Source organism: Paraburkholderia sp. BCC1876 (assembly GCF_902833695.1).
GTDB lineage: Bacteria > Pseudomonadota > Gammaproteobacteria > Burkholderiales > Burkholderiaceae > Paraburkholderia.
The window spans coordinates 1-227753 of sequence record NZ_CADFGI010000006.1; the positions used below are offsets into that span (position 1 = coordinate 1).

The window sequence follows — 227753 nt, forward strand, 5'->3', positions numbered from 1 at the left end:
GTTCTAGCGGATTCGTTGCACATCACATCATCAACCACGAGGGGGCCACACGGCCCCCTTATTGTTGAGCGCTTTGCTCAACCTTGCGACGCCATCTTTAAGCGGTTTTACACCGCCGACAACACGCAGTCGAAGACGGCCAGATTCTCCAGCATCCGCTCTTTCCGCACGGACTTCGCGAGAGCGACGATGCCGCGTTGGACCAGCCATCGCAGGACGACTTGTCCAACGGTTTTGCCGTAGCGCTGAGCAATCGCTACAAGGTGCTCGTTCTGAAACAGGTTGTTCCGACCTTCGGCGAAGGGAGCCCAAGCCTGCGGCTGCACGTCGATCTCACGCATGAAGTCGACGCTCTCAGCCTGCTGGTGGAAAGGGTTGACTTCAATCTGGTTGACGACTGGTTTCACTTCGTTAAATGCCGTGATGTCCATCAGACGATCCGGCTGGAAATTGCTCAGTCCGATCGCACGCAGCTTACCGGCGCGATGCGCCTCCTCCATCGCTCGCCACGCGCCGTGAACGTCCGAGAACGGCTGATGGATCAGAAACAGGTCGAGATAATCCGTGTCGAGCCGCTTCAACGACTTGTCAATGGCAATGCGGGCGCGTTCATAGCTGGCGTCTTCAACCCATAGCTTGCTGGTGACGAAAAGCTGGTCACGCGGTACACCGCAATGTTTGAGGCCTCGTCCCACCGCCTCCTCGTTTTTGTAGGATGCAGCCGTATCGATCAGGCGATAACCTGCCTGCACCGCGTCCACGACGCAGCGTTCGCATTCCGCTTCATCCGCGATCTGGAAGACGCCATAACCGAGAATCGGCATCTTCATCCCATTGTTCAGTGTCACTTCTTGCATGGTCGGTCCTTAAAGTTGAAAGTCGTTGGCGCTCAGAGGAGTGCTCAGGATGCCGGGGATTTCTTGTCCAGGCCGGTCTCGTCAAGCCACTCATTAACGAGGTTCATCGTCCTGCGCTCCTGATCCGCTTGCATGACGAATGGCCTGCTGACCTCTGTGCGCGGCGCGTTGCTGGCGAGCACCGACATACTGTTTCCGAGGCCATATCCACCGTGGGTGACGAATGGGGTGAGCGTCTTGCCCGCCAGTTCGTGGGTCGCCAAAAAAGTGCGAATTATTGGTGGTACCGTTTCTCCCCAAATCGGGAAGCCGAGGTAAACACGGTCGTAGCGACTTATGTCCGAAACGCGTGCCGCAAGCCTTGGCTCGACACCACTGTCCCGCTCCTGTCGGGCCTGTTCGACGGCCGCGAGATACTCAGCGGGGTAAGGGTCGGCGGGTCGTATCTCGAACACGTTCGCTTTGAACGCTCGCTGTAACAGCCCGGCGATGACCTGCGTGTTGCCGGAGCGAGAAAAGTAGGCGACGAGAATTCGCGATTCCGTCGCGTGAACAGTCTCGACACCCCCGTCTTTTGCCACCGCGCCGCTTAACGGCAGGGCTGCGACCGCAGCCACGATGGCCCGGCGCTTCCGCTCGTGAGAGGACATCATCGTGTCAACGCCCGACTCGAGCCTTCAGGGCAGCGGGGTAGCGGTCGCCGTGAATCTGGACAGCACTGAGTGCTTGTGCAATAAGCTGAAGGTCAGACTCAGACAGTTCCACCGTAGCGGCACCCAGGTTCTCGTCCAGTCTATGCAATTTGGTCGTACCTGGGATCGGGACGATCCAGGGCTTCTGGGCGAGCAACCATGCCAGTGCGATCTGAGCTGACGTAGCACCATTGCCCCTGGCGATCCCCCCAAGTGCGTCGACCAGCGCCTGATTAGCCTCAAGTGCCGCCGGCGTGAAACGGGGAACGATGCTGCGGAAGTCATCCTTGCCGAACGTCGCATTCCTGTCGATCGCGCCCGTGAGGAAGCCCTTGCCCAGCGGACTGAACGGCACGAAGCCGATGCCGAGTTCCTCCAGCATAGGCAGGATCTTTTCTTCGGGTTCGCGCCACCACATCGAGTATTCGCTTTGGAGAGCCGTCACGGGCTGCACGGCATGCGCACGCCTGATGGTCTGCTCGCCGGCCTCCGATAGGCCGAAGTGCTTCACCTTGCCTTCGGAGATGAGGTCCTTGACGGTCCCGGCCACGTCCTCGATAGGCACTTCAGGATCGACGCGGTGCTGATACAGCAAGTCGATGACGTCGGTCTTCAGGCGCTTGAGCATGCCATCGACGGACCACCGGATATGATCCGGTCGGCTGTTGAGAATTTGCTGCTTTCCGTCATCGCCGAACGTGAAGCCGAACTTCGTCGCGATTACCACCTGATCGCGAATGGGCGCTAATGCTTCGCCGACCACGTCCTCATTGACATACGGCCCGTAAACCTCGGCGGTGTCAAAGAAGGTCACGCCGCGGTCGAAAGCGGCGCGAATCAACGCCACGGCTTGGGTTCGATCGGTGGCCGGGCCGTAGCCGTGGCTCAGCCCCATGCACCCGAGGCCAATCGCCGAAACTTCCAGTCCCGATTGGCCGAGTTGTCTCTTGTTCAAGATGTGCTCCTTGCAGTAGACGGCGAGCGCAATGGCCCGATGCCTCTTACTTTAGGCGTCCTGGTTTCAAGCGAATAGTCGATTTCACCTTGCTCCAGTATCAAGCTGGGATTGATACTGGAGATCTACTCGCCCGCGCTGTTGCGCTTAGCAGGAGGATTGAACATGCCCACTAACGACTTCAAGGCTATCGCGACGTTTGCCAAAGCAGTGGAACTTGGCAGCATCCGGCAGGCGGCGCTGGCGCAGGGCGTCACGCCCCAGGCGGCCAGTCAGACCATCGCGCAGCTGGAGCAACATCTCGGAGTCCGCCTGCTGCATCGGACCACGCGCAGCCTCGCCCTTACCGAGGAAGGGCAACGTTTTCTGGAGAATACGCAACCGGCTCTGGCGGCACTCGACAGGGCTCTTGCCCTGGCGCGAGAGTCCAAGGAAGAAGTCGCCGGTCCGCTGCGCATCGTGGGTCCGAAATCGTCGTTCGCCGCCATCCTTATGCCCTTGCTCGACACGTTCTGTCGAGAGCACCCGGGAATTCAGCCGGACGTCCAACTCGACGACGGTATTGGGAACTGGGTACTGGATCGTGTCGATGTTGGCTTCAGGATAGGGGCATCGGCAAGCGAGGGTGTGATCGGTCGGCAACTATTTCCCATCCAGATGATCATGTGTGCGACGCCCGAATACATTGAAACGCACGGAACGCCATCGACATTGGATGAACTGACGTCGCACCGCTGCAGCGTGTTCCGGCATCCGGTCACGGGGAAGGTATCGCCTTGGTACTTGACCGTTGATGGAAAACTGGAACATCGACAGATGTCTCCCGCGTTTGCCACTAACGACACGGAGCTTGAAGTGCAAGCGGTCCTCGCGGGACAAGTGATAGGTCAGCTCGCAAGTTTCTCGGCGGCATCCCATATCCGGGCGGGACGACTGGTGCCAGTTCTTCTGCAACATATGAGCACGCACATCGGATTGCACCTTTACTACGGAAACAGGACGGCTCAGCCCAAGCGAGTGCGAGCATTTCTCGATCTTGCCATCGCTCGGCTGCACAATTGCAACGACTATGTTCTCTCCGACAAAGAGCTTGTGAGGTTCAAGCCGCGAGCGAAGCGTTCAGGCCGTGGTGAATAGAACGATAGATTCGACCAAGCACATGACGTGGCCACTAACCTCGTGTCCGAACCTGGCGATAAAGCGGGCATTTACGCCGCATCCTTCCAAGGTCAGCATTAGGTCAGGTGCTACCGATCGCTGAAAGGCGGAGGTCAAGGCCATATTCAGCCATTCGACGCGCTTGGGCGCATCGTTGACAAAAAGCCCTGCTGTGGCATAAAACATCATGAAACGATACGTGACGTTACCTAAAGGGCAACCGACATGGGGCGAGCAACCAAGATTCTTCTTGTAAGCGCGGTAGTCGTGTTCCTTGTCTCGATCGGGCTAGGAGTAGGTTTCTTTAGATGGCAGGGTGGCCAACTACCAGTTCGCTCCGAAATCGGTCACTACACCAAACTGGCCGCCGTAAGCAGCATTCGGCCAGGAGCGGACGGTCGACGGTTGGCGCTAAATCGCCGACAATCTAGCGTAGCTGACTATAAGGTGAGGCATGGACCAAAAGCGACTCGCCACTGTTTTTTCGTGGGTAGCACTGGTACGGTTTGTTCCCGGTTTTGCGGTCATTGCATACGCCACCAAGTCGCTGGTCGACGCGCTCATATTCGGACACGCCGAATTTTGTGTCGGTCCCAAATACCACATGGTTTGCAACACGGTGACGGCACAACAATACCCAGAGTTGCACTGGCAAGTCCAGATGGATTGGATATATCTTGCATTTGGGTTCGCACTATTTCTCGTCGGTTGGTTCGTTCCGCAGAAAGATGGAAGTGGTGGGAAGAAGCGATGACGGAAGGCTCGAGCACGGTCAATAGTCGGCCAAGTACAGCCCTTCGACCCTACGGCGAAAATCGTCGACAATAAGCGCACTAGATTCGGTGGAATTTTCGCATGTCAAACGTTCACGACTACCGTTCGAGTTGGAGCAAGACCTCAGAGCACCTTTGCGAAGCGAGAGCCAACCTTTGAAGCTGCAGAGGGATTCTGCGCTGACGAAATTCACGAATTCGAAGAGTACTTGAGCCACAACGAATTCGAGCTAGCTTTAGATGCGATCGAGGCGGCGTTCGAGAAAGGCGATGATGCTAATTGGCGCGTTCTTGAATATATGGGTATGGCAGCTTTGAGCATGCAGTTGCTTGATAGGCAGCGACGGTACGATGATCGACTGACGCAGGCGCGAGGTTGGCCGTATAAAACGTTTGTGCCACGATAGATCACGTCAATTCCAATGACCGCTATGTAGTAGACCAACCGACCGCTCCGGGTCGCATACTGCCGGTCACGTCCGCGCGAGGTTCGAGCAGCGTAGATCCGTCTCACCCGCGCTGTGGCGGTTGGGCAATCGAGGATATGCGCGGGCGGCGATTCAAGGAGCAATTGGCTGCCAAGCAGCACGTCCCTATCAGTAAGGCGGCTAGGATCGCAATCACGAGTTGATAAGTCAGGACGGTGGTCAGCGCATGGGAGTAGTCGAGCCACACCAGCCAGCCTAGCGGACCGAGTGCCGCGCCGAACGCCACTACACAAAGCAGGCCGAGGATGGCTTTCATCGCTACTCCCTCTCTGGGATTCCAACATGTATTCAACGCTGGATTATCCGACAGAACCCACCATCTTTTCGCTCGTGCAGGGCGAAGGGTCCGAATGAGGTCGGTCGAAACGCGTGGACGCCAACGGGTTAAGCAGCGACCTGATTCAGATAGTATCGCTGCGTGAATGCTACAGGTGACAGGTAATCAAGACGAGCCTGCGTGCGTTGCCGGTTATAGAACAGTTCGATGTATTCGCTGATGGCTCGCCTGGCCTCTTCACGTGTGGCGAAGCGTCGATGGTCGTTTGCGGCTGCGTCCGATCGGTTGCCGGCGTGGGCCGACAGACGTTCGAATGGCCGATCCTCAGGTTGCAGCGGACGCGAAAGAAGGCCTTCACAGCGGCTTCTATGCGTCAATCCGCGCACAAACGGAGATTCTGAGCGACATGCCCGAAGTGATGTGAACTGCTCAAAGTCCACGCCGTTAGCATTGAGGAATCGTCGAGTCCGATGCGGGTTTGCGTCGTCGAATACGTCTTGTCTTATGACGGCACGCCGTTTCGCGTCGCGGTAGGGGGGCGCGAATTGGAGCGTTGAGGCTGCCTTGGATAACCACACGTGCGGAGATGGGTGAACGATGCGCAACACTCTGGAAAAAACAACTCCGCTCACAGAGGCGGACCTGGCGATATTTGACGAGATGAGGATGTGGCTGCTCGCTCCGCTTGATGACAGTCAAAAAAATCTGTACGAAAGCATCGACGGGAAGCTATTCATTATTCAAGCCGTTTTGAAAGCCGATCGGCTCGGGCATGACAATGTTTTTGAACTACAGGCCCTCGGAGTTGCGTTCGGCGATGCCCTCGCGCAGAAGCTGGGTCTGGTCATGGATGATTTGTAACGGACCCGCCTTTGGAAGGACGCCTGTACTCAATCTGCGGGGCTCCACTTTTAACATAGGCGCATTTGTGGCAATTCAGAAAAGAGTGACGCTAGGCGAGCCGATCGAAATACGTTCATTGTTCGACGCATTTTGTCACTCGACGGAACGGTACCTCCGGCCCAAACGGTCGCTTTGGGCGCGTCTATTCGGAGAACGGCTCATCTAAACGAGGAACGGAGATCCATTGTTTCACTGGGACCAACGACTATACCGAAGGGCATGCCGCCGCGGAAGCTGCGCACGCCTTCGGAGGTCGATGCCATCGGATAAGATCGTTCAAAGCATTTCGGCGCGCCGATATACCTGAGAGGCCCCATATGAGCATTTTCACGAACCTCGCGAAGCTTCAGACGATGATGCCGTTTGAGGCGCTATTGGAAGCAGTCGGTGCGGAGTGCCAGCCATCCGCCGGCGGATGGATCTCGGTCGGCCATCAGTTTCTTGCACGTATCGACTTTCAGGGGCTACTCGGACGTGTTGAGTTTGACTACCGTTTTCCCGCGACGATACCGATTTTCGGTTTTCATATCGGCATGACACTTGACGAGGTATTGGCCAGCGGTCTCGGCTTTCGCATGCTCCCTCGGAAGCTGCCCAGTACAAATTCGTCTTATGTCGCCAGGACGCTGAGAGGTGACGATATCCTGGTTCAAATTGATAGAACCGGTCTCGTTCGTCAAATTGAGTTCGAACGGCCGGGCCTACAGTACGCCGAAGGGAACAGGTATAAGGCCACAAGTATCGAGGTAAGCGCATCAGACTACGCGGATACATCAGAAATGCTATGGGAATGGGCCGCAAGACAGACATTCGAGTCCGATTACCTTTCTTATCTTGGGTATGCGAAATGGCTGTCAGAGGAGGCAACGCCTGACGATTGGCATCTTGCCGTCCCTGAAGTGAATTGGGGCTTCGGACTCGGACCTCTTCATTGGATCATCAGACAGCCGGATTGTGATAAGGCAACGGCCCTTACGGCTTTCTATTTGACGAGACCCGGGCAGTTTCTGGATGATCATGTTGATCGAACCAGGGTTGCCGCTCATGACCTCGATTCTTTTGACCTGGTGGATGAAATTCGTCGTCGTTTCCTGGACGGCTTTTACACGCGATCCGAATTCTCGTTTGATGGTGAAAATGCCGTTCGAAACGAGGCGTACCTGCCCGACAAGTTTGACGAAGAACAATTTGATTGCGCGATACCTAAGGCCATGCGCCTGACGATCCAAGGCCGCGAAGCTAAAGGTGGAAAAAGCGATGGATGGGACCGGGGCACGCCCGATACACGCCGACCTTCCAAGCTCATTCCGCCGCCGATTTCAATTGAAGAAAAACAGGCGTAGGCAAAATGTGTAAGACGGCCCATGCTAGCCACTTACTGAGTGACCGTTGGACTTTGAAAGCGGCCGCCGTGGGTTCGAGGACCCAAATGACCGCGAGGGGTCGCTTTATGCCAGTCGCATACATCCGGCAAGCTGCGGTGAAACGATGTCCACACTGGCGCGGTTTCGGACGCCGCTAGCCAGATCGTTGGTAATCAGATGCGCCTTTAAGCACTCATACACGTCGCAGGTGAGCTACAGGTGGTGCGCGCCAGTCTCGTATGGAGATCAAAACCCGGGAGCTGGCCTCCAATCAATATATGACGGAAAAGGACTCCCTTTCAGGAAAGCCAGGAAAATTTCCGCGACCTGGTCGGACATGAACCATTCATCCGATCGCATAGGAACTTCACCCGCACCGAACACCAGGACAGTACCGTCGGGACGCACTGGACTAGGTTTGTCATGAAATGCTCTGCGGCGCCTTCCTCCGTTAATTTCGAAATGCTCAACCATGCAGGAAACGCCACCACCTGCCACTTGCACATAGTTGCCGGCGTCGTCTGTCAGAGACGCAAATGAAGAGGGTCCATAGCTTCGTAACGACTTTATCGAGCGTCTGATCAGAGCCGGTGTGGGCGCGGGGACGCTCGCTCTTCCTTGAGTGTCGAATTTCATTGGCCGGTTCACTTCGATATTAACGGAGCACGGACGCCATCCTATCAGCGTTAGCTGTATAGGTTGAACGGCCGCTATCGACGATAGCCGATGGACCGCTACGGGTCGGGTTGGGACGTTGGGTCGATAAGGAAATCGCCAAGCCAATTAGCATGCGCGGAGTCCCCTGCGACAGCTCAGTCTTTCTCGGGATATGCAATATAACGGATGATTTTCCAGCTACCGTCAGCCTGGCGGCCGAATACATCGAGCCCGATCTCATCAGTAGACTGCTGTTTGCCGCGCTCGGTATCGATCGATGTCCATGTGAGGCGCACGATCGCGAGGTTACCGGAGACAATGATCTCTTTAATCCTGAGGTCGTAATGAAGTGATTGCGTCGAGTCGGCCAGCGCACGGTGGAGACGGGCACAGAGTAATGCGTAGGTACGCTCAGGCGCCCCATAGAAATCGTAGCGAAGTTCGGGAGCGAAGAGATCGCAGATATGTGCTACACGTCGCGCATTGAAGTCTGCGCGCCACTGCTCCAGGGCGGAGCGGATGGTGCTCGCGGGGTCCTTGTCGACTGTCGCAGCGTTCAGCGCACAAGGGCACGCCGTGAGGACGACAGCAGCCGCGGTCATGCCAAGTATCAACCGAGCCATTTGACCACCTCATGTGGAAACGTCGAGTATCTTTGTTCGGAGTCCACCTGCCAACTGTTGGCACTGCAATCATGCTAACGGTGAAAAGGAATTTTATCGCCGTCGGGGTATCAACTACCTTAGTAGCAAGGACGACCAAGATCCAGCAAATCATCCACCTTTAAATAGCTCAGCACGTGACCGTCGGGCACGGGAAACCACGGTTGATTGATGAATGAATGCCGTCAATGGCCGCAACAAGTCGCCCGGTGCCGATCGCAGTCTTCAAATGGGTCAGGGTCCCACCCCGCGCTCCCCACCGCAATTACATCTTGCCAGTAGACGTAGACGTCGACGTAGCCGTCGTCGCGCTCGTCTGCGTACCCGCCGCGACGGCCGGAGCCGCATCGCCGATGTACTTCAGCGTCTGGATTTCCAGCTGCGCGTTCTCCGGATAGTCGATCGTCGGCGTGATGTGACCCACCAGCACGCCCATGCTGACTGCCGTGCGCACGTACTTCGTCTCGCCGGCCTTCAGCTCGAACGTGATCGTCTTTGTCACCTCGGTCGAGGTGGCGACGGTATAGCTGCCCGCCGGTTCGTCGACGTAGAAGAAGCCGCCAGCCTTCGAATGGCCGACCACCTTGTCGTTGAGCTTGATCTCGGGTTGCAGCATGGCGCCTGCAAACGAATCCGAGCGGAAGAAGTAGATGCGACCGTCGTCAGGCGAGAGCGTCGGGATCGACGACGCCACGTCTTTATATTGCGGCCCGGACGCGCAACCCGCCGCGAGCAGTGCAGCGCCGCCGGCGAGCAACAGGGTTCGGTAGAAGCTTTTCATGCAAGGTCTCTCACGCGAATGAAGGTCGACGGTCGGCCGAAAGGCTTAGCCTCCCGTCAACTATTCCAGCCAGCGAATAGCCGGATGGACTCTCTGAAGATTTTTTGAGTTGGCGCGGACGCCATTGCTTGCCTTTCTACTGACAAATAACGTCAGCGGTTATGAAATCTTTAGAAAGTATTTAAGCCTTCATTTTGATTACGCATTAAACGATGCGAATAAAGCCTCTAATTGGACTTGATCGCATGAGTGGGCGGAACCGGGCATGCCGAGCGGCACAAAACAAAACCATCTGGCCGTATCGTCACCGCGCCGTCGTCGGGCAGAGCCGTCAATGTGCGCCAGTCGTCTTCGGAATCGACGAATTCAAAATCCTTGCCGGCAACATAAACTGCGGGCGTAGCGGAGTTGAGGCTTGCACGACTCGATGCCTGCACCGAAGCGTTCGGGCCAGCCAGCAAGACATAGCTGTCGCCGAAGAGGTCCAGCGTCGAGATTCGTTGGCCGTCGCGCTGAATCCAGGCGTGAGGAAAGCGCGTCCCGGTCTGCGCTTGCAGATGCCCAACCAACGCTGACGAATCTTCGGACGGCGCGCCGTCTGCATAGTGATAGCGATAGCGATGCCGCAACAACAAAGCACCCGCATCGAGCAGCGCAGGGAACACCTCGCGGTTGGTCTGCGTTTCGATACCAAAGCGCGCATCGAAGTCCGTGCGCAGCAGCGCCTGGCTGCCGTTACGCACGGCGAGCGGTCGTCGCTCGGTCTCATAGCTATCGAGCAACGCCGGTGCCGCGTCACCGCGCAATGTAGCGGCGATCTTCCACGCGAGATTGTGCGCATCGGCAATGCCGGTGGTCGCATTGAAGCCACCCCACGGCGGCATCAAGTGCGCCGCGTCGCCGCACAGAAAAGCGCGGCCCAATCGATAACGCTGCGCAATGGACACGCCGGTGCTCCACGCGCCATGACTAAGAATCTCGATGTCGACATCGTCCAGACCGATCGCGGCGCGCACCAGGTCGGGCAGTTCGCTGTCGGCCGGCGGCCCTTGGGATGGGTCGTATTCCAGATGGAACGACCACCTGTCCGTGTTGTTCATCGCCAGAAAAAGACCGCGCACCTTCTCGTTCGCGATCTCGCACTGGCTGAATGTGCGGCCTTCCACGGCCGCGGCCAGATCGGCGCGGAAGAAGATATTGAGCAGATGCTGCGGGGCGGGCGTCTCAATCATGCCGATGCCCAACTGCCTGCGCACGAAACTGCGCCCGCCATCGGCGCCGAGCAACCAGGCGGCCTCAATGACCGTCTCCTGCCCATCCCGGCCGCGTACGGTGGCGACCACCGCATCGCCCGACTCGACGAACGACACGACTTCATGGCCGAAGCGCACGTCGCCGCCTCGCGCTTCGAGGTGCTGGCGCAGCACCGGTTCGATCAACGTCTGCGGGCACGCGCCGAAACTCGACGGTGACGCGCCGGCCGCGGCCATCTTCACGCGCATGGTGGAGACGTCGACGATCGACTGCGCGTCCATCAGCGTGCGCCCGCGTCGCGCACCGCCGAAGCCGCCCTGTTTCCAGGCCGCAACCGTCGCCGCCTTGACCGCGTCTTCAACGCCAATCTGGCGAAACAGTTCCATGGTTCGCAGATGGATGCCGCGGGCGCGCGGCAGCAGCGAAACGCCCTCGTTTTTCTCGATGAGGATGAAGGGAACGCCCAGACGTTGCAGGAACAGGCCGGCCGACAGGCCGACCAATCCGCCGCCGACGATCAGCACCGATGTGCGGGTAGGGAGAACGGTCATGCGCGACTCCTTGATGGTAAAATCTATCATCGATAAGTATATCTATCACTGATAGAGAGTCAAGCATGGCAAAAATTCGACGTGACGAAGTGGCGAGTGCGGCGCTTGAACTCCTCGACCTGGTCGGCCTCGACGGGTTATCGACGAGACGTCTTGCCGAGAAACTCGGTGTGGAGTCGGCCACGCTCTACTGGCACTTCCGTGACAAGTCGGCGCTGCTCGGCGAGATGGCTTCCCTGGTGCTGGCGCGGCATCACACGATCGGCGTGCCCGAGGACATCGCGGATTGGCCGGTCTGGTTTGCCGACAACGCGCGCAGCTTTCGCCGTGCGCTCCTCGCCCATCGCGACGGCGCATTGCTGCACGCCGGCACGACACCGAACCAGGCGGAGCTCGCGCGGATCCTGCCGAAAGTGGCCTACCTGGTGAACGCGGGGTTTAGCGAATCGGATGCGCAGATGGCGTTGCTGGCCGCGGGCCAGTTCACCGTGGGCTGCGTGCTGGAGGAGCAGGCGCGTGACGTTCGTAGTGCGTCGCCCGAACCTAAACGCAAAGAGGTCGGCAAAGGTAAGACCGCTCAGGTGGAAGATGCCGGCCCGGCGATCGATCCGATCGATCCCGATGTGGCCTTTGAATTTGGGCTCGGACTGCTAGTTAGCGGTCTTTGCAGCCGGTAGCCGCTTCTCGCCATGAGGCGAGAAGTTTCGTTTCACGCTGAAGGTTGCGGCCTCAAAGGGGCGCGGCGTCGTTATGGATCGGCGCTTCGAGAAGACACGCAAACTCGCGGGCGAAGTCGACAGAGACGCGCGCGTGTACGGCGCCTTGTTTGTCGAAGAAGCGCTGGGTGCCTTCAAGGGTGAACACCCCTTCATGCCAGATGTTCGGATGGATGTAGAGACCCTGCCGTCCATCGAAACGAAAGCACACGAAGTTCTCTGGCGCAATGTCGTCGCCTGGTAATGCCAGGGGCACGTAGAACGGGCGACCGTCGAGCGGAAAGAAGAGCTGTCCACCGTCCGGGTGATAGTTCGCGTGCCAGAGCAACATGCGCTGCGGTGCGGCGGCGTGGTCTTCGCGGGCCGCTTCGGGCTCCGTGGCGTACGCGAGGATGTAGTTGCCGCCCACGGCCTCGTTTCGGCCGTAGAGAATGTCGCCGCGCCATTCGCTGATGAAGGTGCCGTCGGTCGTACCGGCTTCGTCACCGGTGCCGGGATCGATCGGCCTCGATCCCACTGCCGGCCACTGTACGATTTCGACTGCGCAATCGTTCGGGTCTGCAACGAGCCTGCCAAATCCGTGGAGCGTCTGCGGGGTCGCGTCGACCACAGGCATGGTCACGCGGCGGAGCCCATGCGGAAGGGCGGGGTTGAGGTAGTCGATTTCTTGGGTCATCGAAATAGTCTACACGTCAGGAACACACGCTTCGTGAATGCGTGGCCGCGCTTCGGCCACGCGTTGGCCACATACATCGTGCTGCGGGCAAACTTGCTTTGCAGGGACGTCGACGAAGGCATTTGAAAGCTCTGTTGACTCGACACCGTGGTTTGGATCTCGGGCAATGACTCGGCAGTATCTTTTCTGTTTAACGTATGTGATCTTGTGGGTCTTCCAAATACTCGTCCTGGAAAATTCAATGCGCATTAGAACCATTTATTTCAAAGTGATGGACATGGAGCGGTCGATCACGTTCTGGGAAAAGCTGTTAGAACTTTCGCCGAATCGCAAGTCGGAGAAGTGGGCCGAGTTTTCAATCGGCGGCGTTCGGCTCGGGTTATTGCTGAATGATTTTGGCGATGAGTTAGTTGGTAGTGCAAGCGTGCCCGTGTTCGAATTCGATGCGTCCTCCCTGCCGGCTTTTCTGGACCGCGCCAAGTCTCTCGGGGCAACCGTCGTCATGCAGTTAAACGACGCGATGACCAGCGTCGTTCTGGCAAGCCCCGACGGCCACGAATTCGAAGTTTGCACGTGCCACGATTAGGCGTTTCTTCCATCAATTTCGGCCGCAGCCCGCACGTTCGGAACTCGCGTGCGATCGCGCGGGCTTCTTCGATTGCACGGCTTCGGTCGACCTTTCCCTCGGGACCCAGCAGCGTGCGTTCGACGACGATGCCCGCGACGTCCTCCACGCCCACGAATTTCAGCCACGTTTCCATGTAAGGACGCTGGAGGTCGAACTCGCTGGCCGGCGTCAGCGAGCCTGGCGACGTATAGCTGAGGCCGCGCGCATAAACGACGGCCGCTTTTTTCCCGCGCAGCATGCCGGTAAAACCCGAGCTATCGAATGAGAACAGCACGTCTTTCTGCGAGATCAGGTCGATCAGATGTTTCAGCTTGTACGGGATGCTGAAATTCCACAACGGCACGCCGAACAGAAATTTGTCTGCTTCGTGAAAGGGTGCCGCGAGAGCTTCAATGCGCTGCCATGCCGCGGCCTGGTTCGGCGTCAACGGCGTCCCGCTCAACCCGGCGTATTTCGCTGCGAGGGCGTCCGCATCGAATTCGGGAAGCGGCGCGTCCCATAGGTCGAGCTTTTGAATATCGTGATCGGGATGCGCCAGGCGGTACGCATCGAGAAACGCGTTACACACCTCGATGGACGCCGAGTAGCCCTTGTTGGGTGAGCCTTCGATATAGAGAACGCGAGTCATGAAATCAGTCCTGACGAGAGGTGGCGGCGACCGGCGGAATGCGTGGTCGCTCGCCGTGATTCGTAGCGTACCGAGCCGGCTTATAATTTAGAAACGATATTAATTGCTTGAATTAACCCGGTTTGGTGATCAATGGACAGCCCGCTCGATACCGCGCTCCTTCTTACGTTCGTTGTCGTCGCCGATGCCCGGAGCTTCACCGGCGCCGGTCGCCGGCTGCATTTGAGTCAATCCGCGGTGAGCGCCCAGGTGGTTCGTCTCGAGGAGCAAATCGGGCGCGCGCTACTTGTGCGCAATACGCGTCGCGTCGCGCTCACGGAGCATGGCCAGACGCTGCTTGGCTACGCGCGGGCCATGCTTAATCTCAGCGAAGAGGCCAGGACCCGATTGGGCGCGGGCGATGCCTACGGTGGCAAGCTGCGCATTGCCGCATCGGAGGATTTTGCGGGCGGATGGCTGCCCGACGCGATGCGTCGTTTTAGCGCCGCGCGCCGTGGATTGCTGCTGGATCTCACCGTCGACATTGGCGACAGTCTGTTTCGACGGCACGCGAATGGCGATTTCGATCTGGTGATCGGCAGCCGGTGTTCTGCGTCAAATGCCGGCACGACGCTTTGGCGAGAGCCGCTCGCCTGGGCGTTTGCCCGTCATGAGCCGCTTCCCGAAGGCGATGTGCCATTAGCGTGTTTTCCCGATCCGTGTCCATTTCGGGAGGCGGCCGTCAAGGCACTCGCGTTGGCCGACATGCCGTATCGCATCGCGTGTGAAAGTCCGAGTGTGATGGGTATTCGGGCATTCGCCCGAGCGGGGATTGCCATCGCACCGGTGCCACGTAGCGTGATCGATGACGAACTCCGCGAGCTCGGCGTGAGCGAAGGTTTGCCGGAACTGCCAGATATCGAATTCGTCATGATGTATGACGCGGAGAAACCCGCTGCGGTGGAATTCGCCGAGGCGATTTTCCAGGAAGTCGATGTGCGGATGGGGGCGGGGAAACGCAGTCTGGTTGCTGCGAAAAATGCTTAGGTTTAGCGCTATCTGCACATCCCAACGGCGATCAGAACCCCCACCGCTTAATTCCGGAAATAGAAATTATCCCTTGCGAAGAAAGCGCTTAATTATTCGCGACCGTTTTCCTAGACTAGCTGTGCGGTGATCCAGGGTTTGCGCCACGCGTACAACTGCGAGGGGCAAACAAGTTCGATCGCCACGAATCAGGCCGGCAACGACCGCCGCGCAGAACGGCGAATGGGTCGTTTACGCCGCAATTCGAGTCCAAATCAAAAAGGAGCGGGACATGATCAAGACAACTGGCACATTAATCGCGGCCGTCGCCGCGCTCACGCTGTCGGCCGGCGCTTATGCGCAGAGCAACAACACGCTGGCGACGCCGAGCACCACGTCGCCGGTCGCTGCAACAACAAGCGGTTACGGCACACCTGGCGCCGTCAACTCGGAAAGCGGCACAAGCGCCGGGTCGTCGAATTCGAATAGCTCAAGCAATAGCGCGGCGTCCCTGACCAACCTGCCGGGAAGCCACAACACGTTGGCGACCCCGAGCACCGTATCGCCGGCTGCTCAATAACAGCGATTAAGGATGATGACGACGTTCTGGCTGTGCATACCTTGTTCAGCCCGGCGTCGTTATCGCTGGCGTTAAGGAAATAGCGTTCGTCGCCGATTGCATTGATCGTTCGATGAATCGACGCGCCGATTTGCGTTCCTCAAAAGAGGCTTTCGTTTTATCCGTTCAAAACGGATTTCACCGCACGACTTGTCCAGTTCACCCAAGCCCGATTACACTGCGCAGACCTTAACTCTTTCTGAAAAAGGAGGTAAATATGGTTCTGCTTTTGTACCCGATGATGTTGGTACATTGGTCCAGCACATTTGCCTGCTCTCACCTGCGTTCCATCGCGCTGCGATAACCTGGTCAGAGCAAAGCCCACTCCGTCTGGTCGAGTTCTTTCTCGATTCCATTGTTGTCGCCAGCGCTCCTGTTGACAGGGACAAACACGTCCCGCAGAAACGAGAGCAAAGCATGACAACCCTGATTTCCGCACTTTCCGTGCAACTGGAAAGCGGCCACGGCCCGCTATTCCACGACCTTTCCTTTACCGTAAAACTGGGCGACCGCATTGGTCTATTGGGCCATAACGGCTGCGGCAAAAGCAGTTTGCTCGGCGTATTGGCCGGCAGCCGTGAGCCCAGTGCCGGCAGCGTGCAATATGCTGGGCAGTGCCGCCTGCAGCATGTCGAGCAACATCTGCCGCCGCGGCTGGCGAACCTGACGGCGCGCGAGGCCCTTCTGGAAGCGATAGACAAACAGCCGGAACAACATTGGCGAGTCGACAGTCTGCTGAACGAACTGGGATTGCCTGAGGCCGCCGACACGTCCGTGGCCAGCCTGAGCGGCGGTCAGCATACGCGCCTGCTGCTGGGGCGAGCCGTGTTGCAAGAGCCTAACCTGCTGTTACTGGATGAACCCAGCAACCATCTGGACCTGCCGTCGCTGCTGTGGCTGGAGGATTTCCTGGGACGTTGGCAGGGCGGTTTCATTCTCGTGTCGCATGATCCGCGGCTGTTGGACACGCTCAGCGACAAGAGCTGGATTCTGCGCGATCAGCAGTTGTACAGCTTCGATTTGCCGTGCAGCCGGGCATTAATCGCCTTGGCCGAAGCCGACGCGGCGGCGCAGTTGCGCCATGCCGGCGAGCAAAAGGAAATCGACCGACTGACCGCCAGCAGCAAACGCGTCGCCATCTGGGGTCGCGAGCATGACAATGAAAAGCTGGTGCGTCAGGCCAGGAACATACAGCGGCGCGCCGATAAGCTGAAAGACGATCAGACCTTCGTCAGTCGTGGCAGTCCGTGGCGCCTGACATTGCAAGGGAAATCGCTGGCCGCCGACAATCTGCAGGCATTCGAAGGCCTGCAGGTATGCGCGCAGTCCGACCAGCCCGTGTTGTTTGAGCTGGACGCGCTGTGGCTGCGGCCGGGTGACAAGGTCGCGCTTCTGGGCAGCAATGGCGCGGGCAAGTCTTCGCTGTTGCGGCAGTGCTGGAGCGACGTGCAGGCAGGCGAGGCTCGGGCAGGCTGGCGCTATCACCCTGCGGCGAGCATCGCCTACTACGATCAGTCGCTGCGTCAACTGGCCGACGAAGCGACACTAGCCGACGCCCTTTACAAGTTCGCACCGGTTGGCGACCGGGAGCGACGGCAAGCCCTGATCTCGGCGGGGTTCGCCTATTCGCGACACGGCCAGAAGGTGGCCACGCTCAGCGGCGGTGAGCGCGCGCGGTTGCTGTTCCTGGCGCTGTCCATGGCCAGCTATCACCTGTTATGGCTCGATGAACCGACCAATCACCTGGATCTGGACGGCAAGCGTGAACTCGCGGTAGCGCTCGCTGCTTTCGCTGGTGGTTTTCTGCTGGTTTCGCACGACCGTGAACTGATCGAAAACAGTTGCAACCGTTTCTGGGTAATCAGCAAGGGTCGCGTCCAGGAATGGCCGGATGCCGCGAGTGCTTATCAGAGTCTGTTCGCCACAGGCGGCAAGGTGCGATCCGAAACTGCTCCGGCTGCGCTGCCCGATCTGGTTGCGCAGTCCACTTTCGCTAGTGACGAGGCCGAAGTGCAGTGGCAGCGCTGGTGCCAATTGGAGGCGTGGCTGGAGACGGACCGGGCGCGTAAACCGAAGCATCAGAAGTCTCATTTGCAGCAGGAATGGCAGCAGGAGATGCGGCGATTGGAGGAATCGTTGGGTTTGTAAAACCTGAGTGAAGAATCTTTTTGGGGCCCGGCTGGTAAACGGTGCAATTCCTGCCGTTACCAGTCGGCGTCATTCAGCAGCGATTCATTTGCTACACTGAATTAGCCAATCCACCTGTTGTTCAGGGCCCGGTTCGACCCTGACAGCGGCTACCTGGTGACGAATCAACCGTGGCCGTTTTGACGGCTTCATCGCGTGAGTCCTTCATCGCGGGGCACGAAATCGTGCGGAGGTGTTGCCATGCAGGAAGAGCAATTGCGTGAAGCCTTGAATGCGCACTGGCGCGCATCGGCGGCCGGCGATCTGGACGCGGAGCACGCTATTTACGCTGACGACGCCATCTGCGACTATCCGCAATCGGGCGAGCGAATTCTCGGCCGATCCAATTTGCAGGCACTGCGCGGACACCACCCCGACAAGCCATCCGGATTCGACGTCAGGCGAATTCAAGGTGAAGGGAATCTGTGGGTCACGGAATACGAGATCACGTATAACGGTCGAGCGTTCTGGACGGTCAGCATCATGGAGTTTCACGACGGCAAGGTCGTCCACGAGACCCAGTATTTTTCGGATCCTTTTGAAGCACCCAGTTGGCGTAAGCAATGGGTTCAGCAGACTACGTGATGTTCAAAGGCGGTCGATAGGCCGCCTGCTTATTGCAGCGCCGCAAATCGATCGACGATTGTTTCTGCGGCTTCAGCGAGCGCCTCGCGGACCTCTACGTCTCCGCTAATCCCACGCCTCGCGCAAATTAAGCCCCTCAGTGCCGTTTGAGTGCCGTTTGAATGCCGTTTCACGGCACGGCGCTGACGCCCGACCCATGCGGCTTCCCACTGACTCACCGCAGCGATTCAAACGCTTGATCGTTTGGTGAGCGTCCTCCAGAAATCTTGTCGGCAGCGCGCTGACAAATCAAGACAATCAGGTCAAAGGCGCGCGGCGTCGGCGTGGTGTTTAAAGCCGCCGTCAGCGCGACGAACCATGCCGCAGCCGACGTGCGCGAGACGCGTCGCGGCCTCAGGAGGAGACATCGTGAAACAGAGACGCGTAACAGGCGAAGCGGCCGCGAATGGGCGGCGCGTGGTGGAGTTGAATGGACCACGGTCGCAAACGTCACGAAGAGCAGGGCAAATGCGAGCGTGGTGCGCACCGATTGGCGTCGGCGTCGCGTTGTTGACCGCCGCGTTGCTGATGTCCGCTTGCGCCGACGCGAGTTCGAGCACCACCGAGACGTCGTCCACTTCGTCGAAACCCGTGAGCGCTTCGATGAGCGCGGCGAGCACGGCAAGCGCAACCGGCAATGCCGTCACCGCAACGCCGTCCCAGGACGCGGCCGTTACCGCCGCCGACACCTCGCACGGCGCCGCCGCATCGTCACGCCCGTCACTCGAACTCGCGAAAGCCAAACAACTCGCCGCCGAACAGACCATCGCCGACCGCCTGCCGTCAGCCAGCGGCATGACCGAAAAGCGCACCCGCCCACTAACGTTGCGCGATTCCGGCATCGACGGTTCGCTGATGTTCGCGCGCGACGTCGACTTTCGTGTGACCGGCGACATCGGCTTCATGATCCACGACATGGCGGCGACGCTGAGTCCCGCGCATCCCGGCCAGCCGATCGTCTTCGACGACCCGACCAGCGTGACGATCAACGTCCACCGCGGCGACGTCACGCTCGACAGCGCGAAGCTCACCGCGATTTTCGACCGCTATCTGTTCCAGTACCAGGGCTCGCCGCTGCGCAACATGCGGGTGGTGCCGCAAGACGGCGGCAGCTTGCGCATTACGGGCGAGATGCATCGCGAGACCTGGGTGCCGATCGTGCTGAGCGGCGCCTTGTCGATGCGCAACGCCAACGAACTCGTGTTCCACGCCGATCACGTCGAAGTCGCCGGTGTCGGCGCCGACAAGCTGATGCAGGCCGCGCACGTCAAGATGGCCGACCTGCTGAAAGTCGACACGCCGATCGCGCGTCTGGACGGCGACGACGTGGTGATGCAGGTCGCCAAACTGACGCCGCCGCCCGCGTTGCGCATGACGATCACGCACATCGACACGAGCGCGGCCGGCGTGCGCTTCACGCTGGACGACCGCACGGTGCCGAAAATCGACTGGCCCGCGACGATGCCCGCCCGCGGCATGCTGGTGCAGGGCGGTGACGTGAAATTCATGCGGTCGATGCCGATGAACATCGACATGGCGATCACGCCGCTCGACGCCAACGCGCCGTTCGTGCTGGACCTGTATCACTACCGCGACCAGATGGCGGCCGGTTATCTGACCTTCGACGAAGCGGGCGCGCTGGACGTGCATCTGCCTTCCTATTCGACGCTCGCCAGCGCTAGCGCGAACGCCAGCACAGCTGCCGCCAACGACACACCGCTGCAAACCGGCAGCGCCGGCGCGCGCTTCAACGACAGCTTCATCCGCGCGCAACAGGCTTCGCTTGCGCAAGCGCGGCTGATCTGGCAACACGTGCCGCAGACCTTGAGGACCGCCTCGATCGCACGCGCCATTCCGGTCGGCACACGCGCGGCATTTAGCGGCCAAAGCATGGCGACGCCCGGCTCAGCGTTCACCGACGAGCGTCATTCGCCGGGCGTCGCGCCGTTGATTCACGTCGAGAATGTCGACTTCTACGTAGCGGGGCGGATCGGTTTTCATGTGCGATCGCTGGACGCGCAGATGGTGCCGAAGCATCCGGGCCAACCCGTCGACCTCGACGATCCGGATCAGTACGACATTCATATCATCGGCGGCGAGGTGGTCGAGCCCTGGCCGGCCATGGCGGCGCTGTTCAACGACTACCTGCTCGACTACGCGCCGCGCTCGCTGAACGATCTGCAGTTGAAACCCGTCGACGGCAAGCTCGAAGTCACGGGCGGCATCAAGTTGTGGAATCACTTTCCCGGCGTATGGCTACCGACCACGATGAGCGGCACGATCGTCGCGAAGGACGAGCGCCATCTCGTCTATGAACCGACCTCCGTGAAGGTGCTGGGCGTGCCGCAGGCGGGCTTGCTGCGCGCGCTGGATATTCCGCTGGCGTCGCTGACGCCGTTCACGCGCAAGGGCGTCGCGTTGAAGGGCAACGAGCTGGTGTTCGACCAGTACACGGTGTTTCCGCCGCCGGTGCTGCAAGGACGCCTCGCCAGCGCGACGGTGAGCGATGAAGGTTTAGTGCTGAAATTCAAGCGTGACGCAGCGATCGCCGCCGCGCGCCCGCCGGCGAATGCGGGCAAGAGTTTCGTGTGGATCGAATCCGGCGACGTGAAGATGTTCAATTCGCTGGTGACGAATACGAGAACCTTCATCAAGGACAGTTCGAACCCCGGCGTGATGAAGTTCGATCTGTACGGTTATCGCCGTGACGTGTCGAAGGGCACCGTGCGAATGGGCACCGACGGTGGCCTGAACGTCGACCTGGCCACGAGAAAGTAGCGAACGTCACGCGGCGTCACGACGCGTCAAGGCACGCCGTGACGTGACGCCAAACGCTCAATCGTCTTTCAAGCGTCTTTATTGATGATCCATTCATGCGCCGGATCGTTGCGGAAATGCCAGACCCGTTGCCCGCCGGCCATCACGTTCAGGTAGTACGAGTCATAACCATACGGCACGATCACCGGATGGTAGCCACGCGGCACCATCACCACATCGTGATTTTCCACGGCCATCGATTCATCGATATCGCGCATGTCGGTGTACACGCGCTGAAACGCGAAGCCTTGCGGCGGATTCAACCGATGGTAGTAAGTCTCTTCAAGCGAGCTCTCGTGCGGCACATTGTCGGTGTCGTGCTTATGCGGCGGGTAGCTCGATGCGTGTCCGCCCGGCGTTCTGACTTCGACCACGAGTAACGACTCCGCCTGCTCGGTCTGCGGAAGAATATCGCACACGTAACGTGTATTCAGGCCCTTGCCGCGCGTGGAGCGCTTCATCGACGCCGGTTCGATCAGCCTTGCCGGAAAATGGCCCTTGGCCGGCGCGCTCGCCACGCCGATCTCCGCTTCGCGATTGGCGCGCACGGTCGCGCGCACGCCCGGCGGTAGATATACCGCGTATGGCGCTGCGTCTTCGAACACGTTGTCGCGCGAACCGAGCGCGGTCCACGTGGCGTCCGCGGTTTCGATATCCACCGCGCCGGTCAGCACGACGATACACACCTCGCGCGCCGCTTCGAGCACATGCACGACTTCGTTCTCACCCAACCGGTAAGCGGCGAAGCCCACATACCGCCAGCACGCCGACTCCGGCGTGACCCGCGCGATCGTCTGGCCGTCGCGCTGCGCCTTCACCAATAAACTCATGCTGCCTCCTGATCCGCGCTGCCCACAACGTCGAGCGGTGCATCCACCAACGCGCGCAACGTGCGATAACCCTTCTGCGCGTACTCGAACGACGGCGCGACCACTGGGTCCTGTTCCGCTTCGACCACCAGCCAGCCGCGATAACCGTGACGCTTCAGGCGCTCGATGATCGCCGGGAAATTCACCGCGCCGTCGCCTGGCACCGTGAACGCGCCGGCAATCACCGCGTCGAGAAAACTCCAGTTGCGATTGCGTGCGAGCTTCATCACGGCGGGGCGCACGTCCTTGCAATGCACGTGGCACACGCGGCCGATATGTTTGTCGAGCACCGCCAGCGGATCGCCGCCGGCAAACGTAATGTGCCCGGCGTCGAACAGCAGGCCGACGGCATCGCTCGTGCGCGCCATCAACTGATCGACGTCGGCGGGCGTTTCGACATACGCGCCCATGTGATGGTGATACGCCAGCCGCACGCCACGGCTTAACGTATAGCGCGCGAATTCATCGACCCGCGCCGCGTACGCCGCCCACTGCGCGTCGCTGAAAAAACGCGGCCGTTGATACAGCGGCTGCGCTGCGCCCTGAATCGAATCGGCGACCTCGCCGTACACCATCGCCGTCGCGCCGTTTTGCGCGAGCAGTTCCAGATGCGGGCCGACCGACGTGATTTCATCTTCCACACTGCCGCGCGCGAGGCGGCCGGAATACCAGCCGGACACCAGCGCGAGATCGTATTGCGCGAGCAGGGTCTTCAGCGCCTGCGGTTCGCGCGGAAACTTGTTGCCCAGTTCGAAGCCCTGATAGCCGATCTGGCGGCCTTCCGTCAGCGCCGTGTCGAGCGGCGTCTCGCCGCCGAGCGAAGGCAGATCGTCGTTCATCCACGATAGCGGGTTGATGCCGATACGTACGTCGAAAGCAGTCATGCGGACGTCCTTATTCGTTGTCGGGTTGGGCAGCGTGCTCGCCGGTGTCGGCCGATTCGGCGCGGGCCGCGAGCTGCGCGTCGTACTTCGCGCGCGCGTCGCGCACGGCGGGGCGCGCCGACACTTCGGGCACGGCGACTTCCCACCACCAGCCGCCCTCGTCGGTGGTGCGGGCCGGGTCGGTGTCGATACTGATCACGTAGGTGCGATCCGCGGCGCGTGCGCGTTGCAGCGCGACTTCCAGTTCAGCGATATTCGCGACGTGCTCGGCTTGCGCGCCGAGGGCTCGCGCATGCGCGGCGAAATCGATCGTCGGCGCGCCGAGCGGACCTTGCATGCAGTCCTCCAGCAGGTTGTTGAACGGTGCGCCGCCGCACGCCTGTTGCAGGCGGTTGATGCAACCGTAACCGCGATTGTCGAGCACCACGACGATCAGCTTCGCGCCGATCATCACCGAGGTCGCGATCTCGCTGTTCATCATCAGATAGCTGCCGTCGCCGACCATCACGATCACTTCGCGCGCTGGTCGCGCGAGCTTCGCGCCGAGGCCACCGGCAATCTCGTAGCCCATGCACGAATAGCCATATTCGACGTGATACGCGCCCGGTTTGCCGGCGCGCCACAGCTTGTGCAATTCAGCGGGCAACGTGCCCGCCGCACACACGACGATGTCGTTCGCCGCCGACCCCGGACTCGAGCGCTGGATCGCGCCGATCACGTCGCCTTCGTACGGCAGCACGCTGTCGCGTTGCGGCGCATGCGTGAGCGTGCTCACCGTGTCGCGCCAGCTTGCCGCGAGTTTGTGCGCGCGCGCGGTCCAGGGGCGTTCCGCGTGCCAGCCTTGCAGCGGTTCGGCGAGTGCGTCGAGCGCGAGACGCGCGTCGGCTTCCACGACGAGGGCGCGATGCTTGAGGCCGTCGAACGCGTTGGCGTTGATCGCCACCACGTCGGCCTGCGTGAACAGCGTATTCGAGCCGGTGGTGAAGTCCTGCAGGCGCGTGCCGATGGCGAGCACGCAGTCGGCGTCGTGCGCGAGCGCGTTGGCGGCGGGCGACCCCGTCACGCCCAGCGCCCCTGCGTTCAACGGATCGTTCCACGCCAGCGAGCCTTTGCCCGCCTGCGTTTCCGCGACCGGAATACCGTGCATGGTGGCGAAGCGATGCAGCGCGTCGGCGGCGTGGCCGTAGAGCACGCCGCCGCCCGCGACGATCAGCGGCCGTTTGGCGCGCCGCAAATGCGCGACGGCGGTTTCGATTTCATCAATACGCGGCGCCGGCGCATGAAAGCGAACGATGCGCGGCTCGAAAAACTCCGCCGGGAAATCCCACGCCTGCGCCTGCACGTCCTGCGGCAACGCGAGCGTGACCGGACCGCACAACGCGGCGTCGGTCAGCACACGCACGGCGCGCGGCAGCGCATTGAGCAATTGCGCCGGATGCACGATACGGTCGAAATAGCGCGACACCGGTTTGAGCGCGTCGTTGGCGGACACGCCGCCGTCGTGAAAGTCTTCCACCTGTTGCAGCACCGGATCCGGCGCACGCGACACGAAGATGTCGCCGGGTAGCAGCAGCACCGGCAAACGGTTCACATGCGCGAGCGCCGCCGCCGTCACCAGATTGGTGGCGCCTGGTCCGATCGAGGTCGTCACGGCCATCATGCGGCGGCGGAAATGCGCCTTCGCGAAAGCAATCGCGCTGTGCGCCATCGCCTGTTCGTTGTGGGCGCGCAGCGTCGGCAATTCCTCGCGGTGCTGATACAGCGCCTCGCCGATCCCCGCAACATTGCCATGCCCGAAGATCGCGAAGACGCCGCCGAATAGCGTCTCGGTGCCTTTGCCGTCTTCGGTGGGCACGCGTTGCGCGGCGAGGTAGCGGACCAGCGCCTGCGCGGTCGTCAGGCGGATCGTGCCGGACACCGCGGGGCGTGCCTGGGTAGCGTCGTTGGCGGACGCCGTGTCGTGATGCATTACGCGCTGGTTCATGCGGCCTGCTCCTGATGAACGCGGCTCGACGCGCCGTGCTGCGCGGCATTCGCGCCACGCGTCGCGCGCCACGACGCGATCAGCGTTTCGAACGTGCGGCGCACGCGCGCGATCAGTTCGTCGTCGCCGATTTCATTGGCGAGCCACGCATGGCTCGGCTCGTGAAAGATCGTGCGGCCGACGGTGAAACCGCGGCACGTTGCCGATTGCGCGGCGGCGCGAAAACCCTCGTTCAACTGCTCGACACCCGCCGACAAACCGAGCAGCACCACGCCGCGGCAATACGGATCGCGTTCGGCGATCAGCGCGTCGACGGCCTGCCATTGCGCGGCGTCCATCGGTTCGAGTTTCCACCACTCCGGATAGATGCCGATGTTGTACAACCGCTTCAACGCGCGATACACAATGTCCGGTCCCTGCGGCAGCGAGCCGTGCTTCGGCGGAATCACTTCGAGCAGCAGTTCATGGCCGCTTGCCTGAGTCGCGTCGTATAGCGCGCGCAACTGCGCTTCCTGTTCGAGACGCTGTTCGATGGGCTCGTCCGGATGGAACTGCACGAGGCACTTGGCGATATGGTCTTGCGGCCACGGAATCAGCGAGGTGCCGATCGAGCGGCCGTGATCGAACACCAGCGGCACGGAGCCGGGCAGCTCGACCGGACGGCCGATCCACCAGCCGCGTCCGGTGGCCGCGTTTAGCGCGTCCTGGCCGTAACGGTCGTCGATCAAGACGCCGATGCGGTTCTGCAAACCCAACGCGCTTTCCGTCTGCGCAACGGCCTCGACGAACAGGCCTTTCAATTGCGCGATGCGCGTTTCGTCGGCGCCGGTTTGCTGCGCGAGTTCGAAGAACTGGTTGCGATGATCGAACGCGAAGCCGAGTACTTCGTCCCATTGTTTGCGGGCTGGCGAGACGCGATGCAAACGGGCCAGCGTCGCGTCCCGATCCGGACGGCGCATACGTTGCGGGTCGGCCTTCGCTTCGCGCAGGAAGTAGTCGAGTTCGGCCGGCGTCGGCATGGCCGGCGCGCAACCGTGCCGCGACACCACCAGCGCGCCGCTCGCGTTCGCCGCGCGTGCGCAGGCTTCGAGCGGTTGATCGCGCAACCATCCGGAGAGGAAACCGGACGCGAATGCGTCACCCGCGCCGAGCACGTTCAGCACCTCGACTTCCACGCCGCCCTGAATCGGCACGTCGTCGAGCGAGGCGGGCACCGCGCCGTCGATGATCTGGCAGCCCAGCGGCCCACGCTTGAGCACCAGCGTGGCAGGCGTCACGGCGCGCACCATCGCGAGGGCATCGACCAGTTCGGTCTTGCCGCCGGCAATGCGGAATTCTTCCTCGGTGCCGATCACCAGATCGAACAGCGGCAGAATCCGCTGCAAATGCGCGGTAACGCCTTCGCTTGCCACGAAGCGGGTTTCGCCGTCCGCTTTGCCCGTGAGGCCCCACAACACCGGACGGTAGTCGATATCGAGCACCGTGCGCACCTGATTGCGGCGCGCGTAATCCAGCGCGCGGCGGCTCGTGCGGTTCACCTGTTCGGTGGAGAAGTGCGTGCCGGTAATCAGCAGCGCTTTCGACGACGCGATGAACGCCTCGTCGAAATCCGCTTCGTCGACGGCCATATCGGCGCAGTTCTCGCGGTAGAAAATCAGCGGGAACGTATCGCGGTCTTTCAGGCCGAGCAGCACGAGCGCGGTCAGGCGTTCCTGATCGACGCGCACATGACTGACGTCGCAACCTTCCTGGGTGAGCGTCTCGGTGAGAAAACGGCCCATATGATCGTTGCCGACACGCGCCAGCATCGCCGAGGCAAGACCGAGCCGCGCGCAGCCGAACGCGATATTCGCCGACGACCCGCCGAGATACTTCGCGAAGCTCGACACGTCTTCGAGCCGCGCGCCGACCTGCTGCGCGTACAGATCGACGGCGAGCCGGCCGAGGCAGACGATGTCGCGCGTGCGGCCCGGCGCGAAGCGGCCGGTGGTCGAACCCGAACCCGACGCCGGGCCGGACGGGTTAGCGCTGAGTGTGCTGGAGTGAGCCATGAATAATCCTGAATAGCTGAGCGTGGGATTCGGCGTCTTGGCACCGGGCCCACGCGAATAGATCAGATCCAATCAGATCGTCGCGCCTTCGAGTTCGCCCATCATCTTCTGCATCTCGGCGCCGCCGGCCATCATGTCGAGCACTTCGTCCTTGCTGATGGTGTCTTTCGTGAACGTGCCGAGCGATTTGCCGCGATTGAGCAGCGTGAACGAATCGCCGATCGGATACGCGTGATGAACGTTGTGCGTAATGAAGATCACCGAAATACCTTTGGCGCGCGCCTTGTGAATCAGCTTCAGCACATTGAAGCTCTGCTTCACGCCGAGCGCGGCGGTCGGTTCGTCGAGAATCAGCACGCGCGCGCCGAAGTGAATCGCACGCGCGATCGCCAGACATTGCTTCTCGCCGCCTGACATCGTGCCGATCGGCTGATGCGGGTCGCGCACATTGATGCCCATTTCCGCGAGCTTGTCGCGTGCGGCGGTGGCGCAGTGTTCGAGGTCCATCACGTTGATGAAGCCCAGCAGCTTTTTCTGCGGCTCGCGTCCCATGAAGAAATTGCGCGCTACCGAGAGCAGCGGCACCAGCGCCAGATCCTGATAGACGGTCGCAATGCCGAGATCGAGCGCATCTTTCGGCGACGTGAAGCGCACCGGCTTGCCGTCGACGAGATAGGTGCCTTCGCTCGGCTGATGCACGCCGGCGAGCGTCTTGATCAGCGTCGATTTGCCCGCGCCGTTGTCGCCGAGCAGGCAATGCACTTCGCCGCGCCGCAGCTTGATGTTGATGTCCTTCAACGCGATGATGTTGCCGAAATAGCGGCTGACATTTTCCAGCGACAGGATGTAGTCGCCTTCGGTCTGTTCGAGGGTGCTCATCGTGAACTCCGTGCCTTAGCGAAAATTAGCGAGGTTTAGCGGGACGCCGCGACGCGGCTACGCACGTAGTGGTTGAACAGCACGGCGAACAGCAGCATCACGCCGAGGAACACGCGGAACCAGTCCGAGTCGACATTCGTGTAGGTAATGCCGATCTGCACGACGCCGAAGATCAGCGCGCCGAAGCAGGCGCCGATCACCGAGCCGTAGCCGCCGGTGAGCAGCGTGCCGCCGATTACCGCGGCGATGATCGCTTCGAATTCCGCCTGCAAACCGCGGTCGGCCGCGGCCGAGCCGATGTCGCACACCTGCAGCACCGCATACAGGCACGAGCAGAACGCGGTCAGCACGAACAGCGAGATCTTCACGCGCCGTACCGGCACGCCGACGTTCTTGGCCGCGTTGGCGTCGCCGCCGACGGCAAAGATCCAGTTGCCGAAGCGGGTCCGTGCCAGCACGAACGCGCAGACGATCGCCAGACCGAGCCACCACAGCAGCACCTTGGGAATACCGGGCACGAGCGGCACACCGTTGTCGAGCATCTTGACGAGACCGAGGTGGCCGAGCCAGACGAACAGACCTTTGAACGCGACACCCTGAAACAGCGTGTGCGCCAGCCAGTCCTGACGCGCGACGTCGCCGACACCGGAGATGATCGTGCGGTCGGCAAACATCACGGATAAAGCCAGCGTGAGGCCGCGCAGAATAAACAGGAAGGCGAGCGTGACGATGAACGACGGCAGCCGCGTGCGCATCACCAGATAGCCGTTGAGCGCGCCGAGCAGCATCGAGCCGGCGAACGCGAAAATGATCGCGAGCCAGATCGGCCAGTGGAAGTACATGGTGGGCAGCGCGACCATCATGCCGGCGAAGCCGATCATCGAGCCGATCGACAGATCGAATTCGCCGGCGATCATCAGCACGCACGCGCCGACCGCAATCAGGCCCAGATAGGCCGCGACTTGCGACCAGTTCATCACGCCGTCGAGGTTGAACATGCCCGAGTTGCCGGCCGCCAGGCCGAACACGATAAACACCATCGCGGTGCCGGCGAGCGCCGCGAATTCCGGGCGATTCAGCAGATGCTTGAACCACGATTCGCGGCGTACGCGTTCGTCGGCGCTGGCGGCCGTCGTGGTGCTGGCCTGTCCCGTCGGGTCTTGCGGGTCGGTCGGCGGCTGCTTGCGGGGATGGGGATGAAAAATGTTGGCGACACCCATTTGAAGCTCTCCTTGATACGCCGGCGGGCGACTGGTCGTCGGCAACCCGTGCGGCGTTTGAAGCAAAGTAAATGCGGCGAATAGTGGCGGCCTGTCGCGTCGGTCTGTGCGGCATGCCGGTGCAGCGCGACGAGGCTGCACGTCAAACACAACGGGCGGGCGAGTGCCGGCCGGGCCGAATCGATCCGGCCGGTCCCCGCTTGATTGTTGTTGGCCGCGAGCGAGGCGATCGTCGTGATCGCGATGCCCGCGGCGGGTTGAGGCTATGCGTGGCTAAGCGAACTAGCGAATTACTGGCTTAGCGGTACTGCCCCGCGTACTTCAGCACCTTGTCGACGTTAGCCTTGGTGATGAAGCCCGGCCCCGAGCCGATATTGCGCGGCCCATACGAAGGTGCAAGGCCGTAAGTGGCGAGCCGTTCCTTGAACTTCGGATTGGCCTGCAGGATCTGGCGGATCTTCGCCGGGTCGGTGGTGTGGTCCTTCTTCACGATCGCCAGCACGGCGACCGGGATATAGCCCTGCAAGTACGGTTGCTGATCGATCGCGAACTGGATCGTGCCGTCCTGGATCGCCTTCGCGATGTCGCTGTCGAAGTCGAACGTAGCGAACCAGAGCTTGCCGGCAAGGCCCATCTGTTGCAGCGCCTTGATGGTCGGATCGGCCGACAGCGGACCGAGCGCGAGCACCGCCTGCGTGTCCGGATGATTACGCAGATACGCGCTCACCTTGGACTGCACGCCGGTCGGGTCCTGACCCGCGTCGAGCGTGGAGGTTTTGAAGTCGACGCCGAGCGCATCGGCAAAACCACGGCAGCGTTCGAACGAAGCCGGATTCGTCGCGTAGTGGTTCACGCACAGGAACGACTTGATGCCCGCGGCCTTCGCTTTCTGGCCCGCCGCTTTGCCCGCCGCGTATTCAGGTTGGCCGACGTGCATGATCGCGCCGAGCTGCGCGCTTTGCTCTTCGGTGCCGGAGTTGATCGTGACGAGCGGAATGTGTTTCTGCGTGACCTTGGCGATCGAACTCTTCAGCACGTCGAAGTCGGCGATCGAGACGATCACGCCGTCGTAGTTGCGCGCCGCGGCCTGTTCGACCAGCCGCGCCATGTCGGCGATGTCGCCGTTCGGCGGATTGCGGTAATCGGTCTCGACGTTGAAGTCCTCGTCGGCCTGTTTGATCGCGTTCTTGATGGTGTTCCACCACGAATCCGAATCCGGCGCGTGGCTGATCAGCACGAAATGGGCGTCAGCCGCGCGGGCGGCCGAGGCCGCGCCGAATCCCGTCGCCAACGTCAATGCCGTCACCAGAATCCTGAGCGCACCCTTGCCCTTGCAAAGTCTCATTGTCTCCACCTTTCTCGGTCTGTCGTTATTGAAGGGAGCGTCTGGCGGGCGGCTTTCCGTTCGCAAACCTGGCCGTGCGGGTTCAGCTCGGCGCCATCGCTCACGACCAAGATTAGGCCATCTTCCTGAGCGTTGCAATGAAAATTTCATGACAAATAAAAATAGAAAATACGTTCCATTTGATGGGGTGGCTGCCTATAATCGGCAGCGTCAGGACGCCGTGTGGCGGGCTTTACAGGCCGATACCGCACTGCAATAAAGCACCCGAGAGAGAGCCATGGCGGAAGAGAGCACCGAAGAATTGCCGAGCGTCGAAGAATTGATGCAGCGCATCGCGGAAAACTACGAGGCGCTGCCGCGTCAGTTGAAGAACGTCGCGACGTATATCGAACAGCACCGCGCGAGCGTGATGGTGGATCGCACCAGCGACATTGCCGCGAGTTGCGGCGTGCATCCGTCGGCGGTGGTGCGGTTTGCGCAGCGCTTCGGGTTCTCCGGCTTCTCGGATTTGCAGGCGGTATTTCGTCAGGCTTACACGGGGCAGGGCAGTTCGTCGCCGAGTTATCAGCAGCGCATTCGCAAGCTGATCGACGAGAAGCCGGGCGCGTTGTCGGGCGGTTCGGTGGCGCGGGAATTTATCGCGGCGTCGCGCGGCGGGCTGGAAGAACTCGAAGCCGGCCTCGACGACGCGCAGTTCGACGCCGCCGTGAAGATGCTGCAGCAGGCCGACAACATATACGTGATCGGTGTGCGGCGCTCGTTTCCGGTGGCGAGCTACATCGTCTACGCGTTGCAGCACACGCCCAAGCGCGTGCATCTGGTGTCCGGTTTCGGCGGCATGTACCGCGAACAGATTCGCAGCGTGAAGAAGGGCGACGTGGTGATCGCCATCAGCTTCGCGCCGTACGGCAAGGAAACGCAGTATTGCTTGCGCGTCGCGCATCACCATCAGGCGAAAACGCTGGTGATTACCGATAGCCAACTGTCGCCGCTGTCTCGCTACGCGACCACCCAACTGTATGTGAAAGAGGGCAGTGCGTTCGCGTTCCGCTCGCTGACCAGCACGATCTGTTTGTGCCAGGCGTTGTTTATCGCGCTCGCGTACAAGCTCGAATTGAACGTTGAAGAATCCAAAGACACTGGAGGATACGATGACTGATGTGGCAAAGACGATCGATGTAGCGGTATTCGGCGCGGGACGCATCGGCAAGATTCATGCGGCCAATCTCGCGCGACAGCCGGGCGTGCGGCTCAAGTATGTGGTCGATGTGAATCGCGAGGCCGCCGCGGCGCTCGCCGCCGAGCATGGCGCGCAGGTGGCGGATATAGACGGCGCGATGGGCGACGCGTCGATCGGCGCGACCGTGATCTGTTCGAGCACGGACACGCATGCGGATCTGATTCTGAAATCCGCCGCGCAGAAGAAGCACGTGTTTTGCGAGAAGCCGGTCGATCTCACGCTGGAGCGCGCGCGGGCTTGCGCCGACGCGGTGGCGCGCGCGGGCGTGGTGTGCATGATCGGTTTTCAGCGCCGCTTCGACCCGACGTTTTCCGCATTGAAGGCGCGTATCGACGCGGGTGAGATCGGCACGCCGGAGATGCTGGTGGTGACGAGCCGCGATCCGGGTGCGCCGCCGGTCGATTACATCCGGCATTCGGGCGGCATCTTCAAGGACATGCTGATTCACGACTTCGACATCTTCCGCTGGATTCTCGACGACGAAGCCGACACGCTGCACGCCACCGGCAGTTGCCTGACCGACCCGGCGATTGCCGAGGCGGGCGATATTGATTCGACGGCGGTGACGATCCGCACGAAGCGCGGCCGCTTGTGCCAGATCAACACCGCGCGGCGTGCCGCGTATGGTTACGACCAGCGTTTCGAAGTGCTCGGCAGCACCGGCATGCTGCAGGCGGGCAATGTGCGGCCGACGGAAGTCACGGCGTACTCGAAAACCGAAGTGTCGAGCGATGTGCCCGAAGCGTTTTTCCTCGAACGTTACCGTGCAGCGTATGCGCTTGAAATCGCGCATTTCTTCGATGCGGTGACGCGCGGCAAGCCGGTGCGCACGACCGTCGCCGATGGGTTGAAAGCGCTTGAACTTGCCGATGCCGCCACGCGTTCGTGGCGCGAGGGCCGTGCGGTCAAACTTGGCGAGGCGCTGTGATGAGCGCGGACACGGGGCGGCTGCGGCTGGGTGTGGTGGGGTTGGGGCGGCTGGGCAAGCGCCATGCGGAGAATCTTGCGTACCGGGTGCCGGGCGCCGCGCTGGTGGCGGCCTGCAGTCCGGTGGAGGAGGAGCGCGCGTGGGCGCGTGAGGCGCTGCCCGAGCCGCGGCTTTATAGCGACTACGCCGAATTGCTGGCGGATCGTGAGGTGGATGCGGTGTGGCTGGTGACGCCGTCGTCGTTGCACGCGCAACAGATTATTGATGCGTTGCAGGCCGGCAAGCATGTGTTTTGCGAGAAGCCGTTGTCGCTGGATCTGGCGGAATGCGAGCGGGTGCTGGCCGAGGCGGCGAAGTATCCGCATTTGCAGGCGACGATTGGGTTTATGCGGCGCTTCGATCCGAGCTATCGGGATGCGTTCGACAAGATCGAAGCGGGCGCGATTGGGCGGCCGTTTCTGGTGCGCTCGCAGACGACGGATCAGAACGATACCGATGGTTTTTTTGTGCGCTTCGCGGCGACGTCGGGCGGGATTTTTCTGGATTGCACGGTGCACGATATCGATGTCGCGCGGTGGCTGTTGGGGAAGCCGCGGGCCACGCGGGTGTTTGCCGCTGGGGCGGTGGCGTTGCATGAGGGGTTGCGGGAGTTTGGCGACGTTGACAATGGCGTCGCGATTTGTGAGTTTGAAGGTGGCAAGCTTGCGGTGTTTTATGCGTCGCGGACGCAGGCGCATGGGAACGATAGTCATAGCGAAGTGATCGGCACGGGCGGGGCGCTGGCGATCGGGCGGAATCCGTCGGTGAATCGGGTCGAGATTTACGATCGATCCGGGATCCGGAATGAGTGCACGCCGACGTTTTTTGATCGGTTTGAAGAGGCGTTTCTGGTTGAGGCTAAGGAGTTTGTTGCCGCTGTGCGGGGTGGAAGTGCCTGCGGCGCTAAGCTCGCTGATGCGGTTGAGGCTACGCGGATTGGGAGTGCGTTGAGGGAGTCGCTTCTGAGCGGGCAGGCTGTGGTTTTGTAGGTTGTGGTTGGGCCGCGGCGCTTTGCGTTGTTGGCCTGCTGCTTTGGCCTTTCCTTGAGTTCACGGTGGTCTATTAGCGTTGCCCCTGTGCGGGGCGGCACCTACTTTTCTTTGCTTGCCGCAAAGCAAAGTAGGCAAAAGAAAGCGGCTCAAACCGCCAATTCTTAAGCGGGTTTCGTGGTCCACCACCGGTAGTGGTGCATCTGGAATCTGTGCTCTCGCGCATTCCGCGTTCGTGACAAGGCCATCGTTCATCCCGCCTCGCGCTACGCGCTCGCCGGAACGGTTCACCTCGAACCAGTGGCTTTTCTGCGCGCGGCGGGAGCCGTCGGCTTCGCCTCGGCGATGCGCCAAAATGTGTTGCTGATTTCGGCGTTGTTGAGAAAGCCCCTCATGTTCCGGCGAACACCCGCCACGGGCGCGCACAGCCCCGATGTTCCGGCGAGCACCCGCCACCGGCGCGCCCAGTCCCGATGTTTTGGTGAACGACCGCCACGGCGCGCGCAGCGCCGCCGGAAGAATGACTGCCTTGTCATCAGCGCGGAGTGTACGGGGGCACGGATTCCAGATGAGCCACTACCCGTCGCGGACCATGGGACCCGCTTAAGAGTTAGCGGTTTGAGCCGCTTTCTTTTGCCTACTTTTCTTTGCGGCAGGCAAAGAAAAGTAGGTGCCCCCCCGCACAGGGGGATCGCTAATAGACCACCGCGACAACAAGGAAAGGCCAACGCAGCAGAGAGCACAACTCAAGCGCCGAGCAGGCCAAAAACCAACCTCAAAAATCGCCCAACCCCAACCCCCGCTTATAATCAAAGATTCCACGCATCCACCAGCAGAAAGCCCCATGAGCGAGACCCCGAGCGACACCGCGAGCGACACCACCGCCACCGACACCCTCTCCAAGAGCTTCGAACCCCACACCATCGAAGCCCACTGGGGCCCGGAATGGGAAAAACGCGCTTACGCCGCACCTTCATTCGACGGGAACAAGAAAGACTTCTCGATCCAGCTGCCGCCGCCGAACGTCACAGGCACCCTGCATATGGGTCACGCCTTCAACCAGACGATCATGGACGGCCTCACCCGCTATCACCGCATGCTCGGCGAAAACACCCTGTGGGTGCCGGGCACCGACCACGCGGGCATCGCCACGCAAATCGTCGTCGAACGTCAACTCGACGCGCAAGGCGTGTCGCGCCATGACCTCGGCCGCGAAAAATTCGTCGAACGCGTCTGGGACTGGAAAGAGCAGTCCGGCTCGACCATCACGAATCAGGTCCGCCGCCTCGGCGCCTCGATCGACTGGTCGCGCGAATACTTCACGATGGACGACAAAATGTCGACCGCCGTGCGCGACGTGTTCGTCCGCCTGTATGAACAAGGCCTGATCTATCGCGGCAAACGCCTCGTCAACTGGGACCCGGTACTGATGACGGCCGTGTCCGATCTCGAAGTGGTCAGCGAAGAAGAAAACGGCTTCCTCTGGCATATCCAGTACCCGCTCACCGACGGCTCCGGCCATCTGACGGTCGCGACCACCCGCCCGGAAACCATGCTCGGCGACACCGCCGCGATGGTCCACCCGGAAGACGAGCGCTACGCGCACCTGATCGGCAAGACCGTCACGCTGCCGCTATCGGGCCGCGAAGTGCCGATCATCGCCGACGATTACGTCGACCGCGAATTCGGCACCGGCGTCGTCAAGGTCACGCCCGCGCACGACCTGAACGACTACGCGGTCGGCCAGCGCCACAACCTGCCCATGATCGAAATCTTCACGCTCGACGCGAAGATCAACGGGAACGCGCCGGAAAAATACCGCGGCCTCGACCGTTTCGACGCTCGCAAGCAGGTGGTGGCGGATCTCGAAGCGCTCGGCGTGCTCGAATCGGTCAAGCCGCACAAGCTGATGGTGCCGCGCGGCGACCGCACGAACGTGATCATCGAGCCGATGCTGACGGACCAATGGTTCGTGGCCATGAGCAAGCCGGCGCCGGAAGGCACCTTCAATCCGGGTAAATCGATCGCCGAAACCGCGCTGGACGTGGTCCGCAGCGGCGAGATCAAATTCGTGCCGGAAAACTGGAGCTCCACGTACTACCAGTGGCTCGAAAACATCCAGGACTGGTGCATCTCGCGTCAACTCTGGTGGGGCCATCAGATTCCGGCCTGGTACGGCGAAAACGGCGAGATCTTCGTCGCGAAAAACGAAGAAGATGCACGCGCCAAGGCCACCGCAGCCGGCTACACGGGTGCACTGAAGCGCGACGAAGACGTGCTCGACACATGGTTCTCGTCGGCGCTGGTGCCGTTCTCGTCGCTCGGCTGGCCGAACGAAACGCCGGAACTGAAGCATTTCATGCCGTCGTCGGTGTTGGTGACCGGCTTCGACATCATCTTTTTCTGGGTCGCGCGCATGGTCATGATGACCACGCACTTCACCGGCAAGGTGCCGTTCGACACGGTCTACGTGCACGGTCTGGTGCGCGACGCCGAAGGCCAGAAGATGTCGAAGAGCAAGGGCAATACGCTCGACCCGATCGATATCGTCGACGGTATCGACCTCGACACGCTGGTCGCCAAGCGCACCACCGGCCTGATGAATCCGAAGCAGGCCGCATCGATCGAAAAGAAAACCCGCAAGGAATTCCCGGACGGCATCCCGGCGTTCGGCACCGACGCGCTGCGCTTCACGATGGCCTCCATGGCCACGCTCGGCCGCAACGTCAACTTTGATCTCGCGCGCTGCGAAGGCTATCGCAACTTCTGCAACAAGCTGTGGAATGCCACCCGTTTCGTGCTGATGAACTGCGAAGGCCACGATTGCGGCTTCGAGCAGCCGGCACAGTGCGGCGAATGCGGCCCGGACGGCCATCTGCACTTCTCGCAGGCCGACTACTGGATCGTCTCGCGCCTGCAGCGCGTGGAAGCGGAAATCGCCAAGGGTTTCGCCGACTATCGTTTTGACAATGTGGCCAACGCCCTATACAAGTTCGTATGGGACGAATACTGTGACTGGTATCTCGAACTCGCCAAGGTTCAGATCCAGACGGGTCAGCCGAACCAGCAGCGCGCCACGCGCCGCACGCTGTTGCGCGTGCTCGAGACGGTGCTGCGCCTCGCGCATCCGGTGATTCCTTTCATTACCGAAGCGTTGTGGCAGAAAGTGGCGCCGTTGGCCGGACGTTATCCCGCGGGCAAGGCCGAGGGCGAAGCGTCCATCATGGTGCAACCTTACCCTGTTGCCGAGCCTTCGAAGATCGACGAAGACGCGGAACAATGGGCAGCCGATCTGAAAGCGGTGATCGACGCGTGCCGGAATCTGCGCGGTGAAATGAATCTGTCGCCGGCGGTCAAGGTGCCGTTGCTCGCGGCCGGCAACGCGGAGCGCCTGCGTACCTTCGCTCCGTACGCGAAGGCGCTGGCCCGTTTGTCGGAAGTGCAGATCATCGCGGACGAAGCAACGCTGGACGCCCAGGCAGATGGCGCGCCAATTGCTATCGTAGGGAATGACAAGCTCGTCCTGAAGGTCGAAATCGATGTCGCCGTGGAGCGCGAGCGTTTGTCGAAAGAGATTGCGCGGTTGAGCACGGAAATCATCAAGTGCAACGGCAAATTGCAGAACGAAAGTTTTGTTGCGAAGGCGCCGCCGGCAGTCGTTGAGCAGGAGCAGAAAAGGCGGGCTGAATTCGAAGCCACGGTGGGCAAGCTGCAAGCCCAGTTGGCGCGGTTGCCCGCCTGATCGGGGCTCCGTGTCCGCCTGTGATCAGAGGGTGATCGGGCGGACAAGGACTGATAGCTAAACCAGAGGACTCAGGGTAATCACATGCTAAAAGTTACAAAAGCGGTATTTCCGGTAGCAGGTCTTGGCACGCGGTTTCTCCCCGCCACGAAGGCGAGCCCGAAGGAAATGCTGCCGATCGTCGACAAGCCGCTGATTCAATATGCGGTGGAAGAAGCCATGGCGGCCGGCATCACCGAAATGATTTTCGTCACGGGGCGCAGCAAGCGGGCCATTGAGGACCACTTCGATAAATCGTACGAAATCGAAGCGGAACTGGAAGCGCGCGGCAAGGACAAGCTGCTCGAACTGGTGCGCAGCATCAAGCCGAGCCATGTGGACTGCTTCTACGTGCGTCAGCCGGAAGCACTGGGCCTCGGTCACGCGGTGCTGTGCGCGGAAAAGCTGGTGGGCGACAACCCGTTCGCCGTGATTCTCGCGGACGACTTGCTGTACGGCACGCCGCCGGTCATGACGCAGATGATCGAGGTGTTCGACCACTATCACAGCTCGGTGATTGGCGTCGAAGAGATCCCGGCACAGGAAACCAAGTCGTACGGCATTGTCGACGGCAAGGAGTGGGAAGACTCAATCATCAAGATGTCGGGCATCATCGAGAAGCCGGAACCGAGCGTGGCGCCGTCGAATCTCGGCGTGGTGGGCCGGTACGTGTTGAAGCCGCGTATCTTCGAACATTTGCGCGCGCTGAAACCGGGCGCTGGCGGCGAATTGCAACTGACGGACGCGATCCAATCGTTGCTCGCCGACGAACAGGTGCTGGCGTACAAGTATCACGGCACGCGTTTCGACTGCGGCAGCAAGCTTGGCTATCTGAAGGCGACGGTCGAGTTCGCGTTGCGTCATCCGGAAGTGGCCGCTGATTTCGAAGAATATTTGCGTACCCGTTCGCCGGTGCTGGAAGGCTGAACGAGAGTTAGGCGCATTGGCCTGTTCGCAGGTCGTTTTAGCCTCTCGATAGCATCAGACTGACGTAAAAAAGGCGCTGTGCCCGCGATTGCGGGGCACAGCGCCTTTTGTTTGGGCGTTCGGTGCGTGAGTGACTGCCGGGTTAGCGGCGTTTCATCAGGAACGTGAAGACTTTGTCGTGAGTCGAGGTTTCGACGATTTCGTTGCCGGTTTGTTTGGCGAAGGCGGCGAAATCGCGCTGCGAGCCGGGGTCGGTGGCGAGCACTTTGAGAATCTGGCCGCTTTCCATGTCGGCGAGCGCTTTTTTGGCGCGCAAGATGGGCAGCGGGCACAACAGGCCGCGTGCATCGACTTCTTTGTGAATCTGAATTTGCATCGACGATGACCTTCGGGAACGGCGCGTCGCTTGCGGCGACGCTGAAGTGTGAAATTCTACAGCAGGGTGTGTCGGGGCGTGCGGCGATGGGCTGGGCTGTCGTTGCTTCGGCGTTGTCGGCCTTGGCTTGCCGTCGACGCGCCTGCCCGGATGCTTACTAACTAACCCTTCGCGCCTTGATCCGTTTCGGCGCATCGGTTCGACTGTTGATCGAGAAGATCGAAAGCCTCGTCGATGTAGTGCGTCAACGGACGCGCCGCGTCGTCCAGTCGCCAGTTGTCTTTGGCAAACCGGAGCGTACCCATCGCCATCATGGCGGCCAGACGCAAAGCCGGTCGCCGGATCGGATCGGGCCATAGTTCGTACATCGCCTCGGCCAGTACCGCCTCCAACTGAATATGAAGCGCTTCTTTGCGCAGCCGAAGCGTTTCTATCGATCGCAGGATTCGGTCCGCCATGACCGATTCCTCGGTCTCATACAGCGACGCCAAGGTCAAAAAAGTCTTCCGGGCCGCGTCGAACGGCGATTGCTCCGGCGCTTGCTTCAGGAAAGTGGGACGCAGAAGGCGCGGGATGTTGCCGCTCTCGTGCGCCAGCAGAACCTCTTCCTTCGACTTCAGATAATAGAAAAAAGTACGCCGCGAGATGCCCGCTGCCGCGGCGATCGCGTCGAGCGTCGTCGCTTCGTAACCGTTTTCTATGAAAAGCTTGAGACCGGCTTGGGCGATCTGATCGAGCGTCAACTGACGTTTGCGTTCGCGCAACTCGTTCGGGATTTTCTCTGTGTTACTCATCGTGGTCACTCTGACGGCCGCTGCGATTCAGTATTTTTCCACCCGGAAAGCAGTCTGAACTTGCCGGGGGTGTAAGGGTTCAGGGGCGCTTTATCGCTATCGGAATCGAACATGGTCCGTGGCCGGCAGGCGGCGACGGGCGATTCCCGTCCTCTGATTATGCCGTAGCCGCCCGATGCCTCCGCCGCGCGCTTGCGCCGGAACGAAGCGATCACACTCCGTATTTCTTGACAGAACTACACTCAGTGCGATAAATTGCACTGAGTGTAGTTCTGTTTTGTCGAAATAACGGAGTGGCTAACATGACGTCATCAAAAATCTGGTTTATCACCGGTGCATCGAGCGGGTTCGGTCGTGTGTGGACGGAGGCGGCGCTGCAACGCGGCGACCGGGTCGTCGCCACCGCGCGAGACGTGAGCAAGCTCAATGATCTGGTCACCGCGCATGGCGATGCGGTTCTGGCCTTAGCGCTCGACGTGACGGATCGGCATGCCGTATTCGAGGCGGTCGGTCAGGCGCATCGGCATTTTGGCCGCCTCGACGTTATCGTGAGTAATGCCGGTTATGGTTATATGGGCGCGATCGAGGAACTGGAGCCCGAGCAAGCCAAAGCCAGCTTCGACACCAACGTATTCGGGACGCTCTCGGTCATTCAGGCCGCGCTGCCGATCCTGCGAGCGCAGGCCAGCGGTCATATCCTGACGGTGTCGAGCATAGGCGGCGTAATTGCCTTCCCGACCGGCGGCACGTACACGGCCACCAAGTTCGCCGTCGAAGCCTTGTCGGAAGCCCTGGCGGCCGAAGTCGCCGCATTCGGCATCAAAGTCACGATCGTGGAACCGGGCCACTTCACCACCGGGTTTCGCGCGGCGGTGCAAGTCCCACCGGCCATCGACGCTTACAACCCCATCCGCCAGACCATTCGCGCGTCATTCAAACCCGGGGATTTCGGCGATCCGGTCGCCACCTCCGCGGCCATTTTCCAAGCCGTGGACGCTGCCGAGCCGCCACTTCGCCTCGTGCTCGGTTCGACGACGATCGCGAAGTTCAAGGCGGTTTACGCGGCGCGACTGGCCAATTGGGACAAATGGGAAACCGTATCGAATGCAGCTCACGGCACGCAACCGGTTTAACGCCGCGATTGTGCGAAGTCGATCAAAAACCCGAATGGTCGAACATTCCATCGACACTCGATCTCAACCCAAGACGGACTCTATTCATGTCGTTTTCATTGAAGTCACTTTGTGCGGCCGCCCTGATCAGCGCCGCGCCGTTTTCTGCCGCGTTCGCGGCTGACACGTTCGCGCTGGACCCAGCCCATACCCAGACCATTTTCACGATCGACCATCTCGGTTTCTCGACAATCACCGGAGCGGTTCACGATATTAAAGGCACGCTGCTTCTGGATACGGCGAAACCCGAAAGCAGCGTGGTGACGGTGACCATGGCCGCGGACAGCGTCGACACGGGCTTCGCGGCTCGCGACAAAAGTCTGCAAGGGCCGATGTTCTTCAACGTCGCGCAATTTCCGACCATGACATTCAAGAGCACGCACATCAAAATGACGGGCGACAAGACGGCCGACATTCAGGGCGACTTCACCCTGCTCGGGATCACCAAACCGCTGATTCTCAAGACAACGTTCAATCGCATGGCGCAGGACACGACCGGTACAAACGTATTTAAGGCCGGCTTTACCGCCACGACGATAATCAGGCGTTCCGATTTCGGCATGAAGGCCTATGTCCCTTATGTTGGCGACGACGTCCACGTGACGATCAATTTCGAAGGTATCAAGCAATAGGCCTTCGGTCTTCGCTGACTCGAAACCGATTTAGACTGGTTCACGTTGGATCGAACACCCGGACAGGAGGGCGTGAACAATGAAACTGCTATTGCTGGGAGCGACCGGGTTAGTGGGAAGCAGAACCTTGAAGCTCGCGCTCTCCAATCCCGCCTTTTCCGAGGTGATTGCGCCGACGCGGACGCCGCTTGCACCAAACGACAGACTGGTGAACCCGACCGGCTCGCGCCTCGACGAGCTGGTTCCACCGTTGATGTCGTACCGGCCCGATGCGGTTATCTGCGCATTGGGCACGACCCAGGCCAAAGCGGGCACGAAGGAAGCGTTCCGTTATGTCGACTACGAACTCCCCGTTGCAATCGGCAAAGCCGCGCATCGTGCCGGCGTGGAGACGTATGCGATTGTGACCGCGATGGGCGCATCGACTCAGTCCATGAGCTTCTACTACCGGACCAAAGGCGAGGTCGAGCGGGACATCCTGGACATCGGATTCCGCTCGCTGACGATCTGCCAACCCAGCCTTATCGGCGGGGAGCGGAATGAAGCGAGGCGCGCGGAGGGCGCGGCGCTGACGGTGCTTCGGCTGCTGGCGCCGATCCTGCCGCGGAAATTCCACGTCAATCCGGCAGAGGCCATTGCTGCGGCCTTACTCGACGCAGTCGTCGTTGCAAAAACGGGTTGTCGTCGGATCTATTCCGAAGAAATGAACTGAGCGTGTCGGCCCGGGTTCCGCGGCCGGAAGGATCGCGAAAAAGGGCCGCTGCCGGACGGACAATCAAAAAAACCGCGCCCGCCGTGGGGCATATAATGTCCCCCGACCTGCCGCTCCTCCGAGAAAAATGCCCGACCTACTCGCCAACCTGAACCCCGAACAACACGCCGCCGTCACGCTCCCCAACGAGCCGGCGCTCATCCTCGCCGGTGCAGGCAGCGGCAAAACCCGCGTGCTCATCACCCGCATCGCGTGGCTCATCCAGCACGGGCTGGCGTCGCCCGCCACCGTCCTCGCGGTGACCTTCACCAACAAAGCCGCGCGCGAAATGATGTCGCGTCTCCAGGGGCTGCTGCCGATCGACACGCGCGGCATGTGGATCGGCACCTTCCACGGCCTCTGCAATCGCATGCTCCGCGCGCACCATCGCGACGCAGGCCTGCCCGCCACGTTCCAGATTCTCGATACCGCAGACCAGTTGTCCGCGATCAAGCGTCTGATGAAGGGCCTCAATATCGACGATGAAAAGTACCCGGCCAAAAACCTCCAGTACTTCATCAACAACGCGAAAGAACAAGGCCTGCGCCCGAAAGACGTCGACGCGACCGACAACTTCAACCTCAAATTCGTCGAGCTCTACGGAGCCTACGACCAGCAGTGCCAGCGCGAAGGCGTGGTCGATTTCCCGGAACTGCTGCTGCGCTGCTTCGAGCTGCTCGCGCATAATCCGCCGCTGCGCGCCCACTATCAGGCGCGCTTTCGTCATATCCTCGTCGACGAGTTCCAGGACACCAACAAGCTGCAGTACGCGTGGCTCAAAATGCTGGCCGGCCAGACCAACTCGATCTTCGCGGTCGGCGACGACGACCAGTCGATCTACGCATTCCGTGGCGCGAACGTCGGCAACATGCGCGACTTCGAACACGAGTTCAACGTCCGCCATCTGATCAAGCTGGAGCAGAACTACCGCTCGCACGGCCATATTCTCGACGCCGCCAATCAACTGATCGCCAACAATTCGCGACGTCTCGGCAAAAACCTGCGCACCGACGCGGGTCACGGTGAACCGGTGCGCGTGTACGAATCCGCTACCGATTCGCAGGAAGCCGGCTGGATCGTCGAGGAAATCAAGGCGCTGATCAGCACCGGCACGTCGCGCAGCGAAGTCGCGATCCTGTATCGCAGCAACGCGCAGTCGCGCACGATCGAACACACGCTGGTCAACGCGGGCATCGCGTATCGCGTGTATGGCGGCTTGCGCTTCTTCGAGCGCCAGGAAGTCAAGCACGCGCTCGCCTATCTGCGCCTGATCGACAATCCGAACGACGACACCGCGTTCGTGCGCGTCGTGAATTTCCCGACTCGCGGTATCGGCGCGCGCTCGATCGAACAACTCGCGGACGCGGCGCGTCTGTACAACTGCTCGATGGCCGCGGCGATTCCGTACGTGGCGGGCAAGGCGGGCTCGAGTCTTTCCGCGTTCGCGAACCTGGTCGGCAAGATGCGCGCGGAAACGCAGCAGATGAGCCTGCCGGAAACCGTCGAGTACGTGGTGCGCACGAGCGGGCTGTCCGAGTTCTATCAGAACGAACGCGAAGGCCAGGACCGACTGGAGAACTTGCAGGAACTGGTCAACGCGGCGGCGGCGTTCGTCAGCGAAGAAGGCTACGGCATGGACACGCCGGCGCGGTCCATTCCGCTGCGCCCGGGCGCGAGCGCCGCGCCTGAGCTGGCGGTCGCCACCGACGACCCGAATACCGTCGTGTTCGACGCCCCCGGCATCGCCGATCCGGCGCAAAACCCGGACACGATGACGCCGCTCGCCGGCTTCCTGTCGCACGCATCGCTCGAAGCGGGCGACAACCAGGCGCAAGCCGGCCAGGAGGCCGTGCAACTGATGACCGTGCACGCGGCCAAGGGGCTGGAGTTCACGGCGGTGTTCATCACCGGTCTCGAAGAAGGCCTGTTCCCGCACGAGAACAGCGCGATGGAGTCGGACGGTCTGGAGGAAGAGCGGCGCCTCATGTATGTGGCGATCACGCGCGCGAAGGAGCGTTTGTATCTGTCGTTCGCGCAAAGCCGCATGCTGCATGGCCAGACGCGCTACAACATCCGCTCGCGCTTCTTCGACGAACTGCCGCAGGAAACCCTCAAGTGGCTCACGCCGAAGATCGAGGCGGGCGCGCGCTGGGGCGGCGGCCGGTCGGACAACGCCGGCTATGGGCGCGACTGGTTCGCGCGGCCGGGTTATACGGGGCCCGCGTCGTCGACGCCGGCGCCGCTGCCGGCTTTCGCGAATGAACAGCGGGCGGCGGAAACGGGCTTCCGCGTCGGGCAGCAGGTGTTCCACACCAAGTTCGGCGAAGGCACGATCACCGCGCTCGAAGGCGGCGGCGTCGACGCCAAGGCGCAGGTCAAATTCAAGCGGCACGGCGAGAAGTGGCTGGCGCTCGCGGTCGCCAAATTGCAGGCGGTCGAATGAGCGCCGCGCCGTCACATCGTCCGCTCGGCATTCTGGCGGCGCTGCCGCAGGAACTCGGCGATCTGATCGACGCAATGCGAGCCGAGTCCGGCGTACGCACGATCACGCACGGTCAGCGCGACTATCACCTCGGCACCTTCCACGGCGCGCCTTGCGTCGTGACGCTGGCGCGGGTCGGCAAGGTGGCGGCATCGGCTACGGTCAGCGCGCTGATTCACGCGTTCGAGGTCGAAGCGGTCGTGTTCACCGGCGTCGCCGGTGGCGTGGGCGCGGAGGTGCGGGTCGGCGATATCGTCGTGGCCAACGCGCTGCTGCAGCATGATCTCGACGCGTCGCCGCTGTTTCCGCGCTTCGAAGTGCCGTTGCTGGGCGTGTCGCGTTTCGCGGCGGATGCGGCGCTGGCCGATCAGCTCGCGGCGGCTTGCGAACGCTTCGTCGCTGAAGAGGGCGCAGTGTCGGCGGCGCGGTTTGGGACTCAGGCGCCGCGCGTGCATCGCGGCCTGATTATCAGCGGCGATCAGTTCGTGGCCAGCGCGGCAGGCGTCAAAGCGCTGCGCGACGCGCTGCCGGACGCGCTCGCGGTCGAAATGGAAGGCGCGGCAATCGCGCAGGTTTGCTACGAATACGGCGTGCCGTGCGCGGTGGTGCGCACGATCTCGGATACCGCCGACGATCACGCGCCGGAGTCGTTCGTCTCGTTTCTCACGGAGATCGCCGGCACGTATTCGAACGCGATCCTGACGCGGTTTTTAGCAGCGCGGAGTTCGGCGCACTGACTGACCCGTGTCGCGGAATGAATGACAACAACGCCGGCTGCATGCCGGCGTTTTTTGTCACAGCGCACGCTAATCCTTCCCCATCTCGTCCAACGCCTCGCGCACCTGCTGCAACGCCGCCGGATCTTCAATGGTCGGCAAATCGCCCGTCTCACGTCCCTCCGCAAGCGCCGCGATTGCGCGGCGCAGCAGCTTGCCGGAGCGCGTCTTCGGCAGCATCGACACCACCACCACGCGCGCCGGCCGCGCAATCGCGCCGAGTTGACGGTCGACCGTCGCCGTGAGGTCGGCTTCCAGCTTCGTGCGTTTTTTTGCGCCCGCATAAGCGTCGGCGTCGCGCAGCACCACGAAGGCCATCGCCGCTTGTCCCTTGAGCGCATCCGTCACGCCGACCACGGCCACTTCCGCCACGGCTGCGTGGCTGGACAACGCTTCCTCGATCTCGCGCGTGCCGAGCCGATGGCCCGCGACGTTGATCACGTCGTCGGTCCGGCCGAGGATCGTCACGTAACCGTCTTCGTCCTGAATGCCCCAGTCGAAGGTGGAATAGAGCTGCTGGTTCGGAATGCTCGACCAATACGTGCTGACAAAGCGTTTGTCATCGCCCCAAACCGTCGACATGCACCCCGGCGGCAGCGGATAAGCCAGCGTCAGCACGCCTTTCTCTCCAGGCGCACAGGGCTCGCCGCTCAACTCGTCGCGCAAGCTCAGATTGAAACCCGCCGACGGCACGCCCGGCGAGCCGAGCTTGGTGGGCAACGCTTCGACGCCGCGCGGAATCGCCAGCATCGGCCAGCCGGTTTCGGTCTGCCAGTAGTTGTCGATCACCGGTTTGCCGAGCGCCTTGGTAATCCACGCGGCGGTGGGCTCGTCGAGCGGTTCGCCGGCCAGAAACAGCGTGCGCAGGCTCGACAGATCCGCTTGCTTCAGCAGCGCCGGATCCTGCTTTTTCAGCACGCGCAACGCGGTCGGCGCCGTGAACATCAGATTGATCTTGTGCTGTTCGACGAGGCGCCACCAGATGCCGCCATCCGGCCGGATCGGCGTGCCTTCGTACATCACGGTGGTCAGCCCGGCGATCAGCGGTGCGTAAATAATGTAGCTATGGCCGACCACCCAGCCGACGTCCGACGCGGTAAACATCGTGTCGCCGGGCTTGCCCTGGAAGATGTGTTCCATCGACGCCGCCAGCGCCACCGCATAACCGCCGACGTCGCGCTGCACGCCCTTCGGCTTGCCGGTCGTGCCCGACGTGTACAGCACGTAAGAAGGCTCGTTCGATTCGAGCCATTCGCACGGCACATGGGCGTCGTAGAACTGTGCGCGCAGCGGTTCGTAGCTGACCAGGTAGCTGGCGTTCAGCCGTTCCGGCGCGAGTTGCCGGTCGATCAGCAACACGTGCGGCGTCTTGTGGGTGGCGCGCGCGAGCGCTTCGTCCATCAGCGGCGTGTAGTCGATCACCTTGCCGCCGCGCGCGCCGGCGTCGGCGGTCACGATCAGCACCGGCTTCGCGTCGTCGATGCGGGCCGCCAGGTTCGGCGCCGCGAAGCCGCCGAACACGACCGAATGAATCGCGCCCAGCCGCGCGCAGGCAAGCATCGCGAACAGCGCCTCGGGGATCATCGGCAGATAGAGCAGCACCACGTCGCCGCGCTTCACGCCGAGCGAGCGCATGACCGCCGCCATCCGGTTGATTTCCGCGTACAGCTCGGCGTACGTGTAGCGCCGCTCGATACCGGTTTCCGTCGACACATAGACCAGCGCATTCTGCTGCGCGCGCGCGGCCAGATGACGATCCACCGCGTTATGGCACAGGTTCGTGCGGCCGCCGCTGAACCAGCGCGCGAACGGCGGATTCGAGCGGTCGAGCACCGTGTCGAACGGCGTCTCCCAATGAATCCGTTGCGCTTCGTCGCGCCAGAAGGCTTCGGGGTTCTCGATCGAACGGCGGTGGAAGTCGCGGTAGCTGGTCATCGACGGCAATCCTTCTGCTGCGTGAGTGAACCTGAGTGAACGGGATAGCGAAGCGGGCGGCCGGCTTGCGCGGCGCGGGAGCAGGGCGTGGTCCCGCACAAGGATAGAACAGGCGCGACGTTGCGGACAACGCGGGTTGTCCATGAGCGACCGACCCACAAAAAAAGGCGCCGCAGCGCCTTTCTCTGAAACCCACTTTCGAGCTAACCGCTCACGCCTTCGCGCGCTTGCCTTCGACATCCGGCAGAAACACCGTCAGCACGCCGATCAGCGGCAGGAACGAACAGACCTTGTACACGTACGCGATGCTGGTGGCGTCGGCCAACTGCCCAAGCACCGCGGCGCCGACGCCGCCCATGCCGAACGCGAAGCCGAAGAACAACCCCGCGACCATGCCCACCTTGCCGGGAATCAGCTCCTGCGCATAGACGATGATCGCCGAGAACGCCGAGGCCAGCACCACGCCGATGATCACCGTCAGCACGCTGGTCCAGAACAGGTTCGCGTAGGGCAGCAGCAGCGTGAACGGCGCGACGCCGAGAATCGATACCCAGATCACGTACTTGCGGCCGATCCGGTCGCCGATCGGACCGCCGATCACCGTGCCCGCGGCCACCGCGGCGAGGAACACGAACAGATGGATCTGCGCGGCCTGCACCGGCAGATGGAACTTGTCGATCAGATAAAAGGTGAAGTAGCTGTTGAGGCTGGCGAGGTAGAAGTACTTCGAGAACACCAGGAGCATCAGCACGCCCATCGCGAACATGACCTTGTTGCGCGACAGCGTGGCGTGCGGTGCCGAGTTGCGCGCCTTCTTGATCGACGGATGCCGTTTGTACCAGCGGCCGATCTGCGTCAGCACGACGATCGCGACCAGCGCCGCCACCGAGAACCAGGCGATGCTGCGCTGGCCGTGCGGAATCACGATCAGCGCGGCGAGCAGCGGCCCGAGCGACGAGCCCGCGTTGCCGCCCACCTGGAACAGCGACTGCGCGAGACCGTGCTTGCCGCCCGACGCCATGCGCGCGACCCGCGACGACTCCGGGTGAAACACCGACGAGCCGCAGCCGACCAGCGCCGCCGCGACCAGCAGCACGCCGAAGCTCGGCGCGACCGACATCAGCAGCAGGCCCGCGAGCGTGAAGCCCATGCCGACCGGCAGGGAATACGGCTTCGGATGCTTGTCGGTATAGATGCCGATAAACGGCTGCAGCAGCGACGCGGTGATCTGATAGGTCAGCGTGATCAGCCCGATCTGACCGAACGACAGCGCGAAGTTGTCTTTCAGCATCGGGTAGATCGCCAGGATCAACGACTGGATCATGTCGTTGAGCAGGTGCGAAAAGCTGATCGCGCCGAGCACGGAATACACCGTGCGCTGAACCGTGGCGGCCGGTTGCGCAGTGGCGGGGTTGGCTGCGGGATGGGCAGCGGAGTTGGCGGACACAGTGCCGTTTCCGGCTCCGGCCGACGCGCCGGCGAGGGCGCTTTTATCGAGGCTCGTTTCCATGCGGTAGATGAAAGAAAAGGAAGATGACGGGAAAGGATTCGATGCTGCCGGTGCGCCTTGCCGCTGGGCGTGGACTGCTGCGACATTTCGACGCGGCAACCGGCGTAATCAGCTATTTGTCGCAGTTTAATGTGGCTTGAGCGAAATGTAAGGACAAGTTTTGTCGCGAATCGGACATGATTTGTCGATGCAGGCCACATCCCGACACGCCGAAAGCGGGAGCCGCCTGCACCGTCACGGTGCTTGAGGCGCGTGTGTTGCCCTTACCACGGGTGGCTGGCGACTCGTCGGATAAATCCGGCTCGGGGATTTTTGGCCATGTATAAAACGGTCGCGGGCGCGAAGCTTACAAGGCGATGCGTCGAGGACCGGGCAATACGCGGTCGGCATTTCGCGAGCGACGCTAAAGATCGCAGACGTTCTTGCCGTAGACCCGGAGAGATAGGCAGCAATGCCGGGACTGACCTTTCCGGCAGCTCTACATGTGGGGACGGGGAATATGAAAGCAGTGTCGCTGGGCAGCCAGGCAGGTGTGGGTTTTGTTCCAGAGGGGGATTCGGCGGGCAAGTTGCCGCCGCGTGGCCAGAGCAGCCGCTCGCGCGGCGTGAAGCTCAAGGGTTTGTCGGTGAAGGTGATGCTGCGTCTCGCCTTCGCGGTGCTGCTGATCGGTACGCTGCTGATCGGCGTGTTTTCGCTGACGCAGATCAGCCGGTTGAACGCCTCCGCGCAATCCATCTACGACCAGGGGCACGTTGCCAGCCGCGCGGCCGAAGAGGCGCGCGGCCACATGCTGCGCGCGAGCCGCGCGCAAAAAATGCTGCTGACCGCGACCACCGCGAAGGAACGCGACGATCTCGGCGGCGACATCGACAAAGGGTTGAACGGCCTGGCCGCGCAACTCGTCACGCTGCAGCAGTACGTCGATACGTCGGACGCCAAGGCGGTCGACCAGCAGAAGAAATTCGCCGCCGCCGTCACGGTCTGGAGCGGGCACCTGCGCGACTTCGTGACGCTCGTGAAAGCACAGCCGCTCGATCTGTCGCAAATGAACTGGCAGGTCGGCACGCAGGACGTGTCGCTGCTGGTCGAAACCGACAAGCTCGAAAAGATGGTCGACGAACTCGTCGTGCAGCGCGGCACCGCCGCGAAGGCGACGATCGATGCATCGGGCTTCATTTACCACTCGTCGTTCGTGATGATCGCGGTGATGACGATCGGGCTGATCGTGCTCGCGTTCGGTATCAGCGAATGGGTGGTGCGACGTCTGGCCGGCCAGCTCGGCGGAGAGCCGGGATACGCGAAGGAGATTGCCAGCCGGATCGCGGCGGGCGATCTGTCGAACGAGATCGCGTTGGGGCGCAAGGACAAGTCGAGCATGCTGTTCGCGCTGCACGACATGCAAAGCGGACTGGCCACGACGGTGGCCGACATTGCGTCGAGCGCCGATGCGATTGCGACGGCGTCGGGTGAAATTGCGATGGGCAATCTGGATCTGTCGCAGCGCACCGAGCAGCAGGCGATGGCGCTCGAGCGGACCGCGAGCAGCATGGAGCAGTTGACGTCGACGGTGCGGCAGAACGCCGATAACGCGAAGCAGGCGAGCACGCTGGCGCATAACGCGTCGGATATTGCGGAGAAGGGTGGCGCGGTGGTGAGTCGCGTGGTCGCGACGATGAATGAGATCAACGATAGCGCGCGCAGTATTGGCGACATTATTGGGGTGATCGAAGGGATCGCGTTTCAGACCAATATTCTGGCGTTGAATGCGGCGGTTGAGGCTGCGCGGGCTGGGGAGGAGGGGCGTGGGTTTTCGGTTGTCGCGGCTGAGGTGCGGAATCTGGCGCAGCGGAGTGCTGCTGCTGCTAAAGAGATTAAAGGGCTGATTAGTACGTCGGTTGAGCGGGTGGGGAATGGGTCGGCGTTGGCTCAGGATGCTGGGCAGACCATGGATGAGGTTGTTAAGGCCGTTAAGCGGGTGACCGATATCATGGGGGAGATTTCTGCTGCCTCCTCTGAGCAGAGTGCTGGGATTGAGGAGATTAACCTCGCGGTCACGCAGATGGATTCTGGGACGCAGCAGAATGCGGCGTTGGTTGAGCAGGCTACCGCTGCTGCCAGGTCTCTTGATGATCAGGCTAGAGGGTTGAAGGGGATGGTTGGGAAGTTTAGGTTGTGAGGTAAGGGGGGGCTGGTCGGCGGGTTGGGTGTTTGGTTGTTTGCCTGGGGTGTTGGCCTTTCCTTGATGTCACGGTGGTCTATTAGCGTCGCCCCTGTGCGGGGCGGCACTAACTTCTCTTTGCCGCGGCAAAGAGAAGTCAGCAAGAGAAAGCCGCTTACACCGCTAATTTTTAAGCGGGTTCCCCGCGCAGCCGCGGTAGTGGCTCATCTGGAATCCGTGTTCTCGCGCATTCCGCGCTCGTGACAAAGGCGTCATTCTTCCGGCGGCGCTGCGCGCGCCGTCGCGGTCGTTCAAGCATGGCCCCTGCTAAGCGGGGTCATCGCCTGCCGCGGTAGTGGCTCATCTGGAATCTGTGCTCTCGCACATTCCGCGCTCGTGATAAGGGCGTCTTTCTTCCGGCGGCGCTGCGCGCGCCCCTGCGGTCGGTGTGGCCGCCGTTGTGGGTGGGGGTGCTCACGTACAATCTGGTGATTCCTCTGCTATCAATGTGTCGCGCTTTTCGGCGATGCGAATTGCCATGACTTACGACACGAATCAGGTTCTCGACTCCGCCCAGCAATGCTTCGAGGCGGGGCAACTCGATGATGCCGCCGAGCTGCTGCACGGTGTGCTATCGAACGTGCCGGAGCACGGCGAGGCGCTCGAAGGGCTCGGCTATATCGCCGTGCAGCAAGGTGATCATCCCCGTGCGGCGGACTTCCTCGTGCGAGCTTCGCGGCAGTTGACGATGTCCGTCGAGCGACTCAATGTGGTCGCCCAGATCTGTCAGCTCGCACATCGTCATGCGGATGCGGTCGCGCTGTTCGAGCGTTGCCTGAGCCAGTTCCCGGATGACCCTTCTTTATTGCACGGCGGCGCAATGTCGCTGATCAAGCTGGGGGAGCAGCAGCGCGCGCTGGCTTTGCTCGAGCGTCTGTGCAAAAGCCAGCCGCATTCGGCCGAAGCGCATTACAACCGCGGCTCGTTGCTCGGCGCGATTGAGCGTTACGACGATGAGATCGATGCGTACCGTCAGGCGATCAGGCTCAAGCCGAATTTCGTGCGGGCGTATGTGAATCTCGGGGTTGCGTTGCGCGATGTGCAGCGGTTCGATGACGCCTTGCTGCAATTCAAAAAGGCGTTGTCGATCGATTCGAACGATGTCGGCGCGCGCACCAATCGTGCGCAGACGAATCTGCTGCGAGGCGAATTCGAACACGGCTGGCGCGAATACGAATGGCGCTGGCTCGAGGGCCCCGGCAGTCACGGTTTTCCTGACAGCACGCTGTGGAAAGGCACTCAACCGCTGAGCGGCAAGACGGTGCTGGTTCATAACGAGCAGGGTTACGGCGACACACTGCAATTCATGCGCTTCGTCGATCGACTCAGCGCAAAAGGCGCCCGCGTCGTCTTGCGCGTGCAGGATGTGCTCCTGCCGCTGCTACACGACTATCCGGGCGCCGCCGAAGTCATCGGCGAGTCTGCGGCATTGCCGCCATTCGACTATCACGTGCCGACGATGAGTCTGCCGTTCATGCTCAAGCTTCGCGAAGCTGACCTCGCGATGGCCGGCCCCTACCTGCATGCGGACGCAACCCTTGTCGCCGACTGGGACGACCTGTTCGCCGGTTCGACTCGACGGCCCCGAATTGGCGTCGTATGGTCGGGCAGCCGCACGCACAAAAACGACCGCCATCGTTCGATGTCGCTTGAGCAAATCCAGTCCCTGTTTGAAGTTGACGCCGATTTCATCGCATTGCAAAACGACATACGCGAGACTGACGACGCATGCTTGACGCAGCTTGTACAGCGGGGCGTATTGCGTGACGTATCCACGCGGTTGACGACATTCGCCGCCACTGCCGCGCTAATAGAGCGCCTTGATCTCGTGATCAGCGTGGACACGGCGATGGCGCATCTTGCGGGCGCGCTTGGCAAGCCGGTCTGGATAGCGTTGCCTTACACGCCCGACTGGCGCTGGCAATTGAACCGAAGCGACAGCCCGTGGTATCCGGGCACGCGCCTATTCCGCCAATCAAAGCGCGACGATTGGAGCGACGTGATCGCATCGCTCCGGGAAGAACTCACCAAACAGACTTCTCCGACCGACTAAACCCCGAACCGCCCACGACCGACCACGACGGCGCGCGAAGCGCCGCCGGAAGAATGACTGCTGTGTCACGAGGGCGGAATGTGCGAGAGCACAGATTCCAGATGAGCCACTACCGTGGCTGCGCGGGGCACCCGCTTAAGAATTAGCGGTGTGAGCGGCTTTCTCTTGCTGACTTCTCTTTGCCGCGGCAAAGAGAAGTTAGTGCCGCCCCGCAGAGGGGCAACGCCAATAGACCACTAACAAAGCAAGGAAAGGCCAACGCCACAGACAGCACACCCACCCCCCAGCGCAAGCCCAAAAAACCATCACCCCGGCGTAACAACAACAGTACAAGTAATCCCAGCAGCCAAAACAACCCCCTCAGGAACCGAATCAATACTGACCCGAACGGGCACCCGCTGCGCCAACCGCACCCAGTTAAAAGTCGGATTAACATCAGCAAGCAGCTCCCGACTTTCAGGATTATCCCGATCGTAGATGCCACGAGAGATACTCTCGACATGCCCCTGCAAGGTCCCCCCACTCATCAACCGGACCTCGGCCTTATCGCCAACTCGCACATGAGGAAGCTTGGTCTCCTCAAAGTACCCATAAACCCAGAACGAGTGACTATCGACAATAGCCAGCTTGGCTGACCCAGCCGTCGCATAATCCCCCCGATAAACGTTCAGATTAGTCACATACCCATCAACAGGCGAAACAACCCGCGTCCGCGCCAGATTCAACTTCGCGGCATCGAGCGCAGCCAGCGCCTGCTGATAAGAAGCCTCGGCAGCAGAAGCAGTATGAGTCGCATTCTCACGACTTTCCTTGGACACCACCAAAGCATCCATGTCAGCCCGCCGCTGCGCATCATCCCGTTTCATCTGCAATTCGGCCTTGCGCGCCGCGACCGCAGCCTGCGCCTGCTCAACCGCGATCTCATAGTGCGAAGGATCGATCTGCATCAACAGATCACCCTTCTTAACGAGCTGGTTATCCTTCACAGGCAGATCGACAACCGCACCCGAAACATCCGGCGCAACATTGACAATCTCAGCGCGCACGCGCCCATCACGCGTCCACGGTTCATCCATGTAATGAACCCACAACACGCGCCCAATCAAAATCGCGACGATAAAAATAACGGCTGTCGCGACGAAGCCCACAAGATTTCGGATGGTCATGATTCGACTCTGATCAACGATAAACGGCGAGACTCAGCACGCCGCACACACACACGAGCAAGCTGGCCCGGAACAAGGACGGATGCCACACCACGCGATACACGCCCGTATAGGCGATCACGCGGTCCAGCACCCAGGTAAGCGCGGCGCCCGCGATAAACAGCAGCACGATGGCCGGCACGTAGGCGTCGAATACAGCGATATCACGTGGCATGACGAACTCCTTTCTCTGATGCACCGTCGGCGCGGGTGCGTCCGCTCACCAACGGTTCAAGCGGCGATTGCGGATCGAGCAGCGCGGTACGGATGAAATGCAACTGACTCAGAATGCGTTGCAGTTGATGACGCTCCTCACGCGGCGGCGTAAAGGTGGCCAGCATCTGCTGAAGCGCGGCGATCGCGTCGGTGGTCGCGGCGAGCGCGCGGTCGAAGCGGTCTTCACGCGGACGCTCGAACAGCGCGGTCAGCGCATCGCGCATCGCCCGTAACGTGACGCGCCACGGCATCGTCTTCGCGTAGCGCGCGTCGGCCGGCAGCGTCGCCACTTCGCGACGCAGATCGATCATCGCGTTGCCCACTTCGAGCACTGCGAACAGCCAGCGCAACGTGTCGCGCTTGAGTTCGGGCTCGTTCTGCGCGAGCGCGTTGATCTGGAACATCAGATCGCGCGCGCCGCTCTCGAAGCGCGAACGCACCCGCCGCATGCCCGCGCGGCTCGCCAGCGACACCTGGCGGCGCAGGTCCACCAGCAGGCGATTGCGCAGCCACGGCGTCGACGGCGGCAGCAGCACCGCGAATGCGATCGATACCACCAGCATCGACAGCACCAGCGCAATCGCGTCGTTGATCGTGCCGCTCGGGTCGTAATGGATCACGTTGTCCGGGCCGGCCAGAAAGCAGAAGAAGATGCAGTAGCCGACGCCATAACCGGCCAGTGCCGGGCGCGTCGTCATAAACACACCGAACAGCAGGAACGGCGTAAGCGCCGCGCACAGCAGCGGAAAACCGTCGATGTGCGGATACACCCCGTACACCGCGATCATCCCCATGACGGAGGCGACCAGCGTGCCGCCGGCCATCTGGAACGCGGTGCGCTTCGGATTCGGCGACGCCGAGGCGAGCGCGCAGACGGCGGCGGCATCCAGTGTCAAAGTCGAACCGCTCGGCCACGCGGTCGCGATCCAGAACGCGCCGAGCACCATCATCACGAGGGCGGCCCGCACGCCCGCGACGCCCGCCGCGATCGCGTTGGTCTTCGGCTCGTAGCGCTCGATCCAGCGCTCGCGCTCGTGCGTGTCGACGGCAAGCGACGCGTAAGTGGCCGCGTACGCATGCAGATCGTCGACAAAGCGGTACAGCAGCTCGGCGCCGGTGTCGAAGTCGAGCAACGGCGCGTCGGGGTGCGCTTCGAGCGCGCAGCGCGTCGCGCGTACGCGCTTCGGCAACTCGGCCTTGTAGGCGTCGAGTTGCGCGGCGGCGTGGGCGGCATCGGCGGCGCTCAGCACGGGTTCGCCGGATTTCGCGAGTAGCGGGGCGATTTCCTTGAAGTACGGTTCGAGCGCGTCGACCGCAATCGCCGCGCCGTGCGTGTCCTGGCTCGGACCGGTTTCGCGCAGCCGGTTCATCAACTGATGCAGTGCGTGAAAGCGCGTCGACGCGGTCATGAACTCGCTGTTCAATCGCGCGAGACGGCCGCCGCGCATCCGCGAATCGGGTCCTTCGAACACGGCCACGCTGCGCGCCGCTTCGAATCCGACGATATCGGCGACGAAGCGCGCATTGGTCGCTTCGATCTGCGCGCGGTCGTTACGGCCCGCGAGCGACGCGGACACATACTCGACGAACGACGAAAAGCGCGCCCGCACGGTGCCGCGCATCTGCAAGCCGGCGAACTGCGGGAACACCAGGCCGCTGACCGCGCCCGCGCAGACGATCCCGAGCACGACTTCGGCGACCCGCGTCAGCGCGCTGAGAAACGCGCCGTCCGGATGCTGCGAAGCGGGGATGCCGATCAGCGCGGCGGTGTAGCCGGCCAGCACGAAACCGTACGACTTGAAGTTGCGATTGCGCGCGGCGCCGGCCGTGCAGATGCCGACCCAGATCGCGGTGCTGGCAATAAACAGCTCGGGCTGCTGCGCGAACAGGCCGATCAACGCGAGCATCACGACGAGGCCGACGAGCGTGCCGCAGATCCGGTAGAAGCTCTTCGCGAACACCATGCCGCTTTGCGGCTGCATCACGATGAACACGGTGGTCATCGCGGTGCGTGGCTGTGGCAGGTCGAGTTTCATCGCGATGCCGAGCGCGAGGAAACAGGCGGCGAGCGCCTTGAACAGATAGATCCACGTGAGGCCGTCGTTGCGCGCCCAGTCGGCGGCGGCCGCGTAGAGCGTGGCGAGCGACGTCGGGCGCGCGGTGGAGGAAGGGGAGGCTGACATGGCCGGTTGCCTCACTCGACCGCGGGCGCGGTGGTGGACGATCGCGTTGCGGTGACTGCCGCGCTGACGCCTGTGTTACCTGCGCTTCCGCTTTGGCTGGCGGGCGCGACGGTGTTGCCCGCGTGGCTCGCCGCGCCGGTCTGAACGGACACGTCTGCGGGTTTCGCGGCGCTCGCGGCAGGATCGCCCGCCACGTTGCCTTTGCCGCTGCTGCCCTTGCCATGTGCCGGCAGCGTCTCATTCGCCTGCGGTCCATTAGCCGGTTCATCGAGCCCGCCGCCCAGCGCCGTGACCAGCGACGCATGCGCGCCCAGCCGCTCGGCCTGAATCTTCGCGACGCCTTCCTGTGCGCGCAGCAACTGGTTCTGCGCGACCAGCACGTTCAGATAATCGGTCAGGCCGCGCCGGTAACCTTCACGCGACAGATCGTAGTTCTTGCGGGCGGCGGCGACCGAACGGTCGGCATCACCGGCCTGCGTGGCGAGCGAGCGAATCCGGATCACCTGATCGGACACGTCCTTCAACGCGCCCACGATCGACTGGTTATAGCGATCGACCGCTTCGTCGTAACCCGCCGACGCTGCGCCGAGTTGCGAGCGCAAGCGGCCGCCGTCGAGAATCGGCAGCGACAGCGCCGGCCCAGCGCTCCAGCTATGCGACGGATTCTTCAGGAACTGGAACAGCGGCCCCATCGCGGCATAACCGCCGATCGACGCGAGCAGATTGATGTCCGGATAAAAATCGGCCTTGGCGACGTCGATGCCGCGCGCTTGCGCCGCCACGGTCCAGCGCGCCGCGACCACGTCCGGCCGATGGCCGATCAGGTCGGCGGGCAAGCTGCTGGGCAGGCTGGCCGGCGCGGTATCCAGCGACAGCGTCGGACGCTGGATCGCATCGCCCGCGCCCGGACCTTTGCCGGCCAGCGCGGCCAACTGGTTGCGGCCGAGCGCGATCTGCTCGTCGAGCGCGTCGATCTGGCGGTCGTATTCCGGCAGCGGCGTTTCGGCCTGGCTCACGTCGAGCTGCGTGCCGATGCCGCCCTTCAGCCGGCGGTTGGCGAGATCGACGATCTGCTGCTGTTGCTTCAGGGTCGCCTTGGCGATGTCGAGCAGCGCGTAGTTCATCGACATCTCGATGTACGTGCGCACCACGTTGCCTTCCAGTTCGAGTTGGGCGGCGCGGGCATCCGCGGCGCTGGCGTGGGCGGCGTCGAGCGCGCGTTCGGCGGCGTTGCGGTCCTTGCCCCAGAGATCGAGGTGATACGACAGGCCCAGCGTGCCGGTGTTATTCCACGATTGCTCGCCCGCGAGCGGACCCGGGCCGTAGTACAGGTTGTCGGCCCACTTCTGACGCTGCACCGACAGGCTGCCGTTCACTTGCGGCGCCAGCGCCGAGCGCGCGACGCCCGCCATCGACATGGCCTCGCGCACGCGCGCCTGGGCGGCCGCGAGACTCGGATTGCCGGCCTGCGCGGCGGCGATCCACTCGTTGAGTTGCGGATCGTTATAGGCGCGCCACCAGTCGGCGGCGGGCCACTGGGCGTCCGCGTCGGCGGCGCGGATCGCGTTGCCCACGTCGAGCGAGGAGGGCGCCACGCTGTTCGCTTGCGGCGCGATGCCTCCGGTACTTGCACAGCCGGCGATTGTTAATAGGATCGTAAGAACCGCGGTTGCGGCGATCCCTTTCTGTACCGGAGACTGCACGATTTCCTCCAAAATTGACTATAGAAGCATGTGCGTCATTATATTTTTTGATTGATTGGGGAATAACCTGTAAAGATGCAAGGCATTTTTACGGGATCTGAGACAATCGCCTTTGCGAATCATGTAACAATCGCTTCCGATAAAAGAGGAAGGTTATGGATACGCTTCAAAACATGCGCGTATTTGTCCGGGTGGTCGAAGCGGGCAGCTTTACAGGCGCCGCGCAGCACCTGAACACCACGACGGCCTACGCGTCGCGCGCGGTGTCCGATCTGGAAGCGCATCTGCGCACGCGTCTCCTGAACCGCACCACGCGCCGCATTGCGCTGACGGAAGCCGGTGAGCGCTACCTGCAACGTTGCGAGCAGATCCTCGCCTACGTGGATCAGGCGGAAGCCGAGGCGGGCGACGCGCACGCGCGGCCTGCCGGCAAGCTCAAGGTGCATGCCATGACGAGCTTCGGGCAGCACTACGTGGTGCCCGCCGTCGGCCTTTATCAGGAGCGCTATCCGGACGTGCAGATCGAGTTGACGCTCGCGCAGCGCATGCCCGACCTGCTCGACGAAGGTTTTGACGTGTCGCTGACGCTTGCCACGACCGGCCTGCCGGATTCGGGGCTGGTGTCGCAACGGCTGGGCAGCGCGTTCAGCATCGTGTGCGCGTCGCCGGCGTATCTGGAGCGGCACGGCGTGCCGCAGACGCCCGCCGATCTCGCAAACCACACCTGCATGCAAATGGTGACGCCGGTGTTTCCTACGGACAAATGGACTTTCGACGGTCCGAACGGCGAGGAAACGGTCGCGTTGGGCTCGTCCCGGTTTCAGGTGAACGTGGCCGAAGCCATGGCGGTCGCGGTGAGTCGGGGTATGGGGGTCGGGCTGATTCCGATCTACTCGGCGATCAGCGGTTTGCGCAGCGGCAATCTCGTCTGGCTATTGCCCGAATACACGTCGCAGGAAATGAATCTGTACGCGTTGTATCCGTCGCGCCAGTATCTGGACGCGAAAATCCGTACGTGGGTCGAATTTTTGCGCGACGAATTGCCCGCCACGCTGGCCGCGGATCAGGAAGAGTTGCGGCAGTTCGCGCGTGCGTGAACGGCTGTTACATAGCTGCCGCGCCGCAACATTTCCTTACTTCTGCCGTGCGGTCGATTTGCTAACGTGTCGTTCATGCGCTGCCGCTTCAGCCGGACGCGTTCAATTTCGCTGCTGTTCGGCAAAACGCACTAATGGAAGGACGAGGGATTCATGGATACGCATCTGATGATCGGCGTGGCCGTCATGTTTGGACTGATCGGGATTGCCGCGTCGCGTGATCTGCTGCGCCGTCTGCGGGAGCAGCAGCCGCAACTGGTGCCGATCAAGGTCGAGCGCGCGGATTTTCGGGCGCAGCGGCACGATCGGTGAAATTCGCGGGCAGCGTTTTCGCTGTGCCCGCGTGTTTAGACTTTCAGTTTTTCAATCCAGCGCTTCGATCAAACCCGGCTCGTCGTTGAGCGTGCGATCCACGTCGTGACTCACACGATGCCAGCGGAATCGCCCGGCGGCCAGGCCGCCCGTGCGCGCCAGTTGCTCCAGCTCATCGGCCGGTAAATCCGGTTCCAGCCAGCGACGTGCCGCTTCCGGCCCGAACACCAGTGGACGGCGGTCGTACAGGTCGACAAGACCTGCGTCGGCGCTGGCCGTCACGATCACCAGACCCATGCCTTCCGTTTGCGGCTCCGTGCCGCGTACGCTCGATAGCGCCGCCAGATACATCGGCGCGGCGCTTTTCAGATGCACAAAGTAGGGTTGGCGCGGCGTCGCGTCAGACGATGCGCCGGTCGGCGCCACGTCGGGCGCGCTTTCGGCGCTTTCCGTCGACGGTGCGGCCGCTCTGCGCCACTCGAACCAGCCGTCCGCCGGCACCAATACCCGGCCGGTTTTCCACAATTCTTTGAAATAGCGCGCGGTCGGCGCGGCGTCGGCGCGCGCGTTGATGGTCTGCGGCAAATGTTGCTCTCGCGCCCAATCCGGGCAATAGCCCCAGTGGACCGGGCGCAGCGTTTGATCGGCAAAAATCGCGAGCGGATGCGTGCCCGGCGCGAGGTTATAGCCGGGGCGACGGTCGGCGGCATCGAACAGCATCAGCGGATCGGCGAGACCCAGATGCTGCGTGTAAAGGCGCGGATCGCGATACTGGCTGATTCGACCACACATGAGCGACCTCCGGAGACGACCGGCATGACGGACTAGATCTCGACTACCTTATCCCACCTGAACGCCGGGTTTTCCCACTGCCCGGTGCGCCGGTCGAGGTAACCGCGCGGATTGCAGACCACGCGTGTGCCGTTCACGGTGTAGTCGAACGGCGTATGCGTGTGACCATGAATCCACAGCGCGACCGGCGCGCGCACCAGTTCCGGCAAATGACTGATGAATCCCGCCGACACGCGGTCTTCGGCATACCGCTCAGCCAGACTCAGCCGATGCGGCGCGTGATGCGTGACGACGATCGTCTTGCCGTCGAACGGTTTGGCCAGTTCGCTTTCGAGCCAACTGCGCGCCTGCTGGTGCAGGGCGAGCGAATCGCGGGGCGTGAATTCGCGCGCGGCGTCGTGCGTGTCGTGCGGCCAGTTCGTCTGGATCGGGCCGCGAAAATCGAGCATGGTACGGCGCGCGGCATCGATCGAATCGGCCAGCGTGGCGGGGTCGGCGCCATACAGCGCGAAGTCGGTCCATAAGGTGGTGCCGAGCACACGCCATTGGCCTTGCGGGTCGACCAGCGTGGCGTTGTTCAGCACGTGCACGTTGTCGACCTGCGCGGCCGCATCGTATAGCGCGGCGTCGAGCGCGCCGAATTCGCCGTCGTAGTACTCGTGATTGCCGGGCACGTAGATCACCGGCACGGTATCGTCGAAAGTTTGCGCGGCCCAACGCGGGCCGGCGGCGTGATTGTGGATGTCGCCCGCCAGCACGATCAGGTCGGCCTGAACATGCGGTATCAGCTCGGGTTCGTCGTTCTCCAGATGCAGATCGGACAGCACTCGAATCTTCACGGCCACGACTCCTGCAAACGGCGCCGCCGGAGAGGGCGGCGGCCTGAGACGTTAGCGTAGCACCTTGCCCGGGTTCATCAGATTCAGCGGATCGAGCGCGTGTTTGACAACGCGCATCAAGTGCACTTCGACGTCCTGCTTGTAGTGCATTGCTTCGTCGATCTTCAACTGGCCGAGCCCGTGTTCCGCGCTGATGCTGCCACGGTGCCGGTGCACGCTGTCGTAGACGATCTGGTTGATCGGGCTCTGGTACTGCTTGAGAAACACCTTCGCGTCGACGCCCTCGGGCGCCTGCACGTTGTAGTGCAGATTGCCGTCGCCGAGATGGCCGAACGTCACCATCCGCACGCCGGGCACCGCCTGCGCGATCGCCGCATCGGTCTCTTCGATGAAATGGCCGATGCGCGAAATCGGCACCGCGATGTCGTGCTTGATGTTCAGACCTTCCTCGGCCTGGGCGAGCGGAATATGTTCGCGCAGATTCCAGAACGCGCGCGATTGCGCGAGGTTTTCCGCGACTACGGCGTCTTGCACCAGGCCTTCTTCGAGCGCGGTTTCCATCAGCCGCTCGAACAGCGCGCGCGCATGCGCTTCGCTCTCGCTGTCCGACAGTTCCAGCAGCACGACTTGCGCGTGCGTGTCGGCGAACGGATAGCGCATCTGTTCAAAATGCCGGCCGACCAGACGCAGGCAGAAATCCGACATCAGTTCGAAACCGGTCAGCAGCGGCCCGGCGATGCGTTGGGTCAACGACAGGAAATCGAGCGCCGCATGCGGCGACGCGAGCGCGGCGAGCGCCGTGACCCGCGCGGCCGGCCGCGGATGCAGCTTGAGCACGGCGGCGGTGATGATGCCGAGCGTGCCTTCGGCGCCGATGAACAGATCGCGCAGATCGTAGCCGGTGTTGTCCTTGCGCAGTCCGCGCAGGCCGTCCCACAGTTCGCCTTGCGGCGTGACCACTTCGAGGCCGAGGCACAGCTCGCGCGTGTTGCCGTAGCGCAGCACGCCGGTGCCGCCCGCGTTGGTGGCGAGATTGCCGCCGATCGTGCAACTGCCTTCGGCCGCGAGGCTCAACGGGAACAGGCGGCCGGCTTCGTCGGCGTGCTTCTGGACCTCGGCGAGGATCACGCCGGCTTCGACGGTGATCGTGTTGTTGTGCGGATCGATGTCGCGGATGCGATTCAGCCGCCGCAAGCTGATAACCGCCTGCGCGCCGCTCGCGTCCGGCGTGGCGCCGCCGGCGAGGCCGGTGTTGCCGCCCTGCGGCACCAGCGCGATGCGATGCTCGACGGCGAGTTTGACGAGCGCGGCGGCTTCATTCGCGGTGGCCGGGCAGAGCACCGCGCAGGCCGCGCCGGTATAGCGGCGGCGCCAGTCGGTGAGGTAAGGGGCGGTGTCGTGCGCGTCGGTCAGGACATGGGTTGCGCCGATGGCGTCACGGCAGGCGGCGAGGAAAGCGGTTTGGGTCATGTTGGTCGGTCAGCGGGTTCGGGGCGCGGAGATGGATGACGGCGGGCGCTTTTTTTGTCAGGCGTTGTTGCCTGGCTGATTTTTAGCCTGTTCTTTCGCCTGCTTCACGGCTTGTTTCCCAGCCCGTTTCGCCGCGCGTTTGAACGGCGCGACGTAAATCAGTGTGCAGACAAAAAACACCACGGCGAGTGCGACTTCGAGCCAGCCCAGGCGCGCGCTCAAACCACGGTCGCTCCAGCCGCGAACAATGCCTTCCGCAAAATACAGCAGGATCAGCATCGACGCCCATTGCAGCGTATAAAGCCGACGCCGCCAGACGCCCGGCAACGCGAGCAGCAGCGGCACGGCCTTCAACACCATGGCCGAGCCGCCGGGGCGCAGCGGCGCGAGCCACCATTCCCACGCGACGGACAGCGCGATCAGCGCGATCAGGGCCGCCGTGGCGCCATAGGCGGCAGCGGTTTTTTGCGGCACGGGCAGCGAGCTTGTCGCGGAAGAGGCGGGCATGGACGCGCCGCTCGCCTGATCTACGGTCGACGTGCCGGCCGCTTGGGCATTCGGCTCGTTCACGGCCGGGCGCTCAGGGAAGCCGCCGCGCGCGCGACGCGTGCGCCGAGTGCGATGGCGAGGGTTCTTTCGTCGGCGGAGATGTCTTGTTCCGCCGTGCCCGCGCGGGCGAAATGCGACGCGCCGTACGGCGTGCCGCCGGTCTGCGTGGTGGACAGCACGCTCTCCGTGTACGGAATGCCGACGATCAGCATGCCGTGATGCAGCAGCGGCAGCATCATGGACAGCAGCGTGGATTCCTGACCGCCGTGCAGACTGCCCGTGGACGTGAACACACAGCCAGGTTTGCCCGACAACGCACCCGCGAGCCACTGCGGCGTGGTGCCGTCGAGAAAGTATTTGAGCGAGGCGGCCATGTTGCCGAACCGGGTGGGCGAACCGAGCGCCAGACCGGCGCATTCTTCGAGGTCGCGCAGCTCGACGTAGGGTGGGCCTTCGGCGGGAATATCCGGCTGCGTCGCTTCGCAGACGGCGGAAACCGCCGGCACCGTGCGTACGCGCGCCTGCATGCCGGGGACGCTGTCGACGCCGTGCGCGATCGCCAGCGCGAGCTCGCGCGTGGCGCCGTGACGGCTGTAATAGAGCACGAGAATGTCTTTCATAGGCCTCATCGGTGAACGGGTATTATAGGGGTTGGGTCCGCTGCAGAGGCCACTCATAGCCGTTCGGCCAGGTGCCGGGAATGGTCTGGCCAGGTGCTGATCCCGTCCTGCCTCGGTCCCTAAGCCTGGTCCCTAAGCACGGTCCAGAAACACGGGTTCACGAAGCAAGGAGGTGGGTTTGTTGTCCAGGGTGCGTTTCGATCTCGACACGCTCAAGAGGCTCGCGCAATTTGCCGCGCAGCGCAGCAGCGAAGACCGCATTCCGCAGGTGGCCGGCAGTCTCACGTTCACCACCATGCTCGCGCTCGTGCCGCTCGCCACGGTCGCGTTCGCGCTGTTCACCGCGTTCCCGATCTTCAGTTCGTTCCAGGAGTCGCTGCAGTTTTTCCTCGCCGACCACCTGATGCCCGCGCAACTGAACAGTCAGATTTTCAAGTATCTGAACCAGTTCGCTTCGAAGGCCAAGGGGCTCACCACGATCGGCATGATCCTGCTGTTTCTCACGGCCGTGATGACCATGATGACGGTCGAATCCGCGTTCAACGTGATCTGGCGCGTGCGCAAGCCGCGGCCCATCGCGCAGCGCATTCTCGTCTACTGGGCGATCATCACGCTCGGCCCGCTGCTGATCGGCGTGAGCCTGTCGATTTCCTCGTATCTGTTCACGCAATCCATGACGTTCACGGCGGCGCAGCGCATCACGCCGCTGATCGAATGGGCGCTCGCCGGCGCCGCGCTGCCGCTCACGGCGCTGGCCTTCACGATTCTCTACGTGTATTTGCCGAACTGCCGGGTGGAGTGGCGCGACGCGGTGATCGGCGGCGTGACCGCGGCGATCGCGTTCGAACTCGCCAAGCGCGGTTTCGGCTACTACGTGCGCCGGATTCCGACCTACACCGCCGTGTACGGCGCCTTCGCCGCCGTGCCGTTGTTCCTGCTCTGGATGTACCTGTGCTGGTTCATCACGCTGGCGGGCGCGATGATCGCGTCCGCGTTACCGGCGATCCGCATCGGTCAGTTTCACCGGCCTACGTTCGAGGGCAGCGATCTGTTCGACTCGCTCGAACTGCTCGCGCGGCTTTCGGAAGCACGCGACGCGGGCAAGCGCGGTTACACGGTGCCCGAGCTTTCGCGGATGCTTCGCCGCGATATGGACACTACGATCAACCTGCTGCAGAAGCTGGAGGAAATCGAGTGGATCGCGCGCTTGCAGGAGGACGGCATGCGCCCGCACTTCCTGCTGCTGGCCAACCCGGCGCAGATCACGGTGGAGCGCTTGTTCGATCTGTTCGTGATCGACCGCGCGGAACTGGAGTATCAACTCGAACTCGACGCTACGCGGGTGGATGGCGACACGCTGCTGACCGCGCTGGACAACGACAAGCTGAAGAAGGTGACGCTCGCCGCTTTGCTGACGGCACGCGCGGCCGCTCGCGCGCTGCGTGCCGAGGATGGTGGAGAAAACGCGGCGTCGATGCCGCATCAGGCGGCTTGAAGCGACCTGATGCGGTTTTCTTAATCGCTACAGCGAAATCTTGCCGACGCAGATGTCCTTGAACATCACCCAATCGCCCATCAGGCTATAGACCGGGTGCCGGAAGGTAGCCGGCCGGTTCTTCTCGAAGAAGAAATGGCCGACCCACGCAAAGCCATATCCGCAGATCACCGCAGCCGGCAGCCACAGCCAGCCGCCGGTGGCGAGCGCCATCGCGAGACAGCCGATGACGCCGAGCGACCCCACGAAATGCAGCCGCCGCGAGACCGTATTGCGATGCTCGCTCAGATAGTACGGATAGAACTCCGCGAAACTCGCGAAGTGATCGGGGTGGGCGGTTTGAGCCATCTCGGCCTCCGGATTTCTATGTTTCTCGACTCCGTGCCCGTCGCTTCCAGGGGGCTTCGTTGCGCGCCGTCGGCATGCCCGGCGCGCCGTCGAAACAGGACAGGCGTGACCCATTGTGCGGCCATTCGACTGATGCGCGCAACCTGGCCATTCGGCCGATGGCGCGCCGCTTCCGGCGCGCGTATCGTGACGGTTCGCCGCGACTATCGAGCGCCGCGAGGCGGTCGGGAGGCGAAGCTGAAGAGGGCGTCGAGCGTGGCGTCGGGTTGCTCGGTCATCAAGGCGTGGCCGGCGTCCAAAGTGATCGTGTCGACCGCTACGCCCGCTTGCGCGAGCGCGTCGGCGAGCGCTTTAGCCGCGCGCGGCGGCGTCATCGCGTCGCGCCGGCCGACCACCACGCGGGTCGCGCAGCGCACCTGGGCGGCGCGGGCGAGGCCGTCCGTGTAGCCGTTGCAGGCGCTGAAGTCGGTGTGGAACAGATTGGCTTCGCCGCGTGCCGACACGCGCTCCATCAACCGCTGGTTCATGCCGTACAGCCAGAAGCCGGGGCCGGGGCACGAGGGCTTGGCGGCGAGTGTCGAATGCGACCATTCGTTGACCATGCCGATCGCCTCAGGCTCGCGGTTCAGCGCGGCGTCGAGCAAGGTGTCGGAGACGGTCATCGGGACCGCCGTGGCGAGCAGCGCGAGGTGCGTCGCGCGCTCGGGGTAGCGGCCGGCGAAGTCGAGCGCGATCAGCGAACCCATGCTGTGGCCGGCCACGAACGCGCGTTGCACGCCGGCGGCGTCGAGCAGCGCGGCGAGCCAGTCGGCCATGGCGGCCACGGAGGTGAGCGCCGGGCCGCTGCTGCGGCAGTGGCCCGGCAGGTCCACCGCCAGCACGCCGAAACCGTGGTGCGCGAAGTAGCGGCTTTGCAGCGCCCACACGCTATGGTCGTGTTCCGCACCGTGGATGAACACGACGGTCGGCAAAGTGGCGTCGAACGGTTTGCCGCCGGTGTACGCGTAGGCGGGTTGGCCTTGAACGGTGAGGATCATGCGGACTCCGGGCGGGGTTGGCCGGCGGCGCTCGGTGCAGCGGCACGGCCGCCTGGCGCCACGCTCGAACCGCTCGCTTTCTGCGCGGCTTTCAGCGCGCGCTTGAGGTCGTCGATCAGGTCGTCGGGATCTTCGAGGCCGATCGACAGCCGGATCGTGCCTTCCGTGATACCCGCTGCGGTGAGCGCGGCGGCGTCCATGCGGAAGTGCGTGGTCGATGCCGGATGAATCACCAGCGAGCGTGCGTCGCCGACGTTCGCCAGGTGCGAGAACAGTGAGAGCGCTTCGATAAAGCTGCGCCCGGCCGCGCGGCCACCGCGCAAATCGAAGCTGAACACGGCACCCGCGCCGCGCGGCAGCAGGCGTTTGGCGAGCGCGTGATCCGGGTGTGTCGGCAGCTCCGGGTAGGCGACCGCGTCGACCGCCGCGTGAGACACGAGAAAGTCGACCACCCGGCGCGTATTGGCAATGTGCCGTTCCATCCGCAAAGGCAGCGTCTCGATGCCTTGCAGCAACTGCCACGCAGCCTGCGGATGCAGGCATGCGCCGAAGTCGCGCAGACCTTCGCGGCGGGCGCGCAGCAGGAACGGCGCGACCGTGCTTTCCTCGCTGAACACCATGCCGTGAAAGCCGTCGTAAGGCTCGGTGAATTCGGGGAAAAGGCCGGAGGCCTCGAAGTCGAAGGTGCCGCCGTCCACCAGCACGCCGCCAATCGTCGTGCCGTGGCCGCCCAGAAACTTGGTCGCCGAGTGGTAGACGAAGTCGGCGCCGTGCTCGAACGGTTTGAGCAGATACGGCGTGGTGAAGGTCGAGTCGACCAGTAGCGGCACGCGGTGCTCGTGCGCGATCTGCGCGACGGCGGCAATGTCCAGCACGTCGAGGCCCGGGTTGCCGAGCGTTTCGCCGAACAGCAGGCGCGTGTTCGGGCGCAGCGCGGCGCGCCACGCATCGGTGTCGCCGGGTTTGACGAAGGTCGTCTCGATGCCGAAGCGCCGCAACGTGTAATGCAGCAGGTTGTGCGAGCCGCCGTACAGCGCGCTGGAGGCGACGATGTGGGAGCCAGCGCCCATCAGCGTGGCGATCGCCAGATGCAGGGCGGCCTGGCCGCTGGCGGTGCCGATCGCGCCCGCGCCGTTTTCGAGCGCGGCCACGCGCTCTTCGAATACGGCCACGGTCGGGTTAGAGATGCGGGAATAGACGTGGCCGGCACGCTCCATATTGAAGAGCGCCGCGGCGTGGTCGGAATCGCGGAACGAAAACGAGGTAGTCTGGTAGATCGGCGTGGCGCGCGCGCCGGTGGTCGGGTCGGGCGCGGCGCCGGCGTGCAGCGCAAGCGTATCGAAACGGTTGGCGGACATGCTGGGCGGCGAGGCCACGAACGGCCTCGCGAAAGGTGAAAGTGGCGGCCATCCTATCACCGGCGCCGGGCGCATCAAGCGCGGTTTTCCCGATGCGCCGGCGGGGCGGTGGGCGGAGATCGCCTGAGATTCGCGCGGATCCGGCGCGGCTTGAGCGCGGATTCAACGCGGATTCAGCGCGAATCGCGCACGGATTCAGCCGGGCGAACGCCCGTCGCGCCTTGGTGGGCGGGCCGCTTTCCTTTTATGGGCCTTTCCGCTAGGATCGAAAATCATTCATGCATTACCAGCTTAGCGGGTATCTCGGGAGACAGATCATGCGAGTCAGCGACATTCTTAAGGTTAAAGGCAACACCCTTTTCACGGTCACGCCGGACACCACGCTGCACGAAGCCGTCAACGCAATGGCCGAGCACGACATCGGCTCGCTGGTGGTGATGGAATACGGTGATCTGGTCGGCATGCTGACCTTCCGCGAAATCATCAATACGCTGAGCAAGAACGGCGGCAGCGTCGGCACCTCCACGATCCGCAAGGTCATGGACGACCATCCGCTCACCTGCACGCCGGAAACGGACGTGAACGAAGTCCGTCGCATGATGCTCGAGCACCATGTGCGCTATCTGCCGGTTCTGGAAAGCCGCACGCTGATGGGCGTGATCTCGTTTTACGACGTCGCCAAGGCTGTGGTCGAAGAACAGGGTTTCGAGAACCGTATGCTCAAGGCCTATATCCGCGACTGGCCGGAAGAGCAGCAGGAACAACCCGCGCGTTAATGTGAATCAGTCGTGAGTTAATGCGCGGTGATTCACCGCAGCGCTCGGGCATTCGCTGTGAGCGGTTGCGGTGAGCGCGAATATGCAGTCAGGGCGCGCGCGAAAGCGTGCGCTTTTTTTGTGCCCGGACTTGTGCCCAAGCCCGCCACCCTGTTGCTCTTTTAGCGTGTCCTTCGAACTTCATGAGCGATCGTCCGATACCTGCCGCCCACCGTACCGCCCGCACCCACGAGGCGCACGAGTCCCAGTTCCGGCTGCTCAGTCAGCGCCGCTTCGCGCCGTTTTTCTGGACCCAGTTCCTCGGCGCGATGAACGACAACGTGTTCAAGATCGGTTTCACGTCGCTGGTCACGTATCAGGCGGCGCGCTTTTCCGGTGTCGATCCGGCCACGGCGGCGTTCCTGATCTCGGCCATTTTCATTCTGCCGTTCGTGCTGCTGTCCGCCACCTCTGGCCAGATCGCCGACAAATACGACAAGGCGATGCTCACGCGCTTCGTCAAGACGTTCGAAATCGTCGTGATGCTGATCGGCGGCACGGGGTTCTGGCTGCATAGCGCGCCGCTGCTGTACCTGTGCACGTTTCTGATGGGCGTGCATTCAACCGTGTTCGGACCGGTCAAGTATTCGTACCTGCCGCAGCATCTGTCGAAGTCGGAACTGGTCGGCGGTAACGGCATGGTCGAGATGGGCACCTTCGTGGCGATCCTGATCGGCACGATCATCGGCGGTGCGGGCGCGGGTTTCGTCGAACATGGCGCGGTGTTGCTAGCCTGCGCGTGCGTCGCGATTGCTCTGGTGGGGCGCTTCGTCTCGAGCTTCGTGCCGGTCACGCCGGCGGCGCAAGCCGATCTGCGTATCAACTGGAATCCGGTCACCGAGACGTGGCGCAACCTGAAGCTGGCGCGCGAAAACCGTACCGTGTTTCTGAGCCTGCTGGGCATCTCCTGGCTGTGGTTCGTGGGCGCGACGTTTCTGTCGTCGTTTTTCAGTTTCGCGAAAAACGTGCTGTCCGCCGACCCGGACGTCGTGACCGTGCTGCTCGGCACGTTCTCGATCGGCATCGGCCTCGGTTCGCTGATGTGCGAAAAGCTCTCGAAACGGCGTATCGAAATCGGCCTGGTGCCGCTCGGTTCGATCGGTATGAGCGTGTTCGCGATCGATCTGTTTTTCGCGAGCCACGCGCTGCCGGCGGCGGGGCATCTGTTGAGCGTCGGCGAGTTTCTCGCGCGGCCGGCCCACTGGCGCGTGTTGGCCGACCTGTTCCTGCTTGCCATGTTCGGCGGCTTCTACAGCGTGCCGCTGTATGCGCTGATCCAGAGCCGCAGCCAGCCGAGCCACCGCGCGCGGATCATCGCGGCGAACAATATTCTGAACTCGCTGTTCATGATTCTTTCGTCGCTGATGGCGGTCGGGCTGACCTCGGCCGGCTTCAGTATCCCGGCGCTTTTCCTGATCACGGCCTTGCTGAATATCGTGGTGGCGACCTACATCTATTCGCTGGTGCCGGAGTTTCTGCTGCGCTTCGTCGCGTGGGTGCTCGTGCATACGTTCTACCGGATCCGCCTCGTGCATCCCGAACGGATTCCGGAAGAGGGCGCGGCCGTGCTCGTTTGTAATCACGTGAGCTTCGTCGACGCGATCGTCATCATGGCCGAAAGCCCGCGGCCGATCCGTTTCGTGATGGATCACCAGATCTTCAAGTCGCCGTTCGCCGGCTGGGTGTTCCGTCATGCGAAGGCGATTCCGATCGCGCCGGCCCATCAGGATCCGGAACTGTTGACGCGCGCCTACGAACGTTGCGCGCAGGCGCTGGCCGAGGGCGATCTGGTTTGCATCTTTCCGGAAGGCAAGCTCACCAAGACCGGCGACATGAATCCGTTCCGTCATGGCGTGACCGAGATCATCAAGCGCACGCCCGCACCGGTTGTGCCGATGGCGTTGCGTGGTCTGTGGGGCAGCGTGTTTTCGCGCGCCAACGACGCGCGCTGGCCGCGGCCGGTTCAAAAGGGCGTGATGAGTCGGTTGACGCTCGCGGTGGGCGAGCCGATCGACCCGGACCTAGCCACGCCTGAGTTGCTGCAGCAGGTCGTGACGGAGTTGCGCGGGGCGCGGAAGTAGCGGGTGGATCGGGCGCGCCGCTCCCAGGCGGCCCCGCCCGGTACTTGTCCGGACGGCATCCAGAAGGCATATAGCGAACCTGCGCCACCGCCTGGCCTCGAACGGGCTGGCATAATAGTGCCTTCCCCGCATTTCTTTGGACGACGCCCATGTCCGGCAACACGCTCGGTACGCTTTTCACTGTCACGACCTTCGGCGAATCGCACGGCCCCGCTATCGGCTGCGTGATCGACGGCTGCCCGCCGGGCATGGCGCTCACCGAAGCCGACATCCAGTTCGAACTCGACCGCCGCAAACCCGGCACCTCGCGCCACGTCACGCAGCGCCAGGAAGAAGACAAGGTCGAGATCCTGTCGGGCGTGTTCGAAGGCCAGACCACCGGCGCGCCGATCGCGCTGCTGATCCGCAATACGGACCAGCGCAGCAAAGACTACGGCAACATCGTCGACACGTTCCGTCCGGGCCACGCCGACTACACCTACTGGCAGAAATACGGTATTCGCGACTACCGCGGCGGCGGCCGTTCGTCGGCGCGTCTGACCGCCCCCACGGTGGCGGCGGGCGCGGTGGCGAAGAAGTGGCTGCGCGAAAAGTTCGGCACCGAGATTCGCGGCTACATGGCCGCGCTCGGCGAGATCGACGTGCCGTTCGTCGACTGGGCGCACGTGCGCGAGAACCCGTTCTTCGTGCCGAACGCCGACATCGTGCCGCAGCTCGAGGAGTACATGGACGCGCTGCGTAAAGACGGCGATTCGATCGGCGCGCGTATCAACGTCGTGGCGTCCGGCGTGCCGGTCGGCCTTGGCGAACCGCTGTTCGACCGTCTCGACGCCGACATCGCGCATGCCATGATGGGCATCAACGCGGTCAAGGGCGTGGAGATCGGCGCGGGCTTCGCGAGCGTCGCGCAACGCGGCTCGGTGCACGGCGACGAACTGACGCCGGAAGGCTTCGTCGGCAATCACGCGGGCGGTGTGCTCGGCGGCATTTCGACCGGGCAGGACGTTACCGTGTCGATCGCGATCAAGCCGACGTCCAGTATTCGCACGCCGCGTCGCTCGATCGACAAAGCCGGGCAGCCGGCCGTCGTCGAAACGTTCGGGCGGCATGACCCGTGCGTGGGCATTCGCGCCACGCCGATCGCTGAATCAATGCTTGCGCTGGTGCTGATCGACCACGCGCTGCGTCATCGCGCGCAGTGCGGCGATGTTGCCGTCAGCACGCCGAAGATCGCTGCCAGCGCGCCGTAACCGGTGCGCGGGTTGAGTAGCTTCATTGTGTCGTAAGAACGTGCGCGCGGCGTTCTTGTCATGACCGATCCGACTATCGATCCGGTTCAAAGCCATCTGGCCGACCTGCGCAATCGCGCAGCCGCGCCGGACGCCATGGCGAGCGACTGCTTCGCGCTCGGTCAGTTAATACTGCAACACGCCGGCCGCGACAAAGACCGCCAACGCGAGGCACTTGCCGCGCTGGTGCGTGCCTATCAACTCGATCCCTCCTGCGATCCCACGCTGCTTCACACGATTGCGCAGACCGCCTTTGTCCTGCGCGATTGGTCTTTGACCGACGCCGCCGCCCAACTGCTCCTGTCCCACAATGCCGACGACGCCAACGCGCTGATCTGGCGCGCCGCCGCCGTCCAGCAGCGCGACGAATTCGCCCTGGCGGAGCAACTGTTGCGCGAGGCGGTGCGCGTCGTGCCCGGCAATCCGGTGGCGCTTCACAAGCTGGCGTTGTGCGTCAAGGAACAGGCGCGTTTCGCCGAAGCGGAAGCGTTGCTCAGGCAAGTGCTGACGTTATCGCCGGATAACGCGCATGCGCGGTTCGATCTGTCGGAACTCGAAATCCGCACGGGACGGTTCACCGATGGCTGGGCCCACTACGAATCACGCGTCGCGTTTGGCGGCGAGCTGAATAACGCGCAGCAGGCGCTCGCGTCGATCAGCGCGCATTGGCAGGGCGAATCGCTGGCGGGCAAGACGCTGGTGGTTTATGGCGAGCAAGGCAACGGCGATTGTCTGTGGGCGGTGCGTTTTCTGCCGCACCTCGCCGAGCGGGCGCGGCGCGAGGGCGGCCGGGTGATCTTCGGTCACGACGGACCGTTGCGGCGTCTGTTCGAACGCATCCTGCCTACCGATTTACCGCTCGAAACGAGTCTGGACACACGGCCCGATTTCCATTGCGGCCTAATGAGCTTGCCGCTGCGGCTCGGCGTGTTCGATGCAACGGGATGGGGCCGGCCGTATCTGAGCGCCGACCCTACGCTTGTACAGGCATGGCGCGAGCGGGTCGGCGCGCGCGTCGCGGCGAAACACGGTCATCGCAAAGTTGGTCTGGTATGGAACGGCAATCCCGAACATATCCGCGACGTGCGGCGCTCGGTGCCGGTGGCGCAACTCGAGCCGCTGCTGAACGTGCCGGGCGTGAGCTATTTCGCGTTGTCGCCGGGACGCGGCGAGACGGTCGCGCAATGGCGGGAGAAGGGGCTGGATGTCGTCGATATGACCGGTCATTTTCAGTCCGGATTCGACGACGTGGCTGCGCTGCTGGCGAATCTGGATCTGGTGGTGACGATCGACAGCGGGCCCGCGCATCTGGCCGGCGCACTCGGCGTGCCGACCTGTTTGATGATCGATCACGTGTCCGCGTGGTTTTGGGGCGATGAATCGTCGGCGACGCCCTGGTACGATTCGATTGAGCTGGTTCGACAGCCTGAGGTCGGCGATTGGACGCCGGTGGTGGCGCACGTGCGGGAACGGATCGTGGCGCTGGTGCGGAATTGAAATTCGCCTTCGCAACGCGCGACCTGCAGTCGACGCGCCGCGAAGGCAAATGCACAGCCTTTACATATTCGGGTAGTTCGGCCCGCCGCCACCCTCAGGCGTGACCCACACGATGTTCTGCGTCGGGTCCTTGATATCGCAGGTCTTGCAGTGCACGCAGTTCTGCGCGTTGATCACCAGACGCTCGCCGCCGTCGTCGTTCTTGACGAACTCGTACACGGCCGCCGGGCAATAACGCGCTTCCGGACCGGCATAGGTCTGCCAGTTCACATTCACCGGCACCGACGGGTCTTTCAGCGTCAGATGAGCCGGCTGGTTCTCTTCGTGATTGGTGTTCGAGATGAACACCGACGAAAGCCGGTCGAACGTCAACTTGCCGTCAGGCTTCGGATAGATGATCGGCTTGCACTGCGACGCCGGCTTCAGCATTTCATGATCCGAATGCTGGTGATGCAGCGTCCAGGGCACATTGCCGCCCAGCACCTTCTGCTCCAGACCGACCATCAGCGTGCCGAGATACAGGCCCTTGCTCATCCACTGTTTGAAATTGCGCGCGCGATGCAGTTCGGTGTGCAGCCACGACGTTTTGAACGCTTCCGGATAGGCTGTGAGTTCGTCGCTTGTGCGTCCCGCCTGCACGGCTTCGAACGCAGCGTCGGCGGCCAGCATGCCGGTCTTGATCGCCGCATGCGAGCCCTTGATCCGCGACGCATTCAGGAAGCCCGCGTCGTCGCCCACCAGCGCGCCGCCCGGGAACACCAGCTTCGGCAGCGACATCAGACCGCCCGCGGTGATCGCCCGTGCGCCGTACGACACGCGCTTGCCGCCTTCCAGGATCGCGCGGATCGCCGGATGCGTCTTGTAGCGCTGGAATTCCTCAAACGGCGACAGATACGGATTCGTGTAGCCCAGGCCGACCACGAAGCCCACCATTACCTGGTTATTGTCCATGTGATACAGGAACGAGCCACCGTAGGTGTCGTTTTCCAGCGGCCAGCCGGCGGTGTGCATCACCAGACCCGGCTTGTGCTTGCCCGGATCGATTTCCCACAGTTCCTTGATGCCGATACCGTAGACCTGCGGATCGACGCCTTCGCGCAGCTTGAACCGGTCGTTCAGTTGACGGCCCAGATGCCCACGCGCGCCTTCGCAGAACAGCGTGTATTTGGCATGCAGTTCCATGCCGAGCTGGAAGTTCTCGGTCGGCTCGCCGTCCTTGCCGATGCCCAGATTGCCGGTCGCCACGCCCTTGACCGAGCCGTCGTCGTTGTAAAGGATTTCAGCGGCCGGAAAGCCCGGGAAAATCTCGACGCCCAGCGCCTCGGCCTGCTGACCCAGCCAGCGCGTGACGTTCGCGAGGCTGATCACGTAGTTGCCGTGGTTCTTGAAGTTGTCCGGCAGCGCCCAGACCGGCACGTTCTTCGAGCCGGTTTCGCTCAGGAAGAGGAATTTGTCTTCGCTCACCGCCACGTCGAGCGGCGCGCCTTTTTCTTTCCAGTCCGGAATCAGTTCGGTGATCGCGCGCGGATCCATCACCGCGCCCGACAGGATATGCGCCCCGATCTCCGAGCCTTTTTCCAGCACGCACACGCCCAGCTCGACGCTCTTTTCCGCCGCCAGCTGCTTCAGGCGGATCGCCGCGGACAGGCCAGCCGGGCCGCCGCCGACGATCACGACGTCGTATTCCATCGACTCGCGTGGACCGTATTGCTCAATGAGACTTGCGGGGGTCATTGATGCTCCTCTTACCGTTAGAATGCTTTTTTCGGGTTCGTATTGTGGGCGATGCATCCCCGCACTGCAACCGGATGAGCAGAGATTAGCACGATCGTTCTATTTATGTGATACGGTACCGACCCGTGGCGACGGTCTTACCGCACCTGTCAACCGCAGTTGCAATTACAACCGAACAAGGGAACGACAATGGGCCGTTCGATCAATCTGGAAGGCAAGGTCGCGCTGATCACCGGCGCTTCGAGCGGGTTGGGAAAGCGCTTTGCTCAGGTATTGTCGCAGGCGGGCGCCAAGGTCGTGCTGGCGAGCCGGCGCACCGAGCGGTTGAAGGAATTGCGCGCCGAGATCGAGGCGTCCGGCGGCGCGGCGCATGTGGTGTCGCTCGACGTGACCGATTACCAGAGCATCAAGTCGGCGGTCGCGCATGCGGAGACCGAGGCGGGCACCATCGACATTCTGGTGAACAACTCGGGCGTGTCGACCACGCAGAAGCTGTCGGAAGTCACGCCGGCCGACTTCGAGTACGTGTTCGACACCAACACGCGCGGCGCATTTTTCGTCGCGCAGGAAGTTGCCAAACGCATGATCATGCGCGGCAACAACGCGCAGAACCCGTCGTACCGGATCATCAACATCGCGTCGATGGCAGGCCTGCGTGTGCTGCCGCAGATCGGCTTGTACTCGATGAGCAAGGCGGCTGTCGTCCATATGACGAAAGCCATGGCGCTGGAGTGGGGCAAGCACGGCATCAACGTGAACGCGATCTGTCCGGGGTATATCGACACGGAGATCAATCACCACCACTGGTCGACCGAGCAGGGGCAGAAGCTGGTGTCGATGCTGCCGCGTCATCGCGTCGGCAAGCCGGACGATCTGGACGGGCTCCTGCTGCTGCTGGCGGCCGACGAGTCGCAGTTCATCAACGGCTCGGTGATCGCCGCCGACGACGGCTTTGGGCTCGCCTGATTTGAGTCCACTTTAACTTTAAGAAGCAGGCAGAACGGAAGTACGATGAGCGATTTTCACGCAGTCTTTGAGATGTCCATGCCGATCCGTTGGGGCGATATGGACGCATTCGGCCATGTCAACAACACGGTCTATTTCCGCTACATGGAGCAGGTGCGGATCTCCTGGTTCGAACAGATGGGCCTGGCGGGCAGCAATGCCGACGGGCAAGGCCCGGTGATCGTCAACGCGTCGATGGAGTTTCTCAAGCAACTGCATTATCCCGGCGACGTGATCGGCCGGATGACGGTGGCCACGCCTGGCCGCAGCAGCTTCGACACCGGCTTCGAGCTGGTGCGCGCCGACGATCCGAATACCGTCTATGCGCGCGGCGCCGCGCGCTGCGTGTGGATCGATTACGCGGCGGCGAAGTCGGTGCCGGTGCCCGATCTGCTGCGTGCGACGATCGAGCGCGCCGCGCTGGTCAAGGCGGCTTGATCAGCGTGTTCGATGAGGCCGTTAAGGCCGATAAGACGGCCAATAAAACGGGCCGCCCCACGCAAACCTCAATGCCCGAGCAAGCGCTGCAATAGCTCGGTCGCATTCCCCGTATCGTATTTACGCATCAGCCGCGCCCGGTAGACATCCACCGTGCGCGGGCTGATATCCAGCACGCGGCCGATCTGCTTGCTGGTTTTCCCCGTCACCAGTTGCGCGGCGATCTCCCGTTCGCGCGGCGTTAATTCGACCGCCACGCGTCGCGTCGCACTCAAATCTTCGAACGTCCACACGCCCGCCGCATGCGCGTCCGCGCGTTGCTGCGCGCGGCCCGTCACGTGGCACCAGAACAGTTCGCCGTTGGCGCGCTTCATGATGCGGTCGTCCGCGTAGCTGCCCTGCGCGGTCATGATCGGCGGAATACGCACGCCGATCCGCTCGAATTCGTCCGCCGATGGATACAGCACCTGAAACGACTGGCCGAGCAACGCCTCGCGAGGGCAGCCGAAAATCGACGCCAGTTCGCCATTACAGTCTTCGATCACCCGTTCGCGCGACAGCACGAGGCCGATCGGCGCGAGTTGAAAAGCGGTTTGATAATCCAGTGCGGGCATGAGTTGGCGGCAAGTACTTATGTATTTTTGCGTATTGTGCCGTATGGCGCGCCCAGCGTACTCTTTCGGGCACATGACAACGCGGTGCCAGCGTCCGCAATGGGTCTCTGCGCAATACACCGGCCAAGCCGGGCGCACGGCCTGCTACGGATGACTAGAATGACGTGTCGGGTGCGAGCCCGCAGAGCGTCATAACAGCCGCAACGAACCTGATTCGGGTTTCCATAAAGGAAGGGACATACTGATGAACAAGGTCTATCCAGGCGCCGCCGAGGCGCTGAAAGACATCGTCAAGGACGGGCAGACGTTTGCCGTCGGCGGCTTCGGGCTGTGCGGCATTCCGGAGGCGCTGATCGCGGCGCTGCGCGATTCAAAGGTGCAGGGCATCACCTGTATCAGCAACAACGCGGGCGTCGACGGTTTCGGCCTCGGTCTGCTGCTCGAAACGCGCCAGGTGAAGAAGATGATCTCGTCGTATGTGGGCGAGAACAAGGAGTTCGAGCGCCAGTATCTGGCCGGCGAACTCGAGCTCGAATTCACGCCGCAAGGCACGCTGGCTGAAAAGCTGCGCGCGGGCGGTTCGGGCATTCCGGCGTTCTTCACCAACACCGGCTACGGCACGCTGATCGCCGAAGGCAAGGAAACCCGCCAGTTCGGCGAAAACCACTACGTGCTCGAACACTCGCTGACCGCCGATGTCGCGCTCGTCAAGGCATGGAAGGCCGACAAGTCCGGCAACCTGATTTACCGCCGCACCGCGCGCAATTTCAACCCGATGTGCGCGATGGCCGGCAAGATCACGGTCGTGGAAGTCGAGGAGATCGTCGAGGTCGGCGAACTCGATCCTGACGCGATCCATACGCCCGGCATCTTCGTTCAACGCATTGTGCTCAATGCGACTCCGGAAAAACGCATCGAACAACGCGTCGTGCGCGCGAAAGGAGCCTGATCATGGCATGGACTCGTGACGAAATGGCCGCACGCGCGGCGAAGGAATTGCAGGACGGTTTCTATGTGAACCTCGGCATCGGCTTGCCGACGCTGGTGGCGAATCACGTGCCGGCGGGCGTCGAAGTCTGGCTGCAATCGGAAAACGGCCTGCTCGGCATTGGCCCGTCGCCGACCGAAGAGGAAGTGGACGCCGATCTGATCAACGCCGGCAAGCAGACGGTGACCACGTTGCCGGGCTCGTCGATTTTCTCGTCGGCGGATTCGTTCGCGATGATTCGCGGCGGCCACATCAACCTGGCGATTCTGGGCGCGATGCAGATCAGCAAGAAGGGCGATCTGGCGAACTGGATGATCCCGGGCAAGATGATCAAGGGCATGGGCGGCGCGATGGATCTGGTGGCGGGCGTCAAGCGCGTGGTCGTGCTGATGGAGCACGTCGCGAAGGGCGACCAGCACAAGATTCTCGACGAATGCACGCTGCCGCTGACCGGCGTGGGCGTGGTCGATCAGATCATCACCGACCTCGGCGTGATCGAGGTGACGGAAGCCGGGCTGAAGCTGACGGAACTGGCGCCTGGCGTGAGCATCGAGGAAATTCAGGCGAAGACCGGTGCGCCGCTCGATGTGAGCGCGGTGAGCTGAGAGGTGGGCTGGGCAGTACGTTGTGAAGCGTGCTGTAAAGCGCGGCGCCAGGCGGGTTGAGGTTTTCTTTTCTGACTCGGCGCGCCGCCGGTGCTCCGACCGGCCAGTGTGATTGCAAGGCGGGCGAGGCGTATGCCTCGCCCGCTTTTGTTTGTGCGCGGCGAGTCCGCGTCTGAGTTTGTCCTATGCCGTTTGGCCGATCCTTGTCGCATGGCAAAGCGGTTTACAATCCTTTGAAGATTGGATGCCTTATCGGCCCGTGCTGTGCCGGGCCGAATCCGCAGTGCTTTTGCAAGGAGCCCCGATGACCGCACCAACGTCCGCTTTCAACGTCGAGCCAGCCGTTCCGCGCCAACGTTACGTGCAGTGCGCCAGCCCCGCCGGGCTGCACCGCGTCGCGTACACCGAATGGGGCGATCCGGCCAATCCGCGCGTGCTGGTATGCGTGCATGGTTTGACGCGCTCGGGGCGTGACTTCGATCGTCTCGCGGCGCAATTCGCCAGCACTTACCGGGTGATCTGCCCTGACGTGGCGGGGCGGGGTTTGTCATCGTGGCTTGCCAACCCCAACTTCTATAGCGTGCCGCAGTACGTGGCCGACATGGTCACGCTGATCGCGCGCCTGAACGTCGAAACGGTCGACTGGTTCGGCACCTCGATGGGCGGCCTGATCGGCATGGCGCTCGCCGGTTTGCCCGACACGCCGATCCGCAAGCTGTTGCTGAACGACGTCGGTCCGCATCTCGAACCGGTGGCCGTGCAGCGTATCGGCGACTACCTCGGCAAGCCCGTGCGTTTCGACACGCTGCAACAGGGCGTCGACTACGCGGCATTGCTGGCGAAAACCTTCGGTCCGCTCACGCCGGACGAATGGCGCGAAATCAACACACCGCTGCTGCATGAAAAAGACGGCGCATGGCTCATGCGCTACGACCCGCGCGTCGCCGAGCCGTTTGCCGCAATCACCGAAGAGGCGGCCAAACTCGGTGAGGCCGTGCTATGGCGTTCGCTGGCGGCTTTCCAGGGGCCGGTGCTGGTGGTGCGCGGCGAGCAGTCGGATTTGTTGTCGCGTGAAACCGTCACGCAGATGACCGAGACTGGGGTCGCCGTGTCGAGCGTGGAAATCGCCGGTGTCGGGCATGCGCCGGCGTTTCTGTCGGGCGATCAGATCGACGTTGCACGGCAGTTCTTTATCGGGCCGGCAGCCGACGCGTCATAATATGCAGTTCCGCGCGGCGTTCGCTTAGGGCGTTATGCAAGGGCGTCATGCGGTAAGCATCTCCGATCAATTTTTAACCCAAATCAGGATTCTTCATGGCAGTCATTCGTCATCACGTCGGCAAGCGCCTCTCCGAAATCGCCGTGCATAACGGCACGGTGTACCTCGCAGGCCAGATCGCCGAAGACGCGGATCAGGACATCACGGGTCAGACGCGCGAGGTGCTCGGCCATATAGACCGTCTGCTGGGCGAGGCGAACAGCGACAAGTCGCAGTTGCTGTCGGTGCAGATCTATATCTCGGACATGGTGCACTTCGCCGGCATGAACGCCGTGTGGGACGAGTGGGTTGCACAAGGCGACACGCCGCCGCGCGCCACCGTCGAAGCCAGGCTCGCGAACCCGAAGTGCCTCGTCGAAATCGTCGTGGTCGCAGCGCAGCGCGACTGAGCCGCGCGCAGCCGTTGTTGTCGTTCACCTTCCGTTGATTCGTCCGGCCCGTTGGGCCGTCGCACCGTCGCACCATGAATACCGAAACCGTTACGAGCACGCCGAACCCCCTCCCGTCCTTTGACGAAGCGATGGCGTTCGTGCGCGAACATGCGGGCGAGGTACGGCTGTCCTCGGGCGAGTTGCTGGCGGATCACGCGGCGGGCACGGCGTCGATCATGCGCACGCTCAACGTCGATCCGCCGGCGGTGCTGGCGGCGGCGCTGTTTGCGTTGACGCCGCATCTGCAGGATCCGGAGCGCGTGATCGCCGACAACTTCGGCGAAGAAGTCGCGCAACTGGTCGGCGACGTGCGCAAGCTGCTGCGTCTCGGCACCGTCAGCTTGCGTGCCGCGCAAAACGCGATGCCCGAAGCCGGGCGGGACGCGCAGGCCGCACGCCGCGCCCAGGTCGAAGCGTTGCGCAAGATGCTGCTCGCGTTCGCGCAAGACATTCGCGTGGTGCTGATCCGGCTCGCATCGCGTCTGCAATCCATGCGCTATTACGCTGCGGCGAAGATCACGCCGTCGCCGGACGTAGCGCGCGAAACGCTCGACATTTACGCGCCGCTCGCCAATCGGCTCGGCATCTGGCAACTGAAGTGGGAGCTCGAAGATCTCGCGTTCCGCTTCGAGGAGCCGGTCACGTACAAGCGCATTGCCAAGCTGCTCGACGAGAAACGTGTCGAGCGTGAGGGCTATGTCGCGCAGGCTATCGGGCGCCTGCAACAGGAACTGGCCGCGGCGGATATCCGCGCCGAAGTCAGCGGCCGGCCGAAACACATTTACAGCATCTGGCGCAAGATGCGCGGCAAGGAGCTGGACTTTGCCGAGTTGTACGACGTGCGCGCGTTTCGCGTGATCGTGCCGGACATCAAAGATTGCTACACCGTGCTCGGCATCGTGCACAACCTGTGGCAACCGGTGCCGCGAGAGTTCGACGACTACATCTCGCGACCCAAGCCGAACGGCTACAAATCGCTGCACACGGTTGTAATCGGCGACGACGGCCGCGCGTTCGAAGTGCAGATCCGTACGCACGAAATGCATCAGTTCGCCGAATACGGCGTGGCGGCTCACTGGCGTTACAAGGAAGCGGGCACGCGCGGTTACGGCGGGCAATTCAGCGCCAATGAGAAGTACGACGAGAAGATCGCGTGGCTGCGGCAACTGCTCGCGTGGAAAGATGAAGTCTCGGAAGGCGAGCATGGCGAGAAGCGCGCGGCGCAGCCGTGGGAACAACTGCGCCAGGCCACGCTCGACGACGACCACATCTACGTGCTGACGCCGCAGGCGCGCGTGATTCCGCTGCCGCACGGCGCGACGCCCGTCGATTTCGCGTATCACCTGCATAGCGAGCTGGGGCATCGTTGTCGTGGCGCGCGCGTCGATGGCGCGATGGTGCCGCTCAACACGCCGTTGCAGAACGGCCAGACGATCGAGATCGTCGCGGTGAAGGAGGGCGGTCCGTCTCGCGACTGGCTCAACCCGCAGCTCGGCTATCTGCAAAGCCCGCGCGCGCGGCAGAAAGTGCGCGCGTGGTTCAACGCGGTCGAAGTGCAGGAGCACATCGCCAGCGGACGTGCGATGGTCGAAAAGACCTTGCAGCGCGAAGGCAAGACCTCGGTCAACCTCGATCAGCTTGCGGCCAAGCTGGGCTTCAAGACGACCGACGATCTGTTCTCGGTGGTGGGCAAGGAAGAGTTCAGTCTGCGGCTCGTCGAGCAGGCGTTGCACGACGCACCGCCGCCCGAGCCCATGGTCGAGGCACCTGAGCAATTCGAAAAGCGCAGCAGCGGTGCGAGCGTCGCGCGCGGCGCGTCCACCGGTGTGCTGGTGGTCGGTGTCGACGCGTTGCTGACGCAGCTCGCGCGTTGCTGCCGGCCCGCACCGCCGGACGATATCAGCGGTTTCGTCACGCGCGGTAAAGGCATGTCGATTCACCGCAGCGATTGCCCGACGTTCCTGCGCATGGCGGATCGCGCGCCTGAGCGCGTGTTGCAAACCGCATGGTCGGCGGACGTGATGAGCGGTCGCGGCCAGTCGGTCTATCCGGTCGACCTCAGCATCGAGGCGACGGACCGGCAGGGTTTGCTGCGCGACATCTCCGAAGTTTTCGCGCGCGAGAAAGTGAATGTGATCGGTGTGAAGACGCAATCGCGCCGCAATACCGCGTTCATGCAATTTACCGTCGAGGTGTCGAACTCCGCGCAGATTCAGCGCGCGTGCACGGTGCTCGGCGAAGTGACGGGTGTGGTGCGCGCTTCGCGCAAGAGTTGATGCGTGAGCGGTGGTCTGTGTGTGTCGCCGTCTCTGCAGAGGCCTCGGCTTCACACGCTCGTGCAGTTGGGTAGAAATTTAAAGTCGGTGCATAAAAGTACTTGCCAAGCAGTGTGGCGCTCCATATAATCTCGTTTCTTCAGGCTCGTAGCTCAGCTGGTTAGAGCACCACCTTGACATGGTGGGGGTCGTTGGTTCGAGTCCAATCGAGCCTACCAACGAAAGAGAAATTCCGGTTTTGCCGGGGTTTCGCAAACTGCAGTAAGCGCCTTTGGCGCAAAAGGCGAATACGGTTATGACACCGCGAACGTTGACCGAAACTACTTCGGAGCGACGCTAGTCGAGGACCACTTTCGCCAATGTAGTTTGCAGGAAATGTGAATGCGGCCCCTCGAAAGCGGGGCCGCATTTTTTTTGGCTTTTTAGACCTGGTTGTATGTGCCACCGCCGGTCGGCACCACGGAGAACACAATGGTTTCGATACGTCTGCCTGACGGTTCTGTTCGACAGTACGAGCATCCGGTGACCGTCGCCGAAGTGGCCGCCTCGATCGGCCCCGGCCTCGCGAAGGCTGCGCTCGGCGGCAAGATCGACGGTGAACTGGTTGATACGTCCGCGCTGATCGATCACGACGTGGCGCTCGCCATCGTCACCGAAAAAGACGCCGACGGTCTCGACATCATTCGTCACTCCACGGCGCACCTGCTCGCGTACGCGGTGAAGGATCTGTTCCCGGAAGCGCAGGTCACGATCGGCCCGGTGATCGACAACGGTTTCTACTACGACTTCGCGTACAGCCGCCCCTTCACGCCGGAAGATCTGGAAAAGATCGAGAAGCGCATGCAGGAACTCGCCAAGAAAGACGAGCCGGTTTCGCGCCGCGTGGTGTCGCGTGAAGAAGCAGTGGACTACTTCAAGAGCATCGGCGAAAAGTACAAGGCCGAGATCATCGAATCGATTCCGTCCAGCGACGATATCAAGCTGTACTCGCATGGCGGCTTTACCGATCTGTGCCGTGGCCCGCACGTGCCGTCCACTGGCAAGTTGAAAGTCTTCAAGCTGATGAAGGTGGCGGGCGCCTACTGGCGTGGCGATTCGAAGAACGAGCAATTGCAGCGCATCTACGGTACGGCCTGGACCAAAAAAGAAGACCAGGAAGCGTATCTGCACATGCTCGAAGAGGCCGAAAAACGCGACCACCGCAAACTCGGCAAGCAACTCGATCTGTTCCATATGCAGGACGAGTCGCCGGGCATGGTGTTCTGGCATCCGCGCGGCTGGACGCTGTGGCAGCAGGTCGAGCAGTACATGCGTCGTCGCGTGAACGACGCCGGGTACCTCGAAATCAAGACGCCGATGATCATGGACCGCTCGCTGTGGGAAGCGTCGGGCCACTGGCAGAACTATCGTGAAAACATGTTCACGACGGAATCGGAAAAGCGCGACTACGCGATCAAGCCGATGAACTGCCCGGGTCACGTGCAGGTGTTCAACCACGGCTTGCGTTCGTACCGCGATCTGCCGCTGCGTTACGCGGAGTTTGGTTCGTGCCACCGCAATGAATCGTCGGGCGCGTTGCATGGCCTGATGCGAGTGCGTGGTTTCGTGCAGGACGACGCACATATTTTCTGTACCGAAGACCAGTTCATCAGCGAATCGATCGCCTTCAACACGCTGGCCATGAGCGTGTACAAGGACTTCGGCTTCGACAAGGTCGAGATCAAGTTGTCGCTGCGTCCGGACGCACGTGCCGGCACGGACGAGACGTGGGATCGCGCGGAGCAGGGTCTGCGCGAAGCGCTGACCGCGTGCGGCGTGACGTGGGAAGAGTTGCCGGGCGAGGGCGCGTTCTACGGTCCGAAGGTCGAATATCACATCAAGGATGCACTCGGCCGCTCGTGGCAATGCGGTACGCTGCAGCTCGATATGGTGTTGCCGGAGCGCCTCGGCGCAGAATACGTCGCGGAAGACAATGGCCGCCGCCGGCCGATCATGCTGCACCGGGCAATCGTCGGATCAATGGAGCGGTTCTTGGGCATTCTGATCGAGCACCACGCTGGTGCAATGCCGTCCTGGCTCGCGCCCATGCAGGTTGTGGTGATGAATATCGCGGAAAATCAGACCGAATATGCACGCTCGCTAGCCCAATCGTTGCAAAAACAAGGGGTTAGAGTAGAGGCCGATTTGCGCAACGAGAAGATTAGCTATAAAATACGCGAGCACACGCTGGAAAAGGTCCCGTACCTGCTTGTGGTCGGCGACAAAGAGCGTGAAGCCCAAACGGTAGCCGTGCGTGCCCGTGGTGGTGTCGATCTGGGCGTTATGCCTCTCGATACCTTCATTGAGCGTCTGCGCCATGACGTGCAGTCGTTCAACTGAGCCACTTGGCAGCCCGGCTCGTTTTTTTAAATTTTAGAGGAAACGTAACATCGCTACTGATAAGTCTGCGCACCGCATCAACGGTGAAATTACGGCACCCGAGGTGCGTCTGGTCGGAGTCGAGAACGAACCGCTCGGCATCGTGAAGCTCGCTGATGCGTTCCGCATGTCGGAACAGCAGGATGTCGATCTGGTTGAAATCGCCCCGCAAGCGGTACCGCCAGTTTGCCGCTTGATGGACTACGGCAAGTTCAAGTACTCGGAAGCGAAGAAGCAGCACGAGGCCAAGCTCAAGCAGAAGATTGTCCAGGTCAAGGAAGTTAAATTCCGTCCGGGCACTGATGACGGTGACTACAACGTCAAGCTGCGTAACCTCATTCGCTTCCTCGACGACGGCGACAAGACGAAAATCACGTTGCGTTTCCGTGGCCGCGAAATGGCTCACCAGGAAATCGGTATGCGCGTCCTTGAGCGCCTGCGCACGGACCTCGACGAAGTCGGTCAGGTCGAGCAGATGCCCAAAATGGAAGGACGCCAGATGATCATGGTGATCGCTCCGAAGAAAAAGAAGTAAACCGCTGGAGCGGCGGCGTGCCGTGTGGCGCGCGCTCTGGTGGTGAGAGATTGAATGATGCTGTGCCGGGTGTCCGGTGTGGTATCTGCAGGTTTCGGAACGGCGCAGAACTACGCGCCGATTCCTGAAAAGCGGCCGTCGGTTGTATTGGCGGTCTGCATACCAAGTGGAATGGGTTTCGAAGGGCGGGTGATGGCTTCTGGCCGACCGCACACCCATATCCATCTAATAATGGAGTTGTCATGCCGAAGATGAAGACCAAGAAGAGTGCTGCAAAGCGCTTCGTGGTGCGTCCGGGCGGTACCGTCAAGCGCGGTCAGGCCTTCAAGCGCCACATTCTTACCAAGAAGACCACCAAGAACAAACGCCACTTGCGCGGTTCGACGGCAGTTCATGATGCAGATATGAACTCCGTGCGCGCAATGCTGCCGTTCGCTTAACCCTTAACCGAAACTCATAGGAGCAAGATATGCCTCGAGTAAAACGTGGGGTTACCGCACGGGCCCGTCACAAGAAGATCATCAAGCTGGCCAAGGGTTACCGCGGCCGTCGCAATAACGTCTATCGCATCGCCAAGCAGGCGGTCATGCGCGCAGGCCAATACGCCTATCGCGATCGCCGCAACAAGAAGCGTGTGTTCCGTGCATTGTGGATCACGCGTATCAACGCGGCGGTGCGTCAGCACGACATGACGTACAGCGTGTTCATCAACGGCCTGAAGAAGGCTTCGATCGAACTCGACCGCAAGGTGCTGGCCGACATGGCTGTGTTTGACAAGGCTGCTTTTGCTGCGATCGTTCAGCAGGTGAAAGCCGCCGTTGCAGCCTGATTGCGCTTCTGGCAATTAATACTGCGTGGTTCGTTGTAGCGAACATCCGGTAGTCTCGGTGACGCTGCAGCAAAAACGGGGCTCCTCACCGAGCCCCGTTTTTGTTGGTAGAACCAGTTTTGCTTCGATTGAACACTGACGTTGAAATGATGGGATCAATGGATCTGGACCAGATTGTCGCCGACGCGCAAAAAGCCTTCGCAGAAGCCTCCGACGTCACCACCCTCGAGAACGAGAAAGCGCGCTTTCTTGGTAAATCGGGTGCGCTGACCGAGCTATTGAAGGGCCTTGGCAAACTCGATCCCGAAACGCGCAAGACCGAAGGCGCACGGATCAACCTCGTCAAGCAACAAGTGGAAGCCGCATTGACGGCCCGCCGTCAGGCATTGGCCGACGCGTTGCTGAATCAGCGCCTCGCCGCTGAAGCCATCGACGTCACGTTGCCCGGTCGCGGCACCGGCGCAGGCAGCCTGCACCCGGTGATGCGCACGTGGGAGCGCGTCGAACAGATTTTCCGGTCGATCGGATTCGACGTGGCCGACGGCCCCGAAATCGAAACCGACTGGTACAACTTCACCTCGCTGAACAGCCCGGAAAACCATCCGGCGCGTTCCATGCAGGACACCTTCTACGTCGACGGCAAAGATGCCGACGGCCGTCAACTGCTGCTGCGCACCCATACCAGCCCGATGCAGGTGCGTTACGCGCGCACCAACACGCCGCCGATCAAGGTGATCGTGCCGGGCCGCACGTATCGCGTGGACAGCGACGCGACCCATTCGCCGATGTTCAACCAGGTCGAAGGTCTGTGGATCGACGAGAACATCAGCTTCGCGGACCTGAAGGGCGTCTACACCGACTTCCTGAAGAAATTCTTCGAGCGCGACGACATTCTCGTGCGCTTCCGTCCGTCGTATTTTCCGTTCACCGAACCGTCGGCTGAAATCGACATGCTGTTCGAAACGGGCAAGAACGCCGGCAAGTGGCTCGAAATTTCGGGCTCCGGCCAGGTGCATCCCACGGTGATTCGCAACATGGGTCTCGACCCGGAGCGCCATATCGGCTTCGCGTTCGGCAGTGGCCTCGAACGGCTCACCATGTTGCGCTACGGCGTGCAAGACCTGCGTCTGTTCTTCGAAAACGACCTGCGTTTCCTGCGTCAATTCGCCTGAACCGCGCGGTCGAACGCGACAAGCATAGAGCGCGAATGGCATGCAAGGCGTGCCGTTCGCAGCGTCCCCGGCAGAGTCCAGAGAAGCACCAGGGCAACATTGCCGGACGTGGACCTAACCTGATCAGAACGTACACAGAACCATGCAATTCCCGGAATCCTGGCTGAGAACCTTTGTCGATCCGCAACTGACGACCGACCAACTGTCGCACGCGTTGACAATGGCCGGTCTCGAAGTTGAAGACCTGCGGCCGGCTGCGCCGCCGACCTCGAAGATCGTTGTCGGCCAGGTGCTGGAAGTCGTCAAGCACCCGGACGCGGACAAGCTCAACGTGTGTCAGGTCGACGCCGGCACGGGCGCGACGCTGAACATCGTGTGCGGCGCGCCGAACGTGGCGCCGGGCATCAAGGTGCCGGTCGCGTTGGTGGGCGCGCAATTGCCGCCGGCCGAAGAGGGCGCCGCGCCGTTCGCGATCAAGCTCTCCAAGCTGCGCGGCGTGGAAAGCCAGGGCATGCTCTGCTCGGCGCGCGAACTGAAGCTGTCGGAAGATCATAGCGGCCTGATGATCCTGCCGGAAGATACGCCGATCGGCCAGGACATCCGCGAAACGCTCAATCTTGACGACACGATTTTCGAAATCAAGCTGACGCCGAACAAAGCCGATTGTCTGTCGGTGTTCGGCGTAGCGCGCGAAACGTCGGCGATCACCGGTGCATCGTTGCGCCCGCTCGAGATCAAGCCGGCGCAAGTCACGCTCGACGAAACGCTGCCCGTCAAAATCTCGGCACCGGATCTGTGCGGCCGCTTCTCGGGTCGCGTGATTCGCGGCGTGAATGCACGCGCGAAGTCACCGCAATGGATGATTCAGCGTCTCGAACGTTCGGGTCAACGCAGCATCTCCGCGCTGGTCGATATCTCGAACTACGTGATGCTCGAACTGGGCCGTCCGTCGCACGTGTTCGATCTGGACAAGATCCACGGCGGCATGGACGTGCGCTGGGGCCGCAAGGGCGAAACGCTCAAGCTGCTGAACGGCAACACGGTCGAGCTCGACGACACCGTCGGTGTGATCGCGGACGAGCAGCACATTGAAAGTCTCGCCGGCATCATGGGCGGCGACAGCACGGCGGTCACGCTCGACACCACGAACATCTATCTGGAAGCCGCGTTCTGGTGGCCGGATAGCATTCGCGGCCGCTCGCGCAAGTACAACTTCTCGACCGATGCGGGCCATCGCTTCGAACGCGGCGTCGACTACGCGACCACGGTCGAGCACATCGAACGCATCACGCAACTGATTCTCGACATCTGCGGCGGCGCGGCCGGTCCGGTCGACGACCAGATCGTCAACGTGCCGAAGCGCGAGCCGGTGAAGATGCGTGTGTCGCGTGCGAACCGCATCATCGGCATCAAGATCGACGCGGATGAAATCGCGCAAATCTTCACGCGTCTCGGCCTCACGTTCGAGCGCAGCGACGACGCGTTCTCGGTGATGCCGCCGTCGTACCGCTTCGACATTGAAATCGAAGAAGACCTGATCGAAGAAGTCGCGCGGATCTACGGCTTCGAAAAGATCCCCGCGCGTCCGCCGGTTGCAACCAGCGAAATGCTCGCGACCAACGAAACCCAGCGTTCGATCCACGTGATCCGCCATGCACTCGCCGCGCGCGATTACGCGGAAACGGTGAACTTCAGTTTCGTCGACGCTGAGTGGGAACAGGACTTCGCGGGCAACGACAAGCCGGTGCGTTTGCTCAATCCGATTGCAAGCCAGTTGTCGGTCATGCGTACCACGCTGTTCGGGAGCCTGATCCACGTGCTGCGCACGAACCTGAATCGCCGCGCCGCGGATCGCGTGCGCGTGTTCGAAGCCGGTCGCGTGTTCCTGCATGATCCGTCGATCAAGGCCGGCGAACTCACCGTGGAAGGTTTCGCGCAGCCGAAGATGATCGGCGCGCTCGCCTACGGCCCGGCGCTCGACGAGCAGTGGGGCGCGTCCACCCGCACGGTCGACTACTTCGACGTGAAGGGCGATCTCGAAGCCTTGCTGGCGCCGGCAGTGGCACGTTTCGTGAAAGCGGAACATCCGGCGCTGCATCCGGGACGCAGCGCGCGTATCGAAGTGAATGGCCGCGCAGTCGGCTGGATTGGCGAATTGCATCCGCGCTGGATGCAGAAATATGATTTGCCGCATGCGCCGATTCTGTTTGAAATCGAATCGGAAGCATTAATGCAGCGGGTATTGCCCATTCCTGCAGACGTGTCTAAATTCCCGCCGGTGCGTCGTGATATTGCGGTGGTCGTCGATCAGAAAATCGAGGTTCAGGCGCTGTTGGACGAGCTGCAGAAGGCGCAATCCGAACCCGCTTGCAAGAGCGTTCAGAAGGTTACGCTTTTCGACGAATTCCGTCCAAAATCAAACACTTCCGGCGGTCTGGCCGCTCATGAGAAAAGCCTTGCGTTCCGTGTGACCTTGCAAGATACTGGCGGAACCCTTCAGGATGAGACGGTCGATCTGGCCATTCAAACTCTAGTGGAACGTCTGGCTCGAGTATATGGCGCACGGTTGCGCGGATAACCCGCATTTAACAATTGCACGGCTGTTTCCGCATCCTTTGTTTTTTGCATGGCGCGCCATTTGATAGATATGAATGAAATGAACTCGAGTGATTTCGAAGCCCTTCTTACGGCGCAACGCAGCGCCATGATTCGCGATATTCCGACATCACCCGCCGTCGTTTCTGCTGAAACGCCGACGCTCACCAAAGCTGAACTTGCCGAGTTGCTGTTCGACAATGTCGGGCTCAACAAGCGGGAAGCGAAAGACATGGTCGAAGCGTTCTTCGAGGTGATCCGCGACGCGCTGGAGAGTGGCGACAGCGTGAAGTTGTCGGGCTTCGGCAACTTCCAGTTGCGCGACAAACCCCAGCGTCCCGGCAGAAATCCGAAGACCGGCGAGGCGATTCCGATCGCCGCGCGCCGGGTTGTGACGTTCCATGCGAGTCAAAAGCTGAAGGCACTGGTTGAGAACGGCGCTGAAGCGAGCTTCGCGCGCTGATCGACTGGCGCATTCCTGCGCAACCCACCACGACGGCTAACTGACGATGACAGCGGCGATCGAAAAAGTCGTCTTGCCTCCGATTCCGGCGAAGCGCTACTTCACGATTGGTGAGGTCAGCGAACTATGCGGCGTGAAGCCCCATGTGTTGCGTTACTGGGAGCAGGAGTTCACGCAGTTGCGGCCGGTCAAGCGGCGCGGCAATCGTCGGTACTATCAGCACCATGAGGTGCTGTTGATCAGACGGATTCGTGAGTTGCTCTATGAGCAGGGCTTCACGATCAATGGCGCGCGCAATCGTCTCGATTCACATGGCGGCGGGGCGCGCGGTGCGCCGGCCGAGGATCTTGACGAAGGTGAAAGCGTCGCGACCGCGCAAGCGCCGGCGGCGGCCGCCGCCGCCGCCGCGTCGGTGGATGTCGAGCAGTTGCGCAAGGAGTTGCTGCACGTGATCGATCTGCTGGGCCGCTAGTTCACTTTGTTAGTGCAGGGCGGTTCTAATCGAAAGAAGTGTCTGTTATAATTTTCAACTGTTCGGGGCGTAGCGCAGCCTGGTAGCGCACACGCCTGGGGGGCGTGTGGTCGGAGGTTCAAATCCTCTCGCCCCGACCACAAGATATCAAGGCCTTACAAGCATCGCTTGTAGGGCCTTTTTCTTTTGCTCTTTCTATTCCGGAGCTGGGTTTGCGAGTTCACATCAGCTTCGGCACGATATCCACAAACAGTATCTTCACGATCGTCATCGCGGGGAAGATCATCGCGTAGCCGATATCCGGCCGATCGGTGGGCGTGAGCTTGTTGGCGAACGCAAGAATCGCCGGATTACCGCACGCACCGGCGACAATCCCCGCGACCTCGTCATACGGCAGCCGATACACCAGCAGCCCGAGAATCAGAATCGGCACCGCCAACGCGAGCAGCACGAGCGCGCCCAGGCCAAGCATCAGCAGTCCCGTTTGCGAGACCGTCGCGGCGAATTTTGGCCCCGACGCCATGCCCACTTGCGCGAGAAAAATTGTCAGCCCGAGATTGCGCATTACGAGATTCGCGGGCAGCGGCATGGTCCAGTTGATGCTGCCGGTGCGGCGCAATTTGCCAAGCAAGAGCGCCACGATCAGCACGCCGCATAAACCCAGCGCCAGCTTGCCGAGGCCCGGCAACGGAATCTGCAGCGCACCGGCCAGGAAGCCGAGCGCCATGCCCAGGCCGACCGAGATGTAGCTGAATTCAGCGGTGCCTTTGATCGAGTCGCCGAAGAACGTCCGCAGCGTGGGAAACATCGCGCGTTTCGTCAGCAGGCCGACGCGATCGCCGTATTCCAGCATGAGTTCGGGACGCGGCAGGATGTCGGCGTCGCCGCGCCGAACATGCGCGACGATCGAGCCGTCGGGCAACGCGAGTTCGCCGAGCGGGCGGCCCACCACGTTCGCGCGCGACGCAAACACCCGTAGATAATCCAGATCGCCGCGATCGCGCAGCACGCGGCCGGGCGCCGCTTCGCCCAGACGCGTGCGGGCTTCGGCGAGCGCGTCCTGATTCGGGCTCACGGCCAGCACCACGTCGTTTTCAGCGAGCACGAGTTCGGGCGATGCGGGCGCATTGTGATGCGCGCTGCGCACGGCGACGATCTGCACGTCGGCGGGCAACCCGGTGAGTGCTTCGCTCACTGTCTTGCCGCAGAAGTCCGGATTGCGCAGCGCGATTTCGAGAATATCCAGACCCGCGCCCGTGGCGGTGTTGATCTTCGGCGACAGGATCGCGAAGGCCAGGTAGAGCAGCAGAATCGGACCAGCCACGCCGAACGGGTACGAAACCGAATAGCCCACCGCGGCGTTGTCGTTGCCGAGCACGGCGATCGCCGCCTGCAGCGCGGCCGTGCTCGTGCCGGAACCGGAGAACAGACCGAGCGCATAGCCCGGATCGAGCTGCATGATTTTCTGAATCGCGATACTCACCGCGCCCGCACACAACACCCCCACGAGCGCGAGCAGATTCGCGCGTCGGCCCGCAGCGCTGGTGAGGCCGAGAAAGAACTGCTTGCCGTACTGAACGCCGACTGTGTAGAGAAAGAGCGAGAGGCCGAGCGTGCCGATCATCGGCGCGGGCGCGGCCTTCGGCGCGAACCAGCCGGCCGCCAGCGCGACGAACAGCACCGCGCCGACGCCGAGCGAAAACCCTTTGACGTTGATCTCGCCGACAAAATAGCCCGCCGCGATCGTGAGGAACAACGTCATCAACGGTTGCTGCTCGAGAAGCGTCTTCAGGGCGTCCATGTCGGCTCCGATCAGGGTTGAGGCTTCTGCGGGTCCAGCGGATTGTGCGGCGGTGACCCTGAATACTACCTTCCTCCGAGCGCGATAAACCGTTCGAGATGATGATCCTCGTCGCCGAGTTGATGATCGATCATCACGAGGCGTTTCGCGTAGTGAGCGAGCGGTAGTTCCCACGTCATGCCAATGCCGCCGTGCAGCTGGATGCATTCTTCGGCAACCATCGCCCCGATTCTGCCGATGCTGTATTTCGCCGCCGACAACGCCCGTTCGCGCGTCGTGCGCGGCGCACCCAGCGCGGCCGCCGCATTGATCACCGCCGAGCGTGCCTGCTCGATCTCGAGCAGCAGATCCGCCATACGATGCTGCAACGCCTGGAAGCTGCCGATCGGCACGCCGAACTGCTTGCGCGTGCGCAGATACTCGAGCGTGTGGTCCTTCGCGACATCCATTGCGCCGACGGCCTCGGCACACAACGCGAGCACGCCGCAGCCAATAGCGTATTCGAGTGTCGCGAAGCCAACGCCCGCTGTGCCGAGCAGCGCGCCGGCGTCGAGCGTGACGTGGTCGAACGTCACTTCGGCGGCGCGGCCGCCGTCGATCTTGCGATAGCCGCGCACGCTGACGCCCGCCGTGTCGCGCGGCACGAGGAAGAGGCTGATGCCTTCTTCCGCATCATCGGCGCCATGCGTGCGGGCCGAAACCAGAAACAGCCCGGCATGCTCGCCGTGTTGGACCACCGCCTTCGAGCCGTTCAATTGCCATGAGCGGCCATCAGCATCGCCATCGGTATCAGCTTGCCCGTCGCGCAGCGCACGCGTGGCCACCCGTGCCAACTCATAGTGCCCATCCGGCTCACCATGTGCGAGCGCAACGATCCGCGAGCCATCGATCAAGCCTTCGAGCAAGGCCCGCTGCGTTTCATTCCCGCTGCGCACCAGCGCTTGCCCAACCATCAGCGTATCGAGAAACGGCTCGACCACGAGCCCACGGCCGAGGCATTCGAACACGACGGACATGTCGAACCCGCCGCCGCCAAATCCACCGTTCGCTTCGTCGAACAACGCGCCGATCACGCCGAGTTCGGCAAAGCGGCCCCACAATTCGCTGCTGAAACCTTGCGCCGAGCGCGCGATCTGGTCACGCGTGTCGAAGCCGTATTGCTCGCTGACGAATCGGTTCAGCGAGTCCGCCAGCATGCGGCGGTCTTCGGTGTGCTGGAAGTTCATGACGTGCGCCCCTTACAGTCCCAGGATCATTTTGGAAATGATGTTCTTCTGGATTTCGTTCGAGCCGCCGAAGATCGACAGCTTGCGATTGTTGAAATACAGCGAGGCGGCGCTCGCCGCTTCGGCGGGGCCGACCGGCACGCCGTCGAAACCATCGTGCAAGGCTTCCTCGACGAACGGCTGCGCATACGGTCCCATCGCGCGACGCGTCAGCGACGAGATTTCCTGACGGATCTCGGTGCCGCGAATCTTCAGCATCGAGCTTTCCGCGCCCGGCACGCCGCCGCCCGCCACCGCCGCGATCACACGCAGGTTGGTGGTCTTCATGTTCTCCAGATCGATCTCGACGCGCGCCATGCGCGCGGCGAACGACGGATCGTCGGCGAGCGGCCGGCCGTTGCGCTGCTGCTTCGCGGCGATCTTGCGCAGCCGGTTGAAGGCGGCCACCGAGAACCCGACGCCCGCGATATTGGTGCGCTCATACGTGAGCAGATACTTCGCGTAGGTCCAGCCCTTGTTCTCTTCGCCGACGAGGTTTTCGGCCGGCACGCGCACGTCGGTGAAAAACACTTCGTTGACTTCATGTTCGCCGTCGAGCGTGATGATCGGACGCACGTCGATACCCGGCGTGTTCATGTCGATCAGCAGGAAGCTGATGCCGGCCTGCTTGCGCGCGTCGGTGTCGGTGCGCACGAGGCAGAAGATCATGTTCGCGAAGTGGCCGAGCGTGGTCCACGTTTTCTGGCCGTTGACGAGGTAGTGCTCGCCTTGCGCGTCGATGGCGCGTACGGCGCGCGTGTTGACCGCCGCGAGATCCGAGCCCGCGCCCGGTTCCGAATAGCCCTGGCACCACCAGTCCGAGCCGTCGAGAATGCGCGGCAGCCAATGGTGTTTCTGCGCGTCGCTGCCGTACTTGATCAGCACCGGCCCGAGCATGTTGACGCCGAACGGCACGACGCGCGGCGCGCCCGCCAACGCGCATTCGTTTTCGAAGATGAATTTCTGCACCGCGTTCCAGCCGGGACCGCCGCACTCCTTCGGCCAGTGATTCGCGAGCCAGCCCTGCGCGTTGAGAATCGCATGCCATTGGGCCATGTCGTCGCGCGTCAGACGACGGCCGCCGTGGACCTTGTCGGCGAGACGCTGCGGCAGCTTATCGCGCAGGAACGTCTGCACGTCGGCGCGGAAGGCTTCTTCTTCAGGGGTGAAGTTCAGATCCATAGCGGAGTGTTCCGTGGAAAGTGAGCGGAGCGGGGCGCGCTTGCGCGCCACCGGCCGTGCTGCATAACAGGCGCAAAAAAGCGGCGGCTTCAGACCGTCTGGTTCAGACTCGCGAAGTCGGCGCCGCGTTCGACCAGCTCGACCAGCAGCGGCGACGCTTGCCAGAACAGCGGGTCTTCTTTCGCGAACTCGCGAATGTCGGCGAGAATCGCCGGGAGCCCCACCATGTCGGCGTATTTCATCGGACCGCCGCGATAGCGCGGGAAACCATAGCCGTACAGGAAGGTCACGTCGACGTCCAACGGCCGCAGCGCGATGCCTTCGTGCACAACGTTCGCGCCTTCGTTGATCATGGCAGCCATGTAGCGGCGCACGATCTCTTCGTCGGTGAAAGTACGCGGCGTGATGCCGGCGCGTTTGCGTTCGGCGTCGATGATCGCTTGAACTTCGGGGTCGGGCGCGCCGCTGCGCGAACCTTCGGCATACAGATAAAACCCGCGGCCGGTCTTCTGGCCGAACCAGCCGCGCTCGCACAAACGGTCGCTGATCTGCACATAGCGGGCGGCGGGATTGCGGGTTGCCGCGCGCCGTTTTCGCGTAGCCCAGCCGATGTCGCCGCCCGCCAGATCGACCACCTGAAACGGTCCCATCGCAAAGCCGAACGCGCGCACGGCGGCGTCGATCTGATACGGCGACGCGCCGTCTTCCATCATCGCGTCAGCGGCGCTGCGATACACGGCGAGCACGCGGTTGCCGATAAAGCCGTCGCACACGCCCGCGCGCACCGGTGTCTTGCGCAGCTTCTTCGCGAGCTCGAATGCGGTGGCGACCACGTCGGCGCTGACCTGTTTCGGCACCACCACTTCCAGCAGCTTCATGATGTTGGCCGGCGAGAAGAAGTGCAGGCCGATCACGTCGGCGGGACGCGAGATGCTCGACGCGATCGCGTCGATGTCGAGATACGACGTGTTGGTCGCGAGCACCGCGCCTTGTTTGCAGACGCGATCGAGTTCGGCGAACACGGCCTTTTTCACGGCCAGATCTTCGAACACGGCTTCGATCACGAGGTCGGCGTTGGCGAGTGCGTCGTACGAGGTGCTGCCGCTCCAGCGCGCCATCACGGCGGCTTTCTTCTCCGCGCTCAGGCGGCCTTTCGCGATCAGGCCGTCGTAGACCTTTTCGATGTGCGCGCGGCCGCGCGCGAGCGATTCGTCGTCGCGTTCGATCATCGTCACCGGCAAGCCCGCGTCGAGTACCGCGACGGCGATGCCCGCGCCCATCGTGCCGCCGCCGACCACGCCGATTGCGTCGAGCGTGCGCGGTTTGGCGGAGCGCGTTTCGGGCGCCTTGAGCACTTCACGTTCGGCAAAGAACGCGTGAATCAACCCGGCACGCTGCGGGCTATCGAGACATTCGACGAACAGCTTGCGTTCGATCCGAAGGCCTTCGTCGAAGGATTGTTCGATGGCGGCTTCCACCGCGTCGACGATCCTGAGCGGCGAGAACAGGCCGCGCGATTTCTTTGCGGTGTCCGCGCGCGCGGCCGCGACCGCGGCGAGACTCGCGGCGCGATCGGCGAGTGCCGTGGCGTCGCGCGTGCGGCGAACCGGCGCGTGGGCGGCCAGCAACTCCTGTGTGTAAGCGAGGCCTTCGGCAAGCAGATCGTCGCTGCTGCCGACACGGTCGACCAGACCCAGCGCCAACGCTTCCTGCGCGCTCGCATGCCGGCCGCTGAGAATCAGATCGAGCGCGGCGGCCGCGCCGATCAGGCGCGGTGTGCGCTGCGTGCCGCCCGCGCCCGGCAGCAGGCCGAGTTGCACTTCGGGCAGGCCGAGCTTCGCGCCGTCGACGGCGATCCGGTAATGCGCGGCGAGCGCCACTTCCAGGCCGCCACCCAGCGCCGCGCCGTGAATCGCGGCCACCACCGGCTTCGTGCACGCTTCGATGCGGGTGCACACGTCCGGCAGCGAAGGCGGCACCGGCGGTTTGCCGAACTCGCGAATGTCCGCACCGGCGATGAAGTTGCGCCCCGCGCCGACGATCAGCACCGCCTCGACGGCCGGATCGGCGTCGGCGGCGTCGATCGCGTGGGCGAGGCCGCGCCGCACGTCGGCGGAGAGGGCATTGACCGGCGCATGGTCGATGGTCACGAGCAGCACCTTGCCGCGTACGGCATGCGTGACGACATCGGTCGAAGGGGTGAGGGGCATGGGGTGTCTCCTGAACGGTTTATCTGTGGCTGCTTGCGGTTGCTAGCGGCGGTGCCCGGCTGCGCGCGGGCAGACCGCGTCTGGCGAATTCTCCGATTGTGCGGTGGTCAAGGTTTATTGACAATCACATGGACGGTTGACAGACTGTCAAAATTATTTTGACAAAGGCGCCGCCGTGGACGTCAATTCGCTGACCTTGCTGGTGGACATTCTCGACGCGGGCAACCTGAGCGAGGCCGCGCGCCGGCTGAAAATGAGCCGCGCGAACGTGAGCTACCACCTGAACCAGCTGGAGCGCTCGATCGGTCTGCAACTGGTCAGACGCACCACGCGGCGGGTCGAGCCGACCGAAATCGGCCTGCAACTCTACGAACATGGCCGCGCGATCCAGAACGCGCTGCTGGCCGCCCGCGAATCGGTCGCCATGCTCGGTCAAAGCCTGCAAGGGCGGGTGCGGCTGAGCGTGCCGAGCGGCTACGGTCAACTGGTCATGTCCGACTGGCTGATCGCGTTCAAGCGGGTTTATCCGGGCATCGTGCTGGACGTGATGTTCGAAAACCGTGTCGAAGACCTGATGCGCGACGAAGTGGATATCGCCGTGCGGGTCATGTCCGAGCCGCCGCAAAACCTGGTCGCGCGCGACATGGGGCCGGTGCGCTATGTCGCGTGCGCGTCGCCCGCGTTCGCCGAAAGCCGCGGCATGCCGGTGCGGCTCGACGATCTGCGCACCGCGCCGTTGATCACGTCGGCGGTGGTCGGCAGGCAGTTGCGCGTAGCCGCCTATTGGCGCGATGAGCGGCACGAAGTGCTGCTCGAGCCGACGCTCATCTCCGAGAACTTTCTGTTTCTGCGCGACGCGGTGCTTGCGGGTTTGGGTGTCGGGCTCGTGCCCGACTACGTGGTGCAGGAGGATCTGAAATGCGGCGCGGTAGTGACCGCGCTCGACGAATGGCGCCTGAGCATCTTCGGCACGCATATGTACATGCTCTATATGCCGAACCGGCATCACACGCGTGCGGCGGCGACGTTCATCGAGTTTATTTTGCAGCAGGCGCAAGGCAGCGGCAGAGGGACGGGCGCGTGATCGGGACCGTCCCGGATCGGGAAAGCCGCAAATTGTTTTTGCCGCGAGCGCGGGTATGCTTGATGTGAGACGACGTGCGGAGGGGCGGGATGTCCCCTATGTTCCGCGCGACGCTTGACTTCACAACCATTGGGACGCGGAGGTGTCAGATGAAATGGATCGTCCGACTTCTGGCCGTGGTGGCCGCACTCGCGTTGATGACGCTATTGATGTTCCGCCTGCCCAGCGAAGACGCGATTCGTTTCGCCGGTTACGCAGGCACGGCCGCATTCGCGGGACTCATGGGCTTGTTGTTCCGCTGGCGCGCGAGCCGCGCGCAGCGCAACAACAAGCGCGTGTGAATGCCGTATCAGGTGAGCTGGTCGGTCAATCCGAACACGCGGCCGGGACCCCGAAAGAGATCGAGGAGCATGGTCTACCGCGCCGGCGGGTTAGTGCCCGGACAGCAGCACGTCGGCAATCACGCCGCTGGCCACGGCAGCGAGCACGTAATCCCCGTTCACACCGACCCATTGATAGCCGCGCGGCGGTGCATGCAGCCCGTGTTCATGCCAATTGTCGACCACGTAACTGCGATCGCGATACTCGGCCGGAAGCCGCTCGCCTTTATGCCAATCGCTGTGCGGAATCGGGCCGCCCTGACGGCCGATATCGGCTTCGCGCGGCGCGCCGTGTCCTCGCATGCTGTGAGGTGGCGGGCCGCCGTGTTGATCGTCGTGATGGGGTTGTTGTGCTAGCGCGGCAACCGATGTGCCGAGCAAGGAAACGATGACAAGCTGCGCGATGACTGGTTTCATGGCTACGCCTCGAAGAGAGTGTCACGAACTATCGGCTGTTCGACGCGGCCCAGGCTGATTCGCCCAGAAGGCCAGCGCCGGCAAATAATCGCACAAACAAGGTGGCTTTGCCAAAAGCGCGGGGGATCGATGCCGCGTGATTCGCGCAAGATTTGCACGTGACCCGCGGCGGCTCGTGAAGCTGCACGCGCTCGCGTTTCAACATGAAGCGGAAGGTTGAAACGTGCGAGCGACGTGAGCGCTTAGGGCACCCGCAACATCACCCCGCCTCCTGCTCCTTGATCCGCTTGCGATGAGCCGCCACCTTCGCGCGGTTGCCGCAAAGCGCCATGCTGCACCAGCGCCGCGCGTGCCCGCGCGTGTGATCGGCGAACAGCAGCGTGCATTTCGGTCCCTCACACGCTTTCACGTACGTGAAGTCCTGGTCGCAGACCAGCTTCGCCATGGCCTCGACAATCGGCATCAGCAACGATTCGGCGGAGCGCCAGCGCCGCTGGTCGCTCAGTTCGAAAACGGTCGCCGCATCTGACGCGCCGGCGACGATCTCGCGATGCTGTTCGTCGCGCGCCAGCAGGCGGTTCAGCGGTTCCAGATCGCGCAGATTTTTAGCGCTCAACGCGCGGCCCTTGCGCTTCTGCACAAATCCCCTGAACCACTCGCGCAGTTCGCGCGCCTGCTCGGCGACACGGTCGAGTTCGGCGGCCGTTGAGCGCGTGCGAATTTCCGCCAGCGCGGCGCGCGGCACGAGGCCGGCCTGTTCCGACCAGGCCAGCAGGCCTACGCCGTCGCTGATCCAGTCGACGGGCTCATCCACCGGCGTGGCGATGGAGTTCAGGAAGTCGAGGCCGGCCGCGTCGGCCACGAAGATCGCGGGAATCTCACGGTAGTCCATGTCTTCTGACGAATGTGAAAGGGTAATGCGTTCATCGTAACCACTAAAAATCGTCTTGACAAGTTACATGCTGCGTTAGTAACCTTTAAAACATGAATTTAGAGGTTACAAGTAAATCGATGTCCCTTTCCCTCAAAGGAGCGCAGAAATGAATTCTCGTAATGTGACCGCGGTGCTGGTGCATGGCGCATGGGCTGACGGTTCGAGCTGGAGCAAGGTGATCGAACGCCTCGCCGCACATCAGATCGATGCGGTCGCCGCGCCGCTGCCGTTGACGTCGTTAGCCGACGACGTGGCCGCGCTCGAACGAACGCTCGAACGGATCGAGGGTCCGGTGGTTCTCGCAGGTCATGCGTATGCGGGAGCGGTGATCGGTTCGGCGCGCTCGGCTGCGATCGAGGCGTTGGTCTACGTCGCCGCGCTCGCGCCCGACGAAGGCGAAACGGTGGCCGACGTCTTCTATCGCGGCACCGCGCATCCGCAGGCGCCGCAGTTGGCGCCGGATCGGCACGGGTTGATCTGGCTGCCGCACGACGCCTTCGCCACCGCGTTTGCCCAGCATGCCGCACCGCTCGAACTCACGACGCTTGCCGCGGTTCAGCGTCCCATCGCGGCGGCCTGCATCGGCGAGGCGGTCGCGCGGCCGCTTTGGAAAGATCTGCCCAGCTGGTTTCTGGTCGCGGAGCAGGACCGGATGATCAACCCCGACACGCAGCATGGCATGGCGCGTCGCATGAACGCGAACGTGCGTTCGTACCAGGTCGATCACACGCCGATCGTCACCGCGCCGGACGTCGTGACCCAGGTCATCGTCGAAGCGGTCGAGTCGTTAGCGGCTCGTTAAAACGTTATCGAAGTCTTGTTGTACAGACGGTCGCTAATTGTTGTCGACCGCCAGCCCCTTCTTTTTTTCACAGGTGAAAACCATGTCCGCCCTTACCTATCGCACCGCAGACGTCGACGGTTTCAACGTGTTCTATCGCGAGGCCGGTCGGCCGGGCGCACCGAAGCTGCTGCTGTTGCATGGCTTCCCGAGTTCGGGCCACATGTTCCGAGATCTGATTCCGAAGCTGGCCGACCGTTTCCATATCGTCGCGCCGGACCTGCCCGGTTTTGGACAATCGGATATGCCGGGCCGTGACGCGTTCGCGTACACGTTCGATAACCTCGCCAACGTGATCGACCGCTTCACCGAAGTGATCGGTTTCGATCGCTACGCCGTCTATGTATTCGACTACGGCGCACCGACCGGCTTCCGGCTCGCGCTCAAGCATCCCGAACGCATCACGGCGATCATTTCGCAGAACGGCAACGCGTACGAAGAAGGCCTCAGCGATGGGTGGAATCCGATTCGCGCCTATTGGCAGGACGCATCGGCCGCCAACCGCGAAGCGCTGCGCGCGATGCTGACGCTAGAGACGACCCGCTGGCAATACACGCACGGCGTGCCCGATACGACGAGTGTGTCGCCCGACGGCTATACGCTCGACGCGTTCTATCTGAACCGCCCCGGCGCCGACGAAATCCAGCTCGACCTGTTCGGCGACTATCGAAACAACGTCGCGTTGTATCCCGCGTTCCAGCATTACTTCCGCACGCATCAACCGCCGTTCCTGGCCGTGTGGGGCAAGCACGATCCGTTCTTTCTGCCGCCCGGCGCCGAAGCATTCAGGCGCGACATGCCGCAAGCGGTTGTGCGCTTCTTCGATACCGGCCATTTCGCGCTGGAAACGCATGCTTCGGAGATCGCTGATGCGATTGGCGATTTCCTGACGCGTTGAGTCGTGCAGCGCACGGGATTGAACGTTGAGAACGTTCGCTTCGGCAAACGAAAGGAGCCATGACATGTCCACGAAAGTAGCGATTGTGACCGGCGCGAGCCAGGGGATTGGCCGGTCGACGGCGATCAGGCTGGCGCGGGATTTTCCGTCGATCGTGCTGGTGGCGCGCAATCGCGAGAAGCTTGAAGAAACCGCTGTCGAGGTCAAGCATGCAGGCGCCGAGGCGCTGGTGCTCGACGTCGATCTGTCCATACCCGATGCCGCGCGGAACGTGGTCGATCAGACGCTCGCCAGGTTCGGTCGCATCGATGCGGTGCTCAATATCGCGGGCGCGGTGCCGCAGATCGACGTGCTCGACATGACCGACGAGCAGTGGGATAGCGGCCTCGCGCTGAAACTGCACGGCGCGCGGCGTCTGACGGTCGCGGCGTGGCCTTCGTTGAAGGCGTCGTCGGGTTCGGTCGTGTTGATGTCGGGCAATTCGGCGTTATTTCCGAAAGCGCCGTACGCCGCGGTCGGGACCATCAACGCGGCCATCGTGGCGCTCGCCAAGGCCTTTTCGGATCGCGGCATCGCCGACGGCGTGCAAGTGAACAGCGTGTTGCCCGGAGCCGTGATGACCGGGCGGCGGCGAGGTCAAATCCGTGTGAGCCCGAGCAGGCTCATGCGGACTTGACCGGCCTGCATGGCGCGGCGATTCATCACACCGCGAAATCGGTCGAGGCCGACAGCGTTTTCCACGCGTCCATTTCCTGCGCCACGTAGGCGTTTTTCGCGACGATCGCAGCCAGCGTGTCGTTGCCGAGCGGCAGGCGCAGCGGCGGTGTGTCGGCATCGACTAGTGCGATCATCGCGGCGGCCAGTTTCTTCGGGTCGCCGGGTTGGTTGTGATTCATTTGCGCCGCCCGGCGGCGGACCGCGCCCGCGGTTTCGTCGTAGTCGTCAATCACGAGCGGCGCCACGACCAATGAGGACGCATCCAGAAAGTCCGTGCGGAAATAACCCGGCTCGACGACTGTTGCGTGAATGCCGAGCGGCTTCAGCTCGGCATGCATCGCTTCGGTAATGCCCTCCACGGCGAACTTGGTCGACGAGTACACGCCGAAACCCGCTGCGGCCCGATAGCCGCCGATCGACGAAATATTGATCACGTGTCCCGCGCGCTGCGCGCGCATGACCGGCAGCACGGCGCGCGTGACGTTCAGCAAGCCGAATACGTTCGTGTCGTACAGGCGGCGGACGTCCTTGTCGGCGGATTCTTCCACTGCGCCCAGCAAACCGAAGCCGGCGTTGTTGACGAGCACGTCGACGCGGCCGAATTTTTCCATCGCGGCCTGCACGGCGGCTTGGGCTTGCGCTTCGTCGGTGACGTCGAGTGCAACCGGCAGCAGCGCGGGCGTGTCGCCGAACCGTTCGACGATCGCCGAAACGTTGCGCCCGGCCGCGACCACCGCGTTACCGTCCGCGAGCGCCGCCTCGGCAATTAGCGCGCCGATGCCGCGCGCTGCGCCGGTGATCAACCATACCCGCTTGAAAGCGCCGCGTTGCGTGTCAGCCATGATGTTTCTCCTGCGTGTCGTCGAGTTGAAGTGACACCATGGTAAAAGCGCGGACTGACACTAACTAGCCGTCAATTGCTAGACTCATAATCAACTTTTACTTGCGAATCGGGAGCGCGCGCCATGAACGAAATTCGGGCGATCACGACGTTCGTGCGAGCCGCTGCGCTGGGCAGCCTGCGGCGCGCGGCCGTCGATCAGGGCATCTCGCCGCAGGCCGCGAGCCAGGCGGTCATGCAACTGGAGAAGGAGCTGGGCGTCCGGCTCTTTCACCGCACCACCCGCAAGCTGAGCCTGACGGAGGAGGGCCAGCGGCTGTTCGACAGTGTGCAACCGGCGCTGTCGATCCTGTCGTCGGCGCTCGGCGACGCGCGGCGCTCGAAAGAAGAGGTGGACGGCCTGCTGCGCGTGAGTGCGCCGCGAGCGTTCGGCATGCCGGTGCTGTGGCCGTACTTCGAGGAATTCCAGCGGCTTTATCCGCACGTGCGGCTGGAAGTCCAGTTCGACGATCACTTCACCGATCTCGTGACCGAACGCGCCGATGTGGGCTTTCGCGGCGGGCCGCCGCCGGCGGGCGGCTCGATCGCGCGGCGGCTCGTGCCGATCCAGCTAGTCGTGTGCGCTTCGCCGGCGTACATCGAACGTAACGGCGCGCCGCGCAGCATCGACGAACTGGCGCAGCATCGCTGCACCGGCTATCGGCGCGCCAACACCGGCAAGCTCGCGCAATGGCAGTTTCAGGTCGGCGATGAGATCGTTTATCGCGACGTGCCGCCGGCCATCTGCGTGAACGATACGGAGATGGAAACGCAGGCCGTGCTGTCGGGCCTGGGGATCGGGCAACTGGGCAGCTTCAACGCGGCGGTACATCTCCGCAGCGGCCGGCTCGTGCCGTTGCTGACGCAACATGTCACCGAATACGGCGCGCTTTATATCTACTACGGACATCGCACCGAGCAGCCGCTGCGTGTGCGGACCTTTATCGACTTCATGATCGAACGCATGGCCGATAACCGCGATTTTTTTCTCGATGCAGCGGAGTTGCGCGCCACGCGCTCGCCGCAGCGGGGGCGGGCGGCGAGCGCGCGCGGACGTGGCTAGTGCGATGGCGTGCGCGCGAGCAGCGGGTCGCCCGTGACGTCATAAGCAACGCTCACCGTATCGAGCGCGGCGAGAAAATCCCTCGCATCGAAAATCTCGCCGAGACTGACCACACCACCCTGGCTCGTGGACTTGCCGCGAACCAGCCGCTCAGTCGCCTCGACGACGATCGGCGCGGTCACCGCATAGATGTCGCGTCCGCTCGCGGTGGCGCGCCGCGTCGCTCCGTTCTGCGCGATCACGACGTCGACGATGAACTGTTGGGCTGACCGTCCTTGCTCGTCGTTGGGCTGGGGCGGCGGCGTATCCGGATTGCGAATGTCGCGCAGCGCGGCCGACGCGAGCCACGAGTCCATCGTCGCGACCCGCAGATGACGCGACACCGCGAGCACCTCCGTGAACGGCAGCATCACTACCTCCGCGTTGCCGAGCGGGGCCGGGAACGACCACCGGCTTTCGGGCGCGGGCTGCGGCAACGGCGTCAGCCGGCCGTCCCGCTGGATCATCCGCGTCGCGTGATTGCGCGCACCGGTTAGACGTGTTCCGCGTGTCGGGTGCCAACTGTCCAGGCCAATCGCGACGTCCACGCGATCGAGCGCTTGCCCGGTGTCCGCCAACGAGGTGACCAGCAGATCGGCCAGCCCGCCGTAGAACGCGGCAGCGGGGATCAGCGTCACGCCGGCCTCGCGTGCGCTCGTGTCGCGCTGATCGATCAAGGCCTGCAGCGACGGTTGTTCCGCCGTGACGTCGAGATAGGGAATCCGCGCGCGCAAGGCGGCATCCACGATCGGCAGCGCCGTATCGAGAAACGGTCCGGCGCAGTTGATCACGGCGTGCGTACCGCGCAGCGCCGCGTCGAGTTGCTCGGGGTGGCCGACGTCGGCGACGCGCCATGGCGTCGTTGCGTCCGCCGGGCTTTCCTGCAGACGCGCGGCGTCCCGTCCTATGCGGACCACACCGAGGCCGCGTCGCTGCAACTCCGCCACGACGAAGCGCCCGGTGTGACCCGAGGCGCCGTACACCGCCACTGTGATTCGATCGTTCATGTGTCTCACTCTCTTTCTTCAGGTTGTTTTCGGAACGCTACAGACCGGTATGTTTTATAGTACAGATCTGTAGCGTCGTCAAACACAGAGTGCTATGATCGATTTCAATGCTTCGGCGCTGGAAATCCCTGAGGTTGAACGTGATGAAGAAGAGAGAAGCGGTGAAGGAACCTCTACCGGATACGCGCGAGCGCATTTTGCGGACCGCCAGCGAACTGTTCTATCAGGAAGGCACGCGTGCGGTGGGCGTCGATCTGATCGTGGCGCGCGCGGGGGTCGCCAAGACCAGTCTGTATCGTCACTTCGGGACCAAAGACGATCTGATCGAAGCGTTCCTGCTGCTGGAAGATAAAGACTTCTGGCAGCACTGGGACGCGGTGGCCGCGCAGCACAAGGCTGAGCCGCGCGAAGAACTCGACGCGCAGTTGCAATGGATCGGCGAACGGATCGCGCGCCCGGGCTATCGCGGCTGCCCGCAGATCAACATCGCCGCCGAATACGCGGACGACAGCCATCCGGCTCGCAAGGTCGCGGTTGCGCACAAGCGGGAATTGCGGCACCGCCTAACGGAGCTGGCGCGCGCCATGCGCATCGACGAGCCGCAGACGTTCGCCTTACGGATGGGCACGATCATCGACGGTGCATTGAGCAGCGGGCGCGCGCTGCATGGGGAAGGGCCCGTGGTGTTTCTGCAGGAGCTGGCGAAGCTGCTGATCCCGAAAAAAACGAAGAAGTGAAGCTCGCTCCCGGGCGAGCGTGCGGACGTGCCCGGCATCGCCAGGCACGTCCTTGTCGTCCGTTATGCCGGCGTGGGCGCCACGTTCTGCGGAGGAATCAACGTAATACCGAAGCGCGGCGCCGCGTCGCGCATTTTTTGTTTCGACGCGTCGCTCGGCGGCGCGGTCTCGTAGGGCGCGGGCAGCACGTCAGCGCAGGTCTCGACGAATTCGTCGAAGCCGGCCGGCGCGCAGATGACCAGATAGCGTGCCGTCGCGTCCGAGCGGTTAATCAGTTGATGCGCTGTGCCGCGTTCCAGATACAGCGTCTCACCCGCGCGGAACGTGTGCGTCGTGCCTTCGATGTTGACGTCGAGTTCGCCTTCCAGCATATGGATCGTCTCGTCCTCATGCTGATGCCGGTGCGCGGGCGTGGCCCGGCCCGCCGGAGAAAAGATTTCGATCATGCAGTACGATCCGGCGGATTGCTTGCCGGAAACGAGCATGCGGGCGTGCGAGCCGCCGAAATCGTAGTCGACCGGTTTGATGTTCTGGAAAGACATGATGGGTTCCTTGGGTGTCGAGTTCGTCGATGTCCAATTTACCCGCATATGCACCGTCGTTTGATCTCCCCACTGCCGTTTCATTGATGACAGATTGTCGGGAATAGCCTGGATGAAAAACCTGAGTCAGTTCCTCAATTTCGCCGCCGTCGCGAGGCATGGCAGCTTTGCGCGCGCCGCGCGAGAGCTGAGCCTTGCGCCTTCGTCGGTGGCGAAAAGCATTGCGCGGCTCGAACAGGAGCTTGGCGTGCGGCTGTTTCATCGCACGACGCGTTCCGTGCATCTGACCGAGGAAGGTCAGACGCTTTTTGCCAAGTGTTCGCGGCTGCTCGACGAGATCGACGCGCTGGATCTGCGTAGTGTTTCCGACGCCGGTGAGCCGGCCGGCACGCTGTGCATCGGCGCGCCGATCGGCTACGGCACCCAGGTCGTGTTGCCGGTCCTGACCGCTTTGCAGCGGCGCTATCCCGCGCTCGAATTCGATCTGCGGCTGTCGGACGAGCAGGTCAATCTGGTTGGCGAGGGACTGGACGCGGTGATCCGTTTTGGCGCGTTGAACGATTCGAGCATGATTGCACGCCAATTCGATTCGCAACCGCTCGTGTTGTGCGCCAGCCCGGCTTATCTCGCCGCTCATCCGAAGATCCGCGCGGTCGCCGATCTCGCGCAACATGGCGTTGTGGCTTTCAGAATGCCGACGAGCGGGCGGGAGCGGCCGCTCGAATTCGTCGAGAAGGGGCACGCCGTCACGATCGCGCCGAAATCGCGGTTCCGGATCAGTCACGGCGAGGCGTTGATCGGCGCGGCGGTGCAGGGCGCCGGGCTGGTCCAGGTGCCGGAGTTCATGGCGCGCCGGCACCTCGATAGCGGCGCGCTGGACGAGTTGCTGCCGCAATGCCGTCCCGCACCGTTGCCGGTCAACGTGATCGTGCCGGGCTCGCGAACGCGACCCGTGCGTGTCGATGCACTGATTGACGCGTTGATGAAGGTGCGCCCGGGTAGCCAGCTACAATCCGCTACTTCGATCCGACCCACCTGAATGACGCCATGAAATCTTCTCTCGCCTTGACTCTCGCGGCGCTCGTCGCGGCCGCCGCCAGTGTGGGCGCGCAAGCCCAAACCTCGAACAGCGGCAGCACGCCCAACCTGCAATGCGCGATCGGCTACGTCACCGGTGTCGGCGGCGCGGCGCAAAGCTTCCGTGAATATCTGGCCACGCCGGATCGCGACAAATACCGCTACATCGCCGACAACCCGATCCAGTGCAAGGTCTCCGACGAGGGGCGCGCGTCGGGCTGCACCGGCGTTACCAACCTTCGGCGCGAAGAAGTCAGCGTCTATGACGATATCGACGAGACGACGATGGCCGTGGTCGCGCGCGTGGAACTCGAGCACGGCACCTATCCGGTCATCATCCAGGTGCGCAGGCAAGACGTGAAATGTGAGCAGTAAATGACATGACGCGGCGCAGCATTCGAACCGCCGCGTCGCGTTATTTCGGTCTCAAACCCGCACCACGCCTCATTTGTACCTCGTACGCACGACTGTTTGTCCACGGCGGGTATTCGAAATCCGGGCCAATGCGCCTAGATTTCAACCCCATCGGAGCCCGTGGCCCGATCAGCATCTGATCCCAAACATGTCACCCAGAGGTTCATCATGAGCACATCGCAAAAAGTCGTCGTCGTCACCGGCGCATCCCAAGGCATCGGCGCGGAAATCGTCAAGGCGTTCCGCAAGCTCGATTACCGGGTCGTCGCCACCGCGCGCTCGGTCAGCCCGTCGGACGATCCCAATGTGCTGACCGTCGCCGGCGATATCGCCGATCCGGCCACCGCGCAGCGCGTGATCGCCGCGGCGGTCGAGCGCTTTGGCCGCGTCGACACGCTGGTCAACAACGCGGGCATCTTCATCGCCAAGCCGTTCACGCAGTATTCCGCGGAAGACTACGCAGCCGCCATCGGCGTGAACGTGTCCGGGTTCTTCCACATCACGCAACTGGCGATCGCCGAGATGGAAAAGCACGCGAGCGGCCACGTGGTCACGATCACCACCAGTCTGGTCGATCACGCGATCGACGGCGTGCCGTCGGTGCTGGCGTCGCTGACCAAAGGCGGCCTGAACGCGGCGACCAAGTCGCTCGCTATCGAGTACGCGAAACGCGGTATCCGCGCCAACGCGGTCTCGCCGGGCATCATCAAATCGCCGATGCACGCCGAGCAAACGCATGCGGCGCTCGGCGCATTGCATCCGATGGGCCACATGGGCGAAATGAGCGATATCGTGAACGCTGTGCTGTATCTGGATGCCGCGCCGTTCGTGACGGGCGAAATCCTGCACGTGGACGGCGGCCAAAGCGCCGGCCATTGATCGACCCCGGGGCGCCGCGAGTGGCGCCCTTCGACTCAACCAACGCAAGCCATCCAATTCACCACTACGGAGCACGATATGCCCATCGTCACGATCCAGGTGACCCGCGAGGGGTCCAAGCCCGGCAACGATTCCGTCACCGCCGACGAAAAAGCCCGGCTCATCGCGGGCGTCAGTCAGGTGCTGCTCGACGTGCTGAACAAGCCGCTCGACTCGACCTTTGTCGTCATTGAAGAGGTGAACCTGGAGAACTGGGGGTGGGGCGGCATGCCGGTCGACGCGTTTCGCAAGCAGCGGGCATTGAAGCCGGAGTGAACCCCGCGTCGAATCGGTTTGCCCGATAGTCCTGATATTCTGTGTGGATCCTTGTTGCGCACCGCAGGCGGCCTCGGCTGTCCGCGGTGTTCGACCTTCAGCGTTCAGCGTTTAGCACTCAGCTCGCGGCCGTTCCGGACGCGTACCGCTGGGCGACCAGGCCGCCACCGAAGCTCGTCGGGAATCCATGCAGCGTCAATTTGAAGATGTCCTTCTGGGCAGTATCGAACTGTTCTGTCTCGCGGCCGAACTGGAGAGCTTTACGGTGGCCGCGACCGCCGCGGGCGTGACGCCGGCGGCGGTGAGCCGCACGGTTGCGCGTCTGGAGGCGCGTCTCGGTGTGCGTCTGTTCGTGCGCACCACGCGGCAGATCCGGCTGACGGATGCGGGCCGGCGCTACTTCGAACAATGCCGTCAGGCGCTGGGTCAACTGGCCGACGCCGAGCGCGAAGCCACCGGCCAGCAAACCGCGCCCAGCGGTGTGCTGCGCATCAGCATGCCGACGCCGTACGGCCACTATCGGGTGCTGCCGCTGCTGGCGGAGTTTCGCGCGCGCTATCCCGGCGTCACGGTCGAAACCCACCTCAGCAATCGCAACATCGACTTCGCCGACGAAGGTTTCGATCTCGCGATTCGCGGGCGCGCGCCGAGCGACTCCGGTTTGATCGCGCGCAAGATCGAGGACGCGGAACTGGTGGTCGTCGCGTCGCCCGCGTATCTGCGCCACGCGGGCAAACTCGACACGCCCGACGATCTGCTCATTCACGACTGCATTCAGTTCGCGTTGCCGAGCACCGGCCGGAACATTCCGTGGCTCTTCAAACAGTCGGGCGACGCGGTCGAGCTGATGACGCGCGGCGGCAACGTGTCGTCAGGCGATGTGCTGGCGGGCGTAACGTTGGCGCGGCACGGCGCGGGCCTGTTCCAGACCTATCGCTTCATCGTCGACAAAGACATTGCCGATGGGACGCTGAAGGAACTACTGATTCCTCATGGCGGATGCTCGCGGCCCTTCGTGCTCCTCTATCCGCATGCCCGGCATCTGTCGTCGCGCGTAAGGAGCTTCGTCGATTTTCTGATGGAAAAGCTCGCGTCGTAGCGGGCGTGATGTACATTCCGCCGCCGTGCCCGTCGCACTAGATCAACTTCACACTCTCGCGCAACTCGTCACCGAGAAAGTCGATAAACGTTCTGAGCTTGGCGGACAAGCTGTGCCGCTCCAGGTAGATCGCGTGGATGTCCGCGTTGGGCAGCGTCCAGTCGCTCAGGACGGGCACCAGCTCACCGCGCCGCACGTGTTCGCCGATTTCCCACGCCGAGCGCACGGTAATGCCGCGACCGTCGAGCGCCCACTTCAACACGACGCTGCCGTCGTTGCTGCTCAACGGACCGTCCACCTTCACCGTCTCCGATTTCTTGCCGCGCGAAAAATGCCACGTGCCATACGCCGATTCATTTTCGCGTAACACCAGGCACGCGTGGCGCGTGAGATCGTGCGGCATTTGGGGCGTGCCATACCGCTTCAGATACGCCGGCGACGCGCACGCCAGACGCTGGTTCTTCAGCAGCAAACGCGCATTGATACGCGCGTCGGGCACGTCGCCGAAACGAATGCCCAGATCGAAACCTTCCTCCTGCAAGCTCAGCGGCCGATCCGTCAGATGGAGCTGAATCTTCATCGACGGAAACCGCTCGCTGAAGCGCGAAATGGCCGGCGCTATATGCGCGCGGCCGAAACCGAACGACGCGTTCACGCGCAACAGACCGGTCGGTTCGGCGCGGCTCTGCGTCACCAACTGTTCGAGTTCGGCGAGATCGTCGAGGATGCGTGAGCCGTTCGCCAGATAGATCTCGCCCTCCGCCGTGAGACTGACGCGCCGCGTGGTGCGGTTGACCAGTCGCACGCCAAGCCGCTGTTCGAGTTGCGCCAGGCGCTTGCTGATGGACGGCGGCGTCACCCCAAGTTCGCGCGCGGCGGCGGCCAGATTGCGGTGGCGCGCCACCAGCGCGAACAGATTCAGGTCGGAAAAGCCGTCCATCGATTCGTTCCTAAAAGTTAATTCCGGATTGCCTGAAGAGAAACCACATCGCTGCAGGCATCAATTAGACTGCATTCACACACCGGAGGCAACGATGTTTGCAGACTTCATAGACGCGTCGGCCGAGGTCGACGGGATTCGGATCAACGCGATTCGCGGCGGCAACGGGCCGGCTTTGCTGCTGCTGCATGGCCATCCGCAGACCCACGCGATCTGGCACAAGGTCGCGCCCACGCTGGCGCGGCACTTCACGGTGATCGCCGCGGATTTGCGCGGTTACGGCGACAGCGGCAAACCGCCGGGCACACACGATCACGGCAACTATTCGAAACGCCGCATGGCCGCGGATCAGGTCGCGTTGATGCAGGCGCAAGGCTTCAGCGAGTTTGCCGTGATCGGTCACGATCGCGGCGGACGCGTCGCCGCGCGCATGGCGCTCGATCATCCGCAAGCCGTGACGAAACTCGTGACGCTCGACGTCGCGCCGACGCTTGCGATGTACGAGCAAACCTCGTTCGCCTTCGCGCGCGCTTACTGGCACTGGTTTTTTCTCGTGCGTCCCGCGCCGTTTCCCGAGACGCTGATTCGCGCGGACGCCGATCTGTATCTGAAGCAGACCATCGGCGCGCGCAGCGCCGGACTCGCGCCGTTCACCGCAGACGCCTACGCCGAGTATCTGCGCTGTCTGAGCGACCCCGCGACCGCGCACGGCATCTGCGAGGACTATCGCGCGAGTATCTCGATCGATCTGGATCACGATCGGGCTTCGCTCGATGAAGGGCGCAAGATCGACTGCGCGTTTCTCGCGTTGTGGGGCGCGCAAGGCGTGATCGAACAGTGCTTCGAACCGCTCGCCGAATGGCGGCAATGGTCCGCGCAGGTGAGCGGCGAAGCGCTGCCGTGCGGTCATTACATTCCCGAGGAAGCGCCCGAGTTGCTGCTCGAACGCGTGCTTCCGTTTTTGCAGGCTTAGGCGCGTGTCCATCATGTCATCTCCCTCACTTACCCTTTATCAGAAGCTGGTCGATTCGCACGTCGTCAAACGGATCGATGCGCAAAACGTGCTGCTGTATGTCGATCTGCATCTGATGAACGAATACACCAGCCCGCAGGCATTCAGTGCGTTGAAGGACAAAGCGCGCAGTGTGCGTCGTCCGAAGCAGCAGCTTGCGGTGGTCAGCCATATCATCCCGACGCACGCGGAATCGCCGCGCGTGATTCGCGATGCCGCTTCGCTGTTGCAGGCGAATAATCTGGCGCGCAATTGCCACGCGGCCGGGATTCAACTACACGACGCCAACGACCCTCTGCAAGGCATCGAACATATCGTCGCGCCGGAGCGCGGTCTGATTCGCCCCGGCATGGCCGTGCTGTGCGGCGACAGCCACACCACCACGTATGGCGCGCTCGGTGCGCTCGGTTTCGGCATCGGCACGTCGGAGGTCGAGCACGTGCTCGCCACGCAGACGCTGGTCTATCGCGTCGCGCAGACCATGCGTATCACGATCGACGGCGCGTTGCCGTACGGCACCTCGTCAAAGGACGTGATTCTGTGGATCATCAGCCGGATCGGTGCGCAGGGCGCGCGCGGCTATGCGGTGGAATTCGACGGCTCGACGATCGCGTCGCTGTCGGCGGAAGCGCGCATGACCGTGTGCAATATGACCGTCGAAGCGGGCGCGCGCGCCGCGCTGATCGCGCCCGACGCGACGACGTTCGACTATGTCCGCGCGCATGCCACGTCGCTGGATGACGCCGCCTGGAACGCCGCGCTGAACGACTGGCGCGAACTGAAATCGGACCCGGACGCGCGCTTCGATATCGAACATCGTTTCGATGCGCACGACGTCGCGCCGTTCGTCACGTGGGGCACGAGTCCCGATCAGGCCATCGCGGTCGACGCACCCATTCCGTCGGCCGCCGCCCAGGCCACGCCGGAAGCCGCCGCGTCGTTGCAGCGCGCGCTCGACTACATCGGCCTCGACGCCGGGCAGCCGATTGCCGGCACGCCGATCGATCGCGTGTTTATCGGCTCCTGCACCAATGGACGTATCGAAGATTTGCGCATCGTCGCGTCGATCGTGGCAGGTCGCCATGTCGCGCAAGGCGTACGCGCGATGATCGTGCCGGGCTCGGGCAGCGTGCGCCGCCAGGCGGAAGCCGAGGGCGTGGCCGCGACGCTGCGCGAGGCGGGTTTCGAATGGCGCGAGCCGGGCTGTTCGATGTGTCTCGCGATGAACGACGATTTTCTGACGGCCGGCGAGCGCTGCGCGTCCACCACCAACCGCAATTTCGAAGGACGCCAGGGACGCGGCGGCCGGACTCATCTGATGAGCCCCGCGATGGCCGCGGCGGCGGCCTTGACCGGACGTATCACCGACGTCCGCACGCTGGAGACGCAATCATGAGCGCAAGATCCACGAGACTCGCCAACATTGACGGCACGGCCGCGCCGTTGCCGATCGACAACCTCGACACCGATCAGATCATGCCGAAGCAGTTTCTGCGCATTATCGACAAGGCCGGGCTCAGCGAGGGGCTGCTTTACGACTTGCGTTTCGATGCGCAAGGCGCGCTGCGCGACGATTGCGTGCTGAATCAACCGGCTTATAGCGGCGCGCGCATTCTGCTGGGTGGCGCGAATTTCGGTTGCGGGTCGAGCCGCGAACACGCGGTCTGGGGGCTTCAGCAAGGCGGTTTCGACGCCATCGTCGCGCCGGGCTTCGCGGAGATTTTCTATTCGAACGCGATGAATAACCGCTTGTTGCTGGTGCAACTGGAACGCGAGCAGATCGACGTGCTGCTGCGCGACGCTATGGCCCATCCCGCCGCGCAACTGCGGATCGACATCGAGCAACAGACCGTGACGTCCGCCGACGGCCTCGTTTTCCCGTTCCCGCTTGGCGCGCGGCATAAACAGATGGTGATCGAAGGCATGGACACGATCGACCTCACGCTCGCTTCTTTGCCTGACATCGAGGCGTTCGAGCGGAATCACTTCGCCCGGCATCCCTGGGCCGCCGTGTTGTAACCGCTAGCTAGTCAGCTAGTCCGCCAGGCGGCGCGTCGCACGGCGCCGCCGCTCAACCGCAACGCGTGACCGATTCCCCGCGAGAAGGGAAGGGACACGCTTTGCCAAAAATTTGCCTGAGGCAAACCGGAGGAGACATGAAACGCAAACCGCTTTACAAGGTGCTGTACGTGCAGGTGATCGTCGCGATCGTGATCGGTGTGGCCTTCGGTCATTATTGGCCGACGCACGCGGTGGCGATGAAACCGCTCGGCGACGCCTTTATCAAACTCGTACGCATGATCATCAGCCCGGTGATTTTCTGCACGGTCGTGACCGGCATTGCGAGCATGCACGACATGCGCAAGGTGGGCCGGGTCGGCGGCAAGGCGCTGCTTTATTTCGAGGTCGTCTCGACGCTGGCGCTGGCGATCGGTTTGCTGGCCGCCCATGTGCTGCAACCCGGTGCGGGCTTCAACGTCGACCCCGCCACACTCGACGCCGGCGCGGTGTCGTCCTATACGGCGCAAGCCGCGCATGGCGAAGGGCTCGCGGGCTTCTTCATGCACATCATTCCGGACACGTTTGCCGGCGCGTTCACGCAGGGTGACATTCTGCCGGTGCTGCTGATCGCCATGCTGTTCGGCACCGCGCTGGCCGTGATGGGCGAGCCCGCCAAACCGCTGATCGGCCTGATCGAACTGCTGTCGAAAACCTTCTTCAGAATCGTGCGGATGATCACCAGCCTCGCGCCGCTCGGCGCATTCGGCGCGATTGCCTTCACGATCGGCAAATACGGCATCGTCTCGCTGCTGCCAATGATGAAACTGATCGGCACGTTTTATCTGACCGCGTTCCTGTTCGTCTCGTGCGGCCTCGGCCTGATTGCGCGCGCCTGCGGATTCAGTCTGTGGCGCTTCGTGGTCTACATCAAGGACGAACTGCTGATCGTGCTCGGCACGTCGACCTCCGAAGCCGCGCTGCCGCAGTTGATGGAGAAGCTCGAACGGCTCGGCTGCTCACGCGGGATCGTCGGGCTCGTGGTGCCGACCGGCTACTCGTTCAATCTGGATGGCACCAATATCTACATGACGCTGGCGGTGCTGTTTCTCGCTCAGGCCACCAATACGCATTTGACGCTCACGCAGGAGATCACCTTGCTGGCGGTGACGATGCTCACGTCGAAGGGATCGACGGGGGTGACGGGCGCGGGTTTTATCACGCTGGCGGCGAGTCTTTCCGTGGTGCCGACCGTGCCAGTGACGGCGATGGTGCTGATACTCGGTATCGACCGTTTCATGTCCGAGTGCCGGGCGTTGACCAATACGATGGGCAACGGCGTGGCGTCGATCGTGATTGCGGCGTGGGAGAAGGAACTGGATCGCGACCGCCTGAAGGCGGCGCTGGCGAAACCGGGGCGTGGGGTGTTGGCGGCGGCGCAGGCGGAGTTGGAAGTGGCGGCCACGCCGCGCGCCGTGCAGGAACGGGAAGAAGCGCCGCGCTCGGCCTGATCCGGGACTGCGCGAAACTACACTACTGTCGCGGTCGCCGCCTCGCAGCCATGCACCGCCGACAGCAGCGCGCGCCGCGAACTCACGCCGAGCTTCGCGAACGCGCGCTTCGCGTAGGTTTCGACGGTGGACTCCTTCACGCCCATAGCCTGCGCGATCGACAGCGTGGTCATGCCCTTGACGAAGGCCGAGCAGACGCTCGCCTCACGCGACGACAGCAGGATCGCACGCCGTGTCAGATACGCTTGCAATACGTCGGCGGGCGCCACCTTGTTGACGTTGTCGTCGAGCGGCACGCCGACCATGCGCGTATGCAGTTCCGCAAGCGGCAGCAGCATCTGACCGAGATGTTTGAGCACGCTAAGCTCGTGCAGCGAGAACGCCGGCAGGCGCCGCGCGCGGCACACGGAGAGCGAATAGGCGCTGCCGTTCGAGCGCCGCACCACCAGGCACTCGTCGTGAATATTGGCGACGTCGTAGATCAGACTGCGAATCTCGGCGTCTTCGATCGCCTGCGAGGACAGATGAATCAGCTCGATCTGTTCGACATCGGAGATCCGGTCATTGAGCGGGTCCCGCTCCGCGAAGCTGCCGAAATACGTTTCCATGGTCCGCTGGATCTGCTCCGGATCGCCGCCATAGCTGCCGATCCATTCCATGCGGCGCGTCCGGTCGGCATGCGGCAAAACACGCGCGCGCATCAGATGCAGCGAATCGCAGTCGACGAACTGCCTGACGCAATCGAACATTTGCCGCAGAAAGCGTGACGAACCGGCGCAGTCGACGACGGGGCCCAGCGCGCTCGACAGCGCGGCCAGTTGACCGACCGCGAGCGGAGTGAAGGAGTGTGGAGCGTTCATGGCCTTGGGTGGCGGGCGAAGGCCCGCGGCAGCTTTCACTGATAACACGAAAAAAACCGTGCGCCCACTGCGGCTAACCCGCCGTCCGTCCGCCGCGATGAGACGTCGCACGCTATATCCACCGTGTCCCCCCGTAGTCGGGACAGACGGCCGGATTTCGCCTCCCTAGACTCTCTCCATCGTTACATCATCGTGAATCGGGGACGGAGGTCGGGGATGGAAATCAGCGGGTGGAGTAGCAGGTGGGCGCGGCCGTTGCGGGCGCTGTCGGTAGGTTTGCTGGCCGCTGCGGCACACGCGGACCCGGCGGTGGTGAATATCTACAACTGGGGTAATTCGATCGGCAAGGATACGGTCGCGAACTTCGAGAAAGCGACCGGCATTCATGTCGTCTATCAGGAGTTCGACAGCAACGAGACCTTGCAGGCCAAGTTGCTGTCAGGCAGTTCCGGCTATGACGTGGTGGTGCCGTCGGACGCGTTCTGGGCGAAGCACGTGGCGGCGGGCATCTACCAGCCGCTCGACCGGACGAAGCTGCCGAACTACGCGCTGCTCGACCCGAAACTGATGGCGCTGCTCGCCGCCGACGACCCCACTCACCAGTACGGCGTGCCGTGGAGCTGGGGCACGGACGGCTTCGGCATCAACGTCGAGAAAGTGCAGGCGGCGCTCGGCAAGGACGCGAAGCTCGACGGACTCGATCTGCTATTCGATCCGAAGAACGCCGCGAAGCTGAAGAGCTGCGGCATTTCGCTGATCGATTCGCCGCGCGACGTGTTCGGCAGCGTGCTGCTCTACATGAAGCGCGATCCGAACAGCGCGAATCCCAAAGACTACCAGGACGCGCTGACGGTGTTGAAGGGCATCCGCCCGTACATCGCGCAGTTCAGCACCGGCAGCTATATCGGCGATCTGGCGAACGGCGACATCTGCCTCGCGCTCGGCTGGTCCGGCGACGTGAATACCGCGCGGCGGTCCGCGCTGGACGCGCACCGCTCGTACCACATCAAATACATTCTGCCGAACGAGGGCGGCCCGATCTGGTTCGACGTGATGGCCGTGCCGAAAGACGCGCCGCATCCGGAGGCGGCGCTGAAGTGGGTCAACTTCGTGCTGTCGGAAAAGGAGAGCGCGAACCTGACGAACGACACCTCGTATCCCACGGCGGTGTCGAGTGCGTCGAAGCTCGTGCATGCGGATGTGCTGGCCGATCCGGCTGTGTTCCCAACGTCGGGAGATTTCAACAAGCTGTTCGCGGTCAAGCCGTTGCCGACTGAAATCAACCGCCTGGTGACGCGTCTGTGGCAGCAATACAAAACCGACTGACGGCCTGATCCGGCCGCTTCAAACCCACCTCACCAATACGCATTCCGCCGCCGCGTCTCGCGACGCGGTGCGGATCAACACGTCCATTCGATGTCTTCCATCATGAAACTGAAAGTGATTGTTCTGGTGAGCGCGCTCGCGTTCCAGTGCGCGGCGTTTGCCGCGCAGACGGACGCCGCGGCACGGCCGTCGGTCGCCACGCAACTCGATGCGTTGCAGGCGCAGATCACGGCGCTTCAGGCGCAGATTCATAGCTTGCAGGCGCAGGCGAAAGCGCCGGCTGTGGCGAGCGCGACAGCGGGGACGGCGCCGGCATCCGCATCGGCCGCCGACAACGCTGTGCGCGACCCCGCCGCGTTGACGCGCGATTTCCAGGCCATGCATGAACAGGTCAACAACCTCACGCTGAAAACCGATTCGCTCGAAGACGCCGCTACCACCGGCCCGCTCGCCGGCCTGAGCGTGACCGGCTATCTCGACCCGCTGTATCTGTACAACCGCGCGCGCCGTTCGGGCAGCTTCCAGTTCGTCAATCACGATCCGGGCGTGTACGACTATTTCGAAAGCCAGATCGGTGACGTCTATCTCGACATCAAGAAGATCTTCGGCGTCGGGCCGCTCGCGCCAGCCGCGGAAATCGTGATCCAGCCGAATCGCGGCGTGGGCTCGACGCTAAGCAGCGGGCACGGCAGTGTCGGCAACAACATCCTGACGCAGGCCGATGTGACGGTGCCGCTCAACTCGCTGACCACGTTCACGGCCGGTCTGTTGCAGAGTCCGATCGGCTACGAGCCGCAACCGTCGAATCAGATGCTGACGCTCACGCACAACCTGCTGTACGACTTCAGCGAACCCGCGGGCATGGTCGGCATTGGTCTGAAGGGCAATAACGCGATCTTCACGCATTTCTGGCAGGTGTATCTGTCGAACGAGCAGTTGCGCACGTCGGCGGCGATCGTGAACGGTCCGGACAACACGTCGCATAGCAACTGGGTGCCGTCGTTGACCGCGCGCTTCGACGACGTGCTATCTACCGCGTTAGACATCGGTGTGGCCGGTATGGTCGGCCGCTCGACGCTGTTCTCGCCGTGCGCGAATCCTGGCGGCTACGGCTATCAATGCAGCGCGTCGACGCCGTTCGGCATGACGCGCTACGTTGAAACCGACCTGACCTACACGCGCGACAAACTGCAATTGAATGCGCAACTCGATTACGGCGATCAGCAGAAAGGCGCGTACGACGGTGGCACGGCGCGCTGGTACGGCTTCTCATTGCAGGGGCACAAGAAGTGGACCTCGGCGTGGCTCGGCCATATGGGCGCGACGCTGCGCTTCGACTATCTGAACGACACCGCCAACGGCGGCGGCGCGCCGAACATTCTGTACGGGCTCGCGGGCGGCAATCCGGCGGTGAACGCGAGCAGCGGCTTTGGCATCGACCCCGCGTGCTTCGCGGCGTCCACGCGCAACGGCACCGAATGCAAGGGCGCGGCGCACTACGACATCACCGCCGACCTGCTGTTTTTCCCGACCCAACAGATCACGCTGAAGTTCGAATACCGGCATGACCAGGCGAATCATCCGGTGTTCCTGATGAACGACGGCACCTATTCACGCGCCAACGACATTCTGGCGACCCAGTTCATCTATTCTTTCTGAGCACGACATGAGCCACTTTTCACACGATTCACACGACGCGGCGCGCGAGAATCTGCGCTACCGCAACTGCACGTTCGTCAACGGCACGATTTATACGGGTGGCACGACGCCTACCGTGGTGCCCTGTCTCGCTGTGCGCGACGGCGTGATTGCCTACGCGGGCAGCTATGCGGATTTGCCGGCGGAGTTGCATGCGGCCGAACAGGTCGACTTGCGAGGCCGCATGATCGTGCCGGGTTTCACGGACTCGCACGCCCATCCGGTCGAAGGATTCCAGCTCACATGCGACGCCGATCTCGGCGATGCCCATTCACTCGACGCGATCGCGCACCAGGTCCGCGAATGCGCCGCGCTGCATCCGCAGCGCAGTTGGGTGATGGCGGGCAACGTCGCGCTCGAAGCGCTCGGCGCCCAGTTGAACCGCAGCGCGCTCGACATGATGGTCGGCGACCGGCCGCTGTTGCTGATCGGTCATGACGTCCATTCCGGTTGTCTGAATACCGCCGCGCTGCGGGTGCTTGGCGTGAGTGCGACGACGCCGGACCCGGAAGGCGGGATCTACGAGCGCGACGCGCACGGCGCGCCCACCGGAGTCGTCCATGAAGCCGCGTTGTATGGACTGTTTCGCCATCTGCCGCAAATGGGCGCCGACGAATCCGCGCGCGCTTTGCAGAAGGCGCAGCGCCAGGCGCACGAAAACGGTATCACGGGATGGTTTGAAGCGATGGTCGGTCAGCGGCTCGTCGATGCCTATGTGCGAGCGCGAGACAGCGGCAATCTGAAGGCCAATGTGAGCCTTGGGCTGCTGGTGTCGCCGAATCTGGCGCTCGCGCCGCAGATCGGGAAGCTGATCGATTGGCGTCGTCAGTACGACGGTGGCCGCGTGCGTTTGCATACGGCGAAGATCTTTATCGATGGCGTGCTGGAGAGTCACACCGGCGCGTTACTCGACAACTATGCCGATGTGGATCACAACGGTGCCGCGCATTGGACGCCGGCGCAGTTGCATGAGGCTGTGTTTGCCGCTGACGCGGCGGGCTTCGATCTGCATTTTCATACGATCGGCGACCGCGCGGTGCGGATGGCGCTCGATACGCTCGAGGCGCTGAATCGCGAACGTGGGCGGCGTGATCGGCGTGCGCAATTGGCACATGTGCAGTTGATCGATCCTTTGGACGTGCCGCGGTTCGCGGAGACGGGGGCGATTGCTTCGGTGCAGGCCGTGTGGGGGAGTGTTGCGCCGGGTTTAAAGGCGCTTTATACGCAGTTGCTTGGGGAGCGGCGGATGAGCCGGCAGTACGCGTTTGGTGATTTGCAGCGGGGTGGGGCGATGTTGTCGGGGGGCTCCGACTGGCCTGTTTCCACGCAGAACCCGCTGGTGGCGATTGAGACCGCGTTGCGGCGGGCGGCGCCTGGGGATGTTGCAGATGTGCCGTTTTTGCCGGAGCAGAGTGTTGGGGTTGAAGCGATGCTTAAGGCTTATACGCATAACTCTGCTTTTAGCCTCAGGTTTGATGGTGAGGCTGGGGTGCTGGCGGTTGGGCGGCCGGCTTCGTTGGCTGTATTGAGCGGTGATGTGCGGGATGTGGCGCCGCATCGCGTCGCTGAGGTGCAGGTGGGGATGACTCTGTTTGAAGGGGAGAGGGTTTTTGGTGGGGTTGAGTAGGTGGTGCTGTTGGTGTTGCTGTTGCTGTTGCTGTTGTGTTGGCCTCTCCTTGGTTTGTTAGTGGTCTATTGGCGTTCCCCCTGTGCGGGGGGCACCTACTTTTCTTTGCATGCCGCAAAGAAAAGTAGGCAAAAGAAAGCGGCTCACACCGCTAGCTCATAAGCGGGTTTCGTGGTCCACCACCAGCGGTGGACCATCTGGAATCCGTGCTCTCGCACACTCCGCACGCGTGACAAAGCCGTCATTCATCCCGCCTCGCGCTCTGCGCTCGCCGGGACGGTTTGCTATCAACCCTGCGCTGTGGTTTGGGCGGCGGGTATCTGGCTTCGGCCTTCTGCCTGGCTTACTTTGACTCCGCGGCCTCGAATCGTTTTACCGCGCCGACGATATCGTTGCGCAACTGCTTTAGCGCGGCCTGCCGCGCGTCGGGGGGCACGAGTCCTTGCCACAACAGATCGCTTAACGACGCAGCCGTCGCTTCAATGTCGACGGCTCTCTGTTTGCGTACCGCGTCCCACAACACGTGCTCCATCGGACCATAAACCGCCGAACGCAACAGGCCGAGCGGCATGTCGTCCCGTACGTCGCCACCGGCAACACCCTCAGCAAGGACCTGCATCATCGGCGCCGTATAACGTCGCTGCAGTTCGACGATGACGTCGCCGAACTTGTCGTCCTTCTCGCGTCCCTCGGAAAGAATCAGCGCGCACAAGCCGGTTCCGTCCACCGTTAGCCGGTAAAGATGCGTACGCACCAGGTACGCGAACTTGCTGCGCGTGCCGTCGATCAGCGGTAATTCTCCCTCCACCTGCGCGATGATTTCATCGTACCAATTGCCCAGCACGCGCACGCATAAATCCCGCTTGCTGGCGAAGTACGTGAAGATCGTCGCCTCCGATACGCCCACCCGGCGCGCAATCTCCGTCATCGTGGCGGACGCATAGCCGACCTCGGAGAACACGAGCCGGGCCGCCTCCAGAATAGCCCTGAGACGTTGCTCGGAACGCGCCTGCACAGGCACGCGGCGGGATGCGGCGGAGACGGTCATTGTCGATAAAAGAAGAGTGGAGTTGTCGGAGTTGAGTCTAGCTCAAATGTATTTGAAGTGATAGCTTTGAATAAAGCTGCGCTAAAAAATGCATTCGACACTGTGCGTTCATATAACTTGAGCTAAACTCAAAAAACTATATCGAGCCGCTTGTGAAGGAGACACCCGAATGCCCACCGCTTCGCCGAGTACTTCGCCGCCGTTGAGCGGCTACCGTTCCGTCTTCCGCGAAGGCCTGTTCGCAGGCAAGATCGTCGTCGTCACCGGGGCGGGGAGCGGGCTGGGCCGCTGTACGGCGCATGAACTCGCGTCGTTGGGCGCCACGATCGCATTGATCGGCCGTAGCGCGGACAAACTCGAAGCCGTGCAAGCCGAACTTGTCGCCGATCATCAAAATGTCAGCGGCCATCGCATCTACTCGTGCGATATCCGCAACGAACAACAGGTGCGCGACACGGTCGCCGCCGTCGTTCAGGACCTCGGTCAGATCGACGGCCTCTTCAATTGCGCCGGCGGCCAATTCCCCGCGAAGCTGGAGGCGATCTCGCTGAATGGCTGGGACGCCGTCGTGCGCAACAACCTGCACGGCACGTTCCTCATGTCCCGCGAGTGCTATACGCAATGGATGCAGCACCACGGCGGCGCGATCGTCAACATGCTGGCGGACATCTGGGGCGGCATGCCCGGCATGGGCCACTCGGGCGCGGCGCGCGCGGGCGTGTGGAACTTCACGGAAACGGCCGCGTGCGAATGGGGTCACTCAGGTGTCAGGGTCAACGCGGTCGCGCCGGGCTGGATCGCTTCCGCCGGCATGGACAGCTATGACGAAAGCTACCGGGCGCTGCTGCGCTCGCTGAAACACAAAGTGCCGCTGCAACGCTTCGGCACCGAATCCGAACTGGCGAGCGCGGCCGTGTTTCTGCTGTCGGAGGCGTCGGCATTTATCAACGGCACGGTGATTCGCGTGGATGGCGGCGTGCCGAACGCGCGCCATTCATGGCCGCTGCCCGCCGCCGAGCGTACGATCGAATACAACGGTTTCCCACGCTATCAACCGCCGACCGGCTTGCAGGAGCAGACACAATGAATCTCGACGGCCAGACCTACGAATCGCTGACGGCCAGCTTCGCGTGGCGGATTCCGCCACGCTACAACATCGGCGTCGATGTCTGCGACAAATGGGCCGACGGTTCCGGACGTCTCGCGCTGATCTATGAAGATCCCGAAGGCCGGGCCGCGCACTACACGTTCGACGAATTGAAGGCGCTGTCGGATCGTTTCGCCAATGCGCTGCTCGCAGCGGGCGCGCAACGCGGCGACCGCATCGGCATCTTTCTGTCGCAGTCGATCGAGACGGCCGTCGCGCATCTCGCCGCGTACAAGGCGGGCATGGTGGCGGTGCCGCTGTTCGCGCTGTTCGGCATCGATGCGATCGAACATCGCCTGGGCGACAGCGGCGCAGTCGCGTTAATCACCGACAACGCGGGCGTGCAAAAGATCGCCGAGATTCGCGCGGCCTTGCCGGCGCTACGCAATGTGTTCAGCGTCGACATCACCGATGAAAACACCTACGACGCCGCGCAAGCCAACCCCGTGCGTTCGTTCTGGCACGCGCTGAACAATGCGCCTGCCGAGTTCACGCCGGCCGATACCAGCGCCGACGATCCCGCCGTCATCATCTACACGTCCGGCACGACCGGCAAACCGAAGGGCGCGTTGCACGGCCATCGCGTGCTGCCCGGGCATCTGCCGGGCGTCGAGCTGTCGCAACAGGGTTTCCCCGCGCAGGCCACGCTCATGTGGACCCCCGCCGACTGGGCGTGGATCGGCGGGCTGTTCGACGTGCTGCTGCCGTCGTGGCATCACGGCGTGGCCGTGCTGGCGCGCCGCTTTGCGAAATTCGACGGCCAGGCCGCGTTCGATCTGATGGCGCGTCACGCGGTGTCCCATACGTTTTTGCCGCCCACGGCATTAAAGATGATGCGCGGCGTCGAGCATCCCGAGCGCTGGCCGCTCGCGCTGCGCTCGGTGGCGAGCGGCGGCGAATCGCTCGGTGAGGAACTGATCGACTGGGGCCGCAAGGCGCTCGGCGTCACGATCAACGAGTTCTATGGGCAAACGGAGTGCAACGTGGTGGTGTCGTCGTGCGCGGCGCTGTTCGAGCCGTGCTTCGGCGCGATCGGCCGCGCGGTGCCGGGGCATCATGTCGCGATTGTCGACGCCGACGGCAACGAACTGCCGCAAGGCGCGATTGGTGATATCGCGGTGGCCGCGCCCGATCCGGTGATGTTCCTCGGCTACTGGGGCAACGAAGCGGCCACGCGCGAGAAATACCGCGGCAAGTTTCTCGTGACCGGCGACCTCGGCATGCGCGACGCGGACGGCTTTATCCGCTTCGTCGGTCGCGGCGACGACGTGATCACTAGCGCCGGCTACCGGATCGGCCCGGCTTCGATCGAGGATTCGCTGCTGCGTCATCCGGCGGTGTCGATGGCGGCCGTGATCGGTGCGCCCGATCGCGAACGCACCGAAATCGTCATGGCGTTCGTGGTGCTGAAACCCGGCTTTATCGGCGACGACGCCTTGGTGCGCGAGATCCAGCAGCATGTCAAAACGCGCCTCGCCGCGCACGAGTATCCGCGCGAGATCCGCTTTGTCGACAGCCTGCCGTTGACGGCGACCGGCAAGGTGATTCGCCGGGCGTTGCGCGCCGGACTCGGGCAAGATGGCGAGCATCCCGCCGCCAAACCTGAATCCCGATGACCGACAATTCCCGTCCACCTGCGAGCCGAACCGGCAAGGCACTGAAGACGCCCGGCGCGCAACCGGCCGTCGCGGCCGTGCTCGACGACACGGACCGCAAACTGCTGGCCCTGCTCGCGGAAGACGCCACGCGCACCTACGCGGAACTCGGCAAGCTGCTGTTCCTGTCGGCGCCCGCGGTGCACGAGCGCGCGCGGCGTTTGAAGAAGGAAGGCGTGATCAAGGCCACCGTCGCCGCGCTCGATGCCGCGCGTCTGAATCGTCCGTTGCTCGCGTTCGTGCATGTCGATACGACGAGCTGGGCGGTCACGCGGCAACTGCTGGCGCTCAAGGAGCTCTCGGACGTCGAGGAGATTCACACCGTGACGGGCGAGAGCGCAATGCTGCTTAAAGTCCGCACGCGCGATACGCAGACGCTCGAGCAACTGCTGGCGCGGATTCATGCGATTGAAGGCTTCACGGGCACGCGCAGTTATATCGCGCTGACCACGTATCTGGAGCGTGGGCCGAGTCCGGAGTTGTGACGTGGGTGCGGTGACGTCGCGACGTCACCACGTTACCGCGATATCGCGTCACCACGTCCCACCTCGCCGCTCACGCATGCAGCGACAAACCCTTAACCGCTTTATCGACCGCCTTCTTCAACCCACGCACCGCCAGCCCGACGAGATCGGGCGCGTCCGCGGGTTCCGCGCGGAACACCTCGCGATTCGCCTGATCGTGGCCGGTGGAGAACATCGCGCGCACATAGACGGCGCGCGTCAACTCCCGCTCGATGCCCTGGCGGAACGCGCGCAGCAAACCCGCGCTGTCCGCCTGATACACCATCATCGGTTGGCCGAGCAGCCGCGCGTGCTGGCGGCCGGCGGCGTCTTCATACGGTTCGCCTAGTGCTTCGGGCGCGGCGCCCGCGATACCCGTCGCGAGAAACGCGGTGACATTGAGTTTTTGCCATACGGCCAGATCGTCCAGCACGATGATGGCGACCTTCGTATCGAATTCCATCTTCTACATCGCTCCACAGCGCGTTAGCGCACAGATAAAAACTGATCTACTGCCGAATGTTAGGGAAAGCACGGCGCTCGTGCACGCCCTCGCGGTAAAAACGAATGCGCTTCGCCGAACCTGCGTTGGCGTGGCGTCGCAAGCGGTTTTTGCCGAATGCCATTCGGCGCGCGCGTGCTGCAATGCAACCTGACACGCACGCAACATAGGGCAAGTCCCTGGCGCGATTTAGCCGTGCATTACCACTCGCGTGGGCAGCCTCCTAAACTTGAATCAAACAGGGAGGGGACACCGATGGCCAAACTCATCCACACGATGATCCGCGTGCAGGATCTGCCGCGTTCTCTGCAGTTCTATCAGAAGGCTTTCAATTTCGACGTCTCGCACCGGCTCGACTTTCCGGAGTTCGCGCTGGTCTATTTGCGCAACCACGAAGCCGACGCGGAAATAGAACTGACCTGGAATAAAGGCCGCGCGGAACCGTATTCGCACGGCGACGGTTACGGTCATGTCGCCTTCTGCGTGGACGACGCGAAAAGCGAGCGGCAGCGGCTGATCGAGCTCGGCATGACGCCCAACGATCTACGGGAATTTCACAACGACGGCGGTGAATTGCTGGCGCGCTACTTTTTCATTCAGGACCCTGACGGCTACAAGATCGAAGTGTTGGAACGCTACGGCCACTATCAATAGAACAGGCAATCCGGCGGCCGCCGCGGGTTGAGCAATACCCCACAGAAATTATCTTGCATGGGACCTGGGTCAGCGCTAACGCGCCGGCTCCGGTCAACAAGGAGACAGACATGAAGACAACGGTCATTCCGATCGTCGCGTCCGATCACGCACACGCCACGCATCATCATCATGAGCCCGGGCACGGCCATGAGCCTCACCATGACCACGAGCATCGCGCGGGGCAGGCGGCGGCCGTGGCCCTGCGCATTCCGCTCACGCGACGCGCGCTGTTGCGGGGCACCGGCGTGCTGATGGGCACGCTGGCGTTGTCGTCGGTGCTGTCGACGCTTGCGCCGAGCCGCGTATGGGCGCTCGAACTGCAAGGGCTCGACACGCATCAGGGCGAAGTGATTCTCGCCTTCACGCGGCAACTCTATCCGCACGCCACGCTCGACAACGCGGTGTATGCGCTGGTGGTCAAGGATCTCGACACGAAGGCGAAAGCCGATCCGGCGGTGCGTCAGCAGCTCGCTGACGGCGTCAAACAACTCGACGCGCAGGCCGGTTCGGACTGGCTCAAGCGGCCGCCTGCCGATCAGGCGCAGGACGTCGCGGCGCTCGCCGGTACGCCGTTCTTCAACACGATCCGCAGCACGGCGGTGGTGTCGCTGTACGCCAACACGATGGCGTATGCGCATTTCGGTTATGGCGCGTCGGAGGGCGACGGCGGTTATCTGACCAAGGGGTTCAACAGTCTCTCGTGGCTGCCGAATCCGCCGGCCGGGGCGAGTGGTCCGATCCCGTCGGACAGTTAATCGACACTGGAGACACGATATGAATCAGGACAACAACAAGGTGCGGTTTTCGCACAACGACGACAAGGTCGTCGTGATCATCGGCTCAGGCGCGGGCGGCGGTACGCTCGCCAACGAACTGGCGCAGAAGGGCATCGACGTCGTCGTGCTGGAAGCCGGCAAACTGCACACGCAAGCTGATTTCACCACCGACGAATGGGGCGCGTTCCAGATGCTCTCATGGCTCGACAAACGCACCACGTCAGGCACCTGGCGCGTCGCCAAAGACTTCCCGAATCTGCCCGCATGGATCTGCAAAACAGTCGGCGGCACCACCACGCACTGGGCAGGCGCGAGCCTGCGCATCCAGCCGCACGAGTTCAAGGCGAAGACCACCTACGGCGATATCAAGGACGCCAATCTGCTCGACTGGCCGCTCACCCGCGCGGAACTCGATCCCTACTACGACCGCGCGCAGCAGAAGATGGGCGTGACGCGCACCAACGGTCTGCCGGGTTTGCCGGGCAACAACAACTTCAAGGTGATGTCGGCCGGCGCGATGAAGGTCGGCTACAAGGAATGCAACACCGGCCATATGGCGATCAATAGCGTGGTGCGCGACGATCGCGCGCATTGCTTCCAGCGCGGCTTCTGTTTTCAGGGCTGCCGTACCGGCGCGAAATGGTCGACGCTGTACACCGAATTGCCGCGCGCCCAGGCCACCGGGCATATGGAATTGCGCACCCAGGCGCACGTGGTGCGAATCGAGACCGACGCGCGCGGCAAAGCGAAAGAGGTGTTGTACTACGACAGCAACGGTAAATTGCAGCGGCAGAAAGCACGCATCATCGCCGTGGCCGGCAATTCGATCGAAACGCCGCGCCTGCTGTTGAACTCGCATTCGAGCAAATTCCCGCAAGGACTTGCGAACGGTTCGGGGCAGGTGGGCCGCAATTACATGCGCCACACCACGGGCTCGGTGTACGCGGTGTTCAACGACAAAGTGGACATGTTCAAGGGCACCACGATGGCCGGCATCATCGAAGACGAGGCGGTGTTCAATCCGCAGCGTGGTTTCGCGGGCGGCTATCACCTGGAGACCGTGTCGCTCGGGCTGCCGTTTTACGCGGCGTTTCTGAATCCCGGCGCGTGGGGCCCGACCTTCGCGCAGGCGATGGATCAGTACGCGTACACGGCGGGCATGTGGATTGTCGGCGAGGACATGCCGCGCGACAGCAATCGCGTGACCTTGAATACCGACGTGAAAGATCAGTACGGCCAGCCGGTCGCCAACGTGCATTTCGACGATCATCCTAACGACGAAGCCATGCGCGAGCACGCGTTCAAGCAGGGCACCGCGGTGTATGAGGCGGCCGGCGCGAAGACGGTGTATCGCGTGCCGCCGTATCCGTCCACGCACAACCTCGGCACCGCGCGCATGAGCGCGCGTGCCGAAGACGGCGTGTGCAACAGCTTCGGCCAGACGCACGAAGTGTCGAACCTGTTCATCTCGGACGGCAGCCAGTTCACCACCGGCGCGGCGGAAAACCCGACCATGACGATCGTGACGCTGGCGATCCGTCAGGCCGATCACATCGCGGCGCAGATGGGCAAACGCACGGTGTAGCGGGGTGCGTCGGTTGGTGCGTTGGTTGGTTAGCTTGTCGGGGCCAGCGCGGCGTTCGGGTTCGACGCGATTGTCGGGCCGCGAAGGCCGGCGTATGTTGACCAGAAGCGGCGGGGTGCGGCGGCGTCATGAAGACGCCGCCGCATGCGCTGCGAAACACGGAGCAAACGTCATGTGTGGGATCTACATCAACGCCGATCCGATCCTCTATGAATCGCGCACCCGCTCGTTGCGGATTCACGGAGTGATCACGACAGTCCGGCTGGAAAATCTGTTCTGGGACGTGCTGCACGAAATCGCCGCGCGCGAGAGCATGACGACCAGTCAGTTCGCGGTCAAACTCTACGACGAACTGATCGCGTTGCGCGGCGAAATGCCGACCAACTTCGCTTCGTTTTTGCGGGTGTGCTGTCTGCGCTATCTGTCGATGCGCACGGAGAAGGGCGTCACCATCTCCGAGACGGCGCCTGAAATGACGGCGGCCGTGAGCGAAGCACGGCCGCGGATTCTGAAGACGGTTTGACGTGTAACGCGCGACAAGGTGAGCGTCACGCGGTTACGGAAACATGTTGCGCTTCGGAAATTCCCGATCGCTTTCCCAGATGCCGGAGTGTTGACGCTGCGCGAGTAGCCATTTGCCGTCGACAAAGCGGTAGGTTTCGTAGCGCGTCACGAAATCGTCGTCGTCGCCGGTGCTGTCTTTTTTGTCGAAGTCCGGGCTGCACCTTACCTGTTGAATCTCATCGGCGCCGCCTTTGCGCGACGGCGAAATCTTCCAGGCCGCCTTGCCGGTCGCGGCGAGCACCAGCGCGCTGCTTTTGCCGTCGTCCGTGGTGTATTGCACGGGGTCCAGCGACTGCCTGGCCGGCATCAGGATTTGCGTGGCGGGGCCGCTGTAGGAACCCATCGGCGCGGTGGCGTCCACCGTCAGAAACAGCACGGGACCGGGCAGACCGTGCAGCGGCGCGGGCTCGACGCGGGCCAGCGGATAGTCCAGTTGTCGCGTGGCCGCAATCGCGCCCGACGCAGACACGAGGCGCAACTGAGCTTTCACGAGCGGCTTCGGATCTTTGCCGGGCAGACCTTCTTCCGACGCACCCGTGCCCCATAGCTGCTTTTGCAGCGCGGGCGTGATGCGTTCGTCTTCGAGCAGTTCGATCGAATCGCCATCCAGGCCGGGTGCGCGCTGCGTGACGTGGTAGCCGTCAGGGGCGGCAACGGTGGGCGTGGGCGTTGCGGGTTTGGCGGGCGCTGCCGGTGTTGCCGGTGTTGTTGCTGTTGCCGCAGGCGCTTGAATTGGCGTCGGCATCGGCGCTGCCGCTGACGCTTGCACTTGCGCGGCCGGTTGCGATGCCGCTGCGTCGTCGGTAAATACCGGCGAGAAATCGATGTTTGGCACGACGAATGTCTCGACTGTCGTCGCACCTGGACGCTGGTAGCTCACCACCGACGTATTCTTGCGCGCCGTCAGCACGTTGACGGTAATGCCCGGTTGAATGTCGATGCAGCCACCCGCCTGGGCTTGCGCGAGTTGCTCGGCCGTGGCCGTCGCGCCGTGGCTGCGGCTCTCGCCGTTGGGCAGCGTGAGTTGCGCGAGCGCTTGCGCCGATACACACATCACACCGGGTTTCGTCGCGATCAGATCGGCCGCCATGGCCTGCGTGCTGAACCATCCGGCAGCAGCGAGCAGGCAAGCGATTCGGGTTGGCCACCGCGTTGTGAAATGCATCTGGAACTGCTTTTGGGATCGCATTTGGAACCGCGTTTGGCGCCGCGTTTGGAACTGCTTCTGGAACATTCACTGCCTCTAATTGTTAGGCTTAGCCGCGGATTATAGGAAACCCCCGTAAGCGCAACAAGCGCGGCACTGACGCAACGGATCCGAGCCCACTCGCATGCTACGATGCTTCGCTCATCGAGCATAAAAGTCGGAGACCCAGATGCACCCGGAGAATGCCGCCCGTTTCGACGAACAGTTTGCGCCGCGTATCGCCGAAGCGATCGCCGCCTGTTTCGCCGCCACCGTGCATACCGAAGTGCTGCCCTACGGCGGTCACGGGCAACCTACACGCGTGCGTATCCATGCCGCGCCGCTCGACAATCTCGGCCACTATCCGCATCCGCTGAATCTGTACCTGACGTGGGACAGCGACGAAATCGAACGACTGATGGGCGCGCAAGGGGAGGCGAGATTCGCGGGCTATCTGGCCGCGCTGCCGCGCAAGCTTGCCGCGTGGAACCACGCGCGCGAACTGGACTTTCTGTCGCACACGCAGGCTGAGCCGGTGGCCTTGATCGGCGGGCTCGACTTCGAATCGTAAGCGGCGCGTAACCTGCGCCGCGTGCCAGAAGCAAAAACGCCGCAACCCGTGCGGCGCTTTACAAGTAGCCAACGAACACGACAACCGCGGCGACAACTACAACTGCCGCTACAACCGGCGCCGCAACAAACGCGGCGCCGCTCCATCAGGCCGTTGCGCCCAACCGGAAGAAACTCACACTCTGCACCAGCCCCGACGCCTTGCTCTGCACCGCGTCGGCAGCGGCGGCGGCTTGCTCGACCAGCGCCGCGTTGCTCTGCGTCACCTGATCCATCTGCGTCACCGCGTCGTTGACTTCGGCGATACCCGTTGCCTGATCGACGCTGGCCGTGGCGATCGCCTCGACGATGCGCGTCACGCTGCCGGCGCTTTGCACCACGCCTTCCATCGTATTGCTCGCGTGATTGATCAACTGCGTGCCGGCGTCGATCGTCGCGACCGATTCGCGAATCAGCGTCTTGATCTCGCGCGCGGCGTCGGCGGAACGTTGCGCGAGGCTGCGCACTTCGCTTGCCACCACCGCAAAACCGCGACCTTGCGTACCGGCGCGCGCGGCTTCGACCGCCGCGTTGAGCGCGAGAATATTGGTCTGCGCGGAAATCGCCTCGACCACCGCAATGATGTCGACGATCCGTTTGGACGCTACGTTGATCTGATCCATCGTGCGCACCGCGTCGGTCATCACGACGCCGCCTTCGCGTGCCGCTTGCGCAGCGGTTTGCGCGAGCGAGGTGGCTTCGCGTGCATTCTCCGCGTTGCGCTGAACCGAGTCGGTGAAATGCTGCATCGATGCGGCGGTTTCTTCGAGCGACGCGGCCTGCTGTTCGGTGCGTGCCGAGAGGTCGAGATTGCCGGCCGCAATTTCCTGCGTCGCCGACGAAATCGTATGCGCGCCTTCGCGAATCTCGTGGACGATCGTACGCAAACGATGGTTCATGTCGTTCAGCGCCACCAGCAACTGGCCGGTTTCGTCGCTGCTCACCACGGTCACATCGGCACGCAGATCGCCGGCCGCCACCGCCTGCGCGACGCCGACCGCCTGCTTCACCGGCAGCGTGATGCTGCGGCTCAGGAACCACACCGCGAACGCGCCGAGCCCGAGCGAGCCGATCACCACGCTCAGCAGCAGTGCGCTAGCCAGCGTGTAAGCGCTTTGCGCGGCTTCCGCCGTCTTCACGTTCGACGCCTGCGCCTGCTGCATGACGGAAGCGACGATGTCGTCGATCGCGGCCGTCGGCGCGCGGTCGATACCTTTGACGAGGCCGTCCACCACGTGCGCGGTATTCGGGTCCGCCGCGTCGTAATGCTTGAGCGCGTCGAGGTAGCTGTCCTGCAACGAGGCGTGCGTGGCGAGGGCATTGTCGACGCCGTCCGCACTCGCGCCGAGCGCGCTCAACTGGTCTTTCAGGCGCGTCAGCGCGGCGTGCGTGGTGCCGCTTTCCTTGCTGAACGCGTCGCGGTATTTGGCGAACGCGGCCGGATCGGCGCCGCGCAGCAGCAGGTCTTTCCACTCCTGCACCTGCTTCTTGAACTCGACCTGGGCGACGCGCGCCGTGTCGGCCGCTTGCGCGTACTGGCTCAAGGTTTGAGCCGACTGGATTTGCAGCGCATGCGTTTCGGACAACGCATGCCAGCCTTCCAGTCCGACTACCATCGTTGCGGCGAGCAGCACCGCGCCAAGTAACGCCAACTTGATGGCGATTTTCAGATTGCGATAGAACGTCACTGCGTGTTTCCCTGGCGTACCGGTAGTGCGATTAATCGAGCTTGAATTGCGTCACTGCGCCCGCGAGGCTCACCGCCTGACTCTGCAACGCGGCGGCCGCCGCGGTCGATTGCTCGACCAGCGCGGCGTTCTGCTGAACCATTTCGTCGAGCTGGCTGACGGCGCGATTCACTTCCTGAATGCCGCGCGTCTGTTCGTTCGCGGCCTGGGTGATTTCGGAAATGATGGTGGTCACGTTGGCGACATTGCTGACGATCTCCGTCATCGTTTCGCCGGCCTGGCGCACCTGGCCTGACCCTGAAGTGACGCTCGATACCGTCGATTCGATCAGCGCCTTGATTTCCTTCGCGGCCTGCGCGCTGCGTTGCGCGAGGCTTCGCACCTCGCCGGCCACGACCGCGAAACCGCGGCCCTGTTCGCCGGCGCGCGCGGCTTCGACGGCTGCGTTCAACGCGAGAATGTTGGTCTGGAATGCGATGCCGTCGATCACGCCGATGATATCGGCGATCTTCACCGACGCGTGTTCGATTTCACCCATAGTCGTAATCACTTCCGCGATCACCACGCCGCCGCGCGAAGCCACTTGCGACGCGGACACGGCAGTGTCGTCGGCCTGCTTTGCGGCGCTTGCCGATTGCGTGACTGTCGAGGTGATTTCTTCCATCGACGCGGCGGTTTGCTGCAAGCTCGCCGCTGCGGATTCCGTACGGCCCGACAGATCCACGTTGCCCGCGGCGATTTCATTCGCGGCCACGCGCACCGATTCGCTGGCGTCGCGAATCTGGCGCATCACGTGGCTGAGTTTGTCGATGAAGGTGTTGAACGAGCGCGCGATCTGCGCGACTTCGTCGTTGCCGTCGGCGGGCAGACGTTGGGTCAGATCGCCTTCGCCCGAACCGATTGCGTCCATCGCGTCGCGCACGTTCGAGAGGCGCTTGAACGATACGGCGGTGACGGCGGCCACGACCGCTGCGGCAATACCCGCGATTACGACCAGCGCGATCAGCGAGGCCGTCAGCAACGAACGCATGCCGGCGGTGGCTTCCGCTTTATCCAGCGCGACGACCGCATACCAGTCGGTGCCGGGAATCGCTTCGGTGCGCAGCAGTTTGGCGCTGCCGTTCACGTCGACTTCGAGCGGATGCTCGGCGCTGAGGAGGGCGGCCAGTTTGTCGCTGGTGAGTGCGGGGACGAGGTCCGACACGGGCTTCAACGTCAGCTTCGAATCCGGATGTGCAACGATATGGCCGCTCGCGTCGATCAACATGCCAAAGCTCGCGGGCGTCGGATGAATCGCCTTGACGTTGGCGATCACGCTGTCCATCGCGACGTCACCGGAGACCACCGCTTTCACCACGCCGTCGCGCACCACCGGCGCGGCGAACGCGACCACCAGCTTGCCCGTGCCGACGTCCACGTACGGCGGCGTCACGACCGGCTTGCCGGCCGCGGCGGCCTGCTTGTACCACGGACGCCCGGTCGGATCGTAGTCCGGCGGAATGCCGGTCGGGTCGGAGAATTTCGCGGTCTTGTCCGCGTAGCCGACATAGACGTTGGTGAACTTGCCCCCGGCGGCAACCAGCTTCAACGCGGCGCTCGGGTCAGGTTGCAACACGGCGTCCTGCAACGAATCGATCATCTGCTTGTGCGTGACGACCCAGTCGTCGATCCCGTCGGCGTGACCGCTTTCGACGGCGTTCAGGCTGTTTTCGATCGCGTCGGCGTTATACGAATTGGCGACGACATAGTTGAGGACCGCGTTGGCGGCGAGCGCAACCACAACGATAGCGACGCACAGGGCAACAATGCGCGCGCGAATGGAAGAGAACATGTCGGGAGTCTTTCGGAGTAAGCAGTGAGCCGTAGTCGGTGAGGCGGGGGCCTCACCAGAGGTATACGGCGTGGGCAGTGTGGACTTGAGCGGGTAATGCTTTCAGTTTGTGACAGAGGCCGTGAGACCCGCTTGTGGCGGGTCGCCGCGATGCTACACAATTTTTCGCGCGGCGCGGGCTTTTCAATAAACACCGAAACCCGCATGAACAGAGGCTCTGCGAGGCGCTATATTCATCAGACAATAACGCTGCGCCGCGTTGCCGCGAGATCGCTTCACATCACCGGAGAATGCAGATGATGCGGATGGTCGAGTGTCTCCGCCACGATGCGCAAAGCCTCGGCGCATTCGTCGCGGGTCTTCGAGCCGCCCAGGCACACGCGCATGGCGTTGGGCGGATTGCCGTCGGTGGAAAACGCCGCGCCCGCGACCGCCGCGATGCCCTGGTTGCGCAACTGCAACGCGAGTTCGGAGGCGCTCCAGCCGCTCGCTACCGGCACCGGCAACCACAGGTGAAAGCCGTCCGGATGTGCGTCGTAAGGCCATGCGTCGAGTTGCCGCGTGGCGATCGCCTGGCGCGCCCGCGACTCGTTGCGGATTGCGTTGAGCATGTCGAGCGCGGTGCCATCGGCGATCCATTGCGTGGCCAGCGTGACCGTGAACGGACTCGCCATCACGGTGGTCGCGCGCAACGCGCCGGCGAGGCGCTGCGTTTGACGCGGCGTCGGCGCATGCAGATGCGCGACGCGCAGGCCCGCGCCGAGGCTCTTCGATAAACCGGTCACGTAGTAGGTCAACTCGGGCGCGAAGGTGGCGAGCGCATCCGGCGCGCTTTGCGGCAGCATCGCGTAGGCGTCGTCTTCGATGATCGGCACGCTGTAGCGCAACGCGACGTCGGCCAGCGCCTCGCGCCGTTTGTGCGTGAGCGTGAGCGTGCTCGGATTCTGCAGCGTCGGATTGCAATAGAACGCGCTCGGCTTGTCGGTCTTGCAGAGCGCTTCGAAGGCATGCGCGAGCGGACCTTCGTCGTCGCGCGGTAACGCCTGCAGACGCACGCCGAGTTGCGCGGCGATCGCCTTGATGCCGGGATAGGCGAGCGAGTCGAGGCAGATCGTGCCGCCGGGCCGCGCGAGTTGCGACACCAGCGCCACCAGCGCGCTGTGAATGCCGGGACAAACCAATACGTTCTGCGCATCCGCGTGCGGCACGCGGCGCCGGAGCCAGTCGGCGCCCGCGTCCTTGTCGGCGGCCGAGCCGCCGAAGTCCTGATAGCGCAGCAACTGGTACGGATCGCTGTCGGCCATCCGGCGTGCGGCGGAATCGCGCAGACGGTTCGCGTAATCGGGCGGCTCGGGCGGCGTGTTCATCGACATTTCAATGCTGCTGCCGCCGGTGAGCGGCAACGTGGCGGTGCGGCCGCGCACGAACGTGCCGCTGCCCGCGCGCGAATCGAGCAGGCCGCGTTTGCGTGCCTCCGCGTACGCGCGCGCCACCGTCGTGTAATTCAACGCGAGTTCCTCGGCCAGATCGCGCAGGCCAGGCAAGCGGTCGCGTGGCCGCAGCCGGCCGGTGGCGAGGTCTTCTTCGATCAGATCAGGAATCGCGAGGTAGGCCGGCTTGCGGATGTCGGCAAGACGTTTGATCCAGTGATGGGTTGGGCTGTTCATCGCATGCGCGCTTTCGATTGGGGTGACAGGACCGATAAAAAATTGATCGGATCTAAATGCGATCAATGATCGGATTGATCGCCCGTGGTGAATGACTGCACCATGCCGACACGTTCGCGTCCGCGAATCGCACCCGGCTGGTGCGGTGGCGCGGCGCGGATCGCGCTTGCGCGGCCTGTCCCGGCGGTATGCAAACTTCACACCCGAAAAATTTTTGTGTCGGACTTCGAATCGAGGCGGAATTGATTGCTGATTGATCGCATTCGCGCAGCCGATCAATGGCACGGCCGTTGCATTGAGAGAAGCGCGCACACACTGAACACGCGCCTTCTTTTACTTAGCAAACCTGATCGGAGAGTGTCATGCCAGCCGTCAACAAACCGCTGCATCAGAAGGGCGATTACCTTGTCGACTACGAGGAGAAAGTCTTTGAGGACGTGAAAGCCGAACCGGGAGAGAAGGCGCTCGTCACGTTCCATACGGTCGCGTTCGAAGGCTCGATCGGTTTCGTCAATCTGCTGCAGGCCACGCGTTTGCAACGCAAGGGCTTTGAAACCTCGGTGCTGCTGTATGGGCCCGGCGTCACGCTCGGTTTGCAACGCGGCTTTCCGACCCTCGGCGACGAAGCGTTCCCCGGCCATCTGAACTTCAACAAGCAGCTGATGAAATTCATGGAAGAGGGCGGCAAGGTCTACGCGTGCCGTTTCGCGCTGCAGGCGCTGTATGGACACGGCGAAGCCTCGCTGATCGAGGGTATCCGGCCGATCAGTCCGCTCGACGTGCTCGATATCCAGCTTCTGCATCGCAAGGACAACGCGCTCGTCATCCACACGTGGACGGTTTGACGGAACACGGGTGACCACTATGTCCGACAAACGCATCGTGCGTGCCGCCGCGGTCCAGATCTCACCGGATTTCGAACACAGCGGCGGCACCCTCGACAATGTGTGCGAGGCGATCGGCAAGGCGGCGCGCGAAGGCGTGCAGTTGATCGTCTTCCCTGAAACCTTCGTGCCGTATTACCCGTACTTTTCTTTCGTGAAGCCGCCGGTTGCCTCCGGCGCCGAGCATATGAAGCTGTACGAGGAAGCCGTGCTCGTGCCCGGACCCGTGACGCAGGCGGTGGCCGAGCAGGCGCGTTTGCACCGGATGGTGGTGGTGCTCGGCGTCAACGAGCGCGATCACGGCAGCCTCTACAACACGCAGTTGATCTTCGACGTGGACGGTCAACTGGTGCTCAAGCGCCGCAAGATCACGCCGACGTTTCACGAACGGATGATCTGGGGGCAAGGCGACGCGGCGGGCCTCAAGGTGGCGCACACGGCGGTGGCGCGCGTCGGCGCGCTCGCCTGCTGGGAGCATTACAACCCGCTCGCGCGTTATGCGTTGATGACGCAGCACGAGGAGATTCATTGCAGCCAGTTTCCCGGCTCGCTGGTGGGGCCGATTTTCGCCGAGCAGATCGAGGTGACGATCCGCCATCACGCGCTGGAGTCGGGGTGTTTCGTGGTCAACGCAACGGGTTGGCTCACGGATGAACAGATCGCGTCGGTGACACCGGATACGAATCTGCAGAAGGCGCTGCGTGGCGGCTGCAATACCGCGATCGTGTCGCCGGAAGGGCAGCATCTCGCGCCGCCGTTGCGGGAAGGCGAGGGCATGGTGATCGCCGATCTCGACATGGCGCTGATCACCAAGCGCAAACGCATGATGGATTCGGTCGGCCATTACGCGCGGCCCGAGTTGCTGAGTCTCGCGATCAACCGGCGTCCGGCGGAAACCGTCGCGCCGATGCCGGGTTGGTCCAGCGCGGCGCAGACCGATTTCATTTCAACCGCAGGAGAGTGCGATGAACGCCAGCGAGACGCTGTCGGCCGAGAGCCGGCAATTGATGACTGAATTGCAGTCGGCCGGCTTGCGGCTCGTCTCGCCGGATGCGGGCGCGGCGAGCCGGCGCGGCGGCGCGGGACCGTCGGACCACAAGGCGGTAACGGTGGATGGCGTGACGATCATGGTGCCGGTGCATACCAGCACCGCGTGGCACTCGCCGTTCGTTGCGCAAACACCGGATGCGTCGGGATCGAGCGCGTTGCTGCGCGGCACGATTCCGATCGCGAACATCAGCTTTCCAAAAGCGCCACGCTTTTACGGCATGCAGACGCTTGACGGCGTGCCGTATTCGAAGATCGCTGCGCTGCATAGCGCGGACGTGCTCGCGACCACGGTGTTGCAAACCTGTATCCGCTACGAGAGCCGCCGCAAGAGTTGCAAGTTCTGCGCGATCGGTCAGTCGCTCGCGGCGGGACGCACGATTGCGCGCAAGACGCCGGAGCAGTTGGCGGAAGTGGCACGCGCGGCGGTGTTGCTCGACGGCGTGAAGCATATGGTGCTGACCACCGGCACACCGCCCACGCCGGATCGCGGCGCACAGATTCTGTGCGAGAGCGCGTTCGCGATCAAGGCCGCGGTCGATCTGCCGATCCAGGCGCAATGCGAACCGCCCGACGACGACCGCTGGTTCGCGCGCATGAAGGCGAGCGGCATCGACACGCTCGGTATGCATCTGGAAGTGGTGACGCCCGCGCTGCGCGAACGCATCATGCCGGGCAAGGCGAGCGTGCCGCTGTCGCGGTACATGGAGGCCTTCAAGGCGGCGGTCGCGGTGTTCGGACGCGGACAGGTCAGCACGTACCTACTCGCGGGACTCGGCGATAGCGCGGAAGCGATTCTGACGATCTCGCGCGAGTTGATCGAGTTGGGGGTCTATCCGTTCGTGGTGCCGTTCGTGCCGATCAGCGGTACGCCGCTCGAGGATCATCCGGCGCCCACGCCTGAGTTCATGAAGTCGGTGCTGCAACCGCTCAGCGGCATGCTCAACGCCGCTGCGATGCGCTCGATCGATATCAAGGCGGGTTGCGGCAAATGCGGCGCGTGTTCGTCGCTTTCATCGTACGAGGCGTGATCATGTTTGGTGAAGCGATTGCAGGCATTGCGCTGAACTCCGATATTGATTTCGCGCCTTATACGCCGAGCGAATTCCGTATCAAGTGGACTACGCTGGATTGGGAAGCCGATGAAGCGTTCAAGTTGCGGCGCGCGGTGTTCTGCATCGAGCAGGGCATTTTTGTCGGCGACGATCGCGACGAGATCGACCGGCAGGCGCAGCAACTGGTGGCGGTGAGTTGCGTGGCCGGTATGCCGGAGCAGGTGGTCGGCACGGTGCGGATTCATCGCGACCACGACAACGTGTGGTTCGGCTCGCGGCTCGCGGTGCATGCGGCGTTCCGGCGGCACGGCAAGATCGGTGCGACGCTGATTCGGCTTGCGGTTAGCAGCGCGCATGCGCTCGGTTGCGAAACGTTTCTCGCGCATGTGCAGAGCCAGAATGTGCCGCTGTTTCGGGCGATGCATTGGGATGTGCTGGCCGAAGAAACCTTGCTCGGTCGTCCGCATCATTTGATGCAGGCGCAACTGGATTGGTACGCGCCGTGTGTCACGCCTTATGGCGGCTTCGTGACGCGTACGCCGGCTGCGTCGCCGAAGCGTGAAGCCGGTTCCGAAGCTGGCTCAGAAGCCGCTTCCGCTTCTGCCCGGAGCGCGGCATGAGTGTCGCCGATCTGGTCGCCGCCTTGCGCGAGAGCCGCGGCTTTCGCCATAAGACCGATATCGTCGACGTGGTCGGCGCGTTGGCGGGGCACTTGCCCCGCGGTACGCGCGACCTCGATCAGGCGGTCGCGCTCGGCGACGATTGCGCGGCGATTGCCGATGGCAACGGCTATCTGCTGTTTGCGATCGAAGGCCTGGTCAGCGATTTCGTCAGCGCGATGCCATGGTTCGCCGGCTATAGCAGCGTGATGGTCAACGTCAGCGATATCTATGCGATGGGCGGCCGGCCGCTGGCGGTGGTGGACGCGTTGTGGAGTCAAGGCAGCGACGCGGCGGAACAGGTTCTGGCGGGCATGGCCGCGGCATCCGTGGCCTACGGCGTGCCGATTGTCGGCGGTCATACGAATACGCGCAGTGACGCCGCGCAGTTGGCGGTGTCGATTATCGGCCGCGCTAACGCGTTGCTTTCTAGTTTTAATGCGCGGCCGGGTGACAGCCTGATGATGGTGGTCGATCTGCGCGGCCGCTTCGAGGAACCGTATCCGTTCTGGAATGCTTCGGTGGATGCGCCGTCGGAGCGGTTGCGTGCGGATCTCGACCTGTTGCCGCGTCTCGCGGAAAGCGGGCTGTGCGATGCCGCGAAAGACATCAGCATGGCCGGCACGCTCGGCACCGCGCTGATGTTGCTCGAGTGCTCGCAGGTGGGCGCACGGATCGACCTCGAGCGGATTCCGAAACCGGAGGGGGTGGCGCTGTCGCGCTGGGTCACGGCGTTTCCGAGTTTCGGTTATTTGCTGTCGGTGCGGGCGCATCAGGTGGAAGCGGTGCAGGCGCTTTTCGATGAGCGCGCGCTGGCTTGCGCGGTGATCGGATCGGTTGATGCGACGCGTCAGGTGATACTGCATCAGCACGATGATGCAGCGACGCTGTGGGACTTCGAGCGCGAGCCGTTCATCATGGCCGGGAAAGGCGGTGCGCGATGAATCCGCTGCGTATTGCGTTGCTCACGCATTCGGTCAATCCGCGCGGTGGTGTTGTGCATACGCTCGAACTGGCAACGGCGCTGACTGCGTTAGGGCACGACATAACCGTGTTCGTGCCGGCTGTGCGTGGAGAAAAGCTGTTTCGTTCACCGCCATGCCGCGTGGTCTATGCGCCTATCGTGTTGCCTCAGTCCAACACCGTCGCGATGGTCGAAGCGCGTATCGATGCGTTCAAGCGCGCATTGATCGAACACGACGCTACGCTGTTCGATCTGCTGCATGCGCAGGATAGTATCAGCGGCAATGCGCTCGCCGAGTTGAAAGCGGAAGAGTGCATTCATGGATTTATCCGCACGGTGCATCACCTCGATCAATTCGACGATGCCCGGCTGGCGGCATGGCAGCGTCGTGCGTATGAGGACGCCGATCAGGTGCTGTGCGTGAGCGAGATGTGGACGTCGGAAATGCGCTCGACGTTTGGCGTCGATGCGATCACCGTGCCGAATGGCGTCGACGTGGAGCGTTTTTCTTCTCGGCAGCTTAAGAAGGAGCAAGCGCACGACAGCGCATCGCTGCGACAACGTCTGGGTATAAATAGCGACGGCGGTCCCATCGTGCTCGCCGTCGGCGGCATCGAAGCACGCAAAAACACACTGACTCTTTTAGAAGCATTCGCTGTCGTACAGCGCGTTCTGCCGCGCGCGCAACTCGTCATTGCGGGTGGCGCGAGCCTGCTCGACCATGACGCTTACACCCGCCGTCTGTTGCAACGGGCAGCCGAGTTGCGTCTGTCGATCGGTCCGCAGGAAAGCGTGGTGGTGACAGGGCCACTCGACGATGCCGCGATGCCCGCGCTATTTCGCAGCGCCGACGTGCTGGCGATGGTGTCCCTGCGCGAAGGATTCGGCCTCGTCGTGCTCGAAGCGCTGGCGAGCGGCACGCCGGTGGTGGCCTCGGCGATTGCGCCGTTCACCGAGTATCTCGACGACAGCACCTGCTACTGGGCCGATCCCTTCGACGTCGAATCGATTGCGGCCGCGCTGCTACGCGCGCTAAGTGCGCCGGGTTCATCAGGTGCGAACGCAACCGATTTCGAGCACGCCGTCCCCGCCTTGCTCGCGCGCTTCAACTGGACGGCGAGCGCACAGCGCCACGTCGACATTTACCGCCGCTTCGTCGCGAAGCACGCACCGCTTATCAACTGATCGAGGTTTAGCCATGCCTGTCATGCACTTTCGGATTCAATGGCCCGACGGCGACGAAGCGAACTGCTATTCGCCGTCGCTCGTGATCGGCGATTTTTTCACGCCGGGCGAAGCTTATCCGCTCGACGATTTCGTCGCGCGTTCACAGCAGGCGCTCGGCATCGCGTCCGAACGGGTACGCGAGAAATACGGTTTCGCCTGCTCGGCGGCACTGGACCAGCTCGCGCAGATCGAGCGCGACGCGGCGCGGTTTCGCGACCGGCCCGACGCGACCGTCAAGGTCATCGCCTTCAGCTAGACGGTCATTTTTCAGAGGACGCATCATGTCGAATCGAAACCATCCAGCGCGCGCCGATGGGCATTACAGCGTGCTCGTCGTCGGCGGCGGGCAGGCGGGTCTGTCGGTCAGCTATTGTCTGAAGCAGGCGGGCATCGATCATCTGGTCGTGGAGAAGAACACGGTCACGCACACGTGGCGCGAGCAGCGCTGGGACGCGTTCTGTCTCGTCACGCCGAACTGGCAATGCGCGTTGCCTGGCTATCCGTATCGCGGCGACGATCCGCACGGTTTCATGAAGAAGGATGAAATCCTCGCGTACCTGGACGGTTTTATCGCGCACGTCGATGCGCCGGTCGTCGAGCGCGCGGAGGTGAAACGCGTGAAGCGGCGCGACGACGGCGTCTATACGGTCGCGACGACGCAAGGCGAGTTCACTGCCGATCAGATCGTGGTGGCATCGGGCGGCTATCACACGCCGATCGTGCCGCGTCTCGCCGAGCGCTTGCCTGCGCGCATCGTGCAAATGCAATCGTCCGCGTATCGCAATCCGCAAGCGCTGCCCGACGGCGCGGTGATGGTGGTCGGCACCGGCCAGTCCGGCGCGCAGATCGCCGAAGATTTGCATCTGGCGGGCCGCAAGGTCGTGCTCGCGGTCGGCGAAGCGCCGCGTTGCGCGCGCTTCTATCGGGGCCGCGACGTGGTCGACTGGCTTGCCGACATGCAGTATTACGACATGCCGGTCGAACAGCATCCGTTGCGGGAAGGGGTACGCGACAACACCAATCACTACGTGACCGGCCGCGACGGCGGACGCGATATCGATCTGCGCAAATTCGCCGCCGAGGGCATGGAGTTGTACGGCCGGCTCGACGACCTGCGCGACGGCGAGTTCCATTTCGCGCCGACACTAGCGGCCAATCTCGATGCGGCCGACGACGTCTATAACCGCATCAACGCAAGCATCGATGGATTTATCGCGAAGCACGGTATCGATGCACCGGCGGGCGACCCCTACGAACCGGTCTGGCGTCCGCTCGAAGAACGCGCCACGCTCGACGTGGAGACCAGCGGCATTGCCGCGATCATCTGGTGCATTGGTTTCACGCCGGACTTCAGTTGGCTCGACGCGCCGGTATTCAACGGTCGTGGTTATCCGGCGCACACGCGCGGCATTACGCCGATCGACGGTTTGTATTTCGTCGGTTTGCCGTGGTTGCATACGTGGGGTTCGGGGCGCTTTTCCGGCGTCGCGCGCGACGCGGAATTCATCGTGCAGGCGATCCGCGACAAGTTGCGCGAGCGGGAGACGCTGAGCGCGGCGGTGGCGGCGTGAAACAGTAACGCGAGTAAAAAAACGGCCGCTGCAGTGTTACCCGCAGCGGCCGTCGCCTTCAATCACCAGCGTGCAGCGTCGCGATCAGCTACCCAGCGCCGGATCGCTCATGCTGCTCTTGCCCGTTTCCACGTGGCCCGCAAAGCGGCGCGCGAACAGCGGGTCGGTATCGACCGTAATCGTCAGGTCGTACCAGCCGTGCGCGTTGCGCAGATCGAGGTAGAGCGGGTCCGTGTCGCCGCCGCGCACCGAATGCGTGATCACGTTGCCCGGATCGTACGCGTTGACGATCGTGAACTTGCAACGTGCGCTGCCCACATTTTCCAGGCGCAATTGCAGGTTGCCGTTCGACACGTCGTAGCCTTCCTCGACTTCGGGACGCGCGATATCCGAACCATTCCACCAGCTACGCGCGACCGGCCTGCCCGCATAGCGGCGCAGGAAACCGTTCGGACCGTAGACAGTGAAGTCGTAGGTGCCGTCGGCGTTGCACGGCAACTGATCCTGCAGGCGCTTGCCGGCTTCGACCGTATAGGTGCGCGGCGCGTTGAGGCTCTTCGCGGCGTAGACGAGAAACGCCGCGCCCGCGCGGCCCGAGTTGACGAAGCGCATGGTGAGCATGTTGGCCGAGCCTTCGCCATGCACGCGCACGAACAGTTCATACGGCAACGCGCGAGCCGGACGCACGCCGGCTTCCTGCTTCGGCACCGCCTGCACCAGCGGCGGCAGCGGCACGTAATCCGGATGGCGGTTCTGATCCGGCGGCACGTAGCCGCTCGTGCTCGGCAGCGCGGGAATCGCGTCGTTCGGGTTGCTGAAATTGAAGGCCGACATCAGATCGCCGCACACCGCGCGGCGCCACGGCGTGATGTTCGATTCGCCGAGGTTGTGGTCGTGGCCGAAACGCTTTTCGATAAAGCGGATCACCGACGTATGGTCGAACAGTTCCGAGCACACATAGCCGCCTTTCGACCACGGCGAGACCACCAGCATCGGCACGCGCGGTCCGAGACCGTACGGGCCGGCCGGGTAGTTCGTATTGCCCGCGAAGTTTTCGTTGCTGACGTCGACGGTGGACAAACCGTTCGCGCTCGAAGCCGGTGCGAACGGCGGCGCCATATGGTCGAAGAAACCGTCGTTCTCGTCGTAGTTGATCAGCAGCACCGTCTTGCTCCACACCTCCGGATTCGACGTGAGAATCTGCAGCACCTGATCGATGTACCACGCGCCGTAGTTCGACGGCCAGTTCGGATGCTCGGAATACGCTTCCGGCGCGACGATCCACGACACTTGCGGCAGCGCGTTGTTCTGCACGTCGCGCTTCAGAATGTCGAAGTAGCCGTCGCCCTGCGAGGCGTTCGTGCCGGTGCGCGCGTTGTCGTACAGCGGATTGCCCGGTTGCGCATTGCGGTACTGGTTGAAGTACAGCAGCGAGTTGTCGCCGTAGTTGCCGATATACGGGTTCGACGTCCAGCCCCACGAACCGTTCGCGTTGAGTCCGGTGCCGATGTCCTGATAGATCTTCCACGTAATGCCCGCGTTCTGCAGCACTTCGGGATAGGTGGACCAGCCGTAGCCGGCTTCCGCGTTGTCGATCACCGGGCCGCTGCCGCTGCCGTCGTTGCCCACCCAGCCGCTCCACATGTAGTAGCGGTTCGGATCGGTCGGGCCCATCAGCGAGCAGTGGTACGCGTCGCAAATCGTGAAGGCGTCGGCGAGCTGATAGTGAAACGGAATGTCGTCGCGCGTCAGGTAGGCCATCGTGGTGGTGCCTTTGGACGGCACCCACTGGTCGTAGCGGCCGCCGTTCCACGCCGTGTGCGTGCTGGTCCAGTCGTGCGCGAGATCCTGCAGGAATTGCAGGCCGAGATTCGGCGCGCTCGGGCGGAACGGCAGCACGTAGCCGAGATCGGCGGCGAGCGGCTGATACCACACCGGTTGACCGTTGGGCAGATTGATCGCGCGCGTGTCGCCAAAACCGCGCACGCCTTTCAGCGTGCCGAAGTAGTGGTCGAACGAGCGGTTTTCCTGCATCAGCACGACGATATGTTCGACGTCGCGAATCGTGCCGGTCTTGTTGTTGGCCGGAATGGCGAGTGCATTGCGAATGCCCAGCGGCAACATGCTAAGCGCGGTGGCGGAACCGGCTGCATGCGCGGCGGAGCGCAGAAAATCACGGCGATTTTTTGAGGTCATGGTATTGGCTTTCGATCTTCGGTAGAGGAACGATGCACACGGCGCGCGAGCGTGAGCCACGCACCGTACGGAGCGCGGAACTCAGTCCACGGTGTGAATGACGGGTGGGGCGAGCGGCGCCGACGCGGCGGCGGACAAAGCCGGGTCGGTGCTTGAGGCGGGCAGTGCTGGGCTTTGAATCGTGAGTGCTGCGGGTGCGGGTGCTACGGATGCGGGGTTCGCTGACAGCACGGCCGTGCTGTTGTCGGCGCCGTTGTCGTTCGCGGCGGGACCGCTGGCACCGTCGGCGGCGCTGGTGGTGGCCTGGTCCGGCGTTTTATCGTCGTCGTCACTGCAGGCGCCGGTCAGCGCGCAGAGCGCGACGGCGATCAGCACGCCGGCTAAACGTTTGCGATGCAGGGCGGCAGTCGGTTTCGACACACAGGACATGGCAACGTCTCCGGCACGGGGGAAGAGCGCCAGGGCATGCATGCGCCCGGGTCAGCGATGCCGAAGGATAGTCGCTTACCTGTGTAACTTTTGTGAAGAAATGGTGAGATGGGGAAAATTGAGGATTTGACCGGTCAGGCGGTATTTAATCCTCGACCGCGACGATGGCTTCGATCTCGACGGTAATATTGCCCGGCAACGAACCCACGCCGACGGCGGAGCGCGAGTGACGGCCGGCGTCGCCGAACACGTCGACGAACAGATCGGAGCAACCGTTGATCACGCGCGGATGCTCGGTGAAATCCGGCGCCGCGTTGACCATGCCGAGCAGTTTGACGACGCGTTTCACGCGGGCGAGATCGCCGAGTTCGTTGTGCAGGACAGCCAGCAGATTGAGGCCGACCAGTTGCGCGTGCCGGTACGCTTCGTCGGCGCTGACGGTGACGCCGACCTTGCCGGTCATCAGCGAGCCGCTTTCGTCGAGCGGACCCTGGCCGGACAGAAACAGCAGATTGCCCTCGCGCGTGCAGTGCGTGAAGTTGCCGATCGGCGTCGGCACCTGCGGAAGCTTGAGGCCGCGCGTGTGCAGCCGGTCGTAGCAGTTCATCGATAGGAAAGTGAGGGAGATCGTTTAAGGGGAGGTGGCGCGGCGACGCTTACGCAGCCGGTTCCGGATCGCGATGCCGCCAGCCGAGGCGCGCTTCGATGCGGGCGGCCACCGCTTGCACGGCTTGCGCGAAACGCTCGGTGCCGAGTTCGGCTTTAGCCTCGGGCATCACGATCGAAATCGTGAAGACGCACGCGCCGGTGTTGTCGAGCACGGGCGCCGCGAGACACGCCACCGATGCGTCCGACTCGCCGATCTGAATCGACAGCCGCGCGTCGAGCGCTTCGCGCGCAATCCGCGCGAGAACCTCGGGTCGCGTTTCCGCGCGACCCGTCGGCGAGCTCTGCGCATGCTGCACGAAGAACGCGACGCGTTCGGCGTCCGGCAGATGACCGACCAGCAGGCGGCCCGACGCCGTCCAGTTCAACGGCACGCGACTGCCCACGCGCGACGTCACGCGAAAATGGCCCGGACCTTCGGCCATTTGCTGCACGACCATCATGCCGTCTTCGAGACCGCAGACCTGCACGGTTTCTTCGACTTCCGCCGAGAGCCGCTGCATTTCCTCATTCGCGACCGCGAGGTAGTCGAGCGAACTCGCGTACGTCAGGCCGTAACCATACAGACGCGAGCCGAGCCAGATCGTGCCGTCCATGCGACGCGCCAGCAGATTCTTGTCGACCAGATCGTTGATGATCGAATACACCGTGGACAACGGCGCGCCGACGATGCGCGCGACTTCGTACGCGGTGGCGGGGCGGTTCGCCTGCTGGAGCGCGTCGAGGATCTGCACGGCGCGGTCGAGCGCGCTGGTGCGGGTGCGCGGCGCGGTCGTATCAGCGGCTGGGTTTGCGTCGGCTTGCGCCGCAACGGGCTCGGCCGCCGATGCCGCGGACGGGCGCGCGGCGGCGGTTACAGCCGCGGAAGGTCGGGACGTACGGGCCATCGTGCTCCTCTGTCACAGCTTGTTTTTGTCCAGTTGACGCAGGGGGATTGTATGCTAGACTGATCCGCAATTACAACATATATTCCATAATTAAGAAATACCGGTTGGAGGCGCTTCATGGACATTCGCTCTCGTTTTGGCTTACGCGCTGTCATCAATGCTTCGGGCACGATGACAGGCCTGGGCGCGTCCAGCGTCGGCGCACCGGTGATCGACGCGGTGGCGCAGGTGCTGCCGCAATTCGTCGAGATCGACGATCTGCAACGTAAGGCCTCGGCGGTGATCGCTGAGGCGTGCGGCTGCGAAGCCGGTTATGTCACCGCGTCGTGCTCGGCGGCGATCACGCTGACCATCGCCGCCGCGATGACCGGCGACGACCTTGGCCTGATCGAACGTTTGCCGGATACGACTGGCATGCCCAGCTTGCGCAATGAAGTCGTGATCCAGACCGGCCACCTCGTCAATTATGGCGCACCGGTGGACCAGGCGATCCGTCTGTCCGGCGCGCGCGTCGTGCCGGTTGGCGCGGCCACCGAAGCGCACGGTTATCAACTGAACACTGCGATCACCGAACGTACCGCCGCGGCACTCTACGTGGTCTCGCATCATACGGTGCAATTCGGTTTGATCCCGTTCGAAGAGTTCGTCGCCGTCGCGCACGCGAAAGGCGTGCCGGTGATCGTCGACGCCGCCTCTGAATACGACCTCAAACGTTTTATCGCCGCCGGCGCGGACCTCGCGCTGTACTCGGCGCACAAATTCCTCGGTGGTCTCACGGCCGGCATCGTCGCGGGCAAGAAAGCGCTGGTACGTGCCGCGTATTTCCAGAACGGCGGCATTGGCCGCGGCATGAAAGTCGGCAAGGAAGGCATTGTCGGCGCGATCGTCGCACTCGAACAGTGGCAGCAGCGCGACCACGTCGCGATTCGCGCCCGCGAGCGCGGCTACCTGACGCTGTGGCGCGAAACGCTGAATCGTTGCGAAGGTATCTGGGCGGAGCTCGACGCCGATCCGACCGGCAATCCGCTCGACCGTCTGAAGCTGCATGTCGATCCGAAGCTGGCGGGCATCTCCGCCTGGGATCTCGCCGATGCGCTCGCGCGCGCGCCCGAGGGCGACGCGCCGGTGATCGTGCGCGATCACGAAGCGGAATTGCATTTCTTTTTTCTCGACCCGTGCAACCTGCACGCGGGCGAAGAGCAGATCGTGCTGGCCAGAATACTGGCCGAACTCGAACGGGCGCGCGTGGCGTCCGAGCCGATCGTCACGCCGTTCCATCAACGCGACGCGCGCCGTCTGGCCGCGCGCCGCAACTGGCCCGACTGATGTTCTCCGATTGATCTTTTCCGGTTGACTCGGTTCAGTTAGCCACCCCGAAGACTGTTGTTTGACCCGAACACCGGACGCCCACCCGGTGTTGCTTTGACTCGTCTGTTTAGTACTACCAATATCGCCGGAACATTGAAATGTCACCGGCGTTCGTCACTTTTCGACTTGAGGAAACCATGATGCACAAGCAGATCTTTCGTACCGCCATGGCGCTCGCCGCCGCCGGACTCGCCGCCCAGGCCGCGCACGCGCAAAGCAGCGTGACGCTCTACGGTATCGTCGACGCGGGCTTTACCTTCACGAATAACCAGAAGGGCGAGAAGGCTTATCAGGCGACCCAGGGCAATGTGCAGGGTTCGCGCTGGGGCCTGCTCGGCACGGAAGATCTGGGCGGCGGCAACAAGGTGATGTTCAAGCTCGAAAACGGCTTCAGCCTGGAGACCGGCGCGGCGGGTCAGGGTGGACGGATCTTCGGCCGTAGCGCATGGGTCGCGCTGGTCAACGATAAGGCCGGCACGATCACGCTGGGTCGTCAGTACAACAGCGTGCAGGACTATCTGTCGAATCTGCAGATCAACGGCGTCGGCGCGATGAGCCAGTACGGCAACGCGATCTACGACAACGACGATATCAACAATACCTACCGCACCAATAACGCGGTCAAGTACACCACGCCGACGTACGCCGGTTTCACCGCGAATGCCATGTACGCGTTTTCTAACACCGCGGGCGAATTCGCCAACAATCGCGCATGGAGCGTCGGCGCGGATTACGTGAACGGTCCGCTGCGTCTCGATGCGGCGTACTCGCTGGTGAATCAGCCGGCGACCAGCACGGCGGGCGCGGCGCCGTCGGACAACTACTACAGCGCCAGCTCGTCGATCATTAGCGGCGTGAAGCGCAACCAGGTGTGGGGCGCGGGCGGCGCGTACGTGTTCGGCCCGGCGACCGTCGCGTTGCTGTACACGAACTCGCAGTTCCAGTTGCTCACGGGCGGCAGCCTGCGTTTCGCCAACTACGAAGCGAGCCTGAAGTATCAACTGACGCCGGCTACGCTGCTCGCGCTCGGCTACATCTACACGACGCAGAACACCAGCGGCACGACGGCCACCAACGCGCACTACAACCAGTTGAGCGTGGGCGGCGAGTACTTCCTGTCGAAGACAACCGACCTGTACCTGAACGGTATTTACCAGCGTTCGTCCGGTTCGAAGGCATGGGTCGAGGGTATTTCGAATCCGTCGAGCAACAACGGCCAGTTCGTGACCGTCGCCGGCATCCGCCACAAGTTCTAAGCACGCGGCCCGCGTCGCCGCACACCTATAGAACATTGCACGCGCTTCAACGCGTGCAAAGCGGCGGCGCGGTTCTTTCTCTTCAGGAGCACCTATGGCGACCGTTCAAGGAAGTCTGTTACTCGTCTATGCATTGATCGCCATCATCGCGCTGGTCGTGCTGATCGCGCGCTTCAAGATGAACCCGTTCATCACGTTGATGATGGTGTCGGTGGCGTTGGCGCTGGCCGTCGGCATGCCGGCGACGTCGATTCTCAAGTCGTTCGAAACCGGCGTGGGCGGCACGCTCGGCCATATCGCGATCGTCGTCGGTCTCGGTACGATGCTCGGCAAGATGATGGCCGAGTCGGGCGGCGCGGAGCGGATCGCGCGCACGCTGATCGGTCTGTTCGGGCCGAAGAACGTGCATTGGGCGATGATGTGTATCGCCTTTCTGGTCGGCTTGCCGGTGTTCTTCGAAGTCGGTTTCGTGCTGCTGATTCCGATCGCGTTCAACGTCGCGCAACGCACCGGCACGTCGATGATTCGCGTCGGTATTCCGATGGTCGCGGGGCTGTCCGTCGTGCATGGTCTGATTCCGCCGCACCCTGCCGCGTTGCTCGCGGTGACCGCGTACAACGCGGATATCGGTCACACGATTTTCTACGCGCTGATCGTCGGCATTCCGACCGCGGCGCTGGCCGGGCCGCTGTTCTCGAAGCTGATCGCGCGGTTCGTCGTGCTCGACGGAATCAATCCGATGGCGCAGCAATTCATCGAGCAGGACGCGAAGCGCTCGCAGCAGGACCTGCCGGGCTTCGGCATCACGCTGTTGACGGTGTTGCTGCCGGTGCTGCTGATGCTGGTGGGCAGTTGGGCCGATGCGATCGTGCCGGCGAAGTCGGCGGCGAACAACGCGTTGCGTCTGATCGGTCACCCGGATATGGCGCTGTTGCTGGCCGTGCTGTTGAGCTTTATTACCTTCGGTCGGGCACGCGGTTTCAACCGTGAGCAGATCCTCAAGTTCACCAACGAATGTCTCGCGCCGACCGCGGGCATCACGCTAGTGGTGGGGGCGGGTGCGGGCTTCGGACGCATTCTGATCGACAGCGGCGCGTCGAAGGCGATCGTCGACGTCGCGACCGGCGCGCACGTGCCGCTGCTGATTCTCGCGTGGCTGGTGGCGGCATTGATTCGCGTGGCGACCGGTTCGGCGACGGTGGCGATGGCGACCGCGGCGGGCATCATCGCGCCGATCGCCGCCGCGGCGGCGGGCACGGTGGGCGGTGTGCGTCCCGAGTTGCTGGTGCTGGCGACCGGCGCGGGTTCGCTGATTCTGTCGCACGTGAACGACGGTGGCTTCTGGCTGGTGAAGGAGTACTTCGGCATGACCGTGCCGCAGACCTTCAAGACGTGGACGGTCTGCGAAACGATTATTTCGGTGACGGCGTTGTTGCTGACGCTGGGTTTGTCGACGGTGATCTGATGAAGTAGAGGATGAAGTGCGCGCGGCGCGTTTGAGAAGACGCGCCGCGCTTTTTCCTGCTACGAGCTCTGCTGCGAAATGAACGCGGCAATCGCGTCGTTTAGCGCCTGCGGCGCGTCGCGATGCGGGGAATGTCCGCAAGCGTCGAGTTTGGCGAGTTGCGCGTGCGGCACGCGCTCGGCGATGGTGTCGATCTGCGCCATCGTGCCGTAGTTGTCGTCATGACCTTGCACGGCGAGTAGCGGCTGGCGAATCGAACTCAACTCGTCGACGATCGACCACCGCCTGAACGCCGGATTCAACCAGATGTCGTTCCAGCCATAGAACGCCGAATCAACGTCGGCGTGATAGCGGCTGAGTTTGCCGCGCAGGTCCGTGGATTCATAAAGCTGTTTCGTCTGCGCGATGCTTTCCACCGAAATATCTTCGACGAACACATGCGGCGCAATCGCCACCGCGCCGGCCAGCGCATCCGGATGCAGCGCGGCATACAGCAAGGCAATTGAACCGCCGTCGCTATGGCCTACGAGCCACATGCGCCGACGCTCGCTCGCATCGATCTCGAGTGCGTCGAGCAACGCCGGCAGAATCTCGCGCGCCTGCGCCGTCATGAAATCGACCGGCCATTTCACGTCATGCGCGCGCGGCGTCGACAGTCCGTAGCCGGGCCGCGAATAGACCAGACCGCGCATGCCGAGCCGTTCGCACAACGCTTGCGGCCAGTCGCGCCACATCGCGATCGAGCCGAGCCCTTCATGCAGGAACACGGCGATCGGCGCTTCTTGCGCCGCCTCGTTGACCCAGCGATACTCGATACGCAGCGGAGCTTGCGACGCACCAGCGGGCAATTCGGCAAAGCGACTGGCCGTACTACTGACGGCAGCGCCGACGGCGGGGTTCTGCATGGATCACCTTATGACTGTTCGCGCAGTTTGAAGCGTTGAATTTTACCGGTGGCGGTTTTCGGCAAGTCGTCGGCGAATACGATATCGCGCGGATACTTGTGCGGCGCGAGGCGTTCCTTGACGAACGCCTTCAACTCATCCGCGAGTATCTCAGACGCCGCGAATTCACGCTTCAACACGACGAACGCGCGGGTTTTGACGAGGCCGCCATGATCGACCCCGACCACCGCCGCTTCGAGCACCGCGTCGTGTTGCACCAGCACCATTTCCACTTCCACGGGCGACACGTACTGTCCGCTGACTTTCAGCATGTCGTCGCTGCGACCGGCGTACACGTAGCAGCCGTTCGGCAAGCGGCAGTATTTGTCGCCGCTGCGAATCCATTCGCCGAGGAAGGTCGCGCGCGACTTCTCGCGATTGCTCCAGTACATCAGCGCCGCGCTCGGCCCCTTGATATACAGATCGCCGACTTCGCTATCGGCCACAGGGTGCCCGGCCTCGTCGCGCAATTCGACTTCGTAACCAGGCACGGGACGTCCGGTCGTGCCGTATTCGACCGCCCCGGCGCGATTCGACAGGAAGATGTGCAGCATTTCGGTCGAACCGATTCCGTCGAGAATCTCGCAGCCGAAGTGCGCGGTGAAGCGCTCGCCGATTTCGCGCGGCAACGCCTCGCCCGCCGACGTACACACGCGCATCGCGACGTCGGCGCGCGCGGGCAACGCGGGCGACACCAGCATGCTCGCGTAGAGCGTCGGCACGCCGTAGAACACCGTGGGCCGATGCCGCATCAGGCGCGTGAAAATCGCGTCGGCGGTGGGCCGTTCCGCCATCAGAACAGCGGTGGCGCCGACCGACAGCGGAAAGGTCAGCGCGTTGCCGAGACCGTACGCAAAGAAGAGTTTGGCCGCTGAAAAGACCACATCGCTTTCCACGATGCCGAGCACCGGCTTCGCGTACAGCTCGGCGGTCCAGTACAGATTCGCGTGCGTGTGGACCGTGCCTTTCGGCTTGCCCGTCGAGCCCGACGAATACAGCCAGAACGCAATGTCGTCGCAACCGGACTGGGCTGACCTGACTGAGGGCAGGGCGGCGTCGATCAGGTCGGTGAGCACGGGCGCGGATTGCGGATCATCGGCGCGCGGTTGCGAGACGATCAACTGGCAGCCGTCATGTTCCGCCGTATTCATCGCTTCGATGACGTTCGGCAAGAGCGCGCCCGAGGCGATCACGGCGCGCGCGTGGCTATGCGTGAGCATGTACACGTAATCGGCGGCGGTGAGCAGGGTATTCGCGACGACCGGCACGACGCCCGCATAGAGCGCGCCGAGAAAGGCGATCGGCAATTCGACCGTGTCGTGCATGACGAGCAGGACGCGTTCTTCCGGATGCACGCCGAGCGTGCGCAGCGCGGTCGCGAAGCGTCGTGCGCGGTCTTCGAGCGTGGCGTATGAGGTCGCGCCGGTGTCGTCGACATACGCCGTTTTGGCGGCGCGGAGTTTGTTTAGTCCGAATAGATACGACGCGAAATTGAACAGCGCGGGCGGCGGCGCGACCGTCGCGGCGGGCTGGCTTGCAGCCGGTTCCAGCAGAGCTTGCATGTGTCTCCTCCATCGGGGTGGGGCGGTCCGGCTGTTGTGCGCTCTTGATCCGCTCGATGTGTGGCTTATTGCGTGTCGCGTGTTTCCTGATCTCAATGTCTCGTTGCGTCGTTGTCTCGTTCTGCTAGGCCGCGGGCAAATGCGTCGTTTGCGTGAGCGCTTCGACAGCAGCGGCCGTCGCCTGAATGGCCGAGCGCCGGTGATAGAAACCCAACGCCCGCAAGCCGCCGAGTTCTTCGCCGCCGCCCGCGCGTCCTGGTCCACCGTGCAGCGACATCGGCATCACGTTGCCGTGGCCGGTTTGACTCTGTTGCACCGACGGCGAAATCGCGTGAACGCGGCCGTGCGAATCGGCTAGCGCCAGCGCGAGCCGGCCGAGGTGCGCGTCGTCGTTCGAATAGATCGATGCAACGAGCGAGCCCTGACCGCGTCGCGCAAGGGCGACGGCGTGCGCTTCGGGCAACGCGTTCGCATCGGTCGAAACGCGATACGGCGCCACGCTCGCCACCGGTCCGAACACTTCGATATCGTGCAGCAGCGTTGCACTGTCCGGATCGTTGACCACGAACAGATGCGGCGCGATGCAAGCCGCGATGCTTGCGTCCGCATCGATCAGCGGCACGGCCGAGCCGTCGTACGCGAGCACGGCCTCCTCGCGCAGCGTGGCGATACCTGCAAGCACGTTGTCGTACTGTTCGCGGCTTACGAGCGAACCCATGCGCACGGCGTCGTTGCGCGGGTCGCCGACGCTGATCTTCGCGAGCTTCGCCTTGAGCGCGTCGAGCACGGCTTCCAGCGAAGCTTCCGGCACGAACGCACGACGGATCGCCGTGCATTTTTGCCCGGATTTCACGGTCATTTCGCGCACCACTTCCTTGATGAACAACTCGAACGCGGGCGTTTCGGGCGTTGCGTCGGCGCACAGAATCGCACTGTTCAGGCTGTCGGCTTCGACGTTCAGACGCGCGCCGTGTTGCACGAACGCCGGATGCGCGCGCAGCGTCGCGGCGGTGTCGGCCGAGCCGGTGAACGACACGACGTCGAACGCCTGGATCTGGTCGAGCAGGCCCGCCGAGCCGCCGCAAATCACCGACAACGCGCCGGGCGGCAAAATGCCCGCGTCGACCACGTCGGCAACCATGCGCTGAGTGAGCCAGGCCGTCGCCGTTGCGGGCTTGACGATCACCGGTACGCTGGAGAGCAGGGCAGGCGCGGCCTTTTCCCACAAACCCCACGACGGAAAATTGAACGCGTTGATAAAGAGCGCCACGCCGCGCGTGGGTGTCAGCACGTGCTGCACGCTGAACGATTGATCCTTGCTCAACGACACGGCGTTGCCGTCGCGCAGCGCATGCACGTCGCCGAGCGCCGCGCCGAGTTTCGCGTAGTAGGACAGCGTGAAAATGCCGCCGTCGATATCGACCGCCGAATCGTTGCGCGTGGTGCCCGAATTCGCGGTGGCGATCGCATAGTAGTCGTCGCGGCTGGCTTGCAGTAGTTTGGCGATGTCGGCGAGACGAGCGGCACGCTGTGCGTAGGTCAGTGCGCGCAATGCGGCGCCGGCTTCCTCGCGAGCGAAGTCGAATGCTTGCGCGAGGTCGAGGCCTTCGCTCGATACACGCACGAGCGCCGCGCCCGTCACCGGATCGGTGAGCGTCACACCGGTGCCGCCGCCGGCGACCCATTGGCCCGCTACGTAGTTCTTCAAAAGTTCAGTCATGGCATGTCTCTGGCAGTGAGCGGTGAGCGATGAGCAACAGGCAATCAGGCAGCAGTGAATTCAATCGCGCCTTGCGGCAGCAGATACAACACCAGCGCGTCGCCGTTCGCCACCGTCGGCCGATGCGCCGAGCCGGGGCCGTACACGCACCAGCCGGCCGGATGGCCGTCGAATGTCGCGCCCTCGGTGAGCGGCATGATCAGATCGATCTCGCCATGCGGATGCACGTGATGCGGGCCGGCGATGTTGTGCATCGCGACCACATCGACGGAAAAACCGTGGGTGTCGGGGAGCGCCTTGAAGATCCGGCCGTAGCGGATGCCGCCGCCTTCGCGGTTGCACAGCCAGCCTTCGGCGACGCCGGTGCGGCACGCCGCGGCGAGTTCGCGGAAAGTCTCGCCATCCGCCGGCCAGGTGTCGTTCAGCCAGGCGGCGAGCTGGCCGTCGAGCGGCCGGTCGGCGAGTTGCGTGGTCACGCCGGCAATCAGACGCTGGAATTCTTGGGGGGACATGTGAGCCTCCAGATCGGTGCGCACGCAACTTAATTCATGCGTGGTGCGGCGCCATCTCCGTGACGCCGCCGATAAATCTCGACAGCGTTTGTTATTGGATCAATATTTGGCGAAAATTAACCGTTCACCCGGTGTGTGTCAAGCACTATAGTACATGTATCGAAGTTGAGAGGTTGTAAAACATGAACCAAAATTACTCTCCCGCACCCTTGGACGATGCCGCCGACGAAGACGCCACCCGCGCCGAACGGCCCGAGCGCGAGGAGCGCGATCCGTTCCTGACCGCGATGGGCGAGCGCGTGCGCCTGCTGCGCGCGCGTCGCGGCATGACGCGCAAGACGCTGGCGACCGAAACCGGCTTGTCCGAGCGGCATCTGGCGAATCTGGAGTCGGGGGTCGGCAATGCTTCGGTGCTGGTGCTGCGGCAGATCGCGGCGACCTTGAACTGCCCGCTGGCTGAAGTGATCGGCGACGAAACCACCGCGTCCGCCGAATGGCTGCTGATTCGGGAACTGTTGCAGGGCCGCGATCAGGCGGCGTTGCAGCGCGCCCGCGTGGCGCTGGCCGAGATGTTCGCGCAGGCGCCGCGCGACCCGCATCGTAAGGACCGGATCGCGTTGATCGGCCTGCGCGGCGCGGGTAAATCAACGCTGGGGCGGATGCTCGCGCAGGAGCGCAAAGTGCCGTTCGTCGAGCTGACGCGCGTGATCGAACAACTGGCCGGCTGCCCGCCGTCGGAGATTCACTCGCTGTATGGCGCGGCCGCGTACCGGCGTTATGAACACCGCGCGCTCGAGGCCGTGATTCAGGAGCACGAGCGCGCGGTGATCGCGTCGCCGGGCGGGCTGGTGTCGGAGTCGGGCACGTTCAACGCGCTGCTGTCGCACTGCTTCACCGTGTGGTTGCAGGCCACGCCGGAAGAGCACATGCGCCGCGTCGTCGCGCAAGGCGATTTGCGGCCGATGTCCGGCAACAAGGAAGCGATGGACGACCTCAAGCGTATCCTGGCCGGCCGCGGCGAGCTGTACGGGCGGGCCGACATGAGCTTCGACACCAGCGAGAAAACCCTCGCCGACGCCTATCTGCAACTGCGCGACCGTCTGGCGGCGCGCGTCGCGGCGGAGGCGCCGGACGATGTGGGCGGCTGAGATGCACTGAGGCGTCAGGGTTTACACCTTAACATGCATTAAAGTGCTTTACATGGATGTGATGATGCACTATTGTTCAAAAAACAATGTTGCATCGTCCAGTCAGGAGACGCCCCATGTCCACAGCAGCAACCGCCATCGCGCCGGTCGACTACCGCACCGATCCCTCGCAGTACAAACACTGGAAGCTGAGCTTCAACGGCCCCGTTGCAACGCTCGGCATCGATATCGCGGAAGACGGCGGCATTCGTGACGGCTACAAGCTGAAGCTGAATTCGTACGACCTCGGCGTCGACATCGAATTGCACGATGCGATCCAGCGCATTCGCTTCGAACATCCCGAAGTCAAAACCGTCGTGCTGACGAGCCTGAAGGACCGCGTGTTCTGCTCGGGCGCCAACATCTTCATGCTGGGTTTGTCCACGCATGCGTGGAAGGTCAACTTCTGCAAGTTCACCAACGAAACGCGCAACGGCCTGGAAGATTCGTCGCGCTACTCGGGCTTGAAGTTTCTCGCGGCGGTGAACGGCGCGTGTGCCGGCGGCGGTTACGAACTCGCGCTCGCTTGCGACGAGATCTATCTGGTGGATGACCGTTCGTCGTCGGTGTCGTTGCCGGAAGTGCCTTTGCTCGGTGTGTTGCCGGGCACCGGCGGCCTGACGCGCGTGACCGACAAGCGCAAGGTGCGCCACGATCGCGCGGATATTTTCTGCACGGTGGTGGAGGGCATTCGCGGCGAACGCGCGAAAGCGTGGCGCCTCGTGGATGAAGTCGTGAAGCCGAACCAGTTCGATCAGGCGATTCAGGCACGCGCGCTCGAACTCGCCGCGCAGAGCGATCGTCCCGAGCACGCGCAAGGCGTGGCGCTCACGCGTATCGACCGTACCGACCGGGACGACGGCCTGACTTATAAAACGCTCGACGTCACGATCGATCGCGCCAAACGTATCGCCACCTTCACCGCCAAAGCGCCGCACACCGATCAGCCCACGAGCATCGACGCGATCGTCGCCGCCGGCGTGAACTGGTGGCCGCTGCAATTCGCGCGCGAACTCGACGACGCGATTCTGTCGATGCGCACCAACGAACTCGAAGTCGGCACCTGGGTGTTCAAGACCGAAGGCGACGCCCGCGCGTTGCTCGCCGCGGATGCCACGCTGATGCAGCACAAGGATCACTGGCTGGTGCGCGAGACCATCGGCTTGCTGCGCCGCACGCTCGCGCGCATCGACGTGTCGTCGCGTTCGCTGTTCGCGCTGATCGAACCGGGCTCGTGTTTCGTCGGCACGTTCGCGGAACTGGCTTTCGCCTGCGATCGTTCCTACATGGCTGCCTTGCCGTCGAATGAAGACGAGGAACCGGCAATCACGCTGTCGGAAGTCAACTTTGGTTTGTATCCGATGGTCACGCACCAATCGCGGCTCGCGCGACGCTTCTATGAAGAAGCCGAACCGCTCGATGCCGTGCGTTCGCGAATCGGTCAGCCGATCAAACCCGTCGACGCTGAACGCCTCGGTCTCGTGACCGCCTCGCCCGACGATATCGATTGGGCCGACGAAATCCGCATCGCACTCGAAGAGCGCGCGGCCATGTCGCCCGACGCGTTGACCGGCCTCGAAGCGAATTTGCGCTTCAACGGTCCGGAGACGATGGAGACGCGTATTTTCGGGCGTCTCACCGCATGGCAGAACTGGATTTTCAACCGGCCGAATGCAGTGGGCGAGAAGGGCGCGCTCAAGGTGTACGGCAAGGGCAGCAAGGCGCAATTCGACGTGTCGCGTGTTTGACCGCGCACGACTCGACTCAGGCGCCGCACGCCAATAACGCGGCCTGACACAACGCCTTCTGCCAGATACGCCTCTCACCGCGTTTGTCAGATTAAGCACCGCAGTTTCCGAACCAGGAACCGACCATGTCAACGATCAACTACAGCGAAAAGATTCCGAACAACGTCAACCTCGCCGACGACCGCACGTTGCAACGCGCGCTCGAACAATGGCAGCCGAATTTCCTGGCATGGTGGGGCGATATGGGCCCCGAAGGTTCGCACGGCTACGACGTCTATTTGCGCACGGCGGTCAGCGTCGACGCGGGCGGCTGGGCGCATTTCGATCACGTGAAAATGCCGGACTACCGTTGGGGTATTTTCCTGACGCCCGGCGAGCAGGACCGCAAGATCCACTTCGGCGAGCACAAAGGCGAAGCGGCATGGCAGGACGTGCCCGGCGAACATCGCGCGAATCTGCGCCGGATCATTGTCACGCAAGGCGACACGGAACCGGCTTCGGTCGAGCAGCAACGGCATCTGGGTTTGACCGCGCCGTCCATGTACGACTTGCGCAACCTGTTCCAGGTCAATGTGGAAGAAGGGCGTCATCTGTGGGCGATGGTGTATCTGCTGCATCGCTACTTCGGCCGCGATGGCCGTGAGGAGGCCGAGGCGCTGCTCGGTCGCCGCTCGGGCGACGACGACAATCCTCGCATTCTCGGCGCGTTCAACGAGAAAACGCCGGACTGGCTCGCGTTTTACATGTTCACGTATTTCACCGACCGCGACGGCAAGTTCCAGTTGTCCGCGCTCGCCGAATCGGGATTTGATCCGCTCGCGCGCACCACGAAGTTCATGCTGACCGAAGAAGCGCATCACATGTTCGTCGGCGAGTCCGGTGTGTCGCGCGTGATCCAGCGCACCGCGCAGGTGATGAACGAACTCGGCACCGACGACGTCGCGAAGATTCGCGCGGCCGGCGTGATCGATCTGCCGACCATTCAGCGCTATCTGAACTTCCATTATTCGGTGACGATCGATCTGTTCGGCGCCGATCATTCGTCGAATGCGGCAACGTTTTATAGCTCGGGTCTGAAAGGCCGCTATGAAGAAAACAAGCGCGACGACGACCATCAATTGAATGGACAGAGCTACAAACTGCTCGACGTGCAGGACGGCAAGCTGACCGAACGCGAAGTGCCGATGCTCAACGCAATGAACGAAGTACTGCGCGACGATTACATCAAGGATTCGGTGGCGGGCGTGGGGCGCTGGAACAAGGTGCTCGAAAAAGCCGGCATCGACTTCCGCATGACCGTGCCGCACAAAGCGTTCAACCGGCAGATCGGCACGTTTGCAGGCACGCGGGTGTCGCCCGATGGCCGCGTGATCAGCGAAACCGAATGGGCCGCCAATGAAGCGAAGTGGCTCGCGTCGCCGGAAGACCGCGCGTACGTTGCGTCGCTGATGGGCCGCGTCGCGGAGCCCGGCAAGTTCGCCAACTGGATCGCGCCGCCGGCCATGGGCGTGAATCGTCAGCCGGTCGATTTCGAGTACGTGCGCTTTAACTGAACGCGTGTGTTCTGTTGCGTTGGCATTACCCGATGGAGGAAGTCATGAACGGCCCAGTGTCGATCGAAGTTCTCAGGCAGCATCTGATCGATCCGGAAATCTGCATTCGCTGCAATACGTGCGAAGAGACTTGCCCGGTCGATGCGATCACGCACGACGACAACAACTATGTCGTCAAGGCCGACCTGTGCAACGGCTGCATGGCGTGCGTGCCGCCGTGTCCGACCGGTGCGATCGACAACTGGCGCACCGTGCTGAAGGCCGACGCTTATCCGATCGGCGAGCAGTTGACGTGGGACGTACTGCCGGAACAGAACACGATGGCGGTACCGGTTGTTGACGAGTCGTTAGCGTCGGGTGACTCGCCGGAGGGCGCGAGCGGGATCGAAGTGGATACCGTGCGCGGCTCGGTGGTGCCGCCCTGGTCGGCTGCGAAGCCGTATGTGAATCTGTACACGCACAAGGCGCCGACCACGGCGACCGTGGTGGGCAACTACCGGCTCACGGACGGCTCGACCGACAGCGACATTCATCACATCGTGCTCGATTTCGGCTCGATGCCGTTTCCGGTGCTGGAAGGACAATCGATCGGCATTCTGCCGCCGGGCGCAACGACGGATGGCCGCACGCACCACGCTCGTCAGTATTCGATCGCGAGTCCACGCGATGGCGAACGTCCCGGTTATAACAACGTGTCGCTGACCGTCAAACGCGTGTCGCAGCAACACGGCGACGCGATCGATGGCGTGTGCTCGAACTACCTGTGTGATCTGAAGAAGGGCGACGTGGTCAACGTGATTGGCCCGTTCGGCGGCACGTTCCTGATGCCGAACCATCCGAACTCCCATCTGCTGATGATTTGCACGGGCACCGGTTCAGCGCCGATGCGCGCGATGACCGAGTATCGCCGGCGCCGTCGGCTCAAAGGCGCAACCGGCAAACTGATGCTGTTCTTCGGTGCGCGAACCAAAGAGGAGTTGCCGTACTTCGGGCCGCTCACGAATCTGCCGAAGGATTTCATCGATACAAATCTGGCTTTCTCGCGCACGCCGGGGCAGCCCAAGCGTTATGTGCAGGACGTCATGCGTGAACGCGCCGTGGATGTCGCGCAGATGCTGAAAGACGACAACACGCACATTTACGTGTGCGGTTTGAAGGGGATGGAAGACGGTGTGCTGCAGGCGCTCAAGGAGATCGGCGAGCAGGTCCAGCTGGATTGGGAAACGCTGTGGGCGAAGTTGAAGAAGGAAGGGCGGTTGCATCTGGAGACGTATTGAAGAGGCGCTGGGCTGACGAGGCTTTTCTTGAGTGCCGTAAAAAGGCCCCACTGCCTCGCAAGCGCAGCGGGGCTTTCTTTCTGCTGCCCGGTTTCTACCGCGAAGGATCCACCCCTTCCTCTCGTTGCGCCGGCGACACCGCCCCGCACGCCCGAATCACCAACTGCACCACTTCTTCCGTCGTCGCATCGAACGCTTTCTGCGTCAACGCGCGCTTGCCCTTGAGCGCGCGAATCTGCGCATCGAAATCGGCGTAGTGCTGTGTAGTCGCCCAGATCATATACATCAGCGTCTGCGCATTCACCGGCGCCAGCAAACCGCGCGCGATCCAGTCGTCGATCACTTTCACGCGGCTGTCGAGCCACGGTTTCACACGACCGGTGAGAATGTCTTCCATATGCTCGGCGCCGTGAATGATTTCACTCGCCCACACCTTCGAACCCAGCGGCCGACGTCGCGACAATTCCATTTTCGCGCGTACGTACCCGCCAATCGCTTCGACCGGATCGTCGCTGCATTCGAACGTGTCCGCCGCGCGATGCCAGTCCTCGAACAGATCTTCCAGCACGCGACGGTAGAGCGCGAGCTTCGTTGGGAAGTAGTAATGCACGTTGGCTTTTGGTAAGCCGGCACGCTCCGCGATCATCGCGGTGCTGGTGCCGTCGAGACCGCGCTCGGCGAACACCGCCTCCGCGCACGCCAGAAGATGCGCCTCGTTCGACTCGCGAATGTGCGCCTTGCGCCGCCGCAAAGGTGCGCGTGTTTCTTCGTTTTCCGTGATGCCGGCTGTCACGTCGTCGTCTCTCATGTTCGCCTTCGGCGGCATGGGTGCCGCGTCGCGCTTCATTCTAGTCGTTCGGCGCGCCGCTCACCTATCCAATCTTCACGACCCATTCCCCCGTGCTGCAGTGCAATGGCACGCTTCTCGCTATGTTTGTCACCGTACGAAAAGCATTGATTTGGCGGGCTTAATCGTCTACAACCTGTCCAACTGGACAGGATTGGAAGAGCGGCCGATACCCCAAGGTTTGCCCCCTCTCACGAGAGGCGATCGAGCGTATCGAGTGTGCACCGCCGCCGTGCGGACACGCCCCAAAAACCGCCGCCAATGCACCAGTTTCATGTCGGTTCACCGAAAGGAGCGAGACGAATGAACGCGGTATCCGAAGCACTGAGGGGCGCCGAACCCACGACGTCGATCAAGGTCGACGGCAAGCGCCTGTGGGACAGCCTGATGACGATGGCGAAGATCGGCGCGACGCCGAAAGGCGGCGTGTGCCGCCTCGCGCTCACCGACCTCGACAAGGAAGGGCGCGATCTGATCGTCAGTTGGGCGAAGGAAGCGGGCTGCACGGTCAGTGTCGATCAGATGGGCAATGTGTTCATGCGTCGCGCCGGACGCGTGGCGGACGCGCTGCCGGTCATGACCGGTTCGCATGCGGACTCGCAGCCGACCGGCGGCCGCTTCGACGGCATCTACGGCGTGCTCGGCGGTCTCGAAGTGATCCGCAGTCTGAACGATCACGGCATCGAGACCGAGCATCCTGTCGAAGTGGTGATCTGGACCAACGAAGAAGGCTCCCGCTTCGCGCCGGCGATGGTGGCCTCGGGTGTGTTCGCTGGCGTGTTCACGCTGGACTACGGCCTTTCGCGCAAAGACGTGGACGGCAAGACCCTCGGCGAGGAACTCGAACGGATCGGCTATGCGGGCGATGTGCCGTGCGGCGGACGTCCTCTGCATGCGGCGTTCGAACTGCACATCGAACAGGGGCCGATTCTCGAAGCGGAGCAGAAAACCATCGGCGTGGTGACCGATGCGCAAGGTCAGCGCTGGTATGAGATCACGCTGACGGGTCAGGAAGCGCACGCGGGTCCGACGCCGATGCCGCGCCGCCGCGACGCGTTGTTAGGCGCCGCGCGCGTGGTCGATCTGGTGAACCGTATCGGCCTCGACCATGCGCCGTTCGGCTGCGCGACGGTCGGCATGATGCAGGTCTATCCGAACTCTCGCAACGTGATTCCGGGCCGCGTGTTTTTCACCGTCGACTTCCGTCATCCGGACGACGCGGTGCTCGCGACAATGGATGCCGCGTTGCGCGAGGGCGTGGCGAAGATCGCGAGCGGTATCGGCCTCGAAACCGAACTCGAACAGATCTTTTACTACGCACCGGTCGCCTTCGATGAAGCCTGCGTGAAGTCCGTGCGCGCTGCCGCCGAACGCTTCGGCTATCCGCATCGCAACATGGTGTCCGGTGCGGGACATGACGCGTGTTATCTGTCGCAAGTCGCGCCGACGTCGATGGTATTCGTGCCGTGCGTCGACGGGATCAGTCACAACGAGATCGAGGACGCCACCTTCGAGTGGATCGAGGCGGGCGCCAACGTACTGCTGCACGCCATGCTCGAGCGTGCCTGCGAGCCGGTTTCATGACGCTTTACCGCAAGCACCAGCATCAGCATCGGCTTCGGCGGACCCGTTTAGGGTCCGCATGGTTCGAGCGGTCGCTTCACCGTAGTTAGTGCCCACAAAACATGCCGCCCCGGCTCCGCTTCAGCGCAGCCGGCGGGACCGGCTACGTCCTCACATCGAAGAAGGAACGTGTATGGCTATCAAGCAAACCGGCGACATTGCCGCGCAGCGCCTGTCGCCCGAGCAGCTTTCGTGCGAGTTCTCCGATATCGCGCCCTTGCTCGACGCGAGCGCGGCTGCCGCGGCGGCGAGCCGTTGCCACTACTGCTACGACGCGCCGTGTGTGAATGCGTGTCCGACGCAGATCGACATTCCCAGTTTCATTCGCAAGATCGGCAACGGCAATCTGAAGGGCGCAGCGGTGGACATTCTGTCGGCCAATCCGCTGGGCGGCATGTGCGCGCGCGTCTGTCCGACCGAAATTCTTTGCGAAGGCGCTTGCGTGCGCAACCATCAGGACGCGAAGCCGGTGGCGATCGGCGCGCTACAACGTCACGCCACCGATTGGGCGATGGCGCGCGGCGAAGTGCTGTTCAAGCGCGCGGCGGACACGGGACGGCATGTCGCGGTAATCGGCGCGGGGCCAGCGGGGCTCGCGTGTGCGCATCGGCTTGCGTTGAGCGGTCACCAGGTGACGATTTACGACGCGCATGAAAAGGCGGGTGGCCTGAACGAATACGGCATTGCCGCGTATAAAACCGTCGACGATTTCGCGCAGCGTGAAGTGGCATGGCTGTGTTCGGTCGGCGGTATCGACATCAAACACGGTGTGACGCTAGGGCGCGATATCGATCTCGATACGCTGCGCCAGCAACACGATGCGGTGTTCCTCGCGATCGGCCTCAGCGGCGTGCGCGCGCTCGCCATGGAAGGCGAGGACCTGAGCGGCGTAATGAACGCGGTGGATTTCATCGAGCAGATTCGCAGCGCGAGCGATGTCGGCACGGTGCCGGTCGGGCGGCGCGTCGTTGTGATCGGCGGCGGCAATACGGCGGTCGATGCCGCCGTGCAAAGCCGCAAGCTCGGCGCGACCTCGGTGACGATGGTCTACCGGCGCGGTGTCGAATCGATGAGCGCCACATGGGCCGAGCGCGACTTTGCGCAGACCAGCGGCGTCACGCTCGTCACGCATGCAGCGCCGACGCGTTTGATCGGCGACGCAGGTGTAGTGACCGGCGTCGAGTTCGAGCGCGCGTCGAGCGAGGGTAGCCAGGAGCGTTTCGTCGTCGAAGCCGACATGGTGCTCAAAGCGATCGGTCAAACGCTGGTGCCCGTCGGTATCGAACGCGAGTTGCTGACGCTCGACGGCAATCGTATCGCGGTGGACGAAAGTGGCCAGACCTCGTTGCCCGGCGTATGGGCCGGCGGCGATTGCGCGGCCAGCGGCGGCATCGACCTCACGGTGCAGGCGGTGCAGGACGGCAAGATCGCGGCCGCCGCGATCGATGCGCAGTTCGCCCGCACGGCGGTGAAAGCCGCCTAAGCCGTAGCACAGCGCGCGGTTGACGCTAACCACGCCAGCCGCAAGAAACATGCAGCCGAACACCCAGACAAAAAATAGCCGTCCCCAAGGAGCCGAACATGGCCGATCTGCGCTGTACGATTGCCGGCATTACCTCGCCGAATCCTTTCTGGCTCGCGTCCGCGCCGCCCACCGACAAAGCCTATAACGTGAACCGCGCGTTCGAAGCGGGCTGGGGCGGCGTGGTGTGGAAGACGCTCGGCCTCGACCCGCATGTCGTGAACGTCAGCTCGCGCTACGGCGCGGTGCAATGGAACGGCCAGCGTATCGCGGGGCTGAACAATATCGAACTGATCACCGACCGTCCGCTCGACGTCAATCTGCGCGAGATCGCGCAGGTCAAACGCGACTGGCCGGATCGCGCGATGATCGTCTCGCTGATGGTGCCGTGCAACGAACGCGACTGGAAGTGGATTCTGCCGCTCGTCGAAGATACCGGCGCCGACGCGGTCGAACTGAATTTCGGCTGCCCGCATGGCATGAGCGAACGCGGCATGGGCGCGGCGGTCGGGCAGGTGCCCGAGTACATCGAGATGGTCACGCGCTGGGTGAAGGAGGGCAGCAAGCTGCCGTGCCTCGTCAAGCTCACGCCGAATATCAGCGACATCCGCCTCGGTTCGCGCGCGGCGTATAAAGGCGGCGCGGATGGCGTGTCGCTGATCAACACGATCAACTCGATCGTGGCGGTCGATCTCGACGCGATGTCGCCGTTGCCGATGGTCGACGGCAAAGGTACGCACGGCGGCTACTGCGGTCCAGCGGTGAAGCCGATCGCGCTGAACATGGTCGCGGAAATCGCTCGCGACGTCGAAACGCCGAACCTGCCGATCTCCGGCATCGGCGGTATTTCAACGTGGCGCGATGCCGCCGAATTCATGGTGCTCGGCGCGGGCAGCGTGCAGGTTTGCACGGCGGCGATGCACTACGGCTTTCGCATCGTCTCCGATCTCGCGGACGGCCTGTCGAACTGGATGGACGAAAAAGGCTACGCCACGCTCGACGAGTTTCGCGGCCGTGCGGTGCCGAACGTCACCGACTGGAAGTACCTGAACCTCAAATACGACATCAAGGCGCGCATCGATCAGGACAAGTGCATCCAGTGCGGCCTGTGTCATATCGCCTGCGAGGACACGGCGCATCAGGCGATCATGAAAGAAAAAGATGGCGTCCGGCATTTTGAAGTGATGGACTCCGAATGTGTCGGCTGCAATCTGTGCATGCATGTGTGTCCGGTCGAAGAATGCATCACGATGGAACGCGTGGATCAGGGCGAGTACGCGAACTGGACCACGCAGCCGAACAACCCGGCACGTGTGAATGCGACGGAGCCCGCCGCGACGGAAGCGGCCGTCACCGCCGAACCTGCGCACGCGGCCAGGGCAGCCTGAGACGAGCATTCCCCAAAGGCCTCAAGCGCCGTCAGAAGCCGCGCGGGCCTCAACGATCCAGTGGAGATCTTTCGATGAAGCAGACAGCGCAACCCGCCGATCCGCAGTTCGCGGCCGGCGTGCAGGGCAGCAGTCTTTACAACGACGACCTTGCGCCGACCGGCGTCGCGCAACGCACGTGGAGGTGGTATCACTTCGCGGCGCTGTGGGTGGGGATGGTGATGAATATCGCGTCGTACATGCTCGCGGCCGGTTTGACGGAAGAGGGCATGTCGCCGTGGCAGGCGGTCGCGACCGTGCTGCTCGGCAATCTGATCGTGCTGGTGCCGATGCTCCTGATCGGTCACGCCGGCGCAAAACACGGCATTCCGTACGCGGTGCTGGTGCGCTCCTCGTTCGGCACGCAGGGCGCGAAATTGCCGGCCATGTTGCGCGCGATCGTCGCGTGCGGCTGGTACGGCATTCAGACCTGGCTCGGCGGCAGTGCGATCTATACGCTGCTGAACATTCTCACCGGCAACGCGCTGCACGGCGCGGCCTTGCCGTTTCTCGACATCTCGCTCGCACAGCTCGCGTGTTTCCTGGTGTTCTGGGCGTTGCAGATTTACTTCATCGTGCACGGCACCGATTCGATCCGCTGGCTCGAAAGCTGGTCCGCGCCGATCAAGATCGTGATGTGTATTGCGCTCGTCTGGTGGGCGACGTCGAAAGCGGGTGGCCTTGGTTCGATGCTGTCGGCGCCGTCGCAATTCGTACCGGGCGGCAAGAAGGAGGGCCTTTTCTGGGTCACATTCTGGCCGGGTCTCACAGCCATGGTCGGTTTCTGGGCGACGCTCGCGCTGAATATCCCCGACTTCACGCGCTTCGCGAAAACGCAGCGCGATCAGATCATCGGCCAGTCGATCGGGCTGCCGTTGCCGATGGCATTGCTCTCGGTGATCTCGGTGGTGGTGACGTCGGCAACGGTGGTGATCTACGGGAAGGCGATCTGGGATCCGATCGACCTGACGAGCCGCATGACCGGCGTCGGCGTGGGCGTTGCGCTGATCATCCTCACGCTCGACACGATGTGCTGCAATCTCGCCGCCAACCTCGTCGGCCCGGCTTATGACTTTTCGAGCCTGTGGCCGAAGGGGATTTCGTATCGCGTCGGCGGCATGATTACCGCGACCATCGCGATCGTGATGATGCCGTGGAAGATTCTCGCCACCACCCAAGGCTATATTTTCACGTGGCTGGTGGGTTATTCGGCATTGCTCGGACCGGTGGCCGGCATTCTGATGGTCGATTACTTTCTGATTCGCGGCACCCGTCTGGATCCGCGCGAACTGTTCGACGAGCACGGCGAATACAGCTATACCGGCGGCTGGAATATCGGCGCGGTGGTCGCGCTGGTGATCGGCGTGCTGCCGAATCTGCCGGGCTTTTTGCATACCGCGTTTCCGGCTTCTTTTCCGAACGTGCCGGCGATCTTCAATACGCTCTATACGTATGCGTGGTTTGTCGGACTCGCGTTGGCGTCGATCGTGTACAGCGCGTGGATGAAGCTCAGCAAAGGACCGAGCGCGCGAGTGGCGAGCGCCTAGTTAGTGCCTGACGTCAGCGTAATGGATAGAGGTAGCACCGAAACCAGCAGTTCATAAGGAGGCGCAACATGACGACCCTGATTCGCGGCGGCACGATTATCGACGCGGAGAACACGTATCGTGCGGACGTATTGTGTGCGGATCCGCAGGACGGCGGTACGATCCTGCAGATCGGCGTGGACCTCGAAGCGCCGGCCGGCGCCACGATTGTCGACGCGGGCGGCCAGTACGTGATGCCCGGCGGTATCGATCCGCACACGCATATGGAATTGCCCTTCATGGGCACGACGGCGAGCGATGATTTCTATACCGGCACGGCGGCGGGACTATCGGGTGGCACGACCAGCATCATCGATTTCGTGATCCCGAGTCCGAAGCAATCGCTCATGGAAGCGTTCAACGCGTGGCGCGGTTGGGCCGAGAAAGCCTCGGCGGATTACGGATTTCACGTTGCGGTCACCTGGTGGGACGACTCGGTTTATCGCGACATGGGCACGCTCGTGCATGAGCATGGCGTATCGAGCTTCAAACACTTCATGGCCTACAAGAACGCGATCATGGCCGACGACGAAGTGCTCGTGAACAGCTTCTCGCGTTCGCTCGAACTCGGCGCGCTGCCCACCGTGCATGCGGAGAATGGCGAACTGGTGTTCCAGTTGCAGCGCCAGTTGCTGGCGAAGGGCTTTACGGGTCCGGAGGCGCATCCGCTGTCGCGACCGCCGGAAGTGGAGGGCGAAGCGGCGAACCGGGCGATTCGTATCGCGCAAGTGCTGGGCGTGCCGGTGTATATCGTGCACGTGTCATCGAAAGACGCGGTCGATGCAATCGCGCGGGCGCGCAGCGAAGGCTTGCGCGTATTCGGCGAAGTGTTGCCGGGCCATCTGGTAATCGACGAAGCGGTGTATCGCGATCCCGACTGGACACGCGCGGCGGCGCACGTGATGAGCCCGCCGTTTCGTTCCGCCGAGCATCGCGAAGCGTTGTGGCACGGTCTGCAAGCGGGCCAGTTACAGACTACCGCGACGGATCACTGCGTGTTCTGCGCGTCGCAGAAGGCAATGGGCCGTGAAGACTTCACGAAGATTCCAAACGGGTGCGGCGGCGTGGAAGATCGCATGGCGGTGCTCTGGCATCACGGCGTGAATAGCGGACGTCTCACGCCGAATGAATTCGTGCGTATCACGTCGACCAATGCCGCGCAGATCTTCAACCTCTATCCGCGTAAAGGCGCGGTGCAGGTCGGCGCGGACGCCGATCTCGTGGTGTGGGACCCGAACGCGAGCAAGACGATTTCGGTGAAGACGCATCATCAGAAGGTCGACTTCAACGTGTTCGAAGGCATGGCCGTGCAAGGCGTCGCGATGCACACGCTGACGCGCGGCGCGCTCGCGTGGACCGATGGCGAGTTGCGCGCGGTGCGCGGGGCGGGGCGTTATTTGAAGCGTCCGCCGAATCCGGCTTACTTCGACGCGATCCGCGTGGCCAACAAACGCAAGGAGCCGCATCCGGTGGAGCGGTAGGCTTTCTGTAGACCAGCCAGGGGCGGTGCTGTGGTTTTCCACGGCGCCGCCCTTTCTCTTGCCGCCGCGCGTTTGTCGCATTAGCCGCCGCGTTTGCCTCCTTAGCCGCTGCATTAGCCATGGTCGCGCCCCTCCCGTGTTTTCCCCGATGGCGTGCCGCCCGCGTTCCATGATGCGATGCATGCCGTTCGTCCTATCTGCTATAACGTCGTATTCGACGCCATGTCATCGGCCGCGGCTGTCGCCTTAGCACGTATGCGCATATTGATCGGAAACCTGATCCTTTGTAAAAGCGTGAGCCCTTTGCTACAGTCCGCCCACTCTGCCGGGCGCAAGCGCGGCGGGCCCTGCCCAAGCATCACTGATGCAGCAAACCTGACGGAGCCACCTGATGAAGTCGAAGTCGATTCGTTCCATTCTGCTGATCGCGCTGTTTCAAGCCGTCGCCGTGACCTCGGCCTTCGCCGCCGATGAACTCGCGCAGATCAAATCCGCCGGCGTGTTCAAAATCGGCACCGAAGGCACTTACGCGCCGTTTACGTTTCACGACGAGTCCGGCAAGCTGACCGGCTTCGACGTGGAGATCGGCACCGCGATCGCGCAGCGTCTGGGCGTCAAGCCGCAATTCGTGGAAGGCAAATGGGACGGATTGATCGCCGGTCTCGACGTGAACCGCTACGACGCGGTGATCAATGAAGTGGCGATTACGGATGCGCGCAAGGTCAAATACGATTTCTCAGACCCGTACATCACGTCGCACGCGGCGCTGATCGTGCAGTCGAGCAACACCACGGTGAAGAATTTCGACGACCTGAAGGGCAAGAAGTCGGCCAATACACTGACCAGCAACTTCGGCAAGATCGCCGCGGCGCATGGCGCGGAAGTGATCCCCGTGCAGGGCTTCAATGAGTCGATCGATCTGCTGACCTCGGGCCGCGTGGACGCAACCGTCAACGATTCGCTGTCGTTCCTCGACTTCAAGAAGCACAAGCCGGACGCCAAAGTGAAGATCGTCGCGCTCGATACCGCGTCGGACAGCAGCGACAAATCCGCCGTGCTGATCCGCAAGGGCAGCCCGGAACTGGTGGCGGCGATCAACAAGGCGCTGGCCGACATGAAGAAAGACGGCACCTACGAGAAGATCTCGCAGAAGTACTTCGGCAAAGACGTTTCCCAGTAAGCCCCCACCGCGAGTCTGAATCATGCCGGCATGGTTGCATCTGATGGCGCATTCGCTGTGGCCCCTGCTGTATGCGGGGCTTGTGTTCACCGTGCCGCTGACGCTGGCGTCGTTCGCGATCGGCATTGTGCTCGCGTTCGTCGTCGCGCTGGTGCGGCTGTTCGGGCCGAAGTGGGCGGTGGCGATCGTGCGTTTTTACGTGTGGCTGTTTCGCGGCTCACCGTTGCTCGTGCAACTGTTCGTGATCTTCTACGGCTTGCCGAATGTGGGGATTGTGCTCGATCCGTTGACGGCGGCGATCATCGGCTTTTCGCTGAATGTGGGCGCGTACAACTCCGAAGTGATTCGCGGCGTGATCGAATCGATTCCGAAAGGGCAGTGGGAAGCCGCCTATTCGATGGGGATGACACGCAGCCAGGCACTGCGTCGCGCGATCCTGCCACAAGCGGCACGCGTGGCGCTGCCGCCGCTGTCGAACTCGTTTATCGCGCTGGTCAAAGACACCTCGCTGGCGGCGGTGTTGACGGTGCCCGAAGTGTTTCAGGCAGCGCAGCGGATCGCCTCGGTCACCTACGAGCCGCTGATTCTCTATACCGAAGCGGCGCTGGTGTATCTGGTGTTCAGTTCGGTGTTGTCGTCGGCGCAAGTCAGGCTCGAACGCAAGTTCGGCCGTCACGCACTTTTCCAGGCAGGTAACTGATGATCCGACTGGAAAAAATCGACAAGTATTTCGGCGGCTTGCGCGTGCTCAGTTCGGTGGATCTGAAACTCGAGCCGGGCAATGTTACGGCGCTGATCGGTCCATCCGGCAGCGGCAAAAGCACGCTGTTGCGCTGCGTGAACCTGTTGGAAATTCCTGAAGCGGGTTCACTCCAACTCGGCGATCAGCGGCTCGAATTCAGTCGCGATGAAAAACCGTCGCGAGATGCGGTGCTGACGATTCGCCGTCGCACCGGCATGGTGTTTCAGAACTTCCAGTTGTTTCCGCATCTGACCGTGCGGCAGAACGTGATGGAAGGCTTGCTGACCGTGCAGAAGTGGGACAAGGAAAAAGCGCGTGCGCGCGCCGATGAATTGCTGGAGAAAGTCGGCATTGCGCACAAGGCGGACGCGTGGCCGGCCACGCTCTCCGGCGGCCAGCAGCAGCGCGTGGCGATTGCGCGGGCGTTGGCGCCGTCGCCGGAAGTACTGTTGTGCGACGAACCGACTTCGGCGCTCGATCCCGGGCTCGCCGCCGAAGTAGTCGAAGTGCTCAAGCAGCTCGCCACCGAAGGCATGACGATGCTGATGGCCACGCACGATCTGCGGCTCGCCGCGACGATTGCGCGCGACGTGGTGTTTCTGAATAACGGCGTGGTGAAAGAAGCGGGGCCGTCGCGTGAGATCTTCATGCAACCGCGTGAACCGGAAACGGCGCGTTTCGTGTCGACGTTGACGCACAGTCTGCCGGACTCGTGGACTGAACGAGGTTGAGTACCAGGTTCAAGAGCGGCACCCACTCTTCAGAAAGCGAGAAGCCGTGACGGAGTTCTCTTTACAGGACTTTTCTCTGTTCGTGCGGCTCGCCGAATCTTTATCCGTCGCCGCCGTGGCGCGCGAACGCGATGAACATCCGAGCCAGGTGTCGCGCGCGTTGTCGAGAATGGAGACGGAGTGCGGTCTGCGATTGTTTCACCGCAGCACGCACGGTTTATCGTTGACCGACGACGGCCAGCTCTTTCTCGAACACGCGAAACTGATCTCCGGCAATGCGGCCAGGCTGGCCGACGATCTCGCGTCGCGCGGCGACAAGGTATTGGGCTCGGTCAGAATCAGCGTGCCATGCATTCTGGCCGAGTACGTGCTGATTCCAAACTTGCGAGTGTTGATCGATCGTCACCCGGACCTCAGCGTGAGTTTGCACATCTCCGACCGGCCGGTAGATATGTCGACGGAAGGCATCGATGTCGCGATCAGGGCGGGTATCTCGCCGCGAGACACGCATGTGGCGCGCAAGCTCGGATCGCATCGCAGAGCCTTATATGCCTCGCCTGGTTATCTCGCCACTCGCGGCATGCCTCGATCGCCTGGCGATCTGGCGCGCCACGATCTGATCGCCAACGCGGCGGTGACCTCGCACAATCAATGGCCGTTCGACGGCGACGATGAGTTCCCCACGTTCCCAGTGGCGGGAAGAATTCTTGCCGACAATACCTCGGCGATCGTCTCGCTCGCGCAGGCGGGTCTGGGCATAGGCCGCATCAACAAGATCATTGGCGATGAACTCGTGGTGCAACGGAAGCTGACGCAAGTGCTGGCGGATTACGAGGACACGACCGAATTCGACATTTCAGCCGTGACGCTCGCGCCGAGAAATCGTGTGCCGAAGATCCGTGTCTGCCTCGCGTTTCTCTCCGAGTGCTTTGCGGGTTTCAGATAGCCCGCATTAGTGGCATTTCAATTGAGCGACGTGTCGGTGAGGTGATTCCTGATCTTGTCGAGACCGGCTTGCGCGCAAACTTCGTCATCGACACTTTTGGGTGCGCCACTCACACCGATGGCGGCAATTGCTTGGCCGTTCTGTTTCACCAGAACGGAGCCCGGCAGGAACAGAAGATTCGGCGTTCCACTGGTCGCGACGGCTGGAAGCCCAGGCGCGAAGCCGGATATCAGTTTGATTAACGCGCCATTCGTATCGGCGCCCATCATCGGCCCCATGCTCATGACGGTGTAGGCCTTGCGGAACGAGAACCCTTGCGAATGAATTGGGCTGCCGTCGCCGCGTAGTTGCAGCTTGATCACACCGTCCGCATCCACGATCGCGACGGCGACCCGGAAACCTTTGGCTTCGCAGGCGTGGATCGTTTCGGTCGCGGCGTCCATTGCTAATGACAGCGGGAGTACGCTGGTATTGAGTGGCGTTGCCGCATTCACGGGCATCGACGGAGCGATGCCCGAAACCACCAACACCGCCAGTCCCGCCAGTCCCGCCAGCGTTTTGTACAGGACGAGGCCACGTCCTTTTGCTTTAGCGTATTCAACGTTCATTGCTTGCACTCTCGCTTTCATGTCGATAGAAAACTGCCTGAGTCTCCTTTGAACCCGAATCGAAAGTTCAGGAAGAAGACGGCGCAACTATCGCAGGGTCGCTTTGCCGCTGAAAGAGAGTAGAGCGCAATTCGGTATTGCAGAACGAGCACGACGTGCTTTGCGGACCACAATCGCGGCCAATAGAAAAGGGGCGTCCGGAATGAATCGAACGCCCCTTCAACAACACTAGCCATCAATGGCAGGCTAGCTATTTCACACAGCTACGTCTTGTGCCGCATCGTTCAATGCCGCGTCGAAGAAGCTTGCCTTCGCCTCCGCATTCGCGCGTGCATAAGCACGATTCACGCCGCTGATCACCGCGCGAATCGATGCGGTCACCAGATTGGCATCGATACCGACGCCGAACGCGCTACCCGCCACCTCGGCGCCCGCCATTTCGGCGACGGCTACCGCGCGCGCATCCGCGCCTTGCGTCAACGCGCGTTCTTCATAGTGCTGGATCCGCACCGGTGCGCCGATGGCGTGCATCAGCGCGTCCAGCGGGCCATTGCCTTCGCCGCTCAACACGCGGCGCTCGCCGTTGATCTCGACCGTGAGCTTGATGTGTTCACGTCCGTCGCGCTCGGACAGGTTGTGGCCCATGTAATGAATCGGCGCGACGTTCTGGACATACTCTTCCTGGAACAACGCCCAGATCTGTGCGGGCGTGACTTCATGGCCGCTTTCGTCAGTAAAACGCTGCACTGCCGAGCTGAAATCCACCTGCAGGCGGCGCGGCAACACCACGCCGTAGCTCTGCTCGAGCAGATACGCAATGCCGCCTTTACCCGACTGGCTATTCACGCGGATCACCGAATCGTACGTACGGCCGAGATCGCTCGGATCGATCGGCATATACGGCACTTCCCACAACGCGTCCGGCTTCTGTACCGCGAGCCCCTTCTTGATCGCGTCCTGATGCGAACCGGAGAACGCGGTGAACACCAGATCGCCGACATACGGGTGACGCGGATGCACCGGCAACTGCGTGCATTCTTCCGCGGTGCGCGCGACTTCGTTGATGTTCGAGAAATCGAGCTCGGGATCGACGCCCTGCGTGTACAGATTCAACGCGAGCGTAACGAGGTCGACATTGCCGGTGCGTTCGCCATTGCCGAACAGGCAGCCTTCGACACGATCGGCGCCGGCCATGACTGCGAGTTCCGCCGCCGCGACCGCGGTGCCGCGGTCGTTATGCGGGTGGACGGAAACGATCAGCGAGTCACGGCGCGCGAGATTGCGGTGCATCCATTCGATCTGGTCCGCGTAGACGTTCGGCGTGGCCATTTCGACGGTGGCGGGGAGGTTGACGATCGCCTTGTGGTCCGGCGTCGGTTGCCAGATGTCGAACACGGCGTCGCAGACTTCCTTCGCGAAGTCGAGTTCGGTGCCGCTGAACACTTCCGGGCTGTATTGCAGCGTGAAGTGCGTTTCCGGCGAGGCATCGGCGAAACGCTTCATCGTGCGCGCGGCCTTTTGCGCGAGCTCCTTCACGCCGCTCTTCTCGAGACCGAAGACGATCTTGCGGAATTCCGGCGCAGTCGCGTTGTACAGATGGACGATCGCACGCGGTACGCCACGCAAGGATTCGAAGGTGCGTTCGATCAGGTCGTCGCGGGCTTGCGTCAACACTTCGATGGTGACGTCGTCCGGAATATGGCCGCCTTCGATCAGCTCGCGCACGAAATTGAAGTCGGTCTGCGATGCCGACGGAAACGCCACTTCGATTTCCTTGAAGCCGATCTGCACCAGCGTCTTGAACATGCGCATTTTGCGCTGCGCGTTCATCGGCTCGAACAGCGCCTGATTGCCGTCGCGCAGGTCGGTGCTCATCCAGATCGGCGCGCGCGTGATGGTGCGCGACGGCCATTGGCGATCCGTCAAGTTGACGGGCTTGAACGAGCGGTATTTGGTAGCAGGGTTCTTCAACATTTTCATCATCCGAGGGTGAGACCAGATAGCTGGGAATCGACCGGACGACGAACAGATGTAACAACGCGCCGGTCGGAAACCGGGGCTGGGTCAGTTACTGGGGAATTGAGCGGTGCTTCGGGTGTAGCAGATTCAGATGGAAGCGCGCAGCAGCAGACCTAGCCCGGTAGAGGGGGCTAGTAGTAGCGATAGGATGGTCTGGGCGCGGTACATAGTGCGCCATAGGAACATATTATTGGGATGGCGTCAAGCGCCATCCCGCCGGCGGCTCGTGTGGACGCCGCTGCGGACGCCTTGCTGGCGCCACGGATTTATTGCGCGGGTTTCAGGAAGCGCAAGGTCATGCGGTCCGATTCGCCGATGGCCGCGTATTTTGCCCGGTCGACGTCGCCGCCCTCGTAGGTGGGCGGCAGCGACCAGACGCCGTGCGGATAGTCTTTCGTGTCACGCGGATTGCTGTTCACTTCGCTGCGGCCGATCAACTGGAAGCCGGCCGCGCGCGCGTGCTCGATCACGTAGTCTTCGGTCACGTAGCCGCTGTCGATGGTCTGCTGCAACGAAGTACCGGGCGCCGCGCGATGTTCTTCGACGCCGAGTATGCCGCCGGGTTTGAGCGCCGCGTAAAAGGCGCGCAGGTTGGCGTCGATCTGGCCGTCCTTGATCCAGTTGTGGATGTTGCGGAAGGTCAGCACGCGGTCGAAGCGGGCGTCCGCCGGGAAGCCGTTGAACTGGCCGGCCTTCAGCGTGCCGACCACCACATTGCCGTACACGGCGGGCGCGTCGGCGAATTTGCGCGCGTACGCGGCCCGGTTGGCTTGCGTTTCCGCCGATGGCACGGCTTGCGGGGCGTCGTATTCGGCCTCGTAGAGCTTGCCCTGGTCGCGTAGGTACGGCGCGAGGATTTCCGTGTACCAACCGCCGCCGGGCGCGATTTCCAGCACGGTTTGCGACGGCGTCAGCTCAAAGAACTGCAAGGTTTCTTGCGGATGACGGTAGAGGTCGCGCTGGCGAGCTTTGGCGCCGCGTTGAGGGCCGGCGACTGCGGCTTGCAGTTGCGCCGCGTTGGCTGGGGTGGCGGCCGGGTTCGATGCTGATGCCTTTGACGTTGCCGCAGTCGGGCCGGCGCATGCCGCCATGAGCAGTGCGGCGCTGAATGCCGCGAGCGTGCCAGACAGCGCGCGGGCTTTCGGAGTGAAGTTGGCGTTCATGAGATCCATTATCAGGGCGTTCGAACCGCGGGGAAATCGGCAATCGGAATAAAGATAGGCGCTGGCGGAATTGGGTGCTGATGTTGCGGCGTCGGAGGGTGGGTGAATTGTCTTGAGGCGGTGGACGAGCGGGCGCGCGGGTTGCGGGGATTGCAGTGCGGGAGGTTGATATTGACGTGGCCGAAGTTGCCGAATCCGAACCGGACGGCGGCGCGTATAAATAAAGGGATCAGCGTTGGCCGCACGCTGGATCGCCGGATAGCCGGATCGGAAACCGCGGACAGGATCACTTCTTTTCACTTTGCCGGAGGCAGCCATGAAACGAACGTCGAGGACATTGAAGGCAGTACGGATCTTGCTATGTGCCGCCGCGTGCGGGATCGCTGTGCAGGCGGGCGCTCAGGGCCTGAGTGTGCAGGACGACGTCAACGCGCCGCAAAACGGCTTACGCCTGATGCCGAACGCCGCGCGCGGCAGCGAATACCCGACGCACGGCAACCAGCAGGCCGGCGAGATGAACCTGAATCCGACCGACCCGCGTGCGCAACTGGTCAACGGCTTGCCGAACAACACGAATGCCGGCGGCTACGGTTCGCCGCTCGCGGGCGTGCGCACGTATGTGCAGCCGACCGCCATGCCGTCGATGCCGGCCAATTAAGGGTTCAGAGGGAGAACGGCCGTGCCGCATCGCGCGCTGGTGTGCAGCGCATCTCCGCACGGGGCCGTTGCTGACTGTTGCTGACTGTTCTGACTGCGGCTGACTAATTGAAGTTTTGCGCGGATCAGAGGCCGAACACGATCCGCAGCGTGTCGTTCTGCACGATCACGGACACGCCGATTACCAGCAGGATCAGCGGCAGCAGTGCCGTGCCGTAACGCCGGATCGGCGCGCCGAGCAACGGATGTTCGACGAGCCACACCGCACCGGCGCACCAGAGCCCGATCATCACGATAAACATCAGCGAGATAAACATGCCGTCGGCATGTGAATGACTGGCATACAACGGCACGTAGACGGCGATGTTGTCCGAGCCGTTGGCGACCGCCACGCATGCGACGGTCCACCAGGATGAGCCGTCGCTCACTGTGGCGGCCGTTCCGGATGCGCTTGCCGGGTTGGCGCTGGACGGGCCGAACCGTTCCCATGCCTTGGCGAGCCCGACGCCGATCGGCAGAATGCCGAGCAGGCCGACGTAACCGGTGGGCAAACGCGTCAGCAGCGCCGCCACCAGAATCGCCGCCACGATCAAGGCCAGCGAGCCAGCGAATTGCCCCACGATCACACGACGCCGCTGGCGTCCCGCTTCCGCGAGAAAGGCGAGCAACACGAACAGGTTGTCGATGTTGGTGGCGACGTAAGCCGCAATGGCGAGCAGGGCGAGGCTGAGCATGCGGGAAAGCCGGTCGATACGGGGTGAAGAAACCGGGCTGCGTCCCTTGAAGGACGCAGGCGGGAAAGAAAGCCGCGCGGCGCAGCAGCGTCGGCCCGTCAACACGATGCCGATACGCGCTGGCGAGGTCAAGGTTTTGACGTGTCGCGAGTCGTTTTGCGCGCGGTCCAGGGTTGCCGGCCCGCGCGTCACACAGACCGTAGCGGCCGACGTCGAGTGTCCGCCCCGTAAGCTACAATTGCCGACGGCTTGAAAAACGGAACATCAATGAAGATTCGGATTCTCTCCCTCGTCTGCGTCACGACTGCCGCCACGTTGCTGGCCGGCTGTGCCGTCTATAAGAACCCGAGCGCATGCGAGCAGTTGATGCGAAGCAAGCTGGCTGACACTTCCACGGATACGCTGAAGATCGATCACGCGGGTGCCGCGATCGACGGTACACGCGTGGTGGTCGAAGGTACGATCGAACACGTGATGACGGCGTCGGAAGTGGCGGCGGCTACGCCGCCTGTCGTGGCGGCGAATGCCGCCGGGGCATCGGAAACAGCAGCGGCAGCAGTGGCTAAGGCTGCTTCGAGCGCCAACGCGCTTGCGCCCAAAAACGCCAAGCCGAAGAAGACGACAACAGCTGCCGCCGCCGAATGCACATTCCACGGCGAGACGCTGGGCGTGTTCACCTGGCTGGCGCCTGCCAAGCTTGCCGCGCCGCCTGCCGAAGCCGCCGAGGAATAAATCGCTCTGGCGCGTTGGCGAGTCGTGTCGCTTGCGAGTGGGCGCTTAGCCGGCTTGTCAGTTGGCTTCTCAGCCGGCTTCTCAGCCGGCTTCTCAGTCGGCCTGTCAGCCGGCTTCCCCAGCCGGCTTCCCAGCCGATGTGTCGGCCGAGCCGCTTCAGCCTCCGGGCCCAGTCAAACCGCAAACTCGCCACCAACGCTGCTAAGCCCAAACAACTGAACCACCCTCAAGCCATCGCCTCCGCGCGATGGCTTTTCTTTTCCCGCATCAGTTTCCGCACACGCTCGCCAAACGCCTGCGGCCGCCCCTCGAAGCAACGTTCCACCGCCCGCGTATCGATCAACTGCTGCCGCAACACCTTGCGCTCGTCGTGCGAGTCGATCATCCGGGCCGCGGCGGCGATGTAATCCTCGACGCTGTCAGCCGTGGTCCACGACGGCATGCCCACCCGCTCGAACAGCGCGCCGTCGATCCGCTCGAACACCTCCGCACCGCGTTTGCAGACACCCGGCAAACCCAGCGTGAGCGCATCGACGATGCCATTGGTATTGCCGAACGGAAACGGGCTGAGAAACAGATCGGCGCGATTGACGCACGCCAGATAGCCCGCGTAATCGTGGAAGCCATGCACGATTGCGCGCGGTAACGCCCGTCCGATCACGTCGCGGATTCGATCCAGCGGCAAACCTGCCGGCACGCCGCTCATGAAATGAAACTCGACCGGCGTCGCGGCGCGCGCGCCGATCTCGCGGCACGCGTCGAGAAAGCCGGGATTCAGCTTCATCGCGCTGGCCGTGACGACGATCTCCAGGGTCTCGCGCGACGGCGGAATCCGCGCGACGATGTCCGGCAGCGACACCGAAGGGCGATACGGCTGGCCGTCCTTCGGCAGCGTCATCAGGCGCTCGCTAAAGCAGGCGGGTTCGCCGACGTAATCTTCTTCGACACTCACATAGTCGATCTTGTCGGAGTGCGTGGTGGCCGGGTGGCCCAGACCGGCAATCTGCAGCGGCGCGACGCGCAGATTCGACATGAACACGCTCAGCACGAACATGCCCACGCTCGGCATATACAACACCTCCGCCTTTTCGGCCTCTGCAAAGTCGCGAATCGTCTTCAGGCATTCGCCGATGTATTCCGGCTGCTCCAGTTCAATGAAACGATCGAACACCGCGCGCCCGATGTCGTCGATCGCGTAACCGAAACCGAAGCCGACCACCTCGAAATGTTCGCGCGCCGCTTCCAGCGTGCGCGAGTGCGTGCGGTAGATTGAATGCGCGCCGCCGAACCACTCCAGCACGACCAGCATCAGCGGTTTCTTGCCGCGCCGCGTGCGGTTTTTCGCCGGCGCTAAAGCGGGCGCCGGTTTTACCGCCGCTACCTTCGCCGGCAGATCGGTCAGTCCCAGTTGCGCCAGTTTGCGGCGCACCAGCACGTTGATGTCCCGCTTGATCTCATGCCGTCGTGGCGAGTCCGCGTAGCTGCAGAACATGTAGGCGTTATGCAGCAGGGCGGTGGGCAAGTCGTCGAGGTCGTCGATCTGCCGCAGCTTGCCGGGCAGCCATTCGATCAGCGCTTCGCGTTTGACGTGCGCGCTCGGCGAGCCCTTGAACGTCGGCGCCAGCAGCACGAGCGCGAGACTGGCCGCGAGGGTTTTGTCGTACACCCACAGTGCGGCGAAGTCGATCTCCAGTTCGGACTCGGTCGAATAGAGCACGCATAGTTTTTCGACGAAACAGTCGCCGGCAAGAAACTGCGTGTTCTCCGGGCCACGTGGGTTCAGGTGACGGCTCACCGGATCGGCATTGCCGAACGGTGTGGTCGAGAACACCAGGCCAAGCCATTCGTGCAGCGTCAGAAGCAATCTGAAGCACTCGGCAGGCAACCTGAAATCCGGGTCGGCGAACAGCGTGGACGACGCGCTCGCGAGACGGCTGCAGAAGCGTTGGCGCTGCTCGCTGGGCGTGAGGTCGAGCATGCCCGACGCCACGAAGCGGTGGTCCAGCTTGCCGCCGTTCTGCTGCAACAGCGCCAGCGCGGCGACGAGCTGGATCGACGCCTTGACATGCTGACGCGTGTAGACGAGTTGCTCGAAGTGGTCGAGCGAAAAGGTGGTTTCTTGCATCAGGCGATGTTCTCGAGTTACGCATGACTAACTAAATCGAAACGACGTTAGTCGAAGCCTAAGATTATCGCAGCCGATGGCGTTCAAATTAACCCGTCCCGCGGATTCGAGAAGTTTCCGCGTCTGAAAGCGCCGTCTCGATGCCGCATGTAGGGCGAGTCTGTCAGAGCCGCCCTCAGGTTCAGAAAGCGTAATAAGGCCCCGGTCCCGCTGACGTCACGCGTGCCGAGATGGCTGTGTAGACACGTCGTCCGTAGAAGAACGGCAGGCCCCAGCCGAAGCTGCTGCCGGCCACGCCGGCCAGGTTGTCGAAAGCATTGTTCGCCGAGGCAAACAGCACGTTCGAATTGCCGATCTCGAACGACACCGGGTTCGACGTGCCGTTCGTGCCGGAAATCGCGGCATTGGCGGCTTGCGTTGCGCTGGGGCAATACCAGAAGCCGCACTGCGGCAACTGCGTACTGCTGAAGAAGAGCCCGTTCGAGCCGCTGTCGATATAGCTTTGCGAGTAAGTTTGTCCGGCGCTGGTGGTGACCACGTAGCCCGTCTGCGAATTGGCCTTGACGACGCTGGCGCCCCCGAGCGTGTTGTTCGCCTGGGTGTCGATGCCGAAGATCAGCGAGCCGGCGACGTTGGCCGCGCCGCTGTCGGCGATGGCTGGCAGGTCGATCACGACGCCGTTGTTGTCGAGCGCGAAGCGGCTGACCGGGTTGGTCACCTGCTGCGCGAGGGCCTGAGCGCTCGCGACGCAGGCGCCGTCCGCGTCGCAACGGTAGTACCAGTGCGGCAAGGCGGCATTGACGCAGCCGGCGCCGCAGTCGGCTGCGAACAGGCCGACGCCGAGAATGCCGTTGGAGCGCAGGCTCGCGACCGTCAGCATGGCCGGCCCGGAGCCGGCGCAATCGGCGGGGACGGTCGGCGCCGCCGGGTCGGAGATCAACTGGATCGGGATCGACGCGGCCAGTTGGCCGGCCATGCGCACGTCCGCGCTGCGCACCGCGCCCCACGCGTAGCCGCCGCCGAACACCGCGCACTCGCCGGTGATGCCGCCGCCCGACGCGATCGCCGCGAGCGGGAGGCTCGCCGGCAGCGCCGAGGCCAGAATCCGCAAGCCGTGCGAGCCGGTGTCGACCTGAATATTGTCGATGGTCGCGCAGTTGTCGGTGCCGGGCTGGCAGACGGTGACGCTCGTCGTCAGCATGTTGCGCGTCAGGCCCGGCGCGGTGGTGACGGCGATCGGCTGGACGTTGGCAAGGGTCGATTGCGGCACCGATGTGCTGGCGGCGGGCGTGGACGCGCCGGCGGGTGCGCTGGCGGCGAGCGGGGCAACCGCGCCCGTTGGGGTGGCGCTGGTCGACGTGCTGCTGCCGCCGCCTCCGCCGCCGCAACCCGCGAGCGCGGCGCAAACGAGGACCAGCGTAAGCAAAGAGAAGGACGGGGTCATGGTGCGAGAGGTCTCCGGCGCGTTATTTTTTGATGGGGGCTGGCTTGGGGGTTGGGGCCTGATACACGGTGGCCGGATATGGCCCGCCGCCGTCCGCCACGCCCCGTCACCGAAAATCGTCAGCGGCGACGCCGGCCGGCAACGCCGACGGCAGCCACGCCCGTCCCACATAGCCGCGCATCGGGCCGCCGGATTCCACGATCACGTCCGGGCGCACCACGCGCGACGCGTGCAGATTGCCGCTCGCCGTCGACGCCGCGGCGCCGTTGCGGTACGACTCCGCGTACGGGCCCAGCAGCGCCTGCAGATCCGGCATGGTCGGGCCTTGCCACGCATAGGCGACGATCCGCCCGGTGCTGGTCGCGTACTCGTTGACGGTCGTCGCGCCGGCATCGGTCAGCGTGCGCAGGCGCAGCGCGCCGTTCAGCAGGGTTTGCGGCGCGGCGCCGGTCGAATCGGCCTGGAGCGGCATCGCGCCGCCCAGTTCGGCGTGCGCGGGGACGTTCGCGCAGAGGAGAGGAATGGCCAGCGTCGAAATGCTCAGGGCCTGACAAACACGCGTTTTTTGCATAGCAGTCGATCTCGCGAGGGAAGCGCTCAAACTTTATTGAGACGTCCAATTCAAGATAACACTGAGGTTTCCTGATCTTCGTCCGGCGGGCGATTCGCTGGATCGAGTAGTCTCAAAATTGACGTGCGAACCGAACGCAAAAAGCCTTTAAAACAAGGATCTGACGCAGATGGGGGATACGTCTGACAACGAATTAGGAAACGTGGCGGATTGTTAAATACGCCGCGCGAAAGCAGGTTGAAAACGATCGCGGCTGAGTTTTTCCCCGTGACAGAAAACGCCTTGCGAGCGTCGCGAAGACGCAGGACAAACGGGCTGCGACCGAGGCTCGACGAGCCCGCGCGAGCTGCTCATTTCTCGGGCAAACCCCACTTTTTGCACACGACTCGCCGGGATCGGTAAAATGTTGGGTTGATCCACGGAAACTTGCCGTGGCGTAGCGGAAGGATTCCCCGAACATGACTGATCTTCGTCTTACCAAGCGGTTTGCAGTAATGCTGATGGCAGGCGGTCTGGTCGCCGGCTGCGGCACGTCGTCGCCGACCAAAATCGACTACAAGAGCGACTCGAAATCGAAGCAGGTGTCACTTGCCGTCCCGCCGAACATGATCGACGAGACGGCCGATCAGCGTTCGTTGCCTCCGCAAGGCGGCGAAACCTCGTTGTCCACGCTCAAGCAGGTTCAGGCGCAAGCGCCGTCGCAGAATGCCACGGTGGTGGTGCCGCCGGTTACCGGCATGCACATCCAGCGCGACGGCACGGAAAGCTGGCTGGTGATCGACAACAAGTCGCCCGCGCAGGCCTGGGCGCAGATTCGCCGCTTCTGGCAGGAGCAGGGCTTCCTGCTGGTGGTCGACCAGCGCGACAAGGGCGTGATGGAAACCGACTGGAACGAAACCCACGCCCAGATCAACGACGGCCTGATCCGCAACACGCTGTCCAAAGCCATGGGCAACAGCTACGTGAGTTCGGAGCGCAACAAGTACCGCACGCGTCTCGAAACGTCGCCGAGCGGCGGCACGTATGTGTTCATCAGCCAGAAGGGGTTGCGCGAGGCGGTCACCGGTCCGAACAACGATTCGACCAAGTGGGAAGCCAAGCCGAACGATCCGGGTCTCGAGCAGGAATACCTGAAGCGCCTGATGGCGACGCTGGCGCTGGCTGACTCGCGCAAATCGGGCGACACGCAAAGCGCGGATCTGACGCCGGCCGGCGCGCAAACCGCGCCGAACGCGGCTACCGCGGGCGCCAAGTCGGCGGCAGCGGCCACCGCGGCGCAAAATGTCGCGCTGTCGGCGCAGCAGCCCATGCCGGACGCGGACTTGCCGAACACGCAGGCGCAGTTCTCGTCGACCGAGCTCACGCTGGGCGAGCCGTACGACCGCGCGTGGTTGCGCGTGGGCCTTGCGCTCGACCGCAGCAACTTCACGGTCGACGACCGCGATGCGAGTCGTGGCCTGTACTTCGTGCGCTATGTCGATCCGAAGGATCTGACGTCGGCGGAGCAGGGCTTCTGGAGCCAGATTTTCCACGGCAAGAAGGAAAAGGTGGCCAAGCAGTATCTGGTGAACGTGCGGGCGGTGACGCCTAACCAGACTCGCGTTGCCGTCGTCAACGACAAGGGCGATGTGGATCAGGGCCCGCAGGCCAAGCAGATCATGAGTCTGATGGTCGACCAGTTGCACTGAGTCTCAGCCGCCGTGCCTGCCGCGAGCGGCGGTCAAGCGCGGTAAGGCACGGCAGGCAGCCACAGCAGTCAAAAAACCCGTCCGGGATTCGTCCTGGACGGGTTTTTTTTCGCCCGCGAGTATTGCCGCGCACTAACCCAGCGCCGGGTGAATCCGCATCTAACCGCCGACCCCACGGCACTCCTGGCACCGAGCACGTGTTTTGCTTGACTCCGACATACCGGGATGGCCCGGCAATCAACCGGAGTTGGCCATGTTCGACGTGATTCCTTACTGGATGTGGGCGGCGAGCTTGCTCGTCCTGGCGCTCGTGTGCGGCGCAGCGTTGAACCCGCGTGAATCGCGGCCGCCGGCGGGGCTGCGTCTGCGGCACAGTACGGCGCAGCGTCCGAAGTGGCCCGGCCATTGAACGCCGCCGTGCCGGTCGCGTATGAATCGAACGTATACGGCCGCCATGTGCGGCCGCGTGTAACGTGACGTTACCCCGGTGACGTAACTGCCGAAGCCTGTTCCAGCGCCTTCCTCGCCTCACCCTCTCGCGATAAATTCCAATAGAAATCAAACGCTTGCGAGATTTCTCCGCTGACTTCCAGCAACTGGCACACAAGCTGCTTTTATAGACTCATGGGGCCGGACTGTTAAGCCGACGTGGTTTTCCAGGCAGGGGTTCCAGACGATTCCAGCATCGGACGATAAACCAGTGCTGAACCCGATGATGGCCTGCGCGCAGCGCGCGCGGCCTCGGTGGCCCCGTCGCCTATCCTCGTAGGGCGACGGTTTCGCCCGCACTCCGAAAGAGTGCGGGCTATTTTTTTGGCGACGCGCAATACGTAGCCGAGCGTGGCCGACTGTGGCTGAACGTGGCCGATGAAGACGCAAACAACAAAAAACAAGACAACGTGACGAGCGCCGAACCTTGTTCGAGCCCGAGCCCGACCCAAAATCCGGCTTCAGGTATCAGCGCGACGCGGCCCGACCCACGGCAGCCGCTTGATGACGCCAGTGGCGAGCGCGGTGCCGACCAGAATCACGCCGCAGCCTTCCAGCATGCCGGGCGACACGCTTTCGCCGAGAAACAGCGCGCCCCACAGGATGCCAAAAATCGGAATCACGAAAGTCACCGTGATAGCGCGCGCCGGTCCGGCCACCGCGATCAGATGGAAGAACAACATATACGCGACGCCGGTACATGCGACGCCCAGCGCGATCACCGCGCCCCATGCATGCAGCGAGATCGGCGCGGCCGGCCAGTAGATCACCGCGAGCGGCAGCAGCACGATGGTGGCGCCGGTCATCGTGCCGGCGGCGACGGTGAGCGCATCGACGCCGGTCAGATGGCGCTTGGTGTAGTTGGCGGCGATGCCGTACAGCAGCGTGGCGCCGAGCGCCGCGCCGGCCGCCAGCGCGGTGGTCAGCGGCGTGGCCGCCGAACTGCCCGGCGCGGCGATCTGATCCCACACCAGCATCAACACGCCGAGAAAGCCGACCACGAGACCGAGCGTGCGCAACCCGCTCAGCCGGTCGCGCAACCAGACGAACGCGACCAGCGCGCCCCACAGCGGCGTGCTCGCATTGATCACCGAGGTAACGCCGGCCGACAGCGTCAGCTCGGCGTACGCGAACAGGCAGAAGGGCGCCGCCGAATTCAGAATCCCGACCACCAGCAGGGGAAAGGCGCGCGTGCGCAGGATCGTGGCCGATTGCTGCAACGGCCGTCGCGCGATCAGCACGATGATCAGGAAGGCCGCGCCGATGCCGACACGCAGCGCCATCAGCGGCGCGACGCCGAAATCGGCCACGCCGACGCGGATAAACAGAAAGGACGCGCCCCACAGGGCGGCGAGAATCAGCAACTGGAGCAGGTTTTTAGCATTCATCGAAGTGGCGCCGCGCGCGGTTGAGTCGAGACGCCAGCGCATCGTAGCAGCGCGATCGCGCGAAACGTTTCAGCCTGGAACGAAACGGCAAGATGCAGGAGAGTGGGGCGTCGGATAAGGAGAGCGTAAGCGCTGGCGAGGCGTATGCAAAACGAGCAATTCTCACGCTGATGTGAGAAAAATTACGATGTGATTGGCTGCGCAGATAGAGGAGCCGCAGTCAGGAAGGGGACGTGCCGCGAGGTCGTGAATTATTTTGCGGTATCGCCGAATTGCTGAAGTACGGGAATACGGAGATACGGAATCACGGAAGTCGGCAGCGGATAGGCCGCGAATGGCCAGCGGCCGACTTCCTCCCATCTTCCTAATGCGGAATAATCCCCTGCAACACATTCTGTTGCAGCCACACCAGCACCCCGAGCAGCACCGTCAGCAGAATCGAATGCTTGAAGGTCCGCGCGAACACCACGCCTTCCTTGCCTTTGAGTTCGGTGGTCGCCACGCCGGTCGAGATGTTTTGCGGCGAAATCATCTTGCCCATCACGCCGCCCGACGAATTGGTCGCCGCCATCAGGATAGGATTGAGATTCAACTGATGCGCCGCCACGACCTGCAGGTTGCCGAACAGCGCGTTACCGGACGTATCGCTGCCGGACAGAAACACCGCGACCCAGCCGAGGAACGCCGACACCAGCGGAAAGAACGGCCCGACCGACGCCGCGCCCAGACCGAGCGTATAGGTCAGCCCCGAGTAGTTCATCAGATACGCCAGCCCGACGATGGTCGCCACGGTCAGAATCGCGATCCGCGTCTGCACCCACGTGTCGGCGATCGCCTTGCCGAACTCGCTCGCGCTCAGCCCGACCACGAACGCGGTGATGATCGCCGCGACCAGAATGGCGGTGCCGGTGGCCAGCGGCTGGAAGTCCCACACGGCGCCATACGGCGTGTTGTACAGCGTGATGAACACGGCCTTGTCGAGTCCGGGCCACGGCACCTTGACGTCGCCGATCAGGAAGATCTTCGCGATGGTCCAGATGATCACCACGACCGACACGATGATCCACGGATACCACCCCTGGCCGCCGCCGATCTTGCCGCGCACCTCGCCAACCCGGTCGATGTTGATCGCGAACTTGGGATCCACCGCCGGCCGCCAGACCCGCAGGAACGCGATGGTCAGGATCAGCGACACCATCGACGACAGCACGTCGGTCAGGCTGTAGTTCACATAGTTCGACGCGACGAACTGGGTCAGCGCGAAGCTCGCGCCCGACACCAGCAGCACCGGCCACACGCGCAGCATGTTGCGAAAGCCGGCGTACACGCCGATCACATAGAAGGGCAGCAGGAACGCGAAGAACGGCAACTGGCGGCCGACCATCTTGGCGAGCGAATCGGCCGGCAGGTGCGTAACCGCGCCGAGCACGGTGATCGGCACGCCGAGCGCGCCGAACGCGACCGGCGCGGTGTTGAAGATCAGCGTGAAGGTGAGCGCTTCGAGCGTCGGAAAACCGAGCAGGATCAGCAGCGAACTGGTGATCGCGACCGGCGTGCCGAAGCCGGAAATGCCCTCAAGCAGCGCGCCGAAAGAGAAGCCGATCACCACCAGCACGACGCGCCGGTCGTTCGGCAGATTGTCGATCATCCACATGCGGAAGGCCGCGAAACGCCCCGAGCGCTGCGAGATGTTGTACAGCAGGATCGCCGTGAACACGATCCACATAACCGGCCAGCAGGCGAACACGACGCCGTTGGCGACCGAGCCGAAGGCGAGTCCCACCGGGAATTGCCAGACGAAGATCGCCACGATCAGACCGACAATCAGCCCCGCGAGAGACGCCTGCCAGGCCGGCCGTCGCGCCCAGCCGAGCAGGAGCAGCACCACAATGATCGGCAGCGCGGCGACCAGGAACGAGGGCAGCAATGAGTTGCCGACCGGAGTGAGTAGTTGATGAAACATCGCGTCTCCTTCGTTGTTGTTCGGACTCGACGCGGCACTGCGCACAACGGGGCGCGTCGTTAGGACGGATGGCGTCGGCGGCAACGGTGAGGTCGGCCGGGGCGCTTATTTAAACGGGTACTGCGTGCGGTTCTACAGAAGCATAGAACTCGGCTGGGGCAGGTCAAGAAGGGAAACTACGGGCGCGCGGCGGAGACGGGACAAGGATGCGCGTCGCCTGACGGTTTGGGCGACGCGTTGAGCATGACAGGGGTGTCGCGCGGCGCTTCAGACGGCCGCGCGAGCGTAGGTTAAGGGTTCACGAACGGAACCGGCGACCCGATACGCGAGCAGAAGCGGAGAAAGGGAGAAGCGGAGAAGACCGGCGCCAACCCGTGCGAATTAGCGCCCATCAGCACCCATCAGCACCCATCAGCACTGATCAATGCCAGTGGCCGTGCCCGCCGCCGCCCCAGCCGCCATGGCCGCCCCAGTAGCCGCCGAAACCGAAGCCGATCGACACCGACGGCCCATACCAGCCCGGATAGCCGCCGTAATAGGCTGGGTAGGCCGGATAGACCGGCGGCGCATAGTAGGCGGGATAAGCCGGCGCGACATAGACCGAGGGAGGCGGAACCACTGCGGTCGCGTAGGTGGCCGGCGGTACCTGCTGGGCCGCCCGCGCTTGCGACTGCGCTTGTTGCGCCTGTTGTGCCTGCAGTTGCTGCTGTTGTTGTATGGCGGCGGGATCGTTCTGCGCCACGCCCAGATCCTGCTGGGTAGCGCCGGCGGGGACCGTCGCGTAATACGGCGAGTAAGCGCCCGGATAGTAGCCGTACGGGTAATAGCAACCAGACAGCGTCAGCACGCAGACGGCGCCGCCGAGGGCGATACCGGTTTGCGAAAGACTGGACAAGCAACGGTAAAGACCGCGCGGCAGCCGTTGGCCGAACGCACGGAACGAATTGACGACGCGGGACTTCATGACGCGCTCCTGGTTATATCGAACGCCGGCCGGCGGCGTGATCCCATGAGCTTACGCCGCGAGGATGCATGCAGGATTGCAAAACCGTAACGGCTTATTTCAGGTCATTGCAAAACATGGACGAGGCGGCCGACCGGTGTCGCCAATGTCGGCCGCTCGCGTGCCGCCGCTCGCGTGCCGCCGTTACTTGCCCACCTGATTACCGATGATGCCGCCCGCCGCCGCACCGCCCACCGTCGACAGCGCATTGCCGCCGATCGCCGCGCCCGCCGCGCCGCCCAGGCCCGCGCCGACGGCCGTATCGCGGCCTTGCCGGCTCATGTCGCCACAGGCGGAAAGGCTGGCCACCACGGCGATGAGTGTGGCAATCGCACTGATTTGTCGGATCGATTTCATGATGCTGACTCCCGTGGAAAGTGAGTTGTTCGTAATCCAGCGTTTCCCTTCTGTCAGCATGCGGCGTGCCTGCTGTTAAGCCGCTGAACGAACCGATCAACCAGAAAGCCAACGAAAAAACCAACAAAAAAGCCCGCGCAATGGCGGGCTTCGGTGCTGCAGTACAAAGTCGTGCGCTCAAGGGCGATGCAACCGCATCACCCGCCAAACGCTTCAACCATTATTGACGCTGATAAATTTCCGCGCCTTTCTTCATGAACTCGATCGACTTCACTTCCATGCCTTTCTTCAACGCTTCGTCGTCGGTGACGCCTTGTTGCGCGGCGAACTCGCGGACGTCCTGCGTGATCTTCATCGAGCAGAAGTGCGGACCGCACATCGAACAGAAGTGCGCGACCTTGGCCGAATCCTTCGGCAGCGTTTCGTCGTGGAATTCGCGTGCCTTGTCCGGGTCGAGACCGAGATTGAACTGGTCTTCCCAACGGAATTCGAAGCGTGCCTTGGACAGCGCATTGTCACGCACCTGCGCGCCCGGATGGCCCTTCGCCAGATCGGCGGCGTGCGCGGCGAGCTTGTACGTGATGATGCCGGTCTTGACGTCGTCCTTGTTCGGCAAGCCGAGGTGTTCCTTTGGCGTGACGTAGCAGAGCATTGCCGTGCCGAACCAGCCGATCATCGCCGCGCCGATGCCCGACGTGATGTGATCGTAGCCCGGTGCGATGTCGGTGGTGAGCGGTCCCAGCGTGTAGAACGGCGCTTCGTCGCACCATTCCAGTTGCAGGTCCATGTTCTCCTTGATCAACTGCATCGGCACATGGCCGGGGCCTTCGATCATGGTCTGCACGTCGTGCTTCCACGCGATCTGCGTGAGCTCGCCGAGCGTCTTCAGTTCGCCGAGCTGCGCTTCGTCGTTCGCATCGTAGATCGAGCCGGGACGCAGGCCGTCGCCGAGCGAGAAGGCCACGTCATAGGCCTTCATGATTTCGCAGATGTCTTCGAAATGCTCGTACAGGAAGCTTTCCTTGTGGTGAGCCAGGCACCACTTCGCCATGATCGAGCCGCCGCGCGACACGATGCCGGTCATGCGCTTGGCCGTCATCGGCACGTATTGCAGACGCACGCCCGCGTGAATCGTGAAGTAGTCGACGCCTTGCTCGGCCTGTTCGATCAGCGTGTCGCGGAAGATTTCCCACGTCAGGTCTTCCGCCTTGCCGTTGACCTTTTCGAGCGCCTGATAGATCGGCACCGTGCCGATCGGCACCGGCGAATTGCGGATGATCCACTCGCGCGTTTCGTGAATGTGCTTGCCGGTGGACAGATCCATCACCGTATCGCCGCCCCAGCGGATCGCCCACGTCATCTTGTCGACTTCTTCGCCGATCGACGACGTCACGGCCGAATTGCCGATGTTCGCATTCACCTTCACGAGGAAGTTGCGGCCGATGATCATCGGCTCGCTTTCCGGGTGATTGATGTTGTTCGGGATGATCGCGCGGCCGCGGGCGATTTCTTCACGCACGAATTCCGGCGTGATCGCAGTGAGGCCGTTCGGACCGAACGCGCTTGCGCCGAACGCCTGGCCCGGATGCTGGCGGCCCATCATCGCGGCGAGCTTTTCGCCGTTCGGGCCACTTGTCTTCAAGCTTTCCAGATACTCGGCGCGGCGCTGGTTCTCGCGAATCGCGATGTATTCCATTTCCGGCGTGATGATGCCCTTGCGTGCGTAGTGCATCTGCGACACGTTCTGGCCGGCGATCGCGCGGCGCGGCGTGCGGTGCAGGCCCTGGAAACGCAGCTCAGCGGTGGCGGTATCAGCGGCGCGTTCGCGGCTGAAGTCACTCGACAGACCCGTCAGCGCTTCGGTGTCGCCGCGCTCTTCGATCCACGCCTGACGCAGCGCGGGCAGACCGGCGCGAATGTCGATTTTGGCGTCCGGATCGGAGTAGGGGCCCGACGTGTCGTAGACATAGACCGGCGGGTTCTTTTCGCCGCCGAAGCTGTCCGGCGTATCCGATTGAGAGATTGCGCGCATCGGCACGCGGAGGTCGGGACGCGAGCCGGTCACGTAGATCTTGCGGGAATTCGGCAGCGGCGCGACAGCGGCTTCGTCGACGTGCGCGTCGGCGGAAAGGAATTTCGGGTTGGCGTTCATGCGTTTATCTCCTAGGTTGACCGGAGTTGGCGCTTGAATGCCTATTCCGGTCCCATGCCAAAGCAATGTGGGGCGGCTAAGCAGGAGACGAGACGGAAGAAGTCGGAAATCGCGAGAGATGAAACAGTAGACCAGGTGCGAATTCCGTACGCTTCCCTGCGCTGGCATTATCCAGATCAGGTTCAAAGGGTATTTCTCACCCACGCAGCACGGACCTCCAACCTCCGTGCGACGCAGGACCCCCGCGTTAGCAGCGCACACGATACACCGGCCGGCCGCTGCTTGGCAACCCGTCTTGAAAAGTCGGATACCGGGTATCACCGCGGGTATCACCGCGGCTAACACTGTCACTGGCCGCGACCTATTCTTCTAGAGATAAGCCCGGCAGCCATGCTGCGGCGCAACGATTCGCGCCGCGGCGCGGCCGATTCACAGCGTGAAGTCGTCGGCGGCTTCGGGTTGAAACAGGATCTTCTCGAGCTTCAGCACTTTCTCCGCGCCGCTGGGCGGCGTGAAGCGGATTTTCTCGCCGCGTTTGGCGCCGAGCAGCGCGAGGCCGAGCGGCGAGAACACGTTCAGACGGCCGCGCGCGAACTCGGCCTCGGGCGGGTAGACGACGGTCCACGTCATCTGCTCGCCGCTGGTTTCGTCGACGAGAATGGCCTGCGAATTCATCGTGACGATGTTCGCGGGAATCTCGCGCGAGTCGACGATCACGGCGCGTTCGAGGACCTGGTCGAGCATGTCCTGCAGCCGGGCGTCGGCGCCGCGCGCGGCCGCGTGCTTCTCGAGACGGGCGACGTCGAGTTCGGTGAGGTAACAGGTTTTCGTCTTCTTCACGACGGTACTCCAGTGCGATCTGCGGGTAAGGGAAAAGCGAGCGGATGAGATCGGCCCGGAGCCCGACAACGCGGCTCAGGCAAGGGAGCGAGCAGCGTTAGATCGGGCGCCGGGCGGCGGAGAGCGGGAGAAGTCGGGGGAGTGTTCGGAGAAGCGTTCGGCGAAGCATTCGGGCCGGCTCGCCGCTGCGCTGCGGGGCGAATTCCTTGTGCGCGCAACCGGTTGCGCGGCAAGGGCGCAAGCGGGTGTGGGCAGGGGAAATCGGAAAGCGCATGGGGTTGGCCGGCAGGGTTCGGGATCGAATGGGTCGGCGCCGCGGGTGCATCGAAAGCGGCGCATTTGAAAGGAGAATGTTAGCACGGGGTCTTGAATCGCTTCGTTCGACGCCGCGACGAGCCGTCTGCGTGGCGCCGGGGTCGGCCACTCGCACGCGCGTCATTCAAGGCAGAGCGAGCCGGTGCCGTTAACGCGCCTGTCAGACGGGCCGTACCCAGCGTGACGATGTCGCGCTGCGCAGCCCGCCGATGACGCGATGCGCTGCGATTCGACGCGGCTAAGCGGCTTAAGGAGAGAGGCTGATGAAAACGGCAACTGGGCGGTTTGTGGCGCTCGGCGCGGCGGCAACGCTGGCACTGACGACGGCGCCGCTGGCGGCGTCGGCGTCAGAGGGCGGAACGATCACGTTGTCCGGCGCGATTGTGGCGCCGCAACTGGAAGTGTCGGCGGCGCCCGTTGCGCCCGGCGCACGGGTTGGAACTGCGGGGGCGCTGCAAGGCTTGCAAGGTTCCGCGGTGACGCTGACGTTCAGCGGGCCGCCGGGGGTGACGGCGGGTGCCGACGTCGCGTTGCAGGTGAACGGCGGCGCGGGCTCGAGCTTGAACTCGGGCGACAGCGTGACCACGCGCTTCGTCGAGCGCGACGGCCGGATTGCCGCGGCGACTCGCGACGGTCACTACAAGGTCGGCCGTGAAGGCGGCGTGATGTCGCTGTCGCCGAAACACGTTACGCCGGACACGCGCGTGACGGTGGTGATGAGTTACGACTGAGCCCCTCGCGCCGGGCGGCTGGGCCGATAGAAATAAATTTGGAAAAGCCTGTCATAAGCGGCCGGGCGGTTCGACAAACGTGCAGACCCTGATGGGAGCACGTCATGCAAACCACTCGTACCCGCCGCGCTGGTTACCGGCTATTAACGCAGTCAGCAATGCAGCCGCTCATGCAGCCGCTCATGCAGCCGCTCACTCGGCCGCTCACTCGGCCGCTCACTCGGCCGCTCACTCGGCCGCTCACTCGGCCGCTCACTCGGCCGCTCACTCGGCCGCGCATGCAGCCGACCACGCGTCCTTTACGCCGCCTGTTCACGCGAGCCATCGCGTGCGTGGCCGCAGTCAGCCTGCTTGCGGCCAGCGGCCTCGCCAACGCGGCCGCCGCCGTCTGCAGCGCGCACAGCCCGGCGCACCGCGTGGCGCTGGTCGAGCTGTACAGCAGCGAAGGCTGCAATAGTTGCCCGCCCGCCGACAACTGGCTGAGCCAGTGGAAAAACAGCGGCGCGACGCAAAGCATCGTGCCGCTCGCGTTGCATGTGGATTACTGGAACAGCCTCGGCTGGACCGACCGGTTCTCGCAACATCGCTTCACCGAACGGCAGCAGACGCTGACCGACCTCGCCGGCGGCCACACCATCTATACGCCGGAAATCTTCGTGTCGGGCCGCGAACTGCGTAGCTGGTCGCAACGCGACAGTTTCGACAGCCGCATCGGCAAGGTGGTCGCCGAACCGGCGCAAGCGAACGTCGCGCTCGAACTGAATCCACAGACGCCGGGCGCCTTCAATGTCTCCGCGCAATTCACCAGCAAGGCCGCGGACACCTCCGGGCAACTCAACGCCTACGTCGCCGTGTATGAAAACGCGCTGAGCTCGCACGTCGGCGCCGGCGAGAACAGCGGCGCCACCTTGCATCACGAGCGGGTGGTGCGGCAATGGATCGGGCCGGTGCCGCTGGTCGGGGGCAATGCGCAGATTCACCGCGACGTGCGCGTCGACGCGACGGGCGCCGATGCCGGCGGCAACGCCGACCGTTTCGGCGTGGTGGCTTTCGTCGAAAACGATGCGACCGGCGACGTGCTGCAAGTGGCCGAACTGGCCGCCTGCCAGTGAGCACTGTGCGGCCGTTCACCGCAACGATCTTGAAGGGGACCAGGGTAAGCGTTATGGGACCCGAGTCGGCGCGATAGCGTTAACTCTAAATGACACGCCCACTCTGTTCGACAGGAGATTTTCATGGCTACCCCTCACGTACTGCGCGAGAGCGACAAACACCTCGCACCGCCCGCCGTCCCGACACCCGGCACGATTCACCCGGTATGGGTGCGCGTCACGCATTGGCTCAACGCGCTCGCGGCAATCCTGATGATGCTGTCTGGCTGGCGCATCTACGACGCATCGCCGATTTTTCCCGGGTTTCGCTTCCCTCCCGGCATCACGCTCGGCGGCTGGCTCGGCGGCGCGCTGCAATGGCATTTCGCGGCGATGTGGCTGCTGGTCTTCAACGGTCTGCTGTATCTCGCGCTGAATCTCGCGAGTGGGCGCTTCGTGCGCAAATTCCTGCCGGTGTCGCCGCGCGCGGTGCTGCACGACTTCTTTGCCGCGCTGACCGGCAAGCTCTCGCATGCCGATCTGCGCGTCTACAACGCGGTGCAGAAATTCGCCTACCTGTTCGTGGTCTGCGATCTGATCGCGCTGGTGCTGTCGGGCCTCGCGATCTGGAAATCGGTGCAGTTTCCGCTTCTGCGCGACCTGATGGGCGGCTACGACAACGCCCGCATCGTTCACTTCTGCGCGATGTCGCTGATGGCCGCGTTTATCGCGGTGCATCTGGCGATGGTGGCGCTCGTACCGCGCTCGCTGCTGGCCATGCTGCGCGGCCGCTGAGTCTCCATCAAGCCGCCGAAACCGAAAGTTATGGATATCGAATCATGAACAAGCCCATTCGAAAACCCTCGCGACCCATCGGCCACTCGCTCGACCGCGAGTCGATCCTGATCGACGCCCGCCGCGAACTCACCATGCCGTCGCGGCGTCTGTTCGGCAAGCGTCTGCTGACGCTTGGCGGCCTGTCGATGCTGACCGGCTGCTCGCTGACCGACAACGACTCGGTCAACAAATTCCTGACCGCCGTGTCGCGCCTGAACGACCGCGCGCAGGCCGCGCTGTTCGATCCGAAGCAGCTCGCGCCGACCTACAGCGAAGCGCAGATCACCCGGCCGTTTCCGTTCAACGCGTTCTACGGTATCGACGACGTGCCCGAAGTGGACGGCGCCGATTACGAGTTGAAGATCGGCGGCCTCGTCAAAGGCCAGCGCGCGTGGAGTTTGCCCGAGTTGTACGCGTTGCCGCATGCCGAGCAGATCACGCGGCACATCTGCGTGGAAGGGTGGAGCGCGATCGGCCGCTGGGGCGGTACGCCGTTCGGCGATTTTCTGCGGCGCATCGGCGCGGACACCAGCGCGAAGTACGTCGGCTTCAAATGCGCGGACGACTACTACGAAAGCATCGACATGCCGACGGCGCTGCATCCGCAGACGCTGCTCACGTTCGAGTACGACGGCGAGCGTCTGCCCGCGAAATACGGCTTCCCGATGAAGCTGCGCATGCCGACCAAGCTCGGCTACAAGAATCCGAAGCACATCGTCGAGATGTTCGTCACCAACACGTTCCCCGGCGGCTACTGGGTCGACCAGGGCTACAACTGGTTCGGAGGCTCCTGACGCACGCGGGTCGCGCGGCGGGCGGCGAGCGGCAGGGTCGCCAGGCCCCTCACGCACCCCCGGGCGGCAGAAGCTTCGGAAATACGCCGGCGATCAAACGATCAGCCGATCAGTGCAACAGGCGATCGGATCGACCGGTTTTGAATCATCCACAACAACGGAGTTATCCCATGAAAAAGTTCGCAATCGCAGCAGTGGCCGTCGCTCTTCTGACCAGCGGCGGCGCCGCGTTCGCGCAAGCCAGCGGCGCGATGTCCAACGACGCCATGTCGAAAGACACGATGTCGAAGGATTCCATGTCCAAAGACACGATGTCGAAAGACACCATGAAGAAAGACACGATGAAAAAGGACACGATGAAGCACGACAAGATGAAGAAGAGCGGCGACGCGATGGGCATGAAGCACGAAGCGTCGGGCGCCATGGCCAACTGAAGCATGCTGTCGATGCCGCCCGCATAGCGTGAACGCGGCGGCGCCGAGGCGGTGCCAAAGCCGGGGAGAAATCCCCGGCTTTTTTTGTTGCAAGGACGCTAAAAAGTTACGATTCTTTCGACTGACGCGGTGGGCGCTTACTGCATAATGCGATGCGCGCCGAGCATTTGGCGCGTGTTCGCCGCGAATCGACTCCGTTCGAATGCCGCGGCGCTGTGGCCCTTTGGCCATTTATCGTCCTTCCGTTCCACCACATGTCCGCCAGCCTCGCCCGTCCGACCGCATCGCCGATGCGGTGTCCGCCATCCCGCCATCGGGTCTTCAGCGGGGGCGTCGGACCTCAAGCGGTCAGGGCGGGTTGAACGCATGTCGCCGCAACTCCCCAATCGCTTTCCGCGCAGTTTTCCCATCCGCCTGCCGCAATCGCGCAACGGCCAGATCGCGCTAGCGCTCGGCGTCGTCTATCTCGTGTGGGGCTCGACGTATCTCGCTGTGCACGTCGCGCTCGGCTCGTTTCCGCCGCTGCTGCTGTCGGGCATGCGCAATCTGTTTGCCGGCATTGGCCTCTTTATCTTCGCGGTGCGTCGCAAGCCGGCCTGGCCGAGCGTGGCCGAAATCCGCAATGCCGGGCTGGTCGGCACGATGCTGGTCGGCTTGTCGAGCGGCATGCTGGCGTTCGGGATGCGCACCGTCGGCACCGGCACCGCGGCGGTGATGGTGGCCACCGTGCCGCTGTTCGCCACGGTGATCGCGGCGGTGGCGGGGCGCAAGATCGGCCGGGGCGAGTGGTTCGCGGTCGGACTGGGGCTCGTCGGCATCGCGATTCTTAGTCACGGCGACAGTTCGCCGGGCTCGGCGGGCGGCAGTCTGGCCATTCTGTGCGGCGCGCTGTTCTGGGCCGGCGGCGCGCATCTGGCCGGGCGGCTGAAGCTGCCGTCCGATCTGTTTCTGTCGACCTCGCTGCAGATCGGTCTGGGCGGCGCGATGTCGAGCATGGTCGCGTGGGTCTCCGGCGAGCGGATGCTCGACGTGCATTTTCTGCCGGTGCTGGCGTTCATCTACCTGATGCTGGTCGGCACGATGGCCGCGTATGTGGCGTACGGTTTTCTGATCCGGCACACCAGTCCGATCATTGCCAGCAGTTGCATGTACGTGAACCCGGTGGTTGCCGTGGCGCTCGGCGCGCTGCTGCTCGGCGAGCCGGTCACGCGTTCCACGGTGATTGCGACCGTGGTGATTCTGGCGAGCGTGGGGCTGTCGTTCTGGTTCGATTACCGGAAGAAGGGGCTCGCCGCTTGAGGCGTGCGAGGGGAGGCGTGGTTCGCAGAGCGGCGAGCGCGTCGCCTACCGTTCGCAAACCGCGCTTGACTAAAGCGCCGCCGCCACTTCCGCGCCTTCGCGGATCGCGCGTTTCGCGTCCAGTTCACCCGCCAGCTTGGCGCCGCCGATCACGTGATAGCGCGGGCCGCCAGTCTGCGAGGTGGCACCCTCCGCCGCCACCGGATGCAGATCGCGCAGCGAATCCTGCCCCGCGCACACCACGATCGTGTCCACCTCAAGCCATTCCTCGACACCGGCACGCTCGATCTTCAACCCGCGCGCGCTGATCTCCCGGTACGACACGCCGCCGAGCATCTTCACGCCGTTTTTCGCCAGCGTCGCGCGATGCACCCAGCCCGACGTCTTGCCGAGTCCCATGCCCAGCTTGCCGGCCTTGCGCTGCAACAACCAGATGTCGCGCGGCGGCTGCGGCATCACCGGCGCTTTCAGCCCGCCGCGTTCCCGCACCGAGAGATCCACGCCCCATTCGTCGAGCCATGTGTCGCGCGGCGTCGGCAGCGGCTCGCCGGTGCGATGCAGCAGGAACTCGCTGACGTCGAAGCCGATGCCGCCCGCGCCGATCACCGCGACGCGGCGCCCGACCGGCGCGCCACGCAGCACGTCCACGTAAGACAGCACGTTCGGCCCGTCGATGCCGCTAATCGCCGGCCGCCGCGGCACGATGCCGGTGGCGACGATCACGTCGTCGTAAGCGCCGGCCGCTAGCAGCGCCGCATCGACGCGCGTGTCGAGCCGCACGTCGACGCGATGTCGCTGCAACTGGCTCTGAAAGTAACGGATGGTCTCGCTGAACTCTTCCTTGCCGGGCACGCGCATCGCCAGATTGAACTGGCCGCCGATGCTTGCGTTCGCATCGAACAGCGTCACGCGATGCCCGCGCGCGGCCGCCACGGTCGCCGCCGACAACCCCGCCGGCCCCGCGCCGACCACCGCGACCGAACGCGCCGCCTGCGGACCGGCGACCGGACGATAGACCAGCTCGGTCTCGCGTCCCGCGCGCGGATTCACCAGACACGACGCGCGCTGGTTTTTGAACGTGTGATCGAGACAGGCCTGATTGCAGGCAATACAGGTGTTGATTTCGTGCGCGCGGCCTTCGGCGGTCTTCACGACGAACTCGGGATCGGCCAGCAGCGGCCGCGCCATCGACACCAGATCGCCGGCGCCCTGTTCGAGCAGTGCTTCGGCGACCTCGGGCGTATTGATGCGGTTCGACACGATCACCGGCACCTTGACCGAGGCCTTCAGGCGCGCGCTGAGTTCGGCGAAGGCCGCACGCGGCACCGAGGTCACGATAGTCGGCACGCGTGCCTCATGCCAGCCGATACCAGTATTGAACATCGTCACGCCGGCCGCTTCGAGCGCCTGGGCGACCTGCACGGTCTCGTCCCACGTATTGCCGCCTTCCACCAGATCGATCAGCGAGAGCCGGTACACGACGATAAAGCGTTCGCCGCACGCCGCGCGCACCCGCTCGACGATCTCGCGCGCGAGCCGCATGCGATTTTCGATGCTGCCGCCGTAATCGTCGGTGCGCTGGTTGGTGCGCGGACACAGGAACTGGTTGAGCAGATAGCCTTCGCTGCCCATGATCTCGATGCCGTCGTAGCCCGCGCGTTGCGCGAGCCTGGCGCAGCGCGCGTAGTGGCGCCCGGTCTTCGCGATACCGGCCACGCTCAGCGCGCGCGGCTTGAACTTGGAGATCGGCGATTTGAGCGCGGAGGCCGACACCACGAACGGCTGATAGCCGTAGCGGCCCGCATGCAGGATCTGCAGCGCGATCTTGCCGCCTTCGGCATGCACGGCGTCGGTCAACTGCCGGTGATTGCGCAGATCGAACACCGAGTTCAGCGTGCCGCCGAACGGCAGCAGCCAGCCTTCGCGATTCGGCGAGATCCCGCCGGTAATGATCAGACCCACGCCGCCTTTGGCGCGCTCGCGGAAATAGGCGGCCAGCTTCGGGTAATGCCAGAAGCGGTCTTCCATGCCAGTGTGCATCGAGCCCATCACCACGCGGTTGCGCAAGCGGGTGAAGCCGAGATCGAGTTCGGCGAGTAAGCGTTGGTAAGGCATGCGGGGGGCCGTGTAAGTATGGGACGCGGACGAACGATACACCGCACGCCGTGCCAACCCGCCGAGGAAAAATTCTAATCCACGTAAATCGTTGCGCCGTAAGACATTCTTCCGTCGCCATGAGCCAACTCGACCCCCGCGGCACGCGCATTGCTCAAAGCGAGCGTCCATCGACACGGACCGCGCCGCTCCCCAAACAGGCGCGTTGTGCGGCAGGGAAGGAGGGAGTGCTCCGTTTCGGAACGCCGTCCAGACACCATTCGAAGCAGCGATGAATACGGTGCGGGACGTTCCGAGGTTCGAAGCGAAGCACCCATAAATCAATGGGCCAAAGGCCCAACATCGATATAGGTGAACACAATGAAAATGATCCGATCCATCGCGGCCATGGCTGCCGTTGCGTCCTTACTGAGTGCCTGCGGTGGCGGCGGTACCAGCGACGTCGGCAAGGAACTCGGGCTGACCAATCCGGAAATCCATTTCATCAATGCGAATCCCAGCGCGCCGGCCCTCGACTTTCTCGTCAACGGTGCCGCGCCTTCGGGCCAAACCAACGTCGCCTATAAAGGCGTGACCAACCTCACCAATATCGGCACGGGTTCGACCACGGTTGCCTACGCGGCGACCGGCACGACGACCGCACTCGCGAGCGGCAATTTCCCGAACGTCGCGAACGGCCATAACTATACGGTCGTAGCTTTGCCGAACGTAACGGCGCCGGCGATCGGCCTGATCGACGATCCGTTCGACAAGGGCCTGCTGTCCAATAGCGCGCGTTTGCGTGGCTTCAACGCATCGCAGAACGCGACCAACCTTGACCTGTATCTCGTGCCGGCCGGCACCACCGACGTGACCAGCCTCAACCCGACCATGTCGAGCGTGCAATACAACAACGCGATACCGGCGAGCGGCCAGGATTCGATCTATGTGTCCGGCGGCGACTACGCACTGATCGCAACGGTGGCCGGCAGCAAGACGCCGATCTTCCAGTCGGTGGCCTTCTCGCTGTCGAACAACGCGGACTGGCTGATCACGACGGTGCCGATCGGCGGCACGCTGAGCCAGTTGCTGCCGGGGCAGATCCATCTGCTGATCTCGCAGAACGGCAATACCGGTCAGCCGGCTCAGGAGTTCACGAACACGCTGACGGGCATGTAAGCACGCCGCGCTGGCAGGCGCGTGCAGCGCCTGCGAGTGGCGGACAGTCCTGGGGAGGACGGAGCGGCGATCCACGCGAGTGGGTCGCCGTTTTGTTTGGTGTGGGTGGTGCGGATGGTGCGGATTGTGCGCGCAACTTTGGCACGTCTTTGACATACCTGCGCCCATGAAAAAAGCCCGTCGCGAGATGACTCGCGACGGGCCTTCTGTTCCTGCAAAACCTGCGAAAAGCAGAATACCCCTGCAAATACAGCATAAAGCAGCGACTCGCGGCAGCGCCGCTAAAGCGCCGCCGCGAGTCGCCCGGCGACCGGCTTACTTCGCCTGATCCGCCGAGTTCGTGATGGCGTTGCCGCCCTTCGAGATGTCCTGTCCTGCGCCGGCCATCGTGTTGCAACCTGCGAGCGCAGCGGTCCCTGCAATGAGAAGCAAAGCGATCAGTCGAGTCATGAAAGTTCTCCTTGTCGAGAATGCATCGGTTGACGTGCCCACTCTGTCCGGCACGTGCGACCGGGGCTTGTGTCAGATCGCCAGTCGATCCGGTCTGATTGCATGTTAAAAAAAGGGCGGGGGCGGCGCTGTCAGTTGCGTCGCGATTTTGTTGTAGGCGTGCTCCGGTGTTTGCGTCGGCGCACTCCTACACGCGTTGTGACGATGCAGCGTGCCGCCTTGCTAGACGGGCGTGCGCGTGGGCGTCGCCGCCGGCAGATCGACTGACGGCGTCGCGGTACTGACGCTCGGCATCATCACGTCGATGTCGGTGCCGTTCGGTTCGCCGCGCCGGATATCGAAACGCCCGCCGTGCGCGGCGACGCGCTGACGCATGCCGAGCAATCCATGCGTGTGAGTGCGCTTCAGATCGGCCGGCATGATGCCGACGCCGTTGTCGGCGATATGCAGGGCGACCTGGCCGTCGCCGACCTCCAGTGCAATCGACACCTTCGACGCCCGCGCGTACTTCGCGGCATTGGTCAGCGACTCCTGGGCGACGCGAAACAGCGCGATCTCGGTCTGCTCGTCGAGCTGGATATCGTCGGCGGGGAGGTGCAGATCGAGCGTCCAGCTGTTGCGTTGCGCGGCTTCGTCGGCGAGCGTGCGCAGTGCCGTGACGAGCCCGAAATTGGCCAGCACGGTAGGCCGCATGTCTTCGATGATGCGGCGCTTGAGCGCAATGCCCTGGTCGAGATTGGCGAGCGCGCGTTTGAGTTTGTCGGAGATCTCCGGCGCGCTGTCTTTCAGTTTGCGGTTGGCCCACGCCACGTCCATCTTGCTGGCGGTCAGAATCGCGCCGAGTTCGTCGTGCAGTTCGCGCGCGAGCTGGGTCTTTTCGTTTTCGCTGACCGCCTGCAAATGCCAGCCCAGCGCTTCGAGCTGACGGGTGCGTTCGCCGACGAGCTGATCGAGTTCTTCCTGTTGCGTGATCAACTGACGCTGCACGCGCGCCTGGCGATCGATCTGAATGCCGAGATTGCGAAACAGCAGAATGAACAGCACGATGTTCAATGCCGACAAACCCGCCGCGCACAGCGTGGAAATACGCTGATCGGCGCGGCTCGCGGCCAGCGCGTGCTGCGCGCGGCGTTCCTCGTTGTCGCGTAGCAACGTGAGCGTGCTGTCCACCAGCGACGCGTCAGCCGGGTTCGCCGCGCTCAGCGGCCCACACGCGGCCAGATCCAGCGGATGCGGCGCCGCACGTTGCAGCGCGGCGGCGCCCGCGCCGATGCGCGCTTCGATCAGCGCCAGAATCTGCGTGAAGCTCGTGAGTTCGGCGTTATCCGCTTTGCCGCCGCGATAGAAGCGGTTCAACTGCTGTTCGCTCTGGCGAATCCGTGCGGCGGTCGCGCAATAGGCTTGCGCGGTGGCGTCCTGCTTCGTCAGAAGAAAATCGCTTTGCTGCGCGCTCAGATTGGAGAGCTGGCTGGCGAGCGTGCTCAGTTGCACGGTGACGTCGCGGGCGTCGAGCGCGGTCTCGTACTCGGCGGCAATGCGCTCGCGCGCGGTTTCCAGAATCACCAGGCCGCCTACGGTGATAACGATCGCAACCGTCATCGCGATGGCCCAGCTGCGGTTGTGCATCCACTGACTCAGTCGCGTCGCGGCCGCTGGATCGCGCGGGGTCTGCAGGTTCGACGTGTTCTGTGCATTTGGCACATTCGGCTCCTCGGATGGGGCATCAGTGTAACGTCCACCGCCGTAACGCTGCCGTAATCCAATGTAAGCGGATTCTCACACGAAAACCGGCGTGCGTCGGAATGCGCGTTCGTGCCCCGATCGATAGCATGAGCCTTGATCGTTCATTCATTGTTTCGGGAGAAAGCCACCATGCTGAAATGGGCGTTGTTGTTCGCCGTCGTAGCGATAATCGCCGGCCTGCTTGGCTTTACCGGCATTGCGGCGGGCGCGGCCGCGATCGCGAAGTTCCTGTTTATCGTGTTCGTGATTCTGTGCGTGGTGTTCCTCGTGCTCGGCTTCGTGGTGACGAAAAAGATCGTCGATTAGCGCGGCTTGCACATCGAGCGGAACCCCACTGAAAGGAGAGTTGCCATGCTTCACTACGCCATTGTCTTTTTCGTGATCGCGATCATAGCGGCCGTGTTCGGTTTTACCGGCATTGCAGCGGGCGCGGCGGAAATCGCCAAGATCCTGTTCTACATTTTCCTCGTCGTGTTTGTGGTCACGTTGTTGCTCGGCGTGTTCCGAACGTAGACGAGCAGCGATTCCTCTTTGACCGGCGCATCAGGCGCGATTCGTGCGGGATGCGTTGTTCCCCCCAAAACGGATTAAGGAGAAATTAAATGTCGAAGTCACCAGGTGCCCAGAGCGCCGCCCCCCAAACTCCGCCTAACCAGCCGTTCGTGATGGACCTGAAGAAGATTCGCGAGGACGCGCGCAAGCATATGTCCGACGGTCCGGTCACGCAGAGTTACGGGGCGGACCGCGAGACCGTGCTGAAGCTGCTCAACGACGCGCTGGCCACGGAAATCGTCTGTACTTTGCGTTATAAACGGCATCACTTCATGGCCAAGGGCATTAACTCGGAGGCCGTGGCGGCGGAGTTCGCCGAACACGCGGCCGAGGAGCAGGAGCACGCCGACCGCATCGCCGAGCGCATCGTTCAACTCGGTGGCGCGCCGGATTTTGCACCGGACGGCCTGAAGACGCGCTCGCATTCGGAGTACAAGGAAGGCGACAATCTGACGGACATGATCAAGGAGAACCTGGTCGCCGAGCGGATTGCCATCGACACCTATCGCGAGATCGTTCGTTACCTCGGCGAGAAGGACGTGACGACGCGCCGTATGTTCGAAGACATTCTCGCGGTCGAAGAAGAGCATGCCGACGACATGGCGGATCTTCTCGAAGGACGGGAATAAGCCCGGTGACGCTATGCCGGCGCGTGCCGGGCGCGGGTGGGTCTGGAAAGAAGCAAGGTCCCGCGTCCGTTGCACGCAGCATGAATGGCAAGCGCCGCCGGCTTTCGTACCGCTCCGCATGACCGGTGCGCCAGCGTGCCGGAGATCATTACAATGTCTGCTCTGGAGCGTTTCCACAGCAGGGACACCAAGCCGATGATTCGAGTGTTGATAGCCGACGACCATGCGATCGTCCGAGGGGGTTTCAGGCAGTTCGTCGCCGACGAGCCGGACATGTGCGTCGCGGCGGAAGCCGCCACCGGCGACGAAACCATCAGCCTCGTGCGCGAGCAGGTGTTCGACGTGGTGCTGCTCGACATCGCGATGCCGGATAAAAACGGCATCGACACGTTGCGCGTGATCAAACAGGTGCGCCCCGAGCAGGGCGTGCTGATTCTGTCGGGCTACCCGGAGAGTCAGTACGCGATCAACCTGCTGCGTGCCGGCGCGAACGGTTATCTGAACAAGGATTGCGAGCCGGAGGAGATCGTGCGGGCGATTCGTTCGGTGGCGCGCGGGCATCGTTACTTATCGGAAGCGGTTGCCGATACGCTCGCCGACAATCTCGACAAACCCGCTGCGGGGCGGCCGCATGAAGCGCTGTCGGAGCGCGAGTTCCAGATCTTCTGCAAGCTCGCGGCCGGCCGGCTTCCTACTGAAATCGCGGAGGAATTGCATTTGTCCGTGAAGACCGTGAGCACCTATCGGGCGCGCGTGCTCGAGAAAATGCGTTTGGCGAACAATGCCGATCTGACTTATTACGCGATCAAGAACGGCCTGATCGAATAATGGACGATCGAGACCAGCCGATGAACAGCGAACCTAACCCTGTTGCCGAATCAGCGAATCGCGCACCGTTGCGCGTGCTGCTGATCGAGGATTCGCCGCTGATCCGCCGCAGCCTGGTGGAAGCGATCGACGCGTCGGGTTTGCTGCGCGTCTGCGCTTACGCCGATTCCGCCGATCAGGCGATCGCGCTGCTGACCGACGAAGCGTTCGACGCGGTGATTGTGGACCTGCAACTCAAGCAGGGCTCAGGCGTTCCCGTGCTGGCGTATTTGCAACGTGAAGGGCTGATCGACACGGTGTTCGCCGCAGTGCTGACGAATCACGCGTTGCCGGCTTACCGGGAACGTTGCGAGCAATACGGTGTGCGTCACTTCTACGACAAGTCGTTCGAGTTCGACCGGGTGATCGACGCGCTGCATGAATACGCGTATGCGCGAGGCGGTCAATGAGCGCCTCGCGCGGCTTGAACGCCGGCTAAAAAAAGCCGCTGAAAATAGCGGCTAACGTTTCAAATTTTCAACCGGTCAAAGCAGACCCTGACGTTTCGCACGAGCCGGCAGCGCCAGATGATTCCACGCCGCGAGCCCGGCGAACGCGAGTCCGGCCACGCTGACGCCGAGCCATCCGAACATCGGCCAGACGAACGCGCCGACGCCGGAACCGAACGCCCCGCCAATGAAATACGCCACCATGTACACCGTATTCACGCGTGAGCGTGCATCGGGCTTCAGCGCGTAAATGCGCGACTGGTTGGAAATCTGCGCGGCCTGCACGCCAATGTCGAGAATGATCACGCCAACCACGAGCCCGGCAATACTCTTCGCCGAGGCGCTAAATACCACGAACGAAATCGCCACCAGCGCGATCGACACGGTGATGATCGACTGCGGTCCGCGCTTGTCCGCGAACTTGCCGGCGAGCGGCGCGGCCATCGCGCCGGCCGCGCCGACGATCCCGAACAGCCCCGCGGCCTGCGGCCCGAGATGGAACGGCGCACCGGCCAGCAGCAGGGCCAGCACCGACCAGAAAATACTGAACGCGCCGAACATGGCCGCGCCGGTCAGCGACGCTTCGCGCAGCGCGCGATGCTCGACGATCAGATGCCACATCGACACCAGCAACTTGCCGTAGGGCAGCGTCGAAGTCGGCTGGCTCTTCGGCAGACGCAGAATGATCACTACCGCCAGCACCAGCAGCGCGACGACCGACACAGCGAACACCGCGCGCCATCCAAAGTATTCGGCGACGAGACCGGCGGCCGTTCGTGCCAGCAAAATTCCCAGCAGCAGACCGCTCATCACGGTGCCGACCGCGTGACCGCGCTCGGCCGGCGGCGCGAGTTCCGCGGCGAACGGCACGGCCTGTTGCGCGATGGTGGCGAGTACGCCGATCGCCAGACTTGCGCCGATCAGCACCGTCAGCGTCGGCGCCGCAGCGGCCACGACCAGCGCGATACACATGCCGACGATTTGCAGCAGGATCAGCCGGCGTCGATCGAAACGGTCACCAAGCGGCGCCAGCAGCAGCATGCCCGCGGCGTAGCCGAGTTGCGTGACAGCCGGCACCGCGCCGACCCACGACGCGCCGGCCGGAAACGACTGGCGGAAATTGTCGAGCAGCGGCTGGTTGTAGTAGATGTTCGCGACCGACACACCGGCGATGGTCGCGAGCAGAAACAGCAGACCGCGCAACGACCGGTCGGCGGTGGCGGGAGAAGACGGATTGGGTGTGGACATGAGAGGCGACGTTCGACGGACCGGCCCATGCGCGGTCCTTGAGCGTGCCGATCATACCGGAGCAGGGCCGATCGTGCTGACGGCGCCGGCGGCCGCGTGACGCGTTCGCCCCGCGCCGGAAAGGCCCAGGGGCGATCGAATCAGTTGATCGAATCAATCGACCGGATCAGTCGATCAACGCGCCTTCCGGTTCATAGAACGGATACGGCCCGTCGGCGGCCTCGACATACGCGTGATGCGTGACGATGCCGGTCGCCGGATCGTAGCGATGCAGCGCGTACGCGGGCGGCTCCATCATGAACGCTGACGGCGCGTCGTCGCGCAGATCGAGCGCGACCTGATGCGCGGGCGCCGGCACGGCGGAGGCGATCGTGCCGCCGAAGCGGACGAACATCGGCCGATGCACATGGCCGCAGATCACCCGCTCCACATTCGGATAACGCGCGATCAACGCGGCGAGTTTGTCGGCCGCCGCCGGGTCGAGCCGCAATTCGTCCATATGACCGATGCCGCACACGAACGGCGGGTGATGCAACGCGACCACCGTCGGCTTGCCTTGCGCCGCGTCGAGTTGCGTCGCGAGCCACGCGAGCCGGGCGTCGCACAGCAAGCCTGCGCTTTGACCCGGCACCATCGAATCGAGCGCGATCAAACGCAGCGGACCAATATCCACCGCGTAGTGCACGAACTCGCCGCCGCTCCGCAATTCCGCGCGATCGGGAAACGCCGCGCGCAAGGCGGCGCGTTCGTCGTGATTGCCGACCAGCAGGAAGTAGGGAATCTCAAGCGGCGCGAGCAGCGCTTTGAGGTACTCGTACTGTTCAGGGTCGCCCTGGTCGACGAGGTCGCCGGTCATGATCACGGCATCGGGACGCGGTTCGAGCGCGTTGAGCGCGGCGACGCAGCGCGCCAGATGCGCGCCGGTGTCGACGCGGCGGTAAGCGAGCGCGCCCGGCCGTTTGATATGCAGGTCGCTAATTTGAGCTAGCAGCATGGGGTAGTCCTTTTTTTAACGCGCTCAGTCGGGCAGCGCGATGTCGTCAAGATAGCGCAATCAGCGCGTCCTGCGCGATCGAGATGCCGACCGGCGTGCCGCGCGCCAATTCGACGCGGCCCGCGACATCGATCAGCAACGCGTCCGGTGCGGCGCCGCCTATCGTCAGACGGGTGCGTTCGCCGAGAAACGCCGTGCTTTCCACGTGGCCGCGCAATTGCGCGTTGGCCGGATCGGCGAGATACGCGTCTTCCGGACGGAAGAAAATCTCGTGCGCGGCGTTGCCTTGCGCGGTGCTTAATAAGGCCGGCAGCGGCACCGCGCCGCCGGTGGTGGTCAGCATGCCATCGCGGCGTTCGCCCGCCAGCCGGTTGATCGTGCCGACGAACTGCGCGACCGTGCGATTCGCGGGCCGGTAGTAGATGTCGCGCGGCGAGCCGATCTGCTCGATGCGCCCCGCGCTCATCACGACGATGCGGTCGCCGAGTTCCATCGCTTCGGCCTGATCGTGCGTCACGTAGACGGTGGTAATGCCCAGCTCGCGCAACAGCGTATTCATTTCGCTGCGCAAGGTGTCGCGCAAACGCGCGTCGAGGGCGGTGAGCGGTTCGTCGAGCAGCAGCACGCGCGGTTGCACCGCGAGCGCGCGAGCCAGCGCCACGCGCTGACGCTGGCCGCCCGACAACTGGTCGATCGGTTTGTCGGCGTGCGCGGTGAGACGCATCATTGCGAGCAATTCGTCGACGCGCTGGCGCGCGGTGTCGGCGGCCGTGCGCCGGATCTTCAGCCCATAGCCGATGTTGCCGCGCACCGTCAGGTTCGGAAACAGCGCGTAGCTCTGGAACACCATGCCGACCTGGCGCTTTTCGATCGGCAGCGCGGTGACGTCTTCGTCGCCGAATGCGATGCGGCCGCCTGCGTCCGGTGTTTCGAGACCCGCGATCATGCGCAGCGTCGTGGTCTTGCCGCAGCCCGACGGGCCGAGCAACACCAGCGTTTCGCCGGCGCCGATCTGCAGATCGAGCGGTTCGAGCACGCGCGTGCCGCGAAACGTTTTCGCGCACTGCGCGAGCGTAATGGGAACGGAGGTGAGTTTCATGGCGTGGACGTGGGCGTTGACTTGATGATGGACTTCGATGCCGAGGCCGCGCTGCGTTTTTTCGCCGCGCTGCGCTGACCGGTCGCATCGACGCCGAGCCATTGCATCGCGACGAGCAGGGGCATCGTCATGATGAAAAACAGAATTGTGTACGCGCTGCCGATCTCGATGCGCAGCGACGCGTAGGTGTCGGCGAGACCGACCGGCAGCGTCTTGGTGTCGGGCGTATGCAGCATCCACGTCAGATTGAATTCGCCGATGGACAGCGTCACGACCGCCAGCGCGCCGGCCACGATACCCGGCCGCGCATTCGGCAGCACGACCGTCACGAAGCGCTGCCAGAAGCTCGCGCCGAGACTCGCCGCGCCTTCTTCGAGCGTGCGCAGATCGCTGCTCGCGCAGACCGCGGCGACCGCGCGCACCATGAAGGGCAGCGTGAACACCACATGCCCCACCACGATAAAGGCCACGCTCATGCGGAACATCGTGAAGCCGCCGTAGACCACCAGCAGCGCGAGCGCGGACGCGAGCCCGGGCAGCGCGATCGGCAGCACCAGAAATTCTTCGATGATGCGCGACAGCCGCGTCTTGCTGCGCGCGAGCACGTAACCTGCGGGCACGCCGGTGAGCAGCGTGATGAACAAGGTCGCCGCCGCGACTTCGAGCGACAGGAACACCGAGTCATGATACTGCGTCCACACTTCGACGAGCCAGCGCAGCGTGAGTCCGCTCGACACGCCTTTGAAGTAGTTGACCGTCAGCCCGGCCATGATCGACATGACGACCGGCACGATCAGAAACGCGCACAGCAGCAGCGTGACGAGCCATTGGCCGGCCGCGAGCCAGCTTCTCGACGTCGGCAGCTTGAACCGCGAGCGCGGCTTCGCGGCCGGCAGGAAAGGAGCGGGGAGGGTGTTCATCGAAGACGCGGGGTCCGGTTGTCGGGTTGCCCCGGGTTTGACGATGCCGCTCATGCGCTTGCCGCCACGGCCGAGCCGCTCACGCTGCGCGCGAAAGCCAGCACCGCCCACGTGACGATGCCGAGCACGATCGAGAGGCCGGCCGCCGTCACCATGTTCGCGTTCAGCGTGAACTCGGTGTAGATAGTCATGGGCAGTACGTCGATGTCGGTGGCGAGCGTGAAGGCCGTGCCGAAAGCGCCCATCGAGGTCGCGAAACACACCGCGCCCGCCGCGATCAGACCCGGCGACAAAGCGGGCAGCACGATGTCGCGCGTAATCCGCCACGGCGACGCGCCGAGCGAACGCGCGGCTTCTTCGAGCGACGCGTCGAGCTTGGTGGCCGATGCCATGACCGTGACGATCACGCGCGGAATCGAGAAGTACAGGTAGCCGAGAAACAGGCCGCTCATCGAATACGCGAACACCCAGCGATCGCCGGTGAGTTTGAGCGAGAGCGCGCCGATCAGCCCCTGGCGTCCCGCCAGCATGATCACCATGAAGCCGACCACCACGCCGGGAAACGCCAGCGGAAAGGTGAGCAGCGCGAGCAGCGTGCGCTTGAGCGGAAACTCGCGGCGCGCCAGCAGCAAGCCGGCGATCACGGACAGCACGAGCGTCGCCGCCGTGACCGCCGCCGAGAGCAGCACGGTCGCGCCGAGGCTCGACATGTAGCGCGGATTGGTCAGCATCGCGCGATAGGTGGCGAAGGCGTGGCCGTCGCCGCTCAGTTGTGCAAGCGCACCCATCGGCAACAGCCAGAACGCGATGAACACCGCCAGCGCCGGCGCGATCAACGCAATGCGCCAGCGCAGTGGGAACGTAATGTCGTTCAATGCATCACCTGGAGATAACGCTCGCCGAAGCTCGATTGCTTCTCCGCCATCTTGCCGAAATCCACCGGCTTGGCGCGTGCGTAGTCGGCGGCCGGCAGGAATTTGGCGGCCATTTCCGGGCTCATCGCGCTGGCGCGGACCGGACGCAGATAAGCCTCGGCCCACAGCTTCTGGCCTTCGTCGGAGAGCACGAAATCAAGCACCTTCTTGCCGTTCGCTTCGTGCGGCGCGCCCTTCACCAGACTCATCACGTACGGCACCGAGATCGTGCCTTCCTTCGGAATCACGAATTCGACGTTCGCGTGATCCTTGTACTTGGCGCGGTAGGCGTCGAAGTCGTAGTCGAGCAGGATCGGAATTTCACCGGACATTACGCGCGCGTAGGCGGTTTGCTTCGGCACGATCGGCGCGTTGGCCTTCAGCTTGCGGAACCAGTCGAGGCCCGGTTCGAAGTTGTCGAGCGTGCCGCCGAGCGCCTGGTTCACCGCCACCGCACCCGCATAGCCGACGAACGCGCTCGACGGATCGAGGTAGCCGATCATGCCTTTGTATTCAGGCTTGAGCAGGTCGGCCCACGAACGCGGCACCGGCTTGCCTTCGAGCGCGTCCTTATTGACGAAGAAGCCCAGCGTGCCCGAGTGGATCGCGAACCAGTAGCCTTGCGGGTCTTTCTCGTTGGCGGGAATGTCGTCCCAGTGCGCCGGCTTGTACGGCTGGATCACGCCTTTGTCCTTCGCCTGGAATGCCGACGACACGCCCAGGTACACCACGTCGGCGACCGGGCTCTTCTGCTCGGCCATCAGTTGCGCGATCGACTGGCCGGAGTTCTTGTTGTCGAACGGCACGCGGATGCCGGTCTTTTGCTGGATCGCCTTGATCTGGCTGGCCCAGTCGGCCCATTCGGGCGGGCAGTTGTAGCAGATCGCGGTTTCGTCGGCGTAGGCTGCTTGCGGGGCGAGCGCGCCCAGGGCGGTGCTGATGACCGCGCCGGCGGCGAGCGCGGCGGCGCTGGCGCGCGCGAGGCGGGACCAGAGCGGCTTGAGCGACGGGCGTGACTGGAGTGACTGGGGTGACTTAAGCGACTTAAGCGACTTAAGCGGTGAAGCGAAGCGGGCGGACGAGCGGATCACTGCGGGTCTCCTGGAGAGGACGAGAGCGGGTGGTTCGGGGTCGAGGTGCGTGAGTCGAAAGACGGATCAGGCGAACGGTTTTTCCACAGTGGCCGCCGATGCATGCGGCGGCGACGTGGCATCGCGATTCGAAATCGCCGCGATGGTCGCGCCCTGGCGCAGGCTGTGCGGCAAGGTCAGCGTCAGCGAGGTTTCGTTCAACGCTTCGTACGTACCGCCGACGCGCGCCAGCAAACGCTGCCACGCCGCGCAGCCGATTTCGCGATTCGGCGCGCAGATGCTGGCGAGCGGCGGCGACAGCAGATCGCCCACGGCGAGGCCGTCGAAACCGAGAATCGACATGTCGTGCGGAATTTGCAGACGCGCGCGGCGCAGGCCGCGCATGACCACCATCGCGAGCAGGTCGTTGCTGCAGAACAGCGCGCTCGGGCGATTCGGCCCGCTGGTCAGATGCGCGAGCACCGACGGCGACAGCTCGTCGGCGTTGAAATCGACTTCGAGCGCGGGCGCCGGGGTGAGGCCGGCCTGCTGCATGGCTTGCGAGTAACCCAGATGCCGCTGACGGGCGCGGTCGGATGCGGCCAGCGAACCGGCCAGCATCAGGATGCGGCGGTGACCGTGCGCGATCAGCATGCGTACGCCGTCGTAGGCGGCGAGGCGGTTATCGACCGACACCGACGGGCGACGCACCGTGTCGTTATGCATCAGCACGTAGAGCAGGCCGTCGCGGTCGAGTTCGTCGAGCAGCGGGTGCGTGTCGGCGTCGGACACCGTCAGGATCAGGCCTTCCACGCGATGTTCGCGCAGCGTTTCGATCGCGTGACGTTCGCGGTCGGCGTCGTACTGGGTGGTCATCAGCATGAGCCGGTAGCCCTGCGCCGACGCGAGTTCGTCGATGCCTTGCAGGCATTCGGCGAACACGGGGTTGGCGAGCGTCGGCAGAATCACGCCGATCAGACGCGTGCGCTCGCCGCGCAGTTGCCGGCCCAGCGGGCTGGGGCGAAAGTTGAGGGCGTCGATCGATTGACGCACTTTGTCGAGCGTGACGGGGTTCACGGTGTGCGGCGCGTTGATCGCGCGCGAGACCGTGGCGATGGAGAAGCCAGCGTGCGCGGCGACATCTTTGATCGTCGGGGTCATGGGGTTCCGCTCGGTTGTAAACGTCGGGTTGTAAACGTTTTCGTGAGCGGATTATCGGGAAGCTTTGTGACTTGCGGATGACTTCGAAATTCAGCGCGGCGGGGGCGGGGATGGGCGGGTGGACCTCCGGATTGCGCCGGTTTGGTGCGCTCGCCAGGCAATGGTAGAATTCGCGTCCACGTAAGATTCAACACCCTGCCGGGGTGATGAAATTGGTAAACATAGCGGACTTAAAATCCGCCGCCTCACGGCTTGCCGGTTCAAGTCCGGTCCCCGGTACCATGGGTTCTCCCAGCTTTTCCCGTAGTTGGCAAGAAACCCTCTGCGTTCAGGGTTTAACCAGGTTTAACTCCCATCGTTGCTCAACGTTTCCTATTGACACCCGTCAGGGTGGGCAGCTTTTGGGACGATTCTGTTATGTGAGGACAGTCAGTTGGACAGCGCTGGGCTATTCGCAGTCAGTCCGCATAACTTCACTGCTGTTCAACTTCCTGCGTTGCCTGCGCGATCTATTTCGTCATACATTACCGTCGTCTATCGCAATTGAGGGCTTGGTAATGCCTGCATCCTGCTATTTCACACTTAACAATCAGAAAGTGTCCGCTCTAGTCTGCTCTGGTTTCGGAGGAGTGGCTGCGTTTTCAGGCAATAGTCAACACATCGACAATCCCTCTGATACCGCAGTTGTCGGAGCAGGACCAATTCCGAAGGGACGCTACTACATCATCACGCGCGAACCCGGCGGCCGGCTCGGACGGCTGCGTGACTTCGCTCTCGATATCTGGTCTAAGAGTGAGCGCGCCACCTGGTTCGCGCTGTACAGCGCCGACGGCAAGATTGACGATTGGACGTTCGTCAACGGCGTGAGGCGCGGCAATTTCCGGTTGCATCCTACCGGCCGCTGGAATGTCAGCGATGGATGCATCACGCTCACATCGCAGGCGCAGTTTGATCGCCTGCGAGGCTACCTGCTATCTCAACCGGCTACGATGATCCCCGGTACGGATATCCCGTACTACGGAACGGTGGAAGTGCGATGAAAAGCATCTTGCGCATGGCTCTCGCTGCCTTGCTTACCCCGCTCGTATTCATCGGTCTTTCGCAGATTGGCCCTCTGGCGCGCTGGGTCGGTAGCGATGCGGCGTGGACGGCATTGGCGCCGTTGTTCCAACTGTTCCGAACAGCCGGCACCGAGGGGGAGGAAAACGTGTTGTTGGGCGTATTGCTTACCGCGAGCTTTATCATCGCGGCGATTGTCGTCTGGGTGGCGTCAACGCTGATTCGACACCTCAGAACCCGGCAGGCTTCTCACTGATCCCGAGCCTGCCTGAGGGTGCCAGGCTCCAAGTCCCGGACAATGGCGACCGGCAGAAGCACTCTCGAATCTCATTTAGCCCGCCGCGTGCGGGCTTTTGCACGTTCAGCTATCAAAACTGAGGTGCAAAATGAGTCGCAGCAGGAGAAAGAATCCCATCATGGGCATAACCACCGCAGAGAGCGAATCAGCCGGCAAGGCTCAGTGGCATCGGCGCCATCGTTGTGAAGAGCGCGCACGGCTTAAGTCCGAGGCCGAGGGCTACGTCGCGCGTAGTCACCGCGAGCATTCGAACCCGTGGTCGATGGAGAAGGACGGGAAAAAGTATTGGGGCGGTGCGATCGGAGCGCGATACATGCGCAAGTGAGACGGCGCGTCGGCGCTGGGCGCCACGGCATTATTCGCTTACCCATGGTCAAACGATCCGTCACCCAGGCGTCGGTCCGAAAGACCATAAAGACGCGTGTGGAAAACCACGCGCCATGAGTCCTATCAATCGTACCCGTACCAGGCGTCCCTAAGCGGTGCCACCTCAACGCTGGCAAATTCCTCTCTTCCTTCTAGCCAGTGGCGTACATGTTCACGCTGGTCGTCGGTGGCCGATCCTCGAGCGGAATTATCCACGATGAAGCCACCCAGGCTGTCGTTCATACCTCCGCCGAATAGCATGCCGTTGGCCTCGATGCACTCCGCCAGAAATGCATCAAAAAGCGCGTCACGCTGATCGGTTTCAAGCGGATGCGTGAACTGCGCTGACACTTCGAAGCCCAGTTCCTGATATTCGCCAATTCGCAATTTTTTGCGTTGGCGGTGATTACGTCTTCCTGCCATCTGCCCTCCCGAGTCGGTGGTTTCAATTTACGCTGTATTCTGCCGCCACGGGTCCCCGTCAGCAAGCGCGGCGGCATTAGCGTGGATCGCACCGTCCCAGCTACCCATCCAACCGATCCACCAACGCAAACGGAATACTCTCCGCAAACAACTCCCGATCCCCCGTCGCACTCGTCTGCGTATTCAACTGCAATGCGAAGTTAAACCCCGGACTCCGCGTGCTCGTCGTCCGTTCTTTAACCTTCAACTCAATCGGCATCCACGAAGCGGGATCGTTCAGAATCCCATCTACCTTCGCATCGATCTGCGGATGTCCCGCCGCCGTCTCCGCCGGCGGCAACTGCTTCGACATCGCCGCCAGCAAATCGAGTTGTTTGGCCGCACCCCGCTTGAGCCGATACCGATGGAAGTAAGTCTGATTCGGCCGCCGATTCGCCTTCACATCACCGAGATGCCGATCAAGCCGTTCCTCTGCAACCGCACGCGCCGGCGGTTGCTGCGGCGCTGGCCGACCGTTCAACCGCGCGTCCTGACGCTCGGCATCCTGCTCCGCCAGCGCCTGCTCTGCAAAAAGATCGACCCACTGATCACGACTCGCATCGACCGCGCGCGTGTAGGTCTCGGCGCTGGAATACTCGGTGTCGAACAGACACGCGCGATGCATCAGCGCGCCGTTCTCGCGCACGAGCTGCACCTTGGCGAGATGGCTGTCGTCGGCGAAGGTCATGCTAGCTGACGGCGCATCGAGCGAAACGAGGCCCACGCCCACGCTCGAATCGTGCGCGCCAACCGATTGCGTCGCACTGAGCGTCCCGCTCAAGCGTCCGATCAGCCGCGAGCCGGCGCCCACCCGATGCTGCTCGACTTGCACGCGGCCGCTTTGCTCGTTCGAATCGAGCGTCTGTTTCGCGGTCTTTTCATAGCCGATGCCGAGCGCGGCGCCCGCGCGAAACGGCGAGCCGACCTTGGGCACGCTCACCGACACGCCCACGTCGGCGGAGGCCCCGCGCTTGACCGTGCGCGCCACCGTATCGGTCCAACTGACGGACACGTCGGGATCGTCGAAATAGTGCTCGGCGAGTCGGTTCCAGGTGCCGCGCGCGCCGCCCGAATTCGCCCCGTGCGTCTGGGTCGTCTCGTCGAAAACGTGATCGATAACGCCTTCGAGTTTCTCGCGCATCGCGCCGTCGTCATAGCCGGTGCCGTTCTGATTGACGCGCCGTGCCACGCGCAGCGACACGCCGCTCGGCTCGGACAACTCCTGCGAATGCAGCACGGCCTGGGTGGTCAGTCCCGCGCGCATCTGGGTCAGGCCGACGTCGACGTCATAGCCGACCAGCAAGCCGACGCCCGCATGCCGCACCTGCGTTTTGGCGGTGCCGACGAACATCTCGACGCCATGCGTGCCGCGACTCAATTCGACCACGGCTTCACGCGTTTTCGACGCGCGCAGATCGAGGCGCGGCGCAATCGGCACGGCGCCCGCATGCAAGACTTTGCTGAGATTCGCCGACAACCCGCGCGTGCTGACGCCGATGCGGTTGCCGTCGGTCAGACGCAGCCGCGAACTCGATTGCAGATCGTGCGCGACGTCCTTGAGCGTTTGCCGGACCGCGCCGGCGCTCTCCGCATCGGCGGTCGGGGTAGGCGGCCGCGCCCGATCCTTCAGCGACGACACCTGGGTCCAGAACGGCGAATCGGCGGGGACCTTGGCGACCTTGCCCCATGACGCGAGCCGTTCCAGATTGAACGGCTGCTTCGCGATCGATTTGAACGGCTTGCTGCGCCCGAGCGTGTGCGGGTCGGTGTTGGCCCAACGCGTGGTCTCGGCGCGCAGGCGGTCGAGCGTGGCGGGCGAACCGACATCGCGCGGCTGCAGTTCCGCGCACAACTGCTGCGCGCGTTCGGTGACCTGATGCAACTGGCCGGCGTCGAGCCGGCCGTTCGGAAAGCCGCCAGCTTCTAGCCAGACATGCAGCGCGGCGAGTTCGGCGATCGACTGCTCCGGACGCGCGTGCGACAACGCCGCCGCGGCGCGCATTTCCGGGCGCTCGCACAACGGCGCCAACGCCTGGCGCATGCCGTCTTCGAGTTTGGCCTGCTCGGCACCGACGGTCTTGCGCGGCACGCCTTGCGTGCCGAAGCGCAGCGCCGACAGCGGCGAACTGCGTTTGCCGACGAGGCGAGGGAAGAAACTCTTCCAGCGGTTTTCGCCGACCCGGTCGATCGTCTTCGCCGAGAACTTGTTCAGACGCTCGCGTGCCTGCGACAAATCGCTGCCGCGTCCGTCCTCGCGGAAGTTCTGACGCCATGCGAAGAACGCGCCTTTCTGATCGGCGTTCAACGCGCCGCGCCCTTGCGTGGTCAGTGTCGCTGCCGCGTCGTAGGCTTGCCAGGCGAGCGGGGCATCGCTGACGGGCGTGCCCGCTGCCGGCGCGGCGCGTGCGGCGACCGCCGCGGGCGCCGGATCCTGCGCGGGCCCCGCGCCGTGGAGTGGCGGATCGAGCGCGTCGGCGGCTTGCAGCATCATGCGTTGCGCGAGCTGGGTCGACGCGGTGCCGGGCGCCGGCTGGCCGCCATGACGCAACTGGTTGAGCGCTTCGAAACCGGCATCGGTGCGCGCCAGCGTGCGCGCGACCTGCCATGCGCCGGCTTCGGCCGGTGTGCTCGAGCGGGCGGTGTGCATCTGCGCGAAGTCGAGGTGGTCGAGCGCGTCGAGCACGTTGTTGGCGCTGCGCGAGTCGCCGATCGTCGCGCCGTGCAAGGCCTGGGCGACGAGCGCGCCGCGACTCGCCGGCAACGCGTCGTCGGGGCCGCCTAATGCGCTCAGGCGATGCGACAGCGTGGCCTGCGCGAGCAGATCGTTCGCAGGCGCGGGGAGCTGATGGCCGACGTACTCGCGCAACGCGGCTTCGCTGGCCATGGCGTCGAGCGGGATCGTCGATGCGGGTTGCTCGTGTGCGGCGGCAGGCGTAGCGGCATGCGCGGCCGCCGCGATGGATGGAGTTGAAGCAGCCGAAGACGAAGAAGCCAAAGCACCCGAAGAAGCCGCCGCCGAAGCACCCGAACCACCCGAGCCACCCGAAGCACGCGCCGTCTTCCCAAGCGCCTGACGGCTCTGCCGTTCGCTCTTAGCCAACGGTGTTGCCGCCGCGCTCGACCCCGCCACCGGTTTAGCCGGATACCGCTCGCCGTTAGCCGTGAAGTCCGCCGGCGCGAACGGCTTGCCGTGCCGGCTCGCTTGCGACAGGGCGGTGCTGACATCGAACTTGCTTGCCCGTAACCGCGCACCGGTTCGCGATAGCGTATTGCCGAGCCGGCCCAGCAGCGTATCGTCGACCAGTGGCCGCGCTTGTGGCGCACCGGCAGGCGTCGCGGCAGGCGCTTCGCCGGGCCGATGAACCGGCGCTGCGGTCGCTTCGGCTGCTTCGGTTTCGGGCGTGCGGGGCACGCGCGGCGGTACGGCATGAATGTCGGACATGGCGAGTGGCGTTCAACGAGCGGCAGTTGAACCCACGGTATGCAGCACGTATGACACCCCCAGGCAGAGGGCGAAGCAACGTCACCGCACGCGAAGCACCCCACGCCGGCAGAAGCCTCGAGCGCTACGAGACCAATGCTGGTCTAGCGCGCATATGACACCCCAGGCAGCGAGCGAAGCAACGTCACCGCACGCGAAGCAGCCCCACACCAGCCGAGGCTTCCAGCGCTTCGAGATCGACGCTGATACGCAGCGCGAGCCGCTGCGCGCCGTGCTGCCGGGCGCGTTGCAGCGCGCGTTCGAGCAGCGGCCGCACGGTGCCCGGATCGTCGCCGCTACGCAGACGCACCATGGCCTCCAGACGCAACAGCTCGGGCACGTACCAAAGCTCGCCGGTTCGCTCGCTACGGGTCACGGCGTCACGCAACGTCGCGCCGAGCGTCGCCGCGAATTCGGGCGCGCCATGCAGCGCGATACGCGGCAACAGCGTGGCGATGAACGCGATGTCGGGCACCTGCACGCGTTCGCGCGCAATGCGTTTCGCCGCGCCGCCGATCAGCCGCAGCGCGGCTTCTTCATCGCCGCGCCGGGCGTCGAGCCAGAGCTGGAAATCGAGTCCGACGCGCAGCCAGCGTTTGACGCCCGCCGCGCGCGCCCGCGTCACGAGTGCCGCGGCGCAGGACTCGGTCAGCGCGATGTCGTCGTCGAGCGCGGCGAGCGCGCAGGCGAGGCTGAGCGCGATGCAACACGCGAGCGGTTCGCTCTCGTCGGCGGGGTCGCGGATCGTGACGCGCAGCGGGGCGGCTGTCTGCGGTTCGCCGACCAGCCACAGCGTCACGGCATGAATTGCCCGGGCCACCAGATGTAGCGACAGCCCATAACTGGTGGCGACGGCATTGGCCTCGCGGCTCATCTCTTCATCGACGCCGTCGGCGTCGTCATTGAGTCCGACCACCGGCGCGAGCAGGCGGAGCGCGGTGTCGAAGTCGCCGCCATACGCCGTGACGATGCCCTCGATGCGCCGCGCGTTGATGCTCACCACCGGACTGTGCGCGATGGGCGCAATCTCGCTGAACTGGCCGGACAGCCACCGGCAATGCTTGATCTCGCCGACGTCGAGCGCGCACATCACGAGGCAGAACAGCGCGCGCAGCCGGTACGGCGTATCGGCGCAGATGTTGGCGAGGTCGTAGGTGCGCTGCCAGCTCTCGACGATCTCCGCCGACGCGCTGCGTTTGAGCGTCAGCGCCCGCGCGAGCACGGCGCGCAGCCGCATCTCGTCGCGGATGCGCCGCATCGACACGCTGTCCACCCGCGCCAGCACCGCACGCACCCAGCCGATGTATTCGTCGACGAGCGCGAGCGCGGCCCAGATCGGCGCGGTGTTGTCGAGCAACTCGGTGCACAACTCGACCTTGTCGACGGAGACGGCCCACTCCAGCGCGGCGCGCAGCGCGTCGATATCGTAGCGGCTGTGCGCGGTGGCCATGGCAACGCCCGCGCCGAACCGGCGCGCCATGTCGCGAGCGACGAATTGCGCATGATGCAGGCCGGCCTCCGCGCTTTCGCGATTGCGCTCCAGCGCGTCGAGCGCGAAACGGCGCACGGCGGGCGGCAGGCGCAGCCGCAACGTGCCGTCGCAATCGACCGCATTCACGAGCCCCGCGTCCATCAACGTATGAAGCTGGTGTTCCAGCTGGTGTCCTTCGGGCGGTTCGAGACCGTAATCGCTGCCGAACGCGCTGAGCATTTCGTAGGCGGCGTCGTGCGAAAACGCCGTGGCGAAAATGCCGAGCCGGCGCAGCATCGTGCGAGTCGGCGCTTCGAGCGCGGCGTACGACAGATCGAGCATGACGTGGACGATCGCCGCGCGCGGCAGCACGATGCGGCGGCCGCCGCTGCGATGGGTCATGACGGTGTCGAGTTCGCGCGCGAACGCCACGATGGCATCTTCCGGCGGCATGCCGCTGCGCACCTGGCCGGCGATGGTCGCCGCCGCCAGTTCGAGCGCGAACGGCACGCCGTCGACGCGCCGGCAAATCAGCGCGGCGGCCGCGAAGGTGGTCGGCGCGAGCTGGCTGACGTCGGCCAGCGGCGCGTGCGATGCCGCCGCTTTCAGACAGTGCGCGAGCCGGGTGAAGAGGAGCCGCAGCGCGTCGTAGTCGAGAGTGGCGAGCGTGGCGGGCGTCTCGTCGGTCTGTTCGGGCGGCACGCGCAACGCGGCCACCGGCACCGTCGCTTCGCCGCCGATGAAAAGCGGCGACTCGCAGGTTGCAATCACATGCAAGCCCGTGGTGTTGGCGACCAGCGTATCGATCAGCGCCGCCGCCGCTTCGCTCAGATGATCGCAGTGATCGACGATCAGCAGCAGGCGCCGCTCGCCGATCTGCGCGGCCAGGTTGGCCGAGGTGGTGAGGTCGCCGGCGGGCTCCAGGCCGAGGGCCGCACCGATCGCGTTGGCCACGCGGTCGGGTTGCGCGAGCGAAGCGAGTGCCGCACAGAAATCGCCGTCGGGAAATTGCGGCCCGAGGTGGCTCGCGGCTTCGATCGCCAGACGCGTTTTACCGACGCCGGAGGCGCCCGTCAGCGTCACGATGCGGCGCGTGGGCACCAGCGCGAGCAGTTCCGACAGTTCGGCATGACGGCCGATGAACGGTGACGGATCGATGCTCTGCGAACGAAGCGAAGCGCTCGCGCTGGTTGGCATCAGCGCGGGGAAAGCTGGCGTGGACGGCGTGGCGGACGCGGTGGCGAGGCGCGACGCCAGAGGCGCGTCCCACGCGGCGGCGGGGGCCGATGCGGAGCGCGCGCCGAGTGGTGTGCCGAGTGGTGCACCTAATCGCGCACCGAATTGCGCACCGAATCGCGCGCCGAATTGAGCACCATAGGAGAAGCCGGACGAGAAGCCCGACCCAGCCGCACCGAACGTCGCGCCATACGTGGAAGCCGAGCTCGACGCGAGCGTTGCCGTGGCCGACGGGCCGGCCGCCTCGCTCGCCGCAAACGAATTCGCGAGCGACGCCGCAATGCTGCCTGCATTCGCCGCCGCGAGATCGAGCCCGGCGTCGGGCGTATCGAGCACGCGGATTTCACCCGCGAAGCGATAACCGCGACCGGCCACGGTGACGATCAGATCGCGGGCGTCGTCGAGAGCGCGGCGAATCGCGGAAATTTGCGCCTGCACGGTGTTCGCGTCGATCGTGCTGCCCGGCCAGACGAGTTCGCGCAACTCAACGGTTGACACCACGCGGCCGCGGGCCTCAAGCAGGGCCGCCAGCATGGCGAACGGACGGGCGCCGAGTTCGATGACGGCGCCGTCGGATATCAGCAGGCCCACGTCGCGTGCGAGCCAGAATCGCGAAAAAGCGATGACCTGACCAGTGAGCCGCGGTAGCGACATGATGGGTCTCCGGCGTAGTAGTGTTTCGGTCCACCGGCGAGGGGTACTCGCAAGGCATGCGTAACGAATTACCGCGATGCGGCCATTCGTCAGACCTTTGCATTATCGCCTGAGAAGTGAACAATTGCCTGTATTGCGAACACTTCTTCGAATTCGCGGCGATCGTTCGAGCGGTCCAACCGTGTCAGGCATCCTCGAGGCTCCATTGCATGGTGTTGCGGAGCCACGCGGCGCCTTCGCTGGCCGGTTCCGGCGGCACGGGCGCCGGCCGCGTCAGCGCGAACAGATAACTGTCGGCCGCGACGAGGCCGCGATTCGGGCGGGGTTCGTGGTTGGTCAGCCGCGCTTCCCTGGCGAAGCCGAGTCGCTCCATCGAACTGTGCGCCGCGCCGTCCACGGCGCAGCACGCGAATACGCGGTACACGCCGGGCTGTTCGATCAGCCAGTCGATCAATTCCTGCAGCGCCAGCACGCCGGCCCGGCGTCGCCGCGCGCCGCCATGACGGCTGATGATCACGCCGATTTCCACGCGCGGCAGCGTCGGTTTCAATTCGATCAGCGCGGTCAGCCGGCCGGTCTCCTTGCATTCGAGTGTGTAGCGAATCAGGCTGCCGTCGTCCCAGCCGCTCAGCGCCTCGGCGATGAAACCCTCCGTCTGGCTCACGCCGCTCTGGCGTAACACGGGGAGGTCGCGCATCGTGTCGGCGTCGCCGAGCATCTGGTCGAACAGGGCGGGGGCGTCCGCGAGGGTCAATGGGCGCAGCCGCAGAAGCGGGGTGTCGATACTGTCGAGTGGGGTGAGGCGCATGAGTCGGACTCCGATTGAGCGACGAGTCCCCGCAGTGTGCCGTTGCCGTATGACCCTCGCACGACCGGCCGCGAACCGGTGTAAAGACGTGCGAACACGGGTTGGTGGTGGAGGCGCTGGGATTGCCAGGAGCGCGCCAACTGAGCGCCGACCGAGCGCCAACCGAGCGCCAACCGAGCGCCAACGCCGCGTGCCGCGTCGGCTCGGCGAGGGTCGATGGCTGATGGCTGATGCCGCGTTGCGCTTCGCATCCGCGCACACGGGTTCGCATCGCGCCGGCAGGTTTCGCATGCGGGTTGTAACGTCGATCAGGACGCCCGTTCTTCGATGCCGTTGTCCTGTGCTTCGCTCGTGCGGCGCACATTTACACCAGGAGCCCGCACCATGCCGAATTCCCCCTCGATCGGACGTTCCAGTGGCGCGCTGCCGCTCACCGAATCCCATACTTCGCCATCGCCCGCGGCAGACAGCGGCCAGGCGGGCGGCGGTGCGCCGCACGCCGGTCCGCAGGCGGATGCCAAGCTGAACGCGCTGGCCGGCAACGGTGGTAGCGCATCGACGGCGGCGGCGGGCAAGGGTACGCGCGCGTCGTTCGCGGCCAAGGTGTCTTCGGCGGCGACGGCGGCCACCTCCGCCGCGGCCGCTATGCCGCAGAAACTCGCGGCCGGGATGCAAGGGCGCGCCGGCCGTCTGGGCGCGTTTTCGCAAGGCGCGGCTAATACGGCGAACGGCGTCACGGGGATGGCAGAGGCGGGTTTGAACGTGCTCGGTGGCGT

General features: G+C 63.2%; 202 protein-coding genes, 3 tRNA genes, 2 pseudogenes and 1 riboswitch (1 of these 208 running past the window's edge). Of the genes and pseudogenes, 119 read left to right on the top strand and 88 right to left on the bottom strand.

Annotation, left to right across the window (positions count from 1 at the left end; genetic code table 11):
- Positions 1 to 107: 107 nt before the first annotated feature.
- From HWY05_RS21775 to HWY05_RS21785, 3 genes are read right to left on the bottom strand one after another with little or no spacing between them, the layout of a single operon-like run.
- Entirely contained in the window at positions 108 to 857 is a 750-nt protein-coding gene (locus HWY05_RS21775; protein ID WP_244146674.1) for an aldo/keto reductase, read from the bottom strand.
- A 44-nt stretch (positions 858 to 901) separates the two neighbouring features.
- A complete protein-coding gene (locus HWY05_RS21780; RefSeq protein ID WP_176059597.1) occupies positions 902 to 1510 on the bottom strand; it encodes a flavodoxin in 609 nt (202 codons plus the stop codon).
- Positions 1511 to 1514: 4 nt separating this feature from the next.
- Complete coding sequence (locus HWY05_RS21785) at positions 1515 to 2504, bottom strand: aldo/keto reductase (protein ID WP_176059598.1); 990 nt, start codon at positions 2502 to 2504, stop codon at positions 1515 to 1517.
- 165 nt (positions 2505 to 2669) lie between these two features.
- On the opposite strand from HWY05_RS21785, the gene HWY05_RS21790 reads away from it, so the two are divergent.
- Positions 2670 to 3641 carry a LysR family transcriptional regulator gene (locus HWY05_RS21790; RefSeq protein ID WP_176059599.1) on the top strand — a complete coding sequence of 324 codons (972 nt, stop codon included), beginning with the start codon at positions 2670 to 2672 and terminating at the stop codon, positions 3639 to 3641.
- Positions 3642 to 4116: 475 nt separating this feature from the next.
- Entirely contained in the window at positions 4117 to 4416 is a 300-nt protein-coding gene (locus HWY05_RS21795) for a hypothetical protein (RefSeq protein ID WP_176059600.1), read from the top strand.
- 529 nt (positions 4417 to 4945) lie between these two features.
- On the opposite strand, the gene HWY05_RS21800 is transcribed toward HWY05_RS21795, so the two are convergent.
- Together HWY05_RS21800 and HWY05_RS21805 are read right to left on the bottom strand one after the other, a co-directional pair.
- On the bottom strand, positions 4946 to 5179 hold the full coding sequence (locus tag HWY05_RS21800) for a hypothetical protein (RefSeq protein WP_176059601.1): 234 nt from the start codon (positions 5177 to 5179) through the stop codon (positions 4946 to 4948).
- Between the two features lie 128 nt (positions 5180 to 5307).
- Positions 5308 to 5460 (bottom strand): annotated as a pseudogene (locus HWY05_RS21805) (IS3 family transposase); the annotation flags it as partial.
- A gap of 337 nt (positions 5461 to 5797) precedes the next feature.
- On the opposite strand from HWY05_RS21805, the gene HWY05_RS21810 reads away from it, so the two are divergent.
- Both HWY05_RS21810 and HWY05_RS21815 read left to right on the top strand, forming a co-directional pair.
- The gene (locus HWY05_RS21810) at positions 5798 to 6061 is read left to right on the top strand and encodes a hypothetical protein (RefSeq protein WP_176059602.1); all 264 of its coding nucleotides are present in this window, start codon (positions 5798 to 5800) and stop codon (positions 6059 to 6061) included.
- A gap of 359 nt (positions 6062 to 6420) precedes the next feature.
- Positions 6421 to 7446, top strand: a complete 1026-nt coding sequence (locus HWY05_RS21815) for a DUF4274 domain-containing protein (RefSeq protein WP_176059603.1) — start codon at positions 6421 to 6423, stop codon at positions 7444 to 7446.
- Between the two features lie 833 nt (positions 7447 to 8279).
- Here HWY05_RS21815 and HWY05_RS21820 read toward each other — a convergent pair.
- The 3 genes from HWY05_RS21820 to HWY05_RS21830 form a co-directional block, all read right to left on the bottom strand.
- Positions 8280 to 8747, bottom strand: coding sequence for a nuclear transport factor 2 family protein (locus tag HWY05_RS21820; protein ID WP_176059604.1), 468 nt, complete (start codon positions 8745 to 8747; stop codon positions 8280 to 8282).
- A 304-nt stretch (positions 8748 to 9051) separates the two neighbouring features.
- Positions 9052 to 9567, bottom strand: a complete 516-nt coding sequence (locus HWY05_RS21825) for a DUF2846 domain-containing protein (protein ID WP_176059605.1) — start codon at positions 9565 to 9567, stop codon at positions 9052 to 9054.
- Positions 9568 to 9794: 227 nt separating this feature from the next.
- Positions 9795 to 11372 carry an FAD-dependent monooxygenase gene (locus HWY05_RS21830; RefSeq protein ID WP_176059606.1) on the bottom strand — a complete coding sequence of 526 codons (1578 nt, stop codon included), beginning with the start codon at positions 11370 to 11372 and terminating at the stop codon, positions 9795 to 9797.
- Between the two features lie 65 nt (positions 11373 to 11437).
- Between HWY05_RS21830 and HWY05_RS21835 the strand changes: the two genes are divergently transcribed.
- Complete coding sequence (locus tag HWY05_RS21835; protein ID WP_176059607.1) at positions 11438 to 12049, top strand: TetR/AcrR family transcriptional regulator C-terminal domain-containing protein; 612 nt, start codon at positions 11438 to 11440, stop codon at positions 12047 to 12049.
- A 52-nt stretch (positions 12050 to 12101) separates the two neighbouring features.
- Here HWY05_RS21835 and HWY05_RS21840 read toward each other — a convergent pair whose 3' ends face one another.
- A complete protein-coding gene (locus tag HWY05_RS21840) occupies positions 12102 to 12764 on the bottom strand; it encodes an ureidoglycolate lyase (RefSeq protein WP_035547040.1) in 663 nt (220 codons plus the stop codon).
- A gap of 241 nt (positions 12765 to 13005) precedes the next feature.
- Here HWY05_RS21840 and HWY05_RS21845 point away from each other — a divergent pair, with 241 nt between their 5' ends.
- A complete protein-coding gene (locus HWY05_RS21845; RefSeq protein ID WP_035549257.1) occupies positions 13006 to 13350 on the top strand; it encodes a VOC family protein in 345 nt (114 codons plus the stop codon).
- Between the two features lie 40 nt (positions 13351 to 13390).
- Here HWY05_RS21845 and HWY05_RS21850 read toward each other — a convergent pair.
- Positions 13391 to 14020, bottom strand: a pseudogene (locus HWY05_RS21850) (NAD(P)H-dependent oxidoreductase); the annotation flags it as partial.
- Positions 14021 to 14152: 132 nt separating this feature from the next.
- Between HWY05_RS21850 and HWY05_RS21855 the strand changes: the two are divergent.
- The 5 genes from HWY05_RS21855 (at position 14153) to HWY05_RS21875 (ending at position 21233) form a co-directional block, all read left to right on the top strand.
- On the top strand, positions 14153 to 15046 hold the full coding sequence (locus HWY05_RS21855; RefSeq protein ID WP_176059609.1) for a LysR substrate-binding domain-containing protein: 894 nt from the start codon (positions 14153 to 14155) through the stop codon (positions 15044 to 15046).
- A 271-nt stretch (positions 15047 to 15317) separates the two neighbouring features.
- Positions 15318 to 15605 (top strand): hypothetical protein, encoded by a 288-nt coding sequence (locus tag HWY05_RS21860; protein ID WP_176059610.1) that lies wholly within the window; start codon positions 15318 to 15320, stop codon positions 15603 to 15605.
- 456 nt (positions 15606 to 16061) lie between these two features.
- Positions 16062 to 17792, top strand: a complete 1731-nt coding sequence (locus tag HWY05_RS21865) for an ABC-F family ATP-binding cassette domain-containing protein (protein WP_176059611.1) — start codon at positions 16062 to 16064, stop codon at positions 17790 to 17792.
- Positions 17793 to 18032: 240 nt separating this feature from the next.
- Positions 18033 to 18416, top strand: a complete 384-nt coding sequence (locus HWY05_RS21870; RefSeq protein WP_035547032.1) for a nuclear transport factor 2 family protein — start codon at positions 18033 to 18035, stop codon at positions 18414 to 18416.
- Positions 18417 to 18923: 507 nt separating this feature from the next.
- A complete protein-coding gene (locus HWY05_RS21875) occupies positions 18924 to 21233 on the top strand; it encodes a hypothetical protein (RefSeq protein WP_176059612.1) in 2310 nt (769 codons plus the stop codon).
- Between the two features lie 68 nt (positions 21234 to 21301).
- On the opposite strand, the gene iolB is transcribed toward HWY05_RS21875, so the two are convergent.
- The 7 genes from iolB to HWY05_RS21910 form a co-directional block, all read right to left on the bottom strand.
- Positions 21302 to 22102: a 5-deoxy-glucuronate isomerase gene (gene iolB / locus HWY05_RS21880; RefSeq protein ID WP_176059613.1), complete on the bottom strand. Its 801-nt coding sequence runs from the start codon at positions 22100 to 22102 to the stop codon at positions 21302 to 21304.
- Positions 22099 to 23025, bottom strand: coding sequence for a myo-inosose-2 dehydratase (iolE, locus tag HWY05_RS21885; RefSeq protein WP_176059614.1), 927 nt, complete (start codon positions 23023 to 23025; stop codon positions 22099 to 22101). The genes iolB and iolE overlap by 4 nt, the downstream gene beginning before the upstream one ends.
- A 10-nt stretch (positions 23026 to 23035) precedes the next feature.
- A complete protein-coding gene (gene iolD / locus HWY05_RS21890) occupies positions 23036 to 25009 on the bottom strand; it encodes a 3D-(3,5/4)-trihydroxycyclohexane-1,2-dione acylhydrolase (decyclizing) (RefSeq protein WP_176059615.1) in 1974 nt (657 codons plus the stop codon).
- Positions 25006 to 27060 carry a 5-dehydro-2-deoxygluconokinase gene (gene iolC / locus HWY05_RS21895; RefSeq protein ID WP_176059616.1) on the bottom strand — a complete coding sequence of 685 codons (2055 nt, stop codon included), beginning with the start codon at positions 27058 to 27060 and terminating at the stop codon, positions 25006 to 25008. The genes iolD and iolC overlap by 4 nt, the downstream gene beginning before the upstream one ends.
- Before the next feature lie 72 nt (positions 27061 to 27132).
- Entirely contained in the window at positions 27133 to 27939 is an 807-nt protein-coding gene (locus tag HWY05_RS21900; protein WP_035547022.1) for an ATP-binding cassette domain-containing protein, read from the bottom strand.
- A gap of 35 nt (positions 27940 to 27974) precedes the next feature.
- On the bottom strand, positions 27975 to 29159 hold the full coding sequence (locus HWY05_RS21905) for an ABC transporter permease (RefSeq protein WP_176059617.1): 1185 nt from the start codon (positions 29157 to 29159) through the stop codon (positions 27975 to 27977).
- 298 nt (positions 29160 to 29457) lie between these two features.
- Positions 29458 to 30504 carry a sugar ABC transporter substrate-binding protein gene (locus HWY05_RS21910; RefSeq protein WP_035547018.1) on the bottom strand — a complete coding sequence of 349 codons (1047 nt, stop codon included), beginning with the start codon at positions 30502 to 30504 and terminating at the stop codon, positions 29458 to 29460.
- A 277-nt stretch (positions 30505 to 30781) separates the two neighbouring features.
- Here HWY05_RS21910 and HWY05_RS21915 point away from each other — a divergent pair, with 277 nt between their 5' ends.
- From HWY05_RS21915 to galU, 5 genes are all read left to right on the top strand, one after another.
- Positions 30782 to 31663 (top strand): MurR/RpiR family transcriptional regulator, encoded by an 882-nt coding sequence (locus HWY05_RS21915; protein ID WP_111934846.1) that lies wholly within the window; start codon positions 30782 to 30784, stop codon positions 31661 to 31663.
- A complete protein-coding gene (iolG, locus tag HWY05_RS21920; protein ID WP_035547010.1) occupies positions 31656 to 32672 on the top strand; it encodes an inositol 2-dehydrogenase in 1017 nt (338 codons plus the stop codon). The genes HWY05_RS21915 and iolG overlap by 8 nt, the downstream gene beginning before the upstream one ends.
- Positions 32672 to 33700: a Gfo/Idh/MocA family oxidoreductase gene (locus HWY05_RS21925; RefSeq protein WP_176059618.1), complete on the top strand. Its 1029-nt coding sequence runs from the start codon at positions 32672 to 32674 to the stop codon at positions 33698 to 33700. The genes iolG and HWY05_RS21925 overlap by 1 nt, the downstream gene beginning before the upstream one ends.
- Positions 33701 to 34544: 844 nt before the next feature.
- Positions 34545 to 37442, top strand: coding sequence for a valine--tRNA ligase (locus tag HWY05_RS21930; RefSeq protein WP_176059619.1), 2898 nt, complete (start codon positions 34545 to 34547; stop codon positions 37440 to 37442).
- An 84-nt stretch (positions 37443 to 37526) separates the two neighbouring features.
- Entirely contained in the window at positions 37527 to 38408 is an 882-nt protein-coding gene (gene galU, locus HWY05_RS21935; protein WP_035547003.1) for a UTP--glucose-1-phosphate uridylyltransferase GalU, read from the top strand.
- A 142-nt stretch (positions 38409 to 38550) separates the two neighbouring features.
- Here the strand turns inward: galU and HWY05_RS21940 are convergent, their stop codons facing one another.
- Entirely contained in the window at positions 38551 to 38778 is a 228-nt protein-coding gene (locus HWY05_RS21940; RefSeq protein ID WP_035549249.1) for a sulfurtransferase TusA family protein, read from the bottom strand.
- A 167-nt stretch (positions 38779 to 38945) separates the two neighbouring features.
- Entirely contained in the window at positions 38946 to 39527 is a 582-nt protein-coding gene (locus HWY05_RS21945) for a TetR/AcrR family transcriptional regulator (protein WP_176059620.1), read from the bottom strand.
- Positions 39528 to 39880: 353 nt separating this feature from the next.
- On the opposite strand from HWY05_RS21945, the gene HWY05_RS21950 reads away from it, so the two are divergent.
- From HWY05_RS21950 to HWY05_RS21970, 5 genes are all read left to right on the top strand, one after another.
- A complete protein-coding gene (locus HWY05_RS21950) occupies positions 39881 to 40711 on the top strand; it encodes an SDR family NAD(P)-dependent oxidoreductase (RefSeq protein WP_176059621.1) in 831 nt (276 codons plus the stop codon).
- Positions 40712 to 40719: 8 nt separating this feature from the next.
- The gene (locus HWY05_RS21955; RefSeq protein WP_176059622.1) at positions 40720 to 41382 is read left to right on the top strand and encodes a YceI family protein; all 663 of its coding nucleotides are present in this window, start codon (positions 40720 to 40722) and stop codon (positions 41380 to 41382) included.
- A 79-nt stretch (positions 41383 to 41461) separates the two neighbouring features.
- Entirely contained in the window at positions 41462 to 42094 is a 633-nt protein-coding gene (locus HWY05_RS21960; protein ID WP_035546996.1) for an NAD-dependent epimerase/dehydratase family protein, read from the top strand.
- A 127-nt stretch (positions 42095 to 42221) separates the two neighbouring features.
- Complete coding sequence (locus HWY05_RS21965) at positions 42222 to 44576, top strand: UvrD-helicase domain-containing protein (protein ID WP_035546993.1); 2355 nt, start codon at positions 42222 to 42224, stop codon at positions 44574 to 44576.
- Entirely contained in the window at positions 44573 to 45352 is a 780-nt protein-coding gene (locus HWY05_RS21970; protein ID WP_176059623.1) for a 5'-methylthioadenosine/adenosylhomocysteine nucleosidase, read from the top strand. Before HWY05_RS21965 ends, HWY05_RS21970 begins: the two co-directional genes overlap by 4 nt.
- Before the next feature lie 69 nt (positions 45353 to 45421).
- On the opposite strand, the gene HWY05_RS21975 is transcribed toward HWY05_RS21970, so the two are convergent.
- Positions 45422 to 47326, bottom strand: a complete 1905-nt coding sequence (locus tag HWY05_RS21975; RefSeq protein WP_176059624.1) for a propionate--CoA ligase — start codon at positions 47324 to 47326, stop codon at positions 45422 to 45424.
- A gap of 211 nt (positions 47327 to 47537) precedes the next feature.
- Complete coding sequence (locus HWY05_RS21980; protein WP_035546987.1) at positions 47538 to 48836, bottom strand: MFS transporter; 1299 nt, start codon at positions 48834 to 48836, stop codon at positions 47538 to 47540.
- Between the two features lie 499 nt (positions 48837 to 49335).
- Here HWY05_RS21980 and HWY05_RS21985 point away from each other — a divergent pair, with 499 nt between their 5' ends.
- Together HWY05_RS21985 and HWY05_RS21990 are read left to right on the top strand one after the other, a co-directional pair.
- Entirely contained in the window at positions 49336 to 51012 is a 1677-nt protein-coding gene (locus HWY05_RS21985; protein ID WP_035546984.1) for a methyl-accepting chemotaxis protein, read from the top strand.
- A 520-nt stretch (positions 51013 to 51532) separates the two neighbouring features.
- Positions 51533 to 53107: a tetratricopeptide repeat protein gene (locus tag HWY05_RS21990; protein ID WP_176059625.1), complete on the top strand. Its 1575-nt coding sequence runs from the start codon at positions 51533 to 51535 to the stop codon at positions 53105 to 53107.
- Between the two features lie 305 nt (positions 53108 to 53412).
- On the opposite strand, the gene HWY05_RS21995 is transcribed toward HWY05_RS21990, so the two are convergent.
- From HWY05_RS21995 to HWY05_RS22010, 4 genes are read right to left on the bottom strand one after another with little or no spacing between them, the layout of a single operon-like run.
- Positions 53413 to 54273, bottom strand: coding sequence for an HlyD family secretion protein (locus HWY05_RS21995; RefSeq protein WP_035546978.1), 861 nt, complete (start codon positions 54271 to 54273; stop codon positions 53413 to 53415).
- Between the two features lie 13 nt (positions 54274 to 54286).
- Positions 54287 to 54487, bottom strand: a complete 201-nt coding sequence (locus tag HWY05_RS22000) for a DUF1656 domain-containing protein (RefSeq protein ID WP_176059626.1) — start codon at positions 54485 to 54487, stop codon at positions 54287 to 54289.
- Positions 54477 to 56711: an FUSC family protein gene (locus tag HWY05_RS22005; protein ID WP_176059627.1), complete on the bottom strand. Its 2235-nt coding sequence runs from the start codon at positions 56709 to 56711 to the stop codon at positions 54477 to 54479. The genes HWY05_RS22000 and HWY05_RS22005 overlap by 11 nt, the downstream gene beginning before the upstream one ends.
- An 11-nt stretch (positions 56712 to 56722) precedes the next feature.
- Positions 56723 to 58414: an efflux transporter outer membrane subunit gene (locus tag HWY05_RS22010; RefSeq protein ID WP_176059628.1), complete on the bottom strand. Its 1692-nt coding sequence runs from the start codon at positions 58412 to 58414 to the stop codon at positions 56723 to 56725.
- A 155-nt stretch (positions 58415 to 58569) separates the two neighbouring features.
- Here HWY05_RS22010 and HWY05_RS22015 point away from each other — a divergent pair, with 155 nt between their 5' ends.
- Both HWY05_RS22015 and HWY05_RS22020 read left to right on the top strand, forming a co-directional pair.
- Entirely contained in the window at positions 58570 to 59511 is a 942-nt protein-coding gene (locus tag HWY05_RS22015; protein ID WP_035546971.1) for a LysR family transcriptional regulator, read from the top strand.
- Between the two features lie 153 nt (positions 59512 to 59664).
- Positions 59665 to 59823 (top strand): hypothetical protein, encoded by a 159-nt coding sequence (locus tag HWY05_RS22020; protein WP_176059629.1) that lies wholly within the window; start codon positions 59665 to 59667, stop codon positions 59821 to 59823.
- A 51-nt stretch (positions 59824 to 59874) separates the two neighbouring features.
- Here HWY05_RS22020 and HWY05_RS22025 read toward each other — a convergent pair whose 3' ends face one another.
- Genes HWY05_RS22025 through wrbA form a run of 5 tightly spaced genes read right to left on the bottom strand, consistent with a single transcriptional unit; the run spans position 59875 to position 64093 of the window.
- Positions 59875 to 60615 (bottom strand): SOS response-associated peptidase family protein, encoded by a 741-nt coding sequence (locus HWY05_RS22025; RefSeq protein ID WP_176059630.1) that lies wholly within the window; start codon positions 60613 to 60615, stop codon positions 59875 to 59877.
- Between the two features lie 32 nt (positions 60616 to 60647).
- Entirely contained in the window at positions 60648 to 61454 is an 807-nt protein-coding gene (locus HWY05_RS22030) for a metallophosphoesterase (protein WP_176059631.1), read from the bottom strand.
- A 51-nt stretch (positions 61455 to 61505) separates the two neighbouring features.
- Complete coding sequence (locus HWY05_RS22035) at positions 61506 to 62924, bottom strand: FAD-binding oxidoreductase (RefSeq protein WP_035546965.1); 1419 nt, start codon at positions 62922 to 62924, stop codon at positions 61506 to 61508.
- Positions 62925 to 62981: 57 nt separating this feature from the next.
- A complete protein-coding gene (locus HWY05_RS22040) occupies positions 62982 to 63431 on the bottom strand; it encodes a DUF2069 domain-containing protein (RefSeq protein WP_176059847.1) in 450 nt (149 codons plus the stop codon).
- Positions 63432 to 63490: 59 nt separating this feature from the next.
- Positions 63491 to 64093, bottom strand: a complete 603-nt coding sequence (wrbA, locus tag HWY05_RS22045) for an NAD(P)H:quinone oxidoreductase (RefSeq protein ID WP_176059632.1) — start codon at positions 64091 to 64093, stop codon at positions 63491 to 63493.
- A gap of 178 nt (positions 64094 to 64271) precedes the next feature.
- On the opposite strand from wrbA, the gene HWY05_RS22050 reads away from it, so the two are divergent.
- Positions 64272 to 65588: a YihY family inner membrane protein gene (locus HWY05_RS22050; protein ID WP_176059633.1), complete on the top strand. Its 1317-nt coding sequence runs from the start codon at positions 64272 to 64274 to the stop codon at positions 65586 to 65588.
- Between the two features lie 27 nt (positions 65589 to 65615).
- Here HWY05_RS22050 and HWY05_RS22055 read toward each other — a convergent pair whose 3' ends face one another.
- The 3 genes from HWY05_RS22055 to HWY05_RS22065 form a co-directional block, all read right to left on the bottom strand.
- Entirely contained in the window at positions 65616 to 65936 is a 321-nt protein-coding gene (locus HWY05_RS22055) for an Mpo1-like protein (RefSeq protein ID WP_035546961.1), read from the bottom strand.
- Positions 65937 to 66139: 203 nt separating this feature from the next.
- The gene (locus HWY05_RS22060) at positions 66140 to 66973 is read right to left on the bottom strand and encodes an alpha/beta hydrolase (RefSeq protein ID WP_176059634.1); all 834 of its coding nucleotides are present in this window, start codon (positions 66971 to 66973) and stop codon (positions 66140 to 66142) included.
- Entirely contained in the window at positions 66970 to 68331 is a 1362-nt protein-coding gene (locus HWY05_RS22065) for an O-acetylhomoserine aminocarboxypropyltransferase (RefSeq protein ID WP_176059635.1), read from the bottom strand. Before HWY05_RS22065 ends, HWY05_RS22060 begins: the two co-directional genes overlap by 4 nt.
- A gap of 317 nt (positions 68332 to 68648) precedes the next feature.
- Between HWY05_RS22065 and HWY05_RS22070 the strand changes: the two genes are divergently transcribed.
- The 4 genes from HWY05_RS22070 (at position 68649) to HWY05_RS22085 (ending at position 74013) form a co-directional block, all read left to right on the top strand.
- A complete protein-coding gene (locus HWY05_RS22070; RefSeq protein WP_035546952.1) occupies positions 68649 to 69107 on the top strand; it encodes a CBS domain-containing protein in 459 nt (152 codons plus the stop codon).
- Between the two features lie 182 nt (positions 69108 to 69289).
- Positions 69290 to 71227, top strand: a complete 1938-nt coding sequence (locus HWY05_RS22075; RefSeq protein ID WP_176059636.1) for an MFS transporter — start codon at positions 69290 to 69292, stop codon at positions 71225 to 71227.
- A gap of 149 nt (positions 71228 to 71376) precedes the next feature.
- The gene (gene aroC / locus HWY05_RS22080; protein WP_176059637.1) at positions 71377 to 72477 is read left to right on the top strand and encodes a chorismate synthase; all 1101 of its coding nucleotides are present in this window, start codon (positions 71377 to 71379) and stop codon (positions 72475 to 72477) included.
- A gap of 60 nt (positions 72478 to 72537) precedes the next feature.
- The gene (locus tag HWY05_RS22085; RefSeq protein WP_176059638.1) at positions 72538 to 74013 is read left to right on the top strand and encodes a tetratricopeptide repeat protein; all 1476 of its coding nucleotides are present in this window, start codon (positions 72538 to 72540) and stop codon (positions 74011 to 74013) included.
- Between the two features lie 60 nt (positions 74014 to 74073).
- On the opposite strand, the gene HWY05_RS22090 is transcribed toward HWY05_RS22085, so the two are convergent.
- The gene (locus tag HWY05_RS22090; protein WP_176059639.1) at positions 74074 to 75747 is read right to left on the bottom strand and encodes an electron transfer flavoprotein-ubiquinone oxidoreductase; all 1674 of its coding nucleotides are present in this window, start codon (positions 75745 to 75747) and stop codon (positions 74074 to 74076) included.
- 189 nt (positions 75748 to 75936) lie between these two features.
- Between HWY05_RS22090 and HWY05_RS22095 the strand changes: the two genes are divergently transcribed.
- On the top strand, positions 75937 to 76713 hold the full coding sequence (locus HWY05_RS22095; RefSeq protein WP_035546940.1) for an SDR family oxidoreductase: 777 nt from the start codon (positions 75937 to 75939) through the stop codon (positions 76711 to 76713).
- A 45-nt stretch (positions 76714 to 76758) separates the two neighbouring features.
- Positions 76759 to 77190, top strand: coding sequence for a thioesterase family protein (locus tag HWY05_RS22100; protein ID WP_035546938.1), 432 nt, complete (start codon positions 76759 to 76761; stop codon positions 77188 to 77190).
- Positions 77191 to 77258: 68 nt separating this feature from the next.
- Here the strand turns inward: HWY05_RS22100 and HWY05_RS22105 are convergent, their stop codons facing one another.
- Positions 77259 to 77804 (bottom strand): LuxR C-terminal-related transcriptional regulator, encoded by a 546-nt coding sequence (locus tag HWY05_RS22105; RefSeq protein WP_176059640.1) that lies wholly within the window; start codon positions 77802 to 77804, stop codon positions 77259 to 77261.
- Positions 77805 to 78048: 244 nt separating this feature from the next.
- Here HWY05_RS22105 and HWY05_RS22110 point away from each other — a divergent pair, with 244 nt between their 5' ends.
- The 15 genes from HWY05_RS22110 (at position 78049) to HWY05_RS22180 (ending at position 92007) form a co-directional block, all read left to right on the top strand.
- Positions 78049 to 78753 (top strand): CoA transferase subunit A, encoded by a 705-nt coding sequence (locus HWY05_RS22110; RefSeq protein ID WP_035546934.1) that lies wholly within the window; start codon positions 78049 to 78051, stop codon positions 78751 to 78753.
- Positions 78754 to 78755: 2 nt separating this feature from the next.
- Entirely contained in the window at positions 78756 to 79397 is a 642-nt protein-coding gene (locus tag HWY05_RS22115) for a CoA transferase subunit B (protein WP_035546932.1), read from the top strand.
- 304 nt (positions 79398 to 79701) lie between these two features.
- On the top strand, positions 79702 to 80616 hold the full coding sequence (locus tag HWY05_RS22120; RefSeq protein WP_035546929.1) for an alpha/beta hydrolase: 915 nt from the start codon (positions 79702 to 79704) through the stop codon (positions 80614 to 80616).
- A 95-nt stretch (positions 80617 to 80711) separates the two neighbouring features.
- A complete protein-coding gene (locus HWY05_RS22125) occupies positions 80712 to 81065 on the top strand; it encodes a RidA family protein (protein ID WP_035546926.1) in 354 nt (117 codons plus the stop codon).
- Positions 81066 to 81139: 74 nt separating this feature from the next.
- On the top strand, positions 81140 to 83383 hold the full coding sequence (locus tag HWY05_RS22130; protein WP_035546923.1) for a bifunctional (p)ppGpp synthetase/guanosine-3',5'-bis(diphosphate) 3'-pyrophosphohydrolase: 2244 nt from the start codon (positions 81140 to 81142) through the stop codon (positions 83381 to 83383).
- Between the two features lie 141 nt (positions 83384 to 83524).
- Positions 83525 to 83601 (top strand) — tRNA-Val (locus HWY05_RS22135).
- 253 nt (positions 83602 to 83854) lie between these two features.
- Complete coding sequence (gene thrS, locus HWY05_RS22140) at positions 83855 to 85762, top strand: threonine--tRNA ligase (RefSeq protein ID WP_176059641.1); 1908 nt, start codon at positions 83855 to 83857, stop codon at positions 85760 to 85762.
- A 49-nt stretch (positions 85763 to 85811) separates the two neighbouring features.
- Entirely contained in the window at positions 85812 to 86336 is a 525-nt protein-coding gene (infC, locus tag HWY05_RS22145; protein ID WP_081935657.1) for a translation initiation factor IF-3, read from the top strand.
- 242 nt (positions 86337 to 86578) lie between these two features.
- Positions 86579 to 86776: a 50S ribosomal protein L35 gene (gene rpmI, locus HWY05_RS22150; protein ID WP_012433738.1), complete on the top strand. Its 198-nt coding sequence runs from the start codon at positions 86579 to 86581 to the stop codon at positions 86774 to 86776.
- A gap of 29 nt (positions 86777 to 86805) precedes the next feature.
- Entirely contained in the window at positions 86806 to 87165 is a 360-nt protein-coding gene (gene rplT, locus HWY05_RS22155) for a 50S ribosomal protein L20 (RefSeq protein WP_006052502.1), read from the top strand.
- A gap of 158 nt (positions 87166 to 87323) precedes the next feature.
- Positions 87324 to 88337 (top strand): phenylalanine--tRNA ligase subunit alpha, encoded by a 1014-nt coding sequence (gene pheS, locus HWY05_RS22160; protein WP_176059642.1) that lies wholly within the window; start codon positions 87324 to 87326, stop codon positions 88335 to 88337.
- A gap of 142 nt (positions 88338 to 88479) precedes the next feature.
- Positions 88480 to 90915, top strand: coding sequence for a phenylalanine--tRNA ligase subunit beta (gene pheT, locus HWY05_RS22165; RefSeq protein ID WP_176059643.1), 2436 nt, complete (start codon positions 88480 to 88482; stop codon positions 90913 to 90915).
- A 69-nt stretch (positions 90916 to 90984) separates the two neighbouring features.
- Positions 90985 to 91395: an integration host factor subunit alpha gene (locus HWY05_RS22170; RefSeq protein WP_035546911.1), complete on the top strand. Its 411-nt coding sequence runs from the start codon at positions 90985 to 90987 to the stop codon at positions 91393 to 91395.
- A 46-nt stretch (positions 91396 to 91441) separates the two neighbouring features.
- Positions 91442 to 91867 (top strand): MerR family transcriptional regulator, encoded by a 426-nt coding sequence (locus tag HWY05_RS22175; RefSeq protein ID WP_176059644.1) that lies wholly within the window; start codon positions 91442 to 91444, stop codon positions 91865 to 91867.
- A gap of 63 nt (positions 91868 to 91930) precedes the next feature.
- Positions 91931 to 92007: transfer RNA gene (locus HWY05_RS22180), tRNA-Pro, on the top strand.
- Between the two features lie 80 nt (positions 92008 to 92087).
- Here the strand turns inward: HWY05_RS22180 and HWY05_RS22185 are convergent.
- The 4 genes from HWY05_RS22185 to HWY05_RS22200 form a co-directional block, all read right to left on the bottom strand.
- Positions 92088 to 93668, bottom strand: coding sequence for a TrkA C-terminal domain-containing protein (locus tag HWY05_RS22185; RefSeq protein ID WP_176059645.1), 1581 nt, complete (start codon positions 93666 to 93668; stop codon positions 92088 to 92090).
- A 65-nt stretch (positions 93669 to 93733) separates the two neighbouring features.
- Complete coding sequence (locus HWY05_RS22190) at positions 93734 to 94894, bottom strand: acyl-CoA dehydrogenase (protein ID WP_176059646.1); 1161 nt, start codon at positions 94892 to 94894, stop codon at positions 93734 to 93736.
- 12 nt (positions 94895 to 94906) lie between these two features.
- Positions 94907 to 96115 carry an acyl-CoA dehydrogenase family protein gene (locus tag HWY05_RS22195; RefSeq protein WP_035546900.1) on the bottom strand — a complete coding sequence of 403 codons (1209 nt, stop codon included), beginning with the start codon at positions 96113 to 96115 and terminating at the stop codon, positions 94907 to 94909.
- Positions 96116 to 96204: 89 nt separating this feature from the next.
- Complete coding sequence (locus HWY05_RS22200) at positions 96205 to 98325, bottom strand: 3-hydroxyacyl-CoA dehydrogenase NAD-binding domain-containing protein (RefSeq protein ID WP_176059647.1); 2121 nt, start codon at positions 98323 to 98325, stop codon at positions 96205 to 96207.
- A gap of 175 nt (positions 98326 to 98500) precedes the next feature.
- Here HWY05_RS22200 and HWY05_RS22205 point away from each other — a divergent pair, with 175 nt between their 5' ends.
- Complete coding sequence (locus tag HWY05_RS22205; protein WP_176059648.1) at positions 98501 to 99409, top strand: LysR family transcriptional regulator; 909 nt, start codon at positions 98501 to 98503, stop codon at positions 99407 to 99409.
- A 149-nt stretch (positions 99410 to 99558) separates the two neighbouring features.
- Positions 99559 to 99750 carry a hypothetical protein gene (locus HWY05_RS22210; RefSeq protein ID WP_176059649.1) on the top strand — a complete coding sequence of 64 codons (192 nt, stop codon included), beginning with the start codon at positions 99559 to 99561 and terminating at the stop codon, positions 99748 to 99750.
- 90 nt (positions 99751 to 99840) lie between these two features.
- Here the strand turns inward: HWY05_RS22210 and HWY05_RS22215 are convergent, their stop codons facing one another.
- Together HWY05_RS22215 and HWY05_RS22220 are read right to left on the bottom strand one after the other, a co-directional pair.
- Positions 99841 to 100206, bottom strand: coding sequence for an RcnB family protein (locus HWY05_RS22215; protein ID WP_035546890.1), 366 nt, complete (start codon positions 100204 to 100206; stop codon positions 99841 to 99843).
- A 259-nt stretch (positions 100207 to 100465) separates the two neighbouring features.
- A complete protein-coding gene (locus HWY05_RS22220; RefSeq protein WP_035546887.1) occupies positions 100466 to 101098 on the bottom strand; it encodes a CGNR zinc finger domain-containing protein in 633 nt (210 codons plus the stop codon).
- A 148-nt stretch (positions 101099 to 101246) separates the two neighbouring features.
- Between HWY05_RS22220 and HWY05_RS22225 the strand changes: the two genes are divergently transcribed.
- The 3 genes from HWY05_RS22225 to HWY05_RS22235 all read left to right on the top strand — a co-directional run bounded on the left by HWY05_RS22225 (position 101247) and on the right by HWY05_RS22235 (position 103555).
- Positions 101247 to 101942: an alpha/beta hydrolase gene (locus HWY05_RS22225; protein WP_176059650.1), complete on the top strand. Its 696-nt coding sequence runs from the start codon at positions 101247 to 101249 to the stop codon at positions 101940 to 101942.
- Positions 101943 to 102024: 82 nt separating this feature from the next.
- Positions 102025 to 102879: an alpha/beta hydrolase gene (locus tag HWY05_RS22230; protein WP_176059651.1), complete on the top strand. Its 855-nt coding sequence runs from the start codon at positions 102025 to 102027 to the stop codon at positions 102877 to 102879.
- Between the two features lie 64 nt (positions 102880 to 102943).
- Positions 102944 to 103555, top strand: a complete 612-nt coding sequence (locus HWY05_RS22235; RefSeq protein ID WP_176059652.1) for an SDR family NAD(P)-dependent oxidoreductase — start codon at positions 102944 to 102946, stop codon at positions 103553 to 103555.
- A gap of 25 nt (positions 103556 to 103580) precedes the next feature.
- Here the strand turns inward: HWY05_RS22235 and HWY05_RS22240 are convergent, their stop codons facing one another.
- Positions 103581 to 104438 carry an oxidoreductase gene (locus HWY05_RS22240; protein ID WP_176059653.1) on the bottom strand — a complete coding sequence of 286 codons (858 nt, stop codon included), beginning with the start codon at positions 104436 to 104438 and terminating at the stop codon, positions 103581 to 103583.
- A gap of 123 nt (positions 104439 to 104561) precedes the next feature.
- Here HWY05_RS22240 and HWY05_RS22245 point away from each other — a divergent pair, with 123 nt between their 5' ends.
- Entirely contained in the window at positions 104562 to 105539 is a 978-nt protein-coding gene (locus HWY05_RS22245) for a LysR family transcriptional regulator (protein WP_176059654.1), read from the top strand.
- On the opposite strand, the gene HWY05_RS22250 is transcribed toward HWY05_RS22245, so the two are convergent.
- On the bottom strand, positions 105536 to 106585 hold the full coding sequence (locus tag HWY05_RS22250; RefSeq protein WP_035546876.1) for a saccharopine dehydrogenase NADP-binding domain-containing protein: 1050 nt from the start codon (positions 106583 to 106585) through the stop codon (positions 105536 to 105538). The genes HWY05_RS22245 and HWY05_RS22250 overlap by 4 nt on opposite strands.
- A gap of 143 nt (positions 106586 to 106728) precedes the next feature.
- On the opposite strand from HWY05_RS22250, the gene HWY05_RS22255 reads away from it, so the two are divergent.
- A complete protein-coding gene (locus tag HWY05_RS22255) occupies positions 106729 to 107322 on the top strand; it encodes a TetR/AcrR family transcriptional regulator (protein ID WP_035549225.1) in 594 nt (197 codons plus the stop codon).
- A gap of 62 nt (positions 107323 to 107384) precedes the next feature.
- Here the strand turns inward: HWY05_RS22255 and HWY05_RS22260 are convergent, their stop codons facing one another.
- The gene (locus HWY05_RS22260; protein ID WP_176059655.1) at positions 107385 to 107864 is read right to left on the bottom strand and encodes a cupin domain-containing protein; all 480 of its coding nucleotides are present in this window, start codon (positions 107862 to 107864) and stop codon (positions 107385 to 107387) included.
- 112 nt (positions 107865 to 107976) lie between these two features.
- Between HWY05_RS22260 and HWY05_RS22265 the strand changes: the two genes are divergently transcribed.
- The 5 genes from HWY05_RS22265 (at position 107977) to HWY05_RS22285 (ending at position 111648) form a co-directional block, all read left to right on the top strand.
- Entirely contained in the window at positions 107977 to 108903 is a 927-nt protein-coding gene (locus tag HWY05_RS22265; protein WP_176059656.1) for a LysR family transcriptional regulator, read from the top strand.
- An 8-nt stretch (positions 108904 to 108911) separates the two neighbouring features.
- Positions 108912 to 109316: a hypothetical protein gene (locus tag HWY05_RS22270; RefSeq protein ID WP_176059657.1), complete on the top strand. Its 405-nt coding sequence runs from the start codon at positions 108912 to 108914 to the stop codon at positions 109314 to 109316.
- Positions 109317 to 109523: 207 nt separating this feature from the next.
- On the top strand, positions 109524 to 110234 hold the full coding sequence (locus tag HWY05_RS22275; RefSeq protein ID WP_035546868.1) for an SDR family oxidoreductase: 711 nt from the start codon (positions 109524 to 109526) through the stop codon (positions 110232 to 110234).
- Positions 110235 to 110312: 78 nt separating this feature from the next.
- Positions 110313 to 110549, top strand: a complete 237-nt coding sequence (locus HWY05_RS22280; RefSeq protein WP_035546865.1) for a 4-oxalocrotonate tautomerase family protein — start codon at positions 110313 to 110315, stop codon at positions 110547 to 110549.
- Positions 110550 to 110736: 187 nt separating this feature from the next.
- Entirely contained in the window at positions 110737 to 111648 is a 912-nt protein-coding gene (locus HWY05_RS22285; protein WP_035546863.1) for a LysR family transcriptional regulator, read from the top strand.
- Positions 111649 to 111685: 37 nt separating this feature from the next.
- On the opposite strand, the gene HWY05_RS22290 is transcribed toward HWY05_RS22285, so the two are convergent.
- A complete protein-coding gene (locus HWY05_RS22290) occupies positions 111686 to 112588 on the bottom strand; it encodes a LysR family transcriptional regulator (protein WP_176059658.1) in 903 nt (300 codons plus the stop codon).
- A 94-nt stretch (positions 112589 to 112682) separates the two neighbouring features.
- On the opposite strand from HWY05_RS22290, the gene HWY05_RS22295 reads away from it, so the two are divergent.
- The 4 genes from HWY05_RS22295 to HWY05_RS22310 all read left to right on the top strand — a co-directional run bounded on the left by HWY05_RS22295 (position 112683) and on the right by HWY05_RS22310 (position 117109).
- The gene (locus HWY05_RS22295) at positions 112683 to 113561 is read left to right on the top strand and encodes an alpha/beta hydrolase (RefSeq protein ID WP_176059659.1); all 879 of its coding nucleotides are present in this window, start codon (positions 112683 to 112685) and stop codon (positions 113559 to 113561) included.
- A gap of 13 nt (positions 113562 to 113574) precedes the next feature.
- Positions 113575 to 114996: a 3-isopropylmalate dehydratase large subunit gene (gene leuC, locus HWY05_RS22300; RefSeq protein WP_035546852.1), complete on the top strand. Its 1422-nt coding sequence runs from the start codon at positions 113575 to 113577 to the stop codon at positions 114994 to 114996.
- Positions 114993 to 115619 carry a 3-isopropylmalate dehydratase small subunit gene (gene leuD, locus HWY05_RS22305; RefSeq protein ID WP_176059660.1) on the top strand — a complete coding sequence of 209 codons (627 nt, stop codon included), beginning with the start codon at positions 114993 to 114995 and terminating at the stop codon, positions 115617 to 115619. The genes leuC and leuD overlap by 4 nt, the downstream gene beginning before the upstream one ends.
- 137 nt (positions 115620 to 115756) lie before the next feature.
- The gene (locus HWY05_RS22310) at positions 115757 to 117109 is read left to right on the top strand and encodes a dicarboxylate/amino acid:cation symporter (protein ID WP_051980351.1); all 1353 of its coding nucleotides are present in this window, start codon (positions 115757 to 115759) and stop codon (positions 117107 to 117109) included.
- Positions 117110 to 117126: 17 nt separating this feature from the next.
- On the opposite strand, the gene HWY05_RS22315 is transcribed toward HWY05_RS22310, so the two are convergent.
- Positions 117127 to 117969: a helix-turn-helix transcriptional regulator gene (locus HWY05_RS22315; protein ID WP_176059661.1), complete on the bottom strand. Its 843-nt coding sequence runs from the start codon at positions 117967 to 117969 to the stop codon at positions 117127 to 117129.
- A gap of 216 nt (positions 117970 to 118185) precedes the next feature.
- Here HWY05_RS22315 and HWY05_RS22320 point away from each other — a divergent pair, with 216 nt between their 5' ends.
- From HWY05_RS22320 to HWY05_RS22330, 3 genes are all read left to right on the top strand, one after another.
- Positions 118186 to 119295 carry an extracellular solute-binding protein gene (locus tag HWY05_RS22320; protein ID WP_176059662.1) on the top strand — a complete coding sequence of 370 codons (1110 nt, stop codon included), beginning with the start codon at positions 118186 to 118188 and terminating at the stop codon, positions 119293 to 119295.
- A gap of 102 nt (positions 119296 to 119397) precedes the next feature.
- Positions 119398 to 120954: a DUF3138 family protein gene (locus HWY05_RS22325; RefSeq protein WP_176059663.1), complete on the top strand. Its 1557-nt coding sequence runs from the start codon at positions 119398 to 119400 to the stop codon at positions 120952 to 120954.
- A gap of 7 nt (positions 120955 to 120961) precedes the next feature.
- A complete protein-coding gene (locus tag HWY05_RS22330) occupies positions 120962 to 122620 on the top strand; it encodes an amidohydrolase (protein ID WP_176059664.1) in 1659 nt (552 codons plus the stop codon).
- A gap of 343 nt (positions 122621 to 122963) precedes the next feature.
- On the opposite strand, the gene HWY05_RS22335 is transcribed toward HWY05_RS22330, so the two are convergent.
- Positions 122964 to 123668 carry a TetR/AcrR family transcriptional regulator gene (locus HWY05_RS22335; RefSeq protein WP_176059665.1) on the bottom strand — a complete coding sequence of 235 codons (705 nt, stop codon included), beginning with the start codon at positions 123666 to 123668 and terminating at the stop codon, positions 122964 to 122966.
- Positions 123669 to 123837: 169 nt separating this feature from the next.
- Here HWY05_RS22335 and HWY05_RS22340 point away from each other — a divergent pair, with 169 nt between their 5' ends.
- Genes HWY05_RS22340 through HWY05_RS22350 form a run of 3 tightly spaced genes read left to right on the top strand, consistent with a single transcriptional unit; the run spans position 123838 to position 126955 of the window.
- A complete protein-coding gene (locus HWY05_RS22340) occupies positions 123838 to 124755 on the top strand; it encodes an SDR family oxidoreductase (RefSeq protein WP_051980347.1) in 918 nt (305 codons plus the stop codon).
- Complete coding sequence (locus tag HWY05_RS22345) at positions 124752 to 126431, top strand: acyl-CoA synthetase (protein ID WP_176059666.1); 1680 nt, start codon at positions 124752 to 124754, stop codon at positions 126429 to 126431. The genes HWY05_RS22340 and HWY05_RS22345 overlap by 4 nt, the downstream gene beginning before the upstream one ends.
- Positions 126428 to 126955 (top strand): Lrp/AsnC family transcriptional regulator, encoded by a 528-nt coding sequence (locus HWY05_RS22350; protein WP_035546836.1) that lies wholly within the window; start codon positions 126428 to 126430, stop codon positions 126953 to 126955. The genes HWY05_RS22345 and HWY05_RS22350 overlap by 4 nt, the downstream gene beginning before the upstream one ends.
- 70 nt (positions 126956 to 127025) lie before the next feature.
- Here HWY05_RS22350 and HWY05_RS22355 read toward each other — a convergent pair whose 3' ends face one another.
- Entirely contained in the window at positions 127026 to 127436 is a 411-nt protein-coding gene (locus HWY05_RS22355) for a DUF2000 domain-containing protein (RefSeq protein WP_035546834.1), read from the bottom strand.
- 294 nt (positions 127437 to 127730) lie between these two features.
- Here HWY05_RS22355 and HWY05_RS22360 point away from each other — a divergent pair, with 294 nt between their 5' ends.
- The 4 genes from HWY05_RS22360 (at position 127731) to HWY05_RS22375 (ending at position 131055) form a co-directional block, all read left to right on the top strand.
- Positions 127731 to 128129, top strand: a complete 399-nt coding sequence (locus HWY05_RS22360; protein ID WP_035546832.1) for a VOC family protein — start codon at positions 127731 to 127733, stop codon at positions 128127 to 128129.
- 110 nt (positions 128130 to 128239) lie between these two features.
- Positions 128240 to 128926 (top strand): tat (twin-arginine translocation) pathway signal sequence, encoded by a 687-nt coding sequence (locus HWY05_RS22365; RefSeq protein WP_035546830.1) that lies wholly within the window; start codon positions 128240 to 128242, stop codon positions 128924 to 128926.
- A 19-nt stretch (positions 128927 to 128945) separates the two neighbouring features.
- Positions 128946 to 130532: a GMC family oxidoreductase gene (locus tag HWY05_RS22370; protein WP_035546827.1), complete on the top strand. Its 1587-nt coding sequence runs from the start codon at positions 128946 to 128948 to the stop codon at positions 130530 to 130532.
- 172 nt (positions 130533 to 130704) lie between these two features.
- Complete coding sequence (locus tag HWY05_RS22375; RefSeq protein ID WP_035546825.1) at positions 130705 to 131055, top strand: ribbon-helix-helix domain-containing protein; 351 nt, start codon at positions 130705 to 130707, stop codon at positions 131053 to 131055.
- A gap of 33 nt (positions 131056 to 131088) precedes the next feature.
- Here HWY05_RS22375 and HWY05_RS22380 read toward each other — a convergent pair whose 3' ends face one another.
- The gene (locus tag HWY05_RS22380) at positions 131089 to 132261 is read right to left on the bottom strand and encodes a hypothetical protein (RefSeq protein WP_176059667.1); all 1173 of its coding nucleotides are present in this window, start codon (positions 132259 to 132261) and stop codon (positions 131089 to 131091) included.
- Positions 132262 to 132472: 211 nt separating this feature from the next.
- On the opposite strand from HWY05_RS22380, the gene HWY05_RS22385 reads away from it, so the two are divergent.
- A complete protein-coding gene (locus tag HWY05_RS22385) occupies positions 132473 to 132853 on the top strand; it encodes a DUF5594 family protein (RefSeq protein WP_035546822.1) in 381 nt (126 codons plus the stop codon).
- 145 nt (positions 132854 to 132998) lie between these two features.
- Here HWY05_RS22385 and HWY05_RS22390 read toward each other — a convergent pair whose 3' ends face one another.
- The 3 genes from HWY05_RS22390 to HWY05_RS22400 all read right to left on the bottom strand — a co-directional run bounded on the left by HWY05_RS22390 (position 132999) and on the right by HWY05_RS22400 (position 138077).
- Positions 132999 to 134579, bottom strand: a complete 1581-nt coding sequence (locus HWY05_RS22390) for a methyl-accepting chemotaxis protein (RefSeq protein ID WP_035546819.1) — start codon at positions 134577 to 134579, stop codon at positions 132999 to 133001.
- A gap of 31 nt (positions 134580 to 134610) precedes the next feature.
- Positions 134611 to 136410 carry a methyl-accepting chemotaxis protein gene (locus HWY05_RS22395; RefSeq protein WP_035546817.1) on the bottom strand — a complete coding sequence of 600 codons (1800 nt, stop codon included), beginning with the start codon at positions 136408 to 136410 and terminating at the stop codon, positions 134611 to 134613.
- Between the two features lie 275 nt (positions 136411 to 136685).
- A complete protein-coding gene (locus HWY05_RS22400) occupies positions 136686 to 138077 on the bottom strand; it encodes a PLP-dependent aminotransferase family protein (RefSeq protein WP_035546815.1) in 1392 nt (463 codons plus the stop codon).
- A 362-nt stretch (positions 138078 to 138439) separates the two neighbouring features.
- On the opposite strand from HWY05_RS22400, the gene HWY05_RS22405 reads away from it, so the two are divergent.
- The 8 genes from HWY05_RS22405 to HWY05_RS22440 are packed head-to-tail and all read left to right on the top strand — an operon-like array spanning position 138440 to position 145484.
- On the top strand, positions 138440 to 138922 hold the full coding sequence (locus HWY05_RS22405; protein ID WP_035546812.1) for an MSMEG_0572/Sll0783 family nitrogen starvation response protein: 483 nt from the start codon (positions 138440 to 138442) through the stop codon (positions 138920 to 138922).
- Between the two features lie 19 nt (positions 138923 to 138941).
- Positions 138942 to 139976, top strand: a complete 1035-nt coding sequence (locus HWY05_RS22410) for a Nit6803 family nitrilase (RefSeq protein WP_176059668.1) — start codon at positions 138942 to 138944, stop codon at positions 139974 to 139976.
- On the top strand, positions 139927 to 141039 hold the full coding sequence (locus HWY05_RS22415) for an MSMEG_0568 family radical SAM protein (protein ID WP_244146675.1): 1113 nt from the start codon (positions 139927 to 139929) through the stop codon (positions 141037 to 141039). Before HWY05_RS22410 ends, HWY05_RS22415 begins: the two co-directional genes overlap by 50 nt.
- A 2-nt stretch (positions 141040 to 141041) precedes the next feature.
- Entirely contained in the window at positions 141042 to 141683 is a 642-nt protein-coding gene (locus HWY05_RS22420) for an MSMEG_0567/Sll0786 family nitrogen starvation N-acetyltransferase (protein ID WP_244146676.1), read from the top strand.
- A complete protein-coding gene (locus HWY05_RS22425; RefSeq protein WP_176059669.1) occupies positions 141680 to 142666 on the top strand; it encodes a sll0787 family AIR synthase-like protein in 987 nt (328 codons plus the stop codon). The genes HWY05_RS22420 and HWY05_RS22425 overlap by 4 nt, the downstream gene beginning before the upstream one ends.
- Positions 142663 to 143871 (top strand): MSMEG_0565 family glycosyltransferase, encoded by a 1209-nt coding sequence (locus HWY05_RS22430; RefSeq protein ID WP_176059670.1) that lies wholly within the window; start codon positions 142663 to 142665, stop codon positions 143869 to 143871. Before HWY05_RS22425 ends, HWY05_RS22430 begins: the two co-directional genes overlap by 4 nt.
- 13 nt (positions 143872 to 143884) lie before the next feature.
- The gene (locus HWY05_RS22435) at positions 143885 to 144169 is read left to right on the top strand and encodes an MSMEG_0570 family nitrogen starvation response protein (protein WP_035546803.1); all 285 of its coding nucleotides are present in this window, start codon (positions 143885 to 143887) and stop codon (positions 144167 to 144169) included.
- A 25-nt stretch (positions 144170 to 144194) separates the two neighbouring features.
- Positions 144195 to 145484 carry an MSMEG_0569 family flavin-dependent oxidoreductase gene (locus tag HWY05_RS22440; RefSeq protein WP_176059671.1) on the top strand — a complete coding sequence of 430 codons (1290 nt, stop codon included), beginning with the start codon at positions 144195 to 144197 and terminating at the stop codon, positions 145482 to 145484.
- Positions 145485 to 145568: 84 nt separating this feature from the next.
- On the opposite strand, the gene HWY05_RS22445 is transcribed toward HWY05_RS22440, so the two are convergent.
- From HWY05_RS22445 to HWY05_RS22460, 4 genes are all read right to left on the bottom strand, one after another.
- Positions 145569 to 147680, bottom strand: a complete 2112-nt coding sequence (locus HWY05_RS22445) for a phospholipase C, phosphocholine-specific (RefSeq protein WP_176059672.1) — start codon at positions 147678 to 147680, stop codon at positions 145569 to 145571.
- Between the two features lie 81 nt (positions 147681 to 147761).
- On the bottom strand, positions 147762 to 148109 hold the full coding sequence (locus HWY05_RS22450; RefSeq protein WP_035546796.1) for a hypothetical protein: 348 nt from the start codon (positions 148107 to 148109) through the stop codon (positions 147762 to 147764).
- Between the two features lie 145 nt (positions 148110 to 148254).
- On the bottom strand, positions 148255 to 148716 hold the full coding sequence (locus HWY05_RS22455) for a RidA family protein (protein ID WP_035546788.1): 462 nt from the start codon (positions 148714 to 148716) through the stop codon (positions 148255 to 148257).
- 49 nt (positions 148717 to 148765) lie between these two features.
- On the bottom strand, positions 148766 to 149662 hold the full coding sequence (locus tag HWY05_RS22460; RefSeq protein WP_176059673.1) for an IclR family transcriptional regulator: 897 nt from the start codon (positions 149660 to 149662) through the stop codon (positions 148766 to 148768).
- A gap of 117 nt (positions 149663 to 149779) precedes the next feature.
- Here HWY05_RS22460 and HWY05_RS22465 point away from each other — a divergent pair, with 117 nt between their 5' ends.
- The 3 genes from HWY05_RS22465 to HWY05_RS22475 all read left to right on the top strand — a co-directional run bounded on the left by HWY05_RS22465 (position 149780) and on the right by HWY05_RS22475 (position 153751).
- Entirely contained in the window at positions 149780 to 150988 is a 1209-nt protein-coding gene (locus tag HWY05_RS22465; RefSeq protein WP_176059674.1) for an aminotransferase class V-fold PLP-dependent enzyme, read from the top strand.
- 179 nt (positions 150989 to 151167) lie between these two features.
- Positions 151168 to 152286 (top strand): porin, encoded by a 1119-nt coding sequence (locus tag HWY05_RS22470; protein WP_176059675.1) that lies wholly within the window; start codon positions 151168 to 151170, stop codon positions 152284 to 152286.
- 94 nt (positions 152287 to 152380) lie between these two features.
- Positions 152381 to 153751: a gluconate:H+ symporter gene (locus HWY05_RS22475; RefSeq protein WP_035546774.1), complete on the top strand. Its 1371-nt coding sequence runs from the start codon at positions 152381 to 152383 to the stop codon at positions 153749 to 153751.
- Between the two features lie 59 nt (positions 153752 to 153810).
- Here HWY05_RS22475 and HWY05_RS22480 read toward each other — a convergent pair whose 3' ends face one another.
- The 4 genes from HWY05_RS22480 to HWY05_RS22495 all read right to left on the bottom strand — a co-directional run bounded on the left by HWY05_RS22480 (position 153811) and on the right by HWY05_RS22495 (position 158489).
- Positions 153811 to 154656, bottom strand: a complete 846-nt coding sequence (locus tag HWY05_RS22480) for an alpha/beta hydrolase (protein ID WP_176059676.1) — start codon at positions 154654 to 154656, stop codon at positions 153811 to 153813.
- Between the two features lie 8 nt (positions 154657 to 154664).
- Positions 154665 to 156257 carry a benzoate-CoA ligase family protein gene (locus tag HWY05_RS22485; protein ID WP_176059677.1) on the bottom strand — a complete coding sequence of 531 codons (1593 nt, stop codon included), beginning with the start codon at positions 156255 to 156257 and terminating at the stop codon, positions 154665 to 154667.
- 124 nt (positions 156258 to 156381) lie between these two features.
- Positions 156382 to 157977, bottom strand: coding sequence for a 3,4-dehydroadipyl-CoA semialdehyde dehydrogenase (locus tag HWY05_RS22490; RefSeq protein ID WP_176059678.1), 1596 nt, complete (start codon positions 157975 to 157977; stop codon positions 156382 to 156384).
- Positions 157978 to 158021: 44 nt separating this feature from the next.
- Positions 158022 to 158489 (bottom strand): DUF4863 family protein, encoded by a 468-nt coding sequence (locus tag HWY05_RS22495; protein WP_176059679.1) that lies wholly within the window; start codon positions 158487 to 158489, stop codon positions 158022 to 158024.
- 182 nt (positions 158490 to 158671) lie between these two features.
- On the opposite strand from HWY05_RS22495, the gene HWY05_RS22500 reads away from it, so the two are divergent.
- From HWY05_RS22500 to boxA, 4 genes are all read left to right on the top strand, one after another.
- On the top strand, positions 158672 to 159637 hold the full coding sequence (locus HWY05_RS22500) for a helix-turn-helix transcriptional regulator (protein WP_035546760.1): 966 nt from the start codon (positions 158672 to 158674) through the stop codon (positions 159635 to 159637).
- Positions 159638 to 159753: 116 nt separating this feature from the next.
- Positions 159754 to 161424, top strand: coding sequence for a 2,3-epoxybenzoyl-CoA dihydrolase (gene boxC / locus HWY05_RS22505; RefSeq protein WP_176059680.1), 1671 nt, complete (start codon positions 159754 to 159756; stop codon positions 161422 to 161424).
- A gap of 125 nt (positions 161425 to 161549) precedes the next feature.
- Positions 161550 to 162977: a benzoyl-CoA 2,3-epoxidase subunit BoxB gene (gene boxB / locus HWY05_RS22510; RefSeq protein WP_035546756.1), complete on the top strand. Its 1428-nt coding sequence runs from the start codon at positions 161550 to 161552 to the stop codon at positions 162975 to 162977.
- A gap of 44 nt (positions 162978 to 163021) precedes the next feature.
- Entirely contained in the window at positions 163022 to 164254 is a 1233-nt protein-coding gene (boxA, locus tag HWY05_RS22515; RefSeq protein WP_035546754.1) for a benzoyl-CoA 2,3-epoxidase subunit BoxA, read from the top strand.
- 94 nt (positions 164255 to 164348) lie between these two features.
- Here boxA and HWY05_RS22520 read toward each other — a convergent pair whose 3' ends face one another.
- Positions 164349 to 165062 carry a TetR/AcrR family transcriptional regulator gene (locus HWY05_RS22520; RefSeq protein WP_035549196.1) on the bottom strand — a complete coding sequence of 238 codons (714 nt, stop codon included), beginning with the start codon at positions 165060 to 165062 and terminating at the stop codon, positions 164349 to 164351.
- Between the two features lie 342 nt (positions 165063 to 165404).
- Between HWY05_RS22520 and HWY05_RS22525 the strand changes: the two genes are divergently transcribed.
- From HWY05_RS22525 to HWY05_RS22565, 9 genes are all read left to right on the top strand, one after another.
- Positions 165405 to 166685 carry a Zn-dependent hydrolase gene (locus tag HWY05_RS22525; RefSeq protein ID WP_035546751.1) on the top strand — a complete coding sequence of 427 codons (1281 nt, stop codon included), beginning with the start codon at positions 165405 to 165407 and terminating at the stop codon, positions 166683 to 166685.
- Between the two features lie 172 nt (positions 166686 to 166857).
- A complete protein-coding gene (locus tag HWY05_RS22530; protein WP_176059682.1) occupies positions 166858 to 168207 on the top strand; it encodes an NAD(P)-dependent oxidoreductase in 1350 nt (449 codons plus the stop codon).
- A 98-nt stretch (positions 168208 to 168305) separates the two neighbouring features.
- Positions 168306 to 169634 (top strand): NAD-dependent dihydropyrimidine dehydrogenase subunit PreA, encoded by a 1329-nt coding sequence (gene preA, locus HWY05_RS22535; RefSeq protein WP_176059683.1) that lies wholly within the window; start codon positions 168306 to 168308, stop codon positions 169632 to 169634.
- 74 nt (positions 169635 to 169708) lie between these two features.
- Positions 169709 to 171220: an NCS1 family nucleobase:cation symporter-1 gene (locus HWY05_RS22540; RefSeq protein WP_176059684.1), complete on the top strand. Its 1512-nt coding sequence runs from the start codon at positions 169709 to 169711 to the stop codon at positions 171218 to 171220.
- A 68-nt stretch (positions 171221 to 171288) separates the two neighbouring features.
- Positions 171289 to 172740 (top strand): dihydropyrimidinase, encoded by a 1452-nt coding sequence (hydA, locus tag HWY05_RS22545; RefSeq protein WP_176059685.1) that lies wholly within the window; start codon positions 171289 to 171291, stop codon positions 172738 to 172740.
- A 391-nt stretch (positions 172741 to 173131) separates the two neighbouring features.
- Positions 173132 to 173920 carry an amino acid ABC transporter substrate-binding protein gene (locus tag HWY05_RS22550; protein WP_176059686.1) on the top strand — a complete coding sequence of 263 codons (789 nt, stop codon included), beginning with the start codon at positions 173132 to 173134 and terminating at the stop codon, positions 173918 to 173920.
- 22 nt (positions 173921 to 173942) lie between these two features.
- Positions 173943 to 174620, top strand: coding sequence for an amino acid ABC transporter permease (locus HWY05_RS22555; RefSeq protein ID WP_035546740.1), 678 nt, complete (start codon positions 173943 to 173945; stop codon positions 174618 to 174620).
- A complete protein-coding gene (locus HWY05_RS22560; protein ID WP_176059687.1) occupies positions 174620 to 175393 on the top strand; it encodes an amino acid ABC transporter ATP-binding protein in 774 nt (257 codons plus the stop codon). The genes HWY05_RS22555 and HWY05_RS22560 overlap by 1 nt, the downstream gene beginning before the upstream one ends.
- Positions 175394 to 175439: 46 nt before the next feature.
- On the top strand, positions 175440 to 176339 hold the full coding sequence (locus HWY05_RS22565) for a LysR family transcriptional regulator (RefSeq protein WP_176059688.1): 900 nt from the start codon (positions 175440 to 175442) through the stop codon (positions 176337 to 176339).
- 17 nt (positions 176340 to 176356) lie between these two features.
- Here the strand turns inward: HWY05_RS22565 and HWY05_RS22570 are convergent, their stop codons facing one another.
- From HWY05_RS22570 to HWY05_RS22580, 3 genes are all read right to left on the bottom strand, one after another.
- Positions 176357 to 176947, bottom strand: coding sequence for a heme-binding protein (locus tag HWY05_RS22570; RefSeq protein WP_176059689.1), 591 nt, complete (start codon positions 176945 to 176947; stop codon positions 176357 to 176359).
- Between the two features lie 255 nt (positions 176948 to 177202).
- Positions 177203 to 178921 carry a 2-isopropylmalate synthase gene (leuA, locus tag HWY05_RS22575; protein WP_176059690.1) on the bottom strand — a complete coding sequence of 573 codons (1719 nt, stop codon included), beginning with the start codon at positions 178919 to 178921 and terminating at the stop codon, positions 177203 to 177205.
- A gap of 311 nt (positions 178922 to 179232) precedes the next feature.
- Positions 179233 to 180138: a class I SAM-dependent methyltransferase gene (locus tag HWY05_RS22580; RefSeq protein ID WP_176059691.1), complete on the bottom strand. Its 906-nt coding sequence runs from the start codon at positions 180136 to 180138 to the stop codon at positions 179233 to 179235.
- Between the two features lie 307 nt (positions 180139 to 180445).
- On the opposite strand from HWY05_RS22580, the gene HWY05_RS22585 reads away from it, so the two are divergent.
- Positions 180446 to 180787 carry a hypothetical protein gene (locus HWY05_RS22585; RefSeq protein ID WP_176059692.1) on the top strand — a complete coding sequence of 114 codons (342 nt, stop codon included), beginning with the start codon at positions 180446 to 180448 and terminating at the stop codon, positions 180785 to 180787.
- A gap of 124 nt (positions 180788 to 180911) precedes the next feature.
- Here HWY05_RS22585 and HWY05_RS22590 read toward each other — a convergent pair whose 3' ends face one another.
- Entirely contained in the window at positions 180912 to 181520 is a 609-nt protein-coding gene (locus HWY05_RS22590) for a cadmium resistance transporter (protein ID WP_176059693.1), read from the bottom strand.
- Positions 181521 to 181787: 267 nt separating this feature from the next.
- Here HWY05_RS22590 and HWY05_RS22595 point away from each other — a divergent pair, with 267 nt between their 5' ends.
- Complete coding sequence (locus HWY05_RS22595; protein WP_176059694.1) at positions 181788 to 182252, top strand: hypothetical protein; 465 nt, start codon at positions 181788 to 181790, stop codon at positions 182250 to 182252.
- 226 nt (positions 182253 to 182478) lie between these two features.
- Here the strand turns inward: HWY05_RS22595 and HWY05_RS22600 are convergent, their stop codons facing one another.
- The 3 genes from HWY05_RS22600 to HWY05_RS22610 all read right to left on the bottom strand — a co-directional run bounded on the left by HWY05_RS22600 (position 182479) and on the right by HWY05_RS22610 (position 186392).
- Positions 182479 to 184377 (bottom strand): glycosyl transferase family 1, encoded by a 1899-nt coding sequence (locus HWY05_RS22600; protein ID WP_176059695.1) that lies wholly within the window; start codon positions 184375 to 184377, stop codon positions 182479 to 182481.
- Between the two features lie 181 nt (positions 184378 to 184558).
- Positions 184559 to 185821: a DUF3443 domain-containing protein gene (locus tag HWY05_RS22605; protein WP_176059696.1), complete on the bottom strand. Its 1263-nt coding sequence runs from the start codon at positions 185819 to 185821 to the stop codon at positions 184559 to 184561.
- Positions 185822 to 185927: 106 nt separating this feature from the next.
- On the bottom strand, positions 185928 to 186392 hold the full coding sequence (locus HWY05_RS22610; RefSeq protein WP_035546721.1) for a DUF2844 domain-containing protein: 465 nt from the start codon (positions 186390 to 186392) through the stop codon (positions 185928 to 185930).
- A gap of 458 nt (positions 186393 to 186850) precedes the next feature.
- Here HWY05_RS22610 and bamC point away from each other — a divergent pair, with 458 nt between their 5' ends.
- Positions 186851 to 188080, top strand: a complete 1230-nt coding sequence (gene bamC, locus HWY05_RS22615) for an outer membrane protein assembly factor BamC (protein ID WP_035546719.1) — start codon at positions 186851 to 186853, stop codon at positions 188078 to 188080.
- A 253-nt stretch (positions 188081 to 188333) separates the two neighbouring features.
- Entirely contained in the window at positions 188334 to 188489 is a 156-nt protein-coding gene (locus HWY05_RS22620) for a hypothetical protein (RefSeq protein ID WP_176059697.1), read from the top strand.
- Positions 188490 to 189030: 541 nt separating this feature from the next.
- Here the strand turns inward: HWY05_RS22620 and HWY05_RS22625 are convergent.
- The 4 genes from HWY05_RS22625 to HWY05_RS22640 all read right to left on the bottom strand — a co-directional run bounded on the left by HWY05_RS22625 (position 189031) and on the right by HWY05_RS22640 (position 193280).
- Positions 189031 to 189957 (bottom strand): DMT family transporter, encoded by a 927-nt coding sequence (locus HWY05_RS22625; RefSeq protein ID WP_244146677.1) that lies wholly within the window; start codon positions 189955 to 189957, stop codon positions 189031 to 189033.
- Between the two features lie 364 nt (positions 189958 to 190321).
- Entirely contained in the window at positions 190322 to 191920 is a 1599-nt protein-coding gene (locus HWY05_RS22630; protein ID WP_176059699.1) for an L-lactate permease, read from the bottom strand.
- Between the two features lie 421 nt (positions 191921 to 192341).
- On the bottom strand, positions 192342 to 192884 hold the full coding sequence (locus tag HWY05_RS22635; protein WP_176059700.1) for a hypothetical protein: 543 nt from the start codon (positions 192882 to 192884) through the stop codon (positions 192342 to 192344).
- Between the two features lie 183 nt (positions 192885 to 193067).
- Positions 193068 to 193280 (bottom strand): glycine zipper 2TM domain-containing protein, encoded by a 213-nt coding sequence (locus HWY05_RS22640; RefSeq protein ID WP_176059701.1) that lies wholly within the window; start codon positions 193278 to 193280, stop codon positions 193068 to 193070.
- Positions 193281 to 193345: 65 nt separating this feature from the next.
- Between HWY05_RS22640 and HWY05_RS22645 the strand changes: the two genes are divergently transcribed.
- Entirely contained in the window at positions 193346 to 193507 is a 162-nt protein-coding gene (locus tag HWY05_RS22645; protein ID WP_176059702.1) for a hypothetical protein, read from the top strand.
- Here HWY05_RS22645 and thiC read toward each other — a convergent pair.
- Together thiC and HWY05_RS22655 are read right to left on the bottom strand one after the other, a co-directional pair.
- The gene (gene thiC / locus HWY05_RS22650) at positions 193501 to 195432 is read right to left on the bottom strand and encodes a phosphomethylpyrimidine synthase ThiC (protein ID WP_035546706.1); all 1932 of its coding nucleotides are present in this window, start codon (positions 195430 to 195432) and stop codon (positions 193501 to 193503) included. The genes HWY05_RS22645 and thiC overlap by 7 nt on opposite strands.
- Positions 195433 to 195567: 135 nt before the next feature.
- Positions 195568 to 195686, bottom strand: a riboswitch (TPP riboswitch).
- Between the two features lie 175 nt (positions 195687 to 195861).
- Positions 195862 to 196272, bottom strand: a complete 411-nt coding sequence (locus HWY05_RS22655; RefSeq protein ID WP_035546704.1) for a GreA/GreB family elongation factor — start codon at positions 196270 to 196272, stop codon at positions 195862 to 195864.
- 578 nt (positions 196273 to 196850) lie between these two features.
- Between HWY05_RS22655 and HWY05_RS22660 the strand changes: the two genes are divergently transcribed.
- The 6 genes from HWY05_RS22660 (at position 196851) to HWY05_RS22685 (ending at position 201773) form a co-directional block, all read left to right on the top strand.
- Complete coding sequence (locus HWY05_RS22660; RefSeq protein WP_176059703.1) at positions 196851 to 197318, top strand: hypothetical protein; 468 nt, start codon at positions 196851 to 196853, stop codon at positions 197316 to 197318.
- A gap of 278 nt (positions 197319 to 197596) precedes the next feature.
- Positions 197597 to 198430 (top strand): DUF1223 domain-containing protein, encoded by an 834-nt coding sequence (locus HWY05_RS22665; RefSeq protein WP_176059704.1) that lies wholly within the window; start codon positions 197597 to 197599, stop codon positions 198428 to 198430.
- 123 nt (positions 198431 to 198553) lie between these two features.
- Entirely contained in the window at positions 198554 to 199204 is a 651-nt protein-coding gene (locus HWY05_RS22670) for a cytochrome b/b6 domain-containing protein (protein ID WP_176059705.1), read from the top strand.
- A 44-nt stretch (positions 199205 to 199248) separates the two neighbouring features.
- Complete coding sequence (locus HWY05_RS22675; RefSeq protein ID WP_176059706.1) at positions 199249 to 200040, top strand: molybdopterin-dependent oxidoreductase; 792 nt, start codon at positions 199249 to 199251, stop codon at positions 200038 to 200040.
- A gap of 170 nt (positions 200041 to 200210) precedes the next feature.
- A complete protein-coding gene (locus HWY05_RS22680) occupies positions 200211 to 200474 on the top strand; it encodes a pentapeptide MXKDX repeat protein (RefSeq protein ID WP_035546695.1) in 264 nt (87 codons plus the stop codon).
- A gap of 366 nt (positions 200475 to 200840) precedes the next feature.
- On the top strand, positions 200841 to 201773 hold the full coding sequence (locus tag HWY05_RS22685) for an EamA family transporter (protein WP_176059707.1): 933 nt from the start codon (positions 200841 to 200843) through the stop codon (positions 201771 to 201773).
- Positions 201774 to 201842: 69 nt separating this feature from the next.
- Here the strand turns inward: HWY05_RS22685 and HWY05_RS22690 are convergent, their stop codons facing one another.
- Positions 201843 to 203888: an NADPH-dependent 2,4-dienoyl-CoA reductase gene (locus HWY05_RS22690; RefSeq protein WP_176059708.1), complete on the bottom strand. Its 2046-nt coding sequence runs from the start codon at positions 203886 to 203888 to the stop codon at positions 201843 to 201845.
- A 360-nt stretch (positions 203889 to 204248) separates the two neighbouring features.
- On the opposite strand from HWY05_RS22690, the gene HWY05_RS22695 reads away from it, so the two are divergent.
- Positions 204249 to 205046 carry a DUF4397 domain-containing protein gene (locus tag HWY05_RS22695; protein WP_035546686.1) on the top strand — a complete coding sequence of 266 codons (798 nt, stop codon included), beginning with the start codon at positions 204249 to 204251 and terminating at the stop codon, positions 205044 to 205046.
- Between the two features lie 315 nt (positions 205047 to 205361).
- Here HWY05_RS22695 and HWY05_RS22700 read toward each other — a convergent pair whose 3' ends face one another.
- On the bottom strand, positions 205362 to 205496 hold the full coding sequence (locus tag HWY05_RS22700) for an entericidin A/B family lipoprotein (protein ID WP_035546684.1): 135 nt from the start codon (positions 205494 to 205496) through the stop codon (positions 205362 to 205364).
- Positions 205497 to 205718: 222 nt separating this feature from the next.
- On the bottom strand, positions 205719 to 207197 hold the full coding sequence (locus HWY05_RS22705; RefSeq protein ID WP_176059709.1) for a sensor histidine kinase: 1479 nt from the start codon (positions 207195 to 207197) through the stop codon (positions 205719 to 205721).
- 171 nt (positions 207198 to 207368) lie between these two features.
- Between HWY05_RS22705 and HWY05_RS22710 the strand changes: the two genes are divergently transcribed.
- The 5 genes from HWY05_RS22710 (at position 207369) to HWY05_RS22730 (ending at position 209697) form a co-directional block, all read left to right on the top strand.
- Positions 207369 to 207545, top strand: a complete 177-nt coding sequence (locus tag HWY05_RS22710) for a DUF1328 family protein (RefSeq protein ID WP_176059710.1) — start codon at positions 207369 to 207371, stop codon at positions 207543 to 207545.
- A gap of 45 nt (positions 207546 to 207590) precedes the next feature.
- Complete coding sequence (locus HWY05_RS22715; RefSeq protein ID WP_006052455.1) at positions 207591 to 207752, top strand: DUF1328 family protein; 162 nt, start codon at positions 207591 to 207593, stop codon at positions 207750 to 207752.
- An 89-nt stretch (positions 207753 to 207841) separates the two neighbouring features.
- Complete coding sequence (locus tag HWY05_RS22720) at positions 207842 to 208420, top strand: ferritin-like domain-containing protein (RefSeq protein WP_176059711.1); 579 nt, start codon at positions 207842 to 207844, stop codon at positions 208418 to 208420.
- 195 nt (positions 208421 to 208615) lie between these two features.
- Positions 208616 to 209248: a response regulator transcription factor gene (locus tag HWY05_RS22725; protein ID WP_176059849.1), complete on the top strand. Its 633-nt coding sequence runs from the start codon at positions 208616 to 208618 to the stop codon at positions 209246 to 209248.
- A 20-nt stretch (positions 209249 to 209268) separates the two neighbouring features.
- A complete protein-coding gene (locus HWY05_RS22730) occupies positions 209269 to 209697 on the top strand; it encodes a response regulator (protein WP_244146678.1) in 429 nt (142 codons plus the stop codon).
- A 75-nt stretch (positions 209698 to 209772) separates the two neighbouring features.
- Here HWY05_RS22730 and HWY05_RS22735 read toward each other — a convergent pair whose 3' ends face one another.
- The 7 genes from HWY05_RS22735 to HWY05_RS22765 form a co-directional block, all read right to left on the bottom strand.
- On the bottom strand, positions 209773 to 210984 hold the full coding sequence (locus tag HWY05_RS22735) for an MFS transporter (protein WP_176059713.1): 1212 nt from the start codon (positions 210982 to 210984) through the stop codon (positions 209773 to 209775).
- A 166-nt stretch (positions 210985 to 211150) separates the two neighbouring features.
- Positions 211151 to 211978, bottom strand: coding sequence for a phosphodiesterase (locus HWY05_RS22740; protein WP_176059714.1), 828 nt, complete (start codon positions 211976 to 211978; stop codon positions 211151 to 211153).
- A 46-nt stretch (positions 211979 to 212024) separates the two neighbouring features.
- Positions 212025 to 213077, bottom strand: a complete 1053-nt coding sequence (locus HWY05_RS22745) for an ABC transporter ATP-binding protein (protein ID WP_176059715.1) — start codon at positions 213075 to 213077, stop codon at positions 212025 to 212027.
- On the bottom strand, positions 213074 to 213997 hold the full coding sequence (locus tag HWY05_RS22750) for an ABC transporter permease subunit (protein WP_176059716.1): 924 nt from the start codon (positions 213995 to 213997) through the stop codon (positions 213074 to 213076). Before HWY05_RS22750 ends, HWY05_RS22745 begins: the two co-directional genes overlap by 4 nt.
- Positions 213998 to 214047: 50 nt before the next feature.
- Positions 214048 to 214872, bottom strand: a complete 825-nt coding sequence (locus tag HWY05_RS22755) for an ABC transporter permease (RefSeq protein ID WP_035546666.1) — start codon at positions 214870 to 214872, stop codon at positions 214048 to 214050.
- Positions 214869 to 216002, bottom strand: coding sequence for an ABC transporter substrate-binding protein (locus HWY05_RS22760; protein WP_176059717.1), 1134 nt, complete (start codon positions 216000 to 216002; stop codon positions 214869 to 214871). Before HWY05_RS22760 ends, HWY05_RS22755 begins: the two co-directional genes overlap by 4 nt.
- 66 nt (positions 216003 to 216068) lie before the next feature.
- Positions 216069 to 217142 carry a LacI family DNA-binding transcriptional regulator gene (locus HWY05_RS22765; RefSeq protein ID WP_176059718.1) on the bottom strand — a complete coding sequence of 358 codons (1074 nt, stop codon included), beginning with the start codon at positions 217140 to 217142 and terminating at the stop codon, positions 216069 to 216071.
- Positions 217143 to 217339: 197 nt separating this feature from the next.
- Here HWY05_RS22765 and HWY05_RS22770 point away from each other — a divergent pair.
- The 3 genes from HWY05_RS22770 (at position 217340) to HWY05_RS22780 (ending at position 218457) form a co-directional block, all read left to right on the top strand.
- Positions 217340 to 217424, top strand: a tRNA-Leu gene (locus HWY05_RS22770).
- Positions 217425 to 217699: 275 nt separating this feature from the next.
- Positions 217700 to 218182, top strand: coding sequence for a DUF2778 domain-containing protein (locus HWY05_RS22775; RefSeq protein WP_176059719.1), 483 nt, complete (start codon positions 217700 to 217702; stop codon positions 218180 to 218182).
- Positions 218179 to 218457 carry a hypothetical protein gene (locus tag HWY05_RS22780; RefSeq protein ID WP_176059720.1) on the top strand — a complete coding sequence of 93 codons (279 nt, stop codon included), beginning with the start codon at positions 218179 to 218181 and terminating at the stop codon, positions 218455 to 218457. The genes HWY05_RS22775 and HWY05_RS22780 overlap by 4 nt, the downstream gene beginning before the upstream one ends.
- A 492-nt stretch (positions 218458 to 218949) precedes the next feature.
- Here the strand turns inward: HWY05_RS22780 and HWY05_RS22790 are convergent, their stop codons facing one another.
- The 4 genes from HWY05_RS22790 to HWY05_RS22805 all read right to left on the bottom strand — a co-directional run bounded on the left by HWY05_RS22790 (position 218950) and on the right by HWY05_RS22805 (position 226977).
- On the bottom strand, positions 218950 to 219288 hold the full coding sequence (locus HWY05_RS22790) for a YggL family protein (RefSeq protein ID WP_176059722.1): 339 nt from the start codon (positions 219286 to 219288) through the stop codon (positions 218950 to 218952).
- A 100-nt stretch (positions 219289 to 219388) separates the two neighbouring features.
- Positions 219389 to 222769, bottom strand: coding sequence for an autotransporter (locus HWY05_RS22795; RefSeq protein ID WP_176059723.1), 3381 nt, complete (start codon positions 222767 to 222769; stop codon positions 219389 to 219391).
- A 184-nt stretch (positions 222770 to 222953) separates the two neighbouring features.
- On the bottom strand, positions 222954 to 226169 hold the full coding sequence (locus tag HWY05_RS22800; protein ID WP_176059724.1) for a winged helix-turn-helix domain-containing protein: 3216 nt from the start codon (positions 226167 to 226169) through the stop codon (positions 222954 to 222956).
- 184 nt (positions 226170 to 226353) lie between these two features.
- Complete coding sequence (locus tag HWY05_RS22805) at positions 226354 to 226977, bottom strand: GNAT family protein (protein WP_176059725.1); 624 nt, start codon at positions 226975 to 226977, stop codon at positions 226354 to 226356.
- 384 nt (positions 226978 to 227361) lie between these two features.
- On the opposite strand from HWY05_RS22805, the gene HWY05_RS22810 reads away from it, so the two are divergent.
- Positions 227362 to 227753, top strand: the 5' portion of a protein-coding gene (locus HWY05_RS22810; protein WP_176059726.1) for a hypothetical protein. Its footprint extends 88 nt past the window's final position; the window shows 392 of its 480 coding nt (coding positions 1-392); it begins with the start codon at positions 227362 to 227364; its stop codon lies beyond the right edge, outside the window.

Bases quoted from the DNA above. Each gene is read 5' to 3' on its own strand.
- HWY05_RS22260 (WP_176059655.1), bottom strand. From the start codon at position 107,864: ATGTCTTTCCAGAACATCAAACCGGTCGACTACGATTTCGGCGGCTCG.
- leuD (WP_176059660.1), top strand. From the start codon at position 114,993: ATGAGCGCAAGATCCACGAGACTCGCCAACATTGACGGCACGGCCGCG.
- HWY05_RS22365 (WP_035546830.1), top strand. From the start codon at position 128,240: ATGAAGACAACGGTCATTCCGATCGTCGCGTCCGATCACGCACACGCC.
- HWY05_RS22665 (WP_176059704.1), top strand. From the start codon at position 197,597: ATGCAGCCGACCACGCGTCCTTTACGCCGCCTGTTCACGCGAGCCATC.
- HWY05_RS22420 (WP_244146676.1), top strand. From the start codon at position 141,042: ATGTTTGGTGAAGCGATTGCAGGCATTGCGCTGAACTCCGATATTGAT.
- HWY05_RS22100 (WP_035546938.1), top strand. From the start codon at position 76,759: ATGAGCGATTTTCACGCAGTCTTTGAGATGTCCATGCCGATCCGTTGG.
- HWY05_RS22750 (WP_176059716.1), bottom strand. From the start codon at position 213,997: ATGAACACCCTCCCCGCTCCTTTCCTGCCGGCCGCGAAGCCGCGCTCG.
- boxC (WP_176059680.1), top strand. From the start codon at position 159,754: ATGTCCACAGCAGCAACCGCCATCGCGCCGGTCGACTACCGCACCGAT.
- HWY05_RS21790 (WP_176059599.1), top strand. From the start codon at position 2,670: ATGCCCACTAACGACTTCAAGGCTATCGCGACGTTTGCCAAAGCAGTG.
- HWY05_RS22800 (WP_176059724.1), bottom strand. From the start codon at position 226,169: ATGTCGCTACCGCGGCTCACTGGTCAGGTCATCGCTTTTTCGCGATTC.
- HWY05_RS22265 (WP_176059656.1), top strand. From the start codon at position 107,977: ATGAAAAACCTGAGTCAGTTCCTCAATTTCGCCGCCGTCGCGAGGCAT.
- HWY05_RS22450 (WP_035546796.1), bottom strand. From the start codon at position 148,109: ATGTCCTGTGTGTCGAAACCGACTGCCGCCCTGCATCGCAAACGTTTA.
- HWY05_RS21960 (WP_035546996.1), top strand. From the start codon at position 41,462: ATGAAACTGCTATTGCTGGGAGCGACCGGGTTAGTGGGAAGCAGAACC.
- iolE (WP_176059614.1), bottom strand. From the start codon at position 23,025: ATGACTGCTTTCGACGTACGTATCGGCATCAACCCGCTATCGTGGATG.
- HWY05_RS21925 (WP_176059618.1), top strand. From the start codon at position 32,672: ATGAGCGCGGACACGGGGCGGCTGCGGCTGGGTGTGGTGGGGTTGGGG.
- HWY05_RS22105 (WP_176059640.1), bottom strand. From the start codon at position 77,804: ATGCCCGCACTGGATTATCAAACCGCTTTTCAACTCGCGCCGATCGGC.
- HWY05_RS22470 (WP_176059675.1), top strand. From the start codon at position 151,168: ATGATGCACAAGCAGATCTTTCGTACCGCCATGGCGCTCGCCGCCGCC.
- HWY05_RS22325 (WP_176059663.1), top strand. From the start codon at position 119,398: ATGAAACTGAAAGTGATTGTTCTGGTGAGCGCGCTCGCGTTCCAGTGC.
- HWY05_RS22395 (WP_035546817.1), bottom strand. From the start codon at position 136,410: ATGTTCTCTTCCATTCGCGCGCGCATTGTTGCCCTGTGCGTCGCTATC.
- HWY05_RS21845 (WP_035549257.1), top strand. From the start codon at position 13,006: ATGCGCATTAGAACCATTTATTTCAAAGTGATGGACATGGAGCGGTCG.
- HWY05_RS22335 (WP_176059665.1), bottom strand. From the start codon at position 123,668: ATGACCGTCTCCGCCGCATCCCGCCGCGTGCCTGTGCAGGCGCGTTCC.
- HWY05_RS22355 (WP_035546834.1), bottom strand. From the start codon at position 127,436: ATGGAATTCGATACGAAGGTCGCCATCATCGTGCTGGACGATCTGGCC.
- HWY05_RS22710 (WP_176059710.1), top strand. From the start codon at position 207,369: ATGCTGAAATGGGCGTTGTTGTTCGCCGTCGTAGCGATAATCGCCGGC.
- HWY05_RS21775 (WP_244146674.1), bottom strand. From the start codon at position 857: ATGCAAGAAGTGACACTGAACAATGGGATGAAGATGCCGATTCTCGGT.
- HWY05_RS22020 (WP_176059629.1), top strand. From the start codon at position 59,665: ATGGATACGCATCTGATGATCGGCGTGGCCGTCATGTTTGGACTGATC.
- HWY05_RS21780 (WP_176059597.1), bottom strand. From the start codon at position 1,510: ATGATGTCCTCTCACGAGCGGAAGCGCCGGGCCATCGTGGCTGCGGTC.
- HWY05_RS22115 (WP_035546932.1), top strand. From the start codon at position 78,756: ATGGCATGGACTCGTGACGAAATGGCCGCACGCGCGGCGAAGGAATTG.
- HWY05_RS22715 (WP_006052455.1), top strand. From the start codon at position 207,591: ATGCTTCACTACGCCATTGTCTTTTTCGTGATCGCGATCATAGCGGCC.
- HWY05_RS22595 (WP_176059694.1), top strand. From the start codon at position 181,788: ATGAAGATTCGGATTCTCTCCCTCGTCTGCGTCACGACTGCCGCCACG.
- bamC (WP_035546719.1), top strand. From the start codon at position 186,851: ATGACTGATCTTCGTCTTACCAAGCGGTTTGCAGTAATGCTGATGGCA.
- HWY05_RS22370 (WP_035546827.1), top strand. From the start codon at position 128,946: ATGAATCAGGACAACAACAAGGTGCGGTTTTCGCACAACGACGACAAG.
- HWY05_RS22065 (WP_176059635.1), bottom strand. From the start codon at position 68,331: ATGTCCGCCAACCGTTTCGATACGCTTGCGCTGCACGCCGGCGCCGCG.
- HWY05_RS22525 (WP_035546751.1), top strand. From the start codon at position 165,405: ATGAACGCGGTATCCGAAGCACTGAGGGGCGCCGAACCCACGACGTCG.
- HWY05_RS22465 (WP_176059674.1), top strand. From the start codon at position 149,780: ATGGACATTCGCTCTCGTTTTGGCTTACGCGCTGTCATCAATGCTTCG.
- HWY05_RS22190 (WP_176059646.1), bottom strand. From the start codon at position 94,894: ATGAACTTCCAGCACACCGAAGACCGCCGCATGCTGGCGGACTCGCTG.
- HWY05_RS22415 (WP_244146675.1), top strand. From the start codon at position 139,927: ATGAACGCCAGCGAGACGCTGTCGGCCGAGAGCCGGCAATTGATGACT.
- wrbA (WP_176059632.1), bottom strand. From the start codon at position 64,093: ATGAAAGACATTCTCGTGCTCTATTACAGCCGTCACGGCGCCACGCGC.
- HWY05_RS22005 (WP_176059627.1), bottom strand. From the start codon at position 56,711: ATGTCAGCCTCCCCTTCCTCCACCGCGCGCCCGACGTCGCTCGCCACG.
- HWY05_RS21855 (WP_176059609.1), top strand. From the start codon at position 14,153: ATGGACAGCCCGCTCGATACCGCGCTCCTTCTTACGTTCGTTGTCGTC.
- HWY05_RS22195 (WP_035546900.1), bottom strand. From the start codon at position 96,115: ATGGATCTGAACTTCACCCCTGAAGAAGAAGCCTTCCGCGCCGACGTG.
- HWY05_RS21830 (WP_176059606.1), bottom strand. From the start codon at position 11,372: ATGACCGTTCTCCCTACCCGCACATCGGTGCTGATCGTCGGCGGCGGA.
- HWY05_RS21915 (WP_111934846.1), top strand. From the start codon at position 30,782: ATGGCGGAAGAGAGCACCGAAGAATTGCCGAGCGTCGAAGAATTGATG.
- HWY05_RS22730 (WP_244146678.1), top strand. From the start codon at position 209,269: ATGAACAGCGAACCTAACCCTGTTGCCGAATCAGCGAATCGCGCACCG.
- HWY05_RS21950 (WP_176059621.1), top strand. From the start codon at position 39,881: ATGACGTCATCAAAAATCTGGTTTATCACCGGTGCATCGAGCGGGTTC.
- pheT (WP_176059643.1), top strand. From the start codon at position 88,480: ATGCAATTCCCGGAATCCTGGCTGAGAACCTTTGTCGATCCGCAACTG.
- rpmI (WP_012433738.1), top strand. From the start codon at position 86,579: ATGCCGAAGATGAAGACCAAGAAGAGTGCTGCAAAGCGCTTCGTGGTG.
- hydA (WP_176059685.1), top strand. From the start codon at position 171,289: ATGACGACCCTGATTCGCGGCGGCACGATTATCGACGCGGAGAACACG.
- HWY05_RS22500 (WP_035546760.1), top strand. From the start codon at position 158,672: ATGAACCAAAATTACTCTCCCGCACCCTTGGACGATGCCGCCGACGAA.
- thiC (WP_035546706.1), bottom strand. From the start codon at position 195,432: ATGAACGCCAACCCGAAATTCCTTTCCGCCGACGCGCACGTCGACGAA.
- HWY05_RS22310 (WP_051980351.1), top strand. From the start codon at position 115,757: ATGAAACGCAAACCGCTTTACAAGGTGCTGTACGTGCAGGTGATCGTC.
- HWY05_RS22125 (WP_035546926.1), top strand. From the start codon at position 80,712: ATGGCAGTCATTCGTCATCACGTCGGCAAGCGCCTCTCCGAAATCGCC.
- HWY05_RS22040 (WP_176059847.1), bottom strand. From the start codon at position 63,431: ATGCCCGCCTCTTCCGCGACAAGCTCGCTGCCCGTGCCGCAAAAAACC.
- thrS (WP_176059641.1), top strand. From the start codon at position 83,855: ATGGTTTCGATACGTCTGCCTGACGGTTCTGTTCGACAGTACGAGCAT.
- HWY05_RS22740 (WP_176059714.1), bottom strand. From the start codon at position 211,978: ATGCTGCTAGCTCAAATTAGCGACCTGCATATCAAACGGCCGGGCGCG.
- HWY05_RS22200 (WP_176059647.1), bottom strand. From the start codon at position 98,325: ATGCCCCTCACCCCTTCGACCGATGTCGTCACGCATGCCGTACGCGGC.
- HWY05_RS22240 (WP_176059653.1), bottom strand. From the start codon at position 104,438: ATGGCTGACACGCAACGCGGCGCTTTCAAGCGGGTATGGTTGATCACC.
- HWY05_RS22440 (WP_176059671.1), top strand. From the start codon at position 144,195: ATGTCGAATCGAAACCATCCAGCGCGCGCCGATGGGCATTACAGCGTG.
- HWY05_RS22685 (WP_176059707.1), top strand. From the start codon at position 200,841: ATGTCGCCGCAACTCCCCAATCGCTTTCCGCGCAGTTTTCCCATCCGC.
- HWY05_RS22360 (WP_035546832.1), top strand. From the start codon at position 127,731: ATGGCCAAACTCATCCACACGATGATCCGCGTGCAGGATCTGCCGCGT.
- HWY05_RS21975 (WP_176059624.1), bottom strand. From the start codon at position 47,326: ATGACCAGCTACCGCGACTTCCACCGCCGTTCGATCGAGAACCCCGAA.
- HWY05_RS22445 (WP_176059672.1), bottom strand. From the start codon at position 147,680: ATGACCTCAAAAAATCGCCGTGATTTTCTGCGCTCCGCCGCGCATGCA.
- HWY05_RS21910 (WP_035547018.1), bottom strand. From the start codon at position 30,504: ATGAGACTTTGCAAGGGCAAGGGTGCGCTCAGGATTCTGGTGACGGCA.
- HWY05_RS22625 (WP_244146677.1), bottom strand. From the start codon at position 189,957: ATGAATGCTAAAAACCTGCTCCAGTTGCTGATTCTCGCCGCCCTGTGG.
- preA (WP_176059683.1), top strand. From the start codon at position 168,306: ATGGCCGATCTGCGCTGTACGATTGCCGGCATTACCTCGCCGAATCCT.
- HWY05_RS21980 (WP_035546987.1), bottom strand. From the start codon at position 48,836: ATGGAAACGAGCCTCGATAAAAGCGCCCTCGCCGGCGCGTCGGCCGGA.
- HWY05_RS22780 (WP_176059720.1), top strand. From the start codon at position 218,179: ATGAAAAGCATCTTGCGCATGGCTCTCGCTGCCTTGCTTACCCCGCTC.
- leuA (WP_176059690.1), bottom strand. From the start codon at position 178,921: ATGTTGAAGAACCCTGCTACCAAATACCGCTCGTTCAAGCCCGTCAAC.
- HWY05_RS21840 (WP_035547040.1), bottom strand. From the start codon at position 12,764: ATGACCCAAGAAATCGACTACCTCAACCCCGCCCTTCCGCATGGGCTC.
- HWY05_RS21865 (WP_176059611.1), top strand. From the start codon at position 16,062: ATGACAACCCTGATTTCCGCACTTTCCGTGCAACTGGAAAGCGGCCAC.
- HWY05_RS22060 (WP_176059634.1), bottom strand. From the start codon at position 66,973: ATGATCCTCACCGTTCAAGGCCAACCCGCCTACGCGTACACCGGCGGC.
- HWY05_RS22635 (WP_176059700.1), bottom strand. From the start codon at position 192,884: ATGAAGTCCCGCGTCGTCAATTCGTTCCGTGCGTTCGGCCAACGGCTG.
- HWY05_RS22620 (WP_176059697.1), top strand. From the start codon at position 188,334: ATGTTCGACGTGATTCCTTACTGGATGTGGGCGGCGAGCTTGCTCGTC.
- HWY05_RS22120 (WP_035546929.1), top strand. From the start codon at position 79,702: ATGACCGCACCAACGTCCGCTTTCAACGTCGAGCCAGCCGTTCCGCGC.
- HWY05_RS22430 (WP_176059670.1), top strand. From the start codon at position 142,663: ATGAATCCGCTGCGTATTGCGTTGCTCACGCATTCGGTCAATCCGCGC.
- HWY05_RS21815 (WP_176059603.1), top strand. From the start codon at position 6,421: ATGAGCATTTTCACGAACCTCGCGAAGCTTCAGACGATGATGCCGTTT.
- HWY05_RS22725 (WP_176059849.1), top strand. From the start codon at position 208,616: ATGATTCGAGTGTTGATAGCCGACGACCATGCGATCGTCCGAGGGGGT.
- HWY05_RS22480 (WP_176059676.1), bottom strand. From the start codon at position 154,656: ATGCAGAACCCCGCCGTCGGCGCTGCCGTCAGTAGTACGGCCAGTCGC.
- iolD (WP_176059615.1), bottom strand. From the start codon at position 25,009: ATGAACCAGCGCGTAATGCATCACGACACGGCGTCCGCCAACGACGCT.
- HWY05_RS21965 (WP_035546993.1), top strand. From the start codon at position 42,222: ATGCCCGACCTACTCGCCAACCTGAACCCCGAACAACACGCCGCCGTC.
- HWY05_RS22610 (WP_035546721.1), bottom strand. From the start codon at position 186,392: ATGCAAAAAACGCGTGTTTGTCAGGCCCTGAGCATTTCGACGCTGGCC.
- HWY05_RS22490 (WP_176059678.1), bottom strand. From the start codon at position 157,977: ATGACTGAACTTTTGAAGAACTACGTAGCGGGCCAATGGGTCGCCGGC.
- HWY05_RS22700 (WP_035546684.1), bottom strand. From the start codon at position 205,496: ATGACTCGACTGATCGCTTTGCTTCTCATTGCAGGGACCGCTGCGCTC.
- HWY05_RS21930 (WP_176059619.1), top strand. From the start codon at position 34,545: ATGAGCGAGACCCCGAGCGACACCGCGAGCGACACCACCGCCACCGAC.
- HWY05_RS22380 (WP_176059667.1), bottom strand. From the start codon at position 132,261: ATGCATTTCACAACGCGGTGGCCAACCCGAATCGCTTGCCTGCTCGCT.
- HWY05_RS22570 (WP_176059689.1), bottom strand. From the start codon at position 176,947: ATGAACGTTGAATACGCTAAAGCAAAAGGACGTGGCCTCGTCCTGTAC.
- HWY05_RS21870 (WP_035547032.1), top strand. From the start codon at position 18,033: ATGCAGGAAGAGCAATTGCGTGAAGCCTTGAATGCGCACTGGCGCGCA.
- HWY05_RS22235 (WP_176059652.1), top strand. From the start codon at position 102,944: ATGTCCACGAAAGTAGCGATTGTGACCGGCGCGAGCCAGGGGATTGGC.
- HWY05_RS22560 (WP_176059687.1), top strand. From the start codon at position 174,620: ATGATCCGACTGGAAAAAATCGACAAGTATTTCGGCGGCTTGCGCGTG.
- HWY05_RS22550 (WP_176059686.1), top strand. From the start codon at position 173,132: ATGAAGTCGAAGTCGATTCGTTCCATTCTGCTGATCGCGCTGTTTCAA.
- HWY05_RS22295 (WP_176059659.1), top strand. From the start codon at position 112,683: ATGTTTGCAGACTTCATAGACGCGTCGGCCGAGGTCGACGGGATTCGG.
- HWY05_RS21900 (WP_035547022.1), bottom strand. From the start codon at position 27,939: ATGAGCACCCTCGAACAGACCGAAGGCGACTACATCCTGTCGCTGGAA.
- HWY05_RS21970 (WP_176059623.1), top strand. From the start codon at position 44,573: ATGAGCGCCGCGCCGTCACATCGTCCGCTCGGCATTCTGGCGGCGCTG.
- pheS (WP_176059642.1), top strand. From the start codon at position 87,324: ATGGATCTGGACCAGATTGTCGCCGACGCGCAAAAAGCCTTCGCAGAA.
- HWY05_RS22530 (WP_176059682.1), top strand. From the start codon at position 166,858: ATGGCTATCAAGCAAACCGGCGACATTGCCGCGCAGCGCCTGTCGCCC.
- HWY05_RS22280 (WP_035546865.1), top strand. From the start codon at position 110,313: ATGCCCATCGTCACGATCCAGGTGACCCGCGAGGGGTCCAAGCCCGGC.
- HWY05_RS22495 (WP_176059679.1), bottom strand. From the start codon at position 158,489: ATGTCCCCCCAAGAATTCCAGCGTCTGATTGCCGGCGTGACCACGCAA.
- HWY05_RS22670 (WP_176059705.1), top strand. From the start codon at position 198,554: ATGGCTACCCCTCACGTACTGCGCGAGAGCGACAAACACCTCGCACCG.
- HWY05_RS22735 (WP_176059713.1), bottom strand. From the start codon at position 210,984: ATGTCCACACCCAATCCGTCTTCTCCCGCCACCGCCGACCGGTCGTTG.
- galU (WP_035547003.1), top strand. From the start codon at position 37,527: ATGCTAAAAGTTACAAAAGCGGTATTTCCGGTAGCAGGTCTTGGCACG.
- HWY05_RS22130 (WP_035546923.1), top strand. From the start codon at position 81,140: ATGAATACCGAAACCGTTACGAGCACGCCGAACCCCCTCCCGTCCTTT.
- HWY05_RS22230 (WP_176059651.1), top strand. From the start codon at position 102,025: ATGTCCGCCCTTACCTATCGCACCGCAGACGTCGACGGTTTCAACGTG.
- HWY05_RS22095 (WP_035546940.1), top strand. From the start codon at position 75,937: ATGGGCCGTTCGATCAATCTGGAAGGCAAGGTCGCGCTGATCACCGGC.
- HWY05_RS22695 (WP_035546686.1), top strand. From the start codon at position 204,249: ATGAAAATGATCCGATCCATCGCGGCCATGGCTGCCGTTGCGTCCTTA.
- HWY05_RS22250 (WP_035546876.1), bottom strand. From the start codon at position 106,585: ATGAACGATCGAATCACAGTGGCGGTGTACGGCGCCTCGGGTCACACC.
- HWY05_RS22475 (WP_035546774.1), top strand. From the start codon at position 152,381: ATGGCGACCGTTCAAGGAAGTCTGTTACTCGTCTATGCATTGATCGCC.
- HWY05_RS21835 (WP_176059607.1), top strand. From the start codon at position 11,438: ATGGCAAAAATTCGACGTGACGAAGTGGCGAGTGCGGCGCTTGAACTC.
- aroC (WP_176059637.1), top strand. From the start codon at position 71,377: ATGTCCGGCAACACGCTCGGTACGCTTTTCACTGTCACGACCTTCGGC.
- boxA (WP_035546754.1), top strand. From the start codon at position 163,022: ATGAACGGCCCAGTGTCGATCGAAGTTCTCAGGCAGCATCTGATCGAT.
- HWY05_RS22275 (WP_035546868.1), top strand. From the start codon at position 109,524: ATGAGCACATCGCAAAAAGTCGTCGTCGTCACCGGCGCATCCCAAGGC.
- HWY05_RS22185 (WP_176059645.1), bottom strand. From the start codon at position 93,668: ATGGACGCCCTGAAGACGCTTCTCGAGCAGCAACCGTTGATGACGTTG.
- HWY05_RS22460 (WP_176059673.1), bottom strand. From the start codon at position 149,662: ATGGCCCGTACGTCCCGACCTTCCGCGGCTGTAACCGCCGCCGCGCGC.
- HWY05_RS22090 (WP_176059639.1), bottom strand. From the start codon at position 75,747: ATGACCCCCGCAAGTCTCATTGAGCAATACGGTCCACGCGAGTCGATG.
- boxB (WP_035546756.1), top strand. From the start codon at position 161,550: ATGTCAACGATCAACTACAGCGAAAAGATTCCGAACAACGTCAACCTC.
- HWY05_RS22425 (WP_176059669.1), top strand. From the start codon at position 141,680: ATGAGTGTCGCCGATCTGGTCGCCGCCTTGCGCGAGAGCCGCGGCTTT.
- HWY05_RS22075 (WP_176059636.1), top strand. From the start codon at position 69,290: ATGAGCGATCGTCCGATACCTGCCGCCCACCGTACCGCCCGCACCCAC.
- HWY05_RS22590 (WP_176059693.1), bottom strand. From the start codon at position 181,520: ATGCTCAGCCTCGCCCTGCTCGCCATTGCGGCTTACGTCGCCACCAAC.
- HWY05_RS22790 (WP_176059722.1), bottom strand. From the start codon at position 219,288: ATGGCAGGAAGACGTAATCACCGCCAACGCAAAAAATTGCGAATTGGC.
- HWY05_RS22745 (WP_176059715.1), bottom strand. From the start codon at position 213,077: ATGAAACTCACCTCCGTTCCCATTACGCTCGCGCAGTGCGCGAAAACG.
- HWY05_RS22025 (WP_176059630.1), bottom strand. From the start codon at position 60,615: ATGTGTGGTCGAATCAGCCAGTATCGCGATCCGCGCCTTTACACGCAG.
- HWY05_RS22540 (WP_176059684.1), top strand. From the start codon at position 169,709: ATGAAGCAGACAGCGCAACCCGCCGATCCGCAGTTCGCGGCCGGCGTG.
- HWY05_RS21820 (WP_176059604.1), bottom strand. From the start codon at position 8,747: ATGGCTCGGTTGATACTTGGCATGACCGCGGCTGCTGTCGTCCTCACG.
- HWY05_RS22225 (WP_176059650.1), top strand. From the start codon at position 101,247: ATGAATTCTCGTAATGTGACCGCGGTGCTGGTGCATGGCGCATGGGCT.
- HWY05_RS22350 (WP_035546836.1), top strand. From the start codon at position 126,428: ATGACCGACAATTCCCGTCCACCTGCGAGCCGAACCGGCAAGGCACTG.
- HWY05_RS22630 (WP_176059699.1), bottom strand. From the start codon at position 191,920: ATGTTTCATCAACTACTCACTCCGGTCGGCAACTCATTGCTGCCCTCG.
- HWY05_RS21795 (WP_176059600.1), top strand. From the start codon at position 4,117: ATGGACCAAAAGCGACTCGCCACTGTTTTTTCGTGGGTAGCACTGGTA.
- HWY05_RS22585 (WP_176059692.1), top strand. From the start codon at position 180,446: ATGAAACGAACGTCGAGGACATTGAAGGCAGTACGGATCTTGCTATGT.
- HWY05_RS22000 (WP_176059626.1), bottom strand. From the start codon at position 54,487: ATGCCACGTGATATCGCTGTATTCGACGCCTACGTGCCGGCCATCGTG.
- HWY05_RS22345 (WP_176059666.1), top strand. From the start codon at position 124,752: ATGAATCTCGACGGCCAGACCTACGAATCGCTGACGGCCAGCTTCGCG.
- HWY05_RS22320 (WP_176059662.1), top strand. From the start codon at position 118,186: ATGGAAATCAGCGGGTGGAGTAGCAGGTGGGCGCGGCCGTTGCGGGCG.
- HWY05_RS22680 (WP_035546695.1), top strand. From the start codon at position 200,211: ATGAAAAAGTTCGCAATCGCAGCAGTGGCCGTCGCTCTTCTGACCAGC.
- HWY05_RS22385 (WP_035546822.1), top strand. From the start codon at position 132,473: ATGCACCCGGAGAATGCCGCCCGTTTCGACGAACAGTTTGCGCCGCGT.
- HWY05_RS22455 (WP_035546788.1), bottom strand. From the start codon at position 148,716: ATGAACTGCTACGACCGGCTGCACACGCGCGGCCTCAAGCTTCCGCAG.
- HWY05_RS22210 (WP_176059649.1), top strand. From the start codon at position 99,559: ATGAAATGGATCGTCCGACTTCTGGCCGTGGTGGCCGCACTCGCGTTG.
- HWY05_RS22600 (WP_176059695.1), bottom strand. From the start codon at position 184,377: ATGCAAGAAACCACCTTTTCGCTCGACCACTTCGAGCAACTCGTCTAC.
- HWY05_RS21860 (WP_176059610.1), top strand. From the start codon at position 15,318: ATGATCAAGACAACTGGCACATTAATCGCGGCCGTCGCCGCGCTCACG.
- HWY05_RS22435 (WP_035546803.1), top strand. From the start codon at position 143,885: ATGCCTGTCATGCACTTTCGGATTCAATGGCCCGACGGCGACGAAGCG.
- HWY05_RS22675 (WP_176059706.1), top strand. From the start codon at position 199,249: ATGAACAAGCCCATTCGAAAACCCTCGCGACCCATCGGCCACTCGCTC.
- HWY05_RS22175 (WP_176059644.1), top strand. From the start codon at position 91,442: ATGACAGCGGCGATCGAAAAAGTCGTCTTGCCTCCGATTCCGGCGAAG.
- HWY05_RS22690 (WP_176059708.1), bottom strand. From the start codon at position 203,888: ATGCCTTACCAACGCTTACTCGCCGAACTCGATCTCGGCTTCACCCGC.
- HWY05_RS22795 (WP_176059723.1), bottom strand. From the start codon at position 222,769: ATGTCCGACATTCATGCCGTACCGCCGCGCGTGCCCCGCACGCCCGAA.
- HWY05_RS21985 (WP_035546984.1), top strand. From the start codon at position 49,336: ATGAAAGCAGTGTCGCTGGGCAGCCAGGCAGGTGTGGGTTTTGTTCCA.
- HWY05_RS22285 (WP_035546863.1), top strand. From the start codon at position 110,737: ATGCAGCGTCAATTTGAAGATGTCCTTCTGGGCAGTATCGAACTGTTC.
- HWY05_RS22720 (WP_176059711.1), top strand. From the start codon at position 207,842: ATGTCGAAGTCACCAGGTGCCCAGAGCGCCGCCCCCCAAACTCCGCCT.
- HWY05_RS21995 (WP_035546978.1), bottom strand. From the start codon at position 54,273: ATGACCATCCGAAATCTTGTGGGCTTCGTCGCGACAGCCGTTATTTTT.
- HWY05_RS22410 (WP_176059668.1), top strand. From the start codon at position 138,942: ATGTCCGACAAACGCATCGTGCGTGCCGCCGCGGTCCAGATCTCACCG.
- iolB (WP_176059613.1), bottom strand. From the start codon at position 22,102: ATGAGTTTATTGGTGAAGGCGCAGCGCGACGGCCAGACGATCGCGCGG.
- HWY05_RS22070 (WP_035546952.1), top strand. From the start codon at position 68,649: ATGCGAGTCAGCGACATTCTTAAGGTTAAAGGCAACACCCTTTTCACG.
- HWY05_RS22085 (WP_176059638.1), top strand. From the start codon at position 72,538: ATGACCGATCCGACTATCGATCCGGTTCAAAGCCATCTGGCCGACCTG.
- HWY05_RS22330 (WP_176059664.1), top strand. From the start codon at position 120,962: ATGAGCCACTTTTCACACGATTCACACGACGCGGCGCGCGAGAATCTG.
- HWY05_RS22775 (WP_176059719.1), top strand. From the start codon at position 217,700: ATGCCTGCATCCTGCTATTTCACACTTAACAATCAGAAAGTGTCCGCT.
- HWY05_RS22035 (WP_035546965.1), bottom strand. From the start codon at position 62,924: ATGACCCAAACCGCTTTCCTCGCCGCCTGCCGTGACGCCATCGGCGCA.
- HWY05_RS21990 (WP_176059625.1), top strand. From the start codon at position 51,533: ATGACTTACGACACGAATCAGGTTCTCGACTCCGCCCAGCAATGCTTC.
- HWY05_RS22605 (WP_176059696.1), bottom strand. From the start codon at position 185,821: ATGACCCCGTCCTTCTCTTTGCTTACGCTGGTCCTCGTTTGCGCCGCG.
- HWY05_RS22660 (WP_176059703.1), top strand. From the start codon at position 196,851: ATGAAAACGGCAACTGGGCGGTTTGTGGCGCTCGGCGCGGCGGCAACG.
- HWY05_RS22400 (WP_035546815.1), bottom strand. From the start codon at position 138,077: ATGAACAGCCCAACCCATCACTGGATCAAACGTCTTGCCGACATCCGC.
- HWY05_RS21905 (WP_176059617.1), bottom strand. From the start codon at position 29,159: ATGGGTGTCGCCAACATTTTTCATCCCCATCCCCGCAAGCAGCCGCCG.
- HWY05_RS22290 (WP_176059658.1), bottom strand. From the start codon at position 112,588: ATGGACGGCTTTTCCGACCTGAATCTGTTCGCGCTGGTGGCGCGCCAC.
- HWY05_RS22015 (WP_035546971.1), top strand. From the start codon at position 58,570: ATGGATACGCTTCAAAACATGCGCGTATTTGTCCGGGTGGTCGAAGCG.
- iolC (WP_176059616.1), bottom strand. From the start codon at position 27,060: ATGGCTCACTCCAGCACACTCAGCGCTAACCCGTCCGGCCCGGCGTCG.
- HWY05_RS22640 (WP_176059701.1), bottom strand. From the start codon at position 193,280: ATGAAATCGATCCGACAAATCAGTGCGATTGCCACACTCATCGCCGTG.
- leuC (WP_035546852.1), top strand. From the start codon at position 113,575: ATGTCATCTCCCTCACTTACCCTTTATCAGAAGCTGGTCGATTCGCAC.
- HWY05_RS22580 (WP_176059691.1), bottom strand. From the start codon at position 180,138: ATGGATCTCATGAACGCCAACTTCACTCCGAAAGCCCGCGCGCTGTCT.
- HWY05_RS22485 (WP_176059677.1), bottom strand. From the start codon at position 156,257: ATGCAAGCTCTGCTGGAACCGGCTGCAAGCCAGCCCGCCGCGACGGTC.
- HWY05_RS21875 (WP_176059612.1), top strand. From the start codon at position 18,924: ATGCGAGCGTGGTGCGCACCGATTGGCGTCGGCGTCGCGTTGTTGACC.
- HWY05_RS22245 (WP_176059654.1), top strand. From the start codon at position 104,562: ATGAACGAAATTCGGGCGATCACGACGTTCGTGCGAGCCGCTGCGCTG.
- HWY05_RS22405 (WP_035546812.1), top strand. From the start codon at position 138,440: ATGCCAGCCGTCAACAAACCGCTGCATCAGAAGGGCGATTACCTTGTC.
- rplT (WP_006052502.1), top strand. From the start codon at position 86,806: ATGCCTCGAGTAAAACGTGGGGTTACCGCACGGGCCCGTCACAAGAAG.
- HWY05_RS22555 (WP_035546740.1), top strand. From the start codon at position 173,943: ATGCCGGCATGGTTGCATCTGATGGCGCATTCGCTGTGGCCCCTGCTG.
- HWY05_RS22805 (WP_176059725.1), bottom strand. From the start codon at position 226,977: ATGCGCCTCACCCCACTCGACAGTATCGACACCCCGCTTCTGCGGCTG.
- HWY05_RS22110 (WP_035546934.1), top strand. From the start codon at position 78,049: ATGAACAAGGTCTATCCAGGCGCCGCCGAGGCGCTGAAAGACATCGTC.
- HWY05_RS21800 (WP_176059601.1), bottom strand. From the start codon at position 5,179: ATGAAAGCCATCCTCGGCCTGCTTTGTGTAGTGGCGTTCGGCGCGGCA.
- iolG (WP_035547010.1), top strand. From the start codon at position 31,656: ATGACTGATGTGGCAAAGACGATCGATGTAGCGGTATTCGGCGCGGGA.
- HWY05_RS21810 (WP_176059602.1), top strand. From the start codon at position 5,798: ATGCGCAACACTCTGGAAAAAACAACTCCGCTCACAGAGGCGGACCTG.
- HWY05_RS22270 (WP_176059657.1), top strand. From the start codon at position 108,912: ATGAAATCTTCTCTCGCCTTGACTCTCGCGGCGCTCGTCGCGGCCGCC.
- HWY05_RS21825 (WP_176059605.1), bottom strand. From the start codon at position 9,567: ATGAAAAGCTTCTACCGAACCCTGTTGCTCGCCGGCGGCGCTGCACTG.
- HWY05_RS22055 (WP_035546961.1), bottom strand. From the start codon at position 65,936: ATGGCTCAAACCGCCCACCCCGATCACTTCGCGAGTTTCGCGGAGTTC.
- HWY05_RS22765 (WP_176059718.1), bottom strand. From the start codon at position 217,142: ATGACCCCGACGATCAAAGATGTCGCCGCGCACGCTGGCTTCTCCATC.
- HWY05_RS22340 (WP_051980347.1), top strand. From the start codon at position 123,838: ATGCCCACCGCTTCGCCGAGTACTTCGCCGCCGTTGAGCGGCTACCGT.
- HWY05_RS22215 (WP_035546890.1), bottom strand. From the start codon at position 100,206: ATGAAACCAGTCATCGCGCAGCTTGTCATCGTTTCCTTGCTCGGCACA.
- HWY05_RS22520 (WP_035549196.1), bottom strand. From the start codon at position 165,062: ATGAGAGACGACGACGTGACAGCCGGCATCACGGAAAACGAAGAAACA.
- HWY05_RS22220 (WP_035546887.1), bottom strand. From the start codon at position 101,098: ATGGACTACCGTGAGATTCCCGCGATCTTCGTGGCCGACGCGGCCGGC.
- HWY05_RS22255 (WP_035549225.1), top strand. From the start codon at position 106,729: ATGAAGAAGAGAGAAGCGGTGAAGGAACCTCTACCGGATACGCGCGAG.
- HWY05_RS22315 (WP_176059661.1), bottom strand. From the start codon at position 117,969: ATGAACGCTCCACACTCCTTCACTCCGCTCGCGGTCGGTCAACTGGCC.
- HWY05_RS22170 (WP_035546911.1), top strand. From the start codon at position 90,985: ATGAATGAAATGAACTCGAGTGATTTCGAAGCCCTTCTTACGGCGCAA.
- HWY05_RS22375 (WP_035546825.1), top strand. From the start codon at position 130,705: ATGTGTGGGATCTACATCAACGCCGATCCGATCCTCTATGAATCGCGC.